General features: G+C 55.6%; 224 protein-coding genes, 4 tRNA genes and 2 other RNA genes (1 of these 230 only partly in view). 83 read left to right on the forward strand and 147 right to left on the reverse strand.

Features of this window, described 5'->3' with window-relative positions:
* Positions 1–488 precede the first annotated feature (488 nt).
* On the forward strand, positions 489–1,181 hold the full coding sequence (locus ACZ5FM_RS09445; RefSeq protein ID WP_312945010.1) for a DUF599 domain-containing protein: 693 nt from the start codon (positions 489–491) through the stop codon (positions 1,179–1,181).
* Between the two features lie 63 nt (positions 1,182–1,244).
* Positions 1,245–2,213: an acetyltransferase domain-containing protein gene (locus tag ACZ5FM_RS09450; RefSeq protein ID WP_464038537.1), complete on the forward strand. Its 969-nt coding sequence runs from the start codon at positions 1,245–1,247 to the stop codon at positions 2,211–2,213.
* A gap of 60 nt (positions 2,214–2,273) precedes the next feature.
* Here ACZ5FM_RS09450 and ACZ5FM_RS09455 read toward each other — a convergent pair whose 3' ends face one another.
* Both ACZ5FM_RS09455 and mgtE read right to left on the reverse strand, forming a co-directional pair.
* Positions 2,274–2,660 carry a MerR family transcriptional regulator gene (locus tag ACZ5FM_RS09455; RefSeq protein WP_192488697.1) on the reverse strand — a complete coding sequence of 129 codons (387 nt, stop codon included), beginning with the start codon at positions 2,658–2,660 and terminating at the stop codon, positions 2,274–2,276.
* A gap of 182 nt (positions 2,661–2,842) precedes the next feature.
* A complete protein-coding gene (gene mgtE / locus ACZ5FM_RS09460) occupies positions 2,843–4,267 on the reverse strand; it encodes a magnesium transporter (protein ID WP_250981738.1) in 1,425 nt (474 codons plus the stop codon).
* Between the two features lie 401 nt (positions 4,268–4,668).
* Here mgtE and ACZ5FM_RS09465 point away from each other — a divergent pair, with 401 nt between their 5' ends.
* Genes ACZ5FM_RS09465 through ACZ5FM_RS09475 form a run of 3 tightly spaced genes read left to right on the forward strand, consistent with a single transcriptional unit; the run spans position 4,669 to position 7,872 of the window.
* Positions 4,669–6,981: an FdhF/YdeP family oxidoreductase gene (locus tag ACZ5FM_RS09465; RefSeq protein WP_464038538.1), complete on the forward strand. Its 2,313-nt coding sequence runs from the start codon at positions 4,669–4,671 to the stop codon at positions 6,979–6,981.
* On the forward strand, positions 6,981–7,325 hold the full coding sequence (locus ACZ5FM_RS09470) for a hypothetical protein (protein WP_464038539.1): 345 nt from the start codon (positions 6,981–6,983) through the stop codon (positions 7,323–7,325). The genes ACZ5FM_RS09465 and ACZ5FM_RS09470 overlap by 1 nt, the downstream gene beginning before the upstream one ends.
* Positions 7,326–7,365: 40 nt before the next feature.
* Positions 7,366–7,872 (forward strand): peptide deformylase, encoded by a 507-nt coding sequence (locus tag ACZ5FM_RS09475; RefSeq protein WP_250981741.1) that lies wholly within the window; start codon positions 7,366–7,368, stop codon positions 7,870–7,872.
* Between the two features lie 10 nt (positions 7,873–7,882).
* Here the strand turns inward: ACZ5FM_RS09475 and ACZ5FM_RS09480 are convergent, their stop codons facing one another.
* Positions 7,883–8,308, reverse strand: a complete 426-nt coding sequence (locus tag ACZ5FM_RS09480; RefSeq protein ID WP_464038540.1) for an OsmC family protein — start codon at positions 8,306–8,308, stop codon at positions 7,883–7,885.
* 126 nt (positions 8,309–8,434) lie between these two features.
* Here ACZ5FM_RS09480 and ACZ5FM_RS09485 point away from each other — a divergent pair, with 126 nt between their 5' ends.
* On the forward strand, positions 8,435–8,602 hold the full coding sequence (locus ACZ5FM_RS09485; RefSeq protein ID WP_192488691.1) for a Thivi_2564 family membrane protein: 168 nt from the start codon (positions 8,435–8,437) through the stop codon (positions 8,600–8,602).
* A gap of 71 nt (positions 8,603–8,673) precedes the next feature.
* Here the strand turns inward: ACZ5FM_RS09485 and ACZ5FM_RS09490 are convergent, their stop codons facing one another.
* The 4 genes from ACZ5FM_RS09490 to ACZ5FM_RS09505 all read right to left on the reverse strand — a co-directional run bounded on the left by ACZ5FM_RS09490 (position 8,674) and on the right by ACZ5FM_RS09505 (position 11,631).
* Positions 8,674–9,312, reverse strand: coding sequence for a LysE family translocator (locus tag ACZ5FM_RS09490; RefSeq protein ID WP_464038541.1), 639 nt, complete (start codon positions 9,310–9,312; stop codon positions 8,674–8,676).
* 63 nt (positions 9,313–9,375) lie between these two features.
* On the reverse strand, positions 9,376–10,179 hold the full coding sequence (gene murI, locus ACZ5FM_RS09495; RefSeq protein ID WP_464038542.1) for a glutamate racemase: 804 nt from the start codon (positions 10,177–10,179) through the stop codon (positions 9,376–9,378).
* On the reverse strand, positions 10,160–11,005 hold the full coding sequence (locus tag ACZ5FM_RS09500) for an RNA methyltransferase (protein ID WP_464038543.1): 846 nt from the start codon (positions 11,003–11,005) through the stop codon (positions 10,160–10,162). Before ACZ5FM_RS09500 ends, murI begins: the two co-directional genes overlap by 20 nt.
* 92 nt (positions 11,006–11,097) lie before the next feature.
* The gene (locus ACZ5FM_RS09505; protein WP_259145969.1) at positions 11,098–11,631 is read right to left on the reverse strand and encodes a hypothetical protein; all 534 of its coding nucleotides are present in this window, start codon (positions 11,629–11,631) and stop codon (positions 11,098–11,100) included.
* Between the two features lie 210 nt (positions 11,632–11,841).
* Here ACZ5FM_RS09505 and ACZ5FM_RS09510 point away from each other — a divergent pair, with 210 nt between their 5' ends.
* The gene (locus tag ACZ5FM_RS09510; protein ID WP_192488686.1) at positions 11,842–13,056 is read left to right on the forward strand and encodes an NADP-dependent isocitrate dehydrogenase; all 1,215 of its coding nucleotides are present in this window, start codon (positions 11,842–11,844) and stop codon (positions 13,054–13,056) included.
* A gap of 126 nt (positions 13,057–13,182) precedes the next feature.
* The gene (locus ACZ5FM_RS09515) at positions 13,183–13,809 is read left to right on the forward strand and encodes a glutathione S-transferase family protein (protein WP_275641529.1); all 627 of its coding nucleotides are present in this window, start codon (positions 13,183–13,185) and stop codon (positions 13,807–13,809) included.
* A 75-nt stretch (positions 13,810–13,884) separates the two neighbouring features.
* On the opposite strand, the gene alaS is transcribed toward ACZ5FM_RS09515, so the two are convergent.
* Positions 13,885–16,548: an alanine--tRNA ligase gene (gene alaS / locus ACZ5FM_RS09520; protein ID WP_464038544.1), complete on the reverse strand. Its 2,664-nt coding sequence runs from the start codon at positions 16,546–16,548 to the stop codon at positions 13,885–13,887.
* Between the two features lie 208 nt (positions 16,549–16,756).
* On the reverse strand, positions 16,757–17,845 hold the full coding sequence (gene recA / locus ACZ5FM_RS09525) for a recombinase RecA (RefSeq protein ID WP_192488683.1): 1,089 nt from the start codon (positions 17,843–17,845) through the stop codon (positions 16,757–16,759).
* 246 nt (positions 17,846–18,091) lie between these two features.
* On the opposite strand from recA, the gene ACZ5FM_RS09530 reads away from it, so the two are divergent.
* Both ACZ5FM_RS09530 and ACZ5FM_RS09535 read left to right on the forward strand, forming a co-directional pair.
* Positions 18,092–19,033 (forward strand): carbohydrate kinase family protein, encoded by a 942-nt coding sequence (locus tag ACZ5FM_RS09530; RefSeq protein ID WP_464038545.1) that lies wholly within the window; start codon positions 18,092–18,094, stop codon positions 19,031–19,033.
* 30 nt (positions 19,034–19,063) lie between these two features.
* The gene (locus ACZ5FM_RS09535; protein WP_464038546.1) at positions 19,064–19,990 is read left to right on the forward strand and encodes a pseudouridine-5'-phosphate glycosidase; all 927 of its coding nucleotides are present in this window, start codon (positions 19,064–19,066) and stop codon (positions 19,988–19,990) included.
* A 75-nt stretch (positions 19,991–20,065) separates the two neighbouring features.
* Here the strand turns inward: ACZ5FM_RS09535 and ACZ5FM_RS09540 are convergent, their stop codons facing one another.
* Positions 20,066–22,174 carry an OmpA family protein gene (locus ACZ5FM_RS09540; RefSeq protein WP_464038547.1) on the reverse strand — a complete coding sequence of 703 codons (2,109 nt, stop codon included), beginning with the start codon at positions 22,172–22,174 and terminating at the stop codon, positions 20,066–20,068.
* Positions 22,175–22,473: 299 nt separating this feature from the next.
* Between ACZ5FM_RS09540 and ACZ5FM_RS09545 the strand changes: the two genes are divergently transcribed.
* The 6 genes from ACZ5FM_RS09545 (at position 22,474) to ACZ5FM_RS09570 (ending at position 27,170) form a co-directional block, all read left to right on the forward strand.
* Positions 22,474–23,247, forward strand: a complete 774-nt coding sequence (locus ACZ5FM_RS09545) for an ABC transporter substrate-binding protein (protein ID WP_464038548.1) — start codon at positions 22,474–22,476, stop codon at positions 23,245–23,247.
* A 112-nt stretch (positions 23,248–23,359) separates the two neighbouring features.
* Positions 23,360–24,163, forward strand: coding sequence for an ABC transporter permease (locus tag ACZ5FM_RS09550; RefSeq protein ID WP_192488678.1), 804 nt, complete (start codon positions 23,360–23,362; stop codon positions 24,161–24,163).
* Entirely contained in the window at positions 24,160–24,990 is an 831-nt protein-coding gene (locus ACZ5FM_RS09555; RefSeq protein ID WP_464038549.1) for an ABC transporter permease, read from the forward strand. The genes ACZ5FM_RS09550 and ACZ5FM_RS09555 overlap by 4 nt, the downstream gene beginning before the upstream one ends.
* Before the next feature lie 160 nt (positions 24,991–25,150).
* Complete coding sequence (locus ACZ5FM_RS09560; RefSeq protein ID WP_259145957.1) at positions 25,151–25,417, forward strand: usg protein; 267 nt, start codon at positions 25,151–25,153, stop codon at positions 25,415–25,417.
* An 89-nt stretch (positions 25,418–25,506) separates the two neighbouring features.
* The gene (locus ACZ5FM_RS09565; RefSeq protein ID WP_192488675.1) at positions 25,507–26,334 is read left to right on the forward strand and encodes a class I SAM-dependent DNA methyltransferase; all 828 of its coding nucleotides are present in this window, start codon (positions 25,507–25,509) and stop codon (positions 26,332–26,334) included.
* Positions 26,335–26,483: 149 nt separating this feature from the next.
* Positions 26,484–27,170 (forward strand): DNA alkylation repair protein, encoded by a 687-nt coding sequence (locus tag ACZ5FM_RS09570; protein WP_464038550.1) that lies wholly within the window; start codon positions 26,484–26,486, stop codon positions 27,168–27,170.
* A gap of 2 nt (positions 27,171–27,172) precedes the next feature.
* Here ACZ5FM_RS09570 and ACZ5FM_RS09575 read toward each other — a convergent pair whose 3' ends face one another.
* The 3 genes from ACZ5FM_RS09575 to ACZ5FM_RS09585 all read right to left on the reverse strand — a co-directional run bounded on the left by ACZ5FM_RS09575 (position 27,173) and on the right by ACZ5FM_RS09585 (position 28,953).
* Positions 27,173–27,664 (reverse strand): Lrp/AsnC family transcriptional regulator, encoded by a 492-nt coding sequence (locus tag ACZ5FM_RS09575; protein ID WP_192488673.1) that lies wholly within the window; start codon positions 27,662–27,664, stop codon positions 27,173–27,175.
* A 65-nt stretch (positions 27,665–27,729) separates the two neighbouring features.
* The gene (locus tag ACZ5FM_RS09580) at positions 27,730–28,368 is read right to left on the reverse strand and encodes a uracil-DNA glycosylase family protein (RefSeq protein ID WP_464038551.1); all 639 of its coding nucleotides are present in this window, start codon (positions 28,366–28,368) and stop codon (positions 27,730–27,732) included.
* 6 nt (positions 28,369–28,374) lie between these two features.
* On the reverse strand, positions 28,375–28,953 hold the full coding sequence (locus ACZ5FM_RS09585; protein WP_464038552.1) for a thermonuclease family protein: 579 nt from the start codon (positions 28,951–28,953) through the stop codon (positions 28,375–28,377).
* Positions 28,954–29,061: 108 nt separating this feature from the next.
* On the opposite strand from ACZ5FM_RS09585, the gene ACZ5FM_RS09590 reads away from it, so the two are divergent.
* Positions 29,062–30,600, forward strand: coding sequence for a sensor histidine kinase (locus ACZ5FM_RS09590; protein WP_250981758.1), 1,539 nt, complete (start codon positions 29,062–29,064; stop codon positions 30,598–30,600).
* 5 nt (positions 30,601–30,605) lie between these two features.
* Here ACZ5FM_RS09590 and ACZ5FM_RS09595 read toward each other — a convergent pair whose 3' ends face one another.
* Both ACZ5FM_RS09595 and cobT read right to left on the reverse strand, forming a co-directional pair.
* Positions 30,606–31,010, reverse strand: coding sequence for a diacylglycerol kinase (locus ACZ5FM_RS09595; RefSeq protein WP_464038553.1), 405 nt, complete (start codon positions 31,008–31,010; stop codon positions 30,606–30,608).
* Between the two features lie 15 nt (positions 31,011–31,025).
* Positions 31,026–32,042, reverse strand: a complete 1,017-nt coding sequence (gene cobT, locus ACZ5FM_RS09600) for a nicotinate-nucleotide--dimethylbenzimidazole phosphoribosyltransferase (protein WP_464038554.1) — start codon at positions 32,040–32,042, stop codon at positions 31,026–31,028.
* 141 nt (positions 32,043–32,183) lie between these two features.
* Between cobT and ACZ5FM_RS09605 the strand changes: the two genes are divergently transcribed.
* Both ACZ5FM_RS09605 and ACZ5FM_RS09610 read left to right on the forward strand, forming a co-directional pair.
* A complete protein-coding gene (locus ACZ5FM_RS09605; protein ID WP_464038555.1) occupies positions 32,184–32,966 on the forward strand; it encodes an adenosylcobinamide-GDP ribazoletransferase in 783 nt (260 codons plus the stop codon).
* A gap of 52 nt (positions 32,967–33,018) precedes the next feature.
* Positions 33,019–33,726 (forward strand): TIGR02281 family clan AA aspartic protease, encoded by a 708-nt coding sequence (locus tag ACZ5FM_RS09610; RefSeq protein WP_464038556.1) that lies wholly within the window; start codon positions 33,019–33,021, stop codon positions 33,724–33,726.
* Between the two features lie 17 nt (positions 33,727–33,743).
* Here ACZ5FM_RS09610 and ACZ5FM_RS09615 read toward each other — a convergent pair whose 3' ends face one another.
* The 5 genes from ACZ5FM_RS09615 to ACZ5FM_RS09635 form a co-directional block, all read right to left on the reverse strand.
* Positions 33,744–34,505, reverse strand: a complete 762-nt coding sequence (locus ACZ5FM_RS09615; protein ID WP_250981763.1) for an ABC transporter permease — start codon at positions 34,503–34,505, stop codon at positions 33,744–33,746.
* Positions 34,502–35,428 carry an ABC transporter ATP-binding protein gene (locus tag ACZ5FM_RS09620; protein ID WP_192488883.1) on the reverse strand — a complete coding sequence of 309 codons (927 nt, stop codon included), beginning with the start codon at positions 35,426–35,428 and terminating at the stop codon, positions 34,502–34,504. The genes ACZ5FM_RS09615 and ACZ5FM_RS09620 overlap by 4 nt, the downstream gene beginning before the upstream one ends.
* A gap of 94 nt (positions 35,429–35,522) precedes the next feature.
* Entirely contained in the window at positions 35,523–36,344 is an 822-nt protein-coding gene (locus ACZ5FM_RS09625; RefSeq protein ID WP_464038557.1) for a sulfite exporter TauE/SafE family protein, read from the reverse strand.
* A gap of 334 nt (positions 36,345–36,678) precedes the next feature.
* The gene (locus ACZ5FM_RS09630) at positions 36,679–37,893 is read right to left on the reverse strand and encodes an extensin-like domain-containing protein (RefSeq protein ID WP_464038558.1); all 1,215 of its coding nucleotides are present in this window, start codon (positions 37,891–37,893) and stop codon (positions 36,679–36,681) included.
* A 161-nt stretch (positions 37,894–38,054) separates the two neighbouring features.
* Positions 38,055–39,869 carry a methyl-accepting chemotaxis protein gene (locus tag ACZ5FM_RS09635; protein ID WP_464038559.1) on the reverse strand — a complete coding sequence of 605 codons (1,815 nt, stop codon included), beginning with the start codon at positions 39,867–39,869 and terminating at the stop codon, positions 38,055–38,057.
* 369 nt (positions 39,870–40,238) lie between these two features.
* Between ACZ5FM_RS09635 and ACZ5FM_RS09640 the strand changes: the two genes are divergently transcribed.
* Positions 40,239–40,550, forward strand: coding sequence for a DUF1883 domain-containing protein (locus ACZ5FM_RS09640; protein ID WP_192488662.1), 312 nt, complete (start codon positions 40,239–40,241; stop codon positions 40,548–40,550).
* Positions 40,551–40,875: 325 nt separating this feature from the next.
* Positions 40,876–41,277: a lysozyme inhibitor LprI family protein gene (locus tag ACZ5FM_RS09645; protein ID WP_250981766.1), complete on the forward strand. Its 402-nt coding sequence runs from the start codon at positions 40,876–40,878 to the stop codon at positions 41,275–41,277.
* 75 nt (positions 41,278–41,352) lie between these two features.
* On the opposite strand, the gene ACZ5FM_RS09650 is transcribed toward ACZ5FM_RS09645, so the two are convergent.
* The 4 genes from ACZ5FM_RS09650 to ilvD all read right to left on the reverse strand — a co-directional run bounded on the left by ACZ5FM_RS09650 (position 41,353) and on the right by ilvD (position 47,386).
* Positions 41,353–42,624 carry a replication-associated recombination protein A gene (locus ACZ5FM_RS09650; protein ID WP_409515562.1) on the reverse strand — a complete coding sequence of 424 codons (1,272 nt, stop codon included), beginning with the start codon at positions 42,622–42,624 and terminating at the stop codon, positions 41,353–41,355.
* A gap of 194 nt (positions 42,625–42,818) precedes the next feature.
* Positions 42,819–44,225: a DegQ family serine endoprotease gene (locus ACZ5FM_RS09655; protein ID WP_464038560.1), complete on the reverse strand. Its 1,407-nt coding sequence runs from the start codon at positions 44,223–44,225 to the stop codon at positions 42,819–42,821.
* Positions 44,226–44,334: 109 nt separating this feature from the next.
* Complete coding sequence (locus ACZ5FM_RS09660) at positions 44,335–45,366, reverse strand: serine hydrolase domain-containing protein (protein ID WP_464038561.1); 1,032 nt, start codon at positions 45,364–45,366, stop codon at positions 44,335–44,337.
* 184 nt (positions 45,367–45,550) lie between these two features.
* Complete coding sequence (gene ilvD, locus ACZ5FM_RS09665; protein WP_192488657.1) at positions 45,551–47,386, reverse strand: dihydroxy-acid dehydratase; 1,836 nt, start codon at positions 47,384–47,386, stop codon at positions 45,551–45,553.
* A 310-nt stretch (positions 47,387–47,696) separates the two neighbouring features.
* Between ilvD and msrP the strand changes: the two genes are divergently transcribed.
* The gene (gene msrP, locus ACZ5FM_RS09670; protein ID WP_464038562.1) at positions 47,697–48,638 is read left to right on the forward strand and encodes a protein-methionine-sulfoxide reductase catalytic subunit MsrP; all 942 of its coding nucleotides are present in this window, start codon (positions 47,697–47,699) and stop codon (positions 48,636–48,638) included.
* Between the two features lies 1 nt (position 48,639).
* Positions 48,640–49,299, forward strand: coding sequence for a protein-methionine-sulfoxide reductase heme-binding subunit MsrQ (gene msrQ / locus ACZ5FM_RS09675; RefSeq protein ID WP_464038563.1), 660 nt, complete (start codon positions 48,640–48,642; stop codon positions 49,297–49,299).
* On the opposite strand, the gene ACZ5FM_RS09680 is transcribed toward msrQ, so the two are convergent.
* A complete protein-coding gene (locus ACZ5FM_RS09680; RefSeq protein ID WP_464038564.1) occupies positions 49,241–49,681 on the reverse strand; it encodes a ribosomal maturation YjgA family protein in 441 nt (146 codons plus the stop codon). The genes msrQ and ACZ5FM_RS09680 overlap by 59 nt on opposite strands.
* Positions 49,682–49,746: 65 nt before the next feature.
* Here ACZ5FM_RS09680 and ACZ5FM_RS09685 point away from each other — a divergent pair, with 65 nt between their 5' ends.
* Both ACZ5FM_RS09685 and ACZ5FM_RS09690 read left to right on the forward strand, forming a co-directional pair.
* Positions 49,747–50,619: a DUF817 domain-containing protein gene (locus ACZ5FM_RS09685; RefSeq protein ID WP_464038565.1), complete on the forward strand. Its 873-nt coding sequence runs from the start codon at positions 49,747–49,749 to the stop codon at positions 50,617–50,619.
* 66 nt (positions 50,620–50,685) lie between these two features.
* Positions 50,686–51,501, forward strand: coding sequence for a carbon-nitrogen hydrolase family protein (locus tag ACZ5FM_RS09690; RefSeq protein WP_464038566.1), 816 nt, complete (start codon positions 50,686–50,688; stop codon positions 51,499–51,501).
* A gap of 151 nt (positions 51,502–51,652) precedes the next feature.
* Here ACZ5FM_RS09690 and rplQ read toward each other — a convergent pair whose 3' ends face one another.
* The 31 genes from rplQ to rpsL form a co-directional block, all read right to left on the reverse strand.
* On the reverse strand, positions 51,653–52,078 hold the full coding sequence (gene rplQ, locus ACZ5FM_RS09695; protein WP_192488651.1) for a 50S ribosomal protein L17: 426 nt from the start codon (positions 52,076–52,078) through the stop codon (positions 51,653–51,655).
* Positions 52,079–52,199: 121 nt separating this feature from the next.
* Positions 52,200–53,210: a DNA-directed RNA polymerase subunit alpha gene (locus tag ACZ5FM_RS09700; RefSeq protein WP_192488650.1), complete on the reverse strand. Its 1,011-nt coding sequence runs from the start codon at positions 53,208–53,210 to the stop codon at positions 52,200–52,202.
* Between the two features lie 178 nt (positions 53,211–53,388).
* Positions 53,389–53,778 carry a 30S ribosomal protein S11 gene (rpsK, locus tag ACZ5FM_RS09705; protein ID WP_007766864.1) on the reverse strand — a complete coding sequence of 130 codons (390 nt, stop codon included), beginning with the start codon at positions 53,776–53,778 and terminating at the stop codon, positions 53,389–53,391.
* 132 nt (positions 53,779–53,910) lie between these two features.
* Positions 53,911–54,279, reverse strand: a complete 369-nt coding sequence (gene rpsM, locus ACZ5FM_RS09710) for a 30S ribosomal protein S13 (RefSeq protein ID WP_192488649.1) — start codon at positions 54,277–54,279, stop codon at positions 53,911–53,913.
* Between the two features lie 239 nt (positions 54,280–54,518).
* Positions 54,519–55,109: an adenylate kinase gene (locus ACZ5FM_RS09715; RefSeq protein ID WP_250981776.1), complete on the reverse strand. Its 591-nt coding sequence runs from the start codon at positions 55,107–55,109 to the stop codon at positions 54,519–54,521.
* A complete protein-coding gene (gene secY, locus ACZ5FM_RS09720) occupies positions 55,106–56,446 on the reverse strand; it encodes a preprotein translocase subunit SecY (protein ID WP_192488647.1) in 1,341 nt (446 codons plus the stop codon). Before secY ends, ACZ5FM_RS09715 begins: the two co-directional genes overlap by 4 nt.
* A 237-nt stretch (positions 56,447–56,683) precedes the next feature.
* Positions 56,684–57,163 (reverse strand): 50S ribosomal protein L15, encoded by a 480-nt coding sequence (rplO, locus tag ACZ5FM_RS09725; protein WP_192488646.1) that lies wholly within the window; start codon positions 57,161–57,163, stop codon positions 56,684–56,686.
* Between the two features lie 16 nt (positions 57,164–57,179).
* A complete protein-coding gene (gene rpmD, locus ACZ5FM_RS09730; protein WP_192488645.1) occupies positions 57,180–57,386 on the reverse strand; it encodes a 50S ribosomal protein L30 in 207 nt (68 codons plus the stop codon).
* 11 nt (positions 57,387–57,397) lie between these two features.
* Positions 57,398–57,967 (reverse strand): 30S ribosomal protein S5, encoded by a 570-nt coding sequence (gene rpsE, locus ACZ5FM_RS09735; RefSeq protein ID WP_192488644.1) that lies wholly within the window; start codon positions 57,965–57,967, stop codon positions 57,398–57,400.
* A 119-nt stretch (positions 57,968–58,086) separates the two neighbouring features.
* Positions 58,087–58,449, reverse strand: coding sequence for a 50S ribosomal protein L18 (gene rplR, locus ACZ5FM_RS09740; RefSeq protein WP_192488643.1), 363 nt, complete (start codon positions 58,447–58,449; stop codon positions 58,087–58,089).
* A gap of 12 nt (positions 58,450–58,461) precedes the next feature.
* Entirely contained in the window at positions 58,462–58,995 is a 534-nt protein-coding gene (gene rplF, locus ACZ5FM_RS09745) for a 50S ribosomal protein L6 (RefSeq protein ID WP_192488642.1), read from the reverse strand.
* 42 nt (positions 58,996–59,037) lie between these two features.
* Positions 59,038–59,436 carry a 30S ribosomal protein S8 gene (gene rpsH / locus ACZ5FM_RS09750; protein ID WP_045024690.1) on the reverse strand — a complete coding sequence of 133 codons (399 nt, stop codon included), beginning with the start codon at positions 59,434–59,436 and terminating at the stop codon, positions 59,038–59,040.
* A gap of 12 nt (positions 59,437–59,448) precedes the next feature.
* The gene (gene rpsN / locus ACZ5FM_RS09755) at positions 59,449–59,754 is read right to left on the reverse strand and encodes a 30S ribosomal protein S14 (RefSeq protein ID WP_192488641.1); all 306 of its coding nucleotides are present in this window, start codon (positions 59,752–59,754) and stop codon (positions 59,449–59,451) included.
* Positions 59,755–59,787: 33 nt separating this feature from the next.
* Complete coding sequence (rplE, locus tag ACZ5FM_RS09760; RefSeq protein WP_192488640.1) at positions 59,788–60,345, reverse strand: 50S ribosomal protein L5; 558 nt, start codon at positions 60,343–60,345, stop codon at positions 59,788–59,790.
* Positions 60,338–60,646 carry a 50S ribosomal protein L24 gene (gene rplX / locus ACZ5FM_RS09765; protein ID WP_192488639.1) on the reverse strand — a complete coding sequence of 103 codons (309 nt, stop codon included), beginning with the start codon at positions 60,644–60,646 and terminating at the stop codon, positions 60,338–60,340. The genes rplE and rplX overlap by 8 nt, the downstream gene beginning before the upstream one ends.
* 12 nt (positions 60,647–60,658) lie before the next feature.
* Complete coding sequence (gene rplN / locus ACZ5FM_RS09770; protein ID WP_003495199.1) at positions 60,659–61,027, reverse strand: 50S ribosomal protein L14; 369 nt, start codon at positions 61,025–61,027, stop codon at positions 60,659–60,661.
* A gap of 234 nt (positions 61,028–61,261) precedes the next feature.
* Complete coding sequence (gene rpsQ / locus ACZ5FM_RS09775; RefSeq protein ID WP_192488638.1) at positions 61,262–61,498, reverse strand: 30S ribosomal protein S17; 237 nt, start codon at positions 61,496–61,498, stop codon at positions 61,262–61,264.
* Positions 61,499–61,510: 12 nt separating this feature from the next.
* Positions 61,511–61,711, reverse strand: coding sequence for a 50S ribosomal protein L29 (gene rpmC / locus ACZ5FM_RS09780; RefSeq protein WP_138790874.1), 201 nt, complete (start codon positions 61,709–61,711; stop codon positions 61,511–61,513).
* A gap of 12 nt (positions 61,712–61,723) precedes the next feature.
* On the reverse strand, positions 61,724–62,137 hold the full coding sequence (gene rplP / locus ACZ5FM_RS09785; protein ID WP_192488637.1) for a 50S ribosomal protein L16: 414 nt from the start codon (positions 62,135–62,137) through the stop codon (positions 61,724–61,726).
* Positions 62,138–62,175: 38 nt separating this feature from the next.
* On the reverse strand, positions 62,176–62,907 hold the full coding sequence (rpsC, locus tag ACZ5FM_RS09790; RefSeq protein ID WP_192488636.1) for a 30S ribosomal protein S3: 732 nt from the start codon (positions 62,905–62,907) through the stop codon (positions 62,176–62,178).
* Positions 62,907–63,296 carry a 50S ribosomal protein L22 gene (rplV, locus tag ACZ5FM_RS09795; protein ID WP_045230773.1) on the reverse strand — a complete coding sequence of 130 codons (390 nt, stop codon included), beginning with the start codon at positions 63,294–63,296 and terminating at the stop codon, positions 62,907–62,909. Before rplV ends, rpsC begins: the two co-directional genes overlap by 1 nt.
* 2 nt (positions 63,297–63,298) lie before the next feature.
* A complete protein-coding gene (rpsS, locus tag ACZ5FM_RS09800) occupies positions 63,299–63,577 on the reverse strand; it encodes a 30S ribosomal protein S19 (RefSeq protein WP_192488635.1) in 279 nt (92 codons plus the stop codon).
* Between the two features lie 14 nt (positions 63,578–63,591).
* Positions 63,592–64,428: a 50S ribosomal protein L2 gene (rplB, locus tag ACZ5FM_RS09805; RefSeq protein ID WP_192488634.1), complete on the reverse strand. Its 837-nt coding sequence runs from the start codon at positions 64,426–64,428 to the stop codon at positions 63,592–63,594.
* Between the two features lie 43 nt (positions 64,429–64,471).
* The gene (locus tag ACZ5FM_RS09810) at positions 64,472–64,765 is read right to left on the reverse strand and encodes a 50S ribosomal protein L23 (RefSeq protein ID WP_192488633.1); all 294 of its coding nucleotides are present in this window, start codon (positions 64,763–64,765) and stop codon (positions 64,472–64,474) included.
* Complete coding sequence (rplD, locus tag ACZ5FM_RS09815) at positions 64,762–65,382, reverse strand: 50S ribosomal protein L4 (protein WP_192488632.1); 621 nt, start codon at positions 65,380–65,382, stop codon at positions 64,762–64,764. Before rplD ends, ACZ5FM_RS09810 begins: the two co-directional genes overlap by 4 nt.
* 12 nt (positions 65,383–65,394) lie before the next feature.
* The gene (gene rplC / locus ACZ5FM_RS09820) at positions 65,395–66,036 is read right to left on the reverse strand and encodes a 50S ribosomal protein L3 (RefSeq protein WP_192488631.1); all 642 of its coding nucleotides are present in this window, start codon (positions 66,034–66,036) and stop codon (positions 65,395–65,397) included.
* Between the two features lie 155 nt (positions 66,037–66,191).
* Entirely contained in the window at positions 66,192–66,500 is a 309-nt protein-coding gene (rpsJ, locus tag ACZ5FM_RS09825; protein WP_003507767.1) for a 30S ribosomal protein S10, read from the reverse strand.
* 323 nt (positions 66,501–66,823) lie between these two features.
* On the reverse strand, positions 66,824–67,999 hold the full coding sequence (gene tuf / locus ACZ5FM_RS09830; protein WP_192488619.1) for an elongation factor Tu: 1,176 nt from the start codon (positions 67,997–67,999) through the stop codon (positions 66,824–66,826).
* 65 nt (positions 68,000–68,064) lie between these two features.
* Positions 68,065–70,164: an elongation factor G gene (gene fusA, locus ACZ5FM_RS09835; protein ID WP_192488630.1), complete on the reverse strand. Its 2,100-nt coding sequence runs from the start codon at positions 70,162–70,164 to the stop codon at positions 68,065–68,067.
* 27 nt (positions 70,165–70,191) lie between these two features.
* Positions 70,192–70,662 (reverse strand): 30S ribosomal protein S7, encoded by a 471-nt coding sequence (rpsG, locus tag ACZ5FM_RS09840; protein WP_192488629.1) that lies wholly within the window; start codon positions 70,660–70,662, stop codon positions 70,192–70,194.
* A 78-nt stretch (positions 70,663–70,740) separates the two neighbouring features.
* Positions 70,741–71,112 (reverse strand): 30S ribosomal protein S12, encoded by a 372-nt coding sequence (rpsL, locus tag ACZ5FM_RS09845; RefSeq protein ID WP_003507760.1) that lies wholly within the window; start codon positions 71,110–71,112, stop codon positions 70,741–70,743.
* A gap of 512 nt (positions 71,113–71,624) precedes the next feature.
* On the opposite strand from rpsL, the gene ACZ5FM_RS09850 reads away from it, so the two are divergent.
* Positions 71,625–71,921: a transcriptional regulator gene (locus ACZ5FM_RS09850; protein ID WP_192488628.1), complete on the forward strand. Its 297-nt coding sequence runs from the start codon at positions 71,625–71,627 to the stop codon at positions 71,919–71,921.
* A gap of 71 nt (positions 71,922–71,992) precedes the next feature.
* Here the strand turns inward: ACZ5FM_RS09850 and ACZ5FM_RS09855 are convergent, their stop codons facing one another.
* The 12 genes from ACZ5FM_RS09855 to tuf (ACZ5FM_RS09910) form a co-directional block, all read right to left on the reverse strand.
* On the reverse strand, positions 71,993–73,048 hold the full coding sequence (locus ACZ5FM_RS09855; RefSeq protein WP_464038567.1) for a cytochrome-c peroxidase: 1,056 nt from the start codon (positions 73,046–73,048) through the stop codon (positions 71,993–71,995).
* Between the two features lie 317 nt (positions 73,049–73,365).
* On the reverse strand, positions 73,366–77,580 hold the full coding sequence (rpoC, locus tag ACZ5FM_RS09860; RefSeq protein ID WP_192488626.1) for a DNA-directed RNA polymerase subunit beta': 4,215 nt from the start codon (positions 77,578–77,580) through the stop codon (positions 73,366–73,368).
* A 183-nt stretch (positions 77,581–77,763) separates the two neighbouring features.
* Positions 77,764–81,900, reverse strand: a complete 4,137-nt coding sequence (gene rpoB / locus ACZ5FM_RS09865) for a DNA-directed RNA polymerase subunit beta (protein ID WP_275641553.1) — start codon at positions 81,898–81,900, stop codon at positions 77,764–77,766.
* Positions 81,901–82,161: 261 nt separating this feature from the next.
* Positions 82,162–82,539, reverse strand: a complete 378-nt coding sequence (gene rplL, locus ACZ5FM_RS09870; RefSeq protein WP_192488624.1) for a 50S ribosomal protein L7/L12 — start codon at positions 82,537–82,539, stop codon at positions 82,162–82,164.
* A 58-nt stretch (positions 82,540–82,597) separates the two neighbouring features.
* Complete coding sequence (gene rplJ / locus ACZ5FM_RS09875) at positions 82,598–83,116, reverse strand: 50S ribosomal protein L10 (protein ID WP_250981780.1); 519 nt, start codon at positions 83,114–83,116, stop codon at positions 82,598–82,600.
* A 359-nt stretch (positions 83,117–83,475) separates the two neighbouring features.
* Positions 83,476–84,171, reverse strand: a complete 696-nt coding sequence (gene rplA, locus ACZ5FM_RS09880) for a 50S ribosomal protein L1 (RefSeq protein ID WP_192488622.1) — start codon at positions 84,169–84,171, stop codon at positions 83,476–83,478.
* A 2-nt stretch (positions 84,172–84,173) separates the two neighbouring features.
* A complete protein-coding gene (gene rplK, locus ACZ5FM_RS09885) occupies positions 84,174–84,605 on the reverse strand; it encodes a 50S ribosomal protein L11 (RefSeq protein ID WP_138790887.1) in 432 nt (143 codons plus the stop codon).
* 136 nt (positions 84,606–84,741) lie between these two features.
* The gene (gene nusG, locus ACZ5FM_RS09890) at positions 84,742–85,272 is read right to left on the reverse strand and encodes a transcription termination/antitermination protein NusG (protein ID WP_192488621.1); all 531 of its coding nucleotides are present in this window, start codon (positions 85,270–85,272) and stop codon (positions 84,742–84,744) included.
* Positions 85,273–85,291: 19 nt separating this feature from the next.
* Positions 85,292–85,492 (reverse strand): preprotein translocase subunit SecE, encoded by a 201-nt coding sequence (gene secE, locus ACZ5FM_RS09895; protein WP_192488620.1) that lies wholly within the window; start codon positions 85,490–85,492, stop codon positions 85,292–85,294.
* 194 nt (positions 85,493–85,686) lie between these two features.
* A tRNA-Trp gene (locus ACZ5FM_RS09900) sits at positions 85,687–85,762 on the reverse strand.
* A gap of 449 nt (positions 85,763–86,211) precedes the next feature.
* Positions 86,212–86,703, reverse strand: a complete 492-nt coding sequence (locus ACZ5FM_RS09905) for a GNAT family N-acetyltransferase (RefSeq protein ID WP_464038568.1) — start codon at positions 86,701–86,703, stop codon at positions 86,212–86,214.
* Positions 86,704–86,786: 83 nt separating this feature from the next.
* Positions 86,787–87,962 carry an elongation factor Tu gene (tuf, locus tag ACZ5FM_RS09910; protein WP_192488619.1) on the reverse strand — a complete coding sequence of 392 codons (1,176 nt, stop codon included), beginning with the start codon at positions 87,960–87,962 and terminating at the stop codon, positions 86,787–86,789.
* Positions 87,963–88,394: 432 nt separating this feature from the next.
* On the opposite strand from tuf (ACZ5FM_RS09910), the gene ACZ5FM_RS09915 reads away from it, so the two are divergent.
* The 3 genes from ACZ5FM_RS09915 (at position 88,395) to ACZ5FM_RS09925 (ending at position 90,376) form a co-directional block, all read left to right on the forward strand.
* Positions 88,395–89,030 carry a TerC family protein gene (locus tag ACZ5FM_RS09915; protein ID WP_192488618.1) on the forward strand — a complete coding sequence of 212 codons (636 nt, stop codon included), beginning with the start codon at positions 88,395–88,397 and terminating at the stop codon, positions 89,028–89,030.
* Positions 89,031–89,657: 627 nt separating this feature from the next.
* On the forward strand, positions 89,658–89,861 hold the full coding sequence (locus ACZ5FM_RS09920) for a hypothetical protein (protein WP_464038569.1): 204 nt from the start codon (positions 89,658–89,660) through the stop codon (positions 89,859–89,861).
* 275 nt (positions 89,862–90,136) lie between these two features.
* Complete coding sequence (locus ACZ5FM_RS09925) at positions 90,137–90,376, forward strand: hypothetical protein (RefSeq protein WP_464038570.1); 240 nt, start codon at positions 90,137–90,139, stop codon at positions 90,374–90,376.
* A gap of 215 nt (positions 90,377–90,591) precedes the next feature.
* Here ACZ5FM_RS09925 and ACZ5FM_RS09930 read toward each other — a convergent pair.
* Together ACZ5FM_RS09930 and ACZ5FM_RS09935 are read right to left on the reverse strand one after the other, a co-directional pair.
* Positions 90,592–90,665, reverse strand: a tRNA-Gly gene (locus ACZ5FM_RS09930).
* A 25-nt stretch (positions 90,666–90,690) separates the two neighbouring features.
* Positions 90,691–90,775, reverse strand: a tRNA-Tyr gene (locus ACZ5FM_RS09935).
* A gap of 213 nt (positions 90,776–90,988) precedes the next feature.
* On the opposite strand from ACZ5FM_RS09935, the gene rlmB reads away from it, so the two are divergent.
* The 3 genes from rlmB to ACZ5FM_RS09950 all read left to right on the forward strand — a co-directional run bounded on the left by rlmB (position 90,989) and on the right by ACZ5FM_RS09950 (position 93,277).
* Complete coding sequence (rlmB, locus tag ACZ5FM_RS09940; protein ID WP_464038571.1) at positions 90,989–91,882, forward strand: 23S rRNA (guanosine(2251)-2'-O)-methyltransferase RlmB; 894 nt, start codon at positions 90,989–90,991, stop codon at positions 91,880–91,882.
* Positions 91,883–91,962: 80 nt separating this feature from the next.
* A complete protein-coding gene (locus tag ACZ5FM_RS09945; protein WP_464038572.1) occupies positions 91,963–92,823 on the forward strand; it encodes a helix-turn-helix domain-containing protein in 861 nt (286 codons plus the stop codon).
* An 82-nt stretch (positions 92,824–92,905) separates the two neighbouring features.
* A complete protein-coding gene (locus tag ACZ5FM_RS09950; protein ID WP_464038573.1) occupies positions 92,906–93,277 on the forward strand; it encodes a cupin domain-containing protein in 372 nt (123 codons plus the stop codon).
* Positions 93,278–93,371: 94 nt separating this feature from the next.
* Here ACZ5FM_RS09950 and ACZ5FM_RS09955 read toward each other — a convergent pair whose 3' ends face one another.
* Positions 93,372–93,584: an alkylphosphonate utilization protein gene (locus ACZ5FM_RS09955; RefSeq protein ID WP_192488613.1), complete on the reverse strand. Its 213-nt coding sequence runs from the start codon at positions 93,582–93,584 to the stop codon at positions 93,372–93,374.
* A 163-nt stretch (positions 93,585–93,747) separates the two neighbouring features.
* Between ACZ5FM_RS09955 and ACZ5FM_RS09960 the strand changes: the two genes are divergently transcribed.
* Positions 93,748–94,137: an acyl-CoA thioesterase gene (locus ACZ5FM_RS09960; RefSeq protein ID WP_250981789.1), complete on the forward strand. Its 390-nt coding sequence runs from the start codon at positions 93,748–93,750 to the stop codon at positions 94,135–94,137.
* Between the two features lie 77 nt (positions 94,138–94,214).
* Here ACZ5FM_RS09960 and ACZ5FM_RS09965 read toward each other — a convergent pair whose 3' ends face one another.
* From ACZ5FM_RS09965 to ACZ5FM_RS09975, 3 genes are all read right to left on the reverse strand, one after another.
* The gene (locus tag ACZ5FM_RS09965; RefSeq protein ID WP_464038574.1) at positions 94,215–95,036 is read right to left on the reverse strand and encodes a hypothetical protein; all 822 of its coding nucleotides are present in this window, start codon (positions 95,034–95,036) and stop codon (positions 94,215–94,217) included.
* Positions 95,037–95,177: 141 nt separating this feature from the next.
* Positions 95,178–96,359: a DUF1501 domain-containing protein gene (locus tag ACZ5FM_RS09970; protein ID WP_464038575.1), complete on the reverse strand. Its 1,182-nt coding sequence runs from the start codon at positions 96,357–96,359 to the stop codon at positions 95,178–95,180.
* A gap of 3 nt (positions 96,360–96,362) precedes the next feature.
* Positions 96,363–97,925 (reverse strand): DUF1800 domain-containing protein, encoded by a 1,563-nt coding sequence (locus ACZ5FM_RS09975; protein WP_464038576.1) that lies wholly within the window; start codon positions 97,923–97,925, stop codon positions 96,363–96,365.
* Between the two features lie 198 nt (positions 97,926–98,123).
* On the opposite strand from ACZ5FM_RS09975, the gene ACZ5FM_RS09980 reads away from it, so the two are divergent.
* From ACZ5FM_RS09980 to ACZ5FM_RS09990, 3 genes are read left to right on the forward strand one after another with little or no spacing between them, the layout of a single operon-like run.
* On the forward strand, positions 98,124–98,651 hold the full coding sequence (locus ACZ5FM_RS09980; protein WP_352230530.1) for a GNAT family N-acetyltransferase: 528 nt from the start codon (positions 98,124–98,126) through the stop codon (positions 98,649–98,651).
* Complete coding sequence (locus ACZ5FM_RS09985; protein WP_464038577.1) at positions 98,648–99,178, forward strand: DUF2946 family protein; 531 nt, start codon at positions 98,648–98,650, stop codon at positions 99,176–99,178. The genes ACZ5FM_RS09980 and ACZ5FM_RS09985 overlap by 4 nt, the downstream gene beginning before the upstream one ends.
* Before the next feature lie 52 nt (positions 99,179–99,230).
* Positions 99,231–100,670, forward strand: coding sequence for a PepSY-associated TM helix domain-containing protein (locus ACZ5FM_RS09990; RefSeq protein ID WP_464038578.1), 1,440 nt, complete (start codon positions 99,231–99,233; stop codon positions 100,668–100,670).
* 51 nt (positions 100,671–100,721) lie between these two features.
* Here the strand turns inward: ACZ5FM_RS09990 and ACZ5FM_RS09995 are convergent, their stop codons facing one another.
* Complete coding sequence (locus ACZ5FM_RS09995) at positions 100,722–101,180, reverse strand: N-acetyltransferase family protein (protein ID WP_464040450.1); 459 nt, start codon at positions 101,178–101,180, stop codon at positions 100,722–100,724.
* Between the two features lie 215 nt (positions 101,181–101,395).
* On the opposite strand from ACZ5FM_RS09995, the gene ACZ5FM_RS10000 reads away from it, so the two are divergent.
* The gene (locus ACZ5FM_RS10000) at positions 101,396–101,845 is read left to right on the forward strand and encodes a hypothetical protein (protein WP_464038580.1); all 450 of its coding nucleotides are present in this window, start codon (positions 101,396–101,398) and stop codon (positions 101,843–101,845) included.
* A 28-nt stretch (positions 101,846–101,873) separates the two neighbouring features.
* Here the strand turns inward: ACZ5FM_RS10000 and ACZ5FM_RS10005 are convergent, their stop codons facing one another.
* On the reverse strand, positions 101,874–102,227 hold the full coding sequence (locus tag ACZ5FM_RS10005; RefSeq protein ID WP_250981796.1) for a DMT family protein: 354 nt from the start codon (positions 102,225–102,227) through the stop codon (positions 101,874–101,876).
* Positions 102,228–102,520: 293 nt separating this feature from the next.
* On the opposite strand from ACZ5FM_RS10005, the gene uvrB reads away from it, so the two are divergent.
* The 3 genes from uvrB to ACZ5FM_RS10020 all read left to right on the forward strand — a co-directional run bounded on the left by uvrB (position 102,521) and on the right by ACZ5FM_RS10020 (position 106,853).
* Positions 102,521–105,433: an excinuclease ABC subunit UvrB gene (gene uvrB, locus ACZ5FM_RS10010; RefSeq protein ID WP_250981797.1), complete on the forward strand. Its 2,913-nt coding sequence runs from the start codon at positions 102,521–102,523 to the stop codon at positions 105,431–105,433.
* An 88-nt stretch (positions 105,434–105,521) separates the two neighbouring features.
* Positions 105,522–106,490: an alpha/beta hydrolase gene (locus ACZ5FM_RS10015; protein ID WP_464038581.1), complete on the forward strand. Its 969-nt coding sequence runs from the start codon at positions 105,522–105,524 to the stop codon at positions 106,488–106,490.
* Positions 106,491–106,646: 156 nt separating this feature from the next.
* Complete coding sequence (locus tag ACZ5FM_RS10020; protein ID WP_192488602.1) at positions 106,647–106,853, forward strand: hypothetical protein; 207 nt, start codon at positions 106,647–106,649, stop codon at positions 106,851–106,853.
* 15 nt (positions 106,854–106,868) lie between these two features.
* Here the strand turns inward: ACZ5FM_RS10020 and ACZ5FM_RS10025 are convergent, their stop codons facing one another.
* Positions 106,869–107,309 carry a DUF1801 domain-containing protein gene (locus tag ACZ5FM_RS10025; RefSeq protein ID WP_464038582.1) on the reverse strand — a complete coding sequence of 147 codons (441 nt, stop codon included), beginning with the start codon at positions 107,307–107,309 and terminating at the stop codon, positions 106,869–106,871.
* A 165-nt stretch (positions 107,310–107,474) separates the two neighbouring features.
* On the opposite strand from ACZ5FM_RS10025, the gene ACZ5FM_RS10030 reads away from it, so the two are divergent.
* The 3 genes from ACZ5FM_RS10030 (at position 107,475) to ACZ5FM_RS10040 (ending at position 109,226) form a co-directional block, all read left to right on the forward strand.
* Positions 107,475–107,954: a PRC-barrel domain-containing protein gene (locus ACZ5FM_RS10030; RefSeq protein ID WP_464038583.1), complete on the forward strand. Its 480-nt coding sequence runs from the start codon at positions 107,475–107,477 to the stop codon at positions 107,952–107,954.
* Positions 107,955–108,112: 158 nt separating this feature from the next.
* Positions 108,113–108,547, forward strand: coding sequence for an ACT domain-containing protein (locus ACZ5FM_RS10035; protein WP_464038584.1), 435 nt, complete (start codon positions 108,113–108,115; stop codon positions 108,545–108,547).
* Positions 108,548–108,629: 82 nt separating this feature from the next.
* Positions 108,630–109,226 (forward strand): DUF922 domain-containing Zn-dependent protease, encoded by a 597-nt coding sequence (locus ACZ5FM_RS10040; protein WP_312945994.1) that lies wholly within the window; start codon positions 108,630–108,632, stop codon positions 109,224–109,226.
* A 27-nt stretch (positions 109,227–109,253) separates the two neighbouring features.
* On the opposite strand, the gene ACZ5FM_RS10045 is transcribed toward ACZ5FM_RS10040, so the two are convergent.
* The 4 genes from ACZ5FM_RS10045 to ACZ5FM_RS10060 form a co-directional block, all read right to left on the reverse strand.
* The gene (locus ACZ5FM_RS10045; RefSeq protein ID WP_192488599.1) at positions 109,254–109,874 is read right to left on the reverse strand and encodes a J domain-containing protein; all 621 of its coding nucleotides are present in this window, start codon (positions 109,872–109,874) and stop codon (positions 109,254–109,256) included.
* A 380-nt stretch (positions 109,875–110,254) separates the two neighbouring features.
* Positions 110,255–110,330, reverse strand: a tRNA-Thr gene (locus tag ACZ5FM_RS10050).
* 122 nt (positions 110,331–110,452) lie between these two features.
* Positions 110,453–110,809 (reverse strand): nuclear transport factor 2 family protein, encoded by a 357-nt coding sequence (locus ACZ5FM_RS10055; RefSeq protein ID WP_192488598.1) that lies wholly within the window; start codon positions 110,807–110,809, stop codon positions 110,453–110,455.
* Positions 110,810–110,972: 163 nt separating this feature from the next.
* Complete coding sequence (locus ACZ5FM_RS10060; protein WP_464038585.1) at positions 110,973–112,082, reverse strand: endonuclease/exonuclease/phosphatase family protein; 1,110 nt, start codon at positions 112,080–112,082, stop codon at positions 110,973–110,975.
* 232 nt (positions 112,083–112,314) lie between these two features.
* Between ACZ5FM_RS10060 and ACZ5FM_RS10065 the strand changes: the two genes are divergently transcribed.
* A complete protein-coding gene (locus ACZ5FM_RS10065) occupies positions 112,315–113,061 on the forward strand; it encodes a GGDEF domain-containing protein (protein ID WP_464038586.1) in 747 nt (248 codons plus the stop codon).
* 43 nt (positions 113,062–113,104) lie between these two features.
* On the opposite strand, the gene ACZ5FM_RS10070 is transcribed toward ACZ5FM_RS10065, so the two are convergent.
* From ACZ5FM_RS10070 to ACZ5FM_RS10090, 5 genes are all read right to left on the reverse strand, one after another.
* A complete protein-coding gene (locus ACZ5FM_RS10070; protein WP_464038587.1) occupies positions 113,105–114,133 on the reverse strand; it encodes an ABC transporter ATP-binding protein in 1,029 nt (342 codons plus the stop codon).
* Positions 114,121–115,815 (reverse strand): ABC transporter permease, encoded by a 1,695-nt coding sequence (locus tag ACZ5FM_RS10075; protein ID WP_464038588.1) that lies wholly within the window; start codon positions 115,813–115,815, stop codon positions 114,121–114,123. Before ACZ5FM_RS10075 ends, ACZ5FM_RS10070 begins: the two co-directional genes overlap by 13 nt.
* A gap of 8 nt (positions 115,816–115,823) precedes the next feature.
* Positions 115,824–116,807, reverse strand: a complete 984-nt coding sequence (locus tag ACZ5FM_RS10080; protein ID WP_464038589.1) for an ABC transporter substrate-binding protein — start codon at positions 116,805–116,807, stop codon at positions 115,824–115,826.
* 89 nt (positions 116,808–116,896) lie between these two features.
* Positions 116,897–117,730 (reverse strand): PhzF family phenazine biosynthesis protein, encoded by an 834-nt coding sequence (locus ACZ5FM_RS10085; RefSeq protein ID WP_464038590.1) that lies wholly within the window; start codon positions 117,728–117,730, stop codon positions 116,897–116,899.
* Between the two features lie 194 nt (positions 117,731–117,924).
* Positions 117,925–119,169, reverse strand: coding sequence for an aminotransferase-like domain-containing protein (locus ACZ5FM_RS10090; protein WP_464038591.1), 1,245 nt, complete (start codon positions 119,167–119,169; stop codon positions 117,925–117,927).
* Between the two features lie 298 nt (positions 119,170–119,467).
* Between ACZ5FM_RS10090 and ACZ5FM_RS10095 the strand changes: the two genes are divergently transcribed.
* Positions 119,468–119,920 (forward strand): RbsD/FucU family protein, encoded by a 453-nt coding sequence (locus tag ACZ5FM_RS10095; RefSeq protein ID WP_275641571.1) that lies wholly within the window; start codon positions 119,468–119,470, stop codon positions 119,918–119,920.
* A 59-nt stretch (positions 119,921–119,979) separates the two neighbouring features.
* On the opposite strand, the gene ACZ5FM_RS10100 is transcribed toward ACZ5FM_RS10095, so the two are convergent.
* The 4 genes from ACZ5FM_RS10100 to ACZ5FM_RS10115 all read right to left on the reverse strand — a co-directional run bounded on the left by ACZ5FM_RS10100 (position 119,980) and on the right by ACZ5FM_RS10115 (position 123,152).
* A complete protein-coding gene (locus ACZ5FM_RS10100) occupies positions 119,980–120,369 on the reverse strand; it encodes a nuclear transport factor 2 family protein (RefSeq protein ID WP_464038592.1) in 390 nt (129 codons plus the stop codon).
* A 504-nt stretch (positions 120,370–120,873) separates the two neighbouring features.
* Positions 120,874–121,893: a ketol-acid reductoisomerase gene (gene ilvC / locus ACZ5FM_RS10105; protein ID WP_192488588.1), complete on the reverse strand. Its 1,020-nt coding sequence runs from the start codon at positions 121,891–121,893 to the stop codon at positions 120,874–120,876.
* 70 nt (positions 121,894–121,963) lie between these two features.
* Positions 121,964–122,587, reverse strand: a complete 624-nt coding sequence (locus tag ACZ5FM_RS10110; protein ID WP_192488587.1) for a TetR/AcrR family transcriptional regulator — start codon at positions 122,585–122,587, stop codon at positions 121,964–121,966.
* Positions 122,588–122,747: 160 nt separating this feature from the next.
* A complete protein-coding gene (locus tag ACZ5FM_RS10115) occupies positions 122,748–123,152 on the reverse strand; it encodes a winged helix-turn-helix transcriptional regulator (protein ID WP_250981813.1) in 405 nt (134 codons plus the stop codon).
* Positions 123,153–123,313: 161 nt separating this feature from the next.
* On the opposite strand from ACZ5FM_RS10115, the gene ACZ5FM_RS10120 reads away from it, so the two are divergent.
* Positions 123,314–124,198 carry an SDR family oxidoreductase gene (locus ACZ5FM_RS10120; RefSeq protein WP_464038593.1) on the forward strand — a complete coding sequence of 295 codons (885 nt, stop codon included), beginning with the start codon at positions 123,314–123,316 and terminating at the stop codon, positions 124,196–124,198.
* Positions 124,199–124,356: 158 nt separating this feature from the next.
* On the opposite strand, the gene ACZ5FM_RS10125 is transcribed toward ACZ5FM_RS10120, so the two are convergent.
* Positions 124,357–125,265: an AraC family transcriptional regulator gene (locus ACZ5FM_RS10125; protein ID WP_464038594.1), complete on the reverse strand. Its 909-nt coding sequence runs from the start codon at positions 125,263–125,265 to the stop codon at positions 124,357–124,359.
* Between the two features lie 188 nt (positions 125,266–125,453).
* Here ACZ5FM_RS10125 and ACZ5FM_RS10130 point away from each other — a divergent pair, with 188 nt between their 5' ends.
* Positions 125,454–126,500 (forward strand): NAD(P)-dependent alcohol dehydrogenase, encoded by a 1,047-nt coding sequence (locus ACZ5FM_RS10130; RefSeq protein ID WP_192488583.1) that lies wholly within the window; start codon positions 125,454–125,456, stop codon positions 126,498–126,500.
* Between the two features lie 82 nt (positions 126,501–126,582).
* Here the strand turns inward: ACZ5FM_RS10130 and ACZ5FM_RS10135 are convergent, their stop codons facing one another.
* Together ACZ5FM_RS10135 and ACZ5FM_RS10140 are read right to left on the reverse strand one after the other, a co-directional pair.
* Positions 126,583–127,848 carry an NAD(P)/FAD-dependent oxidoreductase gene (locus ACZ5FM_RS10135; protein ID WP_464038595.1) on the reverse strand — a complete coding sequence of 422 codons (1,266 nt, stop codon included), beginning with the start codon at positions 127,846–127,848 and terminating at the stop codon, positions 126,583–126,585.
* An 83-nt stretch (positions 127,849–127,931) separates the two neighbouring features.
* Complete coding sequence (locus ACZ5FM_RS10140; protein WP_250981818.1) at positions 127,932–128,687, reverse strand: pyridoxine 5'-phosphate synthase; 756 nt, start codon at positions 128,685–128,687, stop codon at positions 127,932–127,934.
* 384 nt (positions 128,688–129,071) lie between these two features.
* Between ACZ5FM_RS10140 and ACZ5FM_RS10145 the strand changes: the two genes are divergently transcribed.
* Positions 129,072–129,773 (forward strand): MerR family transcriptional regulator, encoded by a 702-nt coding sequence (locus ACZ5FM_RS10145; RefSeq protein ID WP_464038596.1) that lies wholly within the window; start codon positions 129,072–129,074, stop codon positions 129,771–129,773.
* A gap of 19 nt (positions 129,774–129,792) precedes the next feature.
* On the opposite strand, the gene ACZ5FM_RS10150 is transcribed toward ACZ5FM_RS10145, so the two are convergent.
* On the reverse strand, positions 129,793–130,920 hold the full coding sequence (locus tag ACZ5FM_RS10150; protein ID WP_192488579.1) for an ATP-dependent DNA helicase: 1,128 nt from the start codon (positions 130,918–130,920) through the stop codon (positions 129,793–129,795).
* A 104-nt stretch (positions 130,921–131,024) separates the two neighbouring features.
* Between ACZ5FM_RS10150 and ACZ5FM_RS10155 the strand changes: the two genes are divergently transcribed.
* The 5 genes from ACZ5FM_RS10155 to ACZ5FM_RS10175 all read left to right on the forward strand — a co-directional run bounded on the left by ACZ5FM_RS10155 (position 131,025) and on the right by ACZ5FM_RS10175 (position 134,616).
* Positions 131,025–132,317 carry an SDR family oxidoreductase gene (locus ACZ5FM_RS10155; RefSeq protein ID WP_464038597.1) on the forward strand — a complete coding sequence of 431 codons (1,293 nt, stop codon included), beginning with the start codon at positions 131,025–131,027 and terminating at the stop codon, positions 132,315–132,317.
* A 6-nt stretch (positions 132,318–132,323) separates the two neighbouring features.
* On the forward strand, positions 132,324–132,803 hold the full coding sequence (locus ACZ5FM_RS10160; protein ID WP_464038598.1) for a DUF2269 family protein: 480 nt from the start codon (positions 132,324–132,326) through the stop codon (positions 132,801–132,803).
* A gap of 112 nt (positions 132,804–132,915) precedes the next feature.
* A complete protein-coding gene (locus ACZ5FM_RS10165; RefSeq protein ID WP_250981822.1) occupies positions 132,916–133,290 on the forward strand; it encodes a COG4315 family predicted lipoprotein in 375 nt (124 codons plus the stop codon).
* Positions 133,274–133,834 (forward strand): RNA polymerase sigma factor, encoded by a 561-nt coding sequence (locus ACZ5FM_RS10170; protein ID WP_464038599.1) that lies wholly within the window; start codon positions 133,274–133,276, stop codon positions 133,832–133,834. The genes ACZ5FM_RS10165 and ACZ5FM_RS10170 overlap by 17 nt, the downstream gene beginning before the upstream one ends.
* On the forward strand, positions 133,831–134,616 hold the full coding sequence (locus tag ACZ5FM_RS10175; protein ID WP_464038600.1) for an anti-sigma factor family protein: 786 nt from the start codon (positions 133,831–133,833) through the stop codon (positions 134,614–134,616). Before ACZ5FM_RS10170 ends, ACZ5FM_RS10175 begins: the two co-directional genes overlap by 4 nt.
* A gap of 6 nt (positions 134,617–134,622) precedes the next feature.
* Here the strand turns inward: ACZ5FM_RS10175 and ACZ5FM_RS10180 are convergent, their stop codons facing one another.
* The gene (locus tag ACZ5FM_RS10180; protein ID WP_250981825.1) at positions 134,623–135,216 is read right to left on the reverse strand and encodes a LysE family translocator; all 594 of its coding nucleotides are present in this window, start codon (positions 135,214–135,216) and stop codon (positions 134,623–134,625) included.
* Between the two features lie 170 nt (positions 135,217–135,386).
* Between ACZ5FM_RS10180 and ACZ5FM_RS10185 the strand changes: the two genes are divergently transcribed.
* Together ACZ5FM_RS10185 and ACZ5FM_RS10190 are read left to right on the forward strand one after the other, a co-directional pair.
* Positions 135,387–136,232 carry an aldo/keto reductase gene (locus ACZ5FM_RS10185; protein WP_464038601.1) on the forward strand — a complete coding sequence of 282 codons (846 nt, stop codon included), beginning with the start codon at positions 135,387–135,389 and terminating at the stop codon, positions 136,230–136,232.
* Between the two features lie 390 nt (positions 136,233–136,622).
* Entirely contained in the window at positions 136,623–138,503 is a 1,881-nt protein-coding gene (locus ACZ5FM_RS10190) for a HAMP domain-containing methyl-accepting chemotaxis protein (protein WP_312945211.1), read from the forward strand.
* Positions 138,504–138,607: 104 nt separating this feature from the next.
* Here ACZ5FM_RS10190 and ACZ5FM_RS10195 read toward each other — a convergent pair whose 3' ends face one another.
* The 4 genes from ACZ5FM_RS10195 to ACZ5FM_RS10210 form a co-directional block, all read right to left on the reverse strand.
* Entirely contained in the window at positions 138,608–140,242 is a 1,635-nt protein-coding gene (locus ACZ5FM_RS10195; RefSeq protein WP_464038602.1) for a cisplatin damage response ATP-dependent DNA ligase, read from the reverse strand.
* A 7-nt stretch (positions 140,243–140,249) separates the two neighbouring features.
* Positions 140,250–141,260 (reverse strand): ligase-associated DNA damage response exonuclease, encoded by a 1,011-nt coding sequence (locus ACZ5FM_RS10200; RefSeq protein WP_464040451.1) that lies wholly within the window; start codon positions 141,258–141,260, stop codon positions 140,250–140,252.
* A gap of 129 nt (positions 141,261–141,389) precedes the next feature.
* Positions 141,390–141,962, reverse strand: coding sequence for an acetolactate synthase small subunit (gene ilvN, locus ACZ5FM_RS10205; protein WP_192488569.1), 573 nt, complete (start codon positions 141,960–141,962; stop codon positions 141,390–141,392).
* Between the two features lie 20 nt (positions 141,963–141,982).
* The gene (locus ACZ5FM_RS10210) at positions 141,983–143,776 is read right to left on the reverse strand and encodes an acetolactate synthase 3 large subunit (protein ID WP_464038604.1); all 1,794 of its coding nucleotides are present in this window, start codon (positions 143,774–143,776) and stop codon (positions 141,983–141,985) included.
* Between the two features lie 365 nt (positions 143,777–144,141).
* Here ACZ5FM_RS10210 and ACZ5FM_RS10215 point away from each other — a divergent pair, with 365 nt between their 5' ends.
* Positions 144,142–146,124: an ATP-binding protein gene (locus ACZ5FM_RS10215; RefSeq protein ID WP_464038605.1), complete on the forward strand. Its 1,983-nt coding sequence runs from the start codon at positions 144,142–144,144 to the stop codon at positions 146,122–146,124.
* Here the strand turns inward: ACZ5FM_RS10215 and miaA are convergent, their stop codons facing one another.
* Positions 146,125–147,021 carry a tRNA (adenosine(37)-N6)-dimethylallyltransferase MiaA gene (miaA, locus tag ACZ5FM_RS10220; protein ID WP_464038606.1) on the reverse strand — a complete coding sequence of 299 codons (897 nt, stop codon included), beginning with the start codon at positions 147,019–147,021 and terminating at the stop codon, positions 146,125–146,127.
* On the opposite strand from miaA, the gene serB reads away from it, so the two are divergent.
* The 3 genes from serB to ACZ5FM_RS10235 all read left to right on the forward strand — a co-directional run bounded on the left by serB (position 147,020) and on the right by ACZ5FM_RS10235 (position 149,590).
* Positions 147,020–147,910: a phosphoserine phosphatase SerB gene (serB, locus tag ACZ5FM_RS10225; RefSeq protein WP_259144470.1), complete on the forward strand. Its 891-nt coding sequence runs from the start codon at positions 147,020–147,022 to the stop codon at positions 147,908–147,910. The genes miaA and serB overlap by 2 nt on opposite strands.
* The gene (locus ACZ5FM_RS10230) at positions 147,907–148,470 is read left to right on the forward strand and encodes a GNAT family N-acetyltransferase (RefSeq protein WP_250981833.1); all 564 of its coding nucleotides are present in this window, start codon (positions 147,907–147,909) and stop codon (positions 148,468–148,470) included. The genes serB and ACZ5FM_RS10230 overlap by 4 nt, the downstream gene beginning before the upstream one ends.
* Positions 148,471–148,537: 67 nt before the next feature.
* The gene (locus ACZ5FM_RS10235; protein WP_250981834.1) at positions 148,538–149,590 is read left to right on the forward strand and encodes a bifunctional transcriptional activator/DNA repair enzyme AdaA; all 1,053 of its coding nucleotides are present in this window, start codon (positions 148,538–148,540) and stop codon (positions 149,588–149,590) included.
* 96 nt (positions 149,591–149,686) lie between these two features.
* On the opposite strand, the gene ACZ5FM_RS10240 is transcribed toward ACZ5FM_RS10235, so the two are convergent.
* From ACZ5FM_RS10240 to ACZ5FM_RS10270, 7 genes are all read right to left on the reverse strand, one after another.
* Entirely contained in the window at positions 149,687–151,228 is a 1,542-nt protein-coding gene (locus tag ACZ5FM_RS10240; RefSeq protein WP_464038607.1) for a Do family serine endopeptidase, read from the reverse strand.
* Between the two features lie 167 nt (positions 151,229–151,395).
* The gene (locus ACZ5FM_RS10245; RefSeq protein WP_464038608.1) at positions 151,396–151,788 is read right to left on the reverse strand and encodes a nuclear transport factor 2 family protein; all 393 of its coding nucleotides are present in this window, start codon (positions 151,786–151,788) and stop codon (positions 151,396–151,398) included.
* Positions 151,789–151,871: 83 nt separating this feature from the next.
* Complete coding sequence (gene hflC / locus ACZ5FM_RS10250; protein WP_259144424.1) at positions 151,872–152,795, reverse strand: protease modulator HflC; 924 nt, start codon at positions 152,793–152,795, stop codon at positions 151,872–151,874.
* A gap of 1 nt (position 152,796) precedes the next feature.
* A complete protein-coding gene (gene hflK, locus ACZ5FM_RS10255) occupies positions 152,797–153,912 on the reverse strand; it encodes an FtsH protease activity modulator HflK (protein ID WP_259144421.1) in 1,116 nt (371 codons plus the stop codon).
* Positions 153,913–154,055: 143 nt separating this feature from the next.
* Positions 154,056–154,583: a dihydrofolate reductase gene (locus tag ACZ5FM_RS10260; RefSeq protein WP_464038609.1), complete on the reverse strand. Its 528-nt coding sequence runs from the start codon at positions 154,581–154,583 to the stop codon at positions 154,056–154,058.
* Positions 154,580–155,374: a thymidylate synthase gene (locus tag ACZ5FM_RS10265; RefSeq protein WP_250981839.1), complete on the reverse strand. Its 795-nt coding sequence runs from the start codon at positions 155,372–155,374 to the stop codon at positions 154,580–154,582. The genes ACZ5FM_RS10260 and ACZ5FM_RS10265 overlap by 4 nt, the downstream gene beginning before the upstream one ends.
* An 89-nt stretch (positions 155,375–155,463) precedes the next feature.
* A complete protein-coding gene (locus ACZ5FM_RS10270) occupies positions 155,464–155,772 on the reverse strand; it encodes a DUF2853 family protein (RefSeq protein WP_464038610.1) in 309 nt (102 codons plus the stop codon).
* A 224-nt stretch (positions 155,773–155,996) separates the two neighbouring features.
* On the opposite strand from ACZ5FM_RS10270, the gene ssrA reads away from it, so the two are divergent.
* The 8 genes from ssrA (at position 155,997) to betC (ending at position 162,275) form a co-directional block, all read left to right on the forward strand.
* Positions 155,997–156,358: a transfer-messenger RNA gene (gene ssrA, locus ACZ5FM_RS10275) on the forward strand.
* 127 nt (positions 156,359–156,485) lie between these two features.
* Entirely contained in the window at positions 156,486–156,995 is a 510-nt protein-coding gene (locus ACZ5FM_RS10280) for an SspB family protein (protein ID WP_192488555.1), read from the forward strand.
* Positions 156,996–157,127: 132 nt separating this feature from the next.
* Positions 157,128–157,322, forward strand: a complete 195-nt coding sequence (locus ACZ5FM_RS10285; protein ID WP_259144375.1) for a DUF4169 family protein — start codon at positions 157,128–157,130, stop codon at positions 157,320–157,322.
* An 88-nt stretch (positions 157,323–157,410) separates the two neighbouring features.
* Entirely contained in the window at positions 157,411–157,650 is a 240-nt protein-coding gene (locus ACZ5FM_RS10290; RefSeq protein ID WP_275641595.1) for a ribbon-helix-helix domain-containing protein, read from the forward strand.
* 324 nt (positions 157,651–157,974) lie between these two features.
* Complete coding sequence (gene tauA / locus ACZ5FM_RS10295; RefSeq protein WP_464040452.1) at positions 157,975–158,934, forward strand: taurine ABC transporter substrate-binding protein; 960 nt, start codon at positions 157,975–157,977, stop codon at positions 158,932–158,934.
* Positions 158,935–159,023: 89 nt separating this feature from the next.
* Complete coding sequence (locus ACZ5FM_RS10300; protein ID WP_464038611.1) at positions 159,024–159,815, forward strand: taurine ABC transporter ATP-binding protein; 792 nt, start codon at positions 159,024–159,026, stop codon at positions 159,813–159,815.
* Positions 159,816–159,889: 74 nt separating this feature from the next.
* Positions 159,890–160,675 (forward strand): ABC transporter permease subunit, encoded by a 786-nt coding sequence (locus ACZ5FM_RS10305; protein WP_192488875.1) that lies wholly within the window; start codon positions 159,890–159,892, stop codon positions 160,673–160,675.
* 85 nt (positions 160,676–160,760) lie between these two features.
* On the forward strand, positions 160,761–162,275 hold the full coding sequence (gene betC / locus ACZ5FM_RS10310) for a choline-sulfatase (RefSeq protein WP_464038612.1): 1,515 nt from the start codon (positions 160,761–160,763) through the stop codon (positions 162,273–162,275).
* Between the two features lie 36 nt (positions 162,276–162,311).
* On the opposite strand, the gene ACZ5FM_RS10315 is transcribed toward betC, so the two are convergent.
* From ACZ5FM_RS10315 to ACZ5FM_RS10330, 4 genes are all read right to left on the reverse strand, one after another.
* On the reverse strand, positions 162,312–165,968 hold the full coding sequence (locus ACZ5FM_RS10315; protein WP_464038613.1) for an AsmA family protein: 3,657 nt from the start codon (positions 165,966–165,968) through the stop codon (positions 162,312–162,314).
* Positions 165,969–166,077: 109 nt separating this feature from the next.
* Positions 166,078–167,490: an FAD-binding oxidoreductase gene (locus tag ACZ5FM_RS10320; protein ID WP_464038614.1), complete on the reverse strand. Its 1,413-nt coding sequence runs from the start codon at positions 167,488–167,490 to the stop codon at positions 166,078–166,080.
* Positions 167,491–167,723: 233 nt separating this feature from the next.
* Positions 167,724–170,876, reverse strand: coding sequence for an efflux RND transporter permease subunit (locus ACZ5FM_RS10325; protein ID WP_250981846.1), 3,153 nt, complete (start codon positions 170,874–170,876; stop codon positions 167,724–167,726).
* An 8-nt stretch (positions 170,877–170,884) separates the two neighbouring features.
* Positions 170,885–172,072, reverse strand: a complete 1,188-nt coding sequence (locus ACZ5FM_RS10330) for an efflux RND transporter periplasmic adaptor subunit (protein ID WP_464038615.1) — start codon at positions 172,070–172,072, stop codon at positions 170,885–170,887.
* A 267-nt stretch (positions 172,073–172,339) separates the two neighbouring features.
* Here ACZ5FM_RS10330 and ACZ5FM_RS10335 point away from each other — a divergent pair, with 267 nt between their 5' ends.
* From ACZ5FM_RS10335 to ACZ5FM_RS10345, 3 genes are all read left to right on the forward strand, one after another.
* Positions 172,340–173,161 carry a cyclase family protein gene (locus ACZ5FM_RS10335; RefSeq protein ID WP_250981848.1) on the forward strand — a complete coding sequence of 274 codons (822 nt, stop codon included), beginning with the start codon at positions 172,340–172,342 and terminating at the stop codon, positions 173,159–173,161.
* A gap of 37 nt (positions 173,162–173,198) precedes the next feature.
* Positions 173,199–173,609: a carboxymuconolactone decarboxylase family protein gene (locus tag ACZ5FM_RS10340; protein ID WP_259144353.1), complete on the forward strand. Its 411-nt coding sequence runs from the start codon at positions 173,199–173,201 to the stop codon at positions 173,607–173,609.
* A gap of 100 nt (positions 173,610–173,709) precedes the next feature.
* Positions 173,710–176,178 (forward strand): ATP-dependent helicase, encoded by a 2,469-nt coding sequence (locus ACZ5FM_RS10345; protein WP_250981850.1) that lies wholly within the window; start codon positions 173,710–173,712, stop codon positions 176,176–176,178.
* Here ACZ5FM_RS10345 and ACZ5FM_RS10350 read toward each other — a convergent pair whose 3' ends face one another.
* Positions 176,179–176,505 (reverse strand): hypothetical protein, encoded by a 327-nt coding sequence (locus tag ACZ5FM_RS10350; RefSeq protein ID WP_464038616.1) that lies wholly within the window; start codon positions 176,503–176,505, stop codon positions 176,179–176,181.
* 500 nt (positions 176,506–177,005) lie between these two features.
* On the opposite strand from ACZ5FM_RS10350, the gene ACZ5FM_RS10355 reads away from it, so the two are divergent.
* On the forward strand, positions 177,006–177,491 hold the full coding sequence (locus ACZ5FM_RS10355) for a DMT family transporter (RefSeq protein WP_464038617.1): 486 nt from the start codon (positions 177,006–177,008) through the stop codon (positions 177,489–177,491).
* Positions 177,488–177,913: a DMT family transporter gene (locus tag ACZ5FM_RS10360; RefSeq protein ID WP_275641604.1), complete on the forward strand. Its 426-nt coding sequence runs from the start codon at positions 177,488–177,490 to the stop codon at positions 177,911–177,913. Before ACZ5FM_RS10355 ends, ACZ5FM_RS10360 begins: the two co-directional genes overlap by 4 nt.
* Positions 177,914–177,931: 18 nt before the next feature.
* On the opposite strand, the gene ACZ5FM_RS10365 is transcribed toward ACZ5FM_RS10360, so the two are convergent.
* Positions 177,932–179,032 (reverse strand): DUF2778 domain-containing protein, encoded by a 1,101-nt coding sequence (locus ACZ5FM_RS10365; protein WP_464038618.1) that lies wholly within the window; start codon positions 179,030–179,032, stop codon positions 177,932–177,934.
* Positions 179,033–179,270: 238 nt separating this feature from the next.
* A complete protein-coding gene (locus tag ACZ5FM_RS10370; RefSeq protein ID WP_464038619.1) occupies positions 179,271–180,320 on the reverse strand; it encodes a hypothetical protein in 1,050 nt (349 codons plus the stop codon).
* A gap of 208 nt (positions 180,321–180,528) precedes the next feature.
* On the opposite strand from ACZ5FM_RS10370, the gene pncA reads away from it, so the two are divergent.
* Positions 180,529–181,155: a bifunctional nicotinamidase/pyrazinamidase gene (gene pncA / locus ACZ5FM_RS10375; protein ID WP_464038620.1), complete on the forward strand. Its 627-nt coding sequence runs from the start codon at positions 180,529–180,531 to the stop codon at positions 181,153–181,155.
* Between the two features lie 17 nt (positions 181,156–181,172).
* Here the strand turns inward: pncA and ACZ5FM_RS10380 are convergent, their stop codons facing one another.
* Complete coding sequence (locus tag ACZ5FM_RS10380) at positions 181,173–181,421, reverse strand: DUF2164 domain-containing protein (RefSeq protein WP_250981856.1); 249 nt, start codon at positions 181,419–181,421, stop codon at positions 181,173–181,175.
* Positions 181,422–181,661: 240 nt separating this feature from the next.
* Between ACZ5FM_RS10380 and ACZ5FM_RS10385 the strand changes: the two genes are divergently transcribed.
* Positions 181,662–182,384 (forward strand): AzlC family ABC transporter permease, encoded by a 723-nt coding sequence (locus tag ACZ5FM_RS10385; protein WP_464038621.1) that lies wholly within the window; start codon positions 181,662–181,664, stop codon positions 182,382–182,384.
* Entirely contained in the window at positions 182,381–182,692 is a 312-nt protein-coding gene (locus ACZ5FM_RS10390) for an AzlD family protein (RefSeq protein WP_464038622.1), read from the forward strand. The genes ACZ5FM_RS10385 and ACZ5FM_RS10390 overlap by 4 nt, the downstream gene beginning before the upstream one ends.
* Before the next feature lie 11 nt (positions 182,693–182,703).
* Here ACZ5FM_RS10390 and ACZ5FM_RS10395 read toward each other — a convergent pair whose 3' ends face one another.
* The gene (locus tag ACZ5FM_RS10395; protein ID WP_464038623.1) at positions 182,704–184,533 is read right to left on the reverse strand and encodes an aminopeptidase P family protein; all 1,830 of its coding nucleotides are present in this window, start codon (positions 184,531–184,533) and stop codon (positions 182,704–182,706) included.
* A gap of 293 nt (positions 184,534–184,826) precedes the next feature.
* Between ACZ5FM_RS10395 and ACZ5FM_RS10400 the strand changes: the two genes are divergently transcribed.
* Positions 184,827–184,997 (forward strand): hypothetical protein, encoded by a 171-nt coding sequence (locus ACZ5FM_RS10400; protein ID WP_192488534.1) that lies wholly within the window; start codon positions 184,827–184,829, stop codon positions 184,995–184,997.
* A gap of 286 nt (positions 184,998–185,283) precedes the next feature.
* Here the strand turns inward: ACZ5FM_RS10400 and ACZ5FM_RS10405 are convergent, their stop codons facing one another.
* The 3 genes from ACZ5FM_RS10405 to ACZ5FM_RS10415 all read right to left on the reverse strand — a co-directional run bounded on the left by ACZ5FM_RS10405 (position 185,284) and on the right by ACZ5FM_RS10415 (position 187,159).
* Positions 185,284–186,159 (reverse strand): 50S ribosomal protein L11 methyltransferase, encoded by an 876-nt coding sequence (locus tag ACZ5FM_RS10405; RefSeq protein WP_464038624.1) that lies wholly within the window; start codon positions 186,157–186,159, stop codon positions 185,284–185,286.
* A gap of 87 nt (positions 186,160–186,246) precedes the next feature.
* Complete coding sequence (locus ACZ5FM_RS10410; protein WP_192488532.1) at positions 186,247–186,846, reverse strand: SCO family protein; 600 nt, start codon at positions 186,844–186,846, stop codon at positions 186,247–186,249.
* Positions 186,847–187,000: 154 nt separating this feature from the next.
* Entirely contained in the window at positions 187,001–187,159 is a 159-nt protein-coding gene (locus ACZ5FM_RS10415) for a hypothetical protein (RefSeq protein ID WP_464038625.1), read from the reverse strand.
* Between the two features lie 234 nt (positions 187,160–187,393).
* On the opposite strand from ACZ5FM_RS10415, the gene ACZ5FM_RS10420 reads away from it, so the two are divergent.
* A complete protein-coding gene (locus tag ACZ5FM_RS10420) occupies positions 187,394–187,861 on the forward strand; it encodes a chemotaxis protein CheW (RefSeq protein WP_192488531.1) in 468 nt (155 codons plus the stop codon).
* A gap of 35 nt (positions 187,862–187,896) precedes the next feature.
* Here ACZ5FM_RS10420 and ACZ5FM_RS10425 read toward each other — a convergent pair whose 3' ends face one another.
* Together ACZ5FM_RS10425 and ACZ5FM_RS10430 are read right to left on the reverse strand one after the other, a co-directional pair.
* The gene (locus ACZ5FM_RS10425) at positions 187,897–188,388 is read right to left on the reverse strand and encodes a CreA family protein (protein WP_259144299.1); all 492 of its coding nucleotides are present in this window, start codon (positions 188,386–188,388) and stop codon (positions 187,897–187,899) included.
* Between the two features lie 68 nt (positions 188,389–188,456).
* Complete coding sequence (locus ACZ5FM_RS10430) at positions 188,457–189,047, reverse strand: 3'-5' exonuclease (RefSeq protein WP_312945283.1); 591 nt, start codon at positions 189,045–189,047, stop codon at positions 188,457–188,459.
* Positions 189,048–189,229: 182 nt separating this feature from the next.
* On the opposite strand from ACZ5FM_RS10430, the gene ACZ5FM_RS10435 reads away from it, so the two are divergent.
* A complete protein-coding gene (locus ACZ5FM_RS10435; RefSeq protein WP_464038626.1) occupies positions 189,230–190,150 on the forward strand; it encodes a DMT family transporter in 921 nt (306 codons plus the stop codon).
* Between the two features lie 20 nt (positions 190,151–190,170).
* Here the strand turns inward: ACZ5FM_RS10435 and ACZ5FM_RS10440 are convergent, their stop codons facing one another.
* A complete protein-coding gene (locus tag ACZ5FM_RS10440) occupies positions 190,171–191,070 on the reverse strand; it encodes a LysR family transcriptional regulator (RefSeq protein ID WP_464038627.1) in 900 nt (299 codons plus the stop codon).
* A gap of 111 nt (positions 191,071–191,181) precedes the next feature.
* On the opposite strand from ACZ5FM_RS10440, the gene ACZ5FM_RS10445 reads away from it, so the two are divergent.
* Both ACZ5FM_RS10445 and ACZ5FM_RS10450 read left to right on the forward strand, forming a co-directional pair.
* The gene (locus tag ACZ5FM_RS10445) at positions 191,182–191,931 is read left to right on the forward strand and encodes an SDR family oxidoreductase (protein ID WP_464038628.1); all 750 of its coding nucleotides are present in this window, start codon (positions 191,182–191,184) and stop codon (positions 191,929–191,931) included.
* 258 nt (positions 191,932–192,189) lie between these two features.
* Positions 192,190–192,726: a GNAT family N-acetyltransferase gene (locus tag ACZ5FM_RS10450; protein ID WP_464038629.1), complete on the forward strand. Its 537-nt coding sequence runs from the start codon at positions 192,190–192,192 to the stop codon at positions 192,724–192,726.
* A gap of 48 nt (positions 192,727–192,774) precedes the next feature.
* Here the strand turns inward: ACZ5FM_RS10450 and ligA are convergent, their stop codons facing one another.
* Positions 192,775–194,949: an NAD-dependent DNA ligase LigA gene (gene ligA, locus ACZ5FM_RS10455; RefSeq protein ID WP_464038630.1), complete on the reverse strand. Its 2,175-nt coding sequence runs from the start codon at positions 194,947–194,949 to the stop codon at positions 192,775–192,777.
* 125 nt (positions 194,950–195,074) lie between these two features.
* Here ligA and ACZ5FM_RS10460 point away from each other — a divergent pair, with 125 nt between their 5' ends.
* Both ACZ5FM_RS10460 and ACZ5FM_RS10465 read left to right on the forward strand, forming a co-directional pair.
* The gene (locus ACZ5FM_RS10460; protein ID WP_464038631.1) at positions 195,075–195,689 is read left to right on the forward strand and encodes a LysE family translocator; all 615 of its coding nucleotides are present in this window, start codon (positions 195,075–195,077) and stop codon (positions 195,687–195,689) included.
* A gap of 16 nt (positions 195,690–195,705) precedes the next feature.
* Positions 195,706–196,602, forward strand: coding sequence for an MBL fold metallo-hydrolase (locus ACZ5FM_RS10465; RefSeq protein ID WP_464038632.1), 897 nt, complete (start codon positions 195,706–195,708; stop codon positions 196,600–196,602).
* Between the two features lie 27 nt (positions 196,603–196,629).
* Here the strand turns inward: ACZ5FM_RS10465 and recN are convergent, their stop codons facing one another.
* The 7 genes from recN to ACZ5FM_RS10500 all read right to left on the reverse strand — a co-directional run bounded on the left by recN (position 196,630) and on the right by ACZ5FM_RS10500 (position 205,741).
* Entirely contained in the window at positions 196,630–198,303 is a 1,674-nt protein-coding gene (recN, locus tag ACZ5FM_RS10470; RefSeq protein ID WP_464038634.1) for a DNA repair protein RecN, read from the reverse strand.
* 16 nt (positions 198,304–198,319) lie between these two features.
* Entirely contained in the window at positions 198,320–199,186 is an 867-nt protein-coding gene (locus tag ACZ5FM_RS10475) for an outer membrane protein assembly factor BamD (RefSeq protein ID WP_192488522.1), read from the reverse strand.
* Positions 199,187–199,504: 318 nt separating this feature from the next.
* Positions 199,505–200,464: a UDP-3-O-acyl-N-acetylglucosamine deacetylase gene (gene lpxC, locus ACZ5FM_RS10480; RefSeq protein ID WP_192488521.1), complete on the reverse strand. Its 960-nt coding sequence runs from the start codon at positions 200,462–200,464 to the stop codon at positions 199,505–199,507.
* 263 nt (positions 200,465–200,727) lie between these two features.
* Positions 200,728–202,479, reverse strand: a complete 1,752-nt coding sequence (gene ftsZ / locus ACZ5FM_RS10485) for a cell division protein FtsZ (protein WP_464038635.1) — start codon at positions 202,477–202,479, stop codon at positions 200,728–200,730.
* Between the two features lie 93 nt (positions 202,480–202,572).
* Entirely contained in the window at positions 202,573–203,904 is a 1,332-nt protein-coding gene (gene ftsA / locus ACZ5FM_RS10490) for a cell division protein FtsA (protein WP_192488519.1), read from the reverse strand.
* Entirely contained in the window at positions 203,901–204,818 is a 918-nt protein-coding gene (locus tag ACZ5FM_RS10495; RefSeq protein WP_250982384.1) for a cell division protein FtsQ/DivIB, read from the reverse strand. The genes ftsA and ACZ5FM_RS10495 overlap by 4 nt, the downstream gene beginning before the upstream one ends.
* Positions 204,815–205,741, reverse strand: a complete 927-nt coding sequence (locus ACZ5FM_RS10500) for a D-alanine--D-alanine ligase (protein ID WP_192488518.1) — start codon at positions 205,739–205,741, stop codon at positions 204,815–204,817. Before ACZ5FM_RS10500 ends, ACZ5FM_RS10495 begins: the two co-directional genes overlap by 4 nt.
* A gap of 625 nt (positions 205,742–206,366) precedes the next feature.
* Between ACZ5FM_RS10500 and ACZ5FM_RS10505 the strand changes: the two genes are divergently transcribed.
* Positions 206,367–207,671, forward strand: coding sequence for an MFS transporter (locus tag ACZ5FM_RS10505; RefSeq protein WP_275641622.1), 1,305 nt, complete (start codon positions 206,367–206,369; stop codon positions 207,669–207,671).
* Positions 207,672–207,874: 203 nt separating this feature from the next.
* Here ACZ5FM_RS10505 and murB read toward each other — a convergent pair whose 3' ends face one another.
* The 17 genes from murB to ACZ5FM_RS10590 all read right to left on the reverse strand — a co-directional run.
* Positions 207,875–208,840: a UDP-N-acetylmuramate dehydrogenase gene (gene murB / locus ACZ5FM_RS10510; RefSeq protein ID WP_250981874.1), complete on the reverse strand. Its 966-nt coding sequence runs from the start codon at positions 208,838–208,840 to the stop codon at positions 207,875–207,877.
* Positions 208,837–210,252, reverse strand: a complete 1,416-nt coding sequence (murC, locus tag ACZ5FM_RS10515) for a UDP-N-acetylmuramate--L-alanine ligase (protein ID WP_464038636.1) — start codon at positions 210,250–210,252, stop codon at positions 208,837–208,839. The genes murB and murC overlap by 4 nt, the downstream gene beginning before the upstream one ends.
* Positions 210,249–211,385 (reverse strand): undecaprenyldiphospho-muramoylpentapeptide beta-N-acetylglucosaminyltransferase, encoded by a 1,137-nt coding sequence (gene murG, locus ACZ5FM_RS10520; RefSeq protein ID WP_464038637.1) that lies wholly within the window; start codon positions 211,383–211,385, stop codon positions 210,249–210,251. The genes murC and murG overlap by 4 nt, the downstream gene beginning before the upstream one ends.
* Before the next feature lie 5 nt (positions 211,386–211,390).
* Entirely contained in the window at positions 211,391–212,542 is a 1,152-nt protein-coding gene (gene ftsW / locus ACZ5FM_RS10525; protein WP_192488512.1) for a putative lipid II flippase FtsW, read from the reverse strand.
* 4 nt (positions 212,543–212,546) lie between these two features.
* The gene (gene murD / locus ACZ5FM_RS10530) at positions 212,547–213,956 is read right to left on the reverse strand and encodes a UDP-N-acetylmuramoyl-L-alanine--D-glutamate ligase (RefSeq protein ID WP_312945320.1); all 1,410 of its coding nucleotides are present in this window, start codon (positions 213,954–213,956) and stop codon (positions 212,547–212,549) included.
* A 4-nt stretch (positions 213,957–213,960) separates the two neighbouring features.
* On the reverse strand, positions 213,961–215,061 hold the full coding sequence (gene mraY, locus ACZ5FM_RS10535; RefSeq protein ID WP_250981878.1) for a phospho-N-acetylmuramoyl-pentapeptide-transferase: 1,101 nt from the start codon (positions 215,059–215,061) through the stop codon (positions 213,961–213,963).
* Positions 215,062–215,085: 24 nt separating this feature from the next.
* Positions 215,086–216,519: a UDP-N-acetylmuramoylalanyl-D-glutamyl-2,6-diaminopimelate--D-alanyl-D-alanine ligase gene (locus tag ACZ5FM_RS10540; protein ID WP_250981879.1), complete on the reverse strand. Its 1,434-nt coding sequence runs from the start codon at positions 216,517–216,519 to the stop codon at positions 215,086–215,088.
* Positions 216,516–217,976 carry a UDP-N-acetylmuramoyl-L-alanyl-D-glutamate--2,6-diaminopimelate ligase gene (locus tag ACZ5FM_RS10545; protein ID WP_464038638.1) on the reverse strand — a complete coding sequence of 487 codons (1,461 nt, stop codon included), beginning with the start codon at positions 217,974–217,976 and terminating at the stop codon, positions 216,516–216,518. Before ACZ5FM_RS10545 ends, ACZ5FM_RS10540 begins: the two co-directional genes overlap by 4 nt.
* A gap of 59 nt (positions 217,977–218,035) precedes the next feature.
* Complete coding sequence (locus ACZ5FM_RS10550; protein ID WP_250981881.1) at positions 218,036–219,775, reverse strand: peptidoglycan D,D-transpeptidase FtsI family protein; 1,740 nt, start codon at positions 219,773–219,775, stop codon at positions 218,036–218,038.
* Positions 219,775–220,263 (reverse strand): cell division protein FtsL, encoded by a 489-nt coding sequence (gene ftsL, locus ACZ5FM_RS10555; protein WP_192488506.1) that lies wholly within the window; start codon positions 220,261–220,263, stop codon positions 219,775–219,777. The genes ACZ5FM_RS10550 and ftsL overlap by 1 nt, the downstream gene beginning before the upstream one ends.
* A 1-nt stretch (position 220,264) precedes the next feature.
* Positions 220,265–221,290: a 16S rRNA (cytosine(1402)-N(4))-methyltransferase RsmH gene (gene rsmH, locus ACZ5FM_RS10560; protein ID WP_192488505.1), complete on the reverse strand. Its 1,026-nt coding sequence runs from the start codon at positions 221,288–221,290 to the stop codon at positions 220,265–220,267.
* 14 nt (positions 221,291–221,304) lie between these two features.
* The gene (gene mraZ / locus ACZ5FM_RS10565) at positions 221,305–221,745 is read right to left on the reverse strand and encodes a division/cell wall cluster transcriptional repressor MraZ (protein ID WP_192488504.1); all 441 of its coding nucleotides are present in this window, start codon (positions 221,743–221,745) and stop codon (positions 221,305–221,307) included.
* 405 nt (positions 221,746–222,150) lie between these two features.
* Positions 222,151–222,547, reverse strand: an RNA gene (rnpB, locus tag ACZ5FM_RS10570) — RNase P RNA component class A.
* A gap of 93 nt (positions 222,548–222,640) precedes the next feature.
* Positions 222,641–223,837, reverse strand: a complete 1,197-nt coding sequence (locus ACZ5FM_RS10575; RefSeq protein ID WP_464038639.1) for an FAD-dependent oxidoreductase — start codon at positions 223,835–223,837, stop codon at positions 222,641–222,643.
* 81 nt (positions 223,838–223,918) lie between these two features.
* Positions 223,919–225,106 (reverse strand): NAD(P)/FAD-dependent oxidoreductase, encoded by a 1,188-nt coding sequence (locus ACZ5FM_RS10580; protein ID WP_464038640.1) that lies wholly within the window; start codon positions 225,104–225,106, stop codon positions 223,919–223,921.
* Between the two features lie 135 nt (positions 225,107–225,241).
* Positions 225,242–225,781: a lytic transglycosylase domain-containing protein gene (locus ACZ5FM_RS10585; RefSeq protein WP_464038641.1), complete on the reverse strand. Its 540-nt coding sequence runs from the start codon at positions 225,779–225,781 to the stop codon at positions 225,242–225,244.
* A gap of 248 nt (positions 225,782–226,029) precedes the next feature.
* Positions 226,030–226,663: the 3' portion of an N-acetylmuramoyl-L-alanine amidase gene (locus tag ACZ5FM_RS10590; RefSeq protein ID WP_464038642.1), read on the reverse strand. It continues 134 nt past the right edge of the window; the window shows 634 of its 768 coding nt (coding positions 135–768); its start codon lies off the right edge, out of view — the gene reads right to left on this strand; it ends in the stop codon at positions 226,030–226,032.

A 226,663-nucleotide genomic window follows, 5' to 3' on the forward strand; every position in this document is an offset into this window, starting at 1 on the left:
TTTGTCTGCCTGCTGTCATTTCCCCGGTTTGCACCATTACAAACCGCAAGGAAACTGAAGGCCAGCAGCAAAAGGTCCGGACAACCAAAATCTAGGATCAGGCTGGGCGCGTGTCAATGATATCTGGGAGTAGATAAAAATCAAAAAGCGCGCGAGCCATCAAGCTTGCACGCCTCCTGAAAACACCTCGAACAGAGGCAACGGCGACCGGTACGCAATACCTTTTCCGGAGCCGGACTGACGGTCTCGCCGTCTGCACGACTACAATTAACCAGACATTCTTACCGGAGAGTTAGCAAGCGACTCACATTCGAAAAAACTTTGTCGTTTTTTTGCATTTTTATCGCGAACCATCTCACTGACAAAATAGACACCGTTTTTTCAGTCCGTTGAGATAGATGATGTCAGCACATTGCCTGACGGACCGCATGCGGCCATTATCGCCCGGTCTGAAGCGGCACGGATTCGATTGGCGGTCTCACAACATCATGACAATTATCGACTATACGGCTTTTGTAATCTTCATCCTCTCCTGGAGCAGTTACGCCTGGCTGACATCAGGCAAGCCGCGTTTTGCGCGCCTCAGCCTCAACCAGGCCATGGCCGAGCGCCGCCGCAAATGGATCTACAATTCGCTGCGCCGTGACCTGAAAATGATCGACACGCAGATCATGGCAGGCCTGCAGAATGGCACCGCCTTTTTTGCTTCGACCTCGATCTTTGCGATTGGTGGCTGTTTTGCGCTTCTGGGCGCGACAGATCAGGTTGAATCCGTGTTCAAGGACATGCCCTTTGTGCATTATGCCGGACGCACGGCCTTTGAACTGAAGGTCATCGGACTGACGACCATCTTCGGTTATGCCTTTTTCAAATTTGGCTGGTCCTACCGCCTGTTCAACTACTGCACTATTCTGTTTGGCGCCATTCCGATGGTCGAGGACAGTCTGGGTGACCGGCGCGCAGCAGAACAAGCGGCCGAAAACGTCATCCGCATGAACATCATCGCCGCTAAGAACTTCAATGATGGCCTGCGTACCATTTTCCTGTCGATCGGTTATCTCGGCTGGTTCATCGGCCCTTACGTGTTCATTGGTGGCACGCTCTTCATCATCGCGGTTCTGACACGCCGTCAATTCTTTTCGGAAGCGCGCCTGGCGATCATGGAAGATGAACAGCCTTGAAATTGCCTCACTTTGAAGGCGTTGCGATAATCTTTGCAGAACGACAAAATCAGGGATGAGAGAATGACCGAAGCGATCACCGGGACAACGCCAGCCGCCCCGAAAGGCCGGATCGGCGCACTCGATACATTGCGCGGTATTGCCCTGATTGCCATGGCATCCTACCACTTCACCTGGGATCTGGAGCTGTTCGGTTATCTCGAGCCGGGCACCGCAACCCAGGGCCTTTGGAAGATCTATGCGCGCGGTATTGCCAGCAGCTTCCTGTTTCTGGCCGGTTTCAGCCTGTATCTTGCCCATTCCAAAGGCATAAACTGGCCGTCTTTCCGCAAGCGCTTTGCCATGATCGCTGCGGCTGCCGTGGTAATCACCGTCGCAACGGCCATTGCGACGCCAGATGGCATGATCTTTTTCGGCATATTGCATAATATCGCCGCCGCAAGCCTTGTTGGCCTGTTGTTCCTGCGACTGCCTGTCGTCGTCACGCTGGTCGTTGCCGCGGCTGCACTTGCCGCACCGTTTTATCTGACGGCGGATATTTTCAGCACGCCATGGCTGCTCTGGATCGGCCTTTCGCCGGTCATGCCGCGCTCCAATGATTATGTGCCGCTGCTGCCGTGGCTTGCGCCGTTTCTGCTCGGCCTCAGCGCTGCGAAAATCGCCCTGCCCGCTGGCTGGCTTGATCGTTTTCGTACCCCAAGCCATCCGCGCAATCCGCTGGCCCTTGCCGGCAAACACAGCCTTGCCTTTTACCTGATCCACCAGCCCATTCTGGTTGGTATTGTTTATCTCGCATCGCTGGTTGCACCGCCCCCACCGGTCGATATGGTCGAGGAGTTCAAGAAGAGCTGCGAGCGAACCTGCGTCAGCGGTGGAAACGGTGTTGAAATGTGTCAGAGTTTCTGCGGCTGCACGCTGGAAAGACTTCAGGCCGAAAATGTATTTGATAATATGATGGCCAGCAAATTGAGCCAGCCAGAGCAGGCAAAAATCGAAGAAATCTCGCTTCAATGCACACGACAAGTGCAATAACGGCAACAAAAAAGCCGCTGCGATAAACAGCGGCTTCACACTATCCGAATTTCGAAACGGTTAGGTGCCGACACCAATTTCCGCAAGTCGGGTCAGACAGGCTTCTTCGACATTGTCGAGTTCCGCAAGCGTCTCTTCAATGTCCTTGCGCTTCTGGCGAAGCTCATTGCGCTTCTCATCGACTTTTTTCATCAGCATCTCAAGCTGGCCGGACTCGCCCGGCGGCTCTTTGTAGACCTGAATGATTTCGCGGATTTCTGCGATGGTGAAGCCGATACGACGGCCTCTGAGAATTTCCTGAATAAGCCTGCGGTCGGCCATTCTGAACAATCTGGTGCGACCACGACGTTCAGGATGAATGAGCCCCTCGTCTTCGTAAAAACGCAGCGTTCTTGTCGAAACACCAAATTCCCGTGTAAGCTCTGTGATGCTATAATATTTATTCACGTGCCGATCCGCTTCATGTCAGGCAATTGAGTATATTGACCTTCACGTAAAAGTCAATTTTACAATTGATCCTCACCTAACATAATCGCCACGTCTCGCCTTCAGCACAAGAATACCAGACCTTGCAAAAACAAGGACTTGAAACCCGTAATTGTGCAAACAATTCCTGCACGTGATCGTCGCTAATGTATGCCGAACCACCAGGTCGCAAGACCGAGAAACGAGAAGAAGCCCACGGTATCGGTCACTGCCGTCACAAACACCGCAGAAGACACCGCCGGGTCGGCGCCAAATCGGTCCAGCACGATCGGAATGAGAATTCCGGCCAGTGCCGCCGCAAACATGTTGATCATCATGGCCGCTGCCAGAATGCCACCGATTTGGATATCGTGGAACCAAAGGGCTGCCAATGTACCGATGGTACAGCCAAACAGCAGGCCATTGAGAATACCAACGCCCGCCTCACGACGGATAATACGTCTGGCATTGTGAATATCGAGGTTCTTGGTGGCAAGCGCCCGCACAGACACCGTCATGGTCTGCGAACCGGCATTGCCGCCCATGCCCGCCACGATCGGCATTAGAATGGCAAGCGCCACGATCTCTTCAATGGTCGCGTCAAACAGGCCGATGACCGATGCCGCCATCGATGCGGTAAACAGGTTGACGGCAAGCCACGGCATACGCGAGCGTGACGTGCTGGCCACGGAGTCCGACAGTTCTTCGTCACCGACACCACCAAGGCGCAGCAAGTCTTCTTCCGCCTCTTCCTGGATAACGTCAACCACGTCATCGATGGTCAGCACACCGACCAGACGGCCGTTTTCATCCACCACGGCAGCGGACAGAAGGTCATACTGTTCAAACAGCTGCGCGGCTTCTTCCTGGTCCATCTCCGCCGCAATCGGGTGGTTGGTTTCATGCATGATCGTTTCGACCTTCACCTGCCGCTTGGACCGCAGCAGTTTGTCGAGATCAAGCGCGCCAACCAGCTTGAAAGTCGGGTCGATCACGAAAATCTGGGTGAAGCTTTCGGGAAGTTCCTCTTCCTCACGCATGTAGTCGATGGTCTGGCCAACCGTCCAGAATGGCGGTACGGCCACGAACTCGGTCTGCATACGACGACCGGCAGAGCTTTCCGGATAATCCAGCGCACGGCGAAGCCTGACACGCTCGGTGAACGGCAGCTTGGCGAGAATTTCTTCGCGGTCCGCGTGGTCAAGGTCTTCCAGAATGTAGACCGCGTCATCCGAATCCAGTTCACCGATACCGGCAGCAATCTGCTCATTCGGCATCTGCTCAACGATATCCAGACGAATGGCCTCATCGACCTCCGTCAAGGCGGTCATGTCGAAGTCGTCACCCAGCAACCGCACCAGCGCGTGGCGCTGTTCCGGCAGGATTGATTCGAGCAGATCGCCCAATTCGGACTCGTGCAACCTTGCGACATTTTTACGCAGGAACAGCAGGTCACGATCGGCGATTGCTGCACCAACCATGGTCAAAAAGTCGGAGCGGATAGAGCCGTCATCCGAATAAATGTCAGAGGCTTTATTGGAAGGTGTCACATCCAGAGGCTCGTGACGATCGTCGTCAACATCAGTCATTGGCGCCCCCTGTTTTACGTGAATGTCCCGAATTACGGGCTGGCTGGAGAATGGCTCTTAAAACCGCATTGTCAACGATCAGGCAAGATGGATGCCAAGGAAAATTTTGATCGGAGAGACAATATCATGCGGTCATAAACAACCGCTTTAAACAGATTCCTGCGACGAAATCGCGACGCCGATGACCAAGAGTTGAAAAACTCAGACTAAGATACAAGTTGACATATGGTACACATGGGGGAATCTGGAGAATACAACAAGACATTGCCAATGAGGCAATGCGACCAGAAGGCGCAGGAATTGCGCTGAAGCATGTCGCGCAAAAGTGTTCAGCGGTTTTGCGATAACGACATGCAAAAAAACAAAGAGCTAAAGAATAATTTTTGGGAAAGACCACGTTCATGGGCAAGATGGATTTCATCGGCAAGGCATCCTCCGCAGCTGGCGGCTGGGGCGCGTTGAAAAGTGTTGGCAAGAGACTGCTGGAATCCGGCGCACCAATATCCGGCGCCCGTACCCTTCTCAAAGCCAATCAGCCTGACGGCTTTGACTGCCCCGGCTGCGCCTGGGGTGACCCGGAGCACGGTTCCTCCTTCGAATTCTGCGAAAACGGCGTGAAGGCCGTAGCGTGGGAAGCAACTGAAAAGCGCGTACCGCCAGACTTCTTCGCCAAACACACCGTCACTGAACTGCGTGGCTGGAGCGATTACGATCTTGAGCTTCAAGGCCGCCTCACCAACCCGATGCGTTATGACCGCGCCACCGACAAATATGTTGCCGTATCCTGGGACGACGCCTTTGCCGAAATCGGCTCGGTGCTGAAAAGCCTTTCGGACGCCAACCGCGCCGAATTCTACACATCCGGCCGCGCCTCCAACGAAGCAGCGTTCCTGTATCAGCTGATGGTCCGTCTCTACGGCACCAACAATTTCCCTGACTGTTCCAACATGTGCCATGAGGCCAGCGGCGTTGGCCTGAAGGCTTCCGTCGGCGTTGGCAAGGGCACAGTTCTGCTGGAAGACTTCGAACATGCCGATGCGATTTTCTGCATTGGCCAGAACCCCGGCACCAACCACCCACGTATGCTGGGTGACCTGCGCCGTGCGGCCCTTCGCGGTGCACGTATCGTTGTCTTCAACCCGATCCGCGAAAAGGGCCTTGAGCGCTTTACCGATCCGCAGGACAAGGTTGAGATGATCACCGGCGGCAGCGCCAAGATCGCCACCAACTATTACCAGCCACGCCAGGGCGGCGACATGGCTGCCGTGCGCGGCATGAGCAAGGTGATTTTTGCCGCTGATGACGCAGCACGCGCCGCTGGTCAGCCCGCCATTATCGATTACGACTTCATCAACGAACACGCCGTCGAGTTTGACGCCTACCGTGCCGCCGTGGACGCCACCAGCTGGGACGCGATCATCGACCAGTCCGGCCTGACCCGCGAGCAGATCGAAGAAGCAGCAAACATCTACATGACGTCGAATGCCGTTATCGCCACCTGGGCGATGGGCATTACCCAGCACAAACATTCTGTCATTACCATCCGCGAAATCACCAACTTCATGCTGCTGCGCGGCAATATCGGACGTCCAGGCGCCGGTCTTTGCCCGGTACGTGGCCACTCCAACGTGCAGGGCGACCGCACAGTTGGTATCGACGAAAAGGCACCACCTGCCCTGCTGGACGCGCTTGAAAAGGAACTGGGCGTGCCAATGCCGCGCAATCGCGGCCACAACACGGTTGAAGCCATTAGCGCCATGCTGGACGGTACTGCCGAAACCTTCATCGCGCTGGGCGGCAACTTCCTTCGCGCCACACCGGACAGCCCGCTGATCATCAAGGCGTTTGAAAAGCAACGGCTGACGGTCAACATCGCCACCAAACTCAACCATTCGCATCTTGTACCGGGTCAGGTGTCCTACGTTCTGCCATGCCTTGGCCGCACAGAAATCGACCGCAACTCCAAGGGCGTCTCGCAGATCATCACCGTGGAAGATTCCATGAGCATGGTTCACGGCTCCGGCGGCATCAACACACCAGCCTCTCCCGAGCTGAAGTCGGAAATTGCAATCGTTGCCGGGATTGCCGAAGCAACGCTTGGCAACGCCCATGTCAACTGGCGCGCCATGGCCGAAGATTACGACCTGATCCGTGACATGATCGAGCGTGTCCTACCGGGCTTTGAGAACTACAATGAGCGCGTGCGCGTGCCGCGTGGGTTCCACCTGCGCAACGCCGCCGCAGAACGCGAGTGGAACACACCAGCCAAGAAGGCAACCTTCTTCACCGGCGAATTGCCGGCAAAGACCGAGCACCAGCAGGCGCTTGGCGAAGAAGGCATCTTCGTGCTGCAGACATTCCGCAGCCATGACCAGTACAATACCACCATCTACGGCATGGATGACCGTTACCGTGGCGTTTACGGTGAACGCCAGGTCGTGTTCATGAACCCGAAGGACATGGAAAAGCTGGGCGCGAAGGCCAAGCAGCGCGTTGATGTTGTCGGAGAATATGGCGATGGCATTGAGCGAATTGCCGAAAACTTCCGCCTTGTGCCTTACAACATTCCAGAAGGTAGCATTGCCGGTTATTACCCGGAACTGAACGTGCTTGTGCCACTGCACAGCTACGGCGAAGGCAGCTTCACCCCAACCTCCAAGTCGGTTCTGGTGTCGGTTCGTCTGCGCATCGAGGCTGATACCGAGGCTGCATAATGTCTGAAGATACTTCCGCCGAACGCTTCATGGCGATGGTGGAAAAGGTCATGGAAACGGCCCCGGATGGTTTGGACACCACCGGGGCCGCACTTCTGTGCGCTATTCACCTCGGCATCGGTTCCGACAGCCGCAGCCTGTCGAAAAAGCTCGGCATTGCCCATGCGCTGGTGTTACGTGAAATCACCGCCATGTCTGGCCGCTTCCTTGCCGTGACAAAACGTAATGACCGGACACAAAGAACCTTTGTGGAATTGTCAGCTATTGGTAAGGAACTGACCGAGGTCGCCTATGCCACCTCTGGAACCTCGCATGACATCGAAAACATGACACCGCAAGCCTGACGCCTTCTGGGTTTTATCAGGCGCAAAACCGGAGCATACAGTGGCAATCAGGCCCATTCTGCCCTACCCGCATAGCGGGCTTTCTACACCTTGCCAGCCGGTGACTGTGTTTGACGATGCGGTAAAAACGCTGTGCACCGACTTGCTCGACACCATGCGCGCCGCGCCCGGCGTCGGCATCACGGCTGCCCATATTGGTGTATTTCAGCGGGTATTTGTGCTGGAACTGTCGCCACAGGACGGCGTCCGAAATTATATCAACCCGGAAATCCTCTCGCAGTCCGCACATACCATGCGTCACACTGAGGGCAGCGTTTCGATGCCCGGCTATACGGAGGAAGTGGAACGCCCAGCGGCCGTTCGCGTACGTTATCAGGATATCACCGGGGCATTTCACGAAGAAGAGGCAGAGGGATTTCATGCCATCTGCATCCAGCATGAAATCGATCAGCTTGATGGTATTTTCTGGCTGCAGAAACTGTCGCGCCTCAAGAGAGACCGTCTGGTGCGCAAATGGCAAAAGGCCGCTCACGCACCAAAATCATAAGCAGAGACGATTACGCTTTAACCGTTAGGTCAAAGGACACAGCACCACGCAGCGTGTTGCTGACGGTGCAGATATCTTCCGCCATATGGCCGATGGCCTGACGCTCGTCGTCGTTAAAATTACCCTTGATATCAAGCGCGATATGGAAGGTCTCGATGCGGGACGGTTCCGTTTTTGCCTTCTCGCCGGTTACTTCAGCCGTCACGTTCTCAAACCTGTCGAGGATGCCGAGCTTGCTGGCTGCGATGCGCGCGCTCAGCACCATGCAGGCCGCCAGCGATGAATAAAGCAGATCAATCGGATTGAAGCCCGGATCGGAAGCGCTGGTGGTGACGCCAAGCGCGCCGCCGGTTGGCGTTGTGAGGTCCGGCTGGCCCATTCTTGCCAGAACGGCCGTTGCGCCCGTGGGCCTTGTTTTCACTTTTACCTGGGTCATGTGTTGTCTCCGCCGGCCGATAGGATTTTTTTCAATTGTATTGTCCGCAATGGAACCAATGTGGTGATGAACGCATTTGATACGCAACGGTCAAGAACCGTTGGAAAATTAAAGGAGCTGGGACCAATGGTTACATCCACCCTCATCAGCATTTTGATCACGTTTCTTGTTATCGTGCTGATTCTATGGCTGGTCGCTCGCTTGCCAATTGCTGGCAGCGCGAAGCAGATCGTCCAGGTTATCGTTATCATTATCGGTATTATTTCGCTTCTGAAATATCTCGCCGTATTCTGATCGATCGCGACAGGAAACAAAAAGAACAGGCGGCAATAACACCGCCTGTTCTTTTTTATTTAAATTGAATTTCAGATATTTGCCGCCCGCTTCCAACCCAGCGTCAGCAAGCCGGCGCCAATCAGCAGGCTTCCGCCTGTTCTATTGACCACCCTCTGCACCGATGGTTTGCGAATGGTGTTGCGCGCAGCAGAGGCCAACAGCCCGTAGAGTGCCGCATTGATGATGGCGAGCACCAGGAACGTCGTTTCAAAGATCACCATTTGCGGCAGCCATGGCAGCGTCGGCACCAGAAACTGCGGCAGAAACGCCACAAAAAACACGATGCTTTTCGGGTTGAGCGCAGTGACGATATAGGTATGCAGGAATATCCGCATCGGCCTTTCCTTGCCCGTCACATCGCCCTGTGAGGCATCGCCACCAATAACAGGCGCACGCCACAGCTTGATCCCGAGATAGATCAGATAGGCCGCACCCACCCATTTCAGCACCGTAAACAATGCAGCAGACGTCGCCAGCAAGGCACCAAGCCCCAGCATTGAGGCGGTCATCGCCGTAAAATCACCCAGCGCCACACCGGCAACCGTTGCCGTACCGGCCTTTCGGCCATGGCCAAGCGCATAGGAAATGACAAGCAGGATGGTTGGCCCGGGAATGGCCAGCATGACAATTGACGCAGCAGCAAACGCAATCCAGTTTTCAAACGGCATGGCAAATCCTCGCTCCAGAGAAACGCCACCAAGCCACCATTTTAACTGAAGTTCAAGCGCCGTTTATTGGGCGCGCAGGCCAAAGCCCTGCATCAGGCGACGGGTGGCGAAATCTGGATTGCCTGAGGTGAAAATCGCCACATCAAAACCATCGGGATGTACGGCACCCTGAACCAGCGGCACCAGATGGCGTGCCCGTCGTGCAATGGCTTCAGCCGGGTCCAGCCAATCGACTGGCCACGGTGCCAAACGACGAAACAGATTGGACATGAGCGGGTAATGGGTGCAGGCCAGCACGACGATATCGGTCTTGCGCTCCTCCTGCTCGACAAAACACGGCGTGATCTCAGCCATCACCGCCTCATCCGATACCGGCTCACCCCGGATCCAGCTTTCCGCCATCCGGGCCAGATTTTCCGAACCGACCAGTCGCACATGGCACTGGGTGGCAAAGGACTGGATGAGGTCACGCGTGTAGGCACGTTTGACCGTGCCGGGCGTGGCAAGAACCGATACAAGGCCGGAGCGTGTTCGCTCTGCTGCAGGCTTGATCGCCGGTACGGTACCGACAAAGGTCATGGCAGGAAACGCTTCACGCAGTGCCGCACCGGCCAGCGTAAAAGCGGTGTTGCAGGCAATGACGCAGACCTCGGGATCATGCTCGACAAGCAACCGGTTAAAAAGCGCCAGAATACGCTCTTTCAGCGCCTCTTCTTCCCAGCCGCCATAGGGAAAACCGGCATCATCGGCAATATAGATGAATTCGCGTTCCGGCATCAGAACGCGAACCTCGCGCAAAACCGTCAGGCCACCAATTCCGGAATCAAAAACCAGAATTGGTTTCAGCTCATGCGTCTGTGCTGTCATCTTCCGAAACGCCCTTGCCGCCGGCATTGTTGTTGGGAGGCTGATAAAAAGCTCCACGCGGCGAGTTGCGCGTGTAACGGTCAAAGGTACCGAACACGCCGCGCAAAACGCTGATCTCCTGCGAGCTCAGCGCGCGTCTGGACAAAACGGCACGAAGATTTTCGGTCATGCGCTGCCTTTTGCCTTCCGGGCGGTAGTAACCGCGGGCATCCAGCGCTTCTTCCACCTGTTCATAAAGGCCATGCAGCTCTTCTTTTGTCGCCGGCCGCTGCTCGATCGGTTGGAAAAGCGTCGAAGACACGTCTTCCATGCCAGACTTCATCCACTCATAGGACATCAGCAGCACCGCTTGCGCGATGTTCAGCGATGCGAAGGCTGGATTGACCGGGAAGGTCACGATCTCGTCGGCAAGCGCCACTTCTTCATTGGTCAGACCCCAGCGCTCGCGACCAAACAGAATTCCGGTTTTTTCGCCGCCGACAAATTTACCGCGCAGCGTCGCAACGGCGTCGACAGGCGCACGTACCGGCTTGAAACCGTAACGTTCACGGGCAGTGGTGGCATAAACGAAATTCAGGTCGGCAATCGCTTCTTCCAGCGTCGCAAACACCCGCGTGCCGTCAATCACATGGTCTGCCTTGGAGGCCGCAGCACGGGCCTTCTCGCTTGGCCAGCCATCCCGCGGGTTGACCAGACGCAGTTCCGCCAAGCCGAAATTGGCCATGGCACGGGCAACCATGCCGATGTTTTCGCCCAGTTGCGGTTCAACGAGGATGATTGCCGGGCCTTCTGCCACAAGTTCCAGCTCGCTATTGGTACCAGCCATATTCTTCTTCCAGATTACACGGGCGCTTCACTGGCACAAAATGCAGCGCAAATCAAAGTGTGCAGCGGAAAAAGGCCAATTGAAGACCGGCACTATTCACCCTTGATGATGCCATCCATCTCGACAACCAGGGAATCCGTGCCGTCGTCACCAACCCGGTGAATGTCATCAATGACAGGTTTGCCGTTTTCTTCGATGACATCGAAATGCACTTCGTTGACCATGTTCTTCATGTCGTTTTCGTCCATGCAGGACCACAGCTTGAAACTGACCTTGACGTCATTCACGCCGCCATCCTTTGGCTGAGCAGGTGCAATCGCCAGTTCCTGTATTGGACAGCCATCCTGTGAACTGGTCACAACGTCGTAGCCAAAGGGGTCGCCCGGCTCGTTGTTTTCGGTGTCATAGGCCGGCTTCTTTGCCGCCTGATGGTAGGTTTCGACGAATTTCTTGCTGAACAGGCTGTTCAGCATGTCCTCGTCAAAAATGTATTTCCACTCTTCCTGCTCGCCGGACCAGTTCTTGACGGTGATATCCATCACCTGACGCACGGGTGCGGTCGCATCTGCGGCGAATGCGCAGCTGGAGGCCAGAAAAACGAGGGTGGCAGTGAAAAAAGTGCGCATAAAAGTGTCCGGTCGCAAATCGACGATGAAGGAATGATTCGCCAGACTGTATTCCCATCCTGTCATTTGTCACCCACCCAACTTCATTTGGGCAGCCATGCAGAAAAACATGCTCCAAGCCTTTGCGGACGGCGCATGCGATGCTATAGCCGCACCGGATATTTTTCCGATACCGCGGACTTGTTCCGCCTCATTCATGGCGAGGAATTCATGGCAAAGATCAAGGTTGCAAATCCGGTTGTCGATCTCGACGGCGACGAAATGACCCGTATCATCTGGCAGCTCATCAAGGACAAGTTGATCCTGCCTTACCTCGATCTCGACATCGAATATTATGACCTTTCGGTCGAAAACCGTGACGCGACCAATGACCAGGTGACTGTTGATGCGGCTCACGCCATCAAGAAGCACGGCGTTGGCATCAAGTGCGCAACCATTACTCCAGATGAAGCCCGCGTTGAGGAATTTAGCCTCAAGCAGATGTGGAAGAGCCCGAACGGCACCATCCGCAACATTCTCGGCGGCGTTATCTTCCGCGAGCCAATCATCTGCAAAAACGTTCCACGTCTGGTTCCAGGCTGGACGAAGCCAATCGTTGTTGGCCGTCACGCATTCGGCGATCAGTACAAGGCAACCGACTTCAAATTTCCTGGCAAGGGCAAGCTGACGATCAAGTTCGTTGGTGAAGACGGCCAGGTTATCGAAAAAGACGTGTTCGACGCACCAGGCGCCGGCGTTGCTCTGGCCATGTACAACCTGGATGAGTCGATCCGCGAATTCGCACGCGCATCCATGAACTACGGCCTGATGCGCAAGTGGCCAGTTTATCTGTCCACCAAGAACACCATCCTCAAGGCTTATGACGGTCGCTTCAAGGACATCTTTGAAGAAGTTTACCAAGCCGAGTTCAAGGCGAAGTTCGACGAAGTCGGCATCATCTACGAACACCGCCTGATCGACGACATGGTTGCTTCCGCTCTGAAGTGGTCCGGCGGCTACGTCTGGGCATGCAAGAACTACGACGGCGACGTACAGTCCGACACCGTTGCACAGGGCTTCGGTTCGCTCGGCCTGATGACCTCCGTTCTGCTGTCGCCAGATGGCCGCACGGTTGAAGCTGAAGCTGCACACGGTACGGTTACCCGCCACTACCGCCAGCACCAGAAGGGCCAGGAAACCTCCACGAACTCGATCGCTTCGATCTTCGCATGGACACGTGGTCTCGCACACCGTGCCAAGCTGGACGACAATGCCGATCTGGCAAAGTTCGCTGCCACGCTGGAAACCGTTTGCGTTGACACCGTTGAAGCCGGCTTCATGACCAAGGACCTGGCACTGCTGATCGGTCCTGATCAGCCATGGCTGTCAACCACTGCCTTCCTCGACAAGATCGACGAAAACCTTCAGAAGGCTATGGCTGCCTGAGACAGCCAAACCTGAAGAGAACTTCGAGAACCCGGCCTTCGCGCCGGGTTTTCTTTTGGCTACGAGAGCAATGTCTTGATTACATCACAGGTCAGGCGCAGAATTTGCCAAAATGGAGGAGACGTTATGAGTGACCTGACATTTTATACCAACCCCATGTCTCGCGGTCGCATTGCCCGCTGGATGCTGGAAGAGGTTGGCGTGCCCTACCGCACCGAAATTCTGGCCTTCAGTACCGACATGAAATCACACGCCTACAAGGCGATAAACCCGATGGGCAAGGTGCCAGCCATCAAACATGGTGACACCATCGTCACCGAATGCGCGGCGATCTGCGCCTATCTTGCCGATGCATTTCCCGGCGCAAATCTTGCCCCACCCACCAAACAGCGCGGCCTTTATTACCGCTGGCTGTTTTTTACGGCGGGCCCGTTGGAAATGGCAGGTTGCTTCAAGGCGCTCGGTGTTGAAGTACCGCCAGACAAATACCGCATGGTTGGCTGCGGCGCTTATGCCGATGTCATGAACACACTGGAACTGGCTGTCAGCGAAAACCGCTTTGTGGCTGGCGATCAGTTTACAGCGGCCGACGTTTATGTCGCGTCACACATCGGCTGGGGCATGCAGGTCGGCACGGTCGAAAAACGTCCACATTTTGTGGAATATCTCAGCCATATCAGCGAACGCCCGGCATTCAAGCGTGCCTTGCAACTGGATGAGGAAGCCTCGAAAGATTTGCAGCCCACCGGCTGACATGGCTTAGCGGACGGCGATCAGAAAATAAAAAAAGGCGGGTCAAACCCGCCTTTTCTATTGGATGTTCCAGTCTCAGCCAGCGAGTGCCGCCGCAACAGCCTCAATGGCTTCAGATGCCTTGGCACCATCAGGGCCACCGGCCTGCGCCATGTCAGGACGGCCACCGCCACCCTTGCCGCCGAGAGCGGCAGAAGCAACGCGCACCAGATCAACGGCGCTGAAGCGCGATGTCAGGTCTTCGGTCACAGACACAACGGCACTTGCCTTACCATCTTCAGAGACGGCAATCAGCAGCACAACGCCGGAACCAATGCCTGCCTTGGCATCATCAGCAAGGCCCTTGAGGTCCTTGGCTTCAATACCGGACAGCGACTTGGCCAGCAGCTTCACGCCGCCGATCTCCTGCACATCGCTTGCAGCGCCGTCAGCGGAACCGCCGCCCATGGCCAGCTTGCGACGGGCATCCGTCAGTTCCTTTTCAAGCTTCTTGCGCTCATCGAGCAGGCTTTCAACGCGCGACAACACTTCGCCCGGCTGAACCTTCAGCGAAGAAGCCAACGCCTTCACACGTTCGTCCTGCTCGGCGAGGTAGGCCAGAGCGCCCTGGCCGGTGACAGCTTCAACACGACGAACGCCAGCACCAACCGCGCTTTCGCCCAACACGCGCACCAGACCGATTTCACCGGTTGCTGACACATGCGTACCGCCGCAAAGTTCTACCGAGTACGGACGGTTGGCCTTGGCGCCGTGAATGCCAGTGCCCATCGACACAACGCGCACTTCGTCACCGTACTTCTCACCGAACAGCGCCATGGCACCTTCGGCAATCGCATCGTCAACGCTCATCAGACGCGTGGTAACAGGCGCATTCTGCAGAATGATTTCGTTGGCCATCTGCTCAACGATCTTCAATTCCTCTGCCGTCATTGGCTTAGGATGAGATACGTCGAAGCGCAGACGCTCAGGCGCAACCAGCGAGCCCTTCTGGGCAACATGCGTGCCGAGGATTTCGCGCAGCGCCTCATGCAGCAGGTGGGTTGCCGAGTGGTTTGCACGCAGACGCGAGCGGCGGTCATGATCAACCGTCAACTGAACAGCGTCGCCGACCTTGAGACCGCCCTTTTCAACCGTACCAATGTGAACGAACAGGCCTTCGCCCTTCTTCTGGGTATCGGACACGGCAAATGCGCCATTGTCAGATGAGATGATACCGGTGTCGCCCATCTGGCCACCGGATTCACCGTAGAACGGGGTCTGGTTGACGACAACCTGCACGGTTTCGCCTGCAGCAGCCGCATCAACAGCCTTGCCGTCCTTGACGATGGCCTGAACTACGCCTTCTGCCGTTTCGGTGTCGTAACCGAGGAATTCGGACGCGCCGAGCTTTTCCTTCAGTTCAAACCACACGGTTTCCGTTGCCTTGTCGCCGGAACCGGCCCAGTGCGAACGTGCCTCGGCCTTCTGGCGCTCCATGGCGTCGGTAAAGCCGGAAATATCGACGCCGATTTCACGCGCACGCAAAGCGTCCTGCGTCAGGTCGAGCGGGAATCCGTAGGTGTCGTAAAGCTTGAATGCTGTTTCGCCGTCCAGCATGTCGCCCTTGTGCAGTGTCGAGGTTGCGTCGGACAGCAACGAAAGACCACGCTCCAGCGTCTTGCGGAAACGGGTTTCTTCCAGCTTCAGCGTCTCAGAGATCAGCGGCTCTGCGCGCACCAGTTCCGGATAGGCACGGCCCATCTGCTGAACGAGCGTTGGCAGCAGCTTCCAGATCAATGGCTCTTTCGAACCCAGCAATTCCGCATGGCGCATTGCGCGACGCATAATACGGCGCAGCACGTAACCACGGCCTTCGTTGGACGGAAGAACACCGTCGGCAATCAGGAAGGCGGATGAACGCAGGTGGTCAGCAATAACACGGTGGCTGGCGCGCTTTTCGCCTTCAGCAGCAACACCGGTTGCCTCAACCGAAGCGGAAATCAGCGCACGGAACAGATCCGTGTCGTAGTTGTCGTGTTTGCCCTGCAGCAGCGCGGAAATACGCTCAAGCCCCATGCCGGTATCGATCGATGGACGCGGCAGATTGATGCGCTCTTCCTTCGTCACCTGCTCATACTGCATGAAGACGAGGTTCCAGATCTCGATGAAACGGTCGCCATCTTCATCGGCAGAGCCTGGAGGGCCACCCCAGATATGATCTCCGTGGTCGTAGAAAATTTCAGAACATGGACCGCAAGGACCGGTGTCACCCATGGCCCAGAAGTTGTCGCTGGTTGGAATACGGATGATGCGATCATCCGAGAAACCGGCAATCTTCTTCCACAGGTTAAAGGCTTCATCGTCGGTGTGGTAGACAGTCACCAGAAGACGGTTCTTGTCGATGCCGTATTCTTTGGTGATCAGGTTCCAGGCGTGCGTAATCGCCTCTTCCTTGAAGTAGTCACCAAAAGAGAAGTTACCCAGCATTTCGAAGAATGTGTGGTGACGGGCGGTGTAACCGACATTGTCGAGATCGTTGTGCTTGCCGCCGGCGCGTACGCATTTCTGCGACGATGCAGCCGTGGAGTATGGACGGCTTTCCAGACCGGTGAACACGTTCTTGAACTGAACCATGCCCGCATTGGTAAACATGAGGGTCGGGTCATTGCGCGGCACCAGAGGGCTGGAGGCTACGATTTCATGACCATTTTTCTTGAAGTAGTCGAGAAAGGTCGACCGGATTTCATTTACGCCGCTCATGCCCACACACCGCTCATACTGAGTCCTTCATTGCCGTTTGCAATACGGCTAACCATCAAAACCACTGGCTTTTATCGTTCACGTCTGGCCCTGTCCAGCCATTCGGGCCGCAACCATGGCACAAAAAAGGCCGCATGAACGGTGTCACGCGGCCTTTTGTTTCAATTCATACAGCGCCGTTTCAAATGAGAGACGGCGACACGGTCGATCAGGCGTCCGGGCCGTCGCCGTCTTCAGAACCTTCCGGACCGCCATTCTGCAGGAAGCGGTCTGCAATCAGACCAGCATTCTGGCGGAGTGACAGTTCAATTTCATTGGCAAGCGCCGGGTTTTCACGCAGGAAGGTCTTGGCGTTTTCACGCCCCTGCCCCAGTCGCTGGCTGTTATAGGAGAACCAGGCACCCGACTTCTCGACGATGCCAGCCTTGACGCCCAGATCGACCAGCTCACCGGTCTTGGAAACGCCTTCGCCATACATGATATCGAATTCGACCTGCTTGAACGGAGGTGCCATCTTGTTCTTGACGACCTTGACGCGTGTCTGGTTGCCAACAACCTCTTCACGCTCCTTGACGGCGCCGATACGGCGAATGTCGAGACGAACGGAGGCATAGAACTTCAGCGCGTTACCGCCTGTTGTCGTTTCCGGCGATCCGAACATCACACCGATCTTCATACGGATCTGGTTGATGAAGATAACCATGCAGTTCGAACGGGAGATCGATGCGGTCAGCTTGCGCAGCGCCTGGCTCATCAGACGAGCCTGAAGACCCGGCAGGCTGTCGCCCATTTCACCTTCAATTTCCGCACGCGGCGTCAGGGCCGCAACGGAGTCGATAACCAGAACATCCACCGCGCCGGAGCGAACCAGCGTATCGGTGATTTCAAGTGCCTGCTCACCTGTATCAGGCTGGGAGATCAGCAGGTTCTGCAGATCGACGCCAAGCTTGCGGGCATAGACCGGATCAAGCGCGTGTTCCGCATCCACGAAGGCGCAAATGCCACCCTTTTTCTGGGCTTCTGCAATTGTCTGCAGCGCAAGCGTCGTCTTACCCGAGCTTTCAGGGCCGTAAATTTCAATGATACGACCTTTGGGAAGTCCACCAATCCCAAGGGCAATATCCAAACTAAGAGATCCCGTCGAAACTGTTTCAATTTCAACGACGTTTTCATTGGAGCCGAGCTTCATGATCGATCCCTTGCCGAACGAACGTTCGATCTGGGAGAGCGCCGCTTCCAGTGCCTTGCTTTTATCCACCGATTTATCCTCTACAAGACGCAAAGAATTTTGTGCCATCTGATCCACCTTTAGGTTATTGAAGCCCCACAGGCAATGAAGCGTTCCGTGAAGATTTTGTACCTTGTTTGTTCTCATTCGACAAGAGCAGATCATCATATTGAAAACAATAATGGATAAGTGGTTTGTTCTATTTTTGTTTTTCTTCGTGGAAGCCACGGCAAAAAAGATGAAAAACCACAGGTCAAACCGCAAAAGGGTCGAATCGCACCTCTGCATCAGACCGGTGGAATACGGGAACGGACGATGAAAAAAATACTCGTACTCGGTGGTGCCCACATAGATCGCCGAGGTCTGATTACAGGTGAAACCTCACCGGCTGCCAGCAACCCCGGACGCTGGATGGAAGAGGCAGGCGGTGGGGGTTTTAATGCTGCCCGCAACCTTTCCCGCCTCGGTTTTGACGTTCGCATCATCTCGCCGCGCGGCGGCGATGCAACAGGCGAAGCGGTCGCGGCAGCGGCCATTGAAGCTGATGTCGAAGACACGCCTTTTGTCTTTCTGGACCGCAAGACACCCAGCTACACCGCGATCCTTGAGCGCGACGGCAATCTGATCATCGCGCTGGCCGACATGGACCTCTATGACCTGTTTTCGCCCCGCCGCCTGCGCGTGCGGGCTGTCAGGGATGCAATTGAGGCAACCGACGCCATTCTGTGCGACGCCAATCTGCCGAAGGATACACTTGCGGCACTCGGCAAAGCGGCGAAGGAACAGGGCAAGCTTCTGGCTGCCATTGCGATTTCGCCAGCCAAGGTCGTCAAGTTGCAAGGCGCGCTTGAGAATATCGACATTCTCTTCATGAACGAGGCCGAAGCCCGCACCATTACCGGCCACAGCCCGGAAAAATCCGCCGACTGGCCGACCTTGCTGCGTGCAGCCGGTGTGAGGGGTGGCGTGGTAACGCGCGGCTCCAATGAAGTGATTGCCTTTGTCGGCGAAAACACTGCATCGCTGCAGCCACCAGTCCTGAAAGAGGTACGTGATGTCACAGGGGCTGGTGATGCCCTTGCATCCGGTTTTCTGGCAGGCCATCTTCAGGGCCAGAACATAGGCGAAAGCCTGCGTTGGGGCACGGCAGCGGCAGCCATTACCGTCCTTTCACCCTTCGCCACATCGCATGAAATGTCACAAGACAACATTGACCTGATGTTACGTCTTGTGCCCGAAGCACAAACCCTGTCATGAGACATTTATAACAGAAATTGGAAATACCCGATGACAAAGCCAATCTCCCCTCTCCTTCCGATTGTCTATTCCGACGAAGTTGCTGCTGCCAAACAGCGCGGCGCACCAATCGTTGCCCTTGAATCGACCATCATCACTCATGGCATGCCTTACCCTGGCAACATTGAAATGGCGCAGGGCGTGGAAGAACTGATCCGCCAGGAAGGTGCCGTACCTGCCACCATCGCTGTCATCGATGGCGTTTTGCATATCGGCCTTGAAAAGCACCAGTTGGAAACCCTCGCCCAGACCACTGGTGCCATGAAAGTTTCGCGCGCCGATATCGCCTTTGCGATTGCCGAGCGTCGCACCGGTGCAACTACCGTTGCCGCCACCATGATTGCCGCCGCGCGCGCTGGCATCAAGGTCTTCGCAACCGGTGGCATTGGTGGCGTACACCGCGGCGCCGAAGAAAGCTTCGACATCTCTGCTGACCTGACTGAGCTTGCCAAAACTGGCGTAATCGTCATTTGCGCTGGCGCCAAGGCCATTCTCGACATTCCAAAGACGCTGGAAGTTCTGGAAACCGGCGGCGTTCCTGTCGTGACCTATGAAGCCACTGAATTCCCGGCCTTCTGGTCGCGTTCGTCAGGCCTGCAAAGCCCGCTGACACTGAACAGCCCGGCCGCGATTGCCAACTTCCAGACGACCCGCGAACAGCTCGGCATCGACGGCGGCATGCTGATTGCCAACCCGGTTCCGGAAGAAGATGAAATTCCGCGCGAAGAGATGGAAATCTACATCAGCCGCGCCATTGCCAATGCAGAGCGTGAGGAAATTACTGGCAAGGCCGTAACGCCTTACCTGCTGGATAATATTTTCCGTCTGACCAGCGGCCGCAGCCTCAAGACCAACATTGCCCTGGTGCGCAACAATGCACGCCTGGCCGCTGAAATCGCGGTTGCCCTCAACGGCTGATTTGTTCGACATTTCAGGCATGAAAAAAGCCCGGCTCCTTTTCGGAGCCGGGCTTTTTATTGTCATCAGAACATATCAGTTCTGTGCGACCGGACGAACCAGCGGCGTGACGCGGCGGATGGTCACACGGCGGTTCTGCTGTTCTGCAGAAAGCGTGCGTACCTTCAGGTACCGTTCGCCATAGCCCTGCGTTGCCAGGTTTTCCGGCGGAATGCCGTAAACGTCGGTCAGGATATTGGCGACCGATTCAGCGCGACGGTCCGACAGGATCAGGTTGCTTTCGTCAGAACCAACAGCGTCCGTATGACCTTCAATGAGGAAGGTTTCGGCCGGGTTCTGGTCCAGCGTCTTGTTGATCGCGTCTGCCACCTTGCGAAGTGTGCGTGCCTGGTTCATCGGAATATCGGCACTGCCCGTTGCAAAGGTCACCGTATCGAGGTCGATACGACGTACCTTGTCACGAATACGCGCAGAGTACTTCACCTCGTCCAGCGAGTAGACGCGCTCTACAGGTTCGACCGGCGGCTGTTCGAGGAACGCGTAATAGTCACGGTCCGGATCGCTGGTCGTGTCGATGATGTAGTCCTGAACCGGAATGCGCAGACGCATCGGTGGCAGATCAAGGCCCGGATCGCGATAAGCATATTCGCGGTCAGGACGCTCCATCAGTTCCGGTGCGTAGAACAGCACATATTCACGGCCACGATTATCGATGCGCGAACGCTGGATGATGTCGCCGTAACGGTTACGGATCGTCACAACCTGCGTGCCGTCGTTACGCTCCACAGTTTCGCGGATACGGCCACCTGGCAGACGCTCGTAATACGGCTCTTCACCTTCACGCACGAAGCGGCTGGTATCGTCGCCACGCACTATGATGCGGTCACCTAGCTGCAGGATGATGCGGGCGCCATCATCATTGTTGTTACGACGGCCACCATCGCGTGGCTGCCACTCACGCACGCCTTCCGGACGTTCAAAACGTGGTGGACGGGCAATGCGCTCACCCTGCTGGGCGGTTGCAGCTTCCATCTTTACCGGCGGCGGTGGTGCCTTGCCATCGGGCCGCATAGCCTGTGCTTCGGCGTCCGAGGTCGGGACCTTCACTTCCCCGGCCTGCTCACGCTCCTTGCGACGTTCGTCACGAGACTTTCTGTCGCCAGAACGTTCCGCTTCCTTGTCGCTGTCGAGAACGGCAGCACCCTTGTCGACCGGCAGAATAACCGTTTCATCGGTCTTGGACGGGTCCGCAGCAATGGCCTTGGCCTGGTCCAGTTGTTCCTTGGTCATGGAAGGAGCTTCTTCCTGCGGAGCAGCGACCTGATCCGGCACGGCTTCACCGGCGGGGGCCTGTCCACTTGCAGCACCGTCCTGTGGTGGTGGCGGTGCGTCAGGGGCTGGCGGCGCATCTGGTGCTGGTGCCGGGATGGGTGCAGGTGCAGCAGCGTCCGGTGCAGGTGCCGCAGCATCTGGCGCAGGTGCCGGTGTTGGCACAGGTGCTGGCTCTTCAGCGGCGGGACGTGGAGCAGGTTTTTCACGGTTCGGGCGTGGGCGCTGCTTGGACTGATCATCACCCGGCTGGCGGCCCGGTTGTGGGTCTGCCTGCTGTTCCGGCACCGGCGCTTTCTCAGGCGCTGGTGATTCCTGCGGTACTGGAGCTTCCTTCGGTTCAGGTGCCGGTGCTTCGGCGGCTGGCTCACGTTTTGGTCGGCGCTTCGGCTCAGGTGCCTGTTCGGCGGCAGGAGGAGCAGCCTCTGGTGCCGGTGCTGGCTCAGCCGCAGGCGGCGCAGGTTCTGGTGCTGGTGGCGGAGGTGGTGCCTCAGCGGCGGGTGGTGCTGGCTCCGGCGCAGGCTCGGCCGCTGGTGGTGCGGGTTCCGGTGCTGGTGGTGGCGCTGCGTTCTGCGCGGCAAGCGCTGCATCAAGCTCAGCCTGCGCGGCCCCTACGGCCGCCTGTGCGGCAGAAGTGTCACCACCGCTTGCCTGGGCATCAGCCAGTGCCTGCTGCGCTGCCTGCAATTTCTGGCGCGCGCCTTCAACGCTGACCTGTACGCGAATAACATCCCGGCTCTCAGCTTGGAAAGAAACGGTGGGCCTCAATGTCATGGCGCCGGCTGGTTGAGCCGTCATGACAATGGACATAAGGGGAAGAACAACCCCGGCCCTCAACATGGTTTTATTCAGCATCGTGTTTCCTCATGTGCCTGAATGCTTCGTTGTCATCTGCGTCATTCAGGGCTTTTTTGTGCCCGGTCAGCGCAACGCGCCAATCATGACATTGTTCCAATCATGAACGGAGAAGCCTGTACGCAGAATGAACGGGCAACAACCATGCCGAAGCTGTTTGACAGATCGTGGAATTGAGGTTGCATTTTATTTGCAACGGTATGAGTATCCGGCCAGCGAGGTGCAATGACCCCACGCAACAGACACTGGCACGGAAAAAAACAACAGCCCGCCAGTGAAAACCAAAAGAGAGGATCGCAATGCGTATTTCTACACGTCTTCTTGCCGCCGCTTCCATCGCGGCAGTATCTTTGTTTTCCGGCGCAGCCCTTGCGCAAGACAAGCTCGTTATCGGCACGGAAGGCGCTTACCCTCCCTTCAACAACCTTGAAGCGGACGGCACGCTGACCGGTTTCGATATCGATATCGCCAAGGCGCTCTGCGAAGAGATGAAAACCGAATGCACCTTCGTAACCAACGACTGGGATGGCATTATTCCGGCCCTGCAGGCCAAGAAGTTCGATGCAATCGTCGCGTCCATGTCGATTACACCTGAGCGTCTGGAAAAGGTCGACTTCTCCAAGAAGTACTACAACACACCTCCGGCCATTGCCGTTCCGAAGGATTCGCCAATCAAGACTCTTGAAGACCTCAAGGGCAAGAGCCTCGGCGCGCAGGGTTCCACAACCCACGCCAACTACGCCGAAAAGCATCTGGCTGATTCTGACCTCAAGCTCTACCCAACCGCTGACGAATACAAGCTCGACATCACCAACGGCCGTATTGATGGCGTTATCGACGACATCGTCGTTCTGTCGGAATGGGTCAAGTCTGACGCTGGCGCTTGCTGCAAGATCCTGACACCACTGAAGGTCGATCCTGACATCAATGGTAATGGTGCCGGTATTGCTGTGCGCAAGGGCGACACTGCACTTGCTGACAAGCTGTCTGGCGCTATCGCCGCCATCCGTGCGAACGGCAAATACAAGGAAATCAACGACAAGTACTTCGATTTCGACGTTTACGGCGAATAATCAGTGCTGATCTGTTGAAAGTTGATGGCGGATGGCTTGCCCTTCCGCCATTTTTGTTTGAAAAACATGGATAGATTCAAAAAAAGCGGCAAAGACCGCAGGGGAAGTTGGCATGAGCGGATTGTTTTCCGCGGTAGGCTCTTTTTGGGCCTACATTACGCATCTATTTGATCCATTCTGCGGCCCTGTTGGTGTCTTCTCGTTTCTGGATCAGTCCAGCATCATTTCCTGTGGCCCGACAGGCTGGGGTGACGAAGTTGCCTTTGGCGTCAAGGTCACCATCACACTGGCACTGGCAACTTTGCCGGTCGGTTTGATCATCGGCTTTATGATCGCACTTGCAGCCCAGTCCAGCGAAAAGTCGCTGCGGATCGCTGCCGGTATCTACACCACGATCTTCCGCGGCCTGCCTGAGCTTTTGACGCTGTTCATCGTGTATTACGGCATACAGATGCTGCTGCAATCGGTGGCCGGTTCGCTTGGTTTCAGCGGACCGATTGAAATCAACGCCTTTGTGGCGGGCATGATTGCACTGGCCGTGGTGTTTTCGTCCTATTCCTCCGAAGTGCTGTTATCCGCTTTCAAGGCCATACCCAAAGGCCAGTACGAAGCGGGCGATTCCCTCGGTCTCCGACGCAGCCGCACCATGCTGCTGATCGTACTGCCGCAACTGGTCAGAATTGCCCTGCCCGGCATGACGAACCTGTGGATGATCCTGTTGAAGGACACCTCCTACGTATCGATCATCGGCCTGACCGACATCCTGCGCCAGACCGGCGTTGCGGCCCGCGTCAGCAAGGAAGCCTTCTTCTTCTACGGGCTTGCCTGCCTGCTGTTTCTGGTTCTCGCCATGCTGTCGTCGATTGGTCTCGGTTACATTGATCGCTGGTCACGCAAATCGGAGGCCAAACGATGAGCCATGCCGAACATCTGATTGCAGCCCGCCCTGCGCCGCCTGCCGAAAAAAAGCCGATGACACTGGCCCGCGCCAGCGGTTACGTCATCATTGGCATCTGGTGCCTTGTGGCTCTTGGCCTCGTCTACACCATCATCAACGGTTGGGACTGGGCCAAGGTTGAACGTTACGGACCGCGTTATCTCGACGGACTGAGAACAACAATCATTCTCGTCACGGTTTCGATCATTCTCGGCGCCATCCTGTCGCTGCCGATTGCCTTTGCGCGCATGTCAAAAAACCCGTTCTTGGCGGCACCGGCCTATGCCTATGTCTACGTGTTTCGGGGCACACCGCTGCTGGCGCAGCTGTTCCTGATCTATTACGGCCTTGGCACATTCCGCACGGAACTGGAAAGCATTGGCCTGTGGTGGTTCTTCCGGGAGGCCTGGTATTGCGGCCTGCTCTCCATGACGCTCAACACAGCGGCCTATCAGGCTGAAATCCTGCGCGGTGCCATTGCCAGCGTGCCGGTCGGCCAGCGCGAAGGCGCCTTTGCGCTTGGCCTGCCGAAATCCATCATCTTCCGCAAGATTACCATGCCGCAGGCACTCATTGTTGCCCTGCGCCCCTATGGCAATGAAATCATTCTGCTGATCAAGGGTTCGGCTGTTGTCTCCGTCGTGACCGTGTTCGATCTGATGGGCCAGACACGTTACGCCTTTTCCCGCACCTTCGATTACCAGACCTATCTGTGGGCCGCGATTTTCTACCTGACGATCGTCGAGACACTTCGTCACGTCTGGGCATGGCTTGAAGCCCGCCTGACGCGCCACCTGAAGCGCTGAAGCTGTTAGCAGCACTCCACGATGAGAGCTGCTAACGCACTGAAAAATAATTTCTTTTTAGCCAGATAAATACAATTTCAAGATTCGGTTAACCATGTCATGCTCCCATGGTGATGTTGAACACAAGTTCAGCACCGCCAAAAAAACGGGAACAGGTATCATGAACACAGACATGGAAATGATGCTGAAAGGTTACGGCCTCACCACTGCCCAGATCTTCTACCGCATGCCCGATCACCCCGCTTTGCTCCAGACCTATGTCTGGCAGCATTACGATCTGGCACCGGACTTTCCGGAAATGAACGGCTTTCTGAAGTTCTGGCGGGAAAAGCTCGATGGTCCCCTGCATTCAGTAAAATATGTGCATCGGCAGCTGATTTCGGCCAGCGAATGGCGCGCACTGAAGGGTGAGTTCATTCTCCACTGAATAACGGCTATTCGAGATAAACATTGCACGTGCCCGGCGGGCAGCTTACAGCAAGGCTGAACACCAAAAATTCAGCCAAGGGTACTGCAATGACCGGAAAACAACAGAAGATCGATGAAGAGGCCCTTGCCGAAGCCTATAACCGCGCACTGGCCCATGAGAAGGCTGGCGAGATCGACGCTGCCGTAGCAGCCTACCAGGAAGTTCTGGGCCTTGATCCGGAAGATCATGGTGGTGCGGCTGTTCGCCTTGCTTCACTTGGTCGTGGCGAGACACCGCCAAAGGCTCCCGATGCCTATGTCGAAACACTGTTTGACCAGCACGCCGAAGCCTTTGAAGACATTCTGGTCGAGCAGTTGGGTTACGCGGTCCCGATGATCGTGCGCCAGCGCCTGCAGTCTCTCAACCTTGGCCCATTCAAGCGTCTGCTGGATCTCGGCTGCGGCACCGGCCTGACGGGTGCCGCCCTGCGGGACATGGTTGAAGACAGCACCGGCATCGACATTTCCGAGAACATGGTTGAAATTGCTCATGAAAAGGAAATCTACGAAACGCTTTACGTGGCGGAAGTCGAGGATTTCCTTGAGGACAATGACGATGACGCTTTCGACCTGATCACCGCCACCGATGTGCTGCCGTACCTTGGTGCGCTTGAGCCGCTGTTTTTCGGTGCGGCCGAAAACTTGGCTCCTGGCGGTATCTTTGTGTTCTCGTCTGAAACACTGCCAGATGATGTTCTGGCTGGACGTGCCTACATGGTTGGTCCGCACCAGCGTTTTGCACATGCAGAAAGCTACGTGAAGGAACGTCTCGAGGCGACTGGTTTCGAAATTCTCGAAGTCACCGACATCAATGTGCGTATGCAGGATGGCAACCCGACACCGGGCCATCTGGTGGTGGCAAAGCTCAAGGCTTAACCCTCAAAAAAGGCGCGGCGAAAATCGCGCCTTTTTCTTTGCCTATGTTTCGTGATTTGCGGGCCTGTCACGACATGTCGCATGGCATGATGTTCTGAAAAACGGCATGATGCTGTAACAGCCGATATGCGGCATCAGGATGAACGGCAATGCTCGACAAAAACGCATCCGCACAAGACATCATTCACCACCTTCAAACCATGACATCGCAGGATGCCATTGATAGCATGCGCCGCTTTTCCATTGTCACCGATACCGCACTTGGCATCAGCAATCCCGACCTGCAAAAGCTGGCCCGGCAGGTCGGCAACAACCACCAGCGCGCCTTGCAATTATGGCATAGTGACATTCGTGAAGCCCGGCTGATGGCGATCTATACCGCCGATCCCGCGCTTCTGACGCAGAACGAATGTCTGGCCTGGGCGGGCGATTTCAATTCCTGGGAAATTGTCGATGCCGCTGCCGATCTCTTCACGCAGACGTCATTCTGGAAAGACCTGATCGACACATTCAGCGCTGACGACAGGGAATTTGTCCGGCGCACCGCCTTTGCGATGATTGCCGGCGCAACGGTGCATCTCAAAAAAGAACCGGACGAAACCATGATCGGCTTTTTGCCGCTCATCAAGGCACACGCAAATGACGACAGGAATTTTGTGTGCAAGGCAGTGAACTGGGCGCTGCGCAATATCGGCAAACGCAGCACCAATTGCCACACCCCCGCACTGGCATTGGCGCAGGTTTTGGCAGACAGCGAAAACAAAACGGAAAGATGGGTTGGCAAGGATGCCGTCAAACAATTGACGGGCGAAAAACTGCTCGCCCGTCTGAAGTAGTCTTATTCTTCACCCGACGACTTGGTGTTGTCGAGCAGCATGTAATCCAGCGGCAGTTCAGTCGTGTACTTGATCTGCTCCATGGCGAAGGCAGACGACACGTCGCGGATTTCGATCTTGGCAATCATGCGCTTGTAGAAAGCATCGTAAGCACCGATGTCAGGCACCACCACGCGCAGCAGGTAATCCACGTCACCGCTCATGCGGTAGAATTCGACAACCTCAGGGAATTCGGAAACCACTTCCGAGAAACGCTTCAGCCACTCAATGGAGTGGGATGCCGTGCGAATGGAGACAAAAACCGTAACCTTGGTGTTGACTTTGGCCGGGTCCAGAAGAGCGACGCGACGGCGAATGACACCATCTTCTTCCATCTTCTGGATACGCCGCCAACAGGGCGTCGTGGAAAGGCCGACCTTCTTGGCAAGGTCAGCAACAGCCAGGGTTGAATCCTCCTGAAGTATGCGCAGGATTTTGCGGTCTAATCGATCCAATTCCATTCCTCCTGAATTATTTTCCTTTAGATACACGATTCAAAAGAAAAAAACAGAAAAATTTTTCACTTAATTAGCATTTCAACAGACTGTCGCAAAACTGGCAACAGGTCCTCTTCAAACCATGGATTTTTCCGTATCCAGGCTGTATTGCGCCAGCTTGGATGCGGCATTGGCAGCATACGAATGCCCTCATTCCTGAAAAATGTCGTGCGCCAGTCGCGTACCGTTTCCGTGACATTGCCATTGCGCGTTTTGCCCATGTGCCAGGCCTGCGCATAACCGCCAATCGCCAGAACCAGCTCTATCTGTGGCATGGCATCCATCACCCGCTGACGCCAGAACGGTGCACATTCCTTGCGCGGTGGCAGGTCGCTACCCTTGGCATCGTAACCGGGAAAACAGAACCCCATAGGCACGATGGTGAACAGGTCACGATTGTAAAACTGGTCGCGGTCGACAGACAGCCAGTTGCGCAGCCGATCACCCGACGCGTCATTGAATGGCAGTCCGCTTTCATGAACCCGAAGCCCCGGCGCCTGACCGGCAATCAAAATACGCGCCTTGGAGGAAATCACCGCCACCGGACGCGGCTCATGCGGCAAGCGATAGGCCTCACCGCGCGCCGGCGTGTCACGACAGATACGACAGGCGGCAATCTCGGCCCTTAAGATATCCAGATCCTTATCCCTGATGTCAGGCACTCACACTCACTCCCAGCCAAGCAGATGGCGAACCGCCGCAAGGAAACCGGACAATGGTACGTCCATTTCCGCCGTCTTGCGCAACTTGCGCCAATTGGCCGGCGCTTCGAACGCCCCTGCCCACAGGCCAAGCCCACTGGCCTTTGCTTCGCTTTCCTCGTCCGAAAACAGAAAATATTCTGTCCGCACGGCCAGTCCCCGGCGCACCATTTCAGCCGCCACATCCTGACCATCCAGGAAACACCGGACGAGCAAACGCTGATATCGATCCATGTCATTGCCACGGCATTCCAGTCCGACAGAAACCAGGCTGGCCAGCGCCTGTTTGGCGGCCTGCCCGCAGGGCCAGTCAGAACCATTGCGCTGGCATTGCTGGTCAAGTTCAGGCGCATCGATACCCAGCAGACGGAAACGTTTTCCGTTCAGCGCCAGCGTATCACCGTCAATGACATAATAGGCTCCAGCATGCCGCTGCATGTTGTCGCTGTCCAGCTTGGCAGCAATCAGAATTCCCAGCAGAAAAATGGCAATCAGCACAATTCCGTCGCGCAAATAAGCCAACCGCCTGCCCTTGTTTTGTCTCATATGCCAACAAATCCTTTTCACAAATGGCAAACAAATAGTTTCACGGCAGCATCTTCTTAAGATTTCGCGGTTAGTGTTTCAGCCATTCGTGTCATTCCTGTTGTATCAATGAGTAAAAGCGTCAGCACATCAACAGACAAGAACATTGTCGACCGCTCCAAAACGCACCGTAACAAGGCGGTCGCGAAGGCAGTGAAGTTGACACGCGAACGCTTGCAATATGGTCAGGGCGGAAACCACACCTTTGACCGTGACATGCTGGAAATGCATATAAGCACAGCACTGCACGGCGCAACGATCATGCCGCTTTTCATTGTGTTGGTCACAGGTTTGGGTGTGTATTTAACACGCGAAGCCAATCTTGTGGCTTGGGCCATCTGTGCGCTTGGCATTCACGCTGTGTCGCTGATTGCTGCCAAACGGGCCAACAAGCAGGAACTGACGGCCATTTCCACCACCCGGTGGCACAATATCTTCCTGGCAATCCAGATCATTACCGGCTGCGTCTGGGCTTACATCGCCGCCTATGAAGCACCGCCTGCGGTACAACCCGCCTATTTCCTGTTCTTCAAGGGCGCGACCCTGCTGATTGCGCTGGCAATCATCTCCATGTCGAATGCCATGCTGCCGCGTGCGGCAATGATGACATTCCTGCCGGTTTTGACAGCACTGATTATCGTGGCGGCCACATCGCGCTCGGTCACAGGCATCAGCGTTGCTGCGATGTTCATCGTTGCCATGCTGTTTTTCCATTACCTCACTGACCGGCTTGCCAAGTCCAACATCAAGCTTTTGTCCTTCCAATCGGAAAAGGACGATCTGATTGCCGAGCTTGAGGTGGCAAAGTCCATGTCAGACGAGGCCCGCCGCCGCGCTGAAGAGGCAAACCTTGCCAAGTCGCGCTTCCTGGCCTCCATGTCGCATGAGCTGCGCACCCCGCTGAACGCCATTCTCGGTTTCTCCGAAGTGATGGCAACTGAGGTTCTGGGGCCACTCAACAACCCGCTCTACAAGGAATATTCGGGCGACATTCATCGGTCCGGCAAACATCTACTCGACCTGATCAATGAAATCCTCGACCTATCACGCATTGAAGCCGGTCGTTACGACCTGCATGAAGAAACCATGTCGCTGCTGGATCTGGCAGAAGATTGCATCGGCATGATCCAGCTTCGTGCCCGCGCCAAGAACATTTCCATTGCCCAGCAGTTCGAAAGCAGCCTGCCGCTGGTCTGGGCCGATGAAAAGGCTATCCGTCAGGTGGTTCTGAACCTGATGTCCAACGCCGTGAAGTTTACCCCGCAGGGCGGTGAAATCATGATGAAGGTCGGCTGGACCGCCGGTGGCGGCCAATACATTTCCATCAAGGACAATGGCCCTGGTATCCCCGAGGAAGAAATCCCGGTCGTGCTGTCAGCATTCGGTCAGGGATCGATTGCCATTAAAAGTGCCGAACAGGGCACCGGTCTTGGTCTGCCGATCGTACAGGCCATTCTGGCCAAACATGATGGCCAATTCATTCTGAAATCGAAACTGCGTGAGGGAACGGAAGTCATCGCCATTCTTCCGGCAAAACGCGTGCTGCAGAGCCTGCCTGCCGTTGAAGACACGCAGGCGGTCCAGCCGCGCAAACGCTCATTCGCCTAAGATCGTCAGCCCGGAAACAGGTTGACGACCAGTGCGTAAACGACAAATCCGGCATTGATCAGGATAAGGCAGAAGACCGCAAGTGAACCGAGGTCCTTTGCGTGGCGACCGACCGATGAAATCTCCGGCGAAATACGGTCAACCAGTTCTTCGATCGCGGTATTGATGGCCTCAAACGCAACCATCAGCAACATCAGTATGACAAAAATCAGATAGTGCACGAAGGGTGCACCAATCACTGCAAACAGCACCAGACCTGCAAACAGCAGAATAACCTCGTGGCGGAATGCAGCCTCCTTCCACAGGCGTTGAAGCCCCTGAACGGAGTAGCGCAGGGCAGCAAACAAATGCCTGATACCCTTTTCCTTCACGAAAGCTGCCGGCTTGTCGGTTGATTGTGGTTTTGTCATTCAGCGGTCTTCACTTCAGCTGCGGTTGGAAACGCCAGCGGCATCAAATGTTGCCATGCCGGAGTGGCAGGCTGCAGCGGCCTTGACGATGCCGGCAGCAAGGGCTGCACCGGTACCCTCACCCAGCCGCATGCCAAGTGCCAGAAGCGGTGTCTTGCCCAGCTTTTCAACGGCAGCAAGATGGCCCGGTTCACCCGACACATGGCCAATCAGGCAGTGGTCGAGTGCGGACGGGTTCATGGCCTTGAGAAGGGCCGCAGACGCTGTTGCGACATAACCATCGATCAGCACGGGGATCTTTTCCACGCGAGCCGCCAGAATGGCGCCAGCCATCGCGGCAATTTCACGACCGCCAAGGCGGCGCATGATTTCAAGCGGATCAGAGAGATGGTCCTTGTGGAACTCAACGGCGGCTTTGACGGCAGCAATCTTGCGCGCCATGACATCACCTTCGGACCCGGTGCCGGGACCGGTCCAGTCTTCAGCCGTGCCACCGTAAAGCGCCAGGTTGATAGCTGCCGCAATCGTGGTGTTGCCAATGCCCATTTCACCAATGCACAGCAAGTCGGTGCCACCGGCAATCGCTTCCATGCCAAAGGCCATGGTGGCGGCGCAGTCACGCTCGGAAAGAGCCGCTTCACAGGTAATGTCACCGGTAGGATAATCCAGCGCTAGATCGAAGATCTTCAAGCCCAGGTCATTGCTGACACAGATCTGGTTGATTGCCGCACCACCGGCTGCAAAATTCTCGACCATCTGCTGGGTCACGGAAGAAGGATAAGGCGTGACACCATGTTTGGTAACGCCGTGGTTGCCGGCAAAGATCGCCACCAGCGGACGGGTGACGGACGGTGCCCGTCCCGTCCATGCGGCAAGCCACATGGCAATTTCTTCCAGCCGACCGAGAGAACCCGCCGGTTTGGTCAGCTTGGCGTTACGCTCCTTGGCGTCAACCAGCGCATGGGTCGAGGGACCGGGCAGATCGCGCAGCAGCGTACGAAAATCGTCGAAAGGCAGGCCGCTCATGCTCATGATATCAATCTTCCTCGTTCATTCCGGAAACTTGTATTTTTCCGGCAAATCAGTCTTTGTTGCCCCTCTCATAGTCGGGGAATCTTTCAGGAACAACCGGAAATCGCCCCTTTTGAATTCCGTCAAGACAGGAACTGCATCATGGACATCAACGCGTTCATAACCGATCTGGCAAGAGCCGTTGGTTTTCTCGGACGCTTTCCGGTGCCGCAGCACTTCTTTGACGGTTATGACGGCAAGATGGTTCGCCTGTCTCGAACCTTCGCCTTTGCAGGTCTGCTGATTGCCCTGCCCGCAGCGTTGGTGTTGTTGATCTTGCTGTCGCTGGACACCAAACCGCTTCTCGCCAGTATGATAACACTGGCAGTTATGGTTTTTTCAACAGGCGCTCTGCATGAGGATGGTTTTGCCGATACGGCCGATGGTCTGGGCAGCGGCCGCACCGGCGACCGTATCATCGAGATCATGAAAGACAGCCGCCTTGGCACCTACGGTTCCGTAGCGCTGTTCTTTTCCTTTGGCTTGCGGGCAGCCGCACTGATGACACTTGGTGAAACGCTGACACCCGTCGGTGCCGCTGCGGTCTTTCTGGGCGCGGCAGCGCTCAGCCGCGGCCTGATGGTGTGGCATTGGACGGCAACACCCTCTGCGCGGCAGCAAGGGCTCGCATCATCGGTCGGTCAGCCGGACAGCACTGCCCGCAACACCGCTGTGATATCGGGAGTGGCGATTGCATCAGCTCTTTCGTTGCCCTTCGTCTCCGCATTTGCACTTCTGCTGGCATTTGCTGCCGTGACCGTTGCCATCACTGTTTTTAATGGTTTCGTGGTGAAAAAGATCAACGGCCATACCGGTGACACCATTGGCGCGACACAACAAATCTCGGTGATTGTCTGGCTATGCACCCTTGCCCTGACACACTGAAACACAAATATTGTGAGTGAGCATTTATGGAATATGTGAAAGGCCGATTTGCATGAGCCGTTTGGTGGTTGTTCTCGTCGTACTGGGCATCGGTCTTGCACTGCTTATTATCAACAATGACACCGGCCAAACCTTCGGAATTGAAAACGATCAGTTCGGCCGCCTGCTCTATTTGCTGCCAATAGCGGGCCTTCTGTCGGTCGGCGTTCTCAATGCCAGCCGCGGCAACCTGCCGCTGGTGCTGCGCCAGATCGCCATCTGGCTGGCCATCATTCTCGCACTGGTGTCCGGTTATCTTTACCGCGATGATTTCCGCCGGTTTGGCGAACGCCTGCTGGCTGGCCTGATGCCGGGCCGCGCTGTTGTGGTAACCACCAGCGAAGGCGGACAGGAAATCATTCTGCACAAATCGATGAATGGCCATTTTGAAGCCAATACGCAGGTCAACGGCATCGCAGTCCATATGCTGGTGGACACCGGCGCAAGCTCGGTAGTGCTGTCAGCCAGTGATGCCCGCAAGATTGGCCTGCACCCGGAAAATCTAAATTATACCGTCACCGTCATGACGGCGAATGGGCGCACCACTGCCGCCCATGCCATGCTTTCGGAACTGTCGATCGGTCCGATTTCCCGCTCCAACATTCCGGCCCTTGTGGCAGGCGATGGTCAACTTGACCAAAGCCTGCTGGGCATGAGCTTCCTGTCTACCCTCGGCTCCCTGCAAATGCAGACAGATGAGCTGCGGCTTAGAGACTGGTAAACCGCAGAACCGGGCTGTCAGTTGCGCAGCTTGTAGCCAGTGTGGAAAATCCAGCCGACAACCGCAAGGCATGCCGACAGGAACAGTGTGATCATCACAAGGCTGATCACTGGGTTCACATCGGCAATCTCATAAAAACTCCAGCGGAAACCGCTGATGAGATAAAGCACAGGATTGAAGTGGCTGACCGTCTGCCAGAATGGCGGCAGCATATCGATGGAATAGAAACTGCCACCGAGGAATGTCAGCGGCGGCACCACCAGCATCGGAATAAGGTTCAGCTGTTCGAAGTTGGTGGCCCATATGCCAATGATGAAACCGAACAGGCTGAAACTGACCGCCGTCAGCACAAAGAACAGCACCATCATGCCCGGATGGGCAATCGATATATCCACGAAGAATGATGCGGTGATCAGAATGATCGTCCCGATCATCAACCCCTTGGTGGCCGCCGCCCCGACATAACCGAGCAAAATTTCCACCATCGACACCGGAGCCGAGAGGATTTCATAGACCGTGCCGGTGAATTTCGGGAAATAGATGCCAAAGGAACCGTTGCCAATACACTGCGTCAACAACGTCAGCATGATCAGGCCTGGCGTGATGAAAGCACCGTAGGAAACGCCACCAACCTCTTGAATCCGCGAACCGATCGCCGTTCCGAAAACGATGAAATAAAGGGATGTCGAAATGACTGGAGACACGACACTTTGCAGAAGCGTGCGGCGCGTACGCGCCATTTCAAACAGATAGATGGATTTGACCGCTTCAAAATTCATTTCGCGTCCTCCAAAAGTGCCACGAATATATCTTCCAGAGAGCTTTGCCGTGTTGAGATATCGCGAAACTGGATGTTTTCGGCCGACAGCATCGACAGCAGGCCGGCAATACGCCCCTGCTCACCATTGCCGTCATATTCATAGGTCAGGCAGGAGCCATCGGCAGACAGTAGCAGATTGAACGAACCAAGACTGTCGGGAATGACTGTTATCGGCGTCGTCAGTTCAAGCGACAGCTGCTTGCGGCCAAGCTTGCGCATCAGGGCTGTCTTTTCTTCCACCAGCAACAACTCACCGCCATTGATGACGCCAACCCGGTCGGCGATTTCTTCGGCCTCTTCAATATAGTGGGTGGTCAAAATGATGGTGACGCCATTGGCACGCAGCTTTTCCACCACCCGCCACATGTCACGGCGCAGCGCCACGTCGACACCTGCCGTCGGTTCATCCAGGAACAGCACCTTGGGTTCATGCGCCAGCGCCTTGGCAATCAGCACACGACGCTTCATGCCACCGGAGAGTTCACGCAGCATGTTGTTGCGTTTTTCCCAGAGCGACAGCGACTTCAGGATGCTTTCGATCAGCTCTGGATTGCTTTTCTTGCCGTGCAGGCCACGTGAGAAGCTGACTGTGTTCCACACTGTTTCAAATTGGTCGGTTGTCAGTTCCTGTGGCACGAGGCCAATCAGTTCGCGGGTCTTGCGAAACTCGCGCACCACGTCATGGCCCGCCACCAGAACCTGGCCATCGCCGGGGTTCACAAGGCCGCAAATAATGGAAATCAGCGTCGTTTTGCCGGCACCATTCGGCCCAAGCAGCGCCAGGATTTCACCTTCAATGATGTCGAGATTGACGCCCTTCAGCGCCTGAAACCCATTGGCATAGGTTTTCGTCAGGTTCCGGATCGAAACAATGGCATTCATGATGATTCTTTCGCAGGATAGATTGTCGATTGCCATATAGGGCTTCGTATCGCGCAAAACCACCCTGACACGAAATCATCGCATAGCGATCATCTCAACCATACACGCTGTAGAAAAACTGCGCCGCGACAACGACCAGAAACACGCCGAACGCGCGTTCCAGCTGCTTTTTGCTCAGCGCATGTGCCAGCCGCGCGCCATAGGGTGCAACAATCAGCGTGATCGGGATCAGCAATGCGACCGCGATCCAGTTGATGTAACCGGTCGATAGCGGCGGCAGACCGGCAGCGCCCCATCCAGCCCAGATGTAACCGGCAAGACCCGGCAGAGAAATGAGCACGCCAACACCGGAAGATGTGGCAACTGCCTGATGGATGGAGCGACCATAGAGCGTCATGAAGGTATTGTTGAGCACACCGCCGCCAACCCCCATCAGGCCTGAGAGAATGCCGATTGATGTGCCAACCAGAAACTTTGCCGGGTTTGGCGGCAGGTCATTGCCCAGATGCCAGTTTGAGCGGTTGGCAATCATGCGGAAGGCCAGCACCAGCGCAATACAGGCAAAGATCAGCCGCAGCGCGACACTGGACGCATAGGCAGCAATGGCCGAGGCAATCAGCGTGCCCAGCGGCACCGCGATAATCCAACCTTTCAGCAGCGCGGTATCAACGGCACCTTTCTGCTTGTGCGTCATGAATGAGCGAATGGATGTCGGAACGATGATGGCCAGCGACGTTCCAAGTGACAGATGCATGCGCACCGCCTCCGGCACATCCAGCAGACCGAACACATGGTAAAACACCGGCACCAGAACAGCACCGCCACCAATGCCGAACAAACCGGCCAGCAAACCGGCAACAACTCCTGCCGTGGCGAGGGCTGCGGCAAACATGGCAATCTCGGTGACAGGCGGCACGGTACTCTCCTGATATCTGGAATTTTGAAAAACTTGTTTTCAAGGAAACGGGGCAAGGACTGTCATCAATATGTGATGCTCTTACCGTATAGAACACCCGTCGCAAGCACACTGATCAGGCTTGCGGTACGACTACAAGGTTTCAGTACGAAAATATATTCGGTGGCGAATGTGTTTTGAATGTCGTCACGGATTATTGGTTTTATCATTTCAGCGGCAGCGACACCCCGCGTCACTGCCTCATCATGATGCCGGCCTTAGCGCCGGCATTTTTTACAACCTCGAAAGCATGTCGTTATCGCAAGATAGCTGCAGACTTCTGCGCTACATTACGTTAGTCGCAGTGGCGATAACCGGATTTGCGGGTGCGCAGATCAAAGTGGAAATGGTTCCAGTGGTCCTTGTCACTGCCAGGCCCAAGCACCGTCGAGAAATATTTGCAGCTGTCGCTGCGGACAGCTTTCAACAGACCCTTTTCGCGGAAGGCAAAGAAGCCCTTTTTGCGAACATCGATTTCCTTGCCGTTCTTCAACGTGATTGTGCCGATATCGATGGCATTGCCCTTGGCATGTTCAGACCACGGATTGCTGGCACGCGAATTCATCTTGCGGCAGGAATAACCGCCCATTGGCGTAATGCGCCCGACACCGGACATGTAGCGGAAACGCGACGACGGCACGAGTTCGAACTTCACCCATTTGGCAAAGGCAAGCGTCACCTGGCAGTTGAGCTTGACCGCAGGTTTGATCGCCACACCGCTGGCGAGACCATTGAGCTCCAGCGGGTAATCGATACCGCAGGTCGGGCCGTCGGCAATACGTGCCACATCGCGGAAGGACACACCCAGACGACGAAGCTCCGACCGGCAGGCCACTTCCGACTGAGGCATCATGCCGGGAGGTGCGGAAGAACGGTTTGACTGCGCCGGGTTTTGCGGCATCAACATCGCCACGTCCTGGACCGGCTGACCAGATGATTGCGGGCGTGGAGACGCCGCTGCCCGCGATGGCATGCCCCAGCCGGCAGGCAAAACGTTACCACTCGTCTGTACCGGATTGTCGGTGCCAATGCCGTCCACAACCGGCTGGTTGGTCATGCCTTCGGCCAGCTGATTGTCGCCAATCTGGTTTTGCTGTTCTTCGGCAAGACCTGTAACCGGCTCCACGCCGAGCATCGCATCCATGTTGACGCCATCCTGTGACGCGCGCAGCACGCCAAGCGATCCATTGCCGGGATTTCCATTCGACGCCGAGGAGACACCCATGGCCTCATCGCTATCGATGCGCGGCAAAGGCTGCTGCGTTGGCGCCGACATCAACTGCGGCTCACGATAAGTGCCGTCATTCATGTGCATGGCCGAACCGGCAGAGGCGACACCATTGGCGGGATAAGCCTGCCGCGCAGGTTCACGGGATGGCTGAATCGCACCCACACGCGTGGTGCCGTCAATCGACGCAGGCGGCACCAGACCCTCTGCCGAGCAGGCCGTCAATACCGTCGATATCATGAGCAACGCCACTGGGCGGCGCGGAAGGGAAATAAACGCCATACGATAACCACTTCTGCGGCCGCACAATGCGGCAATCGCTAAAATATTAACGAAACGAGGTAAACGAAACCTTTCGACCCCAACCGTAAATCCACCCGGCATAATTTAGGACAAACAAAAAAGGCGGCAAAAGCCGCCTTTTTGCTGTGTCGAAACCAGTGTCAGGCGGCGCGCGACGTTGCGCCATAACGCTCCTGCTCAAGCACGAAACCTGATAGCAGCGAGCGCAATTCACGGCTTTCATTGGCCAGCGTCTGGCTTGCAGCCGTGGTCTCCTCCACCATTGCCGCATTCTGCTGGGTCATCTGGTCCATGTGGTTGACGGACGTGTTGATCTCATGCAGGCCGGTTGCCTGTTCGCGGGCAGCAGTGGCAATGGTGTTGACATGTTCATCTACCCGGTTGACCAGTTTGACAATCTCTACCAACGCCTCACCGGTGGAACGCACCAGCGACACGCCGTTTTCAACTTCATTGGCAGAGCTGTTGATCAGCGTCTTGATTTCTTTGGCAGCATTTGCGGAACGCTGCGCAAGTTCACGCACTTCCTGGGCCACCACCGCAAAACCACGACCGGCCTCACCGGCACGTGCGGCTTCGACACCGGCATTCAGCGCCAGCAGATTGGTCTGGAAGGCAATCTCGTCAATAACGCTGATGATCTGGTTGATCTGGCGCGACGAGTCCTCGATGCGGCCCATAGCATCAACGGCATTGCGAACAATATCACCTGAGCGACCAGCACTCAGCTTGGTCTCACCCACCATGGTGCGCGCTTCATTGGCACGGTCCGATGCAGTGCGAACGGTGGCGGTGATTTCATCCAGCGCCGCAGCAGTTTCTTCCAGTGCGGCCGCCTGCTGTTCGGTACGACGCGACAGGTTGCCCGTTGCCTCATTGATGTCGCTTGCACTGTCACTGACCACGTGGCTGGTGCGCGAAATCGACGAAATGACTTGATGCAGTGCACTGGACGCCTTGTTGAAATCAGCGCGTAGCTTCGCATATTCGACACCGATATCGTCGACATGCACAGTCAGATCACCATTGGAAAGACGCTCCAGCGCAGTACCGAGGGCGTCCATGGCATAGGCCTGTTTCTCCGACACCGAGCGCAGCGCCAACTCATTGCCCTGCCGTGCTTCTTCTATCTGCTTTTGCTGGGCCACTTCTCGTTGCTGCAAGGCGCTACGTTCATTGACGGAATCGCGCAGCACCAGCAAGGTTTTGGCCATGGAGCCAATCTCATTGGTGCGATCCAGGAACGGTACGTCGACAGCGCCATTGCCATCGGCAATGCTTGTCATCACGTCACGAACGCGCGCGATTGGTCCAGTCACACTGCGGACGATGAAATAGGCGCCAGCAGTGATGGCGGCCGAGCCGATGACACAGATGGCAATATAAAGCTGGGCTTCCTTCCAGAAGATCGCAGCAAGGTCATCAACGTAAACGCCGGTGCCGATAACCCAGCCCCATGGCGTAAAGCCGGCCACATGTGAGAACTTCTCGACAGGATCAGGCGAACCCGGCTTTGGCCAGTAATAGTCGACAAAGCCCTGCCCGCTGGCCTGAACGGTTTTAACGAATTCCACGAACAGGAACTTGCCATTCGGGTCCTTGTCACCGGTCAGGTTCTTGCCATTCATTTCAGGCTTGATGGGGTGCATGACCATGGTCGGCACCATGTCATTGATCCAGAAGTAACCACTGCCCTTGCCGTAGCGCATTGTGGCAATCGTTGCCTTGGCCTGTACCTGAGCGGCTTCACGGGTCAAAGCGCCGCTCTGCTCCATTTTGTAGTATTGCTCAAGAATAGCGATAGCGGTGTGGTTCAGGGATTCAAGTCCTGCCTTCCGCTCCCGCTCCATTCCGCGGTAACTTTCAAACAGGCTAAATGTTAAAGCAGCCGCCAGCAGCGTAAGAAACAAAGCGACAAGCATATAAAAGCGCATGGATATCGTTGTGTTTTTCATATGTCGGACCACTTGAATATATTTCGATAGATAAAGTGATCATCCGGAAACATTTATTATGAATAAATTTAAATTAGACATAAGTAATGCGCCGCAGCCAAACAAACACAAAAATAAACACTTCAGATTGCAAGCAACTGTAAATATTAATACCGCAGCGCACAAAAATGCAAATTATGACAGGTGATTTTTACCTACGTCAAAACTAGGTAATTGGTTCTCTAAGCGACCAGTAACCCACGATTAGTGGTTTGTTTCTGTGCCAGGCCGGCACAAAAGCCTGACCTGTCCTGGCATCTAAAGACCTCGTTAACGATCCGCGCTTACGATGACAGGACGTAACGATTGCAAGCAGACACGAGTAATAAAATGGCAAAGCCAAGCTTCCGCTTTACCCATTACGACCTGAAAGAACTCCGCGCGGGTTCGACAATTGAAGTGAGCCTTAACGGCGTCAACAATGTCCGGCTGATGACAGCTGTGAACTATCAGCGATTTACCGAACTGCTTGATTTCAAGTATCTCGGCGGTGTCGCCAAGAAATCACCTGTTCGCATTGCCATTCCCGAAAGCGCACACTGGCACCTGATCGTCGACATGGAAGGCCATGCCGCTCTGGCAGAATCCTCGGTCAAAATGCTGCCTGCCATACCCCAGCAGGTACAGCGCAAGGCTTCCTGATGATCTGCCTGCGGCTAAGTGATCTGCCCAGCACAAAAAGCTGCCGGAAGAGCCGCTCTTCATAAATTTAACCTGTCCAGACATGTGGCGTCGAACGCACCATTGTTGGTTAATCGCGCTGCTCACTCCGGTGGCGCTGGGCGGGACGTAGGGTAAAGCGCATCTTGGAGGCCGGTTTACCCGACGTCCCACCTCACTCACCACTCGCCAGATGTCCATGGGAGCAAGCTTCACGAGATGACAACCATCACCATCACAAGGCATTGCGGCGCGTACAAAAGCCTCTATTCTGCAACGTGAAACGCTAAGACATCGGGAGGTCGGCATGAAATTTATTCTGGCAGCCGCATATATCGGTTTGATCGTCACACCTGCCTACGCGGATCAAAATTGTGGCGACCTGACGGATCAGACGGCGATGAATGTGTGCGCACAGAAAGCCTTCGAAAAGTCAGATGGAGAGCTCAACAAACTCTACAAGCAGATACAAACCAGGCTGAAAGATGATGCGGATACGACAAAGCTGCTCGTGACAGCACAGCGTGCCTGGATTGCTTTTCGAGATGGCGAATGCAGCTTTTCAAGCTCCATGGTCGCACAGGGAACTGTCTATCCATTCGTTCAGAATTCATGTCTGGACGGACTGACGCAAAATCGGATCAAAGACCTCAACGGCTATCTGTCATGCGAAGAAGGCGACATGAGTTGCCCAGTCCCGGCCAAATAAGTAAACCCGCGCGATTGCACTATTCAAACGACATGCGTCGTGAGTGACATTATCGGTAAAGGCCCGGTTTGAGCATTATTCAGGCTTCTGACTTTTGCGCCTGCTCCAGAACTGCACCCGCTTTGAAAGCTCCCGTTCAAAGCCGCGCTCATTGGGCTGATAGAACTCCAGATTTTTATCGCTCAGTTCTGCCGGAAAGAATGACTGGCCGCTAAAAGCATCCGGGTAGTCATGGTCGTATTTATACCCCTCATGATACCCCAGCTCCTTCATCAGCTTTGTCGGGGCATTAAGGATGTTTTTGGGCGGAGGCACAGACCCGGTCTGCCGGGCAAGCGCCGTTGCCGCATCAAAGGCGCGGTACGCGGCATTGGATTTGGGAGCAGTCGCGACATAAACGATAGCTTGTGCCATGAACAGCCGTGCTTCGGGCCAGCCGATACGCTCAAAGGCTTCCCATGCGGTAATCACCTGCTGCAATGCTTGCGGATCCGCCAGACCGACATCTTCAGAGGCCGCACAGGCCAGCCGCCGGAACAATACATTCGGGTCTTCACCACCCTCGATCATGCGTGCCGCCCAATAGAGCGCCGCATTCACATCGCTGCCACGCAGGCTTTTATGGAAGCAGCTCAACAGATTGTAGTGACCGTCATTGGCCTTGTCGTAGAGCGGCATTCTCTTTTGCAGAAGGGAAGCCAGATCGCTGCGCGACAGTGGTTGCCCCGCACCAGCCCGCAGAACCTCCTCGACCATGCCGATAAAATAACGACCATCACCATCAGCCAGATCGAAAAGGCTTTCCTTGGCCTCATCATCAAGCGGCAACGGTTTGCCGATATGCGCTTCGGCCCGCTCAAGCAGACGCGACAACGCCTCCTTACCGAGCGGATTGAGGGTGAAGACACGGGCACGCGATAGCAACGCGCCCACCAGGCTAAAACTTGGGTTTTCTGTGGTGGCACCCACCAGAATGATCAGGCCGCTCTCAACATGCGGCAACAGCGCGTCCTGTGTTGAGCGATTGAAGCGATGAAGCTCATCAATGAACAGAATGGTTTGCCGACCGAGCGTGCGTTCTTTCTTGGCTTCCTCGAACACTTTGCGCAAATCGGCAACACCGGACATGACAGCAGACAGCTGCACGAACTGCGCCTGCGCATCGGCGGCAACAATTCTGGCAATGGTGGTTTTACCGACGCCGGGAGGCCCCCACAAAATGAAGGATGACAGCACACCTGACTTGGCCATGCGGCCAATCGGGCCGTCATCTGCCAACAGGTGATCCTGCCCGACAACTTCTGAAAGCGTGTTCGGACGCAAGGCTTCTGCAAGCGGTCGTGGCATTTCCCGATCAAAAAGCGACACCCGCACCTCCGAAACTGCATTCATAAGGACGGCGGCCGAAGCCGCCAGTTATTCAACAACAGATTATCATCTTAAGTCCCATCAGGGCAAAATTCCCTCTCCGCTTGGCCGAATGTATCCGGGTGGTGACGCCTGTAAATTCGTCACCGTTTCAGAAGCGGAGAGGCATTTCTTTACCGAAGGAACTGCCGGATACGCTGGCCATCGCGCATGATCTCAACGCGCCAGAAACCGGGGTTTTGATCCATCGCGTCGGCAAGCGTCTTGGTGGAGGTGATGTCATTGCCGTTGATGACCAGCACAACATCCTTTGGACGGAAACCGACGCGGGACGCCGGCGAACCGCGGGCCACATCCGTCACCACCACACCGGTCGCCTGGGTTGGCATGCGCAGCTCATCCGCAAGCTTGGGCGAAAGATTGGCAACCTTTGCACCGGCAAACGGATTGCGGCCTTCAATGATACGTTCATCGCGCGGCTTGGTTTCCGGTGCGGTATCAAGCGCGATTTCAATCTCGCGGCTCTTGCCCTTGTCGATAACGGTCAGCTTGGCAGACTTGCCAATGCCGGCTGTCGTCAGGCGATACCCCAGTGCGTCAGGATGTTCGACAGCAATACCATCGACCGCAATCACCACCTGCCCCGGCTCAATGCCTGCCTTTTCTGCCGGACCATCCTTCACCACGCCAACCACCAGCGCACCACGGGCACGGTCGAGACCAAGCGCCTCAGCCACATCTGATGTCACCGGATCAAAGGTCGCGCCGACATAAGGACGCTGGAAGCTCTCGTCGCCCTTTTCAGCGGACGCCAGGAATACCCGCACTAGGTTGGCCGGAATGGCAAAACCGATACCGTTGGAGCCGCCACCACGCGAGAAGATCGCGGTGTTGATGCCGATCAGTTCGCCATTCATGTTCATCAGCGCACCACCGGAGTTACCGGGGTTGATCGAGGCATCCGTCTGGATGAAGAAACCGAAATCGCCTTGTACGACCTGATTGCGAGCCAAGGCCGAAACGATACCGCTGGTCACGGTCTGTCCGACACCAAACGGGTTGCCAATGGCCAGAACCAGATCACCCACCTCAACCGCATCCGAATTACCAAGGGACAAGGCCGGGAACTGTTCTTTTGAGTCGATCTTCAACACTGCCAGATCAAGCCGGTCGTCTTTCAGGAGGATCTTAGAGGCAAACTCGCGACCATCGGCCAGCGCAACCTTGATCTCGTCCGCACCTTCAATGACGTGGTTGTTGGTAACGACAAGGCCGTTCGCCGCAAGGATCACGCCCGAACCAAGCGACGACTGCTTTTCACTGCGGTTTGGCAATTGCTGGCCAAAAAACTGCTCAAAGAATGGGTCGCCGGCAAAGGGCGATGCCCGCCGCTGCACCATGCGCTCGGCATAGACATTGACCACCGCGCCTGCGGTCTGCTTGACCAGTGGCGCAAAGGAAAGCTGCATTTGCGTATGGCTGGAGGGCACCGTCTTGGTGTCTTGCGCATGAAGTGTGGCGGGAGCCAGCATAATAAGCGCAGTCACCGTCAGACAGGCGCGTTTGAACATACGGTCCATTTGATTCCCTTGATGCTGTTTCAAAGTGGTTTTAATGCCTGAAATTAAAAACGAAAATAGGCGGAAACATGGAAAATAAGGCAGGCGCCAACAGCGTGATTTTCACACGCTACACGGCCTGAATGATACTTTCCATAAGACCGTGCAACTGGTCGCGGTAGCCGGTTCTGGCAGATGGCGCATCCTCGCGCGAGGTCATGACGACACTGAGCTTTCGTGACGGTACGATGTATAACATCTGCCCGCCAAAACCCCAGGCATAGATTGTCTTTTCACCCGCCATATCCCGCATGAACCAGCAGTAACCGTAGCCATCGCCATTGAACACGGAATTGGTCCGCTGCGTCCACGATTGGTCGATCCAGCCTTGCGAAATCAGCCTGTCACCGGATGGTGTCACGCCGCCATTGCGGTAGAGTTCACCGAAGGCCAGCAGCGAACGCGCCGTCATCGCCATCTGGTTTCCACCGAGATAGATGCCCTGCGGATCGCGGTCCCAGGCGCCGATCCTGAAATCTTCAAGTGGCCGGAACCACTCTCGCGCCAGCGCCAGCGTGTTCTTGCCCGAGGCCTTGGTCAAAATGGCAGACAGAAGATGCGTGGACCCGGTGGAGTACAACATGCCACCGCCCGGTTCACCGTCGAACCCGGACCCAAGTGCAGTTCTTACCCAGTTGCGGCTGGAAACCCACCGGCCGTAATTGGGCCCAGACATCCGCGCCAGACCGGACTGCATGGACAGCAGATTGCCAATCGTCACCCGCTCCAGCCTTGGATCGGGGCTTTGCGGAAACTCGCTGCGCAAAACACTGGCAATCGGCTGATCGGCACTCTCCAACACCTTGCGATCAATCGCCATGCCGACCAGCGCCGAGACGACAGATTTGGACGCCGACTTGATGTTTACAGAACCGTTGAGGGCGTTGCCGTTATAGGCACGTTCGGCCACCCGTTTTCCATCAACGCTGACAAGAACGGTTTTTAGTGTCGCAAGCTCCTGCGCCTGGCGAAGAGCAGGCTCCAGACGGGCCGTTGTGGCAGGACTTGCCAAGGGAGACGACGTCTCGCCAGAGGACTGTGCCCGCACGCTGTGTGCCAATGGGAGGGATGCGATCAATGCAAGAGCGGTTCTTCTTTTCATGGACTTTATCTATGTTGCGAAAATCGCTGTAAAAGAGGCACCACAGCATGTCACTCAAACGTGACAGGATATTTTATCGCATCACACTGCAATATCTCATAGTGTCCACTTCCCTGCACCGAATGAAAAACGCCGCTCCGGAGTGTCCAGAGCGGCGTTTAAAACTTAACGAAGGAACCAGATTTTATTCCGGCAGAATGCGCACGGCACCCTTGTCGGCGCTGGATGCGAAGGCAGCATAGGCCTTCAACGCCGTGGTGACATTACGCTTGCGCGGTGCGGCCGGCTTCCAGCCCAGCTTGTCCTGCTCGGCGCGACGTTCTGCCAGTTCCGACTCCGAGATCACCAGATTGATGGTGCGGCCGGGAATGTCGATGGCAATTGTGTCACCCTGGCGCACCAGACCGATTGCACCACCCTGACCGGCTTCTGGCGAAGCATGGCCGATCGACAGGCCGGAGGTGCCGCCAGAGAAGCGACCATCGGTGATCAGCGCGCAGGCCTTTCCAAGGCCCTTGGACTTCAGGTAGCTGGTCGGATAGAGCATTTCCTGCATGCCAGGACCGCCCTTTGGACCTTCGTAACGGATGACAACAACGTCGCCAGCCTTGACTTCATTGTTGAGAATGCCCTTTACCGCAGCATCCTGGCTTTCGAACACAACGGCGGGACCGGTGAATTTCAGGATGGATTCATCCACACCGGCGGTTTTGACGATGCAGCCTTTCAGCGCAATGTTACCGAACAGAACGGCCAGACCGCCATCCTTGGAGAATGGATGTTCGACATTGCGGATGATGCCGGTTTCGCCATCGGTATCCAGCTCATCCCAGCGCGACGACTGGCTGAAAGCCACCTGTGTCGGAACGCCACCGGGAGCCGCCTTGAAGAACTGACGAACGGTTTCGCTGTTGGTTCGGGTAATATCCCAACGGTCGATTGCGTCGCCGAGCGTTGCCTCATGGACAGTCGGGCAATCACGGTTGATCAGACCACCACGATCCAGCTCACCGAGAATACGCATGATGCCGCCGGCGCGGTGAACGTCTTCCATGTGCACGTCCTGCTTGGCAGGCGCGACCTTGGACAGGCAAGGAACCTTGCGCGACAGACGGTCAATGTCTTCCATGGTGAAATCGACGCCGCCTTCATAGGCAGCTGCCAAAATGTGCAGAACCGTATTGGTGGAACCACCCATGGCAATGTCCAGCGACATGGCGTTTTCAAACGCTTGCTTGCTGGCAATGGTGCGCGGCAAAACGGATGTATCGTCCTGCTCGTAATAACGGCGGGTGATGTCAACGATCAGATGACCGGCCTCAACGAACAGGCGCTTGCGGTCGGAGTGCGTGGCAAGTGTCGAGCCGTTACCGGGCAGTGACAGGCCAAGAGCCTCAGTCAGACAGTTCATGGAGTTGGCCGTGAACATGCCGGAGCACGAACCGCATGTCGGACAGGCGGCACGTTCGATCGCACTGACTTCCTCGTCGGAAATCTTGTCATCCGCTGCAGCAACCATGGCATCAACCAGATCGAGTGCAACGGTCTTGCCGTGCAGAACAACCTTACCCGCTTCCATCGGACCGCCGGACACAAACACAACAGGAATGTTGAGGCGCATGGCGGCATTCAGCATGCCGGGGGTGATCTTGTCGCAGTTGGAAATGCAAACCATCGCATCGGCGCAATGTGCATTGACCATGTATTCAACGGAATCAGCAATGATTTCGCGCGATGGCAGCGAATACAGCATGCCATCGTGGCCCATGGCGATACCGTCATCCACGGCAATGGTATTGAATTCCTTGGCAACACCGCCAGCCGCTTCAATTTCGCGCGCCACGAGCTGGCCGAGATCCTTCAGGTGTACGTGACCCGGTACGAACTGCGTAAACGAGTTGACCACGGCAATGATTGGCTTGCCGAAATCGCCGTCCTTCATTCCGGTCGCGCGCCACAGGCCGCGAGCACCGGCCATGTTACGGCCATGGGTTGTCGTTCTGGAACGGTAAGCAGGCATGGTGTTTTCCTCGATCTTCAAGCCTTGCGGGAAGCAAAACGCATAAGGAAGCGCAAAACTGCCCGACTTTTTGATAGTTCTCTAGCGCATCTCCACCGATGTGTCACTGTCACCTTTGGCAAATACAGTACGGTTCGGTACGGTACGCATATTTCTTTGGATCAAGGAGTTCCGCCTCAATCACGAATACGCGATGTACGCCCATTCGACCTATTTTTTGCATCGGCCGTGAAACATATCTTGTTTATGCAACGTAGTAGGCATCATAACATGAAATGATGCCGGCAGGCTCGGCGCGGAGGAAATTAAAATGGCTGTTTACCGTCCACCCCATATTGCTGCACGTGATGTGACTCCGCGTGACACCTACATGAACCGCCGCAAGTTCATGGGCGCCGCCGCAGGTCTTGCTTTCGCCGGAGGTGCCGCAGGCAGTGCCTTTGCCGCTCCCCTCACCGCAAAACCCGGCCCCTACAAGATCGATGAAAAAGTAACACCGCTGGATGCCATCACCAGCTACAACAATTTCTACGAATTCGGGGTCGGCAAATCCGACCCGAAGGAAAATTCCCAGCATTTCAAGCCGACGCCTTGGACAGTGAAAGTCGATGGTCTGGTTGGCAAGCCCAAGGAATTCGGCCTTGAAGAACTGATGAAACTTCAGCTGGAAGAGCGCACCTACCGCATGCGCTGTGTCGAGGGCTGGTCGATGGTGATTCCGTGGATCGGTTTTCAACTCTCCGCCTTGCTTGATCAGGTCGAGCCGCTGGGCAGCGCCAAATATGTCTCGTTTGAAACCGTTGTCAGGCCAGAGGAAATGCCGGGCCAGACCGGACTTTTCCAACCGCTGAAATGGCCCTATGTCGAAGGCTTGCGCCTTGATGAGGCCCGCCATCCGCTGACGATCCTTGCCGTTGGCCTCTACGGTGAAACCCTGCAAAACCAGAATGGTGCGCCCATTCGTCTGGTCGTGCCGTGGAAATACGGCTTCAAAGGCATCAAATCCATCGTGCGCATATCACTGACGGAAACTCAGCCGGAAACCACGTGGAAAAATTCCAATGCCCGCGAATATGGTTTCTACTCCAACGTCAATCCAAACGTCGACCACCCCCGCTGGAGCCAGGCGAGCGAGCAGCGCATTGGTGAAGGTGGCTTTTTCGGCACGCAGAACCGCCCAACCCTGATGTTCAACGGGTACGACGAGGTCGCCAGCCTCTATAGCGGCATGGACCTCAAGGCGAATTATTGACATGGCTGCCAAGCTGCCCATTCCAGCACTTCCACGCCGTTTCCATGCGGCGAGCATCTGGCTTCTCTACATCATCGGGCTCTGTCCGGCCGGGTGGTATTTCTACCTGGGCGCCAGCGGGCAGCTTGGCCCCAACCCGGTCAAGGACTTTGAACACCTGCTTGGTATCTGGGCGCTGCGCTTTCTGATTGCCACGCTGGCCATCACCCCGCTGCGTGACTTTACCGGCATCAATTGGGTGCGTTACCGGAGGGCGCTCGGCCTTCTGGCGTTCTATTATGTTGTCATGCATTTTGCCACCTATATGCTGCTCGACAAGCGGCTGGACATGCTGTCGATCCTTGCCGACATTGCCCGCAGGCCCTACATCACCATCGGCATGGCCTGTCTTGTGCTGCTCATTCCCTTGGCAGTGACATCCAACAATCTGTCGATCCGAAAGCTTGGCAAAAACTGGATCAGGCTGCACAAACTTGTCTATCTGATCATCCTGGGTGGCGCCCTGCACTACTCGATGGCCGTCAAGTCCATCACGCTCGGGCCTTTCATCCACATGGCGCTACCGGTTCTGCTGGTTGCCTACCGGCTGATGCGACCAAGGATCATGGCATGGAAGAAACGCAGCGCCGTTGCCACAAGCCAGAAAGCCGTGCGGCAATGAATGCGGCCGCCACTATACCGGTGATGTAGCAGGCAATATTCCACAGCGAGAATACCCGCCCCAGCAACAAAGTGCCGACCGCAGTATCGCGGAAGGCATCAAGCGCCGGAAAGTGAACAAGGCGGACCAACTCCACCGCGATGGCCACAGCAATGGCGATCAGCGCCCTCTGACGCAGCGGATGATGGGCAAGCAATGTGGCAATCAGCAGATAGACCATTGAGCCCCACAGGATCGAGCCGCCATATTTCACCACCACAAAGGGCAGACCAACGGCGTAACCGAATTTGCGAAGGGCCAGCCCGAGAATGATCACCAGACAGGCGCCCGAAAAACGCCCCACACGCACTGAATAAAACCGTGAAAACGGCGGCAAGGCCATGTCGATTCCCTCAAGGGTTGATATAGCTTCTGAACGAAAAGATTGGCCGCAAACGGAAACAGCCTATGACCACAGACACAACATGGACCGGTGGCCGGCTTTCCGCCTTAGATGGTTATCTCTGCGATACCCATCCTTGGGGCGAACTCAAAGGCATAAAACGTTTTATCGTCGAGTTTTTGTATTTCGGCATCAAGGAGGCACGCGCCTGCCTGTTTGCTGGCCTGTTTTTCCTGTCGATTTTTCTGGTGCCGAGAGACGGCCTGTTTGGCCTGCCACGTTATGACGTGCTGCTGGTCATCGCGCTTGCCATCCAGTTTTTCATGATCTGGAGCAAGCTCGAAACGCTGGATGAAGCAAAGGCCATCTTCCTGTTCCACATTGTCGGTTTCGCTCTGGAAGTTTTCAAGACATCTGGCAGCATCCAGTCTTGGTCCTATCCGGATTTTGCCTATAGCAAGCTGTTTGGCGTGCCGCTGTTTTCCGGTTTTATGTATGCCGCCGTCGGCAGCTATATCATTCAGGCCTGGCGCCTGTTTGATATCCGCATCCGCCACCACCCCAGCTACTGGATGGCGACGCTCATCGGCCTGGCGATCTACGCCAACTTCTTCACCCACCATTATATCGGTGATTACAGGTGGTATATCGCGGCCTGTGCGCTCGGCCTTTATGCCCGTGCCACCGTCGTCTACCGCCCCTATGACCGCGACCGGCGCATGCCACTGCTTCTGGCCTTTGTGCTGATCGGCTTTTTTGTCTGGCTGGCGGAAAACCTCTCGACCTTCTTCGGCATCTGGGCCTACCCCAACCAGCTTGGCGCTTGGTCCATGGTGCATCTTGGCAAATGGAGTTCATGGTCATTGCTTGTCATCATGACCTTCACCATCGTTTCGCATCTCAAGCACATCAAGAGCCGCATTTCCGTGCCGGAATAGTTCATATCTCCACAAGGAGACTTATTGTTTTTGAACGACCAAAGCAAAACGAGACGGATGTCGCCCATGAAGATTGCCGCAGCCCAGAGCATCATAACCTCTGACATCCGCGAAAATGGCCGCACCATCCGGGCGCTGATCGTACAGGCAGCGACGCAAGGCGCCCGCCTCGTCAACTTCTGTGAAGGAGCATTGTCAGGTTACGCCAAGGCGCAAATCAGCTCACCCGAGAGCTGGCTAGATCTTGATTGGGCCACGCATGACGCAGAGCTTGCAGCGATTGCCGAGACCTGCAGAGCCCACAAAATCTTTGGCGTGATCGGCTCAGCCCATGCCCTGCCCGCATCACAGCCGCCACATAACAGCCAGTATATTCTCAGCGACACTGGAGACCTGATCGGTCGCTACGACAAACGTTTTCTCTCCAATACTGAATTGCAGGGTTGGTACACACCAGGCATCCATCCTGTAACATTCGAGGTCGATGGTTACCGCTTCGGCTGCCTGACCTGCATCGAGGTCCAGTTCCCGGAATTATGGATGGAGTACGAGCGCCTCGGCGTCGACGCGATCCTGTTCTCCACCTACGGCATCAGAAGCTTCTTCCAGATTGCGCTGCGCGCCCATGCCGGTTTCAACTGCCTGTGGATCAGTGGCGCAACGCCGGCACAAACCGCCCATGAAGGCCCGGCCGGCATTATCGGCCCTGATAGCAAGATCATCTCCCATTGCAGTGTAGAGACCAGCAACCAACTGGCCTTTGCAACGCTGGACCGCAATGAGCCAGTCTTTGATGGAGCCTTGCACAAGGCAAGACCTTGGCGGCGTCTGGCCCGACAGGGCGATATCTACCGGGACAAACGGATCAAGTTTGAGGGCTGAAACTCGCTGGCCTGCAGGATACCGCTCCGCCTGCGGGAAACTCTTCCAGAGAGACAACGCCCGGACAGAAAAAACACCAACCGAACACGAAAAAGTCCGAGTGATTGCTCACCCGGACTTTTATCAGTTTGACGTTTTAACGCGTCAGAACTTATGCAGCTTCTGCAGCTTCTGCTTCAGCAGCTACGCGAGCCTTGTCGGCTGCGCCCTTGGCGTTAACATCGCGTTCAACGAATTCAATAACTGCGAGAGCAGCATTGTCGCCCTGACGGAAGCCAGCCTTCATGATGCGCAGGTAGCCGCCGTTACGGTTTGCGTAACGAGCTGCGATTGCGTCGAACAGCTTGCGAACAGCGTCCTGATCCTTGATCTGCGAGAGAGCCTGACGACGAGCGTGCAGGTCGCCGCGCTTGCCGAGGGTTACCAGCTTCTCAACGATCGGGCGAATTTCTTTCGCCTTTGGCAGAGTGGTTACGATCTGCTCATGCGTGATGAGCGAAGCAGCCATGTTGGCAAACATTGCCTTGCGGTGGCTGGCAGTTCTATTGAGCTTGCGGCCTGAATTTCCGTGGCGCATTGCTATTCTCCTTTAATGCAGGTTCCTGATCTTCAGGCCTGCCGTTTCCTGGCACATGCAGACGACCTGTCTGCTGTTTGACGGGGAAAGGCAGTCTTTAAAGGGCCTGCCTCTGTCTGTATTAGTATTGGTCTTCGTAACGCTTTGCGAGATCTTCGATGTTCTCTGGTGGCCATGCCGGTACTTCCATACCGAGGTGCAGACCCATGGAAGCGAGAACTTCCTTGATTTCGTTCAGCGACTTGCGACCAAAGTTCGGAGTACGAAGCATTTCGGCCTCGGTCTTCTGGATCAGGTCGCCAATGTAGACGATGTTGTCGTTCTTCAGGCAGTTTGCCGAACGAACGGAAAGCTCCAGTTCGTCGACCTTCTTGAGAAGAGCCGGGTTGAACGCCAGTTCTGCAACGGATTCTTCCTCGGCTTCCTTCTGCGGTTCGTCGAAGTTGACGAATACGCCGAGCTGGTCCTGGAGAATACGAGCAGCAAAAGCAACTGCATCTTCACCGGAAACAGAGCCGTTAGTCTCGATGGACATAATCAGCTTGTCATAGTCGAGAACCTGACCTTCACGGGTGTTTTCCACCTTGTAGGACACTTTCTTGACCGGGGAGTAGAGGCTGTCCACGGGAATGAGGCCAATCGGGGCATCTTCCGCGCGGTTACGCTCTGCCGGTACATAACCCTTGCCGTTGTTGACGGTGAATTCCATGCGGATTTCAGCGCCTTCGTCGAGGGTGCAGATAACGTGTTCCGGGTTCAGGATTTCAATGTCGCCAACTGTCTGGATATCACCAGCAGTAACGGCACCTGGGCCCTGCTTACGCACAACCATGCGCTTGGAGTCGTCACCATCCATCTTGATGGCGATTTCCTTGATGTTCAGCACGATATCCGTCACGTCTTCCCGAACGCCGGGAATGGAGGAGAACTCGTGCAGAACGCCGTCAATCTGCACGGCCGTTACAGCAGCACCACGCAGAGAAGACAGCAAAACGCGGCGAAGCGCGTTACCAAGCGTAAGACCGAAACCACGCTCCAGAGGCTCGGCAACAAGCGTTGCCTTCGTGCGGCTCGAAGACGTGAACTCGACCTTGTTCGGCTTGATGAGTTCCTGCCAATTCTTCTGAATCATGTTTAAACCTTCCGTTCGCCGCCACCATCCAATCGTGGCGGTCCGAGCATGAACACTGAGAGGAACCGGGGTTCATCAGCGGGTTTGTCGCATAAAAGCCGGAAGACCGGAAGTTATGCGGTAAAACGCGAAAATTCCGCCTGACCAGAGGAAAGGCGGAACCACGAAGCAGCCTGCGTTAGACGCGGCGCTTCTTGCGCGGACGGCAACCGTTGTGCGGGATCGGCGTCACGTCGCGGATAGAGGTAATCATGAAACCAGCAGCCTGCAGAGCGCGAAGCGCGGATTCACGACCAGAACCTGGACCGCAAACCTCGACTTCAAGCGACTTCATGCCGTGTTCCTGAGCCTTCTTGGCGCAGTCTTCAGCAGCGATCTGGGCGGCAAACGGCGTAGACTTACGCGAACCCTTGAAACCCTTTGCACCAGCAGACGACCAGGCAATTGCGTTACCCTGTGCGTCAGTGATGGTGATCATGGTGTTGTTGAACGTGGAGTTTACGTGAGCAACACCAGAGGTGATGTTTTTACGTTCGCGACGCCGAACGCGTGTGGCTTCCTTTGCCATAGTATCCCTTTCATTGATCTCTTCACCGCCGTAACACCAGCGGCTACACCGGCGCCGAGCCGTTCAAGACCCTTCGCCAAATTCAAAGAGGCCGGCGCGTGCACCAGCCTCCCCACCCCGGTTTCCCGGAAATTACTTCTTCTTACCTGCGATCGCCTTCGCTGGACCCTTACGGGTACGAGCGTTGGTGTGCGTGCGCTGACCGCGGACCGGAAGGCCACGACGGTGACGCAGACCACGGTAGCAGCCGAGGTCCATCAGACGCTTGATGTTCATCGAGGTATCGCGGCGAAGATCGCCTTCTACCTGATAATCACGGTCGATGGTTTCGCGGATCTGAAGAACTTCAGCATCCGTCAGCTGATGAACGCGCTTTTCAGCCGGCAAGCCGACCTTGTCCATGATTTCCTGCGCGAATTTTGGACCAATCCCGTGAATGTAGGTCAGCGCGATAACAACGCGCTTCGCAGTCGGGATGTTGACGCCAGCGATACGTGCCACGTCTATTCTCCTTGCGTTCCAGTTGCCATCCGGCAAGTGGTGCTTCCATTAGAGCGGTAACAAGACCGCCAGTTCAAATTAATATCCGCCGCAAGCCGAAACGACTGCACCCGGATCTCCCTTGGGAAATCCGCGCCAGTCGCTGGATTGTCGCGAGTTGGCGCGATGTTTAGCGGAATCAGCGCGAAAAAGCAACCGGCTCCGCCAAGATTCTTTAGCGATCCAGAAGAACGCAAAACTCAGGCAGTTGCTTTCTCAAGCACGTGTTCGATCTCTGCAGTCACAGAATCGACGCCTGCCATCCCGTCAAGCGTCACCAACTGTCCCTGTTCGCTGTAATATTGCGACAGGGGAGCCGTCTTTTCATGGTATTCAACCATGCGCTTGCGGAAAGTTTCCGGATTATCATCAGGACGAACCTTACCACCGGCAGCAATGGTTTCAGCCACGCGGTTTTCGATTCGGCGAATCAGGGCTTCTTCATCCACTTTCAACTCGATGACAGCATCAAGTCTCAGGTTTTTCGCCTGCATGTTCTCTGCCAAAGCCTTGGCTTGAGGAACAGTGCGCGGATATCCGTCGAGGATGAAGCCCTTCGCACAGTCAGGCTCCACGATACGGTCCGACACGATCTGGTTGACGATATCGTCAGACACCAGACCACCGGCATCCATAACAGCCTTTGCACGTATGCCGACTTCAGTACCGGCGCTCACAGCCGCTCTCAACATGTCCCCCGTTGAAAGCTGCGGAATACCGTATTTGTCCGTCAAACGCTTGGCTTGGGTTCCTTTACCAGCACCTGGTGGTCCCAGAAATATCAGTCTCATCGTCCCCTCTTTCCTCCACGCAATTTAGATTTCTTGATCAGCCCTTCATACTGCTGGGCAATCAGGTGTCCCTGGATCTGGGCAACAGTATCTAGGGTTACACTGACAACGATCAAAAGCGAAGTACCACCAAGGGCTAATGGGATACCTGTCCGAGCAATAAGTGTCTCAGGAAGGATACACACGAACACAAGATAAACAGCGCCGATGACGGTGATGCGTGTCAGAACATGGTCAATATACTCGGCTGTGCGTTCACCTGGGCGAATGCCCGGAATGAAGCCGCCGTGCTTTTTCAGATTGTCAGCCGTATCCTTCGGATTGAAAACAATCGCGGTGTAGAAGAATGCGAAGAAGGCAATCAGCAGACCATAAAACAGCATGAACAAAGGCTGACCGTGCTGCAGCGACGCAATGATCGTTGTCGCCCAGTTCGGCAGATTGCCGTTACCGGCAAAACCGGCAGCCGTCGCTGGCAAAAGCAGCAGCGAAGAAGCGAAGATCGCAGGGATAACACCGGCAGTGTTCAGCTTCAGTGGCAGGTGCGATGTATCACCCTGGAACATGCGGTTGCCAACCTGACGCTTCGGATACTGGATCAGAAGACGACGCTGCGCACGTTCCACGAACACGATCAGCGCAATAACGCCAATAGCCACCACGACCACAGCCAGGATAAGCGGTGTGGACAGAGCGCCTGTACGGCCCAGTTCCAGCGTACCGGCAAGAGCTGTCGGCAGACCGGCAGCAATACCGGCAAAAATGATCAGGGAAATACCGTTACCAATACCACGCGAGGTGATCTGTTCACCCAGCCACATCAGGAACATTGTACCGCCGAGCAGCGTAATGACGGTAGAAATGCGGAAGAACCAGCCCGGATCGATCACAAGGCCGCTGCCGCTTTCCAGACCAACGGCAATGCCGTAGGCCTGCAGGGTGCCGAGCAGCACAGTGCCGTAACGGGTGTACTGGTTGATGATCTTGCGACCAGCCTCCCCTTCTTTCTTCAGCGCTTCAAGCGACGGCACAACGGACGTCATAAGCTGCACGATGATCGAAGCAGAGATGTAAGGCATGATGCCGAGCGCGAAAATCGCCATGCGCTCTACAGCGCCGCCCGCAAACATGTTGAAAAGACCTAGGATACCGCCCGCTTGACCGCGGAATGCCTGTGCATAGGCCTCTGGGTTAAGACCCGGAAGCGGAATATGCGTACCAAGACGGTATACGAGAAGTGCTGCGAGGGTGAACCACAATCTCTTTTTCAGATCTTCCGCTTTCGCGAAAGTTGAAAAATTCAGGTTTGAGGCCAGTTGTTCCGCTGCTGAAGCCATAAAATTCTCCGCGCGACCCTTGCCAGCAGCCCGAAACCGGCAGTTCCGGAAAAGGTCAAAAAGATACTGGTTCAAAAACCGGGCTTCGGACGGACGCGGACGAACCGCAATCTTGCCTCACCCCTGTTTCCATGTGTCCCGGTCACAAACATTACGTTCGTCGTCGGGACTGTGAGGCTCTCATAAGGGAGCGCGAACGCCCGGAGTGAACCACTCCGGGCGTTCGTAGTCTATATATTACTCAGCAGCTTCAGCTGCAACAACCAGAAGCTTGATAGAGCTGCCAGCTTTTTCGATCTTTTCAACAGCAGCCTTGGAGGCGCCGGCTACTTCAATCGTTACCTTGGTGGTCAGTTCGCCACCGGACAGAACGCGAACGCCGTCCTTTTCGCGACGAATGACGCCAGCAGCCTTCAGAGCAGCCGAATCGATCGTTGCCTTAGGGTCGAGCTTCTTGGCATCGATTGCAGTCTGGATACGGCCGAGCGAAACGGTTGCGTATTCAGAAGCGAAGATGTTGGTGAAGCCGCGCTTTGGCAGACGACGGTAGATAGGCATCTGACCGCCTTCGAAGCCGTTGATAGCAACGCCCGAACGAGCCTTCTGACCCTTAACACCACGACCACCGGTCTTGCCCTTGCCGGAACCGATACCGCGACCTACGCGGATACGATCCTTGGAAGAACCTTCGTTGTCTTTAATTTCATTGAGTTTCATGATGACTTCCCCGGTCTTACTTCTCGTCTACGACGCGAACGAGATGCTGGACAGCACGGATCATGCCACGAACCGATGGAGTATCTTCCAGGGTACGCTGACGGTGCATCTTGTTGAGACCCAGGCCGATCAGCGTCTGACGCTGTACTGCCGGGCGGCGATTGGCACTGGCGATCTGTTCGACCGTAACAGTCTTCTTGGATTCAGTAGCATTCTTGGCCATGATCCAGCTCCTTATTCTTCAGCAGCGTTGCCGGAAGCGGCGCGGCGTGCCTGAAGAGTTGCATACTTGAGACCACGCTGTGCAGCGACGTCCTTCGGATGAACCTGGTGCTTCAGAGCGTCGAAAGTTGCGCGAACCATGTTGTACGGGTTCGAAGAACCTGTCGACTTGGCGACGACGTCGTGAACGCCGAGCGTTTCGAAAACAGCGCGCATTGGACCACCGGCGATGATACCAGTACCAGCCTTTGCAGAGCGCAGCAGAACCTTGCCAGCGCCGTGACGGCCGTTAACATCGTGGTGCAGAGTGCGGCCATCGCGAAGCGGAACGAAGATCAGATCGCGCTTTGCGCTTTCAGTTGCCTTGCGGATAGCTTCTGGAACTTCACGAGCCTTGCCGTGACCGAAACCAACGCGACCCTTCTGGTCGCCAACAACAACGAGAGCAGCGAAGCCGAAACGACGGCCACCCTTAACAACCTTTGCAACGCGGTTGATTGCAACCAGCTTGTCAACGAATTCGCTATCGCGCTCTTCGCGGTTCTGGCGATCGTCGCGAGAACCTCTTTTATCCTGTGCCATTGTCCTTTTCCTTTTTCTTTTGCGGGTAGAACGGCAAACGAGAGAAGGACCACCGGTTCCATTTCTGGAACCCGCATGGTCCGGTGAAAACCGCCCGGACGGATCCGGGCGGAAGCTTTTTAGAAGTTCAGACCGCTTTCGCGTGCTGCATCCGCCAGGGCCTTAACGCGGCCGTGATAGATGAATGCGCCACGATCGAATACAACATCCTTGACGCCAGCCTTGCCAGCGCGCTCTGCAACCAGCTTGCCAACAACGGCAGCTGCTGCAACGTCTGCACCAGTCTTCAGCGACTTGCGCAGATCTGCTTCGAGTGTCGAGGCAGACGCAAGCGTCGTGCCGGCAACATCATCGATGACCTGTGCATAGATGTTCTTCGACGAGCGATGAACCGACAGGCGCGGGCGACCGTTAGCAACCGCCTTGATCTGGCGGCGTACACGGTTCGCACGGCGTGAAAGTGCTTCTTTCCTGCTAGCCATTTCGCGAGTTCCTTACTTCTTCTTGCCTTCTTTGCGGATGATCCGTTCTTCAGCGTACTTGACGCCTTTGCCCTTGTAGGGCTCGGGACCACGGTATTCGCGGATTTCCGCGGCAACCTGACCGACCTGCTGCTTGTTAATGCCGGAAACGATGATTTCCGTCGGCTTAGGAACGGCAATGGTGATGCCGACCGGAGGCTCATAAACAACATCGTGAGAGAAACCGAGCGCCAGCTGCAGGTTCTGGCCCTGCATGGCTGCGCGATAACCAACGCCGTTGATTTCGAGCTTACGTTCGTAACCGTCCTTAACACCCTTGAAGATGTTCTCGATCATCGTGCGGGACATGCCCCACTTCGAACGAGCTTCCTTGGTGTTGTTGGCCGGCTGAACCGAAACCGAGTTTTCTTCCAGCTTCAACTGAATGTCGTCATTAGCGACGAAAAACAGTTCACCCTTCGGACCCTTTGCAGTGATCTTCTGGCCATCAACCGTGGCCGTAATCCCTGCTGGTACCTGAACGGGCTTTTTACCGATACGAGACATATTTTTATCCTGCCTGTTTCGCCAGGAGACCCCTGCCCGATCTTAGAAGACCGAGCAAAGAACCTCGCCACCAACGTTCTGTTCACGAGCCTGGTGATCAGCCATCACACCCTTCGGAGTCGAAAGGATAGTGATGCCGAGACCGTTCGCGACCTGCGGAATGGACTTTACCGAGACATAAACCCGGCGGCCCGGCTTGGATACGCGGCCGATCTCACGGATCACGGACGCGCCTTCGTAGTACTTCAGCTCGATCGTGAACTCGGCCTTGCCGTTTTCAAAATCGGACTTGGAATAACCGCGAATGTAGCCTTCAGCCTGCAGCACGTCGAGAACGCGCGCACGGAGGCTGGAAGCAGGAGTGCTAACCGACGACTTGCGACGAGCAGCACCATTGCGGATGCGGGTGAGCATATCACCCAACGGATCAGTCATTGTCATGTGCCCGTCTCCTTACCAGCTCGACTTGACAATACCCGGCACCTTGCCGGAATTGCCCAACTCGCGAAGCGCAATACGCGACATCTTGAGTTTACGATAGAACGCGCGCGGACGGCCCGTTACTTCGCAGCGGTTGCGGATACGTGTCTTCGAGCCGTCACGCGGCAGCGAAGCGAGCTTCAGTGTTGCCTGGAACCGCTCTTCGATCGGAAGGGACTGGTTCATGACGACAGCTTTGAGCGCGGCACGCTTGGAAGCATGCTGTGCAACTGTCTTGCGGCGGCGCTTGTTCTTTTCAACTGCGCTTGTTTTCGCCATATCAGAGTTCCTTTTCTACGCTCGTCGTTACGGTTACTGACGGAAAGGGAAGTTGAACTCTGTCAAAAGAGCCCGAGCTTCGTCGTCCGAAGTCGCCGTCGTGCAAACGATGATGTCCATGCCCCACATCTGATCAACCTTATCGTAGTTGATTTCTGGGAACACAATGTGCTCCTTGATGCCCATGGCGAAGTTGCCACGGCCGTCAAAGCTTTTCGGGTTCAGGCCCCGGAAGTCGCGAACGCGCGGAAGCGCGATGTTGATCAGACGGTCAAGGAACTCATACATGCGAGCGCCACGAAGAGTAACCTTCGCACCGATTGGCATGCCTTCACGAACCTTGAAGCCAGCAATGGAATTGCGAGCCTTGGTAACAACCGGCTTCTGACCAGCAATAGCGGCCAGATCGGCTGCAGCAACTGTCGGCTTCTTCGAATCAGCCGTTGCTTCACCAACACCCATGTTGATAACGATCTTGTCGAGCTTCGGGATCATCATCACGTTAGAGTAGGAGAACTTCTCCTGCATAGCGCCGCGAATACGGGAAACATATTCAGCCTTGAGACGCGGCTCGTACTTGGACTCAGCCATCGATCACTTCTCCCGAACGCTTGGCCACGCGGACCTTCTTGCCGTCTACAACCTTGAACCCAACGCGGGTCGCCTTACCGTCCTTGTCGACGATAGCAAGGTTAGAGATGTGCAAGGATGCTTCCTTGTTGATGATGCCAGCTTCTTGGCCCTGGGTCTGGCGCTGGTGACGCTTCACCATGTTTACGCCACTCACGAAAGCCCGATCTTCTTTTGGCAAGACCTGAGTTACTTCGCCGGTACGGCCCTTGTCCTTACCGGTCAATACGACAACTTTGTCGCCTTTGCGAATTTTCTGCATCGCTATCGCTCCTTACAGTACTTCTGGAGCCAGCGAGATGATCTTCATATGGTTCTTTGCGCGAAGTTCGCGTGGAACCGGTCCGAAGATACGGGTGCCGATAGGCTCTTTCTTGTTATCGATAAGAACAGCTGCGTTGTTATCGAAACGGATGACGCTGCCGTCAGCGCGACGAATGTCCTTGGCGGTACGCACTACAACCGCCTTCATCACGTCGCCCTTCTTGACGCGGCCGCGCGGAATAGCTTCCTTGATCGAAACGACAATAATGTCGCCAACGGAAGCATACTTACGCTTCGAGCCGCCCAGCACCTTGATGCACATGACACGACGTGCGCCGGAATTATCCGCCACGTCGAGGTTTGTTTGCATCTGAATCATGTCAGGTCGCCTTCTTGTTGTTACTGGAACGGTTGGGCAGCCTCATAGAGAAAGCCCCCTGCTCCAGCTTATGAAAAGTCTCTGTTTTCGCGCGGAAGAAATCTTGCCAGGGTGGTTTCCATAACGGACCTTCCGTGCGCATCAAAGCAAAAGACGCCCGGTGACGAGCGTCCTTGCGCTGCTTCATACAGGTTTTCGCGCCGATAGCAAGAGCCCGGCGCGAAACTGTTTGAATTAAGCCTGTGCGGAAACAACCGTCCAGCGCTTATCCTTGGAGATTGGTGCGCATTCCTCAATGGAAACCACATCACCAACCTTGTATTGGTTGTTTTCGTCGTGGGCCTTGTACTTCTTCGAACGACGAACGGTCTTCTGAAGCAGTGGGTGAGCGAATCGACGCTCGACCTTGACCACAACGGTCTTCTCGTTCTTGTCGGAAACTACGACGCCCTGCAGAATGCGTTTCGGCATATTATTCTTCCTTTAGGCCTTGGCTTCTGCCGCCTTCTGGCGGGCAATGGTTTTCACGCGGGCGATGTCCTTACGGACTTCGTTGATGCGCGAGGACTTTTCCAACTGACCGGTAGCCTTCTGGAAGCGCAGGTTGAACTGCTCTTTCTTCAGGTCGGCAAGCTTGTCCTTGAGCTGATCGGCGCTGAGGCCGCGAACATCTTCGGCTTTCATTGTGCCTGCTCCTTACTCTGCGATGCGCTGTACGAAGCGCGTCTTAACCGAGAGCTTGGCAGCGCCGAGACGAAGCGCCTCACGGGCGATCTCCTCGGAAACACCGTCGATCTCGAACATCATACGACCAGGCTTGACCTTGCAAGCCCAGTATTCGACCGAACCCTTACCCTTACCCATACGAACTTCGGTCGGCTTGGCCGTAACCGGAGTGTCTGGGAATACGCGGATCCACACACGACCTGCGCGCTTCATGTAACGCGTGATCGCGCGGCGGGCCGCTTCGATCTCGCGTGCATTAACGCGGTTCGGTTCCTGCGACTTCAAGCCGTATTCACCGAATGCAAGGTCAAAGCCGCCCTTGGCCACACCTTTGATGCGACCCTTGAACTGCTTGCGGTACTTAGTACGCTTTGGCTGCAACATTTTCTTACTTCTCCGAGCTTATCTTTCGCCAGCGTCAATCAAGCGTTTTCGCGACGACGATCGCCACGATCACCGCGCTCACGGCTTGCCGGACCCTGGGCATCGCCTTCGAGCGCACGACGCTCGGAAGCCATCGGATCGTGCTCAAGGATTTCGCCCTTGAAGATCCAGACCTTGATGCCGCAAATACCGAATGCGGTTTCAGCTTCAGCTGTACCGTAGTCGATGTCTGCACGCAGGGTGTGAAGTGGCACGCGACCTTCGCGGTACCATTCGGTACGAGCGATTTCCGCGCCGCCAAGGCGGCCGCCGCAGGTGATCTTGATGCCTTCGGCGCCAAGACGCATAGCGGACTGAACAGCACGCTTCATCGCACGGCGGAAAGCCACGCGGCGTTCGAGCTGCTGGGCAATCGACTGTGCTACGAGTGTAGCGTCGACTTCCGGCTTGCGCACTTCAACGATGTTGAGGTGCGTTTCGCTGTCGGTCATCTCCGAGATCTTCTTGCGAAGCTTCTCGATGTCTGCACCCTTCTTGCCGATGATCAGACCCGGACGAGCCGAGTGGATGGTCACGCGGCACTTCTTGTGCGGACGTTCGATGACAACCTTGGCGATGCCTGCCTGCTTCAATTCCTTGATCAGGTAAGCACGGATCTTGAGATCTTCGTGGAGCAGCTTGCCGTATTCGGCAGTGTCTGCATACCAGCGGCTATCCCAAGTACGGTTGATACCGAGGCGGAAGCCGATTGGATTAATCTTCTGACCCATTATGCGGCCTCCCCTTTTTCCTCGACTTCGCGAACAACGATAGTCAAGTGTGCAAACGGCTTTTCGATACGCGAGGCGCGACCACGGCCACGAGCGTGGAAACGCTTCATGGTGATGGACTTGCCAACGTAGGCCTCGGCGACGACGAGAGCGTCGACGTCGAGGTCATGGTTGTTTTCTGCGTTCGCAATAGCCGATTCCAGCGTCTTCTTGACGGTGGAAGCGATACGCTTGCGGGAGAATTCGAGCTCGGCGAGAGCGCGATCAACCTTCTTGCCACGGATAAGAGCAGCAACCAGGTTCAGTTTCTGTGGGCTGACGCGAAGCGTACGGGCAATAGCCTGAGCCTCGTTGTCCTTCAGCCGGCGTTCGGTCTTAGCCTTCGCCATGATTACTTCCTCTTTGCCTTCTTGTCCGCGCCATGACCGTAGTAGGTCCGGGTCGGAGAGAATTCACCGAACTTGTGACCGACCATGTCTTCATTGACATTGACCGGCACATGCTTGCTGCCGTTGTAAACGCCGAAGGTCAAGCCTACGAACTGCGGCAGGATCGTGGAGCGACGGCTCCAGATCTTGATTACTTCATTACGTCCGCTTTCGCGTACCTTCTCAGCCTTTTTGAGAAGATAGCCGTCAATAAACGGACCTTTCCATACTGAACGAGCCACTTGGACTACCTCTCTTACTTCTTACGCTGATGGCGCGAACGCATGATGAACTTGTCGGTCGACTTGTTGGAGCGTGTACGCTTGCCCTTTGTAGGCTTGCCCCACGGAGTCACCGGATGGCGACCACCAGACGTACGACCTTCACCACCGCCGTGCGGGTGATCGACAGGGTTCATAACGACACCGCGAACGTGTGGACGCTTACCGCGCCAACGCGAACGACCGGCTTTACCGTCGTTGGTGTTGCCGTGGTCGGCGTTGGAAACAGCACCGATGGATGCAAGGCAAGAGCCGTGCACGAGACGCTGTTCACCAGAGTTCAGACGAAGGATCGCCATACCCTGGTCACGACCGACGAGCTGCACATATGTACCTGCCGAGCGAGCGATCTGACCACCCTTACCAGGCTTCATCTCGACGTTATGGATGATCGAACCAACTGGGATGTACTGAAGCGGCATTGTGTTGCCTGGCTTCACGTCAACAGCCTTGTCGGAGGCGATCACCTTGTCACCAGCAGCAAGACGCTGTGGCGCGAGAATGTAAGCCTGTTCACCGTCAGCGTAAGTTACGAGCGCGATGAATGCAGTGCGGTTTGGATCGTATTCCAGACGCTCAACCGTACCCTCAACGTCAAACTTGCGACGCTTGAAGTCAATGAGACGGTATGTGCGCTTGTGACCGCCACCCTGGAAACGGACAGTGATCCGGCCCTGGTTGTTACGGCCACCCTTCGAGCTGAGACCTTGGGTCAGCGCCTTAACCGGCTTGCCCTTGTAGAGCGAAGAACGGTCGACAATGACCAGCTGGCGCTGGCTCGGAGTGGTTGGATTGAAACTTTTCAATGCCATTTTATTGTTCCCTTTTGGGTCTTTGCCCGCGTGGGCCTAACCTTTAGAGTCCGGTGGACACGTCGATGGATTGACCTTCGGCGAGCGTGACGACGGCTTTTTTGACGTCCTTCTGCTTACCAGCGAACCCACGGAAACGACGGGTCTTACCCTTGCGGATAAGCGTGTTCACAGCCGTGACTTTGACGCCGAAGAGAGCTTCGATAGCAGCCTTGATTTCAGGCTTCGAAGCGTCTTTGGCGACGTTGAATACGACCTGGTTCTGTTCGGATACCAGCGTCGACTTTTCCGTGATCGAAGGAGATACGATCACATCGTAGTGGCGAAGATCCGTCATTTGAACCGCTCCTCCAGAGCCTCTACAGCAGCCTTGGAAAGCACCAGCTTGCCACGACGCAGGATGTCGTAAACATTGATGCCCTGAACCGGCAGAACGTCCACGTTTGGAATGTTCTGAGCAGCAAGCTTGAAGTTGCCATCAAGCTCGGCGCCGCCGATAACAAGAGCGTTGGTCAGGCCGAGCGAGGCGAAATTGCCCAGCAGAGCCTTTGTCTTTGCTTCAGATGCAACGAGCTGATCAACGATGATCAGGTCTTCAGCCTTCAGCTTTGCAGAAAGCGCGTGACGCAGAGCGAGAGCGCGAACCTTCTTCGGCAGGTCATGAGCGTGGCTGCGAACAACCGGGCCATGAGCCTTACCACCGCCACGGAACTGCGGAGCGCGAGCCGAATGGTGACGAGCGCGGCCCGTACCCTTCTGCTTGTACATCTTCGCACCGGTGCGGGAAACTTCCGAACGGTTCTTGGTCTTGTGCGTACCCTGCTGCTTCTTAGCAAGCTGGTAGCGAACCATACGCGCCAGAATGTCCTGGCGTGGGTCGAGGCCGAAAATTTCGTCCGACAGGGATACCTTGCCGGCGTCTTTTCCCTCGAGGGTCGTGACGTTCAATTCCATAATAAGGCTCCCTTACTTCGCAGCCGACTTGACGGCATCACGGACGATGATCCAGGAACCTTTGGAACCAGGAACGGCGCCCTTCACGAGGATCAAACCGCGATCCTCATCGGTCGAAACCACTTCCAGATTCTGGGTCGTTACGCGTGTCTGGCCCATATGACCGGCCATGCGCTTGCCCTTCCAAACCTTACCAGGATCCTGGTTCGAACCAGTCGAACCATGCGCACGGTGCGAAACCGAGTTACCGTGCGAAGCGCGACCACCACCGAAGTTGTGACGCTTCATAGCACCGGCAAAACCCTTACCGATCGTGGTGCCGGTTACGTCAACCAGCTGACCAGCGGCAAAATGGCTTGGCGTCAAAGTCGCGCCAACATCGATGAGGTTTTCTTCGGAAACACGAAACTCAACAAGCTTAGCCTTAGGCTCAACGCTTGCAGTTGCGAAGTGACCACGAAGAGCCTTCGATGTATTCTTGACCTTCGACTGGCCAGCACCGAGCTGAACTGCGATATAGCCATTCTTTTCTTCAGTGCGCTGCGAAACAACCTGAACGTTGTCCAACCGCAACACTGTAACTGGGATGTGCTCACCAGCGTCATTATAGACGCGGGTCATTCCCACTTTCTGTGCAATCACACCTGAACGCATTGGTTCAATCCTCTTGCGAGCCTTGAAGGGAAACCCCTCTCCGCCCTTTGTTTAGGAGTTCCCGTAGACGTCTCACGACGCGTCCGGTCTCCGGTTTAGAAGTCGTTGGATTACTCCACGTACCTTCCTTGTTATATCCGGCTTTCGCCGGGGCCTTAGAGCTTGATTTCGACGTCAACGCCAGCCGCAAGGTCGAGCTTCATCAAAGCATCAACAGTCTGCGGAGTAGGATCAACGATATCGAGAAGACGCTTGTGCGTACGCATTTCGAACTGTTCACGGCTCTTCTTATCTACGTGAGGAGAGCGGTTAACGGTAAATTTTTCGATGCGTGTTGGGAGCGGAACCGGGCCGCGAACGCTGGCGCCGGTGCGCTTGGCGGTCGACACGATTTCGCGAGTAGAGGCATCGAGGATCCGGTGATCGAACGCCTTGAGGCGGATACGGATATTCTGGCCGTTCATTCGACTTGTCCTTGTTCTTAGTTATTCAATTTCCGCACGCGGAAATACATGAACCTATGTTGATCGTGGCGCCGCAGATTTTCAAAAATCGAGAGGAATGCAAGGCGCACCCCAATCATTTCGTTAGTCTGGATTACTTGAACGCCATGGTTCGCAAACACCTGCGAATCTCATAACAGCTCTGACTGCGCGTTTACGCGCTTTCACTGTAATTATCAAGCATTAAAAATGCCTCGTCGTCACGGTTTTTACCGATAGACAAATTGGCGACCCCGAGAGGTCGCCAATTCAATGTCTTCAATGAGGGCCGAAGCCCACATTAATTACTCGATGATCGAGGCAACGATGCCAGCGCCGACGGTACGGCCGCCTTCGCGGATAGCGAAGCGCAGCTTTTCTTCCATCGCGATTGGAACGATCAGTTCGACTTCAACAGTAACGTTGTCGCCTGGCATAACCATTTCCGTGCCTTCTGGCAGCGAAACGATACCGGTAACGTCAGTTGTACGGAAGTAGAACTGAGGACGGTAGTTCGTGAAGAACGGTGTATGACGGCCGCCTTCTTCCTTTGTCAGGATGTAGGCTTCTGCCATGAACTTCTTGTGAGGCTTAACAGAACCTGGCTTGCAAAGGATCTGACCACGCTCAACGCCGTCACGGGTAACGCCGCGAACCAGTGCACCGATGTTGTCGCCAGCCTGGCCCTGATCGAGCAGCTTGCGGAACATTTCAACGCCGGTAACAGTCGTCTTAGACGTCGCCTTGATGCCGACGATTTCAACTTCTTCACCAACCTTGACGATACCGCGCTCAACGCGACCGGTAACAACAGTACCACGGCCAGAGATCGAGAACACGTCTTCGATTGGCATCAGGAACGGCTGGTCGATTGGACGCTCTGGTGTTGGGATGTAGGCGTCAACCTGAGCCATCAGCTCACGAATAGCGTCTTCACCGATCTTCTTGTCAGAATCGTTAAGAGCAGCAAGAGCCGAACCCTTAACAACAGGAACGTCGTCGCCTGGGAAGTCGTAGGAAGAAAGAAGTTCACGAACTTCCATTTCTACGAGCTCGAGCAGTTCTTCGTCGTCAACCTGGTCAACCTTGTTGAGGAACACGACCAGAGCAGGAACGCCAACCTGACGAGCAAGCAGGATGTGCTCGCGGGTCTGTGGCATTGGGCCGTCAGCAGCCGAGCAAACCAGGATCGCGCCGTCCATCTGGGCAGCACCGGTGATCATGTTCTTCACGTAGTCGGCGTGGCCGGGGCAGTCAACGTGTGCGTAGTGACGGTTAGGCGTCTCATACTCAACGTGGGCTGTCGAAATGGTGATACCACGAGCCTTTTCTTCAGGAGCGGCGTCGATTTGGTCATACGCCTTGAACTCGCCGAAGTACTTGGTGATTGCGGCCGTCAACGATGTCTTGCCGTGGTCAACGTGACCGATCGTGCCGATGTTAACGTGAGGCTTATTGCGCTCAAACTTGCTCTTTGCCATTATTGGCTCTCCATTCTTATCCCTGAAAGGGAATAAACCTTAAAATTTTTGTGTGGGTATTCCGGTCACTTCTGACCGGAATACTTTGCCTGGATTTCAGCAGCTACGTTGCTTGGAACAGGCGAATAGTGATCGAACGTCATCGAGTACTGTGCGCGACCCTGCGACATGGAGCGAAGGTTGTCGACGTACTTGAACATGTTCGCAAGAGGAACATGCGCGCTGATCACGATCGTGATGCCACGCGATTCCTGACCCTGGATCTGACCGCGACGCGAGTTCAGATCGCCGATAACGTCACCGACGTAATCTTCTGGGGTAACAACTTCGACCTTCATCATCGGCTCGAGAAGCTGTGCACCAGCCTTCTTTGCTGCTTCACGGAAGCAAGCACGCGATGCGATTTCGAACGCCAGAACAGACGAGTCAACATCATGGTATGCACCATCGATGAGAGTTGCCTTGACACCCAGCATCGGGAAGCCAGCCAGAGGACCGGAAGACAGAACGCTTTCGATACCCTTCTGAACGCCTGGGATGTATTCCTTTGGAACAGCACCACCAACGATCTTGGACTCGAACTTGAAGTCTTCGCCTTCTGGGTTCGGTTCGAAGATGATCTTCACACGAGCGAACTGACCGGTACCACCGGACTGCTTCTTGTGTGTGTAATCTTCTTCGTGCAGCTTCGTGATCGTTTCACGGTAAGCAACCTGCGGAGCACCAACGGTCGCTTCAACCTTGAACTCGCGACGCATACGGTCAACGAGAATGTCGAGGTGAAGTTCGCCCATGCCAGCGATGATTGTCTGACCGGATTCTTCGTCAGTCTTGACGCGGAACGAAGGATCTTCAGCAGCCAGGCGGTTGAGCGCGAGGCCCATCTTTTCCTGGTCGCCCTTGGTCTTCGGTTCGATCGCGATCTGGATAACCGGCTCAGGGAATTCCATGCGCTCGAGGATAACCGGCTTCAACGGATCGCAAAGCGTGTCGCCCGTTGTGGTTTCCTTGAGGCCAGCCAGAGCAACGATGTCGCCAGCAAAGGCTTCTTCGATGTCTTCACGGCTGTTGGAGTGCATCTGAAGCATACGGCCGACGCGCTCACGCTTGTCCTTGACCGTGTTGATTACAGATGTGCCCTTTTCGAGCTTGCCCGAGTAGATACGTGCGAAGGTGAGCGAACCAACGAATGGGTCGTTCATGATCTTGAACGCGAGCATGGAAAGCGGCTCGGAATCATCAGCGTGACGCTCGATTTCAGCTTCGGTCTTGAAGTCGATGCCCTTGATCGCAGGAATGTCCAGCGGAGAAGGCAGGTATTCAACAACAGCGTCGAGAAGCGGCTGAACGCCCTTGTTCTTGAACGCGGTACCGCAGAACATCGGGTGGAACTTCACGTCGATGGTGCCGCGACGAACGAGAGCACGAATCTTGTCGTTGTCTGGGTAGTTACCTTCGAGGTAAGCTTCCATTGCTTCTTCGTCGATCTCGACAACAGTCTCGATCAGCTTCTCGCGATATTCTTCAGCCTTGGCCTTCATATCTTCTGGGATCTCAACAACGTCCCACTGAGCGCCGAGCGATTCGTCGCGCCATACGAGAGCGTTCATTTCGATGAGATCGATCACGCCCTTGAATTCGGTTTCTGCACCGATTGGCAACTGCATGACAACAGCTGTCGCGCCGAGACGGGTCTTGATCATTTCTACCGAGCGGTAGAAGTCAGCACCGGTCTTGTCCATCTTGTTGCAGAAGATCATACGCGGAACGTTGTACTTCTCAGCCTGACGCCATACGGTTTCAGTCTGCGGCTCTACACCAGCGTTGGCGTCGAGCAGAGCAATAGCACCGTCGAGAACACGCAGCGAACGCTCAACTTCAATCGTGAAGTCAACGTGGCCGGGGGTGTCGATGATGTTGAAACGACGCATCTTGCCATCGCGACCCTTCCAGAAGGTCGTGGTAGCCGCAGAAGTGATGGTGATACCACGCTCCTGCTCCTGTTCCATCCAGTCCATCGTGGCAGCGCCATCATGAACTTCGCCGATCTTGTGCGACTTACCGGTGTAGTAAAGAATACGCTCGGTTGTGGTCGTCTTGCCGGCGTCGATGTGCGCCATGATACCGAAATTGCGGTAGTCTTCGATTTTATATTCGCGAGCCATAACGGACTGCCTTTCGGATCGGTTAGATTACCAACGGTAATGCGAGAATGCGCGGTTAGCGTCAGCCATCTTGTGCGTGTCTTCACGCTTCTTGACAGCCGAACCGCGGTTGTTCGCAGCATCCATGAGTTCGCCGGACAGGCGATCGACCATGGTTGTTTCGTTGCGCTTACGAGCAGCAGCGATCAGCCAGCGGATTGCGAGGGCCTGACGACGCTCAGGACGAACATCAACAGGAACCTGGTATGTCGCACCACCAACGCGGCGAGAACGAACTTCAACGTGCGGAGCAACGTTATCGAGGGCCGAATGGAACACGCCGAGCGGCTCCTGCTTCGTCTTGCCCTGAACGGCGTCGAATGCGCCGTATACGATGCTTTCAGCAACGGACTTCTTGCCATGAAGCATGATAGCATTCATGAACTTGGTGACGATCAGATCGCCGAACTTTGGATCCGGGTTGATCTCACGCTTTTCTGCACTATGGCGACGGGACATACTGTTTGTCTCTCAAATGTTATTGACGCTCAACCACGCGGAGAACCTCGCGCAGCGCCGAATTTGTTAATTGCCGAATTACTTCGGACGCTTCGCACCATACTTGGAGCGGCGCTGCTTACGGTTCTTTACACCCTGCGTATCGAGAACGCCGCGGATGATGTGGTAACGAACACCTGGCAAGTCCTTTACGCGGCCGCCGCGGATCATGACTACAGAGTGTTCCTGAAGGTTGTGGCCTTCACCAGGAATGTAGCCGATGACTTCGAAGCCATTCGTCAGACGGATCTTGGCAACCTTACGAAGAGCCGAGTTAGGCTTCTTAGGGGTCGTCGTGTAAACGCGTGTGCAAACGCCGCGCTTCTGTGGGTTTTCCTGCAGAGCAGGAACCTTATTACGCTTTACCTGTGCCTGGCGTGGCTTGCGGATAAGCTGGTTTACGGTAGGCATACAACCATCCCTTAGTATCTATCGCCCTCTCGGGCCGACGTTATGCCGTTTCCGGCGGTGGCACACGCTATACTTCATGCGCAAAACGTGGCCCAATCCGAATTGATCGGATGGACCACAAAGGCAGAGGACGTATCACTACGTCGTGCGTGCAGCATTCGTGTCTTCAACGTGCGTTGGACCCAGTTTGAGCAGATATCCGGAACGAGTCATTCCGAACGGCCAAACCTCATACAGGTTCCGATGGGCGGCGTACTACTGTTTTACCCCTACTTCGTCAAGGGTGAATCCACATTTTGTCCCGCAGCACCGGCCTTCTCGGGCCTTCGTTTAGCATATTTACCGCTGCTGTTAATCTGTTTCATCAATATATCGGCCAAAACACGTATTCCGTATTGGGCTTTATACCAAAGCCGTCTATTGATTCTTCAAACGACGCTTGGTGACACCATCACCGTGGCTGTTCGTCAGCACACAGCAAAAAAACGGCCTTCAGGAGCAAGGAGAACACCATGACCCTCCCCCATAATGATAACGACAACGGATCGGTTGACCCCATGGTATTCATCGTCATAGGCAAGGCTTATGAACGGGATGGCGACGAAGGCATCGACATCCACGTGATCCTACGTGCACCCGATGATGACACAGCCGTCCGCGACACGCTGAATGCACTTTCGGAGGAAGGTTTCCTCGAGGCCGACCTCGACCAGATCGGCATGCTGACGGAGATCCCCGACGAAGAGCCGCATGCCTCGGCCTATCAGGGAGCGCTGGAAGGCGAAGTCGCCATTATCCGCTTCGCATAACCCTTATAGCCAAAACAGACAAACCGCCTGTCACCAGGCGGTTTTCTTTTTTAAACAGTAAACAGATCGTATCAGTTGTTGATATTGGCCGCTGGCTTCGGTGTAGTGGCCGTTTCAGCCGGCAGGATCGGATAGATGATGTCGGGAGCCTTGCCGGTCAGCGATCCCAGAAACGCCACGATCAGATCGACATCCTGATCATTCAGGTCCTCGCCCAGCTGCGCAGTGCCCATCACCGCCACCGCCTGCTTCAGGTCCCAGACCTTGCCCGAATGGAAGTAAGGCGCGGTCAGCGCCACATTGCGAAGTGGTGCAGCACGGAACACATATGAGTCGTCAGCCGTGTTTGTCACCGCAAAGCGACCTTTGTCATTTTCAGGCAAAACATCGGCACCTGGCTTCTCCACCAGACCGAATGGATAGTACCCTTCCCCGCCGACATTGATGCCGCCGTGGCACGAGGCACAGCCCTTGTCCATGAACAGCTGCAGGCCCTGTCTTGCCTCCAGCGTCAGTGCGTTCTCATCCCCATTCAGATAGGCATCGAAGGGTGCCGGCGTGATCAGCGTGGCTTCAAAGGCTTCAATCGCCTTGGCAAAATTATCGAAGGTAACCGGGTCGTCTTCACCGGGGAAAGCCGCCTTGAACCAATCGACATATTGCGGCATCGAATTGAGCGTCGCGACCACCTGCACCGGCGTATTGGCCATCTCCACACCGGCCTGTACCGGGCCTTTCGCCTGTGCCTTCAGGTCATCCGCACGACCATCCCAGAACTGTGCAACGTTGAACACCGCATTGAACACGGTCGGTGAATTGCGCGGTCCCTTCTGCCATCCGTGGCCGATCGACGTCTCGAGGTTGTCGTCACCACCGGTTCCGACATTGTGGCATGAGTTGCATGAAAACACCCCCGAGGCCGACATGCGCGGATCAAAGAACAGTGCCTTGCCGAGCGCTATCTTCTCTGCTGTGATCGGGTTGTCCTTGACCGCTGGAATGGTTGAGGGCAGCGGCCTGAATATCGCAAGTGCGCTTTGCCGCAACTCGGCCGGAACCGGGTCCGCCGCATAAACAGCCGTGGTTGCCAAAACTCCGGCAGCCAATGTGTATAGAAATTTTCTCATAACAGCCTCCGTTCGCCGACCCTGCCTTCCTGGTTTTAAGCAACAGGGCCGGCCCTTCAGTTGGGAGGCAAATCCCCTGCCCTTGCCGGCTCCTGGCTGGGAAGATCTGCCTCCTGTGAACGGATTAAAATTAGAATAAATAAAAACTGGTCCTTTGCGATGGATCAACGGCAAGAGGCCACCAAACGCAAAAACGCCCGAATTGCTTCGGGCGTTTAGGTTTGTCAATTCTGGAGGGTGCGGCAAATTGGCACCCATTAGACCATCTATCCGAAGCAGGTATCGTGCACCGAAATGATGCACGACACCGGATCGAATTACTCGCCGGCAGGAACCGTTTCGTCCTTGGTCATGTCGCGCAACATCTGCGTTGCGGAGTCCGAACCAGTGGACTTCTTGCGCTCTTCGATGATCAGCTCGTCGCGTGTCGTCGCGATGCGGCGGATCTGGGTCATGGTACCGCCCGTACCGGCCGGGATAAGGCGACCGACGATAACGTTTTCCTTCAGACCCTGCAGCGTGTCCATCTTGCCGGCGATTGCAGCTTCCGTGAGAACCTTTGTGGTTTCCTGGAACGAAGCAGCCGAGATGAAGGACGGCGTCTGCAGCGATGCCTTGGTGATACCCAGAAGAACTGGTTCGCCGTAGGCAGGCTTCTTGCCTTCCTCGATCAGACGATCATTCATGTCGTCCATTTCGATGCGGTCGACATTGTCACCCACGATGTACTGGCTGTCACCAGCATCCGTGATTTCAACCTTCTGCAGCATCTGGCGAACGATCACTTCGATGTGCTTGTCGTTGATGACAACGCCCTGCAGACGATAGACTTCCTGGATTTCGTTCACGAGGTAGGAAGCCAGAGCCTCTACACCCTTGATCGCCAGAATGTCGTGCGGAGCTGGGTTACCGTCGAGGATGTAGTCACCCTTTTCGATATAGTCGCCTTCCTGAAGGTGGAAGGGCTTGCCCTTCGGGATCAGGTATTCGACTGGCTCTACACCATCTTCAGCAGGCTCGATGATGACGCGACGCTTGTTCTTGTAGTCGCGGCCCAGACGGATCGTACCATCGATTTCGGCGATGATAGCGTGGTCCTTTGGACGACGGGCTTCGAACAGTTCAGCAACGCGTGGCAGACCACCCGTGATGTCCTTGGTCTTGGCACTTTCCATTGGCGAACGTGCAAGCACATCACCCTGGGAAACCTTCGTGCCCGGTTCTACGGACAGAATTGCGTCAACCGACAGCAGGAAGCGGGCTTCACCACCACGAGAAAGCTTGGCAATGTTGCCGGAAGCATCCTTGATAACGATGGCAGGCTTGAGGTCCGAACCGCGAGGTGTCGAACGCCAGTCAATAACCTGACGCTTGGTGATACCGGTGGATTCGTCGGTTGCTTCCAGAACCGAGAGACCATCGACCAGGTCTTCGAACTGAACAGTACCTTCGACTTCCGTCATCATTGGGCGTGTGTACGGGTCCCACTCGGCGAAACGCTGACCGCGCTTAACCTTGTCACCGTCATCCACGAAGATCTTCGAACCGTATGCAACGCGCTGCGAAGAACGCTCAACGCCACGCTCATCGAGAATGGTGATGGCCATGTTACGGCCCATCGCGATGAGGACGCCTTCAGAGTTGCGCAGCATGTTGCGGTTCTTGATCTGGATCGTACCTTCGTACGACGCTTCAAGGAACGACTGGTCAACCACGTTCGCAGTACCACCAAGGTGGAACGTACGCATGGTCAGCTGGGTGCCCGGCTCACCGATGGACTGAGCAGCGATAACGCCCACTGCTTCGCCCATGTTAACAGGAGTACCGCGTGCAAGGTCACGACCGTAGCAAACGCCGCAAACGCCAACCTGGATTTCGCAGGTCAGAGCCGAACGGATACGAACGGACTGGATGCCAGCCTTTTCGATGATTGCCACTTCAGCTTCGTCGATCAACTTGCCAGCCTTGACGATGTTCTCGCCAGTGACCGGGTTGTCGATGTCGTCGAGAGCCGTACGACCAAGAATACGTGCGCCGAGCGAGGCAACAATCTGACCGGCATCGACGATGGCAGTCATTGTCAGGCCCTTGTCGGTGCCGCAATCGTTGGAGTTGACGATGCAGTCCTGCGCGACGTCAACGAGACGACGTGTCAGGTAACCGGAGTTAGCCGTCTTCAAGGCGGTATCTGCAAGACCCTTACGGGCGCCGTGTGTCGAGTTGAAGTACTCGTTCACGGTCAGGCCTTCCTTAAAGTTCGAAATGATCGGCGTTTCGATGATTTCGCCCGAAGGCTTGGCCATCAGACCGCGCATACCACCGAGCTGACGCATCTGGCTTGGCGAACCACGGGCGCCGGAGTGCGACATCATGTAGATGGAGTTCATTGGCTTCTGGCGACCGGTTTCCGGATCGAACTCAACAGCCTTAATGCGAGCCATCATCTCTTCGGCGACCTTTTCGGTAGCCTTGCCCCAAGCGTCAACAACCTTGTTGTACTTTTCGCCCTGGGTGATGAGACCATCATTGTACTGCTGTTCGTATTCCTTCACCAAGGCTTCCGTTTCACCAACGATTTTCACCTTGGTGTCCGGGATGACCATGTCGTCCTTGCCGAACGAAATGCCGGCGCGGCAAGCATGGGAGAAGCCGAGCTGCATGATGCGGTCGCAGAAAATGACCGTGTCCTTCTGACCGCAATGACGGTAGACCGTGTCGATCATCTTGGAGATGTTCTTCTTGGTCATTTCCTGGTTGCAGGTGTCGAATGGCACGTTGACATTCTTCGGCAGCAATTCACCAATCAACATACGGCCAGGCGTTGTTTCATGGATCTTCGAAACCGGCTTGCCATCGGCATCAACGGTCTTGAAGCGACCGCGAATTTTCGAGTGCAGCGTCACAACCTTGTTTTCAAGGGCGTGATGCAGTTCGCCGATGTCGGAGAAGGCCATGCCTTCGCCCGGCTCATTCTGGTTCATGATCGACAGGTAGTACAGGCCGAGAACCATGTCCTGCGAAGGAACAATAATCGGGTGACCGTTTGCCGGATGCAGAATGTTGTTGGTCGACATCATCAGAACGCGGGCTTCAAGCTGCGCTTCCAGAGAAAGCGGAACGTGAACAGCCATCTGGTCACCGTCGAAGTCGGCGTTGAAGGCCGTGCAGACGAGCGGGTGCAGCTGAATGGCCTTGCCTTCAACCAGCATTGGTTCGAAGGCCTGGATACCCAGACGGTGCAGCGTCGGTGCGCGGTTCAGGAGAACCGGATGCTCGCGGATAACCTCGTCGAGGATATCCCAAACTTCTGGCTTTTCCTTTTCAACCAGCTTCTTGGCCTGCTTGACGGTCGAGGAGTAACCCTTCGCGTCGAGACGGGCGTAGATGAACGGCTTGAACAGCTCGAGCGCCATCTTCTTCGGCAGGCCGCACTGGTGCAGCTTGAGTTCTGGACCGGTCACGATAACCGAACGACCGGAATAGTCGACGCGCTTACCGAGAAGGTTCTGACGGAAGCGGCCCTGCTTGCCCTTGAGCATGTCGGACAGCGACTTCAGTGGACGCTTGTTGGCACCAGTGATGACGCGACCGCGACGACCGTTGTCGAACAACGCATCGACGGATTCCTGCAACATGCGCTTTTCGTTACGGATAATGATACCCGGCGCACGAAGCTCGATCAGGCGCTTCAGACGGTTGTTACGGTTGATAACGCGGCGATACAGGTCGTTCAGGTCGGAGGTCGCAAAGCGGCCACCATCCAGCGGAACCAGCGGACGCAGGTCCGGAGGAATAACTGGAACAACCTTCATGATCATCCACTCGGGACGATTGCCTGACTCCATGAAGTTCTCAACGATCTTGAGACGCTTCATCAGCTTCTTCTGCTTGAGGTCCGAAGTGGTTTCGGCAAGCTCAACGCGCAGATCGCCAGCGATCTTCTCGAGGTTCATCGAAGCCAGCATTTCATAGATGGCTTCAGCGCCGATCATGGCGGTGAACTGATCTTCGCCGAACTCGTCGACGGCAATCATGTACTCTTCTTCGGACAGAAGCTGGTTCTGCTTCAGAGAAGTCAGGCCTGGCTCGGTCACGATGTAGTTTTCGAAGTACAGAACGCGCTCAACATCTTTCAGCGTCATGTCGAGCAATGTCGAGATACGCGAAGGAAGCGACTTCAGGAACCAGATGTGGGCAACAGGTGCTGCCAGTTCGATATGGCCCATGCGCTCACGGCGAACGCGCGACAGCGTAACTTCAACGCCGCACTTTTCGCAGATGATGCCCTTGTACTTCATGCGCTTGTACTTGCCGCACAAGCATTCGTAGTCCTTGATCGGTCCGAAAATACGCGCGCAGAAAAGACCGTCGCGTTCCGGCTTGAAGGTACGATAGTTGATGGTCTCTGGCTTTTTGATTTCGCCATAGGACCAGGAGAGGATCTTCTCAGGCGACGCAATCGAAATCCGGATGGAATCGAAATGCTGCGCTGGCACCTGAGGATTGAACAGATTCATGACCTCTTGGTTCATGCCTTGTCTCCTTGAGAGGCTTGTTGTCGCCTCTGTTTGCATCTGGACCAGTCGTTCCCGGGATAACTGGTCAGTGCCTAAAACACGATTAACCGCGAAATGCGGCGAAACTATCCGCCTAAGGGCAATGCCCTTTTGGAAGAAACCGGCAGGCGCCGCTTTCGGCGCCTGCCTTGGTCATCTTTATTCCGCCGCGTCAGGCAGTTCGGAGCTTTCCTGGGCCTCGAGCTTGGAGTTCTCCAGCTCAACGGAAAGACCGAGCGACCGCATTTCCTTGACGAGAACGTTGAAGCTCTCAGGAATACCGGCTTCGAAGGTGTCGTCGCCGCGGACGATCGCTTCGTAAACCTTGGTACGGCCGGCCACGTCGTCCGACTTGACGGTGAGCATTTCCTGCAAGGTGTATGCTGCGCCGTAAGCTTCCAGTGCCCAGACTTCCATTTCCCCGAAGCGCTGTCCGCCGAACTGCGCCTTACCACCGAGCGGCTGCTGGGTGACGAGCGAGTATGGACCGATCGAGCGAGCGTGGATCTTGTCGTCGACAAGGTGGTTCAGCTTGATCATGTACATGTAGCCGACGGTCACCTTACGGTCGAACGTCTCACCTGTACGGCCATCATAGAGAACCGACTGGCCAGAGTCGTGCAGACCAGCTCTGGTCAGCATCTCAGCAACGTCAGGCTCATGCGCACCGTCGAAGACCGGCGTCGCAATCGAAACGCCCTTCTTGGACTGCTCGGCAAGTCTGAGCAGGGACTCGTCGTCGAAGTAAGCGACTTCATCCTTGGCATCAGAAGCATACACTTCCGTCAGCTCGCGCTTCAGGTCAGTGATATCAAGCGTCTTGTGATACTCATCCAGCATCTCGCCGATTTTCTTGCCCATACCGGCGCAAGCCCATGCAAGGTGCGTTTCGAGAATCTGGCCGACGTTCATGCGCGATGGCACGCCCAGCGGGTTCAAGCAGATGTCGACATGCGTACCGTCTTCCAGGAACGGCATATCTTCAACAGGCACGATACGCGAGACAACGCCCTTGTTACCGTGACGGCCGGCCATCTTGTCGCCTGGCTGGATCTTGCGCTTAACAGCAACGAAGACCTTGACCATCTTCATGACGCCTGGAGGCATTTCGTCGCCACGCTGAACCTTTTCGACCTTGTCCATGAAGCGCTGTTCAAGGCGCGACTTGGATTCGTCGTACTGGCCACGCAGAGCTTCGAGTTCGGCCTGGGCCTTCTCGTCCTCAACGGCAAACATCCACCACTGCGAACGCGGGTATTCAGAAACAACGAGGTTTGAAAGCTCGGTGCCCTTCTTGAAGCCCTTCGGTCCAGCGATCGAAACCTGACCACGCAACATGTCGATCAGACGGCCATAGACGTTACGGTCCAGGATAGCCTGTTCGTCGTCACGGTCCTTGGCCAGACGTTCGATTTCTTCGCGTTCGATAGCCATTGCACGTTCGTCTTTTTCAACGCCGTGACGGTTGAACACGCGGACTTCAACGACCGTACCAAACGTGCCAGGAGGCATGCGCATGGAGGTGTCGCGAACGTCGGACGCCTTTTCACCGAAGATGGCGCGCAGAAGTTTTTCTTCCGGCGTCATCGGGCTTTCACCCTTCGGCGTGATCTTGCCAACCAGGATATCGCCAGGCTGAACTTCCGCACCGATGTATACGATACCGGCTTCGTCGAGGTTCTTCAGGGCTTCTTCCGAAACGTTCGGAATATCGCGCGTGATTTCTTCAGGACCAAGCTTGGTGTCGCGGGCCATCACTTCGAACTCTTCGATGTGGATGGAGGTGAACACGTCGTCGGAAACGATGCGTTCGGACATCAGGATGGAGTCTTCGTAGTTGTAGCCGTTCCAAGGCATGAACGCGACGAGCGCGTTGCGGCCAAGTGCCAGGTCACCGAGATCGGTCGATGGACCGTCAGCGATGATGTCACCCTTGTTCAGAACGTCACCGACAGTCACCAGCGGACGCTGGTTGATGCAGGTATTCTGGTTCGAACGCTGGAACTTCTGCAGACGATAGATGTCAACGCCGGACTTGCCAGCATCGAGATCTTCCGTTGCACGGATAACGATACGGGTCGCGTCGACCTGATCGACTACACCGCCACGACGGGCTGCGATAGCAGCGCCGGAGTCACGCGCAACGATCGGCTCCATACCGGTTCCGACGAACGGAGCCTCGGCACGGACGAGCGGAACGGCCTGACGCTGCATGTTCGAGCCCATCAGAGCGCGGTTGGCGTCGTCGTTTTCCAGGAACGGGATAAGAGCCGCAGCGACCGAAACGAGCTGCTTCGGCGAAACGTCCATCAGGTTGATGTTGTCGCGTGGCGCCAGCATAACTTCGCCCGAGTGACGGCAAACAACGAACTCTTCCGAGAACGAACCATCAGTTTCAAGCGACGAGTTAGCCTGTGCAACGTAATACTTGGCCTCTTCCATAGCGGAGAGGTAGATCACGTCTGTTGTCACCTTGCCGTCAACGATCTTGCGGTACGGGCTTTCGATGAAGCCGTACTTGTTGACGCGGGCAAAGGTGGCCAGCGAGTTGATCAGACCGATGTTCGGGCCTTCCGGCGTTTCAATCGGGCAAATACGACCGTAGTGGGTCGGGTGAACGTCACGGACTTCAAAGCCCGCGCGCTCGCGGGTCAGACCACCAGGTCCAAGAGCCGAAAGGCGGCGCTTGTGGGTGATTTCCGAAAGCGGGTTCACCTGGTCCATGAACTGCGACAGCTGCGAAGAACCGAAGAACTCGCGAACGGCAGCAGCGGCTGGCTTTGCGTTGATGAGATCCTGCGGCATCACGGTGTCGATTTCGATCGAGGACATACGTTCCTTGATCGCACGTTCCATGCGCAGCAGACCCAGACGGTACTGGTTCTCCATCAACTCACCGACCGAACGAACACGGCGGTTGCCGAGGTTGTCGATGTCGTCGATTTCGCCCTTGCCGTCGCGCAGTTCAACCAGCATCTTGACCACGGCCAGGATGTCTTCCTTGCGCAGTGTACGCACGGTGTCTTCTGCATCGAGGTCGAGACGCATGTTCATCTTCACGCGGCCAACTGCGGAAAGATCATAACGCTCAGCATCGAAGAACAGCGAGTTGAACATCGCTTCAGCCGAATCCATGGTCGGCGGCTCGCCCGGACGCATGACGCGGTAGATATCGAACAGAGCGTCCTGACGGTTCTCGTTCTTGTCGGCAGAAAGCGTGTTGCGGATGTAGGCGCCAACATTGACGTGGTCGATGTTGAGAACCGCAATTTCTTCCAGGCCAGCGTTCAGAATAACGCCGAGGGTCTTCTCGTCGATTTCGTCACCAGCTTCGAGGTAGATTTCACCCGTTGCGTAGTTGACGATGTCTTCGGCCAGGAAGTTACCATAAAGGTCTTCGTCGGTTGCCTTGAGAGCCTTGAGGCCCTTCTCGGACAGCTGACGCAGCAGACGCGGGGTCAGCTTCTTGCCGGCTTCAACAACAACTTCGCCGGTGTCGGCATCAACCATTTCGGTGATGACCTTGGCGTTCTTCAGCACTTCAGGCTGGAACGGAATACGCCAGCCATCGCCTGCACGCTTGTAATCAGAGCTTGTGTAGAACGTCGACAGAATTTCTTCGCCGTCCATACCGAGCGCCATCAGCAGCGAGGTAACAGGCAGCTTGCGGCGACGGTCGATACGCGCGTAAACGACATCCTTGGCATCGAATTCGATGTCGAGCCAGGAACCGCGGTAAGGAATAACGCGAGCAGCGAACAACAGCTTGCCGGAAGAGTGGCTCTTGCCCTTGTCGTGATCGAAGAATACGCCCGGCGAACGGTGCATCTGAGACACGATAACGCGCTCGGTACCGTTCACGATAAACGTACCGTTGTTGGTCATGAGCGGCATGTCGCCCATGTAAACCGACTGTTCCTTGATGTCCTTGATGGACTTCGCGCCTGTATCCTCGTCAATATCAAACACGATGAGGCGCAGCGTCACTTTCAGTGGCGCTGCGTAGGTCAGGTCGCGCTGACGGCACTCTTCAGTGTCGAATTTTGGCTGTTCGAATTCGTAGGATACGAATTCAAGCATGGATGCGCCTGAGAAGTCTGTGATTGGGAATACAGACTTGAAAACAGCATTCAATCCCTCGTCGGGACGACCGCCCTTAGGCTCGTCAACCATGAGAAATTGGTCATACGAAGCCTTCTGAACCTCAATGAGGTTTGGCATTTCCGCTACTTCTGGAATTTTGCCGAAAAACTTGCGTACGCGCCTGCGACCGTTAAACGAAAGGGTCTGAGCCATCGTCGCTCCTTTAATAATTGCATCCGGGCCTGCAACGGACGGGGTTCGCTGGCCAGTCGATCCCGTCAATTAATGGGTATAATCAATCTCGTTTCACGTCCCGAACGGTAAGGCCGGATTGCCTGTACAGCGCGGTTCGAAACTATTCTCTTGAAGAACCCATTACCCAAAAGCCATTTTCACGCGGCTTTTGGGTAATTGGTTTCAGCGGAACAGCAAACGGGAGAAGGCTTTTGCCATCTCCCGTAAGTAGTACCGATATTACTTAACGTCAACCTTGGCGCCAGCATCCTCAAGTTTCTTCTTGAGGTCAGCAGCTTCTGCCTTGGAAACAGCTTCCTTGACAGCCTTAGGAGCACCTTCAACGAGGTCCTTAGCTTCCTTCAGGCCGAGACCTGTGATAGCGCGGACTTCCTTGATGACGTTGATCTTGTTGGCGCCAGCGTCAACCAGGATAACGTCGAATTCTGTCTTTTCTTCTTCAGGAGCAGCAGCAGCAGCACCGCCGCCAGCAGCAGCAACTGCTACAGGAGCAGCAGCAGAAACGCCCCACTTTTCTTCGAGAAGCTTAGACAGTTCTGCAGCTTCCAGAACGGTCAATGCGGAGAGGTCGTCAACGATCTTTGCGAGATCAGCCATTTTTTAGTTCCTTTAATTCGGTTTGAACCGGTTTGAATATTTACAGCGAAAAACCGCCTTAAGCGGCTTCGTCCTTCTTTGAGTAAGCCGAGAACACGCGGGCAAGCTGGCTTGCCGGTGCTGCAACAACCGTCGCAACGCGAGTTGCCGGGGCATTGAGAAGGCCCAGCAGCTTTGCGCGCAGCTCGTCCAGCGAAGGCAGGGTCGCAAGCGACTTTACTGCGTCCGCGTTGAGCGCGGTTGCACCCATGGCGCCGCCGAGAATAACGAGCTTGTCGTTAGTCTTTGCGAAGTCCATGACGACTTTCGGAGCGATCATTGGATCAGTGCTGTATGCAATCAGCGTCTGTCCTTTGAAAAGACCAGTGATCTCTTCTGACTCCGTACCCTGAAGAGCGATCTTGGCCAGACGGTTCTTCGCGACTTTAACTGTGCCGCCCGCAGCACGCATTTTTGAACGGAAGTCGTTCATCTGCGCAACGGTGACGCCAGCATAGTGGGCCACGACAACCGAACCGGAAGCCTTAAAGACTTCGTTCAGCTCCGTGACGAATTCGCGTTTTTCCGCTCTTTCCACTGTCTGTCTCCAGTTGACAGGACCGCAATCATGCAGGCCCCATCGGGTTTGCCTTTGCCCCAAGAAACCTTGATAAATCAAAGTCCCGAGTGACGCTCGAGGATCCTGTCCCCCTGCTCTCTCACCCGAAGGCTGAAGGCACAAGGCACACCAGGTTCAAACCAGATTATTAAGCACCACAGGGATGCGAAAATCGGGCTCGTACCCGTCTCATGTAGGTTAACGTGATTAAGGCCAAATTCCTGAAAAGGAAAAAGGCCACCTACAATCTCGGACAGGAATTCCGGATTTCTCCGGAAACTTCCGGCCGGTGAGGCCGGAAATTCTTGTATAACAACCCCATGCGGGGATTGTCGAAATTATGCAGTAACCGACGACGGGTCGATGCGAACGCCAGGACCCATGGTCGAGGAGATCGCTACGCGCTTGACGTAGTTACCCTTTGCACCAGCAGGCTTGGCCTTGATGACCGCGTCAGCAAATGCCTTGATGTTTTCTTCAAGAGCCTTGGCGTCGAAGGAAGCCTTGCCGATACCAGCATGGACGATACCAGCCTTCTCAACACGGAACTCGACAGCGCCGCCCTTGGAAGCCTTAACGGCACCAGCAACATCCATCGTAACCGTACCAACCTTCGGGTTAGGCATCATGCCACGTGGGCCGAGAACCTTACCGAGGCGACCGACCAGCGGCATCATGTCCGGAGTGGCAATGCAACGATCGAAGTCGATCTTGCCGCCCTGAACGATTTCGAGCAGGTCTTCTGCACCAACGATGTCAGCGCCAGCAGCCTTGGCTTCATCAGCCTTGGCACCACGAGCAAAAACAGCAACGCGAACGTCACGGCCTGTGCCGTTTGGCAAGTTGACAACGCCACGAACCATCTGGTCAGCGTGACGTGGGTCAACGCCGAGGTTCATCGCAACTTCAACGGTCTCGTCGAACTTGGCTACAGCCCGTTCCTTAACCATCGAGATGGCGTCGGTGAGGACGTAGAGCTTGTTAGCATCAACGCCTTCGCGTGTCTTCTGTACGCGCTTTGCAAGCTTTGCCATGATCAACCTACTACTTCCAGGCCCATGGCGCGGGCAGAGCCCTCAACCATTGCCATTGCGCCTTCGATATCGGCAGCATTGAGATCCTTCATCTTGGCTTCTGCGATCGTCTTGACCTGAGCCTTGGTGATGGAACCAGCCTTTGCGCCCTTACCCGGAGTCTTGGAACCGGACTGAATCTTAGCTTCCTTCTTGAGGAAGTAAGTTACAGGAGGCTGCTTCATCACGAATGTGAAGGACTTGTCCTGGTAGTAGGTGATGACGACCGGAATCGGCATACCCTTTTCCATTTCCTGCGTAGCAGCGTTGAACGCCTTGCAGAATTCCATAATGTTAATGCCACGCTGACCAAGCGCAGGACCAATTGGCGGGGACGGGTTAGCCGATCCTGCCTTGACCTGAAGCTTGAGCTGGCCTGCAACTTTCTTAGCCATATCTCTCTGCCTTTCAAATCGAACCGGTTGCCCGGCTCATATGCCGGAAACTCCGGCGGCTGCGGTTGCGTGGTACGATGCTGACCCGGCTAGAGCCAGCAGGTCTTCCACGCGATTAGAGCTTTCGCTCTTCCAATCAGACCTTCTCGACCTGACTGTATTCCAGCTCGACCGGCGTAGCGCGGCCGAAAATAGAAACTTCCACCTTGAGGCGCGAACGCTCTTCGTCGACGTCCTGAACAACACCGTTAAACGATGCGAACGGACCGTCGGAGACGCGAACCTGCTCACCAATCTCGTAAGAGATCGAGGACTTCGGACGCTCCACACCCTCCTGAACCTGACCGAGAATACGATCAGCTTCAGAATCAGGGATAGGAACAGGCTTGTTGTCCGAACCCAGGAAACCCGTAACCTTCGGGGTATTCTTGATGAGGTGGTAAGCTTCATCCGTCAGGTTTGCGCGAACCATCACGTAACCCGGGAAGAACTTGCGTTCGCTATCGACCTTGCGACCGCGACGAACCTCAACAACCTTTTCAGTCGGAACGAGAATCTTTTCAAAGAGATGCTCAAGCCCCTTCTGGCGAGCCTTCTCCTCGATCGACTCAGCGACCTTCTTTTCAAAATTTGAATATGCGTGAACGATATACCAGCGCGCTGCCATCTTTATCTCCGGAAATCCGTTACTGACCGACGCTCAGCACAAGGCGAAGCAACCAGCCGATGAGTTGGTCAGCTGCGAAAAAGAAAAGCGCAGCCACAATAACCATGACGAGCACCATGGCCGTCGAAATCATGGTCTCGCGGCGCGATGGCCAGGTAATTTTTGACGCTTCCGAGCGAACCTGCTGAAGAAACGCAAATGGATTGGTTTTGGATGCCATTGACTGCCCACGCAATTACGGCACGTAAAGCCGATAAATCAGCCCCACGCACCGCGTGTCTGTTTTACCCTACATAAACGCCGATTCTCAATTTAACAAGAGGAAATCGACATTCAATGAACTCCACCGGAAATCCCATCCGGCCCTTCCAGCCAACATGCCGCAAATTAAACGCGCTTGTCATTGCTGGAAAATGGCAGGGGCAACCGGGCTTGAACCGATGACCTGCGGTTTTGGAGACCGCCGCTCTACCAACTGAGCTATACCCCTTCAGTCCGATCAACCGTGGATGTTTCCATCTCCGTAATCGGTATGCGGCTCTTTAAGACGCCCTGAAACGAATGGCAAGGGTGTTTTTTCTTTTTCCTGCAAAGAGTAACGGGAAAACTCTCTAGCCCTTATTTTTTCGTTCCGATTTCAGGGCGCATTCCGGGTTCTCTCCAGTGCCCGGCGCATTTTCAAATGTGCAGCGCGTTCCCAGTGGATTGTCGCACACCTTGTGAAGCACCTTGAAACCAACGCATCTGCCGTCTGGCCCGCGATAACCCGGACCACCTTTACAACCACAGCCCTTGCAGGCTGGTCGATCCGGGCAACTTTGCGCAACAACTAGCGGCGCAAAGGCAGGCCCGACTAGAAACCCGGCCAGAATCACAGGTCTCAGCATTCCCAGCAAATGATTCGCACCCCAAAACCCCGTGTCACCACGGATAGACACATCATTTCAAGGAGATGCAATAGAACTTTGTATCAACAGCCATCACAGGGAAGTGCTTTGGCAGCGTCTCTTTTGCCACCTCGGCAAAGCCATTCTTTTCATAGAATCGATGAGCGGCCAGAAATTTGTCCGTCGTGCCGAGGTAGATTTGTGTAATGCCGCTGCGCCTTGCCTCCTCAAGCAGGCGACCGAGCAGCTTTGCAGCGACACCCAATTCCTTGCCGCGCGCCTGCTCCGCCACGAACATCTTGCGCAGGGCGCCCTGCCCCTCACCAATATCCTTGAGTGCAACCGTACCGACGATGTCGCCGTCGAGCTTCGCCACCCAGAAACCGCCCGCACCGGACTGATAGAAGCCAGGGATATCACTGAGATCAGGCTGGTCTTGCGCCGTGATCGCAATACCAAACTCGTCTTGCTGGATCTTGACGATAAGCACCGTTACAGCTTCACGCTCCGTTGGTGCAAATGCGCTGATTTCGACAGATTGCATCGTGCAGCTCCCCTGTTATGCCCAAAACAAAAAAGCCCCGCTGTTTCCAGCGGGGCTCTCAATCCATCCCTTACGGGAAAGAATTACTCGATGATCGAGGCAACGATGCCAGCGCCGACGGTACGGCCGCCTTCGCGGATAGCGAAGCGCAGCTTTTCTTCCATCGCGATTGGAACGATCAGTTCGACTTCAACAGTAACGTTGTCGCCTGGCATAACCATTTCCGTGCCTTCTGGCAGCGAAACGATACCGGTAACGTCAGTTGTACGGAAGTAGAACTGAGGACGGTAGTTCGTGAAGAACGGTGTATGACGGCCGCCTTCTTCCTTCGTCAGGATGTAGGCTTCTGCCATGAACTTCTTGTGAGGCTTAACAGAACCTGGCTTGCAAAGGATCTGACCACGCTCAACGCCGTCACGGGTAACGCCGCGAACCAGTGCACCGATGTTGTCGCCAGCCTGGCCCTGATCGAGCAGCTTGCGGAACATTTCAACGCCGGTAACAGTCGTCTTAGACGTCGCCTTGATGCCGACGATTTCAACTTCTTCACCAACCTTGACGATACCGCGCTCAACGCGACCGGTAACAACAGTACCACGGCCAGAGATCGAGAACACGTCTTCGATTGGCATCAGGAACGGCTGGTCGATTGGACGCTCTGGTGTTGGGATGTAGGCGTCAACCTGAGCCATCAGCTCACGAATAGCGTCTTCACCGATCTTCTTGTCAGAATCGTTAAGAGCAGCAAGAGCCGAACCCTTAACAACAGGAACGTCGTCGCCTGGGAAGTCGTAGGAAGAAAGAAGTTCACGAACTTCCATTTCTACGAGCTCGAGCAGTTCTTCGTCGTCAACCTGGTCAACCTTGTTGAGGAACACGACCAGAGCAGGAACGCCAACCTGACGAGCAAGCAGGATGTGCTCGCGGGTCTGTGGCATTGGGCCGTCAGCAGCCGAGCAAACCAGGATCGCGCCGTCCATCTGGGCAGCACCGGTGATCATGTTCTTCACGTAGTCGGCGTGGCCGGGGCAGTCAACGTGTGCGTAGTGACGGTTAGGCGTCTCATACTCAACGTGGGCTGTCGAAATGGTGATACCACGAGCCTTTTCTTCAGGAGCGGCGTCGATTTGGTCATACGCCTTGAACTCGCCGAAGTACTTGGTGATTGCGGCCGTCAACGATGTCTTGCCGTGGTCAACGTGACCGATCGTGCCAATGTTAACGTGTGGCTTGTTCCGCTCAAACTTGCTCTTTGCCATGTGAATTGCTTCCTGTGAACGTGAAGTAGTTTCCCCGGCGAACCGGTTTGGTGTCGCCGTTTAAGGCTTTGTAAGCGAATGCGCAAGACTTAATTGTCAAACAGAAATACCGTTCGACCCTCAATGCGCGATATAAGCGTGCTTACGTGCCGTTAAGGGCCCTATATAAGAAGAAGAGTGCGCGGTGCAAGCACGAGAGCGGCGACTTTAGCGCCCCCCGCCTGGCCAGATGATTCCCTGCCACAAAATGACTTTATTGTGATTTGCCATGCAAGATATGGTTTACGGCAAGTTTCCGATGTCATATGACGCCTGTTAATCGCCTTGGGGAGAAAGGCGACGGGCCAAGCCCGAAATCACATTTCCTGCCTTCACTGACATTGTTAGACGCTTTCTCCTGCGCCGCCCCATCATCCGCTTCAGGATATATCCATGGAAATTTTCACCGCCGCCGGATTTACGGCATTCATTCAGGTTATCGCCATCGATCTCGTGCTCGCCGGCGACAACGCTATCGTTATCGGCCTTGCTGCAGCCGGCCTTCCCGCACATCTGCGCCGTAAAGCCATTCTGATCGGCATTATCGCCGCAACCGTGCTGCGTATCGGTTTTGCCGCCGTAACCGTACAACTCCTCGACATTGTTGGCCTTCGTCTCGTCGGCGGTCTGTTGCTGGCTTGGGTATGTTGGAAGATGTGGGTCGAACTGCGCGAGCAGAACGGTTCCATGGAAGACGAGGTCACGGACGATGAAGCCGACCTGACCAAGGGACACAAGACGTTCTTCCAGGCAGCCATGCAGATCGTCATTGCCGACGTTTCCATGTCGCTGGACAATGTGCTGGCTGTGGCTGGTGCGGCACAGGAACACCTGACGGTTCTGGTAATCGGCCTCGTCGTTTCCATCGCTCTGATGGGTCTGGCCGCAAACTTCGTTGCGAAGCTTTTGCACCGCTACCGCTGGATTTCCTATCTCGGCCTGATGGTCATTATCTATGTTGCCCTCAACATGCTCTATCATGGCGGCATCGAAGTCTGGCCTTACGTCCAGCCATATCTTGGCCAGTAACCAGCAATAAATGCCTCGTTTTCGGCAAACCAAACAGTAAACAACTGGTTTGCCGGAAACATGTGTCAGTCATTTATGGCTGTGGTTTCGAAACAAAACGGGACGCGACGTGCATTTCGTCAATTTTTGTCCCGCATTTTAACGACAAAAGAATAAGTCGTTAACTGAACTTGTTCAGCAAGCCTCAACAGATCTTCGACAATATGAGCCCAGAACGCCTCATGATGAGGTGTCTTGCATGGGATGTACCATATGTTTATCGACGCTGTCGTTACCCTTACTTTGATTATTGCGCCTCTCTATCTTTTCTTCCGCTGGGTTCAGGCGGATTCGGAAAGACAGGACAAGCCCACATCAAACGGATCTGCTTCCTTTCGATAAAGACAGCAGCACCGACAGCACGCGGCGATAAACCGCTCCGCCCCTCCCGGCTTTCAAATTCTCTTTCATAGCTTGTGATCCGCTTTTGCTCTTACGGTTCCGTACCGTAGAAATGCGATGCACATCACCCAAATGGGGCATTACAACAGCCCATTCTGGTGTTGAATTAACATCTCGTTCACCATAAGCTACCTGCTTCCGCGCCCGTATTGTGCAGGCGCGGCTGCAAAAACCATGAAAGAGTTCATGCACACACCAGTCCTGATCACCGCCTATGTGCTGATTGCAGCCATTTTCATTGTCTATACCGGCATTGAAATCCTGCGCGACAATACAAAGCCGCGTTTCGCTCACTGGATTGGAATTAGCCTGTGCACCCTCTGGCCGGCACTGGTTGTCATGGCACTCATTTCGATCTTTGCAGGCAGAATGCGCCTCAGCCAGAACTGAATGCAGCGCAAGCCGACCTCACGTCATCTGTGACCATACACATCGAGACAAACGGCCTGTTAACTTGGCTACGACAGCCGTAGTTCCTCTCCTGCTGTTACCCGAGAACACGATCCCGCGCCTCAAGAATAGGTGACGGTGGCTAGCGCCCTGATCTCTTGAACGTGAAAACAACTGCGCCTGTGGTTCCAGCCTCTTTTGTTTCGGTCGATCGAAACGCCAGATTGACTCTTGTTCAAAATGAGAACATTTACAGAACAGATTTGAGGGACATCATGGCTCAGGCTGAAAAAATCATTGTAATGACGTTCAAGAAGAACCGTGGCGGCATCGTGCCCGGTGAAATGCGGACAGCGTCCAACCCAGCAGCAGCGGAAAAAATCGCTGCCGCGATGGCTCCGCGTCACGTTGGCGTGGCGGCCTACAAGGTGATGGTTGACGATGAAAGCGGCGACATGGCGTCACCGATCCTGATCGCGTCTCACGGCGAAATTGCCGATCTGGACGGCGACTGATTTTCGACCTTCTTAAGCACACGCTACTCGCAAAAAAACTGCGATTTTCTTGTTAAAAAAACGGTCTGAATCGCTCTGCTTTTTTACGGAACTTGCCAAGTGTGACGAATTTTTCCGCTGTCGAATCGAAAATAAACGCAGCCACAATTGAACCGCGTTGACTGACATGCAGTGACACGGGCGAAACAATAAAAGATGTAAGTGATTGAATTGATTGGAGCGGGTAGCGGGAATCGAACCCGCGTATTCAGCTTGGAAGGCTGCTGCTCTACCATTGAGCTATACCCGCGGCGGTGATTTCGATCCGTGCAGAATGGTGGAGGAAGTTGGATTTGAACCAACGTAGGCTGAGCCAACGGATTTACAGTCCGTCCCCTTTAACCACTCGGGCATTCCTCCAGTATTCTGCGAGGATCAAGCTACCAAGCTTTAGTCCAGATTTCCGTGTCCGGCGCGTCGCCGTTCGTCGTCTGTGGCCGGGTATATGACTGCCCGATCTTCATCTGTCAACACGCCCTGTCACGAATTTTTCGAAAAAAATTCAATTGCCTTACACAGGCTGTGGATAGCGCGGGGGCTGGTGTGATGAGATCGCCGGAGATATAAGGCGCTATGAGCAACGACGATCAAAATGACAAATCCACCCGCGACACACACTACGCGAACCTGCGCCGTGCCGTACGCGATGCAAAACGCGAACGGGGTGAGATTCCCACCCCCGCCTTCCAGAAACGCAAGCGCCAGGGCGCTGATGATTGGAAGCCACCGCAGCTGAATGCCGATCAGGTCTATCTGTATGGCCTGCACACCGTGCGCGCGGCACTTTCCAACCCGGAGCGGCAGATTATCAAGCTGTCGGTCACGCAAAATGCGCTGGCACGTCTGGAAATCGGCACCGCCGAAGAACAGAAGTTCCCGGTGGAAATGGTATCGCCGCAGGATATCGACAAGGTTCTGGGACCAGAAGCCATCCATCAGGGCGTGATGCTGGAAACCCGGCCGCTGCCAGTGCGTAAATTGTCTGCCCTGAAGGACAGCCCGCTTATTCTGGTGCTGGATCAGGTGACAGACCCGCACAATGTCGGTGCCATCATGCGTTCTGCCGTGGCCTTCAACGCTGGCGCCATCATCACCACCATGCGTCACAGCCCCACAGAATCGGGCGTCATGGCAAAATCTGCCTCGGGCGCGCTGGAAATGATCCCCTATATCCAGATCACCAATCTGGCCGATGCCCTGGGTGAACTGCATAAGCTCGGTTTTTTCTCGGTTGGTCTTGATTCGGAAGGTCCGGCCCCGATTGAACAGACATTCAGCGGCGAAAAGGTCGCTCTTGTTCTGGGTGCGGAAGGCAAAGGCCTTCGCCAGAAGACCCGCGAAACCGTCAGCGCACTGGCGCGGCTGGATATGCCGGGCGAAATCAAGTCGCTCAACGTTTCCAACGCAGCCGCCATTGCACTTTACGCAACGCAGCAGTTCCTGGCTGGCGCGACATCTCGTAAGTAACCCACGCGTTTCGAGATCGCCGACATGACATCTTCCTTTCCCGAATATCCGAAAACACATTCGGGAAAGGTCCTCTGGCCATGAAGGATGTCGGCCACGGCTCTGTGCTTGCACAGGGTGAAATGAGGAAAAACGGCTGGATCAGCCACGCCAACGATCCCGTCGGCATGGAACGCATCGAAGCCTTCTTTGCGGCGCGCGGTTATGAAATGCACCGCCACGATACATACGCCATAGGACGAACCCTCTCCGGCATCCAAAGCTTCAATTACCGTGGCGCTCTGCGTAACAGTCGTCCCGGCGGCACAATGGTCCTGCATCCGGACGAAAAACATGACGGGCAGGCTGGCGCCGAGGATGGTTTTCATTACCGCATTGCCTATATCGAACCGGCCGCGATCCAGTCTGTGTTGCGCGGCCGCCCCCTGCCCTATGTGCATGGTGGCATTTCCGACGACCCACGACTGTTTGCCGCAACCAGCCGTATTCTGCGCAACGTAGAGGACCGTATCGAGACCTTCGAATATGACGATGCCCTTTATGATCTGGCGCACGCCCTGGAGGCTGCAGCGGGCACGGCGCCGGCCAGCGGCAAAAAACTGATCGATTACCATTCCGCTGAAATGGCACGGCAATATTTGCATGAGCTACCGCAAACAGCGACGATGGAATATCTGGAGCAACTGTGCGGGCGAGACCGCTGGAGCCTGTCGCGCGATTTCCGCACCCTCTTTGGCACAAGTCCCTATCGTTACCTGACGATGCGCCGCCTCGATGCGGTCAAAACTGCACTACGCACCGGGCAAACATTGGCAGAAACCGCGTTTTCCTCAGGTTTTGCCGACCAGAGCCACATGACACGGCAGTTCTCAAAAGCCTTTGGTATCAGCCCGGCTCGCTGGCTAGGGCTGCTACATCACCGACAGGTGACAACAAGATAATCGGCTGAAACGCTGCACGATCGTTCAAGACGCCGGTTGTCATCACGCCTAATGCTCAGGGCTTTCCAACAGGATGCCTGACATGCAGAAAACCTATACACCCGTGCGTTTTGACGAAAAATTCCCGCTGCTGACCGAGCACTGGCAGCCGCGCGTTGTCGCGGAGATGAACGATTACCAGTTTAAGATCGTGCGTATTCTCGGTGACTTCATCTGGCATGAGCACGCACAGACCGACGAAACCTTTATCGTGATGGATGGAGAGCTGCGCATCGACTTCCGTGACGGCGCCGTCACTTTGAAGGCTGGCGAGATGTTTGTCGTGCCAAAGGGCGTCGAACATAAACCTTTCGCGGAAAATGAAGTGAAACTGCTGCTCATCGAGCCGCGTGGTGTTCTCAACACCGGTGAAAGCGGTGGAGAGCGCACCGCCGTCAACGACATCTGGATTTGACGTCTGCCCCGCCAACGCATAGCTGATAAAAAAAGTCGCGCAGCGGAACCCGATGCGCGACTTTTGTTTTCAAACCCATCGTCAGAAAAGACAATCAGGCCTTTTTCAAAAACTCGGTGCGCAGCACCAGCCCCTTGATCTTGGCATGGCGGCAATTCACCTCGTCCGGATTGTCGGTTAGCTGGATACCCTTGATCATTGTGCCACGCTTCAGCGTTTCGGAGGTGCCCTTGACCTTCAGGTCCTTGATCAGCGTAACATTGTCGCCGTCCTGCAGGATTGCGCCGTTCGAATCTCTCACATCCATCATCATTCCAATCGCGTAAATTGCTTTGTCCAGACGCACGGCTTAACGGTTGCAAATACGGATTGTCCAGTGCGGCATTGATTGCAGGTCGCCAACATATCCCATAAACTTCACCGACTTGCGGAATCGCAAAAATAACCAGACGAATGGAGACAGCACAGCAATGACCGACACCCCCAAGCCAACCGGAGAGTTGACACTTCGCACTCTCGCCATGCCAGCCGATGCCAATCCGGCCGGAGATATTTTCGGTGGCTGGGTTATGTCACAAATGGACTTGGCAAGCGGCATTCGCGCTGCTGAACGTGCTCGCTGTCGCGTCGTCACCGCATCGGTGAAGGAAATGGCCTTTGAGCTACCGGTCAAGATCGGTGACACGCTGAGCATCTATACCGATATCGTTCGCGTCGGCCGCACATCCATTACGCTCAGCATCGAAGCCTGGGCACATCGTTCGCGCTATAACAAGCTGGAAAAGGTCACTGCGGCAACCTTCATCATGGTTGCGCTTGATGATGACGGCCAGCCGACACCGGTCCCTGCCGAAGCATAATCGCATTCCCCCCCAAGGGAATGTTGCAGACATGAAAAAACCCTTCCGTCTAAGCCAGACCGGAAGGGTTTTGTTTTTCAGAGCAATCGCATTGCTTCGCCTGACATCGCCTTGCCAAATGGCGCGACCTTGTCAAACGGTTCCCAGAGGAACTCGCGCCACAGGCGGGCGCAACCGGAGCCATGGTCAAGACCAAAGCTCTGCGGGAAGTTTAGAACGTAATTGGCGGTGAAGATATCGCCACTGAACACCATTTCGATCGGGTTGCGCGCATCATGCATAACAACGGCCGCAAGGTTGCGTGGCCTGTGCAATGCCAACAGCTGCGAAATATCGATTTTGCGATGGGCATAGGCGTCGTAATAGGCCTGCGGCAACAGGATCGGATCGGTGCCGTAGGAATTCGGGTTCCAGTTATGCGTCGCGATGGACTGCTTGACCTTGGCCAGAAGTTCTGGGCGGAAACCGGTCTGCGGGTTTACCGCAAATGATACCAGCATCGCATTGTTGCCAATCATCGCCAGTTGCTTGTCCAGCAGAATACCGAATCGAAGCGAAGCATAGGCACCAGCACTGCACCCGACGAACTTGACGTGGGTAATGCCGTTCTCGACAACATATTTGATCAGCCGATCAAGGATCTCGTCTTCATGCTCGAGATACCAGGAGGTCTTTTCTTCGACAAACCAGATGACATGTGCATGGTACTGCGGAATGACCGTGTACCCATCGAGATTGGTGTCGAACGGCACACCCGGATTGGAATAGGCCTTGTTGCCGTAACCGTTGAAACAGACGATCAGGTTTGTCGACCGCGAAGGGCGCACAACAGATAAAAGACGGCCCTTGGCCGGTGCTACCGGATTATTCGCAAGGCTATCATGCACCTGTATATTCATGCCTATCAACGCTCCATCTGGACACCAGCAAATACAAGTGCTTTACGCAGCCAAACTTGTGCCAGAGTGGATTAAGGCATGCTCCGAAAGTGGCCTTCGACTAGCGAAAGCCCTTTGCTTCATAGGCCGGCAGGAGACGGCTCACATTCGCAGATAGGGCGAGGCCCTGTCGAGGCTCAGGCCAGGAAAAATGCCAGCGGTAAGATCATTCACGTTGACACCGAATTGTCGCTGCAACATTGCCGCCGCCACCTCGCGCACATCACCGGTTGGCATCAGATCACGGTCATCAAGCAGATTGCTTTCATCAAGGCCCGGCCATTTGCCAAGCACCTGCCCACCGGCAATGTCGCCGCCAGCCACCAGCGCCACACTGCCAGTGCCATGGTCGGTGCCGCCAGTCCCGTTTTCACGCACCGTGCGGCCAAACTCGGTCACGGCAAGGACAACCGTCTTTTTCCAGACATCATCACCCAACTGGTCTTTCAGCGTGTTGATGGCAATCATCAGGTCTTTCACCGTGCGGGCAAATTGGGCCTTCTGTCCCGCATGGGTATCCCAGCCATCAATCGAGAAACTGGCAATGCGATAATCCTCACGCAGCAGACCTGCCGTCAGATTGGCAACATCCCGAATACCCTGTCCGCGTTTTTCATCTTCAAACAGCATGTCGGCCGACATGTCGGTTTTGAGTGCTTCGCCGAGAACACGCGAAAAATCGGGATCATTGGCATAAAGCCGTTTCAAGAAACCGATCTCGTCTTCCGGCATGGTAATGTCGGACACCGATGACCAGACATCGACCTCATTGGGTCCGGACAGGATCAGCTCCATTGAAGTGTTGATGTCGATGGCCTTGCGGTCGGCAGAGCGCGGAATGGTCGACAGCGCGCGGTTCAGCCAGCCGGATCGTTCGTCATGCACGACCTGGCCACCGCTTTCCAGCATGTCCTGTCCGTCAAAATGGCTGCGCGCATCACGATATGGTGTCGAAACCGCATGCACGAAGGCAAGTTCCTTGCCCTGCCACAGCGGCATCAGCGCTTCGGCCGCCGGGTTCAGGCCAAAGAATCCATCGAGATCGAGCAGTCCGTTGTCGGGCGTCATCGCCAAACTCGGCCGCATGGCGGCAAACAGCGGATCACCAAATGGCTGCACCATGTCCAGCCCGTCCATCGCACCACGCAATACAATGGTCACGAAACGGTTGTCGCCCGGCATGGCTGCAAAACTGACCGGCGAAAAAGCCGGCACGGCAGCGGCACAGCAGGCCGTTGCCAGAAAACTGCGGCGGCTCAAAAGCATGTCTTCAGAGAAAGTCATAATCTATCTCCTGTTGAATTCCGGGGATGAAAGAACAAGCGTTATGCCGCTGGCCCGGTTTGGGGCCTGCTGCACAACTTTAATCGTGTCGTCTCGCGCCATATCTGCCAGCGCATTTTGCAAAAGAGTTTTCGGCTCGATATCCCGGCCAAGACTGTTGGCGGCTTTTCGCGCCCATAAAATGCGTTCGCTGATCTGGCTGGGGGAAAGCCAGGTCGTTACCCCCTCTTCAAATCCAGCCGGACTTGGCGGCTGCCACACCGGCTGGCCCATACGCTTCAGGGCAGCAATCGTCATGCTACGGGCAAGTCCGGGTTTGCGGACATTGCCGGTGGCGCCCGGCACCGCTTGACCTTTTGCCAAAGGCGCAGGTTTTGCCATGTCGCCAGACATATCCGATCCGCTATCCGTCCCAGATGCAGATCCCGGATTTTGCGCAGCATTCGACATCGCCCGAGCAGTGGTATTGTCAGCCATATCGGCAGAGTCACCGTCGGGAGACATTATATCACGCCAACTTTTGCGGTCTATGCCAAGCGCGCGTAAACCGGACACCACATAATCGAACGGCAGCTTCATCTTGCGGCCGGGGTCGCTCCACGCCCGTGGCTGCGACACCATCACCTCATAAACCTTGGCCAGATTGCCATCGCTCGCCCGCCAGGCATCGATCATGGCCTTGATCATGTCAGTTGGAGGCTCATCGGCGATGAAATGCACTACCAGCTTGCGACAGATATGTTCAGCAGTTTCATGTCGCGCGGCGAGATCATCCAGCATCGACAGGCAATCATCAACCGACCGTTTGCGGCCACCATAGGAAACGCCGAGCACATCGATCTGCCCCGGCTCTGCCAGACGCGGGCGAAACAGCATCTCATACTGGTCATTGACAGTCATACCGGTCAGCACCAGTGCGGCGGATCTGACATCCGTCTGGGTGTAGCCGCTGCCCGCACCCATCGTGTGCAGTTCCAGCAATTCTCGACCGAGATTTTCATTGAGCCCGCGTCTGCGGTTCTGCGCCGCGGCTGAATCCGGGCCAGCTGACCGGTCTTGATCGAGGTAGATCAACATGGCTGGGTGAAGGATTGCCGCCTGCAACAGATCACGGAAGGAGCCGGCCAGATGCGGGCGAATGGCTTCGCTCTCATAAAGCGGCGTCAGCAACCGCATTGGCAAGGTTTTATAGGCATTGACGGAAAAATGGTCGAACCAGAAGCCGGACAGGCGCTCGTAAAAACCGTATGGCGAAAACACCGCCTGTGTCACCCGTGCCACGGCATCGCGCTGGAAGGCCTGATTGGCCTTTTGTTGCAAAAGCTTTCGCCCTTCGCGATCCCGCTCACCACCATTGTTAATGGCACGGATTTCCTTCAACCCTTCGGCAAGCTCATCGGCGCGTTGCCGCGCTTCGTCTATGCCACCTCTGGGAAACATTGGTTCTGATCGGCTGCCATCGGCCAGTTGGCCAAGCAGATCATCCAGCCGCTCACCCTGTTTTTCGTGAGGTGACAGGCCGTAACCAAAACGGATCGCAGCCATAGTCGGAGAGTAGGAAACCATATCTGCCACTCCTGCCAACATTCGGGAAGTGACAGGCTCTCAAGCAAACCGGGCGGCAATCGAGCGAAACTGCGGCCTTTTTCAGACATGGATAATTTGTAATCCAAAGCGTCCTTATCACCATGGGCTTGCCATCGAAATCACGACAAGGTAGTTTTTGGGGCAATCTGTAGAAGGAGTTTTATGCGCAGAAGCTAGATGAGCACCGCTTCAGGCGGTTTCACAGCTGGTTCAAATCTGAGCCGGCCTGTTTTTACGCATACTCACTACGGAAAAATCATGTCGAACATAGACATTACCATCCGAGCTTACGGGCCTTCGGATCAACAGTTGCTTTCGTCCATCTGGTTTGAAGCATCGATGACTGCCCATGCATTTCTGGGAGAACAACGGCTGCGACAGCAGCGTAAGTTGATCGAGGAAATTTATCTGCCACAAGCCGATACATGGGTGGCGTGTATGAAGGATGAACCTATCGGGTTCATCGGGCTTATTGATAACTTTATTGGCGGCCTGTTCGTGTCTACGTCCCACCAGGGCAATGGCATAGGCAAGGCATTGCTCTCACATGCGATCACATTGAAAGGCGGACTTTCTCTGGATGTTTACGCCGCCAATCAAAATGCACGGCAGTTCTATCTGAGGAACGGGTTTCGGGAAATTTCCTGCAGTCCAGTCGATGACGAGGGTCTGCCCTTTCCCACGATCCGTATGAACAGACAATGACCAAGCAACCGGCGGCGCATCAGTTGCGCCGCCGCCCCCCCCCAAAAAAACTGTTTAAAAAGGCAGATCACGGGACAGAGCGTCACAGTGACAAGTCAAAAAAACTGTGCCAGTCAGGTGCGATGAAGCTCATTCGCAAAATCATGCAGGATCGCAGTTCGGCTGGCGCTGTCGCCATGCTGGCGCTGCTGCTGTTTTTGCTGCAGGGGCTGGCCAATGGCGTTGCCCATGGCAACATGGCTACCATGGCGCTGGCCGCAGATGAGGTTATCTGCTCCAGCCATTCCCCCGCTGGCGCGACAGAAAAACAGGACCCGGCCGGCAAAACTGCCAATAATTGCTGTGGCACGCTCTGTCGCCTGGCATCGGTTTCTGCCGCCGCCCTTCTGGTCACACCAAACGAACTGGCAACAGCCCTTCTGCCAAAGGTGGATATTACCTATGCGCAGCCGCAGGCTGACCAGCCGGCCACGCCGCCCAATCGGGAATCGCAGCCTCGCGGACCACCCGTTTCCACGCAAGCCTGAAAGAACAACACACCGGCCCTGCCGGTCATCCTTTCATTTTGCGGAGACATCCATGTCCGTTACCACCTCTTTCGAGGGGCCGCGCCCGCCTGCGCAATCCTCTTCGATCAATCTCTATCGCGCCGTCTGGCGCTGGCATTTTTATGCCGGTCTGTTCGTCCTGCCTTTCATGATCACGCTTGCCGTCACTGGCGCGCTCTATCTGTTCAAGGACGAGATCGACAATGTCATTCATTCCGATCTCAAGCGCATCGACATCTCGCAGAATGCGCCAAAAGCCAATCCATCCGAGATTGTCGCGGCAGCCCTGGCTGCGGTTCCTGGCACGGCGGTCAAATACACGACACCTGACAACCCCGCTGCATCGACGGAAGTCACCGTCAGCACGTCACAGGGAAAACGGGCCGTTTACGTCAACACCTACACAGGCGAGGTGTTGGGTTCGCTGCCTGATCGCGGCACCGTCATGTGGACCGTGCGGTATCTGCACAGCCTGAAATACTTCGGCACCTACGCCCGTTATTTCATTGAAATCGCCGCAGGCTGGTCCATGCTGCTGGTGGCAACCGGCATATATCTGTGGTGGCCACGCAACCAGACCGGCGGCGTACTCACTGTCCGCGGCACACCGAAAAAACGGGTATTCTGGCGCGACACCCATGCCGTAACCGGAATTTTTGTCGGCTTCTTCATCGTCTTTCTGGCGGCCACGGGCATGCCATGGTCGGGTGTGTGGGGCGGCAAGGTCAATGAATGGGCCAATGGCAGCAATTTCGGTTATCCATCCGGTGTGCGCGTTGATGTGCCTATGTCGAGACAGAAGCTTGATGACATCTCGAAAACCTCATGGTCGCTGGAGCAAGCACAGATACCGCTGTCAAAGGGCCATGATCATGGACAGGGTGATAGCGGCCATGAAGGTCATGCTGGCCACGCCACCATGCCTGCCACGCAACAGACGCCAACAATGAGCGATACGATTGGCATAAACGGAGCCATTGCCCGTTTCGAGCAGCTTGGCCTGACACCGGGTTACGCCGTGGCCCTGCCGACGAATCCATCCGGTGTCTATAGTGGCTCGATCTATCCCGACGACCTGTCCAAACAGCGGGTCATCCACCTCGATCAATATAGCGGCGAAGCACTGATCGACATGAGCTATGCGGATTACGGTCCGATGGGCAAGGCTCTCGAATGGAGCATCAACACCCATATGGGCCAGCAATTTGGTCTGGCAAACCAGATCGTGCTGACCCTGGCCTGCCTCGCCACCGTGCTATTGGCAGTCTCCGGTGGTGTCATGTGGTGGAAACGTCGCCCCAAGGGCTCGCTTGGCATTCCGCCAATGCCGCAGGAAAAGCGAGTCATGCGTGGCCTGATTGCGATGCTGGCGATTGGCGGAATTTTCTACCCGCTGGTGGGGTTAAGCCTGCTGGTCATGCTGGTGCTGGATTTTGCAGTTCAGAAAATCGGCAAAACCAAAGCTGCCTGAACAGAAGAACACGAAAACAGCGGCCGGGAGCCATCCCGGCCTCTTCTGCCCCTAGAGATAAAATGCTTTACAGACAAGACCATCCGGCGTGCGGTACGTCTGAAAACCCATGGCCTCATAATAGGCCTGCCCCAACATATTGTCCGCCCCAATGCTGGCATCGATGCTGCGAAGGCCAAATTCTCTCGCAGCACGCAGCGTATCCTTGAACAAGGCCGAGCCGACACCTCTGCGCGCGGCAAGCGGGCTGACATGGGTGCCGATTATGCCCCAACCTTCAGCCACATCCCAAGGGTTCCCCACCTTCGCAAGACGCAGCGATTGAAACCCGAGAATACGCCCATCGTCGTCTTCCGCCACTATGCACTGGATGCGGTCTTCCGGATCGATATAGGCGGCCAGAATAGTCGTCTTGTCGGTGGGCATCTTGCGCAAACCGGCTGCGAAAATTTCGTTTTGCACGGCTGCCATGCCCTCGGCATCATCTGACATTGCAGGTCTGGTTTTCATCATACCGCCTTCATAACTGGATGCCAGAATATGAGCAGCAATCGAGAGGAAAGGCCAGTCACATTGATTTACCGCGGCAAATTACCTCTATCTATCAACGTGATATTTGGTTCAGCGGATTCAATATAGGAATACGAATGAGACTTTCCTGGATCGATTCCCACGAAGACTAGCCATTGCCGCGAAGGCCGACGCCGCCTGACCGGAGGAGGAAAATGTCCGAAACAATTTTACGCTACGTGCCGCTTGATCCCAACTGGCAGCCATCGGACGAACAGTCAGGGCAAGCGGTGTCATTGTTGAAAGCCATGGCGCCGCTGGCCGAAAATGTCTCGGGCCATTTTGAGGACGATGTGCGCTTTTATGATCCCGGCGAGAACTGGTCGGGTGTAAAATGCCCCAACTGCAAGGCGGATGTCGAAGGCTGGTGGGGCAAAGCCATGGACACGGCCTTTGCCAGCGAATTCAAAAATCTTTCCGCCGAAGCTCCCTGCTGTAGCACGACCGTGAATTTGAATGGGTTGGACTATGTCTGGCCCGCTGGCTTTGGGCGTTTTGCGCTCGAGGCGCTCAATCCCAATATGGATGACACAACGCACGAGCAGGATCAGCAGCTTGCCGAACGCCTCGGCGCGCCGCTTCGAAAAATCTGGGCCAGATATTAAGCCAGCCCAGATCCGTAAATGCACGATGTCAGGTTCTGAAGATAAATGACGCACCCAGCGCAATCAGTGCAAAACCGATAACGTGGTTGATGGTCAGGCTTTCCTTCAGCCAGAAGATCGAGAAGCCGGCAAATACGATCAGCGTGATGACTTCCTGCATCGTCTTGAGCTGCGCTGTCGAATAGACCTCAGAGCCAATACGATTGGCAGGGACCGCCAGACAATATTCAAAAAACGCGATGCCCCAGCTGGCCATAATCGCCAGAAACAGGGCGCTGCCCTTGTGCTTGAGATGCCCGTACCAGGCAAAGGTCATGAAGACGTTTGAGGCAATGAGCATCAGGACGGGCCAGATGTGGGCAGGGCTGATAGAGAAAGGCATGATCGACCTTTGGAGATTGTGAGGGAAACCGGAACCGAAAAACAGAACATCTTCGGAATTTGGCCACTTGCTTACAGCATCTGGCCAAAAAGTGTACTGGGCTTTTTTGCGAAGCAGATGCCCTGATGTAGAAGGTATCGGCTCCATTCTTTCACCTGCCGCCCGGCAATGAAAACGGAGAGTAAAACACGCCAGCATTCGTTCGGTTCCATGCGGGGCGACGTTTCCTTTTTGTACTCATTTTTTCATTGCCGCCCCTTCCTTTTTGGGCGGACTCTCTCCATATTCCGGGCATGGCCAAATCTCCGAAAAAACCCACCGACCAGACCTCGCGCTCCGATGGCTTTGCTGAAATGCCGCAGGCACCTTTTGAAGGTGCTCCGCTTTCCGGCAGCGTGGCCGATTGGGTAAAGCAGCTTGAAGCCGAAGCGGAAGCATCCTCGGTTGAAACCCAGCGGGAGATTGCCTCAAAGGCGGGCAAGCACCGCAAGAAGATAGAGATTGAAGCGCGCAAGGCTGCAATCGATGAAGCGGCCAAGACTGCAAAAGGCAACAAGGCCACATCTCAAAAGACATCGCGCGGTGTGTCGATTGGCGCATCCAACGACCCCAAGACCCGTGCAGCTGCCGGTCTGAACCCGGTTGCCGGTCTCGATGTCAGCCTTGAAGAAGCAGAAAACCTCGCCACCGGTGCGGTCACGGCCACGGTGGATGCGCTGTCGAAGCTGATTGAAAGCGGTAATCCGCTGTTCAAGGATGGCAAATTGTGGACGCCGCATCGTCCCGCTCGCCCGGCCAAATCCGAAGGCGGCATTACGATCCGCATGCAATCGGATTTCGAACCTGCCGGTGATCAGCCAACCGCCATTGCCGATCTGGTCGAAGGCATCAATTCGGGAGAACGCTCGCAGGTTCTTCTCGGCGTGACCGGTTCGGGCAAGACCTTCACCATGGCCAAGGTGATTGAGGCAACCCAGCGCCCTGCGGTTATTCTTGCCCCGAACAAGACGCTGGCCGCACAGCTTTATTCCGAGTTCAAGAACTTCTTCCCCGACAATGCGGTGGAATATTTCGTTTCCTACTACGATTATTATCAGCCAGAAGCCTATGTGCCGCGCTCGGATACCTTCATAGAAAAGGAATCGTCGATCAACGAACAGATCGACCGTATGCGCCACTCCGCCACCCGCGCCATTTTGGAGCGTGATGACTGTATCATCGTCGCTTCTGTTTCCTGCATTTACGGTATTGGCTCGGTGGAAACCTACACCGCCATGACCTTCCAGATGCAGGTGGGCGACAAGTTGGACCAGCGTCAGCTTCTGGCCGACCTCGTGGCACAGCAATATAAACGGCAGGACATCAACTTCGTGCGTGGTTCCTTCCGTGTGCGCGGTGACACGATTGAAATCTTCCCGGCCCACTTGGAAGATGCTGCCTGGCGCATTTCCATGTGGGGCGACGAAATCGAAACCATCACCGAATTCGATCCATTGACCGGTCAGAAAACCGGCGATCTGCAATCGGTGAAGATTTACGCCAATTCGCACTATGTCACGCCGCGCCCGACGCTGAATGGCGCCATCAAGTCGATCAAGGAAGAGCTGAAAGGCCGCCTTGCCGAACTGGAAAAGGCTGGCCGTCTGCTCGAAGCGCAGCGTCTGGAACAGCGCACCCGTTACGATATCGAAATGCTGGAGGCCACCGGCTCCTGCGCCGGTATCGAAAACTATTCCCGTTACCTCACCGGCCGTAATCCCGGTGAGCCACCACCGACGCTGTTTGAATATATCCCTGACAACGCGCTGCTATTCATCGACGAAAGCCACGTCTCCGTCAGCCAGATTGGCGGCATGTACCGAGGCGACTTCCGTCGCAAGGCAACGCTGGCGGAATATGGCTTCCGCCTGCCCTCCTGCATGGACAACCGTCCACTGCGGTTCGAGGAATGGGACGCAATGCGCCCACCAACCATCGCTGTGTCCGCCACACCTGGCTCTTGGGAAATGGAAGAATCCGGCGGCGTTTTTGCCGAACAGGTCATTCGCCCCACCGGCCTTATCGATCCGCCGGTCGAGGTTCGTTCTGCCCGCACTCAGGTTGACGATGTGTTGGGTGAAATCCGCGAGACTGCGCAGGCCGGTTACCGCACACTGGTGACCGTTCTGACCAAACGCATGGCGGAAGACCTGACCGAATATCTGCACGAGCAAGGCGTACGCGTGCGCTACATGCACTCGGACATCGACACGCTGGAGCGTATCGAAATCATCCGTGACCTGCGTCTTGGTGCCTTTGACGTGCTGGTTGGTATCAACCTGCTGCGCGAAGGTCTCGACATTCCAGAATGCGGTTTTGTCGCCATTCTCGACGCCGACAAGGAAGGTTTCCTGCGTTCGGAAACATCGCTCATTCAGACGATCGGCCGTGCTGCCCGTAACGTCGATGGCAAGGTTATCCTCTATGCGGATAACATCACCGGTTCGATGAAACGCGCCATGGAAGAAACCAGCCGCCGCCGTGAAAAGCAGATGGCCTACAATACCGAACACGGCATTACGCCGGAATCGGTCAAGGCGCGCATCTCGGATATTCTTGATTCAGTTTATGAGAAAGATCACGTGAGGGCTGATATTTCTGGCGTTTCTGGCAAAGGCTTTGCCGATGGCGGCCATCTGGTCGGTGCCAACTTGCAGGCACATCTCAACGCGCTGGAAAAACAGATGCGCGACGCAGCAGCCGATCTCGACTTCGAAAAGGCCGCCCGTCTGCGCGACGAAATCAAGCGCCTCAAGGCTGTCGAACTGGCGGCCATGGACGACCCTATCGCCAAGGAAGAATCCAAGGCGCAGGAAGGCATCAGACGCGCCGCGCAGGCCACCCGTGAATCCCTGTTCCAGAAACCATCGCTGGATGACATGGGACCGGGCACGGACACCGCCAAGCCGTTGTTCCGCAAGAACACGCTCGACGAAATGACGGTTGGCCGAACTGAAAAGCCAGTGCGTGGTGACGTTCCTGAAAAACCCGCAAGTGAGGGCGGCAAGCGGTTCTCACCGCTTCTCGAAGGCCAGCCGGAAAAACGCACTGACGACCCTCGCCCAATCACTCGTGCCAAACCCGGCGTCGGTTCCTATGAAGATGCCGTGGACGAAAAACAGCGCAAGGGCCGCACAAAAGGCAAGACCGGCAAACCGGGTCGTTAACCACAAACATGCAGCGTAGGAACCCAACCTGCTCGTAAACGTTCCTGAACTTTGTTGGGAACCCGCGAACCCGCAAGGGAGAGACGGCATGACGCAAAAAAATCTGGCAACCCTTTGCCTTTTGCTGTCCTGCGGATCTGCCTTTGCCGGGCAGATCGAAGACGCCACCTTCAGCAGCAAGGCGCTTGGCGCCGATCTCTCAGTCAACATCTATCGACCAGATGGCGAGCCGCCGGAAAATGGCTGGCCGGTGCTTTACCTGTTGCACGGCCATGATGGAGACCAGAACAGCTGGCGCGATCTCGGCAACATCCAGAAAACACTGGATGGCATGATCGCCTCAGGCACCATCCGTCCGCTGGTCGTGGTCATGCCGGGCGCAAAGAACAGCTGGTATGTCGATTCATCAGCCGTTGGCGGACCGGGCGATTACGAGACAGCCATAACGGGCGACCTTCGCTCGCATGTGGAAAAAACGCTTCCTGTTCGTCAGGACAAGCAGGGTCGCGCCATAGCTGGCCTGTCTATGGGTGGGTTTGGCGCACTGCGTCTTGCCTATGACCACGAAGATCTTTTCACAGCTGTTGCCAGCATGTCCGGCGCAATCTGGCAAAACGTGCCAGCCGAAGATCTCGATAAAACGCCCGCCGAACTCAAGCTCATTCAGGACAGCGCCTTTTTCCATCGGGTTGACCGCACGACGATCACCAGCGGTATCGTCCTGCCATCAACCGGCGATCATTTCTCCGGCGCTTTTGGCACGCCATTCGACGCGCGGTTGTTCAATGAAAAGAACCTATTCACTCTGGTCGCGCAACATGTCGTGGAAGGACAGGACTTGCCGGCCACCTATCTAACGGGTGGCGACGATGACGGCTTTTATCTCTGGCGCGGCGCCGTTGCCCTGCATGAAACATTACAGGCTGACAATCGCACATCGGAATTGCGTATCACTGACGGCGATCACGTCTGGAGCGTATGGAAGACCTCGATTATCGACGTGCTGAAATTCATCGACAGCAAATGGGACAGCGACAAGGCTGTTGCCGAGAATTAGCCGCAGATATTCACTTTCTATTTGCCAATTTTGCCGAGCATTTGGCGCGCACATGCCCAGCAGTCGCGTAAGTCGTATTTTGCTATTATGCGTTAAACCTGCATCAACCCCTTGCTGGCATATCTCCACCCAAAGCAAAAAGGAGACATGCCTCATATGATGATCGGTTTTAAAAACACCCACAATCAAACCGTCTACGTCAATCCGGCACAGGTGCTTTACGTCGGTGCATTCGAAGAGGACGTGTCTATCATCGCCATGGCGCTGGCAGTCTCCGGCGGCAAACCTCTAATGCTGCATGTCCGCGGCAGTGTTGATCTGGTGCAGCAGAAACTCTCCGGCACGTTCCCGTCGCGTACATAAGTTTTTCTGGACGCCTTATGATGATCCCGCTTTTTTCGTAGAGCGGGATGATTTTGATTTATGAGAGACATTTCTCTCTGCGGCCGCACGAATGAGCGCTTTCAAAGCCTCTTCATCAATTGCATCATCCTCATGAAAATCGATTGCGCGGCGTGTATTGCCCTCAAGGCTGGAATTAAACAGCCTGGCGGGGTCCGCGACTGACGCACCATGGGCAAAGGTCATCTTGACCACATTTTTGTAGGTCTCGCCGGTGCAGATAATGCCGGCATGTTCCCAAACAGGCACGCCGCGCCATTTCCATTCTTCGATTACCTCGGGCACCGCCTGTTTTATCAGTGCGCGAATTTTCGCAAGCTTTGCACCACGCCAGTCACCCAACTGTTCGATCCTCTCGTCGATCAAAGCAGATGGATCACCCTTGTCCTGCACATGGTCCTGTTTTTTATCCGACATGATTGTCACCTGTACCCTCGGGAACCGCGTCATGATCTCAATCCTCTTATAGCGTATTTCAGATCATGCTGACGTTCTAATCTACATTTTTTGCTGGAACCAAAACAAATGCCTGTCCGTTACTTCCCCGAACATAGCGTTCCATACTGAAAGGGAAGAAACATCATGAAAAACAAGGTTTTCGCACTGGCTGCTGCTGCAGTCCTCACCTCCTCTGTTGCCTTTGCACAGACAGCGACAACCCCGGCTGCACCGTCCGCTGCCGCCCCTCCAGCCGCTGGCGCTGACGCCACTCTGGCCGGCCCGGGCATTACAATGGGCATGACGCCAAATGGTCCGCTGAAATTCGTCAACGTGCAGAAGACCGATCTGACCGCCTCCCAGTTGGAAGGCTTGGATATCTACAACGCAGCCGGTGACGACATTGGCGAGATTGAAGATGTGGTGATTGGTGACGGCAAGTCGGTGATTGGCCTTGTTGCCAGCGTCGGTGGCTTCCTTGGCATCGACAAGAGCTATGTCGTGCTCGATCCGGCCTCGGTGGCTGTCCAGAATGACAATGGCACATGGAAGGCCTATGTCGACACGACAAAGGAAGCGCTCGAAGCCGCTCCTAAACTGGATTACGACAAGCTGGACGACTGATCCCCCTTGTCAGCTCCAGCGAAAAGCCTCTGCTGAAAAGCAGGGGCTTTTTTCGTTTAGAATGCCGCCCCGCTAATCGACGCGACTTTGATGTTGCTTGATAATCAACAACAGACAAGCCATCGTCGGTTCATCTTGATTTGCTGGAGATTACAAATTTGCCGCCGGATACATCGACAGGAGCAGTCGTTCAGGATCGTGCCGGGATGATTGCGGGCATGACGCCGACGCTTGATACAGAGACCTATATTTTCTGCGCACTGCCGCCGTCCGGTGCAGATCAACATACTATCCTCAATGACCTGGCCACGTTCCGCGAAGCCGAGGGCATCAGCCTCATCATGCCGCTCGACAAAGCTATATCGCTGGACCTGACAATGACCCAGCCGCCAATGTCTCGAATTACTCTTGAGGTATATTCGTCTCTCGAAGGTGTCGGTCTGACCGCCGCGGTATCCACTGCACTGGCTGACAAAGGCATTGCCTGCAATATGGTGGCCGCCTTACATCATGACCATGTGTTCGTGCCGCACGACAGGGCAAACGAGGCCATGGATATTCTGCGCGCCTTGCAAACATCGGCCTTACGATAGGCTGGCGATACATCTTTCGACAAAACCTGCGGTCGGTGCGTGGGTTGCTGATATGGAACCCCGAGTGATCAAGACCCGCGACATGAAAAAAGCCGCCATCCCTACCCTTCTAACATTGCTGGCTTTGCCCGCTGCCGCTCACGCCAACAACTGGCGCCCGGCTGAACAGATCAAACCCTATACAGTGCGCGGTTCAACCGGCATGGAACTGTACCAGTCGATCGGAGCTCGCGGACCCGAGGCCGGCTCCGGCCAGGCCATCGCCTACACCACCTTCAAACTGACCTGGCGCCGGGATTACCGGCCACTGCCGGATGGCGCCTGTGTGCTGGCCTCCGCCCGGCCCAATCTGACCATCATCTACAGCTGGCCCAAACCCGCTACAAAACTGTCAGGGGCAATGGCAGACAGCTGGCAAAGCTTTATCCGGGGCGTCGAGACGCATGAACGCGTTCACGGCGAGCACATTCTCGACATGGTCCAAAAAATCGAGGCTTACAGTGTAGGCCTGAGAGCCGAAAACGACCCGAAATGCCAGAAGGTTCGCGAAGTTTTGCAAAAGCGGCTCGGTGAACTGTCCAACGAACAGCGCCGTCGCAGCAGTGATTTCGACCGGGAGGAAATGTCACCCGGTGGCCGGGTGCACCAACTCATTCTGGCGCTGGTCAATGGACCGTAATCCAATGACAGACAAGCGGCTGGCGGTTTATTCCGCCGCCTCAGCCTTCAGCGTCACGACGCGTTCCATCATCTCGATCTCGTAGGAATAGCCTTCCAGCATGGTATAGGCCTGCTCGATGGCCTCGATCTGCGCTTCGGCATTACGAATGGCCTCTGCGATAGATTGGCTGCGAGAGCGCAGCATTGAGCCGAGCACATCGGTTTCCGGCTTTTTGCCCAGCCGGTCCATATGTTTGCGCACGCGGGTGCGATGACGCTCAAGCTCGAGAATGTGGAAACGGCTTTTGAGAATATCGTCCGTCAACTTGCGGCGCATGGCCGCAACAGGATCGAAACTGCCCGGCTCGCGCTCATCCAGAATGAACTCGTTGACCAGTGTTTCCAGCATCAGCAAACCTTTGAGATCCTTCGGATCTGCCAACTGCGGATCATAACCGGTGTCATCGAACACCTTGCGGCGCACCGGGTCCTTCAAAAGATCATAGGCTTTTTGCAGGCTGGAGAATTGCTCGGTATCACCGCCACTATCCGGATGCGCGTTTTTTGCCAGCTTGCGATAGGCAGCCTTGATCGCTGCCTCATCCGCATCGCGCGCCACACCAAGCAAAACATAGGGATCGATCAACACAGCACCTGTTTTACGCATTCACACCAAGGGCGACGATCCACCCGCATGAAGCAGACCATACGCAATTTTCACGCCCGACGGCAGTCCTTGATGTCAGTTTTCACGACAAACCTGCCATGCCCAAGGTGATAAGCCCACCATCAGCCATGACATTTCAAAGCGGAAAACACGCTTTAACCGCAATTTTGTCAGGCGCATGTCCATCTTGCCAACAATGCCGACAAAACTGTGGAAAGCGGAAGTCGGAGAATCAGAAGGTTCAATTTCTCGCCTAGCCCAAACTCGGGCGGCCATCAGACACGTCTGCAACTTCAGGCAATCGTGTCTTCGCAAACTGAACGCGAGACGTTGACGACAATCTATCGTCAACTGCAATGCATTGATTTAAAGGGAAAAACTGGTGCCCCCGACAAGGTTCGAACTCGTGACCCCCTGATTACAAATCAGGTGCTCTACCAACTGAGCTACAAGGGCAATCCAGTGCGTGTGGAATTACCAGATTCTTTTTCTGTGTAAAGCGAAAATTGAAAATAAGCATGCCGAACATGCATTTTTTTGTTCGCAAACCTGAAATGGGGATTTGTAGAGGCTAAGCCTTACTCATCGTGCAAATAATAAAGCTTGTGAACGATCAACCACTTACCATCGATTTGTAGCAGTGAGAGGTAATTGGTGAAGTTCGCCCCTGCAAAACTATCGCGCAGTTTGACGGACGCGGTCTCGCCAGCGGTATCAATGCCAAGAATCTCATAATCGAGCTCATGGTCCGGTGACGGAGAATCGACAGACTTGATCTGATCGATGAAATCACTGAGAGACAGCCACTCAATACCGCCCTGATAGTTACCGACGATGGCGGCTCGCGGATCGAAAAGTTCCCGTAACCTGTCCTCATCGGCAAAGGTCATGGCGTGTACATAATCAACGACAGTCTCAGAAATGGAACCGGGCATCGTTTTGGCCTCGCGTTTATGTTTCTTCCATTCGCATGTTTTAGTCAGTCAACTTGAACTGAAAGACAACATACACCTGAAACAACTTACTCGCCAGAACCCCCAATTGTCGCCGGTCCACCCCACAGCCCTAATCTATGCAGGACAGCGCCGCGCTGGCTCATCATTCCAGATCCAGGGTCATCACGACAGGGCAATGGTCGGATGCCTTGGGTCTGTCCCAGCCGGTGCGTGGATAACGGTCCACCGCCTGCCCCGGCGGAAAAATGGTGCGATACGGCTGGCCATTGCGAATAATGTCCGGCACCTGGTGTGGATTGAGGCTGGCAAGGCGCGGTGATAGCCAGATGTAATCAAGCTGGCACAGATGCTGTTCCTGTGGTCCACGCGAATGATACAGCGTCCACCGGTCCATCACATCACGGCGCAGCATCGGGTTGATGGCAAAACCATCGGCACTCAGCACATTCAACGCGCTTTCATCCTCGTTGACGGGCGTAAAGGTGTAGCCCTTGCGCCGGTCACCGTCGATTAGCACCTTTTCCTGATAGTCGTTCATGTCGCCACAAATGGCGAAATTCATGTCGCGCGCCTTGCCTGCGCCGAAGCGGCTTTCAATAATATGGCGCACGGCTTTCAGTTCGGCATGCCGGATGGCCATGGTGCCAAGTCGCGCATCCGTGGATTCACGCGAATTGGTCATCGATTTCAGATGCACCACGTAAAGCGTAAAGGGTTTGCCGCCGATACGCAGGTCAAGCTCCAGGCAGTCGCGTTTGAAAATCTTGTCATCCGGCTGGTTGGTGACTGAGATATCGGCGTTAAAGAGATGCAGGTCGCGGTAAGTCAGTGCCGCATGGCTTTTGATATCCACCAGTTCGATACGTTGCCCGTCGCGGGTTTCCTCACGCATGATGACGGCGACATCGATGCCGCGGCTGTCATTGCCCTCCACCAGATATTTCTGGCGATAGCCGTTACCGACCATACGAAACAGATAGCCATATTCGAAGGCCTGCAAGGCCGCCATGTTGTCCACTTCCTGCAGGCAGAGGATGTCGGCATCCGCGTCAGCTATCGCCAGCGCTGAAAGCTGGCGGGTATCGTCGGTAGAAGATACCAGACGCGCGCTTTCCAGGGCCTGATAGGTCGCCTCGTCACGGATCTCGAAAAGCTGCATCGCCCTGTCGCGGCGGGTCTGGTTGCGAAAGCCTGTAAAATCAAAGCGGGTGAGCAGGTTTTCGATGTTGAAAGTGGCAAGCCTGAGCGACATGAATCATTCCCGTTTATGCAACAACAGCAACTTAGAACCTTAGCTGTTCGGCGGGCAAGAGAACATGCATTCCATCGGCGATGAGGATTTGAGCCGTCACAAGAGGGGTCAAAAACCATGCTAGTGGATAATGCACCAATTAAATACGAAAACGTCGCAATTTAACGGTTCCGTTCAGACAATTTAAAACTGCGGCATGGTTAGTCCCGGATCGGATGGAACCAAAAGATCAATGATTGATTTTCGGATTATCACACTCAAGGCTCTGGCCACGGGAATATTCGCATTAGGCGTGACCCTGCTGATATCTGTGACATTCGTTCCCATGATGGGAGGCAAGCTTGCGGGCGCTGGACTGATCATGACGATCATCTGCCCGCTTGCAAGCGCAATCCCCATGTCGGCCCTTCATTACTGGAATACTGCAAGACTGCGTCTGGCCCGCAAGGAAGCGGCAGAAGCGCGCGACGAGTTGGCCTTTGCCTATGAACAACTGCGGATGTCATCGCGTCTTGATCCGCTGACCGGCATCCTCAACCGCGCCACCTTCATGGACGAACTGGAAAAGGCAAGTCTGGGACAAAAGAGCGGCGGCCTGCTGTTTTTCGATCTCGATTACTTCAAGACACTCAACGATACCTACGGCCATGCCACTGGCGATGCAGCGCTACGCCGTGTTGGCCAGTTGGTGTCGCGCATGAGTGCAGATGACGATATTGCCGGCCGTATTGGCGGCGAGGAATTTGCAATGTTCCTGCCCTTCCTCAAACGGCAGGACATTACCGAGGCCGCGGAAAAAATCCGCATCGCCATCGCCAACCTGAAGGTCACGACCACAGATGGCGACAAGATCGGGCTGAGCGCCAGCTTCGGTGTCGCCTATTGCGAAACCGGTTTTGACCCATCCCGCATGTTGCAGGTGGCCGATGCCAACATGTACAGCGCCAAACGTCAGGGTCGTAATCTGGCGGTCAGCTAAAGCCTGACAGACAGTTACCGTCAGGCTTTCCTTCATAGGAAGATCAGAGCCGCCAGGCGGCTCTGATGGCAACCGGAATAAAATCACCAACATTTGCAGCATCACGGCTATAGGCACGCAGGCTCTGGCCATCTGGCAGTTTCAGGCGCAGCGCATAACGCTCCCCTTCATAAAGAGATGACGTAACCCGGCAACGAATACCATCTGCGTCCTGCACCACATCCTGCGGGCGAACAAGAATATCACCGGTCGGCGACACGCCTTTTCCCTTGGCAAAAGCCGGTGCCAGAACGCTCCACTCCAGTTCGCGATTGTCCTGTTCCGGCAGCGTCAGTGAGACGATTGCTCCCTGCCCGACCAGTGAACCGACCAGCCGCCCTTCCGGACGGGCATAAAGCTCCGCTGGCGGTGCCACCTGCAACAGCTTGCCTTGAGACATCACCGCCACATCGGTTGCCAGCGCCATGGCCTCGGACTGGTCATGGGTGACGTAGATCATCGTGGCACCGGAACTGATGTGGAACTCACGGAAGGTCTCTTCCATCTCCTGACGCAGATGCCGGTCGAGATTGGCCAAGGGCTCATCCAGCAACACCACATCCGGCTCGGTCACCAGGCACCGTGCCAGTGCCACACGCTGGCGCTGGCCACCGGAGAGTTCTGACGGGCGACGATTGGCGTAATTTTCCAGTCGCACCGCCGCCAGTGCGGCAGCCACCTTGCTGCGATAACGCTCACCGGAGATGCCGCGCACCTTTAGCGGATAACCAGCATTGTCAGCCACCGTCATATGCGGCCACAGCGCGTAGGACTGAAACACCATCGCCATGTTGCGGCGTTCTGGTGGCACCATGCTACCGGCGTCGGCCAACACACGCTCGCCCAGCAGAATGGAACCATCGCTTGGCTGCTCGAAACCGGCAATCATGCGCAGCACCGTTGTCTTGCCGCAACCGGAAGGCCCCAGCAGCGCCAGAAAACCGCCATCACGAATGGTCAGCGAGACATCGTCCACCGCAGGTTTGCCAGTGCCGAAGTCCTTGGACAAACGGTTAAGGATCAGTTTTGCCACGGTACAACTCCCTTCGGCAATTTGCGCCCAAGCAGTTCCAGAAGCAGCATGAGAATGATCACCATGGCCACGACAAGAACGGACAATGCAGAGGCAAGATCGAAACTGCCGCTATCATCAAGATTGTAGATAACCACCCCAAGTGTCTGGGTGCCGGCTGACCACAGCAGCGCAGACACCGTCAGCTCATTACAGGCGATCAGAAAGACCAGAATAATCGACGCCCCAGCCGCCGGTGCCACCAGCGGCAGGATGATATCCTTCAACCGGCGCCAGAACCCCGCCCCGGCCAACCGGGCTGCCTCTTCCAACGCAGGATCGAATTGCGAGAAGGCACCAACCATCGGCTTGAGGCTGACGGCAAAGAACGACGAGAAATAGGCCAGCAGAATAATCCAGATCGTGCCGTAAAGCGTCACGCCAACAAAGGGCAACGGTGCGGCCAGAAGCAGGATGAAGGCCACGGCAATAACGATGCCCGGCAAGGCATAGGGAATATCCACCAGCGCCGACAGGATGAACATGAAACGGCTTTTTGCCCGCACCAGAAAATACGCCGTCAACAATGTCACCAAGAGGAGACCTGCTGCCGTAACACTGGCGAGGAACATCGAATTCAGGAAGGCGGTACGCGTCGAGGCCTGCCGAAACAGGATTTCCTCATAGGCATGCAAAGTTGCTGTCTTGAGGCTGAGCGGCACACCGTATGCCGGTGCGAGCGAGCTTGCGACAAGGGCTGCCAGCGGCGCAACCAGGATGAAGAAGATGGCAAGCCACAACAAGACTTCGAGCGGCAAACGCCAGGAATGTAGCCGGAAGGTCGCAACCTTGCCCGACAGACCGATGATGCGGTAATCGCGGCCCTTCATGGCTCTTTCCTGCACCGCAAGACCGGCCACCGAAATAATGGCAATCATGCCCGACAACATGGCGATATCGCCAAATGTGCTGGTGCCGAAGCTGGCAAAGCGGCTGTAGATCAGCGTCGGTAGCGTGAAAATCGAGGCTGGAATACCGAGAATGGCCGGAATGCCGAAATTGCCAACGCCAGAGACAAAAGCAATGGCCGCACCGGCAATCAGCCCCGGTGTCGACAGAGGAAGAATGACGTCTATCAGCACGCGCCATGAGGTGGCGCCCGACAGGCGGGCAGCCTCGATACCATCCTGCGGCAGTGCCAGCAGGCCAGCCCTCAGGGACAGATAGACCAGTGGCGCGTGTTGGACGCCGAGCAGCAATGCAATGCCGCCGATTGAATAAAGCGGTTGTGGCGAACCCAGCGCTGGCGCGAGGCCAATGGCCTTCAACAACGTGCTTGACGGACCCGTCATGCCAATCCACGACAAGGCTGTTACCTGTGGCGGGATCATCATTGGCAACATGAACAGGAAGCTCATGGCAGCCTTGCCGCGCACATCGCACAGCGTGAGCGCCAAGGCGAAACCGCCGCCAATTACAACGGAAATGATCATGCCGAGAAATGAGGTGACCAGACTGTTCAACACCGCTCGCCACAAGGCAGGATCAGTCAGCAATGGCCATAAGTCACCACTCAGTGACGAAAGAATTCCGGTATAGGCAAGACGCCCCAGCGGCAGGGCGCTGAGGACGAAAACCACCAACACTACAAAGGGAAACAGCCAGCGCGGCTGGCTGCTTCCTGATGCATTCAAAACGGACATAATGTGATTTAGCCGTTCGAACCGAAGATGTCGGAGAAGGTCTTCAGGTCTTTCTCGGAGTTCTTGAGAGCTTCCGGAGCATTGATTGGCAGAACCTTGATCTTGTCGCGGGCCGGGAAACCTTCTGGCAGAGCAACGTCGTTGCGTGCTGGAATGTAACCAAGCTTGAGGAAGCCTTCCTGGCCGTCCTTGGACAGAACGTAATCAACGAACTTCTTGGCAGTGTCAGCATGCTTCGTTGTGGACAGAATGCCAACCGGCTCGGTCACGGCCGAAACCCCCTCTTCCGGGAAGATGAATTCAATCGGTGCGCCCTTGGCCTTTTCACGGATTGGCATGTAGTCAACCACAACGCCATAAGCCTTTTCGCCAGAGGCCACAGACTTCAGCACACCACCGTTACCACCAGCGGCAACCGCACCATTTTCCGTGAGCGCCTTGTAGTAGTCCCAGCCAAGGCTGTCGACGCCAGCCAGCGTCTGCGCGTGAATGAGAGCAGCACCCGAGGTCAGCGGGCTTGGCATAGTCACCATGCCCTTGGCTTCCGGTTTTTCGAGATCCTTCCAGCTGGTTGGCTTCATCGCAGCGGCAGTGTTGTACATGATACCGGTGGTGATCAACTTTGTGGAGTAGTAATAACCATCGGCGTCATACAGCGAAGCGTCGAGATTGGCGGCTTCCGGCGACTTGTAGGCCATCAACTGACCAGCCTGCTTCATGCGCTCCAGGGTGACCGTGTCGGCAATCAGCAGAACGTCGGCAACCGGATTGCCGGCTTCAATTTCCGCCATCAGCTTTGCCATGATCTTTGGCGTTCCGTCGCGAACCCACTCGACGTCGAGGCCGGGATTGGCAGCCTTGAAGCCATCGACGGTAGCCTGCGCATCTTCATTTGGCTGGCTGGTGTAGAGCACCAGATCAGCAGCGTTGGCGCTGCCAACAATCATGCCAAACGAAACGAGAGCAGTGAAAGCGGAAAGAAGGGTTTTCATGGGTCCATTCCTGTTATGAGGTGGCCCCGCTAAAACACATATCTATAACATGTATGTGACAGTCCATTTTTCAGGCCTGTCAATACACCTCATATGACAACACTGCCATCGATAACGCCGGTCACTTCACCAGCGATCCAGATGTCGTCGTCCAGCTTCTCGACATAGACGCGCCCGGCACGACCAAGCACCGTGCCCTGACTTGCGACATAGCGTTGTGGCGCAACACCTTTGCCCATCAGCCACTGGGCAACACCGGCATTGAGACTGCCAGTGACAGGGTCTTCGCAGTTGTCGCAAAATGCCCGCAGCTCGAAATCGGTTTCAACACCGTCCTCATGGGTACATGGCGCCACCACACCGACTTGATAATGTCCAAGTGCCGCATAATCCGGCCGAATATTCAAAACATCCGCTCTGGTTTTCAACAGCAATGACAGCCAGCCCGGACCATTGTCCGTCCAGTTTGCGTCGACAATGGCGCTGGATGCCACGCCAAGGGCCGCTGCCACCGTCGCCAGCGTCTCGGCATCAACAGTCCCGGATTTGCGCAAAGGCGGTGCGGCAAATGCCGGCCTGCCGTCACTGATGCGGATACGCACCAGCCCTGCCCCGCATTCCTGCACAACGTCCTGCATTCCAGTTTTGCCATGATGGGCAAGCCAGACATGGCAGGACCCAAGTGTCGGATGACCGGCAAAGGGCAACTCACCAACTGGCGTAAAAATCCGCACGCGGTAATCAGCACCATCAACTGTCGGTTTCAGCAGAAACGTCGTTTCGCTGAGGTTGGTCCAGTTTGCAAAGGCCGCCATTTGCGCGTCCGAGAGATCATCGGCATCGCAGACCACCGCCAGCGGATTTCCCTTGAATGGCTGTGAGGAAAAGACATCGACCTGATGAAAGGCATGTGTTTGGGTCACGAAGAATTTCCTTGGGAAACGGGCGTCACACGGTCTGTCATTCATGCAGGCACAGGCAGGTGCTGCCGCGGAAACTGACAATAACGAAGAAAAAAATTGCCGGCAAACGCGGACATACGGCAAAATGAGGCTTGAAACCGCAGATGAAAGGCAGCGGGATACTGCTCCCGCTACCCTCACGCATCAACAACCAATCAGATGATTGGCATCGTCGCGCTGGTTGTCGCTTCTGCACCGGCAACCAGACGACCAAGGCGCTTGATGCCCTCGTCGATCATCTGCTCGTTAGCGCAAGAGAAGCTGATGCGAAGCGTGTTGCTGCCCGAACCATCAGCAAAAAATGCCTTGCCCGGCACGAAGGCAACGCGCTCGCTCGACAACGACTTGGCCAGCAATTCAGCACCGTCGATGCCTTCTGGCAGTGTCACCCAGATGAACATGCCACCTTCCGGTTTTGTCCAGCGAGCGGTCTTCGGCATGTATTTTTCAAGGGCTGCCAACATGGCATCACGACGGGCGCTATAGGTTGCCTTGATCTTGGCGACCTGCTTGTCGAAACCGCGCGAAGCAACATGTTCGATGGCCATCTGGTTGATGGTCGAGGAATGCAGGTCAGCGGCCTGTTTCATCAAAACCAGCTTGCGGATGACCGGCATGGAGGCAACAACGAAACCAACGCGCAGACCAGGTGCCAGCGTCTTGGAGAAGCTGCCGCTGTAGATGGTACGGGTGTTTTCAATGCCGCCGCTGCGCTCAATGTCGAGTGCCAGAATCGGTGCAATTGCTTCGCCGTCAAAACGCAGGTTCTGATAGGCAGCGTCTTCGAGAACGGCGATATCCAGTTCATCGGCCAGTTCCAGCAACTTCTTGCGGTCTGCAAGGCTGACGGTTTCACCGGTCGGGTTGGAGAAGTCGGCAGACAGATAGGCAAATTTCACCGAACCACCGGCCTTGGTGGCGTTTTCACGGTAGGTTTCCGGTGTGCGGTTGCCGCCCGGGTTTAGCTGGTCATAGGTCGGCTCATAGGCGTTGAAGGCCGAGAGCGCGCCAAGATAGGTTGGCCATGTGACCAGCGCCGTATCCTTCGGCGACAGGAACAGCTTGCCGAGATAATCGAGCGCCTGCTGTGAACCGGAGGTGATGAAAACATTGTCCACGGAGCATTCAATGCCGATCTTCGCCATGTCGGCAACGATCCATTCGCGCAGCGGCTTGTAGCCTTCGCTGACGGAATATTGCAGGGCAGAATTTACCTGTGCACCGGAAAAAATATCGGAATAGGCCTGCTTGAATTCCTGATCTGGGAACAATGCAGGGTCGGGAATGCCGCCTGCAAACGAGATGATATCCGGCTGCTCGAGCAGTTTCAGCAGTTCACGGATTTCCGACGCCTTCATGCGCGAAGAGCGCGTGGCGAAAATATGTTCCCAATCAAGCATGGGTACGTTTCCTCTTGTTTCGTTTTTTGTGCTTTTATCTTTATAGAAAACTCGAAAGGTCAGCAATGCTGACTTATCGAATTTTGGTACTATTTTTCGACTCTACGACGCACTCCCAAATGCAGCCGCCCACTCCATTACAACTCCCTTTAAGACTTAACAATTCCCAACTGTCAGCAGTTGAACGGTGCACTCACCTGCCCCCATCAGCCAAACAATGGCCAATCACGCATTGACGAAACGGTAATTTCCGGGTCGATTGCACGGCAACTGATTTGCATTTTTCGAGGAGGATAGAATGCTCAAGAATATCGACCCGGCACTCAATGCCGATGTGCTGCACGCGCTACGCGCCATGGGGCATGGTGACACACTGGTCATTTCCGACACCAACTTCCCGTCCGACAGCGTGGCACAACACACCGTAGTCGGTCAGGTCTTGCGCATGGAAAACATTTCCGCCGCCCGCGCCATGAAGGCAATCCTTTCGGTTCTGCCGCTGGACACCCCCTTGCAGCCTTCCGTCGGCCGCATGGAAGTGATGGGCGCACCGGACCAGTTGGAGCCTGTGCAGGCCGAAGTGCAGAAAGAAGTTGATGCCGCCGAAGGCAAATCCGCCCCGATGTATGGCATTGAGCGCTTCAAGTTCTACGAAGAAGCCAGGGATGCATATTGCGTGATCACCACGGGTGAAACCCGTTTCTACGGCTGCTTCATCCTGACAAAGGGTGTCATCCCACCAACAGCCTGAGTGCGGTTCTCTGCACCAGATGAAAAACTGAATGAGCGGCCACCTGCCCGCTCATTCCCTCAAACCGGGATTGGCGTGCCCTGATGAAAGCGCAACTGCCAACCTGCGCCCTCACGGCTCCAGATTGAGGATCGGTTGGCGCGCTCGATGTTCTCACCATATCTGACTTCGCTGACATAGGTCACCTGCACGACATCCGCAGACAGATGACGCGCATGGAATTCTGGTAGCGGAATGGTCGCATCAATCACTTCAGCAGAATGCGGATCAAAAAACATCTCCGCACGCGCATAGGTCCTGCCTGAGCGGCCGAATTCAAAAAAGTCGGCAGCAAACACCTTGTCCATCAACGCGTTGTCAAAACGCGTCTCTCCGATCCACAGACACTCTTCCAGCCTGCGGATGGCATCCAAATCTTCTTTTGTTAGAGACACATCTGCGTCGCGCATAAGGCTGCCCTGTCTGTTTTATCGGGGTTTATCAGACCAGTTTTTACCGGGGTTCACAATAAAGAAAGCAGCGACTAGCCACTACCTCCCTCACCCCTGTGCTCGTCACAGGGGTCCAGTCATCCCAAGTCTTTGGGGTGAAAAGACTCTTCCGTCGCGCAGACGCGCGACGCCGGTTTCCTGTAACAAGTACAGGATTGAAGAGTGGTGAACGTTGACGCAAGACGTAAGCCACACAAGGAAAAAGGCCGGAGCTTTCGCCCCGGCCTTTATCAATTTAATCTAAGCAAATTGCTTAGTGAACAGCCTCGTCGACGCCCTGTTGTCACCGACCCCTCTGCTGCCGCAGACACGCAAACAACAAAAAGGGCCAGCGCTTTCGCGCTGACCCTATTAGTTCAACCTAAGCAAATGGCTTAGTTGACAGCCTTGTCAACCACCTGTTCTTGCCGATACCCGCGATGCCGCAGGCACGCAAACAACAAACAGGGATCGGCAAAAGGCTTAGTTAACTGCCTTGTCGACCAGCTTGTTCTTGCCGATCCATGGCATCATGCCGCGCAGCTTTGCGCCAACTTCTTCGATCTGGTGAACATCGTTCATGCGGCGGATGCCCTTGAAGCGTGCGCCACCAGCCTTGTATTCCTGCATCCAATCAGACGTGAACTTGCCTGTCTGAATGTCTGTCAGAACGCGCTTCATTTCAGCCTTTGTTTCGGCAGTGATGATGCGAGGACCGGTAACGTATTCGCCCCACTCCGCAGTGTTGGAGATGGAGTAGTTCATGTTGGCAATGCCACCTTCGTAGATCAGGTCTACGATGAGCTTCACTTCGTGCAAGCACTCGAAGTAAGCCATTTCAGGTGCGTAACCCGCTTCGGTCAGCGTTTCGAAACCAGCGCGGATCAGTTCAACCAGACCACCGCACAGAACAACCTGCTCGCCGAACAGGTCGGTTTCGCATTCTTCACGGAAGTTGGTTTCGATGATGCCGGAACGGCCGCCGCCAACGCCACAAGCGTAGGACAGAGCAACTTCAAGAGCGTTGCCGGAAGCATTCTGGTGAACAGCAACGAGGCAAGGCACGCCGCCGCCCTTCTGGTATTCGCCGCGAACCGTGTGGCCTGGGCCCTTTGGTGCGATCATGACAACGTCAAGCGTGTCCTTTGGCTCGATGAGGCCGAAATGAACGTTTAGGCCGTGTGCGAAAGCAATCGCTGCGCCGTCACGGATGTTGCCAGCAATTTCTGCCTTGTAGATGTCGGCCTGCAGTTCGTCAGGTGTTGCCATCATCAACAGGTCTGCCCACTTTGCAGCTTCTGCAACGGTCATGACCTTGAAGCCGTCAGCTTCTGCCTTCTTGATGGTCGGCGAACCGGCCTTCAGCGCGATAACGATATTCTTCTGGCCGCTATCCTTGAGGTTGAGCGCATGGGCGCGGCCCTGCGAGCCGTAACCGACGATGGCGACATTCTTCGCCTTGATGAGGTTGAGATCGGCATCACGATCGTAATAAACGCGCATATCAGTTCCTTCTCTATGCTAATCAGGTTGAGACGGTGCGGGAAGGCAGCCCTGCCCCGCAGCCGCGTGATTATTTCTGCACACCATAGAGCGTCAGAAATGCCGTAACGGCCTTTCTTGCCCGTGGTGCGAAATCCTTTTCCGGTGCCTCGCCCAGCAGCATGCGAACATGCAGATCCGAGACGATAAGACCGTAAAACATGCGATATGCCTCTTCGACGTCATCGATGCGAAGCAGGCCGGAGCGACGCCCCGTCTCCAGCAGAGCCTTGGCGCGACGGTCGATCTGGCGGCGGCCGCGTTCCAGAAGCAGCGTGCCAAGCTTGGAGCCGTCACGGCTGCTCTGCCCGACCGCCAGACGGTTCAGCGCCAGCGAAACATCGCCTGCAAGAACGTCAAGCAAATCATGGGCAAAAACGTCAAGATGTTCTTTCAGCTGCTCGACGCTGAGGCGTTCGCCGGTACGCTCGATGGTGCGGACCTTGCTCTGCTGAAAGGTGATCATCGCAGCCAGCAGACCATCACGGTCGCCAAACCACTTATAGAGGCTTTCCTTGGAACAGTTGGCCGCGCGTGCGAGACCGGATGTGGTCAGCGCTTTATCCCCACCCTCGACAAGCAATTTCAAAGCCTGCTCCAGAACAGCGTTCTGACGCGGCGAAAATTCCTGTGTTGTGATTGGATCGGTTGTCACGGCATTCACTCCAGAAGTACGGATTAGTACCGTACAGTACGGTTCTGGGGATGGATAAGAGAATGCCTTCTCCGGGTCAAGATATTTTTTAAGGGAACGTTACGATTTGGCGCAGCGCAGCATAAAAGCTGCGACGCAAACAATCTCGCCTTCGCAGCAGTCAGGCAGCCTTGTCGAATTCAGCACGCGCAGTCCGCACGGCTTGCTGGTTTTCCAGCGCCCAAAGGATGACTTTCGACACAGGTTCATAAAGCGAATGCCCGAGCGGCGTCATGCGATATTCAACGCTTGGCGGCTTGGTCGGGAAAACCTCACGTTCGACATAACCGTCGCGCTGCAGATCACGCAAAGTCTGCGTCAGCATCCGCTGCGAAATATCAGGCACCATGCGTCGCAACTGCCCGAAACGATAGGGTTTTTCGGCCAAGGCCTCCAAAAGCAGCGTTGCCCACTTGCCACCAATCTGGCTGAGAAGATCACGCACCGGGCAATTGTCGAAATCCAGCGCCGAATAATCTATAGTGCCACTGTTTTTCGGTTTGAAGCCAGAGGTTGGCGCATCCATGGTGGTTCCCTTTTGGTAACGATCTACCGCGAAAGTGCCTTCTTTACAGCACACGGTCAATTCCTATTTTAGCCTTGGTCTCTTTTTGAGAGCAGCAAAACAAGCCGCTACTCATGACACGCAAAACCAGCGCCACACGAAACCAAACAAGGAAACACGCCATGAGCAAAATTCTCGTCACCGGAGCAGCAGGCCAGCTTGGTAAGGCTGTCATTCAGCATCTTCTGGAGACTTACAAGGTACCAGCATCCGACATCGTCGCCGCCAGCCGCGACACGTCCAAGCTCGCCGAGCTCGCTGCCAAGGGCGTTGAAACCCGCAAGGCTGATTTTGATGATGAAACGTCTCTGACAGCGGCCTTTTCCGGCATCGACAAGCTGCTGATCATCTCCACCGACGCTCTTGCCGTGCCCGGCCAGCGCCTCAAGCAGCATACATCAGCCGTCAATGCGGCCGCCAAGGCAGGCGTAAAACATGTGCTTTACACGTCCATGCCAAACCCGGACAAATCGCTGGTTACCTTTGCACCTGACCATCTCGGCACAGAACAGGCCGTGAAGGCGAGCGGCCTGCCCAACACCATCATCCGCAATGCCTGGTATAACGACAACTACCTGCATGCCATGCCGCACAACCTACAGACCGGACAGTGGTTCACCTCCAGCGGCACAGGCAAGGTTCCCAACATCTCGCGTGACGATTGCGCCCGTGCAGCAGCCGCTGCCCTCGCCAAGGGCAAGGCAGAAAACAAGACCTACACCATCACTGGTCAGCAGTCGCTGAATGCCGATGAGGTTGCCGCCCTAATCACCGCCGCTACCGGCAAACCGCTGGCCGTCGTGCAGATCAACGACGAGCAGTTGAAGCAGGGCATTGAGGGCGCAGGTCTTCCCGGCTTCGTCGCTGACATGCTGGTATCGGCTGATGCCAACATTCGTGCGGGCAACTTCGATGGCGTGACCAATGACTACGAAACGCTGACCGGCGAAAAGCCACAGTCCCCGGCAGATTACTTCAAGGCCAACAAGGCAGCCCTGATCGGCTGATTGCATCAAGGTTTCTGAACGCAAAAAAGGAGGCAGGCAAACACCTGCCTCCTTTTTGCATTTCGGTTTTGCTGTCGTGATTTACTCGAAGAAACCGCGCCAACAGATTCTAAACATGCCCGAATCGCCACGTATTAACCTTGCGGCATCCAGTCTCGTTATTCCGCAGCCATGCTTTCGCGTGACGCATCGACATCGCGGGCTGGTGACAGGCCGTAAACACGGCTGTATTCCCGGCTGAACTGCGATGGGCTTTGGTAACCGACACGGTGACCGGCAGTACCGGCGTCCAGCCGCTCCAGCAACATCAACCGCCGTGCTTCCTGCAGGCGAAGCTGTTTCTGGTACTGCACCGGTGTCATTGCGGTGATTGCCTTGAAGTGGTGATGAAAGGACGACACGCTCATGCCGACATGATCGGCAAGGTCTTCAATCCGTAACTGGCGGGCAAAGTTCTCGCGTAGCCAGGCAATGGCACGGGCAATGCGGTTGCCATGGGTGTCCGCAGCGACAATGCTCATCAACTGCTCACCAGCTGGCCCAGTCAACACGCGGTAGAGGATCTCCTCCTCTATCAGCGGCGCCATGGCAGGAATGTCGGACGGACGATCAAGCAACCGGAGCAACCTTGTGGTTGCATCGAGAAGTTCCGGTGTTGCCGCGTTGACGACAATGCCACGCTGGCCGGTTGCAGTCTCTGCACGCCGCCGGATATGGGCGCGGGCCATAAGATCCAGCACTTTTTCGCCGCTGATAGCAAGCGTGATGCAGAAATGCGGAACCTGCTCGCTGGCCTCAACCACACGCAATGCGACAGGGAGGTCCAGCGAACTCAGCAGATAGTCACCCGCGGCGTAATTGATTGTGTCTATGCCCAGTTGCAGGCTTTTAGCGCCTTGAATCACCATCGCAAGACAAGGACGGTAGCTACCATGGCACGGCGCACTGGGTGACGAACGTTTGCTGATACCCAGACCGTCAACGGCCGTCTGCACCTCCCCGTCAACAGGTGCGTAACGCGCAGCGATCGAAGCGATTTCATGATAGGGGCTGAAAGGCAGCGTCATTGGTCAAGTCTCTTCGAGAAAGAACGGATCCGGTAGGCTACATCTAGAATATGGCGGCCCTTTCGCAAAGGCCACACCGATTCAATTTGCAGGATCGTGCAAAAAGGCTGGAGGATCGCTCTAACGGCACAGCGCATTTTCATTGCAGTATCCGCCATCGCTTTCCCAAACCTGAAAGGAAACTTCAGATGGCTATTGCAAGAGGTTATGCTGCGACGGATGCGTCGAAGCCACTCACTCCTTTTACCTTTGAACGTCGCGAGCCGAATGACGATGACGTTGTCATCGACATCAAATATGCGGGCATCTGCCACTCCGACATTCACACCGTTCGCAACGAATGGAAAAACGCCGTTTTCCCAATCGTTCCTGGCCACGAGATTGCCGGCGTCGTCAAGGCTGTCGGTTCCAAGGTCACACGCTTCAAGGTCGGTGATCACGTCGGCGTTGGCTGCTTCGTGGACAGCTGTGTCGGCTGCGCCACCCGCGATCTCGACAACGAACACTACATGCCAGGTCTCGTCCAGACCTATAACGACAACGATGCCGATGGAAAAACCAGAACGCAGGGCGGTTACTCCGACCATATCGTTGTCAAGGAAGGTTATGTCCTGTCGATCCCGGACAACCTGCCGCTCGACGCGTCCGCACCACTGCTGTGCGCCGGTATCACGCTTTACTCGCCGCTTCGTCGTTGGGAAGCTGGTCCGGGCAAGAAGGTTGCCATTGTCGGCATGGGTGGTCTTGGCCACATGGGCGTAAAGCTCGGTGCTGCACTGGGCGCAGACGTGACCGTGCTGTCGCAAACGCTTTCCAAACGTGAAGATGGCCTGAAGCTGGGTGCGAAGGAATATTACGCCACCAGCGACGCATCGACCTTCGAAAAGCTGGCCGGCACATTTGACCTGATCATCTGCACAGCAGGTGTGGCGATCGACTGGAACGCTTATCTCGGCCTGTTGAAGCCAAAGGGCAGCATGGTTGTGGTTGGCGCGCCTGAGCATGCCATTCCGGTTCACGCCTTCTCGCTTATCGTCGGCGCAAGAAGCCTGTCCGGTTCGATGATCGGTTCGATCAAGGAAACCCAGGAAATGCTCGATTTCTGCGGTAAGCACAACATTGTCTCGGAAATTGAAAAGATCGACATCAAGGACGTCAACGAAGCTTATGAGCGCGTGCTGAAGAGCGACGTTCGTTACCGCTTCGTGATCGATATGGCGACGCTGCCAGCCTGATTGCTGACCAATGGCCTGAATACACAAAGGGCAGGATGCGATATGCATCCTGCCCTTTTTCGTTTGTATCAGACGCGTGGTGTCACGCCTCGTCTTTGAGAGTTTCCTTCTGGGTAATCAGGCGGGCACTGTGCTGACCGCTAAGATAGATCCACAACCAGCTCCATGCCACCGCAAGGCGCGAACGCGTGCCGATCAGGAAGTAGATGTGGGCAAGGCCCCAGATCCACCAGGCAAGCCCGCCCTTGAGGCTGAACTTGCCGAAGTCGATAACGGCGGCACGTTTACCGATCGTCGCCAGATTGCCCTGATGCCTGTAACGAAACGGTGCTGTGAATGGCATGCCAGTCAGACGGGCAACGATAAGTCTCGCAACATAACTACCCTGCTGTTTTGCCGCTGGCGCTATACCCGGCACCGGCTTGCCGCTTTGCTGTGTTACGGCGGCCGTATCACCAATCACGAACACATCAGGATCACCCTCAATGGTCAGGTCTGGCCCGACGATGGCGCGCCCTGCCCGGTCGGCGGCGATGCCAAGCCATTGCGCGGCCGGAGATGCCTGCACACCTGCCGCCCACACCACGGTGCGGCACGCCACAAAACGATCTCCAATTGTCACACCTTCATCCGTGCAGGCTGTAACCGGTGTGCCAAGCGAAACCTGTACGCCAAGCTTTTCCAACGCATCCTTGGCATAGGCGGAAAGGTCTTCGGTAAACACCGGCAATACGCGTGGACCGGCCTCCACCAGAATGACCTTGGCTTTGGTGGTATCAACACGGCGGAATTCCGGTGGCAGAATTTTATGCGCCAACTCGGCAATCATGCCGGCCATTTCCACACCGGTCGGGCCAGCGCCGATGATGACGAAGGTCAAAAGCGCTTCGCGCTCCACCGGGTCGTTGCTGAGTTCGGCCTTCTCAAAAGCCAGCAGCAAACGACGGCGTAACGTCGTGGCATCCTCCAGGGTCTTCAGACCCGGCGCCACGCTTTCCCACTGGTCATTGCCAAAATAGGCATGGCGTGCGCCGGTTGCCAGAACCAGCGTGTCGTATCCGATGTTTTCACCGGTCTTCAACTGCACGGTTTTTGCGGCACGGTCGACGCCGGTCACCTCAGTCAACAGCGTGGTGACCTCTTTGCGGTCCTTGTACAGCAGGCGAATAGGCCAGGCGATTTCGGATGTGGCAAGAACGGTGGATGCGACTTGGTAGAGCAGTGGCTGGAACAGGTGGTGATTGCGTCGGTCAATCAGCGTTATGCGAACAGGTGCGCCTTTCAGCCCATGTACAAGCTGAAGCCCGCCAAACCCGCCTCCGACAACAACGACATGATGTTCCTGCATAAAACTGCCCCTTGGTCATAATAAATAAAGCCCGCGCATGGGAATGCGCAGGCCCAATTTATAAAGCCAAAACTTGACAATAGTTATGAAATATCCTGACCGCAGGCGCGGCAAAAACGCCGCACCGTCTCGACCATGCCATATTCCAGGGCATCCGCAGTCAGTCCATGACCGATGGAGACCTCGGCCAAATAAGGAATGCGCTTGACCAGTGCCGGGAGGTTGGCAACCGTCAGGTCATGTCCAGCATTGACCGCAAGCCCTAGCGCCTTGGCGTGATCGGCTGTCTGGCCCAAAGCCTCAAGCAGTACGGCCTCTTTTGCCGGATCGTCGTAACACCCGCCAAACGGGCCAGTGTAAAGTTCGATACGTGCGGCACCGGTCTCAGCAGCCAGTTCCACGGCAGAGCGGTCTCCATCACCATCGGCAAACAGCGACACGCGCATGCCGTTGGCTTTCAGACGCGCGACGGTTTCTTTCAGGAGCCCTGAATGTTTGTGAAAATCCCAACCATGGTCGGACGTGGCCTGCGACGGATCATCCGGCACCAATGTCACCTGCTCTGGCTGGGTCTGTTCGCAAAGCAACAGAAATTCTTCCGTTGGATATCCCTCAATGTTGAACTCCGCCTGCGGGAACTCGTCATCAATCAGGGCGCGTAACACAGGCAAATCAGAAAACCGAATGTGGCGTTGGTCTGGCCGCGGATGTACTGTCAGACCGCTGGCACCGGCCTGAAGCGCCAGTCGACCAAAATGCTCGACATCCGGCCAGGGCAGATCGCGCCTGTTGCGCAGCATAGCTATGGCATTGAGATTAACGGATAAAGTGGTTGGCATGACGGCAGCCCTTGGAAAAGCAAATCAGGAGTGAGTACTCTCTTTTATCAAGGATGCAGTAACAGAAGGGCAACAACCAGAAAAAAATGTATTCGGCATGGAACAGAATCAGAAATGGGTTCATTATGCTAAATTCGCGCAATCCGCTGAAAGGAATGCCGCCTGTGAGAGATGTTGCCGACCATAGGACCAATCACACAAACGACGCTCGCCTTGTGAGTGGCACACCTCGTGATTGCGCCAGGCAAACATTTCACTCCAGACATCAACGATGAAAGACCAGACACGCGAGAGGGCCAATCTCGCGCGGTTCATTCATGGAATGTAGCGACTGATCAAGAAGGAATGCTGTAAAGATATTCACGCATGGAGGGGGGAGACCTTATGCAGAAGGAAAATACGCCCGACGGTCAAATACGTGCGAAATCTAAGTCGTCGCTCTATGACGAACATATTTTCTTGCCAGACCTCAAACTATCCCTACGCTTGCCGCCAGAGCCGGTTGGAATAGCAGAGATGGCTAATCTTTTTGGCGTCACCCATAGAACGTTGCATTTCTACGAGGAAAAAGGACTGCTATCCTCCCGCCGTTCTGGCCTGATGCGCATCTATTCGCATCGCAACGTAAATGTCATGGCGCTGGTCAACACCTGCCGCGAAGTGGGCATTCCCGTTGCGGTCATTCAGGAATTCATGGAAAAGCTGGCTGATGCGGATTCTCAAGGGGAAGCGACAGCGCTTTTCGAAGATTTGCTCAATAACCGCAAACGCGAACTGACGGCTGATCTTTCAACCATGCGCCGGCAAATGCAACAGATCAGCAATCTGCTGACACCGGATGATGATGATGATGACACGGTTCAAACCGGCCCATTACCCGAAGATACGATCATACTGACCGATATCGAACGCAAATGCCTGGAACTGATGGCAGAAGGTTATGCCTCCGTTCGTCTGGCGCGTGCCGTTGGCCTGCGCACGGAAGAACTGCAGAAAATCGAATTGGGCATTATCCAGAAATTTAGCGCCAACAACCGCTTTCAAGCGGTTGCCAAGGCCGTATTGCTTGGCATCATCCCCGCTTGAAAGAACGGGAATAGTCGCCCTATCGAACGATCGTCAGTGTTTCTGCAGCGCGGGTAATGGCTGTATAAAGCCAGCGCTCGCGGCTGTCGCGAAATGCGAAACTCTCGTCGAACAACACAACATTGTTCCACTGCGAACCCTGCGCCTTGTGCACAGTCAGCGCATAACCGAAATCAAACTCGTCGTAACGCTTGCGCGTCGTCCAGGGAATTTCGGTTTCGCTTTCCTCAAACGCCGCTTTCAGCAGTTTGATCTTTGCCGCACCGCGATCCATATCGTCGTCTTCAGGACGGATCATCAGGTTGATGCCGGGTTTTACCGTCTCGCGCGATGAACTCATCACCTGCCAAAGCGAGCCGTTCAGCAGTCCCTTGGCCGGGTCATTGCGCAGGCATACCAGCTTGTCACCCGACTGCGGATAATCGGCGGAAAAGCCCTTCAACTCGCGAAGACGCTGGTTGTAACGACGACGGGTGCGGTTGGTACCAACCAGAACCTGATCGGCGTCCAGCACCAATGACTGCGTCACTTCCGATTTGGATATCACCTGCGCCGAACCATAATCGCCGCGCATGATCTCGCGACCTTCGCGCACATCCATGGCCAGCTGGATGATCGGGTTATCCTTGGCCTGACGATGAATTTCGCTCAGCAGATAATCCGGTTCCTGCTCGGTGAAATAACCGCCACCGGTTACCGGCGGCAACTGGCCGGGATCACCCAGAACAAGGATCGGCGTGCCGAAGCTCATCAGGTCCTTGCCCAGTTGCTCGTCCACCATTGAGCATTCGTCGATGATGATCAGCGCAGCTTTGGCAAGCGGGCTTTGCCGGTTGATAGAAAACATCGGCGCGATGGACGTCTTGCCGGTTTCCTCGTTTTCGATGGCTTCTTCACCACGTGGTCGATAAATCAGTGAATGTATGGTGCGGGCATTGGACGCGCCGCGGGAACGCAGCACCTGTGCCGCCTTGCCGGTAAAGGCCGCAAACAACACGTCGCCATCCACATTCTCAGCGAAATGTTTGGCAAGCGTCGTCTTGCCCGTTCCGGCATAACCGAAAAGCCTGAAAACCTGCGAACGGCCTTCCTTGAGCCAACGCGAAACGGCTTTAAGAGCCTCGTCCTGTTGCGGTGAAAATTGCATGCGCTCTCTTCGCAGGATTCGGGGCAACTGCGCAACCGCAAACTCTCCGTGGAAGTTTTCCTTCCATGCGTGCCAGCGAAGGCAATAGCGCCTAAAATGCTCCCATGAAGATACTGATTCTCGGCGCAACAGGTTTCATCGGCTCAGAGATTGCAAGGAAACTTGCCCTGCAAGGCCATCAGGTTACCGGTCTTGGACGCGACCCTCAGCGGACAAAATACAAGCTACCAGACATGCAATGGGTCAGCACCGATCTGGCACGCATGGGCGAACCATCGGCATGGCAGGCACTTGTGGAAAGTCACGACGCCATCGTCAATTGTGCTGGCGCCTTGCAGGACGGTCTGGCCGACAATCTCGCCGCCACGCAGGAAAAATCCATGCTGGCGCTCTATCAGGCGGCACAGGCTGCAGGTGGCCGGCTGATCATCCAGATCTCTGCCAGAACCGCAGGTGCAGCATCATCCCTGCCCTTCCTCGCCACCAAACGGCGCGCTGATGAAGCCCTTGTCGAAAGTGGCCTGCCTTACGTCATTCTGCGCCCGGCGCTGCTCATTGGTCGCAATTCTCATGGCGGAACATCACTGCTGCGCGCACTTGCCAGCATGCCGCGCATATTGCCGCTCACCCACGCAGACAGCCCTGTTCAAACCGTTGCCATCGGCGCTGTTGCGCAAATGGTTCTTTTGGCACTCACCGGATCGATCCCTCCCAAAAGCGACGTCGACCTCGCTGCCGATGAAAAGCATACGCTCGGCTCGCTTGTTCTTCTGCACCGCCAGTGGCTGGGCCTACCGACTGCGCGGATCATTTCGCTGCCACCCGCCATCGCCCGACCGGTCAGCTGGTTGGCAGATTTGGCCGGACGTCTCGGTTGGCGCTCGCCCCTGCGTTCCACCGCGATGCAAGTCATGTCGGAGGGCGTCATTACCTCCGCCAGAACAGATGCCAGGCATTACGGTGTGCTGCTGAAAACCGCACAGCAGACATTGCAGGCAAGCCCTTCAGGTGTGCAGGACCTGTGGTTTGCACGATTGTATCTGCTGAAACCGGCAATCATTCTGTGCCTGTCGCTGTTCTGGCTGCTGTCTGGCCTGATCCCGCTTTTCGACCTGCCGCGGGCATCCGGTCACTTCCTGCCCTTCATGCCATCCACGGCAGCAATCACTATTACCGTCGCCACCTGTGTGCTGGACATGGCGCTGGGCCTCGCGGTTCTGGTGCGGCCTTTTGCACGCAGGACCATGCTCGGCATGTTGCTGGTTACCGCCACCTACCTGGTTGGCGGCACGGTGCTGGAACCGGGACTGTGGCTTGACCCGCTGGGGCCGCTTGTCAAAGTCCTGCCCTCCATCCTGCTCACGCTGGTCGCGCTCGCGACATTAGACGAACGATAGGCCACCATGCTGGAAGAATTTATCCGCCTTGCCCATGTCATTGGCGCAACCGTACTTCTGGGCACCGGTGCCGGCATTGCATTTTTTATGGTCGTGGCACGCCAGACCGAAAACCCTGTATTGATTGCCCATGTCAGCAGCACGGTAGTGATTGCCGATACGCTGTTCACGGCAACGGCCGCCATTTTCCAACCGATCACCGGATACCTGTTGGCTAAAAGCATCGGCTGGCCGCTGACAGAAGGCTGGGTCTTCCTGTCGCTTATGCTGTATGTCTTTACCGGCCTGTTCTGGTTGCCGGTGGTGTGGATACAGATCAGGCTGCGTGACATCGCCCGCCTTGCCGCAAAGGATAACACGTCATTGCCGCCGCAATGGTTCCGGCTTTACCGCATCTGGTTTGCCTGCGGTTTTCCAGCCTTCTTTGCCGTCATCGGCATATTCTGGCTGATGTTGATGAAACCCGACATTCAGCTTTGGAACTAAGCGTAGAAACTGCATCGAAAGATTTTTTCCAAACCACGGAATAAATCCGCCTCCTCTGGTGTCTTACTCCATGTGACCGGCTGTTTCGCCGCACCAAACGAGGAGGATCTCCATGAAAACGCTCGCACTCATTCCTGTTGTCATGCTGGCCGTTGCCGGCACGGCCTATGCTGCCCCCATGCTGAAGACCGTTAAAACCGATAAGGGCGAAGTTCTTGCCGGCGACAAGGGCATGACGCTTTACACATTCCAGAACGACAAAAAAGACGTGTCCAATTGCTACGACAAATGCGCGACCAACTGGCCGCCACTGATGGCAAAAGCCGACGACAAGGCTGGCAACGGTTACACCGTGATTGATCGCAAGGATGGAACAAAACAGTGGGCCAAGGATGGCAAACCGTTGTATTATTGGGTTAAGGACATGAAGGAAGGTGACGCCACGGGAGATGGCGTTGGTGGAGTTTGGCATGTCGCAAAGCCATGATGGCATGAACAATAACGAAAGGCGGGAGCCCAAAGCTCCCGCCGACAGTACGTTCGAGGGCCAGATGCTGGCCCTGATGCCCTTGTTACGTCGTTATTCCCGCAGTCTTTCCCGCTCTGACAGTGACGGCGAAGACCTGCTGCAGGATTGCGTGGAACACGCTTTGTCCAAAAAGCAGCAGTGGCGCGGATCGCAGATGAAAGCCTGGGCCTACTCCATCATGACCAATATTTCCCGCAACCGTTACCGCGCGGAAAAACGCCATCCTTCTGAGAATATCGACGCCTGCGAAAACGAGATAGTGACCGAACCGGCAAGCGATACGCTGGAAAACAAGCGGTTGCATGATGCCCTTGCCCAGTTGAACCCTGACCTGCGTGCTGTTTTGATGTTGGTGACGGTAGAAGGTTACAGCTATCAGGAGGTCGCAAACCTCATGAATATACCGCTCGGCACGGTGATGTCGCGCCTTTCGAGAGCGCGAGAAACTGTGCGAATTCATCTGAGCGAGGACAATATCATACCACTGCGGAGACCGAAATGACGAGAGACAATGCCATAACGGAAAGCGATCTTCACGCCTATGCAGACGGACTGCTGGGTGCCGAAGACCACGCCCGCGTGGAGCAGTGGCTTGAGTCGAACCCGCAGGACCGCGCCAAGGTTAAGGACTGGCACGACCACGCAAAGGCCCTGCGACAGGCATTCGCCCCCTACCACACGGCAAAATATGACGACCACAAACTGCTGCACACCCTGCAAGACAGTGGCCGTCGCCTTATGCCCGTCCTGATGCGTGCTGCTGCCGCCTGCCTGATTTTTGGCGCTGGCGCCGTTGCCGGGCAATTTGTACCCTTGTTACCGCAAAAAGCAGATCCGCTTCGGACGACGCAGGTCGTGGCCGATATTTCTACACAGGCAGAATCTGCCTATCTCATCTATGCCAGCGAGGTCCGCCACCCCGTAGAAGTCGGAGCAGACCAGCAGGCACATCTGTCGACCTGGCTTGGCAAACGTTTGGGGTATCCTTTCACCGTGCCGGATCTGACCTCAGTGGGTTATGAGCTGGTTGGCGGCAGGCTGGTGCCGGTCAGTGGCAAACCCGGCGCCATGCTGATGTACCAGAACGGCAGCGGTGAACGTGTGACCGTGCTGGTGGGCCGTAATCCGCAAAACCGCACAACCAGTTTCCGCTTGGCAGATGCCGACGGTGTGTCGACCTTCTACTGGATCGACAATGATATTGGTTATGCCGTGTCGGGCGAAATCTCGCACACAGATCTGCGCCGTATCGCCGAGGAATGTTACCGCCAGTTTCCGACCTGACCAACGCTATTTCAGCATTGGCCAGAGGCTGAGAACCAGAAGCACCGCCATGGTGATGTTGAACCACTTTAACCGCACCGGCACCGAAAGCCATTCCCGCAACGCGGAGCCAAAACCTGCCCAGGTGGAAACACTTGGCAGGTTAACGGCAGCAAAGGCCACCCCGACCAGCAGGACGGTGGTGAAATACTGGCTCTCATCCGTATAGGTCGCCATGGCTGTCACTGCCATCACCCAAGCTTTCGGGTTAACCCATTGAAACGCGGCAGCTCCCAGAAAGGTCATCGGTGCGGCCCCGGTCTTGCCCTCGGAGAGGCTGCGCGACATCCCTATCTTCCAGGCAATCCACACAAGATAAAGACCACCTGCGAATTTCAACGCCGTGTAGAGCATCGGCACAGAATGCAACAAGGCACCCAGCCCAAAACCAACGCCAATCAGCAGCGACAGAAATCCGGCACCGATGCCCAGCATATGTGGAACCGTTCGACGGAAGCCGAAGTTCACCCCAGAAGAGAACAACATCATGTTGTTGGGTCCGGGTGTGATGGACGTGGTAAAGGCAAAAAGGACAAGTGCCAGAAATGTTTCGATAGTCATGCGACCTCCAGAGGTGCGCCAGATTACCCACCGCGTGCCATTAGAACCAGTCGCAAACCGTCATAACAACAGTCACTTTTTTTGATAGATTGCGCCAACGGAGATGCCACACCGGACCGGTTTGATTCTATTGTCTGCGGGCTCGCCCGCCAGTGATGAAGGGGTTCCCCATGCAAGAAGACATTCCAACTGTTAGCCTGCCCTCCGGCGTAAATGTTCCCGCACTGGGCCTTGGCACATGGATGATGGGCGAAGAACCGCGCAGCGAACCGGATGAGATCGCCAGCATTCAAAAGGCAATAGATGTCGGCATGACATTGATCGACGCGGCAGAAATGTATGCCGATGGCAAATCCGAAGAGGTGGTCGGCAAGGCGATTGCAGGGCGACGCGATCAGGTGTTTCTGGTCAGCAAGGTGTACCCATGGAATGCCGACAGTAAGGGCACAATCGACGCCTGCGACCGAAGTCTTGAACGGCTGGGAACCGATTACATCGACCTCTATCTCCTTCACTGGCGTGGGCCACATGCACTGCGCGAAACCGTCGCCGCTTTCGAGACCCTGAAACAACAGGGCAAGATTGGCGAATGGGGCGTCTCCAACTTTGACGCCTCTGATATGGAAGAGCTGTTTGCCGTTCAAGGTGGTGGTAACTGCGCCGTCAATCAGGTGCTCTACAATCTGTCCCGCCGCGGGCCGGAATACGATCTATTGCCGTGGTGTCAGCGAAACCGCGTACCGCTGATGGCCTATTCGCCGATTGAACAAGGCCGTATTTTGCGCAATGCCGAACTGATCCGTATCGCAAAGGCCTATCAGGCAACTCCTGCACAGATTGCCCTTGCCTTTCTGCTGGAGCGCGACGGCGTGATTGCTATTCCCAAAAGCAGCCATCCGCAGCGCGTCGAGGAAAACCGGGGCGCTGCCGGTCTTGATATCAGCGACGAGGACTGGGATGCACTGGATGCCGCCTTCCCGCCACCGGCGAAAAAAATGCCGCTGGAAATGCTTTAGCCGCGCACAAACCTCACGCCGCTATTTGCCCGCTTAAATTCCGTTCGCATTTCACCGTTTGCGAAAAATGCGCGCAAAGGTCGCGCACGTTTCTCGTGGCTTTTCGCCAAAATTCAGAAACATAAAAATCTATTTTTGGTTGCGTATTTTCAATCAGACTTGTCAAAATACAGGGTATTTTTTGCGGCCTTCAACCACAGGAATAGCGCGTTTAACCAAATGAAAAAACATTAGAAATTATTACAATAAACGACACTAAAGTACCCATTCAAAATTGTGCCGCCGGCTTTAACCATTCTTTACACAACCATCGCGCTAAAACAAAAACAAGCACAGGATTGTAGATAATTCACCGACAACGTGCGCCATGGTGAAACAAAGCTGACAAACATGAAAATCAAGACACTCCTCCCCAGCCTATTTGGCCTTCTCGTTGTGCTTGGCGTCGCGCAAGGAGCAATTGCCCTCAATTCAATTTCAAACCTGAAAGATGCGACGGAAGGCGTCAATTACCGTCTGGCCCGTTCCGAAGTGTTGTCGCAAATCAACATGCTGTTCGGCGACGTAAGACGCGCCTATGTGCAGGGCATGAGTGCCGGCACGATTGAAGAAGTCGATGCAGCTATTGCGGCCATTCACAAGGCACAGGCAGACCGCAAAAAGGCTGCAGATGAATTTGGCGCGACGATCACCTCGCCAGCCTTGGTGGAAAAATTCGCTATCGCTGAAAAGTCCGTGACAGAATATGAAGCCGCTGGCGCGGCATTCATCGAATATATCAACAATGGCCAGCTCTACGAAGCCAAGGGCTACATTCAGCAAACCCTGACCCCAAAGGGACAGGAAGCCGTTGCCAAGATGAATGATATCCTCGACCTGAATAGCAGCCTCGGTCGGGAAGCAGCAGCTGGCGCACAAAAGACGGCGAGCTTTGCCAACACTGTCACCATTTTGTCGATCATCGTTTCAACGCTGATCGCGATCGCCGCAGCAGTGCTGAGCCATATTCGAATTTCCCGTCCGATCACCGAGATCACCGATGCCATGAACAAACTGGCTGCAGGCGATAACGCCAGCGCCATTCCGCATAGTGGCCGCAAGGATGAAATTGGCGATATGTCTGCCGCTGTTACGGTGTTCCGCCAGAACGCCATTGAGCGTGAACGTCTGGAGCACGAAACCGAAGCCAACCGCAGCCTCAGCGAAAAAGAGCGCCTTTCCCGCGAAGAGCAGAAGGCCCGCGAAGCTGCCGAAGTTCTGTTTGCCGTCGATAATCTCGGCACGGCGCTCGACCGTCTGGCAGCGGGTGACATGGTCTACCGCATCGAGGAAAAGTTTGCCGGTCAGCTGGATCAGCTGCGTACCAGCTTCAACACCTCCATCGCCAAGCTGCATGGCGTTCTCAGCTCGATTGGCGACAACGCTCGCATGATCGATGCCGGTGCCAATGAAATCCGCTCCGCCGCCGAAGACCTGTCCAAGCGTACCGAACAGCAGGCCGCATCAGTTGAAGAAACTGCAGCAGCCCTTGAGCAGGTAACCACCGCCGTCAAGGATTCCGCCGTTCGCGCCAGCGAAGCAGGTGAACTGGTCTCGCAGACCCGTGTCGGTGCTGAACAGTCCGGTCAGGTAGTCCGCAAGGCGGTCGTCGCCATGCAGGGCATCGAAAGCTCCTCCAACGAGATCAGCAACATCATCGGTGTAATCGATGACATTGCGTTCCAGACCAATCTCCTGGCACTGAATGCCGGCGTGGAAGCAGCACGTGCCGGTGAAGCTGGCAAGGGCTTTGCCGTCGTTGCCCAGGAAGTGCGCGAACTGGCACAGCGCTCTGCCAAAGCGGCAAAGGAGATCAAAGCGCTGATCACCACATCCAGCGAGCAGGTTCGCCAGGGTGTCGAACTGGTCGGTGAAACCGGCCGTACGCTGGAATCCATCGTCGCGGAAGTCCAGGAAATCAACCGGCACGTCCATTCGATTGTAACCTCTGCCAAGGAACAGTCGACCGGCCTTTCGGAGATCAACACCTCCGTCAACCAGATGGATCAGGGCACCCAGCAGAACGCCGCAATGGTCGAGCAATCGACGGCAGCCAGCAACAGCCTTGCCACACAGGCTGCTGCGCTGACATCGCTACTGTCGCAGTTCAAGCTGGACAATGGCAACTCATATGGCATTGCCACAGCCAATGAATATTCCACACCAGTACAGTCTCCGGCCCGCGCATTGGGACAGAAACTGGCCTCGTCCTTTGGTAGTAAATTCGGCTGATCCAGTCATCTGACACAAATAACAAAGCCTCCCGCAACAAACATTGCGGGAGGCTTTTCAGTATGTTGAGCCTGTTTCCTGAATCAAAATGCCACAAACATGAATCAGATTGGCAAGTTGGCTCCGCCGTCAATCATGGCAACAAGCGTTTCCAGCCGGTCAGCCTCCCGTGGCAGTTTGTCGGTTCGCAAACGGGAGATACGTGGAAAGCGCATAGCCACCCCTGACTTGTGACGTCCGGACCTGTTGATGCCCTCAAAAGCCACTTCGACGACAAATCCGAAATCCGGTTCGGCGCGAATGGAGCGCACCGGACCAAACCGCTCCACCGTATTGTCGCGTACAAACTTGTCCAACACATCCAGCTCTGCATCGGTAAAACCGAAATAGGCCTTGCCGACAGGAACCAGCTGATCGCCACCCTCGCCCGCCATCCAGACACCAAAGGTAAAATCGGAATAGTAGCTGGAGCGTTTGCCATGGCCGCGCTGCGCATACATCAGCACCGCATCGACATTATAAGGGTCACGTTTCCACTTGAACCACGGCCCCTTTGCCCGTCCCGCCTGATAGGTGCTATCCAGCCGCTTGAGCATGATGCCTTCGATCACCGCATCCGGTGGATCGGCGCGCAGCCGCTCCAGTTCAGCCCATGAGGAAAATGGGACAAGTGGCGACAGGTCAAACCGGTCCGGCTTTGCCCCAGCAATCAACCTTTCCAGCTTCTGACGTCGCTCGACAAAGCTCTGGCCACGAATATCGACATCATCCTCAAACAAAAGATCATAGGCACGAATGAAGGCTGGATAATCCTGCAACATGCGACCGGAAACCGTCTTGCGGTTTAGCCGCTGTTGCAGATCGGAAAAGCTGGCAGTTGGCCGGTTCGAGGTGAATGTGCCTCCCACCAGCAATTCGCCATCTATTACACCGGTAAAATCCGCCGCGTCGACAATGTCAGGGAATGCATTTGAGATATCATCACCGGAGCGCGAATACAGGCGGCATGTGCCTGACGAACGCGACAACTGCACACGAATGCCATCCCATTTCCATTCGGCAGCGTAATCTACCGCATCAAGCGCATCGAGATCATTGTCGCCGACCGGCGTAGACAACATTACGGAATGGAAAATTGCCGGCGTTGCCATAACAGGCCGGTCACTTTTACCCTCAAGCCACGCAAACAGCGGTTCATAGGGCGGCTTCAAACCGTGCCACAGCGTCTCGATCTCGGTGATGTCTTTCGAGCCGAGTTCCGCCAGCGCCTGTTTTGCCAGACGGGCAGACACCCCGATACGCAAACCGCCTGTGACAAGCTTGAGAAAGGCAAAGCGTCCTGATGTGTCCAGCCTGTCCAGCAAACCACGCACCGCATTGCGGATTTCCATTTTGCCAAGCGTCTGCATCTGCTGCACGACTTCGCCCAACGAAAGGTCTTGACCGGACTTTTCCGGTTTTATCTCGCCCTGATCCCAGACCAGCGCAACAGTCTCGGCAAGGTCACCAACATAGTCATAGGAGTAGCGAAACAGCACCTCATCCATGCGCTCCAGCACCAGTTCGCGGATCATGGCCGGTTTGACGCCCTTGAGGTCAAGCGTGCCAGCCAAGGCTGCCAACGCAATACCCCGGTCAGGATCAGGTGTGGCGAGAAAATAATCGGTCAGCAATGTCAGCTTGGCATTGCGGGATGGTGTCAGAACCAGACGGTCGAGAAGTTGGGCGAAAGCATACATATGTCTCTCAATCCCCCTCGTCTTCATAACCAACAAGATGCAGCGGTTTGGCGGCAATGCCGTGCAGCTCGCACCAGCGCACCAGCGCCTCCTCACGACCATGCGTCACCCAGATATTACCAGCACCGGTATCACGGATCGTCTGCGTCAGTTCAGGCCAGTCGCAATGGTCGGAAATCACCAGCGGCAGCTCCACACCGCGTTGGCGCGCCCGCTGGCGCACCATCATCCAGCCGGATGCAAAGGCCGGCACCGGATCAGAAAAACGCCGCGCCCAGCGATCGGCAAAGGCCGAGGGCGGTCCGATGACAACAGCGCCCTTGAATATGCCTGCGTCCTGTTTTTCCACGGTTGCCGGTCGCAAATCCCCAAGCGGGATGCCCTGCGACAGATAATAGTCGCACAGCCTGGCAAGCGCACCGTGGATATAGATCGGCGCATCATATCCTGCATTGCGCAGCAGCATGATGACCCGCTGCGCCTTGCCCAGCGCATAGGCGCCTATAATGTGGGTACGCTCTGGAAACTGCTTCAGCGACTGCAGCAGTTTCGCCATTTCATCTCTAGGGTTCGGATGGTGAAAAACCGGCAGACCAAAGGTTGCCTCGGTAATGAACACATCACAGGTAACAGGCACGAAATCTTCGCAGGTTGGATCCGGGCTGCGCTTGTAGTCACCGGATGCCACAATGCGTGTTCCAGATTTTTCGACAGCGATCTGCGCCGACCCCAGCACATGGCCTGCCGGATAATAACGGATGGCGACGCCGTTGATATCGACGGTTTCACCGTGCGCAATCGCCTGCTCGCTTCCGCAGAAATCCTCACCGTAGCGAATGCGCATGATATCGAGCGTCTGACGGGTCGCCAGAACATGCTGATGACCAGCGCGAGCATGGTCCGAATGGCCATGGGTTATCAGCGCTCGACGCACTGGACGCACTGGGTCGATGTGGAAATCCCCTTGCGGGCAATAAAGACCATCCGGCGTGGGATAAAGCAGGGCTTCCGGTTTTATCATCAATGAAAACTACGCCCCTTGATCTGAGTATCACGCACCACGTATCCAAAGGCATTCTTTCAAACAAAAAAGCCGCCCGCAACGATGTGTTGCGAACGGCCCTGAGGTCATTTTGTTCCGGCAGGATTACATGCCCTGCGAACCACGGTTCATGGCAGCGATACCGGTACGGCACACTTCGATCAGGCCGAGTGGCTTGATGATGGCGACGAACTGGTCGATCTTCGAGGACTTGCCGGTGATCTCGAAAATGAAGTGCTCAACCGTCGCATCAACCACCTTGGCGTGGAAAGCATCGGCCAGACGCAGGGCTTCGGCACGGTCTTCACCGCCGCCGACAACCTTGAGAAGCGCCACTTCACGTTCAATCGGACGCTCCTGTCCCAGTTCACGAGCACGCACGGTCAAGTCAACAACGCGGTAGACCGGAACGATCCGCTCTAGCTGCGCCTTGATCTGCTCGAGAACCAGAGGTGTGCCGCGCGTGACGATGGTGATGCGCGACAGATGCGCCTCATGTTCGGTTTCGGAAACCGTCAGGCTTTCGATGTTGTAGCCACGACCGGAGAACAGGCCGATCACGCGGGCCAGAACACCCGGCTCGTTGCTGACGAGAACCGAAAGCGTGTGGTTTTCAATGGCAGCGGTTTCCTTCGAAATGAAGTATGCGGAGCCGGTGGGTTGTAGGTGTGCGTTCATATCTATGTTCCTCCCGATCCTTAAACGAGCTGACGGCCCTTGGCATCGATAGCGTTGGCAACGGCTTCGTCGGTCGCTTCGTCCGGCAGAAGCATTTCATTGTGGGCCTTGCCCGACGGGATCATCGGGAAGCAGTTGGCAAGGTTGGCAACGCGGCAGTCGAAGATAACCGGCTTATTGACCGCAATCATCTCGGCGATCTTGTCGTCCAGTTCCTTCGGATCGTCGCAATACATTCCAACGGCACCGTAGGCTTCCGCCAGCTTGACGAAGTCAGGCATTGCTTCGGTGTAGGAGTTGGACAGACGGTTGCCGTGCAACAACTGCTGCCACTGGCGAACCATGCCCATATACTGGTTGTTCAGAATGAAGATTTTGACCGGCAGGTTATACTGGATGGCGCAGGACATTTCCTGAATGCACATCTGGATGGAGGCGTCACCGGCAATATCGATAACCAGAGCTTCCGGATGCGCAACCTGAACACCAATAGCAGCAGGCAGGCCGTAACCCATGGTGCCGAGACCGCCCGACGTCATCCAATGGTTTGGCTTTTCAAAACCGAAGAACTGGGCCGCCCACATCTGGTGCTGGCCGACTTCCGTGGTGATGAAGGTGTCACGCGCCTTGGATGCCTCATACAGGCGCTGAAGCGCATATTGCGGCATGATGACGTCTTTGGAGTTCTTGTAGGCAAAGGAATTGCGGGCACGCCAGCGATCAATCTGCTCGTTCCACTCACTTGTCTGTGCCTTTTCCGGCTTTTTCGCCATGGCGCGCCACAGGCGAACCATGTCTTCCAGAACATGGGCAACATCGCCAATGATCGGCAGATCAACGCGAACGTTCTTGTTGATCGACGACGGATCGATATCGATGTGGATCTTCTTGGAATTTGGCGAAAACGCGTTGAGACGGCCGGTAATACGGTCATCGAAACGTGCGCCGACGCAGATCATGACGTCGCAATCATGCATGGCCATGTTGGCTTCGTAGGAACCGTGCATGCCCAGCATGCCCAGCCACTTGTCGCCAGAGGCCGGATAGGCACCCAGACCCATCAGTGTCGACGTGATTGGGAAACCAGTCAGTTCAACCAGTTCGCGCAGCAAACGGGTTGCTTCCGGACCGGAGTTGATAACGCCGCCGCCGGTGTAGAAAACCGGACGCTTGGCCTGCGCCATCAATTCAACCGCAGCCTGGGCCGCATGAACGTCGCCCTGAAGCTTCGGCTTGTAATTGTTCTTGGAAACGGCTGCCGTCGGCGGCGTATATGTGCCGGTGGCAAACTGGATATCCTTGGGGACGTCGACAACAACAGGACCCGGACGGCCGGACTGTGCGATGCGGAACGCTTCGTGGATGATACCAGCCAGCTCGTTTACATCCTTGACCAGCCAGTTGTGCTTGGTGCAAGGGCGCGTGATACCAACGGTATCGCACTCCTGAAACGCGTCAGAACCGATGAGAGATGTAGGGACCTGGCCGGAAATGCAAACCAGCGGAATGCTGTCCATCAATGCGTCCTGCAACGGCGTAACCGCGTTGGTGGCACCTGGACCGGAGGTAACAAGCATGACGCCAACCTTGCCAGTGGAGCGGGCATAACCCTCTGCCGCGTGGCCTGCACCCTGCTCATGACGGACGAGAATGTGCTGAATGTCGTCCTGCTGGAAAATCTCGTCATAGATTGGAAGCACAGCACCGCCAGGATAACCGAAAATGTGTTCCACGCCGTTGTCCTTCAACGCTTGGAGAACGATTTCCGCTCCTGTCATACGGTTGCTGTTGTCTGTGGTTTCCTTATCCGTCATTGCCTTTTCCATCCCGCTTCTGGCTTTGGAATATCGTTGGACCAGTTGGCCCGTTTCGAGACATAAAAAAAGGCCCCTTGAGGAGCCTGTTTTAGCGCATGGGAGCTTTCGCCGGATGGTTACACCATCCTGCCCATGCGCCGTCCCACCACGATAAGTACGTTAAGATTTTTCATGGGTCGGAGTGTTAGCCAGAAAAGCATTATCCGTCAACGTATGTTGCTAAAAAAATCAGCTTCTATTTCATTTCGTTCCAGAAACCGGCATTTTCCGTAAGAAAGTTTCGCAAAATCCTTACGAGTTATTAAAGTCGAACCGGTAGCTTTTTCCCAACAAAAAATAGCAAGACAAGTTCAGGGAAAAACATGTTCAACGACGACCTTCGCAAATCGGCAACGGCCGGAGAGCAAGACAGACGCGATGAACATAGCGCAGCCAACCGTATGCTGGGCCGTGTCGTGTCCTGCACCGGTTCCCGCGCCACCCTGTCGAGCGTCGCTGCCGACGGGAAAACCGACCTAACGGAACTGTGGTCCGTTGGGCGACTGATTACCATTGCGGTCGGCCAGAACCGCGTGATTGCCCTGACCTACGCCATGAACACCCAACACCATCAGTGGCGGGAAAACGAAAACAACAACTTCAATGTCGAAGCTGAAATTCTCGGTGAAATCCAGCGCCAGCCCGACGGCAGCGAAACCTTTACCACAGGCATTTCGCAATATCCGCATCTGGGCGCCATCGTTCACCGTATCCGTTCCGCAGACCTGATCCGCATCTATGACAGTGGACAGGACAGCACCTGCATCGTCGGTCGTCTCTCGCAGGACGAGGCCATTGATGCCGCCATTCATATTCCCTCGATGCTGTCGAAACACTTTGCGGTCGTCGGCTCGACCGGTGTGGGTAAATCGAGCGCGGTCTCCCTGCTGCTGCAAAAGGCAATCGAGGCCGACCCGAAACTGCGTGTGCTGATTCTCGATCCGCATAATGAATTTGCTGCCGCCTTCCCCAAACATTCTGTTGTGATCGATACCGACACGCTTGACCTGCCCTTCTGGCTAATGCGGCTTGAGGAATTTGCCGAGGTGCTGTTCCGCGGCCGTAAGCCGATACCGGAAGAACTCGATGTACTGCGTGACATTATTCCTGACGCCAAACGGGCGTTTCGCGGTTCCGAAAGCGCGCCTATGCGCCGCCCGTCCGACAAAAGCTCCATCACCGCTGATACGCCAGTCCCTTACCGTATTGCCGACCTACTGGCCTTGATCGACGAACGTATTGGCCGCCTAGAAGGGCGCAGCGACAAACCGTTCCTGCGTTCATTGAAAATGCGGATCATTTCCGCAATCAATGATCCGCGCTACCACTTCATGTTCTCCAACAGCACGATCAGCGACACGATCATGGAGACCATTGCCCACATCTTCCGTATTCCCGGCAATGGCAAACCAATCTCCACCTTCCAGCTTGCCGGCATTCCATCAGAGGTCGTCAACTCTGTGGTGTCAGTGCTATGCCGCATGGCATTCGAACTTGCACTGTGGAGCAACGGCGCCATTCACATGCTGGTGGTCTGTGAAGAAGCACACCGTTACGTACCCGCAGATCAGGAGCTTGGCTTCGTGCCAACCCGCCAGGCTATTGCCCGCATTGCCAAGGAAGGCCGTAAATATGGTGTGTCGCTTGGTGTGATTACCCAGCGTCCGGGTGAGCTCGACCAGACCATTCTGTCGCAGTGCTCGACACTGTTCGCCATGCGCCTTTCCAATGAGCGGGATCAGGATATCATCCGCTCGGCCATGCCCAATTCGTCGCTCTCGACCATGAGTTTCCTGTCTTCCATCGGCAACGGCGAAGCGATTGCCTTTGGTGAAGCGATTGCCGTTCCGATGCGCATGAAGTTTACCCGCCTTGCAGCGGGCAATCTGCCAAAGGCAGCAATCGCCTCCAGCAGGATTGAAGACCCAACCCCCGGCACGATGGACCTCAGCACCATCGTCAGCCGTATGCGCTCCAAGGCGGGCCCGGACATTTCCAACTTCCAGCAAAGTTTTGAAGCGACCTATGGTGCATCGGAACAGGATCATTTCGCGGAACTGGCGCAGGACAGTTACGACGAGATGGCCAGCGAAGCGGAACTGGAAAGCTGGAACAAGGAAATCCGCTCAACGGAATCCGACCAGTCCTATGAGCCCTACCGGCCGGAAATGCTGCCAGGTACCAGCGCCTTCAAAAGCGTTACCACAAATCAGCAGCCGGGCACCTCGTCCGGCCTGCCAAAGGCTGGTTCGCTGAGAGAAAGCTTGTTGAAAAAGCCACTCGGAAGCCTGTATCGCAAGGATTGATCAGGGCGCGATCCGCGCCCAATCATCGCCCATCTGGTTGCGGAACCATGTCATCTGCCGTTTGGCATATTGGCGGGTTGCAGCAGACGCCCGCTCAATCGCCTCTTCGCGTGTCAAACGTCCGGCCAGCAGCTCGGCAATCTGCGATACACCAATGGCCTTCATCGCCGTTGCATCCGGTGCAAGGTTAAGTGCCAGAATAGCCTGGACCTCTTCCACAGCCCCCTTCTCCATCATCAGTTCAAACCGCCTGTTGATACGGTCATGCAGCACCGCCCGGTCGGGCAGCACCACGAATTTTTGCGCCCGCGCCGGATCGACGATGACGGGGCCGCTGGTTCCCTGAAAATGCGAGATCGATTGGCCGGTCGCCTTGAATATCTCCAGCGCCCGCACGATACGCTGCCCGTCCTGCACATTCAGCACTGCGGCAACTTCAGGGTCCTGCTGCGCCAGCTCGGCATGCAATGCGGCCGAACCTTCATTGATAAGGCGCGTGCGATAAAGATCGCGAATATCGTCGGGAACGGCCGGCATGTTGGAAAGCCCGCCGGTCAGCGCCTTGAAATAAAGCCCGGTGCCACCGACAAAAACCGGAAAACGTCCTTGGTTTTTCAACTGTTCGAGACGTGCGGTCACATCCCGCAACCACTCGCCGGTGGAATAAAGCTGGCTTGCCGGCAGATGGCCATAGAGAAAGTGCGGAACGCCTTCCATCTCCGCCTCGGACGGGCGAGCCGACAACACCTGCAGCGTATCGTAAACCTGCATGCTGTCGGCATTTATCACCACACCATTGCGTTCCCGCGCCAGACGAAGTGCAAGCGCGGACTTGCCGCTGGCCGTCGGTCCGGTTATCAGGATCGCATCGATATCGTCATCAAGGTTTTTCATCATGGCTCTCGTTGCCACGCTTATTGCCAATCCGTCAAATCCTGTCGTTACTTCGGCCCTTGGAGAAAAGGTGGCAAAGGCACTCAATGCTTCCGGTCTTTATTGGCTGGCAGATGGCATAGCGTGCGATATCGTACTTGCTGACGGCACCGATGCAACGACAGCCCGCCAGACGGTTGAAGCAGCCCTTGATGGCGCGCCCGTCGACATCGTCATTCAGGACCAGGACACCCGCCGCAAGAAACTGCTGATCGCCGATATGGATTCGACCATGATCGGCCAGGAATGCATTGACGAGCTGGCAGCCGAAGTTGGCCTGAAAGACAAGGTTTCCGCCATTACCGCCCGTGCCATGAATGGCGAGATCGCCTTTGAACCGGCGCTGCGTGAACGTGTTGCCCTGCTCAAAGGACTGCCGGTTTCCGTTGTGGATGACGTCATTGAAAAGCGCATCACCCTGACACCGGGTGGCAAGGAACTGATCGCCACCATGAAGGCAAAGGGCCATTACACGGCGCTGGTGTCCGGCGGCTTCACCGTCTTTACCAGCCGCGTGGCCGACATGTTGGGCTTTGACGAAAACCGCGCCAATCTGCTGGGCGAAGAAAACGGCGCTCTGGATGGCACGGTCGCAGAACCAATTCTTGGCAAACAGGCAAAGGTCGATTCGCTGATCGACATCGCTGGCAAACTTGGCATCTCAACCGATGATGCCATTGCCGTCGGTGACGGCGCAAACGATCTCGGTATGCTGGGCCTTGCCGGTTCTGGCGTTGCCATTCACGCCAAGCCTGCCGTTGCCGCTGAAGCAAAAATTCGTATCGACCACGGCGACCTGACCGCCCTTCTTTATATTCAGGGCTATCGCAAATCGGATTTTGTTACCGCTTGATGATGCTTGAAACGCCACGTCTGATCCTGCGCGAATGGAAAGAGAGCGATCGCAATCTTTTCCGTGAGATCAACGCGGATGAAAAGGTCATGGAGTTTTTTCCGTTTCGCCACAGCTATGAGGCAGCCGATGCTGCCCTTGAGCGTGTCAACGACATGATCCGTGCAACCGGTTTTGGCTTTTACGCGGTGGAGCTGCGCGAAAGCCAGGAGCCGATGGGGTTCTGCGGCATTGCCCCCGTCGACATGAAGGGCATATTCCCCTTTGGCACAATGGAAATCGGCTGGCGTTTCGCCACCCGTTTCTGGGGTAATGGTTACGCAACCGAAGCTGCCAATGCTTTGCTGGCCAATGCGTTTGAAGACAAAGCCATGCCGGAAGTGGTTTCCTTTGCAGTTGAGGCCAACAACCGCTCAACCGCGGTCATGAAACGGCTTGGCCTGTTTCGCAGCCCCGAGCGCGACTTTGACCATCCGCGCGTGCCCGACACCCATCCGCACCTGAAACGGCATGTGACCTATGCGATGACGCGCCAACAATGGTTTGATCGGTCAGTTTGAGCTTTTTAAAAAAAATGCACGCCCGATTTCAGGCTACAGTCGTGTCGGATGTGATTTAATAAGAGCCATGTTATTTGCTCTTCCTGACACCCAAACACTCTACAAGGCTCTTCTGGAGCGCGACCAGTCCTATGACGGCCGCGCCTATGTCGGGGTAACCTCGACCGGAATATTCTGCCGTCTCACCTGCCCGGCCCGCAAGCCGAAGCCGGAGAATTGCCGCTTCTTTGCAAGCGTGCCTGAATGTATGTCGGCCGGCTTTCGAGCCTGTCTCAAATGTCACCCGCTCGGTCCAGCCGCCGAGGCCGATCCCGCCATCGCCACCTTGCTGAATGCCTTGAAGGACAAGCCCGGTTATCGCTGGAGCGAACAGGATGTCGAGAGATTGAATCTCGACCCCTCCACAGTTCGCCGCAGCTTCAAACGGCATTTCGGCATGACCTTTCTGGAAATGGCACGACTGGAACGGCTCCGGCAGGGTTTCGAAACGCTGGGTGATGGTGGCCGCGTTATCGATGCCCAGCAGGATGCCGGTTTTGAATCCCCCACCGCATTTCGTGTCGCCTTCTCGCGCCTGCTCGGGCAAGTCCCCGGGCGGTTGGCAGACAATGCACTGCTGCAGGCAGACTGGTTGACCACGCCGCTAGGCACGATGATCGCCGTCACCGACAACAAATCCTTGCACCTGTTGGAGTTCGCCGACCGTAAAGCCCTTCCGGCTGAACTGAAAAAACTAGTGGACCTGTCAAAGGGCAGTGTCGGTGTTGGCCGTCTTCCACCGCATGACGTGCTGGAGAAGGAACTGGACGCTTACTTCACCGGCAAGTCCGCAGATTTCAAGATACCGCTCGCCTGCCACGGCAGCGAATTTACCCGCACCGTCTGGGATGCCTTGCGTGAGATACCGGCAGGCGCTGTGCGCAGTTACAGCCAGATTGCCGAACAGATTGGCAGACCAACCGCCACGCGCGCCGTTGCCCGCGCCAATGGCGCCAACCAGATCGCCCTGATCATTCCCTGCCACCGCGTCATAGGCGCAGACGGATCCTTGACCGGTTATGGCGGCGGGCTATGGCGCAAACAGAAACTCATCGAGATCGAACGACAGTTTCTGACCTGACACCCCCGTCACGCCACACAGCGGAATTCAAAACAAAACCCCATGCAGATCATCATCTGCATGGGGTTTTGATTCTTGCTTTCGGTTTGGGACAGCCTATTCGAGCGGCAGGGCCACAAACCGCAGATTGCCCTGCGCATCGGCAATCATCATATGGGCGTTCTTGCGACCTTCGGATTTCAGACCGTTGACGCGAACCATCACATCACCGGGAACTTCCATAAAGTCCTGCCCAACTTCAACGATGATATCACCCGACTTCACACCCTTTTCGCCAGCAACCGAACCGTCGGTCACGCTCTCGACCAGCACGCCTTCAACGCTTGACGCGATGCCACGTGCAGTCCGCAACTCGTCGGTCAACTTCACCAGCTGCATGCCAAGCACGTTTTGTGGCGCGTCATTGCCATCAGTCATCTGATCGTCGACCATCGGCGAACCATCATCCTGCTGGGTCATGTCGTTGCCGGTGTCACCATCGGTTGGATCTTCCGATGTCGTCTCTTCCGTGGCCGAAGCAGCATCGTCCAGACGGCCGAGCGTGACTTTTACAGTCTGCTGCTTGCCATCCCGCACGATGATAACGTCTACTTCCTTGCCAACCGGGCTTTCAGCGACAACACGCGGCAGGTCACGCATTTCATTGACCGGTTTGCCGTCAAAATTCAGAATGATGTCGCCAGCCTGGATAGGACCGTTTTCAACCGGACCACCCTTCACGACGCCAGAAATCAGCGCACCCTTGGTGCTATCAAGACCAAGACTTGCCGACACGTCATCAGTCACAGGCTGCACGCGTACACCGAGCCAGCCGCGGCGTGTCTCACCAAATTCGATCAACTGATTGACGATGTTCTGGGCAAGTTCGGTCGGCACTGCAAAACCGATACCGATGGAACCGCCACTTGGCGAAATGATCGCCGTGTTGATGCCGATAACCTCACCCTTGAGGTTAAACAGCGGACCACCGGAGTTACCCTTGTTGATCGCCGCATCCGTCTGGATGAAGTTGTCGTAAGGACCAGCATTGATGTTACGGCCACGCGCCGAAATGATGCCGACGGACAGCGAACCACCGAGGCCAAACGGGTTACCGATGGCCATCACCCAGTCACCAATGCGCATGGCGCGGGAATCACCGAATTTCACAGCCTTGAGCGGCGCCTTCGGCTCTACCTTCAAAACGGAAAGGTCGGTTTTGGTATCGGTACCGACAAGCGTTGCCTTCAGCTTCGAGCCGTTTGGAAACACCACCTCGATATCGTCAGCACCTTCGATGACGTGGTTGTTGGTAACAACAAACCCCTTGGGATCGATAACGAAACCGGAACCGAGCGAGTTGACCTTTTGGCCACCTTGCTGCTCACGCTCGCCATCAAAGAAATCCTTGAAAAATTCCTGGAACGGCGAACCCTCAGGCACCTGCGGCACAGGACCCTTGCCAGTTTCTTTGACCTTCTGCGAGGTGGAAATGTTCACCACCGCGTCCAGCAACGGCTCGGCAAGATCAGCAACCGAGGCTGGTCCCTGGCTTTGCGCATATGCTGGCACCGTCAAAACCAGACCGTTCATCAACATTGCAATTCCTGCTGCCACGGAAACGGTGGAGCGGAAAGGCGAGCGCAGTATCAGGGCCATGGTATCCTCGTGTCGTGAACCGCAAATCGAATTCTAAAAAACTTATTCTTCCCGCTTAACGCATGATTTATTCGGGGAATGCAAGCTTTCTCTCAATCCTATTCATCAACCATAAGGCGGAATGATGAAGTGTAAAAATACCTTTTCGTGATCAACAGCATTTTCCTCTATATTTGCCGAGTATTGCCGTCATAGATCACAGGTTCGCCAAGCTTGAACCATGCTTTGGCGATCTTGCCATCTTCAACTTCGTAGATGCAAATCACATCGACTTCACCTTTACCCTCGGGGAAGTTGCGGATCACCGTCTCATGGTCGATCACCACATTGCCGACGGATAAACGGCTCAACAACTTTCCCTGAAGATCAGGTTCTTTGAAACGTTCAACGTGGCGAGCGCGAATTTCTGCGGCGCTGTTCGCCAGAAGCGTTGAGGGAAATGCGTAATATTGGCAATCCTCTGCCCACCAAGGCATGAATGACTCAATATCGCGGGCATTGTAGGCCTCCAGTTGCTTTTGCACTGGCAGCAGAACCGCATCGTCAGTCTGTTTCGTCATCAATCCAAATCCTGAAAAATCACTCGCAATAAAAAAAGGCCGGTATCAAACCGGCCTTTTTCCTATCAGACATTCAACATCAATCAGTTGGCTGGTGCCGGTGCAGCCGGTGTCTGTGGCTGAGGCAGTGTGCCCGAGAGGTTGTTGAAATAACGGAAGAACTGCGAGTCTGGTGACAGAACCAGCGTCGTGTCCTTGCCATTCATCGAGGCGGCATAAGCAGCCATTGAACGGTAGAACTCGAAGAAGGCCGGATCGCGCGTGAAAGCATCCGCGAAGATACGGTTTCTTTCAGCGTCGCCCTCACCGCGCATGACTTCAGAATCGCGCTGCGCTTCCGATTCCAGCTCGACGACCTGACGGTCCGCGATAGCGCGACGGCGCTGACCTTGTTCATTACCGCGAGCGCGGATCAGTTCGGCTTCCGCCAGACGTTCAGCCTTCATACGCTCGAAGGTCTGCTGCGAGACTTCCTGCGTCAGGTCAGTACGGCGAATGCGAACATCCACGATGCTGATACCCAGCGATTCCGCGTCAGGACGCAGATCGTCACGAACTTCCTGCATCATCGATGCACGGGCATCAGACAAGGCCGATTCGAAACCGCGCAGACCGTAAACCCGGCGAAGCGAGGCATCGAGGCGTGTGCGAAGACGTGCTTCAGCAGACATCTGGTCACCCGAAACCGTTTCACGGAAACGACGGGCATCGGTAATGCGGTAAACAACGAATGCGTCTACCTCATAGAACTTGCCGCCGGAAACCTGCACGCGGATGTCGTCATGATCGAAACGCAGAGCGCGATTTTCAATGTACTGCACACGATCCGCGTCCATGAAAGCGAATGGCAGCTTGAAGTACAGACCTGGTTCGGTCTTCACATCCTTGATCTGACCGAAGCGTACCACGATGGCCTGCTGACGTTCAGTAACCACGAAAATCGACGAATAACCGAAGAACAGCACCAGGCCGATAAAAACGAGGAGTGCAGAGAGACGATTGCTCATATTAGTTGCCTCCCTGCGTCGCGGCAGCCGCTGCGGCACCGCGTGTAATCTCGTTGAGCGGCAGGTAAGGAACAACCCCCTGCTTCTCGTCAATAATGATCTTGCTGGTACTCTTCATGACCTGTTCCATCGTTTCGATGAACAGACGCTGACGGGTAACATCAGGTGCCTTGGTGTATTCATCATAGATGGACACGAAACGCTGCGCTTCACCCTGAGCCTCGTTTACAACACGGCTCTTGTAAGCGTTTGCTTCTTCGCGGATCTGAGCTGCCTGACCGCGTGCCGCACCAAGCTTCTGGTTGGCATACTGGTTGGCTTCTTCAACAAAACGGTCTTCGTCCTGCTCGGCGCGCTGCACTTCGTCAAACGCATCTGCCACTTCGCGCGGCGGTGCTGCATCTTCGATAGCAACAGCATTAATCGAAAGGCCAGCTCCGTAACCGTCCATCGTCGCCTGAATGATGTTACGAACATCAGCAGCGATCTGTTGGCGGTTATCACGGAAAATGTCCTGCGCCGGACGGCGACCAACAACTTCACGCATCGCGCTTTCGGAAACCTGTTGCAAGGTTTCAGCAGGCGTGTCGACGTTGAAGAGATAAGACTTTGGATCCGTTACGGTAAACAGCACGGAGAACTGTACGTTCACGATGTTCTGGTCGCCGGAAAGCATGACACCTGTACCGGTCGACGATGTCGCACGCGAACCAATATTCTGCTGCTGCTCTGTAACCTTGACGATCTCGACCGTTTCAATCGGCCAGAAATGGAAGTGAAGGCCCGGCATGGACACTTCATCCTTCGGCTTGCCGAAACGCAGTTCAACGCCGCGCTCATCTGGCTGCACCGTGTAAATGGACTGCATGGCAACGAAAGCAATCAGCACCAGCGCAAGTATGGCAACAACACCGCCATTAAAACCGCCCGGCAATATGTTGCGAAAACGATCCTGTCCGCGTCGGATAATGTCTTCCAGATCCGGTGGGCCACCATTTCCACCACCACCACCGCCGCCACGCGGACGGTTCGGTCCCTGCCCCCACGGGCCTCCTTGGTTATTACCACCGCCGCCGCCCCAAGGGCCGCCGCCGCCATTTTGATTGCTCCAGGGCATCAATACCTCTTGTGTTATGAATTCTCCCGCCCCCACCCTGCCGATTGCTCGCGCTGAACGGGTATATCGACCCCGTTATAGGGACGCAAACCTGCGGTTTCAACGCAGAGGCGGTAACTTATTCGACAATCAGGGTAAATTGTTCACTTTGCCGCGCCTCTTCGCCTGTAGGTAGCAAAGGTCACAGCATAGTTGTCTTTCTCACCGGCTGGTGCGGCCGTTTCGTCCACCTTTTCAAACTGCTCAGGATCAATGTCCGGGAAATACGTATCCCCATCAATCCGTGCATCAATATGCGTCATATAAAGGCGGTCGGCAAATGGCATCGACTGGGCGTAGATTTCACCGCCACCGGCCACAAAAACCTCGTCCACGCCAAGCTCTTTCGCCTTGGTCTTTGCCAGATCAAGTGCGGCCTCCAGCGACGACACTACATCAACACCATCTGGGCGATAATCGGCATTGCGGCTGATGATGATATGCGGACGCCCCGGTAAGGGACGCTCGCCGACCGAGATGAATGTCTTGCGACCCATGATCATCGGCTTACCCATGGTCAACACCTTGAACCGCTTGAGATCGGTGGACAGCTTCCACGGCATGTCAAGCTCGCGGCCAATAACACCGTTTTCTGTCATTGCGGCAATCAGGGAAATGTTGGGCGTGCTCATACCGCAATCGGCGCCTTGATGCTTGAATCAGCTTCGTAGTTTTCCAGCGTAAAGTCTTCGAACTTAAAGTCAAAAAGGCTTTTCACGTCAGGATTGATGCGCAGTGTCGGCAAGGCTTTCGGCGTACGCGTCATCTGCAACTGCGCCTGCTCGAAATGGTTGGAATAGATATGCGCGTCACCCAGCGTGTGCACGAAGTCACCCGGCTTCAAACCAACCACCTGCGCCACCATCAGTGTCAGCAGAGCATAGGATGCGATGTTGAATGGCACACCGAGGAAGATGTCAGCCGAACGCTGGTACAGCTGGCAGGACAATTTGCCATCGGAGACATAGAACTGGAACAGGCAGTGGCACGGCGGCAACGCCATGTCATCCACCAGAGCCGGGTTCCATGCCGATACGATATGACGGCGCGAATTGGGGTTGGTCTTCAGGCTTTCAATCAACAGGGCAATCTGATCGATATGGCGACCGTCAGGGGCTGGCCAGGAACGCCACTGCGCACCGTAGACCGGACCGAGATCACCATTTTCATCCGCCCACTCGTCCCAGATCGAAACGCCGTTTTCCTTGAGATAGGCGATATTGGTATCACCCTTCAGGAACCACAGCAGTTCGTGAATGATCGAGCGCAGATGCAGCTTCTTGGTGGTGAGAACCGGAAACCCTTCAGAGAGATCAAATCGCATCTGATAACCGAACACCGAGCGTGTCCCGGTGCCGGTGCGATCGCCACGGTCACTTCCAGTGTCCATCACATGTCGGAGAAGGTCGAGATATTGCTTCATGAGGGGTCCGCCGCAGATTCCATATTGACTGGAATATAATAGTGAAAGGCGGCGGAACCAATGTCTATCGGGGGCGCTCCCCCGCTTTTTTAGAGGTCACCCAGTTTGCTTAGTTCCTTGGCCACCAGATAATAAAAGGTCACGCGCGATTTGGAGCGGTCAGCCGCCAGGGTTTTGCACACGGCATCAACGGCATTATCGGCGGCGGCGCCCGTGACGCCAAGTTTTTTGCCGCACCACTTTTCTTTCACGCGCGCCAGTTCTTCAGGATCGGACGCCGAAACCAGCGAGGAATCGCGATTGCGAAGCGCAATACCCAGGTACTTGACGATTTTGCTGACGATTGCCTCGTCTGCATTAGCGTCGTATTTTTTCACATCTGCAAGATAGTCCGTCATGTCCTCTCCTTCATGTGTCCTCAAGCGTCATCTCCACAAACTTCAGGAGGCGCTTGTTAAGTACAATCTATCAGAGCAATGATTGCGTCAAGAACGGCCATGATGTTTTGCCAACTTGTCACATAGCCTGACTTTAAAGGGGTTTTCCGGCCCGTTTGCAAAAACACAATGGTGCAATCGTCCATTCAGGCTTCCAATTGAATTTAACGGATAAAACCAATCAGACCCTTGTTTTGTTCACGTCTCCGGCTTATCTAGAGAGTGCTTCGCAAGAAGATATGGCGATAAATGGTCGGTGTAATAAACCTATTGGACCCGGGGGCGGTACCCGGCGCCTCCACCAAAAACCGGCGGCCTTCTGGCCGGCTTTTGATGGGGGCGAAATAGGATCGACAAGGGCGTAAAGATCGTACTTTTGCTCGGCATGATACCGCCGTTATCGGGTCACAAGTGTAGTTGCAAATGACAACAACGCTAAGGAATACGCTCTCGCTGCCTAATGGCGGTGCGGGAATTCCGCTCTAAGTCCTTACGGTTAGCCCCGTAAGGCGGGGTTCGGAGGTACCTGGCAACAGAAACCTCCACCTTCTTTCTTTCAACAAATTCCTATATAATGACGTGACTCGTACGCAGGGTTTGGCGTTGCCGTCCCATGCGTCATTGAATATAGTGTCTGCAAAGACAATTGCATGTATAAAGAAAGATAGGATCGCATGGGGCAGGACCATATCCGTTACGATATTCTCGCACAGGATGCTCTTCGCGGCGTTATCCGCAAGGTGCTGAGCGAAGTTGCCGCAACTGGCCGCCTTCCCGGTGATCATCACTTCTTCATCACCTTCCTGACCGGCGCGCCGGGAGTGCGAATCTCCCAGCACCTCAAGGCTAAATATGCCGAGCAGATGACCATCGTCATCCAGCACCAGTTCTGGGATCTGAAGATCACCGAAACTCAGTTCGAAATCGGCCTTTCCTTCTCCGACACACCAGAGAAGTTGGTTATTCCGTTTAACGCCATCCGTGGCTTCTACGATCCTTCCGTCAACTTTGAGCTGGAATTCGACGTTCCGCTGTCTGACGAGGAGGAAGAAACCGAAGGCGCAGAAATCACCGCTTATCCGGAAGTGACGGCCGAAAAGGCACCTGCGGTCGAAGGTGAAGCAGGCGAAGAGAAAAAGGCCGGCTCGGTCGTTTCACTCGACGCATTCCGCAAGAAACATTAATCCGGCAGCACCATTCGCTTTGTGACTGGTGCGCTTACAGAATGAACGAAGCCATTTGTTTTGGTTCAAGGTCGTGGCGGGTGTTCCCGCCACTTTCGTTTTATGTTGACACTTATTGGTCAGGAAACCGAGATGTCCGCTGACGTTGTCAATCTTCGCCAGTTCCGCAAACAGAAGGCGCGCTCTGAGAAAGAGAAGCAGGCGGACCAGAACCGCATTACCTTCGGGCGCACCAAGGCGGAAAAGAACCTGACCAGCGCCCTGAATGACAAAGCGGAAAAAACGCTGGATCAGGGGCGCATCGAAAAGCCGCAGGATGACAAGTGAGCGGAAACAAACGCTACTTTTCAAACACTTGCAGCGGGTTTCGGACTCAATCTGACAACTGCTTGAATCAGTTTCGAAAGCCGAAACAGTGATCCGCAAACACTCAGCCACTCTTCACGGTCACCGTACCAGCATTTCCCTGGAAGACGCCTTCTGGAGCGAATTGCAGGATATTGCCCGCCATCGCAGCATGAGTTTTGCCGCATTGCTGGCCGAGATCGATGACAATCGCCCGCCAGAAAGCAACCTTTCCTCCTCGCTTCGGGTCTACGTGCTGGAGTGGATCAAAGCATCTGTCAAATCCGAGAGCAACGACACCGTCTCCTGACACAGCCAGAAACATGGCCTGAGACATCAAGGCGCTTGCCTCAAAGGTCATATCACGACCTTCCGCGATATGTACCTGACTGCAAGAGGTAAAACACACAGTTCTACTTCACGTCCTCGCAGCACCGGAACTATCGGTGCGGTTTATTCAAAAATTACGCAAAACACATACCGTCAATACTCCACTAAAAAGATGTATTTTGCTGTTTATCCCTGAAACCCGTCACTATGCTCTTAATCCAGGACAACAAATCCGAAACCGGAACCCTGCGAACAAGGTGCTTACATGACGATCAAGAAGTTTCTCACGATTACAGCAGCCACGATGGGTGTGGTCTTTGCAGGCATGACGGCGGAAGCCGCTGACAAGAAGATTGTTGTCGCCTACCAGACCGACGCGCTGCCCTCCTCCGTGGCCATTGCCAATGGCGAGTTTACACAGCCGGGTTACGAGATAGATTTCCGCAAGTTCAATTCCGGCGCTGAAATCTTCGCCGCCATTGCGTCGGGAGACGTGCAGATCGGTTACGTCGGCTCCAGCCCGTTCGCATCGGCAACATCCCGCGGTCTGGATGTCAAGGCATTCTACCTTTCATCGATTTCTGGCACTGACGAAGCGCTGGTTGTCAGCAATGCCTCCAAGATCTCATCTCTTGATGACCTCAAGGGCAAGAAGCTGGCCGCCGCTCCCGTGTCGACCGATCACTATCAGCTTCTGGCACTGATCAAGTCGCTGGGCCTCAGCGAAAAGGATGTTCAGGTTCTCGCCATCCCCCAGCCTGAAATTGTTGCCGCCTATACCCGTGGTGACATTGACGGCGGTTTCGTCTGGGACCCGGCGCTGACTGAACTGAAGAAAAACGGCAAGGTGTTGATCACCTCGAAGGAAGTCGCCGAAAAAGGTGCCCCCACCTTCTCCGCCTGGGTCGCGACAGGTGAATTCGCCAAAGACAATCCGGACTTCCTGAAGACGTTTTCCGGCGTGATAAACAAATATTACGGCTCCTTCCTCACCGACAAGGCCGCATGGGGACCAGACAGCGACAATGCCAAGACATTGGCGAAATTCCTCGGCGGCACTGCCGAGCAGCAGGCCTCTGCTCTGACCAACCTCAATCTTCTGACACCGGAAAAGCAGGCTTCTGCCGACTGGCTTGGCGGCGGTGAAAAGTCGGGTGCTGCCAATATTCTCAAGGAAACCTCGGAGTTCCTGAAAAGCCAGGGCAAGATTTCCGAAGTGCTGCCAAGCTACGCCGCCTTCGTGACGCCGGACGCTTTGAAGTAACGCGATAATACGAAGCAAACCCTATCCCCGCCGGTCGCAAAGACCGGCGGGACACTCTGTTGCCAGAGCAACAATATCGGGGAACAAAAATGTTGAGCATTCAAAATGCCAGTGTCTATTTCGACGGGCGCGATGGCCGTGACATCCATGCACTTGACCGGGTGAATATCGATATTCCAGACGGCGCCTTTGTGGTGGCCCTTGGCGCATCAGGCTGCGGCAAGTCGACTTTGCTCAATGCTATCGCCGGTTTCCTGCCGCTGTCGGAAGGCGCAATCACACTGAATGGACGCGCCATTACCGGCCCCGGCGCTGATCGCGGTGTGGTTTTCCAGAAAGATACGCTGCTTCCCTGGTCCAATGTTCTCGACAATGTGGCGCTAGGCTTGAAATTTGCAGGCACCCGCAAACGGCAACGCCACGAAAAAGCGCAGGAATTGCTAGCGCTCGTTGGCTTGAAGGACTTCACCAAAAGCTTTCCCTATGAGCTTTCGGGCGGCATGCGCCAGCGCGTTGGCATTGCACGCGCACTTGCGACAGAGCCAGACATTCTGTTGATGGACGAACCCTTCGGCGCATTGGACAGCCTGACCAGAGAACAGATGCAGGAACTGCTGATTTCCGTCTGGCACCGCACGGGCAAACGCATCTTTTTCATCACCCATTCCATTGAGGAAGCCCTGTTCCTGGGCACCCATGTCATCGTCATGTCGCCGCGTCCCGGACGGATTGTGGCCCGTTACGAACTGGATTTCGTCAAACGTTTTGTCGAAACCGGCGATGTCAGATCCATACACCTGTCACCGGAATTTGGTCTGTTGCGCGAAGAAATTCGCGAAATTCTCCATGGCGACGACAAGAAGGGGCGGTTAAGCGCATGACAACGATAGAGCTAGATAACACCCGGCCACACACCTCCGAGACCACCGCGCCAGCCCGCAAAAAAACCGTTCGCATGGCAGGTTTCGGCATCGATGGAAAACCGACGTTGGCCATCAGCCTGGTTACCGGCGCAATCATCATTTTGCTGTGGTGGGCTGCAACCGCATTGAAACTGACACCAAGCCTGTTTCTGCCCAAACCCGGTGAGGTGCTGCGCCAGTTTTTCGTCATCTGGAATGATGGTTATGCTGGTGCATCGCTTGGCGAACATGTCGGCGCAAGCCTGTTTCGCATTGGCCTTGCCGCAATACTTGCGCTGGCAACGGCAATTCCGATCGGTCTGTTGATGGGACTGAACCGCTGGGCAAAAGGCATCCTTGATACGCCAATCGAATTTTACTGGCCGCTACCGCCTCTCTCCTATCTGCCATTGATGATCATCTGGCTCGGCATTGGCGAAACCTCGAAAATTGCCCTGCTGTTTCTGGCAATGTTTGCACCGATTTGTCTCTCGGCCCAGGCGGGTGTTCGCTCGGTTTCGATTGAGCGGGCGCAGGCGGCCCGTGCACTGGGTGCCACGCGCTGGCAGCTGTTCTCCCATATCGTACTGCCAAGTGCGCTGCCGGAAATCCTGACCGGCGTGCGCATTGCCTTCGGTATCGGCTGGGGAACGCTGGTGGCCGCAGAACTGATCGCCTCAACACAGGGCATCGGCTTTCTCATCATGTCGGCAGCGCAGTTTCTGGCAACCGACGTGGTGTTTGTCGGCATCGCCATTATCTCCGTCTGCGCCTTCGGTTTCAGCGCATCGGTCCGCTTGCTGGAACGTGTGCTGGTGCCGTGGAAGGGCAAGGCCTGACACAACAAGGGGGCGGTGCACCCTGCTCCGCCCTCTCGCCTGAAACTGCTGTAACACAAGCATGACATGCATGACTGGAATGACCATGAGCAAGCCCAACATCCTGATCCTGATGGCCGACCAACTAAACGGCCTGTTCTTTCCGGATGGCCCCGCCGACTTTCTGCACGCCCCTAATCTGCGACGGTTGGCATCGAGATCAACACGCTTTGCGACAGCCTATACCGGCAGTCCGCTTTGCGCACCGGGCCGCGCCTCGTTCATGTCGGGACAATTGCCGAGCCGTACTCGTGTCTATGATAATGCCGCCGAGTTTGCCTCCGACATCCCAACCTTTGCCCATCATCTGCGCCGTGGCGGTTATCACACCAGCCTTTCGGGCAAGATGCATTTTGTCGGTCCAGACCAGCTCCACGGGTTTGAGGAACGGCTGACCACCGACATCTATCCCGCCGATTTTGGTTGGACACCGGATTATAGCAAGCCGGGAGAACGCATCGACTGGTGGTACCACAATATGGGCTCGGTCAAGGATGCGGGCATTGCTGAAATCACCAACCAGCTCGAATATGACGATGAGGTCGCCTACCACGCCGTCGCTAAGATCAGGGATCTATCGCGACGTCTGGATGACCGGCCGTGGAGTCTGACGGTCAGCTTCACCCATCCGCACGATCCCTATGTGACACGGCAGAAATACTGGGATCTCTATGAAGACTGCGCCTTTCTTGATCCCGTGACCGGGCCAATTCCTTATGAGCAGCAGTGCCCGCATTCCCGGCGCATTCTCGATGCCTGCGACCACTTGGCGCTCGATATTTCTGCAGAGGATGTGCGGCGCTCCCGCCGCGCCTACTTTGCCAATATCAGCTATATAGATGAGAAGATCGGCGAAATTCTCGATGCGCTCGAGGCCGGTCGCATGGACAAGGATACGATAATCGTTTTCCTGTCCGACCATGGCGATATGCTGGGCGAGCGGGGCATGTGGTTCAAGATGAGCTTTTATGAAGGCTCGGCGCGTGTACCCTTGATGATTTCGGCCCCCGGCCTGCCGTCAGGCCTTGTCGAGCAACCGGTGTCGACGCTGGATGTTCTGCCAACCCTTGCCGCGCTTGCCGGTATCGACATCAGCCCGTTTGCATCCTGGATCGATGGCCAAAGCCTTATCAATATCGCCAATGGTAAGGCAGACCGCGATCCTGTCTTCATGGAATATGCTGCCGAGGCCTCCATCGCCCCGCTGGTTGGTGTGCGTGATGGTCAATACAAGCTGGTGCTTTGCCCAGTCGACCCACCGCAACTTTTTGATCTTGAAGCAGATCCACAGGAAACCACCAACTTTGCGACTGATCCTGCCTATGCCGAGGTTTTTGCGAAGCTGGAAGCGCTGGCATTACAGCGTTGGGACATCGCGCGTTTTGATGGCGATATCCGAGCCAGCCAGGCACGTCGGCATGTTGTCTATGATGCGCTCAGAAGCGGTGCCTATTACCCTTGGGATTTCCAGCCGTTGAAGAAGGCGTCAGAACGCTACATGCGCAACCACATGGACCTGAATATTCTCGAAAGTTCAAAACGTTATCCGCGAGGAGAATAACGGCGCCCATCGCGCCGTTTCTCTTGTCTGTGCAGTTCAAGGTGTTGCGGTTGCAGGTGGCGGTGCGAGCTCCTGACGGATTACACCCTCTTGCGGTGAAACCGGCATGGTGTTCTGCATATCGAACTGCAACTGCTGCGCCTTTTCCTGCTCAGCTTTTTTTCTCGCTTGTTCTGCAAGACGTGCTTTTTCTTCAGCTTCCGCCTTTTCACGCGCAGCTTGTCGCTCGGCGGCGCGTGTCACGTAAAGGGCTGCCTCGCGGCGCAGGCGCTGTTTTTCCAAAATATTGGCCTGCAAGGTTTCCACCCGGCGGCGTTCTTTTTCAAATGCCCGCAGCGATAGATAACCGCTCATTGCCGCCACGTCCGTGCTGACCGAAGGCGTAGCAACCGGGCCGGAATAGACAAGACCGACAGATGGCTCGCCGCCCGCCTGTACTTCCTGTCCCGGATTGTAAGCAACCGTGACATTGCCATCCACTGTCTGCTCAAGCAGATCGAGGTTCAGCGTACCGGTCAGATTGGCTTCGCCAGCCGGCAGGCCGACATTCTGCAGACGCAGGATGCCATTGTTGATCGTGAACGGCATTACAAGGCTGTCCGCCTTGACTTCACCATTATAGATCAGCGCATCGACCAGCGGCTTGGTTTTGGAGGCATCGATCTCGCCTTCAATCTTGTCGGCCTCAGCCAGCAGCGGGGCAAACGCCGCGACATTGATACCACGTATCGTCAGGCCATTGGCGCGGATGTCGCCCGAACCACCGGCAGAAACCAGCATGTCATGCACACTGGCACCGGTTGCCTCCGCATTGAAGCTGGCATCGAAACGCCCGGTCGCGACCGGTGCACCGGCAAACTGCCACATATGCGCCTGCGGATCGACGCCGGTCACTTTGATATTCGAACGGAATATGCCAGCTTTTTCACCCGTTGCCATAACCAGCGAACCGGCGACCTTGCCGCCCATCCAGTCGCCGTTTATTTCTTCTAGCGACAGGCGACCATTGCTCTGGTTCAGGCGGGTCGAAAATCCCGACACGGATTCCAGAATACCGGTCTGCAGATTGCCCGCCTTCAGCATTACCGATGCCTCGAGGCCCGGGAAAGCTGGCAGGGAAACAGCCTCGGCATTCAAGCCACCATGGGTGCTGTCAAACACAGGGCCATAGGTGGTGTCACCAAGCCAGGCCAGATCAACCGTACCAAGCGACAGATCGCCTTCGATCTTGTGCGGCGATGCCAGTTGCATCGTCAAATTACCGGAAACCGGATTGCCGGCCGTCTGCCCGTTGATACCGGACACCTTGATGGCATCTGGCAGAACCTCAACTCTGGACTTCATTTTCGTGGCCATGCCGCTGCCAATCTGCGGCAATGAAACACCATTCATGATGAGATAGGGTTCGATGTCCGCGCTCTCCAGCGAGAAGTCACCAGCGCCCTGACCGAATTTTTCAGTACCAAGGTTGAAAGCACCAACCATGGTTGCATGGGTTTTTTCGGTCGAGAAACGAATGTCCGTATTGGCAGCATTGCCAAGCGTGCCATTGATCTTGAGCGACACCAGGCCTTCGCCATCTGCATCAAACGGCAGCGGATCGAAACCGACCTGCCCGAACAGAATAGCGGTCGACTGGTTCTTTAACACCGATTCCAGCGAAAATGCCGTATCATCGGTAATCGCCAGAACATCAGGTACCTTGCCCACTGCCGAAATCCGGCTGCCATTGACCGTGCCGGATAATGCGACGCTCATGCCCTCATTTTCGGAACCGATGGAAAGATCGGCTTTGAGATCGGAATTGACGTACCAGCTGGCGCTATCGAGCATCCTTTGCAAGATAGGATGGCCGGGCAGATGCTTTTGCAGCATCGCAAGGAATGGCTGCGGATCCGCAGCCCGCAGGCTGACGGTTCCCTTACCTGCGTAATTCAGCAGTGAGCCTTCCAGCCTTGCATTGGCATCAAGCTGCGCGCCGGCCACATCACCGGCGGTCAGTTTTTCAACATTCAGCACGCCATTGTCGACGCTGAAGGCGGTCTCTACCTCATTGGCGGTCACGCCGGATACGTTGAAGCGGTCAGCCTTGAACCTGGCAGCCATCCGGTGCTGGGAAATGGAGCTGTCGCCCTGCTCACCCATGACAAGGCCGCCAATGGCCTTCAGCGCATCAAGATCAATCTCGTTACCCGCCAGATCAATCGACAGACTTGGCGGCTGACCTTCGGCCGATTCCCGTTCCAGACGGCCCTTCAGCGAGGCATTGCCAATCACCAGCTCAAGGTTTTCCAGCCGCTGCAACTGGGTGGTCAGCGATACGGATGCGGAAAAGCCCGCAGAGCTCAGCTGTCTGATTGCCGGATCAACCGTGCCGGACAGCCAGTTGGCCAGGCCCGACGGCTGGTTGGAGGCCACCAGCAGATCACCATTAAAGGCCGGTCCGCCGGTCAGTGTGAGGGCACCACTAGCCTCAAGCTGCGTGCGTCCGGGCATGATGGCAACCGCATTGACAATCTGCCACCCGGCACCGGCCGGGCGCACATCCAGCTTGATATCGCGAATGGTCGTGTCATCGGCAACAAGTGCCGGCAGGCGAATGGTGGCCTTGCCCGGTACCTGCGGCACTGGAATGCGGGCAATCAGGGCCGCAAAAGCTTCAATGCGCTGGCGAACCGAGACGACGGGGACACGCGCCGTCTTGCCCGTCTGTACCGGCACGGCGAAGCTGTTGACATCGATTTGCTGGCCATCGGCCGTCAGCAGAAATTCTGGCTGCGTTCCGGTATCAAGCGTGGCTTCGCCGGTGATAATGTAAGGATTTCCGGCATCCCCCAACTCCATGCGGTATTCGGGAACACGCACACTTTCGTTGGTCAGCTCAAACTTGCCCTGCGTGCGGGGCGCAGAAAAAATAGACACCTGCTGCGGCTGTTTTTTATCCTTCTCGTCCTGACGGATCTGGAAGGTAAAATTGCCGCTGTAAACAGGCTTACCATCGGTAACCGCAAGACCACCATCGAGATCAACCGCAACGGGATGCTCATCCGGCAGCAGGCGCAGGCGCAAACCGATACGCGCGAGTTTGGCGTCGGGCTCGCCGCTCGCCATTGAAAATGTGCCAGCATGTCCATCAATGGCGCCGCGTCCCTCCACGCGCCAGGGACCAGCCAGCGAACGGGCGGACATATCCGCCGTCAGGCCGGTAACCGTGCGATTGCGTCCGGACTGCTCATCGATAAATTCAATCTGGCCACCTTCGATGCTGACCTTTTCCAGCACAACGGTTTTGGCCGGAATATCGGCGCGGCTGCCGCGCATCCAGTCGAGCGTACCATCCTTTAACAGACGGATTTTTGCCTTCGGCTCTTCAATGCGCATATCAAAGATACGCGCTTCACCAGACATGAACGGCGCGAGTTCAGCATCCATGGAAAAACGCGCGACCTGAATGAGCGGAGATCCATCCGCGTCCATACCAGCGCGCACATCATGCAGCGTAACCGAAGGGAACGGCAGAAGACGCGCTTCCACAGCACCGTACACAACAACCTTCTTGCCCAGAATACGGCTTGCCTGATCCTCGAAGTCCCTGCGGAAACTGGTCCAGTCGATAAAATACGGCACAAGCAGCGCCGCAAACAGCGCCACTACGAGCAGTCCGCCCAGAAAAACAAGAATGCGTCCGAGCACTGCCCGATATCTCCATAAAAACAGAAAGGAAGTTAGTTCTTTTTGAACCAAGGGCAAGACACGTTTTTGATTGTCCCTTTGATTGCCCGTTTTGATTGGTTTGTTGAACTTAACTCATCCGGAACAACTTACCCGGATTAAATATGTTATCGGGATCAAGTGACGACTTGATGGCGCGCATCAAATCCACTGCATCTCCCAATTCTTCCTGCAGGAAGCTGAGTTTGCCCTGCCCTATGCCGTGTTCACCCGTGCAGGTGCCATCCATCGAAAGCGCCCGGCGATTCAGTCGTGCAACAAACGCCTCTGTCTTGGTTATGCTGTCAGCATCCTTGCCGTCAAACAACACCAGCACGTGGAAATTGCCGTCTCCGGCATGACCGACGATCGGTGCAAGGAAGCCGTTTTCAGCAATGTCCTTTTGTGTTTCCACCACGCAATCGGCAAGACGCGAAATCGGCACGCAGACATCGGTGGACAAGGCATCGAGCTGCGGTGCCAGCGCCCGGCAAGCCCAATAGGCGTCATGGCGAGCCTTCCACAGCTTGGCACGTTCCTGCGCGTCGCCTGTCCACTTGAAATCGGAACTGCCGAACTCTGCGGCAATCTCGGCAAATTGCTGAGACTGCAACGCGGTTGTTTCTTCCGTTCCGTGAAACTCCAGAAACAGTGTCGGCTTTTCTTCGTAGGACAGGCCGGAATAGGCATTGCAGGCGCGGATCTGCACCTCGTCCAGAAGCTCGATACGCGCCACCGGAATGCCCATCTGGATGGTCATGATCACGGCGTGACAGGCAGCCTTGATGCTATCGAAGGAGCAGACGCCACCGGAAATCTTTTCGGGAATACCCTGCAATCTCAGGGTCACGGAGGTCAAAACGCCAAGCGTGCCTTCTGCCCCCACAAACAGCCGGGTCAAATCGTAACCGGCAGAGGATTTGCGCGCCCGTCTTGCGGTGCGGATTTCCTCACCATTCGCTGTCACGGCCGTTACCGACAACACATTGTCCTTCATGGTACCGTAGCGAACGGCATTGGTACCAGAGGCACGGGTTGAGGCCATGCCGCCAATCGAGGCATTGGCACCGGGATCAATCGGGAAAAACAGGCCAGTGTCACGCAGATATGTATTGAGCTGCTCGCGCGTCACACCCGGTTCAACGGTCACGTCGAGATCTTCAGCATTGACCTTGATGATGCGGTTCATGCGGGTAAAATCAATCGAGATGCCACCGGATGGCGCATTGACCTGCCCTTCCAGCGACGAACCGGTTCCGAAAGGAATGACCGGCACCTTATGCTCCGCGCATGCTTTGACAGCAGTCTTTACATCATCAGCATTTTCAACAAACACCACGCCGTCAGGCAGCTGCGTGGTCAGGTATGTCGTGGTGTGGGCGTGCTGTTCGCGGAAGGACTGGCCGGTCTGGAGCTTGTCACCAAGCTGCTGCGCAAGAACTTTCAAGACATTGGCAATGCCCGCCTCGTTTCTGGTTCCCGAAATTACATCCTTCAAAGCCATCGGCGATCTCCACGGCGGCATCGGTTTTCAGAAAAATCGCAACCGATTTTCAAAAGGTCCGATGCTTATTTCAATAGGCTGGAACAATCTCCTTAAAGCATCAGCAACGACGCGAAGTGCTCCAAAATGCACAAGCCGGACTCAACGTTATCACGCGAGCCCGGCTTGGTATGAGACACGATACAATGTTTGTCCAGCACTGGCATTCCCGCCAGCACTTTGTTTACCGCAGGTTACTCCGCCGCAAGAAGTTGCTTGTCCTCTTCCAACGCCCGCCGACGAATGGCTGTTTCCAATTCACGGTGCAGACGGATTTCCTCGTCGGCCTGCGGCTTGGCAAAGCGGGCCAACAGCACATAAGACACCGGTGTGATGTACAGTGTCACCAGTGTCGCAAAACCAAGACCACCGACGATAACCCAGCCGAGTGCAATACGGGCTTCCGCGCCAGCGCCCTGCGCCATAACCAGCGGAACACCGCCGAGAATGGTGGCAATCATGGTCATCATGACCGGACGCAGACGGATGCTGCAGGCCTTTTCAATCGCCTCACGTACCGTTGCCCCCTGGTCACGCAGGTGGTTGGCAAACTCCACGATCAGAATGCCGTTTTTCGCCATGACGCCAACCAGCAACACAAGTCCGATCTGACTGTAAACATTGAGGCTGGAGCCGGTCACCAGCAGCGCAATCACGGCGCAGGCAAGACCAAGTGGCACTGTCGACATGATGATGACGGAACTCAGCACACTTTCAAACTGTGCGGCCAACACCAGGAAAATAATGGCAATGGCAAAACCGAAGGTCAGCAACATGCCACTGGAGTTTTCCTGGAGCGTCGCAGCCTCACCCATTGGCAACAGGCGTGCACCCTGCGGCATGATCGATTGCGCCAATTCATTGACCTTGGCGACGGCATCACCCAGCGCCACACCCTCCTTCAAGCTGGCCGTAAAACCGACCGAAGGCAACTGCTGTTCACGGTTAAGCTGCGGTGCGACGGCTGTCTCCTTCAAAGTCGCAATAACCGACATCGGCACCATCCGGCCGTCCTTGGCCTTGAGGAAGATGTTTTCAAGGTCCGTCGGGTCATTGATCGGTCGGGTCGAAGACAACAGACGCACGGGAATGGCGTCGCCATCCACGAACACATCCACGATTGAGCGACCTTCCAGCAGCGACTGCATGGCACGCGCCAGACCGGTGATGTCGATGCCAAGATCGGATGCCCGTTCACGGTCGATCGAAACAGAAAGCTGCGCCTGGTTTGGTTCATTGTCGAAACGCGGCGTGTCGAACATGCCGGTTTCGTCCATCGCCAGCAGCAGCTTTTGTGTCGCCTGTGTCAGGGACTGATAGTTGCTGCCAACCATCGCCATGCTGAGACCATTACCTGCACCGCGAATACGCAGACTGTTGGGCTGTTGGGCGGTGGCGCGCAAACCCGGTACCTTCTGTGCAACAGCATTCACATCCTGCGCAATCTGGTTTTGCGTGCGTTCACGTTCTGACCAAGGTGCAAGGGTCATCACGATAAAGCCGGTGTTGGACGAACCATTCATGCCGGTGATCGAATAAATATTACGAATCTCGCCACTGTCGCGCAGCGGTTTCAGCCCCTCTTCCACACGCTGCAATTGGTCACGGGTATATTCAAGGCCGGCACCCTGTGGCGCGGTTACGCGCATGAACAGCGACGAGCGGTCTTCGCGCGGCGTCAACTCGCTCTGAACCAAGCCGAACGCAACCCACGAGGCACCCGCAAAAGCGACAGCCACGATAACGACAATCAGTGGATTGTTGAGGCAGGAAGACAGCGTCCTTTTATAGGTGGAAGCAAAAACCTTCCCAAACCACGCCAGCGGCCCCGTTTGAACCTGCTCGCCCTGTTTCAACATGCGCGAAGCAAGCATCGGGCACAGTGTCAAGGCCACTATGGAGGATAGGCCAACAGCAAAGGCCAGCACGAAACCAAACTCGCGGAACAGGCCACCAAGCTGGCCGGGCAGGAAGGACAGTGGAATGAACACCGCGGCAAGCGTTGCTGTTGTGGCGATAACCGCAAAGAAAACTTCCTGCGTGCCAAGAACGGCAGCGGCACGTGGCCCCATGCCTTCGGCGCGACGACGCACGATGTTTTCAAGCACCACGATCGCATCATCCACCACGAGACCGGTCGCCAGAACGATGGCAAGCAGTGTGAGAATGTTGATCGAAAAACCGATCATGTAGATCGCGACAATCGTTCCGATCAAGGCAACCGGCATGGTGATGGCCGGAATAAGCGTTGCCCGCCAGTCCCGAAGGAACAGGTAAAGCACCACCACAACGATAAGAGCGGAGAGGCCAAGCGCCAGTTGCACTTCGTGCAGCGCGCCTTCAATGAATACCGCGTCATCACTGGTGATGACGATACGTGTGCCCTCGGGCAAGTTGGCCGACATTGCATCTACGGCGGCTTTGACACCAGTGGAAATATTCAGCGTGTTGGACTGTGCCTGACGCACGATACCAAGACCAACGCCTTGAACACCGTTGGAACGCAACGATGTGCTTTCATCGTCCGCACCCAGCATGACGCTGGCAACATCGCGCAGCCGCACCTTGTCCTTGACCATCAGGTTTTCAAATTCGGCTGGTGTCGTGAGATTTGCAGTAGCACGCACGACGATATCCTGCGTGGCGCTTTTAAGCGACCCGGCAGGCACATCAAGTGCAGCCGTTCCAAGGGCTGTCGAGACATCGGTCACCGTCAGACCACGGCTGGCAAGGGCCGCCTGATCGAGATCAATACGGAAAACCTTGTCCTGATCACCCGACAGTTCCACGTCGGCCACACCTTCAACGGCGGCCAGACGGTCAATGATCTCGTCATTCACCAGCTTGGTTAGATCTTCCATGCCAAGCGTCGACGAAGTGACCGCCAGTCGCATGATTGGCTGGCTGTCGGAATCCGCCTTGATGATCTGCGGTTCGTCCGCATCGTCAGGCATCTGGTTGGTGACGCGGCCGATGGCATCGCGCACATCATTGGAAGCAACGGCCAGATCAACCTTGTCGCCGAATTCAAGCGTCACACGGCTGCTGCCGAACTGCGACTGCGAGGAAATAGTCTTCACGCCGCTGACACGGGCCACGGCACCTTCAATGGTCTGCGTGACTTCCTGGTCAATGGTTTGTGGTGAGGCACCGTCATAGGTGGTGCGCACAGTGATAACCGGACGATCGACGTCAGGCAATTCACGTACATCAACACCCACCAGTGCCGCCAGACCGGCGACGACCAGAAGCGTATTGATAACGGCTGCGAGAATGGGGCGCCGAACGAAAAGCGCGGTGAAGGCAAGTTTGGAATCCTGGCCGCCTGGAGGCGTCTGGGTGGTCATTGATCCGCTCACTGACTTGCTACCTCCGGCGCTCTCGGCTGATTATTTGTACGCACTGCTCCGCCTTCACGAACGCGCTGCAATCCTTCTGTAACAAGTGGATCGCCTTCGGTAAGTTCCGACTTCACCAGAACGGAATCCGGGTTGCGTTGGACGATCTGGACGCGAACCTTGCTGGATTTGTTATCCACCACACGCCAGACATAAGAGCCTTCAGCGTCCCACTGCACAGCCAACGGATCGACGGATGGATAGTTTTCACCAGAGAAGCGCATGGTCACCGAAAAGGACATACCTGCTCTCAGATCGTCATTGGCATTGTTGAAGACGGCGCGAACCCGAATGGTTCTGCTAGCTTCATCCACGCGGTTATCAATGGCTTCAACTTCACCTTTGAAAACCTCACCCGGACGGGAGATCGAAGTTGCCTCCACAGGCATGCCCAGTTTAATTGCGGTGGCGAACCGTTCTGGCGCCCAGAAATTCACCAGAATTTTCGAACGGTCATCAAGTCCGACAATGCTGGTTTGCGTCGTGGCGTTGTCACCAATATTGATCGCGACAATACCGGCGATACCTTCAATCGGCGCTACGATATTACGGCGTTTGAAATTGAGTTCGGCAGTGCTGAGCGCCAGCTTGGCGGCTTCCTCAGCAATCTGCGCATCCAGCACATCCAGACGGGAAACGGATTTCAGATTGCTGTAGGAGGTGGATTTTTCAACCGCACTTTTTAGAGAAACCTGCGCCTTTTCGCGCTCGATGATTTGCTCATCATCATCAAGCCGTGCCAGCACGTCGCCCTTTTTGACCTTCTGGCCGGATGCCACGAGAATTTCGGAAATAAGCCCGGATGCCTGTGGTGTGACCACAACCGACTGGATGGCCTCACCATTACCAATGGCATTCATGCGGTCATTGATGGTGCCGGTCTTGACCGGTGCGATGGATACCAGCGTTGCATTGCCGCCCTGACGACCCTGGCCGTTTCCACCGCCCTGACCTTGCGCACCGCCTTGGCCTTGTGAACCACCATTGCCCGTCGCACTGGCTGCCGTTTCCGCAGCTGGCTTTTCGGCCGACAAAATCCCGGCCTTGGCCAGGATATTGCGCCCGTCAGACGTATTGAGTGCCCACAGACAGACACCTGCGCCCACAACAGCCAGACTGACACCAACCTGCTTCCAAGCCTTCATGCAATTCTCCGAATGATATGCTTCGGGGGCCAGCATGATAACGCTGCACACACCCCTCTGTGATTTGCTCCAGTATCTTTGCTGGATTTGAACAACGCAATGCACAAAACCGTTTGTTACGTAATTGTAATTTGCGTCATTTTTTGAATTGAACCCATCAAATAAGTTCAATTTACAATAGTGTCATGTTCACTATTGTGACTGTTGTAAAACATGCCTTTTTTGATTTCCGCATTCATTTCAAAACCTGCACGGGAAACGTACAACATGTGCAATGCCTGCGTAATAAACGATATTAAGGACCGCATGCTTTCAAGACGCAGCCTGTTCAAGGCCGCAGCAGCGGGGACGGTAACGGCTGCTGCCGCTACATTCGGAAGCGCACCGGTCGCCATGGCGCAAGCCGCCAGCAGCGTGACCGACATGACCCATGAACTGCATGAGGATTTCCCGACTTTCTTCGGCGAGCAGCAGTTTTTCAAGGACCAGAAATTCAATTACGCCGAACACAAGTTCAATCTGTTTGAACTGCGGGTCAACGAACACACCGGCACCCATGTCGACGCACCCCTTCACTTCTCCGAAAACGGCACGTCGGTTGCCGAAATTCCGGTTGGCAATCTGGTGGTGCCGCTCGCTGTTATCGACATCCGCGAAAAGGCAGCATCCAATCCGGATGCGGAAGTCACGCCCGATGACATCAAGGCGTGGATTTCCAAAAACGGCGACCTGCCGGAAAATGCCTGCGTCGCCATGTTGTCCGGCTGGCAGCAGCATCTGGGCACGGACAAGTTTCGCAATGCCGATGGCGAAGGAAAGATGCACTTTCCCGGCTTCCATGTAGAGGCGGCAAAATACCTGCTGGAAGAAAGCAAGGCCGCAGGCATTGCCGTCGACACCCTGTCGCTCGACTTCGGCAAGTCGCCGGATTTTGCCACCCATTACGCCTGGCTTCCGGAAAACCGCTGGGGTCTGGAAGGCATTGCAAATCTGGACAAGGTTCCGGTCAAGGGCGCAACACTTGTCGTCGGCGCACCGAAACACCGGGGTGGTACCGGTGGGCCCGCCCGCGTTTTCACACTCGCATGATTCGGCAACCTGCTGACCGAACACGGAGGAAACATCGATGAGCACCGTCTCCAAAACACAAGATCCGGAAACCAATCCGCGTGTGAAGGCGGTGTTCGACGATATCCGTGCGACGCGAAAGTCCGACTTCATCAACAATATGTGGCTTTACCTCGCCTTTGATGCCGACCTGTTGGAAAGGACATGGGGCGAGGTAAAGGCTGTCATGGCAACGCCTTCAGCGCTTGATCCCTTGACCAAGGAGCTGCTTTATATTGCCGTGTCCGTCACCAATGGCTGCTCCTATTGTGCCCATTCCCACACCGCTGCCGCCAAGTCGAAGGGCATGACGGATGAACAACATGCCGATCTTGTCAGGGTGATTTCGCTTGCGGCCAAAACCAACCAGCTGGCAACCGCGCTGCAAGTTCCAGTCGACACGGTTTTTGACGCCGATCAGAAAAGCTGACCCTCAAAATGCACCGATACAGGTGCTTTGACGGCTGAAACGGGAATAAAAGCAGAACATGCTTCTGGCCTTTCAGCCCCGAATCACTACATTGGGCCGCATGAGCAACAATTTTGATGATATCCCGTTCTTCGATGAAGAACCGGCAGAGCCACGCAAGCCAGCACCAGCGCCACAACAGGGCAGCGGTCTTGGCATTGCAGCCCGCGCCATGGCAGCGCGTGATCAGGCGCGCCCCGCCCCCGATTATCTCTCTGGCCTGAACGCAGAACAGCGTGAAGCCGTGGAAACACTGGAAGGCCCGGTTCTGGTGCTGGCCGGTGCAGGCACCGGCAAAACCCGCGTGCTGACCACACGTATTGCTCATATTCTGGAAACCAAACGCGCCTTTCCAAGCCAGATCCTGGCGGTGACCTTCACCAACAAGGCCGCACGCGAAATGAAGGAACGTATTGGCGTTCTGGTTGGCGGCGCCGTTGAAGGCATGCCGTGGCTCGGCACGTTCCACTCCATCGGTGTGAAGCTGTTACGCCGTCACGCTGAACTCGTCGATCTGCGGTCGGATTTCACCATTCTCGATACGGACGACGTTGTGCGGCTGATCAAGCAGCTCATTCAGGCCGAAGGTCTGGATGACAAGCGCTGGCCCGCCAAGCAGTTTGCCGGCATGATCGACAACTGGAAAAACAAGGGGCTAACCCCGAAAGACATTCCGGAGGGCGACGCGCGCGCCTTTGCCAATGGCAAGGGTCGTGAGCTCTACACCGCCTATCAGGCCCGGTTGAAGACGCTCAATGCCTGCGACTTTGGTGACCTGCTGCTGCACCCGATCAGCATGTTCCGTCGCAACCCGGATATCCTCAAGGAATATCACCAGAAGTTCCGTTACATCTTGGTCGATGAGTATCAGGACACCAACACCGCCCAATATATGTGGCTGCGGCTCTTGGCGCAGCGCCCCAAGGGTGAAGTGCAAAACGTCTGCTGCGTGGGTGATGACGATCAGTCCATTTATGGCTGGCGCGGTGCCGAGGTCGATAACATCCTGCGTTTCGACAAGGATTTTCCCGGCGCAAAGGTCATCAAGCTGGAGCGCAACTACCGTTCCACCGAACACATTCTCGGCGCTGCCGGTCATCTGATTTCACACAATGAAGGCCGGCTTGGCAAAACGCTGTTTACCGACCGCGTTGATCCCGATGACGAAAAGGTCATTGTGCACGCCGCCTGGGATTCCGAAGAAGAAGCCCGCGCAGTTGGCGAAGAAATCGAACAGTTGCAGCGCCAGAGCCATAATCTCAACGATATGGCGATCCTCGTGCGCGCCTCGTTTCAAATGCGTGAGTTTGAAGATCGCTTCGTGACGCTGGGGCTGAACTACCGCGTTATCGGCGGCCCACGCTTTTATGAACGCCTCGAAATTCGCGATGCCATGGCCTATTTCCGCCTCGTCTGCCAACCGGCTGACGATCTGGCCTTTGAGCGCATCGTCAACACACCGAAGCGTGGACTTGGTGACACCACCATTCGCAACCTGCATGACTATGCACGGGCCCGCGATATTCCGATGCTGGCGGCGGCTGCTGATATTATCGAAACGGATGAATTGAAACCAAAGGCCCGCAAGGCGCTGTTCGATGTGATTCAATCTTTCAGAAACTGGCAGCAACGGCTTGAAACCACGTCACATATCGAACTGGCCGAGCAGATTCTCGAAGAGTCCGGCTATACCGACATGTGGAAGGCCGACAAGTCGGCCGAAGCACCGGGCCGCCTCGACAACCTGAAGGAACTGATGCGCTCGATGGAAGCCTTCGAGAGCATGCGCGGTTTCCTTGAACACGTCGCACTTGTCATGGACGCCGAGCAAAACGAAAACCTCGACGCGGTCTCGATCATGACGCTGCATTCTGCCAAGGGTTTGGAATTCGACACCGTGTTCCTGCCCGGCTGGGAGGAAGGGCTGTTTCCGCATCAGCGCGCACTGGATGAAGGTGGACGCTCCGGTCTCGAAGAAGAACGCCGTCTTGCCTATGTCGGCCTCACCCGCGCCAAGCGCCGCTGCCACATCTGGTTCGTATCCAACCGCCGTATTCATGGCCTCTGGCAATCGACCATGCCGTCGCGCTTCCTTGAGGAGCTACCAGCAAGCCATGTCGATGTGGCAGCCTCCGACAATAATTACGGCGGATATGGTGGACGCGGCGGTTACGGCCAGTCCCGTTTCGACAAGGCCGATCCTTTCGCCAATGATTATTCGACACCTGGCTGGAAACGTGCGCAGGCCAATCGATCTGACGCGACCCGTGACAACTGGGGCAGCCGCTCAGGCCACGCCGTGGAGCGTATTGGTTATGGCGAAAGCGGCCCGAAAGCCCGCACCATCGATGGAGAACTGGTTGCCAAATCCGTATCCGACACACCGTCGCGCTTTAATGTTGGCGATCGCGTGTTCCACATGAAGTTCGGAAACGGCAACATTACCACCATTGAAGGCAACAAGTTGACCATCGACTTTGATCGCGCCGGCCAGAAACGGGTGCTGGATGGATTTGTGGAGAAGGTTTGATCAATATAAATTTTGGATTTCTTTAAGAGCGATCTCGATATCCTCACGTGCCTTTGCGAGCGCTATCTTAGAACTCTCCAGAGCAGATATTGATAAGTGAGCTGCACGCCCAGATGTATATGGTCCCTTGGGCGGCAGACTATTGTGTGATGCGGCCTTGACGTTCTTAAATTTCTTTCCTGAAATTACTTCAGCAATGCGCCCTTGATTAACACCGAACCAAGCAGCGATATCATGGTGCCGATCTTTTCGCTCGACCATACCTTTAACCAGCGCCGCATCTTCTTCAGACAGTCTTCTTCCACTTGATGCAGCGCGTTCATTCATCGAAAATATCACCCTCTGCTGTGATGATTACTGGTATTCACCAGCAATCAAAGAGTTACATCTTACAATAGATAGTAACATCACAACTTCCACACCCGTCAAGGTAGATGATCAAACAAAAACAACCAGGAACCAAAGTCGAACGTCGACTTTGATCGCGCCGGCCAGAAACGGGTGCTGGATGGATTTGTTGAGAAGGTCTGAGGCGTCACAAATTTACGTCTCTAGCGCTAGCCCTAGCTCACCTCGCCCGGTGTAAAACCAAAGATGTAGATGGCAGCGATAACGACTGCGATTGCAAAAATGAAAGCCACAAAGGTAATCATTCGGTGAAGTGGTTTGCGTGTTGTCTGTTTCATGGACAGGAAACGGCCCAGCTGTAAATTCCGTTCCCAACAAATTCGGATGCAGTCGTCGCCCACCACCCATTCACGTAATTTGATTCCGTATCAAAGAGATATCGGCTAAAGCTGAATCAGATTTTCAGCATTTGGCCTCCCATGACACAAACGACAAGCTCTCCTCGCCTCAACCCGTTGCATCTGGCGGCCGCCTTCGGCAGCGGCTGCCTCTTGACCCTGATGGTGCATTTCAACGGCATGTTGGCCCATTACGGCAACGCCATGTTCTCCTCATGGACCGCCCATGGCACCGGCACAGTCGCCGCCCTGATCTATCTTGCCATTCTCTACAAGAAACCCAAGTCGGGTGAGATTGCCAAACCCAAGGCACCGCTCTGGGCCTATCTCGGTGGCGTCGTGGGTGCCGCCATCGTTATGCTGACATCAAGCGCCGTCAACTCTCCTCTCGCACTGTCGGGTACCATCGCACTTGGACTGGGTGGACAGGTCATCTTCAGCATCGCAGCCGACCTCTGGGGTTTCTTTGGCCTGCCACGGCGCCGGCCGGATGCGCGGGACCTCTGCGCCGTTGCCCTGATCCTCGGCGGCAGCGCCCTTATCATTCTGGTTGGGAGAGCGGCATGATCCTGTGGATTTCCATGGCCTTCGCAGGCGGCGTCTTCGTCGCTCTAAGCCGCCAGATCAACGGCCGTCTCAGCCTGTCAAACTCGCCGCTGATTGCGTCCTTCTGGAACCATATTGTCGGTTTTGTCGTGCTGACGCTGCTTGGCCTCGCAATTGGCGGCCTGCTGCCTGAAGGTGCGGCTGACGCGCCCTGGTACGCCTTTATCGGCGGACCGATCGGTGTGGTGTTCATTGCCTCGGGAAGCTGGCTCATTCCGCGCATTGGTGCGGTCAACACCGCACTTCTGGTCATCAGCGGTCAGATGGTATCGGGTGTGGTGCTGGACCTTTTCAGCAATCAGCCGCCAAAGATCTGGGCCAGTGCCCTTGGCGTACTGCTTATTCTCGCAGGAATGGCGCTCACCCAGCGCCGTTCCAAATAAGCTTCTTAAAACAGCCGGTCAGCCTTTTCTGGAAAACAGGCTGGCCAGTGTCTTTGTGGTTCCCTTGTTGTCCTTGTCGGCAAACACCGGTTTCGATTCCAGGCGAGAAACCACAACAATGCGGTTCACGTCACCACGTTTGAATGCCGCCAGGAACTTCGGATATTCCTTGAACACCACGCAACCGTTGGATTCGCCGCGTCTGGCCAGCATGTAGGTATGCGCCAACAGGCCGTTGCGGCCGTGCGGGTTGACGCCGCTTTCCGGTGTCAGACGAAGCGCTTCCACACCGTGGAACAGCGCTTCACGCATGGTCAGCTTGTAGGAGGATGGCGGGGTCGACCCTTTCATCTTCACATGCACATATTTCGGATTGTCGCGCATCGAACCAAGGCCCGAATGAGCCTCCAGCTTGTCGCCATTGGGCATGTGCACCGTCGCGGTCTCGATTTCATAGACAGCAGTTCTGGCACCCATGGCAGACGGGCGGGACGCTACGCTTGGAATGGTTGGTTTGTCCGGGCGCAGCATTGCAACTTCTTTTTCCACTGCTTCCGTGCCGGTTTTCGGCTGGGCAGCAGGTGAGATTTTTGCAATCTGTGGACGGAACGACGGCAGCGGAATGCTGTCAGGCATATCCTGTGCCGTCTCAGGTGCCGCTTCCGGCGCTGATCCATTCAAAATAAGGTCGAAACGGCGGCTGGCAGAAGCATTGGCATCCGGCTTCACCTCGACAAGCGCCGAGAGCGAGCTTGTGCTTGGTTTCATCGGTGCGGCACTGGCCAGGAGCGTTGCCTCACGCAACGCCTTGTCCATTTTCACCTTCGCCAGCCGAAGCTCGGTGCGTTTATGGGCAGCCTTGATGCCTTCAGAGGTCAAACTCGCCATGCGGATCTGCTCTTCTGACGGTTTTCCAAGGCGGGAAAATTTGTTGATGCGCACATCATGGCTTCCCGAAGGCAGCGAAACGGGCACATGTGCGGAGATGGCTATCTGCGGTTTGTTAGCGTGCGAAGGCGTCAGAGAAGCGTGCACACTCTGCATCGTGGAGACAGTAAATCCCATCCAGACGGCAACAGTAATGACAACACCGGACACAATGGTAACCGGACTTATCATCTTGTTTTTTCTGGAAGAACGAACTTTACGGCCCGACGTTACGGGTTCGCCAAAGGTGTGCACCTTAGTCGCCATGGTACTCATTACCTAACACGTTACTCTGCTCCCGGACACGCAGATAAAAACCGGGCACTCTGCACCGGCCTGCCAAACAGGAAGCGCCGATCACATAAAACAATGGCAAATTATGGTAACCAAACCCTTTACGCCGAAGATTCATTCTTCGATTATTTTTGGATTAGAACTCGCCATTCATTCCAACCTGCACGCCGACAGAGCCACCGGGCGCATAACCGAGCGATCCATTCACCACCAGCGGATAATCAACATCCAGCATATGCGCAACGGCAAAGCTGGTGGCAAATTCACCGCTATAGGTCGCAACATTGGTCGCCCAGGAAGTTTTTCCAGGTGCTGATGGTGTTGGTGCGCCCGTCATCGCCATGGCCGCAGCAATCCCCTTATTCGCATCCTTGCGGTTGCGATCGACCGTCGTCTTAAGCCCGGATATGTCACTATTAAGGCCAGTAATATCAAAATCCGTGGTGGCGAGATTGCCGTTGGCATCCGCCGTCACCAGTTTGACCGGACCGACCTGCGCCGCACGGCTGGCGGTCGAGCCTATGCCCGTCATGGTATAGGTGTTGGATGCGGTGCCCAGCACCACCTGCCCTTGCCGCAGCGCCGTGGCACCTGCCCCGATAGCCACACTGTTGCTGAAACCAGCACTCGAACCGGCGCCGAGCGCGATACCCGCCTGACCGCCGACAACCGCGTCACGACCAATCGCAATGCCATCCGTTGCTGTCACCGTGCTGCGCAGACCAAATGCCAGCGCATTGGCGGCCGCCGCAGTTGTGGTGGCGCCATTACCGATAGCAAGCGAATTGGTTTCGGCAGCTGACGCTGCAGCATTGGCCGTGCTGCCAAGACCGGTAATCTGGCCGCCGCCGATCGACACGCCGGCATTGGTATCGACAGTGACATTACTGGCGCTCAGGCCGCAATCGGTCGTGCTGACGACGTTCCCATCCTTATCTAGAACGGACACACCAATGGTCTGGCCATTCAGCACACCGACAATATCCGTGTCTATGATGCCGGCCAGCAACGACAGCAGCGGATCGACCACATTGGTGGCAATTGGCTCAAGTGCAGGCAGATCGACGCTCAGCCCCGAGCAGACATTGACCAATGGTACAGCCTGCGCCGACGCAATCCTCGCACAGGCAAGTGTCGATACGCTGGACGCCAGCGATAACACCAAAACAATTCTGACAGATTTCATGCCGCCCTCCTAACATGCTGTATGTACCCGATATTTAATTTAGCCATAGTTAATACAGTGGATGCTTTAATTTACTCTTTCTAATATGTGATTTTTCTGAGATCCCAAATGCGCAGAGGCCAAATACCGACGGTCAAGTCGGTTGCATCTTGATTGCGCACCGGAAGCAGCGTACCCAAACGCTATCGTCCCGCAGGAGGAGCCAACCATGAAAGCGTTGTTGCTGATCGACATCCAGAACGGGTTTTGCCCAGGCGGTAATCTGCCGGTTGCAGAAGGTGACAGGATTGTCCCCATCGCCAATGCACTCATTGAAAATGGCGGTTATGACCTGATCGTCGCGTCACAGGACTGGCACCCGGAAAATCACGGCAGCTTTGCTTCCCAGCACGCCGGAAAAGAACCCTTCGACATGGGTGAGCTGTCCGGCAAACCACAGGTCATGTGGCCGGACCATTGTGTACAGGGTACGTTCGACGCACAATTCCATCCAGATTTGAACACCGACAGTTTCGACTATGTGCAACAAAAGGGTGAGAACCCGGCCGTCGACAGCTATTCTGCCTTTCGGGACAACGATCAGGCAGCCGTCACCGGCCTTGCCGATTATCTGACCCGACAAGGTGTGACATGCCTCGACATTTGCGGGTTGGCCACCGATTATTGTGTCAACTTTTCCGTACAGGATGCGGTGGATATGCTGCCTGAGGTCAAGGTGCGTTTCATTGAGGACGCCAGCCGCGGCATTGATCCAGAAGGCGTCAAGGCAGCCATTACCGCCATGCGCGCCAAGGGTGCTGACATCATCACCAGCAAGGATATTCTGGCCGCCTGAGGCGACGCTTTACCCTATTACTTAGGAACGGTCTTTTCCAGAATATCGATATCGGACGCAGCGTCTTCCATACGCCGCGTCACGGCGGTCAGCGCATCATTCAGCCCGCGATTGTAAAAACGTGGGCCCAGTTCAGCAGACAGAAAGTCCAGCAACATTTCCCCCTGAAGCCCGCTGATCTCACAGTCCAGCTCTTCAATCAGATGTTTGCGAATACGGCTGACGAGATCGGTTTTTTCCTGTCTGCTAAACTCGATAATACTCAATGTAGCGTCCTTCCCGACTCTCGACTTTAGCGGTTTCGATACCAAAAATGGCGCACCGCAGGCAATGCTTCACAAAATTCAATATATCGATCAAAGCAATTGCATTGCATCCGCAGGATCACCGCTCTAGAGCGTTGCCAGACTAAATTGATCTGCTCCGGTCATTTGCACCGAACCATCCGACACATATCCGGTTTAGTCAGGAAACGCGCCTGCAGCGCGCAAGGAGAATACCCATCAATGGCACACGCAGACTTCAAAACTGGCCTCAAGGGCGGTTTTCTCATCGCATTGTCGGCGGCACCCTTCGGCTTGCTGTTTGGCGCCGTGGCGGTGGACAACGGTCTGACCATGTTCGAAGCGGTACTGATGAGCGCAACTCTCTATGCCGGCGCCAGCCAGCTGGTGGGGATTGAACTGTTTGGACAAAAGATCGAGGCCTGGCTGGTCATCCTGTCAATCTTTGCCGTCAACTTCCGACACATACTTTATTCTGCTGCCATGGTGCGCCCCCTCGCCCACTGGTCGCTCGGTCGCAAGCTGATCGCCTTCTTTTTCCTGGTCGATCCACAATTTGCCGAATCTGTGCGCCGCAATGAAAACGGCGAAAAGATTTCCTTCTCCTGGTATATGGGTTTTGCCCTTGCCATCTATTTCCCATGGCTGATCACCACCGTTCTCGGCGTGATGTTCGGCAAGCTGATCGGTGATCCACGCGCACTCGGGTTTGATGTGCTGTTGCCGATCTATTTTATGGGAATGGTGCTCGGCTTCCGCAAAAGACAGAATTTTTATCCCGTCATGCTCGCAAGTGGCATCGGCGCCATTGTCGCTTTCCATGTGGTCGGCTCACCCTGGCACGTCAGCCTCGGTGCCTTTGCCGGTATTCTGGTGGCTGTGCTGCTGCCTCCGGCACCAAGCCACATAAACAATATTGAAGATGCCGGGGAGCAGAGCCTGTGAGCGACCTTTTCAACACCTATACGCTCTGGCTTATCATCGCTGGTGCAATTGCTACCTACATAACGCGCATTGGCGGTTATCTTCTGATGACCCGCATGAAATCCATTCCGCCACGTGTCGAGGCCGGATTGAATGCGGTACCGGTCGCGGTTTTGACCACTCTGGTCACGCCCACCTTTTTTGATGGTGGTTACGAGGTCAAGGCCGGCATGATCGTCGCCATGATCGTTGGTTTGCGCTTTCCCGGTCTTACCATGCTGTTTGCCGGATGGTTACTTGTCGTTACCACCCGGCATTTTGTCGGTTAAGGCCTAATGCCTCAAACTGCGGCAGTGGCCTGCTCAAGCCATACCAGAACAGCCTCGTCGCTCAATAGCGGCGAGATTTTCTCCCGTACATTGGCATGATAGGCATTCAGCCAGTCACGCTCTTCTGCCGTCAGCAACTCTGCCACCACCAGACGACGATCAATCGGGCACCATGTCAGCGTCTCAAAAGCAAACATCGGCAGATCACCGCCATCAATTTGTTCCGGCTCCGTCACATAGATCAGGTTCTCGATACGAATGCCAAACTGACCAGGACGATAATAGCCGGGTTCATTGGACAGGATCATGCCCGGCAGAAACTCCTGTGTGGCAAGACGGGCAATGCGCTGCGGCCCCTCATGCACCGAGAGATAAGAGCCCACGCCGTGGCCTGTACCATGTCCGTAATCGACACCGGCTTTCCAAAGCTCAATACGCGCCAGCGGATCGAGGTCGCAACCACGCGTGCCCTTGGGGAAACGGGCCGCACTGATGGCAATCATGCCTTTCAAAACAAGCGTGAAGAACTTCTTCTGCTCAAAGGGCACATCACCAATTGCAACCGTGCGCGTAATGTCCGTTGTACCATTCACATATTGAGCGCCGGAATCGATTAGGAACATTTCGCCAGCATTCAACATGCGGTCAGTCGGTGTGGTGACGCGGTAGTGAATGATCGCCGCATGCTCACCGGCACCGGAAATAGTGTCGAAGGAAATATCCTTGAGCGGGTTCTGCATGCGCGACCCGACATGAGACCGAGTACGCTCCAGCATTTTGACCGCTTCGATTTCGCTGACACTGCCCGGCTTGGCATTGTCCAGCCAATAGAGAAACTCCACCATGGCTGCGCCATCCTGTAGATGGGCGGCAACACTGCCGTTCAGCTCTGCTGTATTTTTGCAGGCACGTGGCAGCTTGGCAGGATCAACAACCTCAACCAACTCACCACCTGCAAGCGTAATGGCATTGCGCAGGGCAACCGGCGCAAGATCGGCGTCAACGGCAATCCGTGCACCGTCCTTGGCGTGCCGGCGCAGACGTGTCTCAATTTCGGATGGCGGCAGCTGCACGGCCAGCTGCGCCAGATAGGCCTCTACTTCGATGCCGGTCTTGCGCTTGTCGAGAAAGATTTCGGCCGTGCCGTCGGCAAAAACCAATGCGCGTGCCAAAGGATGCGGCGTGTGCGGCACGTCATTGCCGCGGATGTTGAAAATCCACGCCACGGAAGACGGCTCACCGATCAGCACAGCCTGCAGGTTTGCAGCGGTCAGATCCTGAGCAATGGTGGCAATCTTTTCACGCGCCAGAACGCCGGCATGCATTTCCGTCTGGATGGTAACAGCACCGAGAGGTTCGGACGGGCGGTCTTTCCACACGGCATCGAGCGGATTGTGCTGCAGGAGAACGATCTCACCACCAGCATCTTTTAGCGAAGCCTCAAGTCGGCGCAGTTCAGCACCGGTATGCAGCCATGGATCAAGACCCAAACGGAAACCCTTCGGGGCATTTTTCTTCAGCCAGATTGGCGGCGGGGCATTGACCAGATCGCCACCGGTGAAGACATCACCATCCACCTGCTCAACCAGTTGCGTGGTGTAGCGTCCGTCCACAAACACGATAGCTTGGGTGCGGGTTACCAGAATGACGCCTGCCGAACCGGTGAAACCGCTGAGCCACGACATGCGCTCGGCCGAGGCCGGTACATATTCGCCCTGATAGTCATCCGCGCGCGGCACCAGAAAACCGTCGATACCAAGAGCATCAAACGAAGCCCTCAAGGCCTCAACCCGCTCACGGCCATATTGCGGGGCGGAAGTGGTTTCGAACGACTGAAACATGAACTGCTTTCCAAAAGATTCCATTGTGGCCGCGAATTTATAGCCGCGCTGCTAATGGGTCCAGCCGAAAGAAAGGCGTGAAACTGGCAGCAACTAAAAAACCATCAGGAAACCGCGGCATTTGCATATGTTTTGCGCAAAAAAGCCGCAATCTGCATACGAACCACCCATAGCCATGCATAAAACGCATAACACCATTGTAGTCAGCCACCTACCTGAACTGAAAAGTATTACTTATGTTCTAATCATCGAAGGGAACACGAGGTTTCCTTCCGTATGTAAGGAACACGGCAATGGCAAAATCTTTCTTCCGCACAGCTTTCGATCGCGTTATTGAAGCTCGCGAGCGTCAGGTCGGCCGTTACGTAAACGGCGCGCTCCTGAACCTTGACGACCAGTCTCTCAAGGCTCTTGGCACCAGCCGCGAAGAACTTCGCCGCAAGGGCACCAGCTACGTATTCTGACTGTTACGCCCGGCTTGCTTTCTCCTCCTCCCGAAGTGGCCTGGCATCGGAATACGTTTCCCGCTCGAGCACCCTCCCAGCTCGCGGGCGATCAGCATGACTGATCGAAAGGCGACGCGAAAGCGTCGCCTTTTTCATTGGCACCATGTCAAAACATGGAAAACATCTTTGCATTTGATGCATTGCTCTAAAAAATCCAATGGCATATCGACGGCGGACACGACCGCCCGCTCGCTAATAACATCAGGTTTTCAGCAAAAAGCGCCGTTATTTGCGAAGGTGACCATTACTTTCGCAAGTGAATCGTCACCCAGCCATTGCGCCAGATAGTGCGAACATGGCTTAGATGCTCACCATTATAGGCAGCCAGAACCTTCCAGCGCTGCGATGCCAGAATGCCGGACAGGATCACCGAACCACCCGGAGCAAGATGCGCAACCAACTGCGGCGCCATCTTGATCAATGGCCGCGCCAAAATATTGGCGATGATCAGATCAAACGGGCCATGTTTGGCAAAGGCATCCGAATGGAAACCGGGGGCCGTTTCCAGAGAAACGCCCTGGACAATACCGTTGAGGCGCACATTTTCCTTGGCGACACGCACCGCAATCGGATCGATATCGGTGGCAAGAACCGGAATGCGGCGCATCTTGGCAACAGCAATTGCCAGAACGCCACTGCCGGTGCCCAGATCAAGCGCATTGCGCACGGTACGGGCCCGCACAACCGATTCAATCATTTCAAGGCAGCCGGCTGTCGTGCCGTGATGACCGGTTCCGAAGGCCTGCCCGGCTTCGATTTCAATCGAGATATCGTTGACGCGAACCTTGTCGCGGTCATGAGAACCGTGAACCAGGAAACGCCCTGCCCTGACCGGCTTCAGGCCTTCAAGCGACTTGGCAATCCAGTCGATGTCGGGAATTATCTCACGCTGGACGGCAAGATGCGGGAAAGCGCTTTTCAGAAGTGTGTCGAGACGCTCGCGCACTTCCTCTTCTTCTTCCAGCAAAAGATAGACGGATGCTTCCCAGATGTCTTTCTTTTCATCGACCTCGGTGGTGGCGATGGCAATGCCATCTTCCTCGAAAACCTCGGTCATGACATCCAGTACCTGACCGGCCTCGATTTCAGTGGTCGTCACATAGAGGCGGATCTCGCTCACGGCAGCATCTCTTTCGGAAAATTCGGACTTGCCTGCCTTTGCCACAAAAGCAGGCGCAGTCCAATACCACCAGAGAAGAAACCGGCATTAACCCTTCAGGAGATTTTGCAGTTTCTGTACCGCAACGTCAGGGTTTTCGCCGTAGGCAATGGTGCTGACGAAACGTCCCTGCGCATCCAGCAGGAAAACCGACGCAGTATGATCCATGGTGTATTCACCGTTCGGATCTTTTTCATCCACCGGAACGCGCTTGGCGTAAACGCGGAAGCTCTTGATCATTTCGGCAATCTTGTCCGGCTCGCCGGCAATACCGGTGATACGGCTGGTTACGTTGGAGATATACTGACCAAGGATTTCCGGTGTATCACGCTCGGGATCAACCGTGACGAAATACCCCTGCATCTTGTCACCTGCCGGATCGACCTTCTCCATCCAGCCATTCAACTCGAAAAGGGTTGTCGGGCAGACTTCAGGGCAATGGGTAAATCCGAAAAACAGCGCCGTTGGTTTGCCCTGGAAGGCCTTTTCGGTGATCGGCTGGCCGTTTTGGGCGACAAGCTGGAACGGCGCGCCATAAGGGCCTTCCGTCATATGCTGTTTTGACTCAGACAACGCAAATGCCAGCCAGGTGACAACACCGCCCAGAAGGACAACAACACACCAGAGAACGATACGGACTTTTTTCATGCCAGATCAGCCTTCACACCAAATTTGATGACCACCAATGCGGCAGACATCCCAGTCTCGAAAGCAGATAATCAAACTTGCCCCTGATCGCAAATCAACAACCAGTTGATTGAAGGCACTGCGCGGATTTGCCGCCCTCGCCTACGCCTTCAGGTCAAAGGCACCAGGAAAGACCGGTCTGCGACAGGGTGAGGAAAATATCGACGCCATGCGTCATCCAGCCCTGGAAGGCCAGCAGGCTGACACCCAAAAAGCTCAAGACGGCCACAGCCATCAGCAGCATGTGATTTGTGTTTCGCAGTAACGTCGACATGCCTTGATGATAACATCGATGCCCCTCACCAACAACAGGACCAAAAACTCAAAGCCTGAGAAAAGACGCCGTTAGTAAAAGGTTAAACGGTTACAGTGCATGATCGTCATGCGGTCTTCCAAGATAGCGACATGACGTCTGCCGGGTTTTCCAAAAAGCCGGTCTTCCGCATTACCTGCCATTATGAACATCCGGACTTTAGCGCGTCCAGAACCGCCAGGAAGAATTCAGACCATGACGAATGCAATCAAGCAATCGGGTTCTCATCTCGAAATCGTTTCCTTCCATCTTGGCGATCAGGAATTCTGCATCGACATTATGGCAATCCGTGAAATTCGTGGCTGGGCACCGGTTACGCCTATGCCGCACACGCCTCCTTACGTTCTCGGTCTTATCAACCTGCGTGGCGCCGTTATTCCTGTCATCGACATGGCGTGCCGCCTCGGTATGAAAATGACCGAACCTTCGGAACGCTCTGCCATCATCGTCACCGATATCGGCGGCAAGCTGGTTGGTCTGCTGGTGGAACAGGTTTCCGACATGATGACCATCCGTTCGGAAGACCTGCAGCCGACACCGGAAATCATTCCTGAGACCCAGCGCAGCTTCTCGCACGGCATCGTCGCGCTTGAGAAGAGCATGGTCTGCTTCCTCAACCTCGATACGGTCATCGCGGAAGAACTGTCCCGCGAAGCCGCTTAAGACTTTACATTACTGAGATTTCGAAACGGCAGGCCTTACGGCTTGCCGTTTTTCCATGTCGGGTTCTGCCCGTAGAGGGGCACGGTTGAAATTGCCATCTTGGCCGAACCATCGGTCAATTCGCGGGTGTGCACCAGATAGATCAAGGTATCATTCTGCTTGTCATAAATGCGGGTCACCAAAAGCTTCTTCCACACCAGCGACATGCCTTGTCGGAACACTTCCTCACCATCCTTGGAAAGATCGATATCACCGATCTCGACCGGCCCGGTCTGGTTGCAGGAAATGGCATTGTTGGACGGGTCTTCAAACCAGTTGCCGTTTTTCAGCCGGTCAATGACACCACGCTCAAAATAGGTGACGTGGCAGGTCACGCCCTTCACTTCCGGATCGGCTACCGCCTCAACGATAATGTCGTTGCCAATCCAATCGACGCCGACTTCGCCAACCACCTGCGCATGCGCAGCGGTGACCGGAACCGCAACAAGCAGGCCAACCATCAGTTTCCGTAACAGGGATAATGCCATTCCAGCCTCCATTTGATGTCCCCAAGATAGGATTGGAGCGGCGGAAGGCAAGTTGAAAGCTGCGTGTTTTAACGGCGCCGCATCGTGCAGGGCTCATAACCGCTGGAATGGACCTTACCGGCCACCATGCCGATCTTGCCCGGAATATCCCTGATCTCCGGCACTTCGATCGATTTGGCCATTTCGATAGCCGCAGAGGCACACACCAGAGCGTCCTCGGCGGCATTGTGGTGCACAAAGCGCAGGCCCAGGTGCCCGGCGATGATGTTGAGTTTATGTGAGGGCAATTGCGGCCAGATCTTCTGGGACATTTTCACGCTGCACAGATAGGAAAACGTCGGATAGCTCTGCCGATACTTGTCGAAGCAGGCGCGCAGCACGCTGAAATCAAAGGCCGCATTATGGGCAATCATCGTCGCACCCTGAAAATCATCGATAAACTCGTCCATCACCTCTGGAAATTCCGGCGCATGTTCAACCGTTTCCGGCCGAATGCCGTGAATGGAGATATTGAACGATGAAAAGCGCATCTCACGCGGACGGATCAATCGTTCCTCGACCCGCACCACCTGACCATTCTCTACCCATGCCAGACCGACAGAACAGGCGCTGCCGCGCTCTTCATTGGCAGTTTCAAAGTCGATGGCGATGGTCTTCAAAGGGCGATTCCCGATTGGTTCTTGGGCACCGCATAATACAATTTCACCTGAAATAGAACCGCTTGACGCCCGCCTGTCGGCCAGAACGACAAACGCCTCGTTTAAAAGCAAGTTTCGGGTGGCACGACTCACAAATCTCGATACACCAGTATCCATCACACATAATTCGTCGGGGCACGGCAATGGCAGCGATACAACGGCAAATGAACGCCAGCGAATGGGCCATGCTCATTGCCCTGTCGGTCCTGTGGGGCGGTTCCTTTTTCTTCATCGGCGTTGCGGTTAAGGAACTGCCACCGTTGACCATCGTCACACTCCGTGTCGGATTGGCGGCCATTGCGCTGCTTATCGTCTGCCGTGTCATGGGGTTAAAGCTGCCAAGAGAAGGCCGCATCTGGCGCGCCTTCTTTGCCATGGGCATTCTCAACAACATTATCCCCTTTTGCCTGATCGTCTGGGGCCAGACCCATATTGCCAGTGGCGTTGCCTCCATTCTCAACGCCACAACGCCGTTGTTTACCGTCATTGTCGCGCATTTTCTGACGATTGATGAAAAGCTCTCACCCAACAAACTGGCTGGCGTGCTGATCGGCTTTGTTGGCGTCGCCACCATGATCGGCCCATCTGCCCTTGGCGGCAGCGGATCAAATCTTTGGGGCCAGCTTGCCATTTTGGGTGCAGCCACGTCCTACGCCTTTGCCGGTATCTTCGGCCGCCGTTTCAAGACCATGGGTGTTGCACCACTGATGACAGCAACCGGCCAGATTTCATCGTCGACCCTGATGTTGATTCCGGTTGCTCTACTGATCGATCAGCCGTGGACACTGGCCATGCCAAGCACTGCCACCTGGGGCGCCTTGCTTGGCATCGCCCTGCTCTCCACCGCGCTTGCTTATCTGCTGTTCTTCCGCATTCTCTCCACCGCTGGTGCCACCAATCTTGCGCTTGTCACCTTCCTCATTCCAGTCAGCGCCATTTTGCTCGGCTCGCTGGTTCTCGGTGAACAGCTGGAAATGAAACATTTTGTTGGCATGGCGATGATTGCCGCCGGTCTGATCGCCATTGATGGCCGCTTGTTGCGCCGCGTGAAAGCGGCGGGCTGATCCAGACCCGACGCGCTCTATCACGGCTCCCAATAGGGCGGTGAACCAAACGCCTTACGCAAATGATCCGCCAGCGCTCTCAGCTTGGCCGATGGACGCCGTCCCTCCGGATGGGCGATGTAGATGAATTCATCTTCCGCCTGTATGCCGACATCGATCACGGTCAAGCTGCCATCCCTGATGGCAGGGCCGGCAATAAAGGTTGGCAACAGCGCGATGCCAAGACCTGCTACCGCTGCGTCGCGGATCATATCGCCATGATTGACCCGCAGTGCGACTTTTGCCCTGACGATGACGGCACCGTTTGGGCCGACAAACCGCCAGTCCGCGACGCCACGATTGGTGTAAAAAATTCCGCGATGTCCCTCCAGTTCAGCGGCATTATGGGGTGTTCCATGCTGTTTCAGATAGTCAGTTGATGCCACCAGCAGACGTCGGCTGGGCGCCAGCTTCCATGCCATCAATCGTGAATCAACAATCGGCCCATGCCGCACCACCGCATCAAATCCGGCAGACGACACATCAACCCGTCGGTCATCCATATCCAGACTGACCTCAAGCGCCGGGTTCTGCAACAGAAACGGATAAAGCGCAGGACCAAGATGCAGCCGACCAAAGGTCACAGGCGCAGACAGGCTGAGCGCGCCTTTCAGATCACCACGCCGCTCGGCCATGTCATCCGTGGCATCCCGCACTTCATTGACGATGCGCACTGCCCTTTCCAAAAAGGCACTGCCGTCTTCCGTCAGGCTGAGGCTGCGGGTGGTTCTGTGCAGCAGGGTCGTGCCCAAAACACGCTCGAGTTCCGACAACCGGTCGCTCACCACAGATTTCGAAAGATTGAGGCGGCGCGATGCCTCGCTGATCGACCCGGATTCTGCAACGGCCACAAACGCCGTTATTCCTTCAAGTCTCATCATTGTTCGGTTTTTCCGGAAAGCTGAGCCAATACTTACAGACTAATCAGAACGATCGGAAAAAGCCATATTCGCTGCAGGTAAACACGCCACTCCAAACAAAGGAAAATGATCATGACACGCTTGCAGAACAAGACAGCACTCATCACTGGCGGCACCAGCGGCATCGGCCTTGAGACGGCCCGCCAATTTATCAGCGAAGGCGCACGCGTCGCCGTTAGCGGCACCAACCCTGCCACGATCGAAAAGGCGAGAGCTGTGTTGGGTGATGATGTGCTTTACATCCGTGCCGATGCCGGAAACGTTGCATCACAGAAAGAGATTGCTGACCAGATCGCCGCAAAGTTCGGCAAACTCGAAATCCTCTTCGTCAACGCAGGTGTCGCTGAATTCCGCACCATGGATCAATGGGATGAAGCTGCCTTTGACCGCTCGGTTTCGGTCAATGTCAAAGGCCCGTTCTTCCTGGTGCAGGCGCTGCTGCCTGTTTTCAGCAACAAGGCCTCCATCGTGCTCAACACCTCGGTCAACGCCCATATCGGCATGCCAAATTCCAGCCTCTATGCGCTGACCAAAGCAGCCCTGCTGTCGCTGTCCAAGACATTGTCGGGTGAACTGCTTGGCCGTGGCATCCGCGTCAATGCCGTTAGCCCCGGTCCGGTTGAAACCCCGTTGCATGAAAAATTCGGACTGGATGATGCCGGTAAAAAAGCCATGGCCGACGCGATTGTCGCGCAAATCCCTCTGGGACGATTTGGCCATGTTGCAGAAATTGCCAAGGCCGTTGTTTTCCTGGCATCCGATGAGGCAAGTTTTACGGTTGGCGCTGAACTGATTATCGATGGTGGCATGATTACCCTGTAACGCTAGGCCCCTCTCAGCCCTGATTTTCCCAGAGCGGATGAAACCACTCCGGGAAACAGCATTGACATCAAGGCATATGCCACGCATTTTCACGCCATGATCAAAAACGCAACCATCGTGATGCTCAACATCGTGACCACCGGTACCCCGGCGGGCAAAGGATTGTTGACGCGTTAAACCGATCATCCATCCAGCCCTGCCAAAAAGAGCAGGGTTGATGAAACACCTGCTCTCCGGTCCCAAAATAGGAGAACAGGCATGCCGCCAGCCCAAAACCAAAACCTCGACTATGCTGATTTCGACCGTTCCGACATCACCGTACGGGCAACCCGTCTGGATGATGCGGCTGCGATCACCGAGATCATGAACCTGCCCGGCGTTCGCCATGGCACCTTGCGACAGCCATTTCAAAGCGTTGAAAAAACCCGCAAATTCATTGAAAGCGCCTCCCCTAACGGCATCACGGTTCTGGCAGAATGGCGCGGCAGGATCATTGGCAATGCCGGCCTTCACCGCAAGGTGGGCCGGCAGCTGCACGCAGCTTCGCTTGGCATTGGCATTCACGATGATTTCGCTGGCAAGGGCGTCGGCTCGGTCCTGTTATCAGCCCTGATTGACGCTGCCGACAACTGGCATGATATCCGCCGTATTGAACTCAGCGTCTTCACTGACAATACAGCCGGAATTCATCTCTACGAAAAATTCGGCTTTCAGCACGAGGGCATCCTTAGACAATACGCCTTTCGCAACGGCGAATATGTCGATGCCTATATGATGGCGCGTCTACGCGGTTGAGGACCATACCGCTGCCCTGACTGACATGGTCGCAGCGGCACCCGCCGCTCAGCCACCAATCAGCGCCAGCCACTCATCCTCATCCATGGTCTGGATACCAAGCTCGACAGCCTTTGCGAGCTTGGAACCGGCACCGGGGCCAGCCACCAGAATATCGGTCTTTTTCGATACCGAACCTGCCACCTTCGCACCAAGGCCTTCTGCGCGGGCTTTGGCCTCATCGCGGGTGAATTTCTCCAGCGAGCCGGTAAACACCACCGTCTTGCCGGCCACCGGACTGCCCTCGGTCGATGGCTTTTCGGCCTCCTTGGGCTGCAGTTCGGCAATCAGCTCGTCGATCACCTTCAGATTGCGCGGTTCCTTATAGAACTCGACAATCGAACGGGCGACAACTTCGCCAATACCATCAATGCTGTTGAGCTCGGCCCATGCCTCACCCGTCAAGGGAGCCGCGGCCTTCATCGCCTCTTCAAAGTGTTGGTAAGTGCCGTAAGACCGCGCCAGCAGCTTTGCCGTGGTTTCACCGACATGGCGAATGCCAAGCGCAAAAATCAAGCGGTGCAGGTCGATGTCACGACGCGCATCAATGGCATCGAACAGCTTCTTGACGCTGACCTTGCCGAAACCGTCAATATTCTCGAGCTTGGTCAGGTGAGACCCTTCCTGACGTTTTTTCAGTGTGAAAATATCAGGCGCCGTTTTGATCCACAGCGTCGGGTCTTCGCTTTCAAAGAAGAAATCGATCTGTTTGGTGCCTAGCCCTTCAATGTCGAAGGCGTTGCGTGACACGAAGTGTTTGAGATGTTCCACGGCCTGCGCGCGGCAAACGAAACCGCCGGTACAACGGGTCACGGAATCGAGCTTGCCGGTCTTTTCATTGCGTTCACGCACCGCGTGGCTTTTGCACACCGGGCAGGTCTGCGGAAACTCGTAAGGCGCCGCATCCGCAGCCCGTTTCTCAGGGATGATGTCCAGCACCTGTGGAATGACATCGCCGGCGCGCTGCACGATAACGGTGTCGCCGACACGGATATCATGCCCGACCGGGCGAATACGTTCGCCGCTATTGCCGATACCTTCGATGTAATCCGCATTGTGTAGCGTGGCGTTGGTCACAACCACACCACCCACCGTCACCGGGGTCAGGCGCGCCACCGGCGTCAACGCGCCCGTGCGACCAACCTGAATATCGATGCCCTCGACAATGGTGAAAGCCTGTTCTGCCGGGAATTTATGGGCGGTTGCCCAGCGTGGACTGCGTGAGCGAAAGCCCAGACGCTCCTGCAGATCCAGACTGTCTACCTTGTAGACCACGCCATCGATATCATAATCGAGATTGGGACGTTCGACGCCGATTTCACGATAATGCTCAAGCAGTTGCTCAATGGAATTGATTCGACGCATCAGCGGATTGACGGGGAATTTCCACTCCCTGAATTTCTCGACGATGCCATATTGTGTGTCGGATAAACGCGTCGCCTGCCCGCCATTGGACACCTCACCCAGCGCGTAGGCAAAGAACCGCAACTTGCGTGCCGCAGTCACCTTCGCATCAAGCTGGCGCAGTGATCCGGACGCCGTGTTGCGCGGGTTCACATAGGTTTGTTTGCCTTCGGCCTCCATCTGGGCGTTGAGCGCCAGAAAGTCGCTCTTGGCCATATAGACTTCGCCACGCACCTCAACCACATCAGGTGCACCAGCGGGAAGTGTGTTGGGAATTTCAGAAATGGTCAGAATGTTGGCAGTGACATTTTCACCTGTCGTGCCGTCACCACGGGTGGCCGCCGATTTCAGCCTGCCGTTTTCATAACGGATCGACATGGACAGCCCGTCGATTTTTGGCTCTGCGGTAAAAGCAATCGAATTGTCCGGCAGCCTGCCCAGAAAACGATAAACCGACGCAATAAAGTCCTGCACATCTTCGTCGGAAAACACGTTGTCGAGCGACAGCATCGGCCGCGCATGCACAATCGGCGCAAATGTCGGCAGTGGCGCAAAACCGACCTTTCTCGATGGACTGTCAGCCCGCACCAGTGTCGGAAACGCTACCTCTATCGCATCGTTACGGCGCTTGAGCGCATCATAGTCCGCATCGGAAATCTCCGGCGCATCCTTGCCATGATAAAGCGCATCATGCCGCGCGAGCTCTGCGGCGAGATAGGCAAGCTCGGAAGAAGCCTCAAGTTCGGTCAATTTATCAACCGGGGTCAGTTCGTTTGCCATGGATGCCTCGCGCATGAATCTGCAACGCTTTTAGCGAATTATTTCGGCATGCAAAACCATCGCTTTGCAAAACACAGGAATAGATTATCCTGAAAATCCGGATCGATACAGAACCGGAGACACCAATGGAATTTACCACGCTTCTCGCCTTCGCCGCCGCATTTTTTGTGTTTGCAGCCAGTCCCGGCCCCGACAATATGACCATCATCGCTCGCACCATCACCCATGGCGCGGCATCCGGTTTCTCCTATGGTGCAGGCACCGTTGTCGGCATTCTGATGTTTTTGACTTTGGCCGCCTTTGGCCTTTCCATCATTGCCAGTGAAATGAGCATGGTGATGACCGTTCTGCGTTATGCTGGTGCCGCCTATCTGGTGTGGATGGGCATCAGACTGTGGACAGCAGAGCCTGTCGTTCCACAGTTGCAGCCAACTGCCAGCCAGCGTGGCCTGCTGCCGATTTTCATGACCGGTATTGCCCTTAATCTCGGCAACCCGAAAATGCCGCTGTTTTATGTGGCTCTGCTTCCCAACGTGGTTGGCGCGTCCCTGACGCTGGATCACCTTGCGGCTCTTGCAGCCATCGTCATTGCGGTAGAGATTGTCGTGATTGGTGGACATGTCGCACTTGCCGTGCGGGCTCGCACGCTGTTACGCCAACCTCACATTGTACGGCGGGTCAATCGCACCGCTGGCGGCATCATGATCGGTTCAGGCATCGTCGTCGCGACAGCACGTTAACAGGGGTAGTTTCAGCATGAGCATGACGATGACCATCAGCACGGACACGATGCGCATCCTGCAACCCTATCCAGACATCTATGCCTATTATGATGGCCGGATGAACAAGCGCCTTTATTCGCCGGAGCCGAACTGGCTGGATGACGGCGCCTACACGCTGGGCACCGCCTCCTATGCCATCGCCTCAGAAGGCCATGCGCTCGTCTATGATACGCATATGTCGCTTGATCACGCCCGTTTCATCCGCAACCATCTGCAAAGCCTTAGCGTCAGCAAAATCACAGTTGTGCTCAGCCACTGGCACACCGACCATATTGCCGGAAGCGAGGTGTTTGCTGATTGCGAGATCATTGCGCTGGCCTTGACTGCAGACACCATGGCGAAAAACCGTGAGGCGCTTGCCAAGCGCAATCCACCGATCTCGCCGGTCATCATGCCGACACGCACCTTTGATACCACGCTCAGGCTTCAGATCGGCAAACGGCTCGTGGAGATGCACCACTTCGATATTCACAGCGCCGATGGCAATGTGCTGTGGCTACCGCACGAAAAAATCCTGTTTGCGGGCGACACGCTGGAAGACACCGTGACCTATGTCTCAGAGCCCGAACATATCACCACCCATATCGAAGAACTGAAGCGTATGCGCCAATGGCAAATTGCCAGAATTCTTCCCAATCATGGCCTTGAGCAGCGTATCGCCGAAGGCGGTTATGCACCGGAGCTGATCGACGCCAACCGAGCCTATCTGGAACGCCTTACCGGCCCGCACGGCCTGGCACTGGCCGACAAACAGACGCTTGAAGAATTTGTGGCACCGGAAGTGGCGAGCGGCGCAATTGTCTATCACGCCGATTACGAAGAGGTTCACCGCCACAATATAGATGCTGTCAAGAAGATACGGGCCTTGTAGGGCCCGTTTGATGACGCTAGTCGCTTCTTAGTCCTTGGCAGCCAGAAGACGGGCTGCAGCAGCCCTCGCCTCATCCGTAACAGAGGCACCAGCCAGCATACGGGCGATTTCCTCGGTGCGGTGCTGCGGCTCCATCGTTGCCACTTTGGTGGCAATCCGCTCGGTGCCATCACCGGTCGGTCCCTTGGAGATCAGCAGATGCGTCGCCGCACGTGCCGCCACCTGCGGGGCATGGGTCACTGACAGAACCTGAACGGTCTTTGACAATCTGCGAAGCCGCTGGCCGATTGCATCAGCAACTGCACCGCCCACGCCGGTATCGATTTCATCGAACACCAGTGTCGGCGCAGAACCACGATCCGCCAGAGCAACCTTGAGAGCCAGCAGGAAGCGCGAAAGCTCACCGCCCGACGCCACCTTCATGATCGGCCCAGGACGTGTGCCGGGGTTGGTCTGCACGTGGAATTCAACCACGTCGATCCCCTCGGCCGTCGCCGCATCGGCATCGGTCGTGACTTCAACGGTAAAACGGGCGCGTTCCAGCTTAAGGGCTGGCAGTTCCGCCATGACAGCGTCCGACAATGCGCTGGCTGCAGTGTGCCGCTTGTACGACAGTGCAACGGCAGCCTGATCGAAATCGGCCTTTACCAGATGCAGATTTGCTTCAAGCTTCGCCAGGGTTTCTTCACCGGCATCAAGCTCGGCAAGGTCAGCCACCATCTTTTCGGCCAAGGCAGGCAGCTCGATCACCGGCACGGAATATTTGCGACCCGCTGCACGCAGTGAAAACAACCGCTCTTCAACACGCTCCAGCTCACGCGGATCAAATTCCGTCCGGCGCAGCGCTGCTTCCACTTCAGTCTGCGCATTGGAAAGGTTATCCAGCGCTGCATCCAGCAACTGCACCGTATCTTCCAAAAGACCTGGCGCTTCGTGGCTCTTGCGCTCCAGACGACGCATCATCGATGCAATCATCGGCACAGGCGACGCGTTGCCATTCAAAAATTCGCTGGCTTCGGCAATATCACCGGCAATGCGCTCAGACTTCTGCATGACGGCGCGGCGTTCAGCCAGTTCGTCTTCCTCACCGTCCTGCGGTGAGAGCTTTTCAAGCTCCTCGACAGAAGATCGCAAGAATTCAGCCTCACGGGCCGCCGCTTCCACCTTGGCGCGGTGCACTTTCAAGCCGCGCTCGGCATCTTTCCATTTGCGGTAAAGTCCCTGCAGCGACAAGGCCTCGTCACTCAAGCCTGCAAAGGCGTCGAGAAGTGCGCGATGCGCATCGGTATCGACAAGGGCGCGGTCATCATGCTGGCCGTGTATCTCGACCAGCAGCACGCCCAACTGGCGCATCATCTGCACGCTGACTGCCTGATCATTGACATAGGCCTTGGTGCGGCCATCAGCGGATTGTACGCGGCGGAAAATCAGATCGCCGTCATCATCAAGGCCGTTTTCACGCAACAGAAGGCGTGCCGGATGGTCGTTTGCCAGTTCGAAGGTGGCAGTCACCTGCCCCTTATCCTCACCATGACGTACAAGGCCACCGTCCCCTCGCCCACCAAGAGCAAGAGACAAACTGTCAAGAAGAATAGATTTACCGGCGCCCGTTTCACCAGTCAGCACCGACAGACCCGCCTCGAACGCAAGATCGAGCCGTTCAATCAGGACGATATCCCGGATCGATAACTGCGTGAGCATGGGTTACACCCTCAGATCAAACGCCAAGAAGCTTGAGGCCAGCCTTGGAAATCCACGATCCCTTGTTCTCGCGTGGCTGAAGTCCGCCGGACTGCAACAGCTTGAACGAATCGGCATACCATTGGCTGTCCGGATAGTTGTTGCCCAGAACCGCAGCGGCGGTCTGCGCTTCGTCTGTCAGACCCATTGCATAATAGGATTCGGTCAGACGCGCCAAGGCTTCTTCGATCTGGTTGGTATTTGGATATGTCTCGACCACAACGCGGAAGCGCTTGATGGCGGCCAGATATTCCTTGCGCTCAAGGTAATAACGGCCGACCTGCATTTCCTTGCCGGCCAGCTGGTCGCGTGCAAAGCGGATCTTCGCCTGCGCGTCGCTGACATATTCCGAATTCGGATAATCATTGACCACCTTGGACATCGCTTCGATGGTGCGGGCAGCAGCGCGCTGGTCCTGCGTCACGTCAACGATCTGCTTGGAATAAGCCAGGCCGACCAGATACTGAACGTAAGCGGAATCTTCAGAACGCGGATATTGCTTGAGGTAACGATTGCCAGCTGCGATGGCCTGCTCGTTACGGTTCATACGGGTGCTGACGAATGTCTGCATCACCAGAGCCTTGCGGCCCCATTCCGTAAACGGATGTTGTTTGTCAATCGCTTCGAACTTGCGCGACGCTTCGGTCATGTTGCCGGAGTTCATGTTGGCGAGACCCTGCTTGTAGAGTGTCTCAGCCGATTCGCTTTCGAAACCAAGTTTGGTGATGTCGATATCTGGGTCCGACTGGCATGCGGTCACGAGCGTTGCAGCCCCGGCCAGCAACATCGATACAAGCGCGACCCGAACCGTTCTATTCATTGCACCAGACCCTACATGCTTCATTATACAGATCCCATTTCGCGCAAATACATCAACATCAGCTTTGCACTGGCGTTTCTAGCCATAAAAGCGTCGGTAGAGCAACGCAATGATGACGCATTAACGCATTTTTATGGCGTACCACTTTGACGAAGACGAATATTTCCTGTTTTTCAGGTCAAAAGACGCCGCGTTTTATTCTCTCAGCTGCACATTTTCTTGTCATGGCTTCTGAGTCGCGGCTGGTTCCACCACGCGGGTAAAATGTGAACAGTGCCATGCATTTTCATGGAAAAAAGCCGCATCCAGAGGACGCGGCTTTCAAAATCTTCAATCACGAAATCAGGCAGACCAAGGCGACACGTCAGCAACATTGACGCGGACAAACTCGGCGGCGCGCACGCGCTGGCTGCGGGAAACCGGAGCCTCGACAATTTCATAGGCAGTCGGATCGCTGAGCAGCGCCTTGAGCGCATTGGCGTTGACCTTGTGGCCACCACGGTAGGAACGGTAGCAGCCAATGAACTGCGCACCGGCCAGTGCCAGATCGCCAACAGCGTCCAGCGTCTTGTGACGAACGAACTCGTCCTTCTCGTAACGCAGGCCTTCCATATTGATGACAGTGTGGTCATCGGAAATCACAACGGAGTTCTCAAGCGACGAACCGAGTGCATAACCGGCCGCCCACAGGCGCTCCACATCACGCATGAAACCGAAGGTACGGGCGCGAGACAATTCCTTGGTAAAGGTTTCTGCAGTCAGATCACCAGCCCAAGTCTGACGGCCGATCAGCGGCGTATCAAAGTCGATCTCAACTTCGAACCGTGTGCCGTTGTATGGACGGAACTCAGCCCAGGAGGAACCGGCATCGATACGAACCGGCTTCAAAACGCGGATATAACGGCGCTTCACGCCGAGATTGACGATGCCAACCTGCTCGATAGCTTCGATGAACGGGAACGAGCTGCCATCCATGATCGGCGCTTCGGGACCATCAACTTCAACAACCAGATTGTCGAGGCCAAGCGCATAGATCGCGGCCATGACGTGTTCGATGGTGGCAATGGACTGTGTCTGCGATCGGCCAAGCACCGTGCAGAGATCGGTGTTGCCGACATTGGCGGAAACAGCCTTGATCTCGGTGATATTGCCGTTGTCGTGATGACGCTGGAAAACAATGCCGGTACCAGCTTCAGCCGGATGGAAGGTCATGGAAACCGGATTGCCCGAATGTACGCCAATACCGGAAATCTGCGCAGCAGCGGCGATAGTCGTTTGAAAACCAAGCAATTCGATACTCATTCACATGTGCCTTGTCTAACAGGAACCGAAAACGTCAGGGGTTCGGCTCCCCAATTCCAAATTGAGGAAACACACGGTTTTCCTCACAACTTGCAGTCATACATACGTATGGTCAGGCCACATAACAAATCACTGTTTCTTTCGCATTGTTACAAGTTTAAGAAATTGATAAATCAACATCTTTCTTCACATTTGGAAACAGTTTGTAACAAAAAACCCGGGCCTTTCGGTCCGGGTTTGGTGTTCAGAAGAATCGCATCTGATCAGTTCGACTGACGGCGCAGGAACGCCGGAATTTCCAACTGGTCGTCTTCGTGCGAGCTTGCAGCCTGCGGTGTGACACGACCCTGATTGTCGAGCTGGCCACGACGCGGTGCGTACAGGCTTGCCTCAGCGGAAAGCTGACGGCGCTGCTGTGGAGCAAGCGATGGTGCGTCCATCAACTCGGAAGGAACGTTGTCGTCTTCCTCACGACGTCCCAGCGAGTTGGTGATGCGCTTCAACAGACCCATCGGGCCACGCTCTTCCGGAACAGTCGATGCCGGATGCGCAGTGCGGTGGTCCATCTCAGCCTTCACGACCGGAGGAAAGTCCTCGATCTTTGGCATGCGAACCGGCTCTACATGGCGAGGTGCCGCTGCAACTGGTTCATGGCGCACAGGTGCCTGTGGCTGCTGCATGCGTGGTGCAGCAACTGGCTCAGGTGCGTAGTGGGCCTGTGGTGCAGGTGCGGCCTGAACTGGAGCCTGACGAACAGGTGCAGGTGCTGGAGCTTCAACCGGAGCAGAAGCAAACAGCTTGCTCTGCGGGCGGAATTCAGCTTCTGCCTGTGCCTGGCGCAGCTGCTGTTCAGCAGCAGCCAGAGCCAATTCGCGTTCCATTTCGACTTCAGCCGTACGGATGGTCTGTGCGATTGGGTCAATCGCCTTAGGGGCCTGCATGACGGGGGCAGGCTGAACTGCGGCCGGAGCCGAAGCAACGGCCGCCGAAGGACGGATAAGTGGCTTTGCAGCAGCGGCCTGCGCCAGGTACTGGTCGTTCTGGCCTGCAACACGGTCGATACCGGTCGCAACAACAGACACGCGGATGAGGCCTTCGAGCGCTTCGTCGAAGGTCGCGCCGAGGATGATGTTTGCATCCGGATCGACTTCTTCGCGAATACGGGTCGCAGCTTCGTCCACTTCGAACAGGGTCATGTCGCGACCACCGGTGATGGAGATCAGCAGGCCCTGTGCACCCTTCATGGAGGTTTCGTCCAGCAGCGGGTTGGCAATAGCGGCTTCAGCAGCCTGCATTGCGCGACCTTCGCCGGAAGCTTCACCCGTACCCATCATCGCGCGGCCCATTTCGCGCATGACAGAACGAACGTCAGCGAAGTCGAGGTTGATAAGACCTTCCTTCACCATCAGGTCGGTGATGCAGGCAACGCCCGAATAGAGAACCTGGTCGGCCATTGCGAAGGCATCCGCAAAGGTGGTCTTGTCGTTGGCGATGCGGAACAGGTTCTGGTTTGGAATGACGATCAGCGTGTCGACCGACTTCTGAAGCTCCTGAATGCCCTGTTCGGCAAGGCGCATACGGCGCTGGCCTTCAAAGTGGAACGGCTTGGTAACAACACCAACCGTCAGAATGCCCTTGTTGCGGGCAGCCTGTGCGACGACAGGAGCTGCACCCGTACCGGTGCCACCGCCCATACCGGCAGTAACAAAGCACATGTGTGTTCCGTTGAGGTGATCGACGATTTCATCGATGCACTCTTCAGCAGCAGCGCGACCGACTTCCGGCTGCGAACCAGCGCCGAGACCTTCGGTAACCTGAACGCCCATCTGAATGATGCGTTCGGCCTTGGTCATCGTCAGGGCCTGTGCGTCCGTGTTAGCCACAACAAAATCAACGCCCTGAAGACCAGCCGAGATCATGTTGTTTACGGCGTTGCCACCACCGCCACCAACACCGAATACGGTGATGCGAGGCTTCAACTCGGTGATATCAGGCTTATGCAGCTGTATCGTCATTGTCACATTCCTTCTTTGTCTAGGCCGCATCGCCACGCTGGCCGATTCATTACAACTCGTTACACACCTGCTCCGGCACCACGCCGGTTCAGGTCAAAAACTTTCTTTCAACCACTGCCCTACCCGGGCAATCCGTCCGCCACTTGTGCCGAACGGAGAAAACAGCCCGCCTTGTGAGGCATGTACTTCCGCGTCCGCGATCTGCGGATAAATCATCAGGCCAACCGCCGTTGAAAATGCCGGACCCTTGGCTGCAACCGGCAGACCGGAAACACCAAGCGGACGACCAATACGCACGTTACGGGCCAGAATGCGGCGCGCCGTCTCCGGCAGGCCGGTCAGCTGGCTTGCGCCACCGGTCAGAACCACGCGCTTGCCGACAATCGGGCTGAAGCCGGACTTCTGGATACGATCACGGATCAGCTCCAGAGTTTCTTCGATACGGGCACGCACGATGCGCGTGACCAGAGCGCGGGAAACCTGTGACGGCTGGTCACGGTCATCCTCACCGATTGGCGGGATCGAAATCATGTCACGTTCGTCTGCACCATTGGCCAGAGCCGAACCATGAACCACCTTCAGACGCTCGGCGTCCTCGATGCGGGTCGACAGGCCGCGCGCCAGATCGGTGGTCACGTGGTGGCCACCAAGACCGATCGCGTCGGTGTGAATGAGACGGCCTTCAGCGAATACCGAAATCGTCGTTGTGCCGCCGCCCATATCGATGGCTGCGCAACCCAGTTCGACTTCATCGTCAACCAGTGCAGCAAGGCCACTTGCATATGGGGTCGCAACCATGCCCTCGACCGACAGATGAGCGCGGTTGACGCACAGCTCGAGATTTTTCAACGCCGAACGTTCTGCGGTGACAACATGCATGTCGACGCCGAGAAGATCGCCGTACATCGACAGAGGGTCACGGATGCCACGCTCGCCATCCAGCGAATAACCTGTTGGTAGGGAGTGCAGGATTGCCCGGTCCTGACGCAGCGACTGCTGGCTCGCGGCAATGAGAACCTTGCGCAGATCGCCTGCTTCGACTTCCTGGCCACCCAGATCAATACTTGCGGTGTAGATGTCGCTGGCCAGACGGCCGGCCGATACGTTGACGATCAGGCTGTCGACTGTCAGGCCTGCCATACGCTCGGCTGCATCGACAGCCAGACGAACGACGCCTTCAACGGCATCCAGATCGGCGATGACACCGGACTTCACACCGCGCGAACGCTGGTGGCCAATACCGATGATCTCAACCTTGTGGGTACGACCCGGCAACACTTCGGTTTCCTGACGTGGCGTCAGACGACCGATCATGCAGACGATCTTGGTCGAGCCGATATCCAGCACGGAAACGACATGTGACCGCTTGGAAGAAAGCGGTTTAAGGCGCGGCAGTCCAAAATGGGAAGAACCGAAAAAGCTCATATGTTCCCCGCTTTCTTGAGCGCCTTTTCACGTGCCGTAACAGCGGCCTCACGGCGCTCGGTTGCGGCTTGCGTCAACTGAATGGTGGTGCGGTCGGAAAGCCGCAAATCGATTGCTGCGATGTCACGCGACATAACCTGCTGTTCAGCATCAAGACGCGACAGCAAATGCAGGGCCTTGGCGACATTGACTTCTGGCAGCTTGATGATGATGCCGTTGTTCAGGTGCAGATCCCAGCGACGACCGGAGATGCGAACATAGGCCTTGACCTTGCTGCGAATTTCCGGCCAGGCGTCCAGCTGCTCCATGAAGCTTGCAGCGCCGGTTTCTGCGTCACGACCAACGAACAGCGGCAGGGCTGCAAATTTATTATCACGCAGCGGTGCAATCACGCTGCCGTTCTTTTCGATAAGCGACAGCTCGGAACCGTGCTGCCAAATACCGAACGCATCACGTTCCTTGAGACGGATTTCGATGGTGCGCGGATAGACCTTGCGCACATCAACATCTTCTACCCAAGGCAGATCAGCTAGGCGGCGGCGCGCCGTATTGACATCCATAGCAACAAGCGAAGTGGTGCCATCAAGGCCGAGCAGCTGGAGAATATCGATTTCAGAGGTCTGCGCATTGCCAGAAACCTTGACGTCTTCGATGGCAAAACCGGCAGCAGATGTGGTTGCCTGTGCAACGGTCTGCGTGTGGCCACCAAGCGACATGCCGTAGAGACCGGTGGCTGCAAAAAATGCGATTGCGGAAATCGTGCCTGTGTGTGCGGGAATGTTGACACGGCCCGTTGCGAGGCTGACACAAAAGCGCACGACGCGACGCAGCGGACGAGGCAGCACGATGCGCTCGTCGGCGGCAGGAGCGAACTGCTCCACCCGGCGTCTGTTTGCTTTTTTGCCACCGATCATCGCGAACACGAAGCGTCCTCCACCATCCAGCGGACGAATTGACCAAACGTTAAACCATCATGAGCTGCCATTTCCGGCACGAGAGAGGTTGGCGTCATGCCAGGCTGAGTATTGACCTCAAGCCAGATAATCTCACCATCCTCAGACAGACGGTCATCGTAACGAAAGTCTGACCGGCTCACTCCACGGCACCCGATTGCCCGGTGCGCCATAAGAGCCAATGATTGTATTTTTTGGTAAATTTTCGGTGAAATTTCTGCAGGGATGACATGTTTCGAGCCACCTGCTGCATACTTCGCATCATAATCGTAGAAGCTGTGTCCAACCGGCACCACCTCGGTGACACCGAGCGCACGATCGCCCATGACACCGCAGGTCAGCTCACGACCGGGAATATAACGTTCAACCATCACCGCGTCACTGTAACGCCATTCCGATGACGTCAGGACCTGCGGAGGATGGGATTGATCCTCTTTGACGATCACAACTCCGAAACTGGAGCCTTCACGAACAGGCTTGACGACATAAGGCGGCGCCAGCGGGTGTTCATTGGTGAAATCAAAACGGTTCATCAGGCGCGCTTCGGCAACCGGTACGCCAGCAGCAGCAGCAACCTTCTTGGCCTGTCCCTTGTCCATGGCAAGCGCAGACGCAAGCACACCGGAACCGGTGTAAGGAATTTGCAGATATTCAAGAATGCCCTGAATGGTGCCGTCTTCGCCGAACGGGCCGTGAAGAGCATTAAAGACAACATCAGGATTAAGGCGCGACAGCACGGCCGATACATCACGATCGACATCGACGCGAGTGACCTCGTAGCCTTCGGCTTCAAGAGCAAGCGCACAGGCCTCACCTGAAGACAGGCTCACCGGCCGCTCCGATGAAAAACCACCCATAAGGACAGCGATATGTTTGCCGCTCATTTAAATCCCCGACATCAAACGTTTCTCTGACGCCACTAACGACCGCCTTACGCCCAAATTCCGGCACTGATTCTCTCAGCACCATCCACTGAACCACTTAAGAGCCATTAAGGTTAATGAAGCGTTTACTTTCGTTAACCAGCGCACCTTCCATGCGGTTTTTTAAACATGAATCATTCAATGTTCGGATTAATGCCTTAGAATCAGAGAGTTGCACTAAATGCAATATGTCTGGGTCAAAAAAAGCAAAAATGAGACCGTGTTTCGCTTCAGGACAATCGTTAACAGGCAAGCCTCAAACCGTTAAGATTCAGGCTTATCCACAACTCATGGATGAACCCGACAGCATCCGCAAATTTTGCAGCGCAACATTGAGGCGTTATTTTCGCCTTTCAAACGAGCTTTTCCGACCACAAAACACCTCCAGGAACACCATAAAAGCCCGGCAAAAACGCTTATATGATCAAAAAACAATGCTATTTTAAATTTTATTGCGCTTGCAGCATTCCATATTTGCAAAAATTGCGTTAACGCAATCTCGCCGTTCAAGGCGATCTCAACACTTGAAGCGTATGTGTCTGTGCCCGCAAGGCCGCACGGCGCTTGATACAATGGAACCAACACAATGACCGACGCGATATCCCGTGTATCGCCGACCGCTGACACTCCGAACGATGTAAAGACAAATTCGCCTGCACGAGTTCTTACTGCCAGCGTGGTCGGCACGACCATCGAGTTCTTCGACTTTTACGTCTATGCGACAGCCGCAGTTCTCGTGTTTCCAACGCTATTCTTCCCGAACAATGACCCGATGACGGCACTGCTGGCTTCTTTTGCCACATTCTCCATCGCGTTTTTCGCACGTCCACTGGGCGCCGTTGTATTCGGTCACTACGGCGACCGTGTCGGCCGCAAGACAACGCTTGTTGCCGCACTTCTGACCATGGGTATCTCCACCGTCATTATCGGCTTGCTGCCCTCCTATGAGACTGCTGGCATCATTGCGCCGTTGCTTCTGGCGCTGTGCCGTTTCGGTCAGGGCTTTGGTCTTGGCGGTGAATGGGGTGGCGCCGTGCTCCTGGCAACGGAAAATGCACCTCCTGGCAAGCGTAGCTGGTACGGCATGTTCCCGCAGCTTGGCGCGCCAATCGGCCTGCTGCTCTCTTCCGGCGTGTTCTGGATTCTGCTGCACTTCATGTCGCAAGAAGCCCTGCTGAGCTGGGGTTGGCGCATTCCGTTCGTTGCATCGATCATTCTGATTGCCGTTGGTCTGTGGGTTCGCCTGTCGATCACCGAAACACCGGCCTTCCAGAAGGCGATCGATCAGGAAGAGCGCGTTGCCGTTCCGGTTGCTGAACTGTTCCGCCACCACAAGCGCAGCCTGGCGCTCGGCACATTCGTTGCCTTAGCAACATTCGTGCTGTTCTACATCGGTACCGCCTACTTGCTGTCCTACAATGTCAAGGTTCTGAAAATCCCGTTCCTCGACGCTCTGGAAGTGCAGATTCTCGGCTCTATCGTGTTTGGTATCTTCATTCCGTTTGCTGGAAAGCTCGCAGAGCGTTTCGGCCGTCGTGAAATCCTGATCCTGACCACCGTGCTGATTGGCGCATTCTCGTTCCTGCTGCCCGGCCTGATGAGCGGTGGCGAAGGCTCGATCTTCCTCTTTGCAGCTCTCGCCATGGCACTGATGGGCATGACCTACGGTCTGATCGGCACTGCACTTGCAGCACCGTTCCCGACAACCGTGCGCTACACAGGCTCGTCGATCACCTTCAACATGGCCGGCATCTTCGGTGCCTCGCTGGCACCATACATCGCCACATGGCTGCAGGTGAACTACGGCATGGCCTATGTCGGTTATTACCTCTGCGCCGCAGCGGTTATCACGCTGGCCTGCATTTTGCTGTCACGCAAGAACGAAGTCTGATCCTGAATCAAACTGACAACAAAGCCCGCGAAGTCGCTGACTCCGCGGGCTTTTTCTTTGCCTATTCATCGCGTGAGCCAGAGCGATGTCACGACAACATCAATACACGGCACTGGCACGACACCCCTCTCCCCACAAACAAAACGGCTGGGTGATAAACCCGGCCGTTCTTAAAATATTGAAAGCGTTTGCGTCAGGCGGCATCAGCCACCGAGGAAGGGCTCGACTTCACGGCCCGGCATGAACAGGCCAAGGCGCTTGATTTCCCATTCCAGCTGAATGCCGGAGTGCTCACGCACGCGGCGGCGAATGGTCTCGCCGAGATATTCCAGATCATAGCCGGTCGCGTTGCCGGTATTGATCATGAAGTTGCAGTGCAGCGACGACATCTGCGCGCCACCAATTACCAAGCCACGGCCACCAGCCTCGTCAATCAACTCCCATGCGGAATGGCCTTCTGGGTTTTTGAAGGTCGAACCACCAGTCTTTTCGCGGATCGGCTGAACAGTCTCACGATGAAGACGCACGGCATCCATGTCTGCACGAATTTTTGCTCTGTCTTCAGGATAGCCTTCGAAAAGCGCATCCACAAAGATCAGGCCTTCCGACGCGCTGGAATGGCGATAGGTGTAACCCATCTCCTCATTCGACAGCGTGTGGATATTGCCCTGACGGTCAACCGCACGCACTTCCACAACGCGCTCGCGGGTTTCGCCGCCATTGGCACCAGCATTCATGCGCAGCGCGCCACCGATTGAACCGGGAATGCCATAATAGAAGTGGAAACCACCGATGCCATTGTCCATGGCCATCGCGGCAATATGCTTGTCCGGGCAAATAGCACCAGCGCGAATGCGGTTTTCGCCGGCCAGTTCGAGATCACCAAAACCCTTGGCGGAAAGACGCACGACAACACCAGGAATGCCGCCGTCACGCACCAACAGGTTGGAGCCAACGCCAACAACCGTCAGCGGCACATCTTCCGGCAGCAGTTTAAGGAAGGTAACGAGATCATCCACATCGTGAGGCTGGAACATAAGCTCCGCAAGACCACCTGCCCGGAACCACGTAACGCGGTCCATCGGCGCATCCGGCGTCAGGCGTCCACGCAGTTCATTCACTCCCTCGCCGAGCCTTCCCAGCAGCTTAACCCCATCCACCTGTTTCATGCAGACTTTCCTGATATGCTTTCCAGTTCAGAAGGCAGCGACGCCGCCCATTGCGTAATATTACCAGCACCCAACAGAACCACGAAATCACCGGGATTCGCAATGCCTGCGATCAATTTGGCGAGTTCGTCCTTGGAAGGCAAAAACCGCGCATCACGATGTCCTGCCGCCTTGATGGCCGAAATCAGAGCTTCGGAGTTTGCGCCTTCGATTGGATCTTCGCCCGCCGCATAAACCGGTGCAAGGATAATCGTGTCTGCATCATTGAAGCAATGCGCAAAGTCGTCAAACAGGCTAGAAAGACGGCTGTAACGGTGCGGCTGGTGCACGGCAATGATACGGCCCTTGCAGGCTTCACGCGCAGCTCTGAGCACTGCCTTGATTTCCACCGGGTGATGACCGTAGTCATCGAATACCTGAACGTCGTTCCAGGTGCCGGTCAGCGTGAAGCGACGCTTGACGCCGCCGAACGAGGCAAGACCCTTCTTGATGTTTTCTTCCGAGATGCCGAGACGGTTGGCCACGGCAATGGCCGCGCAGGCATTCGACACGTTGTGACGGCCTGGCATTGGCAGAACGAGATCCTTGAAGGAAAAGATCTTGCCGGTACGGCGACGTCGGATTTCAACGTCGAAAATCGAACGCGTGCCATCAATGCGAACATTGGAGAAACGCACGTCGGCCTGCGGGTTTTCACCATAGGTGACAACCTTGCGGTCTTCGATCCTACCCACCAGCGCCTGAACCTCTGGATGGTCGAGGCACATGACGCCAAAACCGTAAAACGGCACATTTTCCACGAACTGGCGGAACGCCGCACGCACGGCATCAAAATCACCGTAGTGATCGAGATGCTCAGGGTCGATATTGGTCACCACGGCCACATCTGCCGGCAGTTTCAGGAAGGTGCCGTCAGACTCGTCAGCCTCGACAACCATCCACTCACCCTCACCCATGCGGGCATTGGTGCCGTAAGCATTGATGATTCCGCCATTGATAACGGTCGGGTCCAGCTCACCGGCTTCCAGCAGTGTCGCGACCATTGATGTGGTCGTGGTCTTGCCATGCGTACCGCCAATGGCGATTGCATTGCGGAAGCGCATCAGCTCGGCCAGCATTTCTGCACGACGTACGATCGGCAAATGCTTTTCGCGAGCAGCAATCAATTCCGGATTGTTCTTCTTGATCGCAGTGGAAACCACGACCACTTCGGCTTCGCCAAGGTTTTCAGCGGTGTGACCGACAAAAACATCGATGCCCTTTTCGCGCAGACGCTGCACATTGGCGCTGTCTGACTGGTCAGAACCCTGAACCTTGTGTCCAAGATTATGCAACACCTCGGCAATGCCGCTCATGCCAATGCCACCGATACCGATGAAATGAACAAGACCTATGGCTTTTGGCATCTTCATGGATGCTCTCCTTCAATTTTCTTTTTAAATTCGGCAATGGAACCACCCTGCGCAAGCGTTTCCACCATATCGGCGAGAACCGAGGCCGCATGCGGTTTGCCGGTTGCCTTGGCAGCAGCGGCCGTCGTAGCCAGCCGCTCCGGTTGTATCAGCGCGTCTGCCAAAATGGTCGACAGCTTCTGCGGAGAAAGTTCGGATTGCTTGATGACACTTGCACCACCGGCACCAGCAAGGGCGGCAGCATTGGCGGCCTGGTCATGATCAAGCGCATGCGGATAAGGCACCAGCACCGAAGGCCGGCCAATCACCGACAGTTCCGATACGGTTGAAGCACCTGACCGGCTGATCACCAGATGGGCAGCGCCGATCCTTTCGGCCATATCGCCGAAAAACGGCGAGACATCGGCCTGCACGCCAAGCTTGGCATAGGCGGCAATGACGTTTTCCTTGTCTTCCGGGCGTGCCTGCTGCGTTACCGAAAGGCGTGAGCGCTTCTCATCGCCCAAAAGGCAGATGGCCGCAGGAATGGCAGCAGAGAAAAACTGCGCACCCTGGCTTCCGCCAAACACAACAAGCTTGAACGGCTCGGTGTTTTCTGAAGGGTCATAGGCAACATTGGCGGCCTCAAGGACTGCAGGACGAACCGGATTACCGGTTGCCACGGTCTTGTTGGCATATTCACCACGATCTGAAGGCAGGAAACCACCGGCAATTGCCTTAACGCGTTTTGCCAGCGCCTTGTTGGCGCGGCCCATCACGGCATTCTGCTCATGCAGCATCGATGGAACGCCAAGGCCGGTAGATGCGAGCAGTGGCGGAACGGTGGGGTAACCACCAAAGCCAACCACGGCCACAGGCTTAAGTTTCGTGATGAGGCGTCGTGCCGCGCGAAGACCTGTCCACAGCTTCAACAGTGAACGTGCCACCGCAATCGGATTTTTCGAACCGATCGTCGCAGATGGTACGACATGGATTTCATCGGCTGGAAACTTGCCGGCATAGCGTTCAGCGCGGCTGTCGGTGACCAGATGCACCTGATAGCCACGCGCTTTCAGCTCATAAGCCAGAGCCTCTGCCGGAAACACATGACCGCCGGTTCCCCCGGCGGCGAGCAGCACAATACCTTTGTTCATTCATATTACTCCGCGGGCACTGCCCCTACGCGGAAAAAGCTGCGCTCCTGCGCACGTTTTTCCGGCCTGTGGCGCGTCAATGCCAGAAGGAAACCGGCGGTGACGCTGATTGCCATCATCGATGAACCACCGTAGGAAATCAGCGGCAATGTCATACCCTTTGCAGGCATGAGTTCAAGATTAACGCCGATGTTGATCATCGACTGAATGCCGATCTGCAAAACAAGACCAGCCACCGCAAAGCGGGCGAAATCGTCTTTCTCCTTAAAGGCATGCGACAGTCCGCGCAGCACGATGAAGGCAAAAATCACCACCAGAACCATGCAGAACAGAATGCCGAATTCTTCTGCCGCAACCGAGAAGATAAAGTCGGTGTGGCTGTCCGGGATGATGCGCTTGACCACGCCTTCGCCAGGGCCCTGGCCGAACCAGTTGCCGCGAATGATCGCCTCACGGGCGGTATCCACCTGGAACGTGTCACCCTCACCGGTCAAAAAGCGGTCGATACGACCGGCCACGTGCGGGAAAACGAAATAGGCCGATATGAAACCAGCAACACCCAGACCGCCAAGCAGGATGATCCACAGCCATGGAACGCCGGCCATGAAGAACATGCCGCCCCACACCGCGCTGGTCAGGATCGTCTGACCAAAGTCGGGCTGGGCAATCAGAAGAGCTGCAACAACACCGAAGGTGATGATGGCAAACAGGTTGCCTGGAATTTCCGGATGGCGTGCCCGTTCGGCAAACAGCCATGCGCAGACCACCACAAAGGCCGGCTTCATGAATTCGGACGGCTGGATCGAAAATGTGCCCACGGAAATCCAGCGGCGCGCACCCTTCACTTCCATGCCAAAGAACAGCGCAAAAATCATCATCAGCAGCGAGGCGATCAACATGATGATCGCGACGCGGCGGATTTGACGCGGCGACAGGAAGGACAGGCCGACCATGATTGCAATTGACGGCAGGATGAATACCGCGTGTCGTTCAACGAAAAAGAAGCTGGTGAGGCCGATACGCTCAGCCACCGCCGGAGATGCGGCGAAGGAAAGCATCAGGCCGATACCCATCAGCGCAATGAACGCGGCCAGGAAAAATCGGTCAATGGTCCAGAACCATTCGGCAACCGGACCTCGGTCAATACGGCTTACCATAGCGTCAGTTTCCCTTTCCAGAACCAATCAGCATTGTCACGCCGTCAAGAGCAGCGACATGTGCAACGAACGCATCACCACGTACTTCAAAGTTCTTATACTGGTCGAAGCTTGCGCAAGCCGGTGATAACATCACGACATTGCCGGTATTTTCGTCTTTTTGCGCATCTGAAGCAGCGTGTTCGACAGCTTTATCCAGAGTGCCTGAAATTTCATAAGGAACCGTATCGCCCAGCGTCGCGGCAAATTCGGCCGCCGCCTCACCAATCAGGTAGGCTTTTGCGATGCGCGGAAACAGGCTGGACAGGCTGGAGATGCCACCGGATTTCGGCAGGCCACCGGCAATCCAATAGATGCGATCATAGCTCGACAGTGCCGGTGCTGCCGCATCGGCATTGGTTGCCTTGCTGTCATTGATAAAGGAAACGGACCCGCGGCGCGCCACGGGCTGCATGCGATGCTTGAGGCCGGGGAATGTCTTCAAGCCTGCACGAATGTCATCGGCACTGACGCCGACGGCAAGGCAGGCCGCAATCGCAGCTGCCGAATTCTGCGCATTGTGACTGCCGCGCAATGTCTGAATGCCATCAAGATCGACAAACAGCGACGACGTTCCGCCCTGCGCCAGCATGATCTGGCTGTCCTGCGCATAAAGCCCTTCGGCCACCACATTGCGTTTGGAAATGCGCTGCACCTTGACACCAGCCCGTTCAACCCGGTCGGCTATCAATGCGCAGTAACTGTCATCAACCCCGATAACGGCGGTATTGCTGCCAGCAACCAGCCGCTCTTTTACTTCACCATAATGCTGCATGGTGCCATGACGGTCGAGGTGATCGGGTGTCAGGTTGAGGAGAAGACCGGCCGTCGGGTTTAGCGTCGGAGTAAGATCGATCTGGTAGGAAGAGCACTCCACGACGTAGTAACGTTCAGCCTTTGGCGGATCGAGCGTCAGCACGGCGGTCCCGATATTGCCGCCAAGCTGCGTGTCACGGCCGCTCGCACGCAGAATATGGGCGATCAATGCCGTGGTGGTCGATTTGCCATTGGTACCGGTGATGGCAATGAATGGGCAATCGGGCGAATGCGCCCGGCGCTCACGCACGAACAGTTCCACGTCGCCAATGATTTCGACACCGGCAGCGCGCGCCAGCTCAACGGTCCAGTGCGGTTTGGGGTGTGTCAACGGCACGCCGGGAGCAAGGACAAAGGCCGCCAAAGACGGCCAATGAACAGTTCTGAGATCCGCAACGGTTATGCCTTCGGCCGCCGCCTTGGCTGTACTGTCGGGATTGTCGTCATAGGCAACGACATCAGCCCCGCCAGCAACCAGCGCCTTTGCGGTGGCAAGGCCGGAACCGCCCAGACCGAACAGGGCGACCTTGCGACCTTTAAAAACCGTAACAGGGATCATGCCATCACCTCAATTTCAGTGTGGCAAGGCCGAGCATGGCAAGGCCAACGGCAATGATCCAGAAGCGAATAACGACCTGACTTTCGGTCCAGCCCTTTTTTTCGAAGTGGTGGTGGATTGGTGCCATCAGGAACACACGACGGCCGGTCTGCTTGAACCAGAATACCTGTATGATGACCGACAGGGTTTCCATAACAAACAGGCCACCGACGATGACCATGACAATCTCGTGTTTGGTGGCAACGGCCACAGAACCGATCAAGCCACCCAGTGCCAGCGAACCGGTATCACCCATGAAGATAGCGGCAGGTGGTGCATTGAACCACAGGAAGCCGAGACCGGCACCAATAACGGCACCAACGATAACGCCAAGCTCACCGGTGCCCGGCACGAAATTGATCTGCAGGTAGTTTGCAAAAACGGCATTACCAACCAGATAGGCAATCACGCCGAAGGTTGCAGCAGCAATCATTACCGGCACGATAGCGAGACCATCGAGACCATCGGTCAGGTTGACCGCGTTACCGGCGCCGACAATCACGAATGCACCAAACAGCACAAAGAAGTAGCCGATGTTGAGCACGAATTCCTTGAAGAACGGAAACGCGATCGAGGTACCGAGTGTCGGGTTGTGCGGGCTGGATGCCAGCGACATTTTCATCATGAAGAACACGGCAATCGCTGCGATGACAAATTCAATGCCCAGACGCGCCTTGCCGGAAAAACCCTTGTCGCTCTGCTTGGTCACCTTCAGGTAATCGTCGTAGAAACCTATGGCGCCAAATCCAAGCGTCACCATCAACACACTGACCACGTAAACGTTGGACAGGTCACCCCACAGCAGAGAGCCGCCGAGAATACCAGCCAGGATCATCAGGCCGCCCATGGTCGGCGTTCCCGCCTTCTTGAAATGGGTCTGCGGACCATCGGCGCGGATCGGCTGACCCTTGCCCTGCCTGACACGCAACGAGGCGATGATCGAAGGTCCGAAAATGAAGACGATCAGTGCGGAGGTAAACATGGCCGCACCGGCACGGAAGGTGATGTACCTGAACAGGTTGAAAATTTGAATATGGTCAGCCAGTTCGACAAGCCAGATCAGCATAATTGCCCTTTCAGCAAGGCAGTTTTAGTTTTGGGGTTCCGTGTCGGGGAATGGCGAATGCTTGTCAAGCAAAGCTGCGACGATCTTGCCGAAACCAATACCAAGAGACGATTTTAGCATCAGAATGTCGCCCGGCTGCACCGCAGTGGCGACGAATTCATTCAATTCCTGCGTGGTCTCAAACCAGAAGACGTTGACACTGTCAGGCAGTGCGTCGCGCAGATGCGCCATGGCTTCGCCAGCCAGCCAGACATTTTCAATGCCTGCCGCAAGCAAGGGACCGGCAAGATCTTCATGCACCTGCGCAGAAAACTCGCCCATTTCCAGCATGTCGCCCAACACGGCAACACGTCTGCCCTGCGCCTTGGCGTCGACGGTTGCAAGAACCGCAATGGCTGCCCTCATCGAAGCGGGGTTAGCATTGTAGCTCTCGTCAATCAACACGAAGGAACCATCACCAACCGTCAGGCGGTGGCGCTGTCCACGACCCTTGACGGCTTCTAGGCGACGAAGCGCAGAAACGGCATTTTCGAGATCAGCGCCACACAACAGCGCCACACCTAGTGCCGCCATGGCGTTGTCGGCAATATGGCGACCCGGCGCACCGATGCGCAATTCGCGGGTTTCGCCATTGATGATGGCCCATAGTGTCGACCCGCTAGGGGTGTTTTCATAATCGGCCAGACGGAAATCCGCCTTGGCGTGCTGACCGAATGTGTAGATGTGTTCGACACCAGCCCTCTGGGCGGCTTCCTCAAGAAAATCGAACTGCGAGTTGTCACGGTTGAGAACAACCGCACCACCGGGCTCAACGCCCTCAAAAATTTCGGCCTTGGCGGCCGCAATTTCTTCTAGGTCACGGAAGTTGCCCAAATGGGCCGCAGCAATGGTGGTGATGGTTGCCACATGCGGACGCACTAACTTTACCAGCGGACGAATTTCGCCAGGATGATTCATGCCGACTTCAAATACACCGAAATCACAATCGGCAGGCATACGCGCCAAAGTCAAAGGCACGCCCCAGTGATTGTTAAACGAGGCAACGGCGGCATGTACCTTGCCCGATGGCTCAAGTATCTGGCGCAGGATTTCCTTGGTTGTGGTCTTGCCGACCGAACCGGTCACAGCAATGATCTTGGCCTGGCTTCTGGCACGTGCCGCAATGCCGAGCTTGACCAAAGCAGCCAGCACGTCTTCCACCACGATCATTGGCACAGTCAGACGGCCGAGCGCCGGCAGCTTCGCCTCGCTGATAACAAGCAATCCGGCGCCATTGGCAACCGCAAAGCTGGCATAATCATGCCCGTCTACCCGGTCGCCCTTGATCGCAAAGAAGGCTTCGCCGGGTTTGACCGTGCGGCTGTCGATGGAAATGCCGGTTATGCCCAGTGGCAAATTGCCGACCGGCCGTCCCGACATGACCGAAATCAATTCCTGCACTGTCCATAACCAGTTCAAAGCGACGTCTCCTCCAATGCACTGCGCACCTGTTGATGGTCCGAGAATGGCAGGACCGTCGTTCCGACGATCTGTCCCTCTTCATGACCCTTGCCGGCAACGATTAAAGTGTCGCCACTTTCCAGCATCGCCACCGCGTGTCGAATGGCCTGCGCACGGTCAGCAATTTCCAGCGCGCCGGGGGCCGCTGCCATGATTTCGGAACGAATGGTTTCGGGCACTTCCGAGCGCGGGTTATCGTCGGTCACGATCACCACGTCCGAAAGGCGTGAGGCAACCTCACCCATGATCGGGCGCTTGCCCTTGTCGCGGTCACCACCGCAACCAAACACCACGACAATGCGGCCAGAGGTGAACGGCCGCACCGAGGTCAGCACGTTTTCCAGCGCGTCGGGCTTATGGGCATAATCCACGTAAGCAAGCGCACCATTTTTTGCATGACCGACCAACTCAAGGCGACCAGCCGCACCGACCAGCTTCTCCAGCGCGCGCAGCGCAACAGCAACCGGAACGCCGGTCGAGATCGCCAGACCAGCCGACACCAGCGCATTGGCGACCTGAAAATCACCGGCCAGCGGAATATCGACTTCGAAAATTTCGCCCTGATGATGAATTTCAATCATCTGCTTGTGGCGGAAATGTTCGACGCGCTTCAACGTCAGGAAGTTACCCTTGCGGCCAACGGTGCGCACATCAAGCCCGGCGCTTTCAGCGGCCTTGATGGCATGTGGCGACCACGGATCGTCAGAGAAAATAACCGCAGGCTGGCCCTTTTCGAGCAACTCGCTAAACAGCCGCATCTTGGCGGCCATATAGTTTTCCATCGTCGGATGGTAATCCATATGATCACGGCCGAGATTGGTGAAGGCACCGGCAACCAGCTTCACGCCGTCCAGGCGGTGCTGATCGAGACCATGGCTTGATGCTTCCATTGCAGCATGGGTTACACCCTCGCCAGCCAGTTCAGCCAGCAGCGCATGCAACGATACCGGATCCGGCGTTGTCAGCGAACCATAGTCGGAACGGCTAGGCGAAATAACACCGGTCGTGCCGATCTGCGCTGCCGCATAACCGGCTGCCGCCCAGATCTGGCGCGTGAAGGACGCAACGGAGGTTTTACCCGCAGTGCCGGTAACAGCCACCATGGTCTGCGGCTGTGCACCGTAAAAACGGGATGCTGCCAGCGACAAATAGCGGCGAGGATTGGAAACGGCCAGAACCGGCACGGGCGCATCCGCCGGATGACCGGACAAAATGAGGGATGCACCCTTGGCAACAGCATCATTGATGAAGGCTGCGCCATCTGCCTTGGAGCCGGCAAGAGCGACAAATAAACCGCCCGGCTCCATCTTACGGCTGTCGGCCGTGAGGGATTTGATTTCAAGCTCTCCGAGAGTGGAGCGCATAACTTCGTTCAGTTCCGAAAACTCTGTTCCGGACAGATCTCGCAATTTCATCGACTGTTTTCCGTCTTGTCCCCCGACTCGAATCGTCGGTTTATAGTAAGCTCTAACAATCAATAAGACACGAGCAAGGCCGAGCCATCCTCACCGAACTTTGGTTTCACACCGAGTATGGCTGCAGAACGGCTGATAATCTCTTTGACCATTGGTGCCGCAGTGTTACCGGCAAGCGCCGCCCCGTTGCCCTTGTCTGTCCTTGGTTCATCAATAAATGTCAGCACCACATATTGCGGATCGCTGATCGGGAATGCCGCAAGGAACGCGTTGAAGTTCTTGTCATGCGCGTAACGGCCGTTGACGACCTTGTCGGCCGTGCCGGTCTTACCGCCCACGTCAAAACCGTCGACACGCGCATTGCGGCCGGAACCCTTCGTGCCATTCCAGTCAAACAGGAAGCGCATGTCCTTGCTGGTCGATGGCTGAATGACCTGTGTTGCCACAGCATCGGCATCGGCGCGGCTTCTTGGCAGGAATGTTGGCTCGATCAACTTGCCACCATTGACCAGTGCTGCACCGGCAACCGCAGTCTGCAAGGGCGTTGTCGACACACCGTGACCAAAGGAAATCGTGATCGAGTTGATCTTCTTCCATTCACGCGGCTGAGTTGGCATTGCCACCTCAGGCAATTCCGTCTTCATGCGCGTCAACAGACCAAGCTTGGTCAGGAAGTCCTTGTGACCCTGAATACCCACAACGTCAGCCATCTTGGCCGTGCCGATGTTAGACGAATACTGGAAAATCTCAGGTACCGAGAGAACACGTCCCTTGCCGTGGAAGTCCTTGATGGTGAAGCCACCGATACGGATCGGCGCCGACGCATCAAAGCTGTCGGTAATCCGCACCTTGCCGGTGTCCAGCGCCATGGCAGTGGTAAAGGATTTAAATGTCGAACCCATTTCGAACGTACCGTTCGACATGCGGTTCAACCAGCCTTCCTTGGCGCCTTCGGCCGGATTGTTCGGATCATAATCCGGGGCAGATGCCATGCCGAGAACTTCACCGGTATGGACATCCAGCACCACGGCACCGGCACCAATTGCTTCAGTTTTTGCGATCCAGCTGTAAATGACTTCGCGCAGGATGGCCTGGACGCGCAAATCGATGGACAGCTTGACCGGTTCAAGCGGCTGGTCGGTCGTCATGCCAAGCGCCGTCAGATCAGCCAGACCCTGGCTATCGACGTAACGCTCCATGCCAGCAACACCACGGTTGTCGATATTGACGTGGCCGACAATATGCGAGGCCGTTGCGCCACCCGGATAGAAACGGCGTTTTTCAGGACGGAAACCGATACCGGGAATACCCAGTGCCAAAATCTGGCTCTGCTGCTTTGGGGTTAGCTGACGGCGCAGCCACTGGAAGCGCGAATTGGAAGAGAGCTTCTGATAGGTGCCACGCGCATCGAGATCAGGCAAAACCGTTCTCAGCTTTTCAATGGCTTCATCGACATCAACAATACGGTGCGGTTCGGCAAACAGCGAAACGGTCCTGATGTCGGTCGCCAGCACCTCACCGTTACGGTCCAGGAGGTCAGGACGCGATGCCATCAGCCGGTCGGCCGGTGCAATGCTGGAGACGATTTCCGGCTTTTCCATGCCGTACTGCACCAGACGTCCACCGATAACACAATAAAAGGCCGTAAAGCTCAGCGCGATGATACCAACGCGGCTTTTGGCTTGCCCTGCCCGTTTTTTGCGTGCGCCTTCAAAGGCAGCGTGATCGGTCACACCTCCAGTTGATACGGAGTAATGCGCCCGGCTTTTGTGAACCATGATACGGGAAAGAAATGACATCAGCGGTTCACCGATCCTGTTGTCGTTGTATCTACACCAAGTACGGAAGCACGCGGCTGCGGAACGGGAATGCCCTTAGAGGCCAGCCCGCCGGTTGTCGCGCCACGCGAAGCAAGTTTGGTATCGTTGGAACCGGCCGTCGCAGATGCGATCGCATCCTCGACACTCATGCCTTCCGGCTCTGGCGGCTGCGGCAACTGTGAGCGCAACATCGGCAGTTCACTCGGCTGCGCAAGCTGGGTCGACAATGTCGGCACCAGCTTTAACTCGTCACCATAAACCGTCACGAGGCGGTGCAGACGATTTGGCTGCGTCAGCAAGGCCCAGTCAGCGCGCAGAAGGTCAATCGTGTCCTTCTCCAGCTTGATTTCGGTTTCAAGCTTGCGAACCTCGGCCAGCTTTTCATCCGCCCGATGTTTGATCGTATAGGTAACGACCGCTGCGGAAATCATGACACCGACCAGAACGAGATCAAAAGTACGCAGCATGTCAGCCTCCCAGTTTTTCGAGGCTGGCCAGATCGGGCAACTCGAATATCGAGACATCCGCCTTTGGCGCCTTGGCTGTGGTGCGCACACCGGCTCGCAGCTTTGCGGAACGGGCACGTGGGTTCAATGCGGCTTCTTCTTCGGTGGCTGCAACCATCGGCTTGCCCAGCGCATCAAATATTGGAGACTTCTCTTCAACCATCGGCATGTGACGGGAGCCGGAGGCACGACCGGAACGATCGGCAAAGAACTTCTTGACGATACGGTCTTCCAGCGAATGGAACGTCACCACCACCAGTCGGCCGCCAGGCTTCAACGCCCGTTCGGCAGCAAACAGCGCCGAGGCAAGCTCACCCAGCTCATCATTGACGAATACACGCAGCGCCTGAAACACCCGAGTGGCAGGATGGATCTTGTCCTTGGCCTTGCGCGGGGTAACGATTTCAATCAGCCCGGCCAGATCGCGCGTTGTGCGGAAAGGTTCTTCGGCACGCTTCTTCTCGATGGCGCGCGCAATGCGACCCGCCTGCTTTTCCTCTCCGAGAAAACCGAAGATACGCGCCAGATCACCCGGCTTGCAGCGATTGACCACGTCAGCAGCTGATACGCCTGACGATGACATACGCATGTCGAGTGGGCCGTTTTTCTGGAACGAGAAACCACGATCTGCTTCGTCGATCTGCATGGAGGACACGCCGATATCCAGAACCACGCCATCAAGACCGCCTTCTGGCGCATGGTGAGCAAGGTCGGAAAACCGCGACTGGATAAGAGTGAGGCGTCCGCCATTGGCAGCAACCTTTGCCTGACCGGCAGCAATGGCATTCGGATCGCGATCAAGTGCGATCACCTCTGCGCCTTGGTCGATAATCGCTTGGGTGTAGCCGCCTGCCCCGAATGTACCATCGAGAATAATCTTGCCGGGTTGCGGATCGAGAGCGACCAGCACTTCCTTCAACAAAACAGGAATATGACGAACGGTTTCGCCACCGGCATCATCAATGCCTTCGTCGGAATTCACTGTCATCTTGTTTCCCCGTATCAAACCGGACGCGTTACCGCAAAACTGCGCCCGGATCTTGCGGCCACCTGCGCTTCCTGAAAAGCATCCGGTTGCCAAAGCTGAAAATGGTCTGCTCGACCGACGAATGTGACCTCGGAGGAAATCCCGGTAAATTCCCGGATGAAATCCGTCACCATAAGCCGCCCTTCGGAATCGAGCTTCATAAAAACGCCGCCGCCGTGAACCAGTAACGACATCATGTTGGCCTCCGGCGAAAAAGCATCCATCGCCGAGATTTGCCGCTCGTAACGATCCAGCAAATCCGGCCCACCGACACTGATCGCCGGAAACGCGAAATCCTGCAGACAATACAATTCTTGAACACCGCGCACGGCCAGAACGGAACGAAATGCCGAGGGAACGGAGACCCGTCCCTTTGTATCGATCTTGTTCGTGACGTTCGACAGAAAGCGGTTCATTGCCCGTCCCGTTTAAAACACCACCCGAAAGACGGACCAACCGCCCCGCAGGCCACACCGATACACACGACAACACGCCAGCCGTTAGAACAGCATGTTCCACAGCAGCCCCAAGGAGGCCTTCCGAAGATTTCAGCGATTGTGGGCCAGAAACACGACCCTTTGCGATGTGCATTTGGGATACCATGGGACACTATGGGCGTCAATGGGAGAAGCCAGCACAATACCGTCTTCCGCATCGTATATTCATAGACCGTTAAGTTTAATGAATGGTTTATGCCACTTGCGAAAGCGCAACCGAAACGGCGCGCAGAACCGCGTGATAAAACACGATTTATTCATATATTTCAGAGCAATAACAGGAAAAGCGGAATCAAATCCGCAAAGACCCTCATCAGGAGGAAAATCGCCAGTTGGCCTATAAGCCGGGTTTTGTATGGCCCCGGTTTGACCCGGAACGTGGCAGCCATTCATCTGGGACGATGTTTGCACACCGCCTCTCGCAACCCACCCGGATGACTGGCCCGAAAACCGGCTGTAGGCGCTTGCGCGCCCCGCGTCATCCCTATTCGGTCTTGCTCCCGGTGGGGTTTACCTTGCCGCTTCTGTTACCAGTCGCGCGGTGGGCTCTTACCCCACCCTTTCACCCTTACCACGCATGCGTGGCGGTTTGCTCTCTGTGGCACTTTCCCTGGGGTCGCCCCCGCCGGACGTTATCCGGCACCGTGTTTCCGTGGAGCCCGGACTTTCCTCACCTTACCGTCTTTCGACATTGGTAAAGCGCGGCTGCCCGGCCAACTGGCATCGGCTCCTTAAACGGCTTTCAGTAGGAAAGCCACAGTGAAAAACAGGAAAGACGGTAAAACCGGCAATCACTTGAGATCGCCGGTTAGCATCACATCGTTGCAAAGGCGGGTTTAAAGTCCGTGACATAGGTAGCATCATCAATCTGCCCCTCACGTACCAAGGTTGCACCCAGCCGCCCGATCTCGTCCGAGCTCTTGGCGGCCGTTCCACATCCACCCGTCAGCACGGCAATACGGGGGGACGACGTAAAGCCGATTGCCGGATACCCACCCGGCGTTTTCGACACCACGCAGGCACCTGTTGAAACACGTGACAAATCAACCGATGGCACAAGGGTCGCAACAATTGCCGTCAGATGATCCTGCGCAACTTGTCGGCCGCCAGCGCGGAACCACTCGCGCATGTCGGCATCACCGGAAACCAGCTTATCGTCAGGGTCACCGCCTATTTTGAGGTAAACCTTGCCGTCTGGATAACGCACCGGCGGTAACATATAGATGTGCTTTGACGGATCGCTCGGCTCATAAATCAGCGATGGCATGCTGGAATAAGCATCCAGTTCGTCTTCGGGAATTTCAAAAAACGTCACCGTTCTTTTGTAGACATTGAGCTTCACAGGCTGCGGCAGCAGACCTTCCATGATCGAGAACCCACCGGCCGCCACCAGCACATTATCAGCGCGGTATTCATTGCCTTCGGCCGTTGTCACCACCGCAACGCCGCCTTCGTCACGAACAGACACAGCCACTTCGCGCAAAACGGTAGCCCCCGCCTTTTCCGCCAGAGTGCTTTGCGCCTTCACCAGCGCGCGAGGATTGACGTATCCGGCATTTTTGGCCTCAAACACCCCCTCGCAACCCGCTTCAAAGGCGAAATAGGAAAAATCCTTTGCCAGAGCATCATTGCTCAACAGCTGCGTTTCGACATTCAGTTTGGCAGCGGCATTGCAGATATTCTGGATAAATGGATTGCTGCCGCCACGCTTCGGCCCAACGACGAGGCATCCAACAGGGGCGTAAAATTCAACACCGCTTTCCCGTGCAATGTCACCGTAACGGGCGATGGAGCGATTTGCCATCAACGCCCAATCGGCATCGGGATCAATGGTACGGGTTATGCGCGCTTCATCATAGTGACTGGCAAACACGCCCTGATGGGTCTTGGCGTCCTGAGGTTCATCGGGACCAATCACCGCAACGCCGTCGGTCTGCCGTGCCAGATATTTGGCAGCGGCGGCCCCCATCATGCCGCGACCAATGACGATATGCTTGAAATGTGCTGACATGCTGTTCCCTTATTATTTTGAGTATGCGTCCCGCTTTTTGGATTCAGGATCAATACGTTCTAGCGATCCGCTGAATCAAAGTCAGACGAAAACCGGCGCCATTGCTGCGGCCAATTCACGCTCCTGCAGCGCTCCGTCAAATAACAGCTGCGCACCGAGCCTGCCAATTTCATCTGAGGATTTTGCCGCAACAAAATTGCCACCCGTCAGCACCGCGATATTGGGTGCATCCGTGTAACCGATATAGGGATATCCGGTTTTGGTAATAGATGCGACGCAGGAGCCGGATGTGACCGGCGCACCAGCAAGATTAGGCATCAACGAAAGCGCACGTTTGGTCAGATAGTCGACCTCTGCAAGATTTCCGTCCGACTGAAACCAGGAGACTGCATCACTGAGCGAACCAAGCGCGCTCTTTTCCCCCTCGCCGCCAATCTTCAGATAGACATTGCCATCCGGGTACCGCACCGGCGGCAGGATATAGACGATATCGTCGTCATGATCGGCCAGCACGATGGTGGACGGCATGTTCTTGAACAGCGCCTGCTTTGCCTCATCAAGTTCAAAGAACACGATGGTTCGACCAGTCGCCGCCATGTCGACCGGGCGCGGCAAGATATCGGACATATTGGTAAAGCCACCGGCCGCCACCAAAACCTTTTCTGCCGTATAGCTGTTGCCATCGGCCGTTTCGACCAGCACATGCGAAGACATGTCATTGACGCGGATTGCCGTGTCCCGCAGCACGGAAACACCCTGCTTTTGCGCGACGGTCACCTGCGCCTTCACCAAGGCGCGCGGGTTCACATAACCGGCATTCTGCGCTTCGAAATATCCGTTATCAGCTGGCGGCAGCGCAAACATAGGAAAACGCGCTGGCATGGCGGCCGGCCTGACCGTCTCAATATCAAGATCAAGCCTGGAAGCCGTGGCAAAGGCACGACGCACATAATCGGTATCGGAGATTGGTTCTTCGCCCGAGAACAGGCAGCCGACTTCACTGTAGAAGGAAATACCGCTGGCCACTTCGATTTCGGAATACCGGGCAAGAGATCGGACCGCGAGCGTTCCCCAAATCGGGTCGCCATCGAAACCGCGCGTGATACGGGCTTCATCATAATGGCTGGCAAACACACCGGAATGGTTTTTACGATCTGCTGGTTCTTCAGGACCAATCAGCGCAACGCCATCGGTCACTTGAGAAAGGTGGCGGGCTGCGGCTGCGCCCATCATGCCCGCACCTATGATTATGTATTTAAAGTCCGTCACTGCATTCTGCTCCATATTCCGGAAACAGAGCTACCATGACCGGCAGTCCGCCTGTCAACACATGATATGTACGCGACAGGTGAACTCAAACGGCAAGAACACAACCGTTTGATTGACACGAACATGAAAGGACAATCAGCCTTCCAGAAGTGCCTGCACCTTACCACAGTAACGCTTGGAAACCGGGTTCATGCGCTTTGCGCCATGGCCTGCATTGTAACGCAGAATGGTACCGCAGGTCTGGCCGCCGCCAAGCTGATGTGCCCGGGCGAGATATTCCATACCCCAGCGGATATTGGTCTCAGGGTCGTAAAGGCCCTTTGCCGTACCGCGATAACCAAGCATACGCGCTGTTGCCGGCTTGATCTGCATCAGTCCAACTTCACCGGCACTGCCGCGGGCCTTTGGATTGAACTTGCTCTCGACGCTGACAACAGCATGAGCAAGTCCAACAGGCACACCATATTTCTTGGCGTATTTGACAATGATCGGGGAGTAAGAATTGGTAAGAGCCGAAGGAACTGCCTTTTCCGGCATTGGATAACCGGGCTTACGGATCATGGTTTCAAGTGTAACGGTTTTGGTTTTAACCTGCTCATCACGGGCAAACGCAGATCCACCCTGTGCAACGAGCATGGCAAGACATGCTGCACCGGCAACAACAACTCTTTTCATATTTAGAAAAAATCTCCAGACGTAAGACCGGAATGGCGCCACGGCGCAACAGTTCACCTTGCGGAGTCCATCACGGATACTCCGGCTAAAAATGTCTTACTTGTTGATATTCACGACAGTTGCTTAAATGAGCGTCCCACCGCAGTTCAATGGTGACGTTTAAACAGCCTATTAAGGATATACTGTGGCAACTCGGAAAAACTGATCTTCAAAGCCGCCAATTCAGGAACAAAACAACTGAAAACAACTTAAACAGAGCGGTATTTTGGAAGTTCTGTTAAAAGCCTGTGCAGCGTGTCGATTGTCGAGAAATCGGCGATACCATCCACCCGCAGCGGACGGAAATGGCGCTGGAATGCAGCAACGACACCTTCTGTTTTTTCACAGAAAGACCCTGTAATTTCAACATTGTATCCGTAGAAGGACAGCATGGACTGCAGGGCCTCGACCGGTTGGCCAGCATCGCCGCGCTGGAAAAAGCGTCCGCCAGTTACCGCACCCGGCTCCACCCAGTGCCCGACCCCGTTTTCATGCAGGACCTTCCAGGGGAAGTTTTCGCCTGGGTCAACCTTGCGAACCGGTGCGATATCAGAGTGCGCCAGCACCCTTTCAGGCGCGATAGACCAGCGCTCGCCACAATCTCTGCACAATTCGACAACCGCTTTGATCTGTTCGGCAGGAAATGCGGGCAAGCCGCCGGTGTGGCCAGGATTGGCAATTTCAATGCCGATGGAGCGTGAATTGATATCCGTAGCACCAGCCCAGAAACTTTTGCCAGCATGCCATGCACGGCGCGCCTCTGGCACAAGCTGCACCACACGCCCGTCTTCGTGAACAAAGTAGTGGCTGGAGACTTCGCTTTCCGGATTGCACAGCCATGAC

The sequence above is a fragment of the Agrobacterium sp. 5Ca50 genome (assembly GCF_055381905.1).

What these genes read in the sequence shown, in the direction of transcription:
- ACZ5FM_RS10240 (WP_464038607.1), bottom strand. Translation starts at nt 151,228, where the DNA reads ATGGCCCTGATACTGCGCTCGCCTTTCCGCTCCACCGTTTCCGTGGCA.
- secY (WP_192488647.1), bottom strand. Translation starts at nt 56,446, where the DNA reads ATGGCTTCAGCAGCGGAACAACTGGCCTCAAACCTGAATTTTTCAACT.
- ACZ5FM_RS09570 (WP_464038550.1), top strand. Translation starts at nt 26,484, where the DNA reads ATGCTCGACAAAAACGCATCCGCACAAGACATCATTCACCACCTTCAA.
- ACZ5FM_RS09590 (WP_250981758.1), top strand. Translation starts at nt 29,062, where the DNA reads ATGAGTAAAAGCGTCAGCACATCAACAGACAAGAACATTGTCGACCGC.
- ACZ5FM_RS09680 (WP_464038564.1), bottom strand. Translation starts at nt 49,681, where the DNA reads ATGGCCTTGCCGCCGTTTTCACGGTTTTATTCAGTGCGTGTGGGGCGT.
- murD (WP_312945320.1), bottom strand. Translation starts at nt 213,956, where the DNA reads ATGATCCCTGTTACGGTTTTTAAAGGTCGCAAGGTCGCCCTGTTCGGT.
- ftsW (WP_192488512.1), bottom strand. Translation starts at nt 212,542, where the DNA reads ATGGTAAGCCGTATTGACCGAGGTCCGGTTGCCGAATGGTTCTGGACC.
- ACZ5FM_RS09550 (WP_192488678.1), top strand. Translation starts at nt 23,360, where the DNA reads ATGAGCGGATTGTTTTCCGCGGTAGGCTCTTTTTGGGCCTACATTACG.
- ACZ5FM_RS10575 (WP_464038639.1), bottom strand. Translation starts at nt 223,837, where the DNA reads ATGTCAGCACATTTCAAGCATATCGTCATTGGTCGCGGCATGATGGGG.
- ACZ5FM_RS10285 (WP_259144375.1), top strand. Translation starts at nt 157,128, where the DNA reads ATGTCCGCTGACGTTGTCAATCTTCGCCAGTTCCGCAAACAGAAGGCG.
- rplE (WP_192488640.1), bottom strand. Translation starts at nt 60,345, where the DNA reads ATGGCTGAGTCCAAGTACGAGCCGCGTCTCAAGGCTGAATATGTTTCC.
- tuf (WP_192488619.1), bottom strand. Translation starts at nt 87,962, where the DNA reads ATGGCAAAGAGCAAGTTTGAGCGGAACAAGCCACACGTTAACATTGGC.
- ACZ5FM_RS09915 (WP_192488618.1), top strand. Translation starts at nt 88,395, where the DNA reads ATGGAAATTTTCACCGCCGCCGGATTTACGGCATTCATTCAGGTTATC.
- rpoB (WP_275641553.1), bottom strand. Translation starts at nt 81,900, where the DNA reads ATGGCTCAGACCCTTTCGTTTAACGGTCGCAGGCGCGTACGCAAGTTT.
- ACZ5FM_RS10015 (WP_464038581.1), top strand. Translation starts at nt 105,522, where the DNA reads ATGACGCAAAAAAATCTGGCAACCCTTTGCCTTTTGCTGTCCTGCGGA.
- ACZ5FM_RS10245 (WP_464038608.1), bottom strand. Translation starts at nt 151,788, where the DNA reads ATGACGAAACAGACTGACGATGCGGTTCTGCTGCCAGTGCAAAAGCAA.
- ACZ5FM_RS09810 (WP_192488633.1), bottom strand. Translation starts at nt 64,765, where the DNA reads ATGACGGATCTTCGCCACTACGATGTGATCGTATCTCCTTCGATCACG.
- ACZ5FM_RS10475 (WP_192488522.1), bottom strand. Translation starts at nt 199,186, where the DNA reads ATGAAGCATGTAGGGTCTGGTGCAATGAATAGAACGGTTCGGGTCGCG.
- ACZ5FM_RS10265 (WP_250981839.1), bottom strand. Translation starts at nt 155,374, where the DNA reads ATGAAGCAATATCTCGACCTTCTCCGACATGTGATGGACACTGGAAGT.
- ACZ5FM_RS09960 (WP_250981789.1), top strand. Translation starts at nt 93,748, where the DNA reads ATGACCGACACCCCCAAGCCAACCGGAGAGTTGACACTTCGCACTCTC.
- ACZ5FM_RS09850 (WP_192488628.1), top strand. Translation starts at nt 71,625, where the DNA reads ATGACCCTCCCCCATAATGATAACGACAACGGATCGGTTGACCCCATG.
- ACZ5FM_RS10305 (WP_192488875.1), top strand. Translation starts at nt 159,890, where the DNA reads ATGGCAGGTTTCGGCATCGATGGAAAACCGACGTTGGCCATCAGCCTG.
- ACZ5FM_RS10190 (WP_312945211.1), top strand. Translation starts at nt 136,623, where the DNA reads ATGAAAATCAAGACACTCCTCCCCAGCCTATTTGGCCTTCTCGTTGTG.
- ACZ5FM_RS10495 (WP_250982384.1), bottom strand. Translation starts at nt 204,818, where the DNA reads ATGATCGGTGGCAAAAAAGCAAACAGACGCCGGGTGGAGCAGTTCGCT.
- ACZ5FM_RS10410 (WP_192488532.1), bottom strand. Translation starts at nt 186,846, where the DNA reads ATGAAAAAAGTCCGTATCGTTCTCTGGTGTGTTGTTGTCCTTCTGGGC.
- ACZ5FM_RS10080 (WP_464038589.1), bottom strand. Translation starts at nt 116,807, where the DNA reads ATGAAAACCCTTCTTTCCGCTTTCACTGCTCTCGTTTCGTTTGGCATG.
- ACZ5FM_RS10175 (WP_464038600.1), top strand. Translation starts at nt 133,831, where the DNA reads ATGACGAGAGACAATGCCATAACGGAAAGCGATCTTCACGCCTATGCA.
- ACZ5FM_RS09950 (WP_464038573.1), top strand. Translation starts at nt 92,906, where the DNA reads ATGCAGAAAACCTATACACCCGTGCGTTTTGACGAAAAATTCCCGCTG.
- ACZ5FM_RS10195 (WP_464038602.1), bottom strand. Translation starts at nt 140,242, where the DNA reads ATGTATGCTTTCGCCCAACTTCTCGACCGTCTGGTTCTGACACCATCC.
- secE (WP_192488620.1), bottom strand. Translation starts at nt 85,492, where the DNA reads ATGGCATCCAAAACCAATCCATTTGCGTTTCTTCAGCAGGTTCGCTCG.
- ACZ5FM_RS09715 (WP_250981776.1), bottom strand. Translation starts at nt 55,109, where the DNA reads ATGAGACTGATATTTCTGGGACCACCAGGTGCTGGTAAAGGAACCCAA.
- ACZ5FM_RS09610 (WP_464038556.1), top strand. Translation starts at nt 33,019, where the DNA reads ATGAGCCGTTTGGTGGTTGTTCTCGTCGTACTGGGCATCGGTCTTGCA.
- ACZ5FM_RS09855 (WP_464038567.1), bottom strand. Translation starts at nt 73,048, where the DNA reads ATGAGAAAATTTCTATACACATTGGCTGCCGGAGTTTTGGCAACCACG.
- ACZ5FM_RS10160 (WP_464038598.1), top strand. Translation starts at nt 132,324, where the DNA reads ATGCTGGAAGAATTTATCCGCCTTGCCCATGTCATTGGCGCAACCGTA.
- ACZ5FM_RS10345 (WP_250981850.1), top strand. Translation starts at nt 173,710, where the DNA reads ATGAGCAACAATTTTGATGATATCCCGTTCTTCGATGAAGAACCGGCA.
- ACZ5FM_RS09920 (WP_464038569.1), top strand. Translation starts at nt 89,658, where the DNA reads ATGCACACACCAGTCCTGATCACCGCCTATGTGCTGATTGCAGCCATT.
- rpsJ (WP_003507767.1), bottom strand. Translation starts at nt 66,500, where the DNA reads ATGAACGGCCAGAATATCCGTATCCGCCTCAAGGCGTTCGATCACCGG.
- mgtE (WP_250981738.1), bottom strand. Translation starts at nt 4,267, where the DNA reads ATGACTGATGTTGACGACGATCGTCACGAGCCTCTGGATGTGACACCT.
- rpoC (WP_192488626.1), bottom strand. Translation starts at nt 77,580, where the DNA reads ATGAACCAAGAGGTCATGAATCTGTTCAATCCTCAGGTGCCAGCGCAG.
- ACZ5FM_RS09485 (WP_192488691.1), top strand. Translation starts at nt 8,435, where the DNA reads ATGGTTACATCCACCCTCATCAGCATTTTGATCACGTTTCTTGTTATC.
- ACZ5FM_RS10125 (WP_464038594.1), bottom strand. Translation starts at nt 125,265, where the DNA reads ATGACGCTGCCTTTCAGCCCCTATCATGAAATCGCTTCGATCGCTGCG.
- ACZ5FM_RS10210 (WP_464038604.1), bottom strand. Translation starts at nt 143,776, where the DNA reads ATGACGGATAAGGAAACCACAGACAACAGCAACCGTATGACAGGAGCG.
- rplA (WP_192488622.1), bottom strand. Translation starts at nt 84,171, where the DNA reads ATGGCAAAGCTTGCAAAGCGCGTACAGAAGACACGCGAAGGCGTTGAT.
- ACZ5FM_RS10095 (WP_275641571.1), top strand. Translation starts at nt 119,468, where the DNA reads ATGCTCAAGAATATCGACCCGGCACTCAATGCCGATGTGCTGCACGCG.
- alaS (WP_464038544.1), bottom strand. Translation starts at nt 16,548, where the DNA reads ATGAGCGGCGTAAATGAAATCCGGTCGACCTTTCTCGACTACTTCAAG.
- ACZ5FM_RS09620 (WP_192488883.1), bottom strand. Translation starts at nt 35,428, where the DNA reads ATGAATGCCATTGTTTCGATCCGGAACCTGACGAAAACCTATGCCAAT.
- ACZ5FM_RS09955 (WP_192488613.1), bottom strand. Translation starts at nt 93,584, where the DNA reads ATGGATGTGAGAGATTCGAACGGCGCAATCCTGCAGGACGGCGACAAT.
- ACZ5FM_RS10005 (WP_250981796.1), bottom strand. Translation starts at nt 102,227, where the DNA reads ATGCCTTTCTCTATCAGCCCTGCCCACATCTGGCCCGTCCTGATGCTC.
- rplR (WP_192488643.1), bottom strand. Translation starts at nt 58,449, where the DNA reads ATGGCTAGCAGGAAAGAAGCACTTTCACGCCGTGCGAACCGTGTACGC.
- miaA (WP_464038606.1), bottom strand. Translation starts at nt 147,021, where the DNA reads ATGATGAAAAACCTTGATGACGATATCGATGCGATCCTGATAACCGGA.
- rpmD (WP_192488645.1), bottom strand. Translation starts at nt 57,386, where the DNA reads ATGGCCAAGAATGCTACTGAATCCAAGAAGACTGTTACGGTCGAACAG.
- ACZ5FM_RS10055 (WP_192488598.1), bottom strand. Translation starts at nt 110,809, where the DNA reads ATGCCCGGTTCCATTTCTGAGACTGTCGTTGATTATGTACACGCCATG.
- rsmH (WP_192488505.1), bottom strand. Translation starts at nt 221,290, where the DNA reads ATGACAGTGAATTCCGACGAAGGCATTGATGATGCCGGTGGCGAAACC.
- ilvD (WP_192488657.1), bottom strand. Translation starts at nt 47,386, where the DNA reads ATGCCTGCTTACCGTTCCAGAACGACAACCCATGGCCGTAACATGGCC.
- ACZ5FM_RS10320 (WP_464038614.1), bottom strand. Translation starts at nt 167,490, where the DNA reads ATGGCTTTGAAGGATGTAATTTCGGGAACCAGAAACGAGGCGGGCATT.
- murB (WP_250981874.1), bottom strand. Translation starts at nt 208,840, where the DNA reads ATGAAACAGGTGGATGGGGTTAAGCTGCTGGGAAGGCTCGGCGAGGGA.
- ftsL (WP_192488506.1), bottom strand. Translation starts at nt 220,263, where the DNA reads ATGCTGCGTACTTTTGATCTCGTTCTGGTCGGTGTCATGATTTCCGCA.
- lpxC (WP_192488521.1), bottom strand. Translation starts at nt 200,464, where the DNA reads ATGAGTATCGAATTGCTTGGTTTTCAAACGACTATCGCCGCTGCTGCG.
- ACZ5FM_RS10060 (WP_464038585.1), bottom strand. Translation starts at nt 112,082, where the DNA reads ATGTCGCTCAGGCTTGCCACTTTCAACATCGAAAACCTGCTCACCCGC.
- ACZ5FM_RS09995 (WP_464040450.1), bottom strand. Translation starts at nt 101,180, where the DNA reads ATGAAAACCAGACCTGCAATGTCAGATGATGCCGAGGGCATGGCAGCC.
- ACZ5FM_RS09490 (WP_464038541.1), bottom strand. Translation starts at nt 9,312, where the DNA reads ATGCCGTTTGAAAACTGGATTGCGTTTGCTGCTGCGTCAATTGTCATG.
- ACZ5FM_RS10330 (WP_464038615.1), bottom strand. Translation starts at nt 172,072, where the DNA reads ATGAAGGCTTGGAAGCAGGTTGGTGTCAGTCTGGCTGTTGTGGGCGCA.
- ACZ5FM_RS09565 (WP_192488675.1), top strand. Translation starts at nt 25,507, where the DNA reads ATGACCGGAAAACAACAGAAGATCGATGAAGAGGCCCTTGCCGAAGCC.
- ACZ5FM_RS09470 (WP_464038539.1), top strand. Translation starts at nt 6,981, where the DNA reads ATGTCTGAAGATACTTCCGCCGAACGCTTCATGGCGATGGTGGAAAAG.
- ACZ5FM_RS09925 (WP_464038570.1), top strand. Translation starts at nt 90,137, where the DNA reads ATGGCTCAGGCTGAAAAAATCATTGTAATGACGTTCAAGAAGAACCGT.
- rpsQ (WP_192488638.1), bottom strand. Translation starts at nt 61,498, where the DNA reads ATGCCGAAACGCATTCTGCAGGGCGTCGTAGTTTCCGACAAGAACGAG.
- ACZ5FM_RS10355 (WP_464038617.1), top strand. Translation starts at nt 177,006, where the DNA reads ATGACACAAACGACAAGCTCTCCTCGCCTCAACCCGTTGCATCTGGCG.
- ilvN (WP_192488569.1), bottom strand. Translation starts at nt 141,962, where the DNA reads ATGAACGCACACCTACAACCCACCGGCTCCGCATACTTCATTTCGAAG.
- serB (WP_259144470.1), top strand. Translation starts at nt 147,020, where the DNA reads ATGGCTCTCGTTGCCACGCTTATTGCCAATCCGTCAAATCCTGTCGTT.
- ACZ5FM_RS09605 (WP_464038555.1), top strand. Translation starts at nt 32,184, where the DNA reads ATGGACATCAACGCGTTCATAACCGATCTGGCAAGAGCCGTTGGTTTT.
- ACZ5FM_RS10395 (WP_464038623.1), bottom strand. Translation starts at nt 184,533, where the DNA reads ATGTTTCAGTCGTTCGAAACCACTTCCGCCCCGCAATATGGCCGTGAG.
- ACZ5FM_RS09700 (WP_192488650.1), bottom strand. Translation starts at nt 53,210, where the DNA reads ATGATTCAGAAGAATTGGCAGGAACTCATCAAGCCGAACAAGGTCGAG.
- rplC (WP_192488631.1), bottom strand. Translation starts at nt 66,036, where the DNA reads ATGCGTTCAGGTGTGATTGCACAGAAAGTGGGAATGACCCGCGTCTAT.
- ACZ5FM_RS10170 (WP_464038599.1), top strand. Translation starts at nt 133,274, where the DNA reads ATGTCGCAAAGCCATGATGGCATGAACAATAACGAAAGGCGGGAGCCC.
- fusA (WP_192488630.1), bottom strand. Translation starts at nt 70,164, where the DNA reads ATGGCTCGCGAATATAAAATCGAAGACTACCGCAATTTCGGTATCATG.
- ACZ5FM_RS09660 (WP_464038561.1), bottom strand. Translation starts at nt 45,366, where the DNA reads ATGAAAAGAAGAACCGCTCTTGCATTGATCGCATCCCTCCCATTGGCA.
- rpsG (WP_192488629.1), bottom strand. Translation starts at nt 70,662, where the DNA reads ATGTCCCGTCGCCATAGTGCAGAAAAGCGTGAGATCAACCCGGATCCA.
- rplQ (WP_192488651.1), bottom strand. Translation starts at nt 52,078, where the DNA reads ATGCGCCACGGAAATTCAGGCCGCAAGCTCAATAGAACTGCCAGCCAC.
- ACZ5FM_RS09450 (WP_464038537.1), top strand. Translation starts at nt 1,245, where the DNA reads ATGACCGAAGCGATCACCGGGACAACGCCAGCCGCCCCGAAAGGCCGG.
- rplX (WP_192488639.1), bottom strand. Translation starts at nt 60,646, where the DNA reads ATGCAGAAAATTCGCAAAGGCGACAAAGTTGTCGTATTGACCGGTAAG.
- ACZ5FM_RS10335 (WP_250981848.1), top strand. Translation starts at nt 172,340, where the DNA reads ATGTGCAATGCCTGCGTAATAAACGATATTAAGGACCGCATGCTTTCA.
- ilvC (WP_192488588.1), bottom strand. Translation starts at nt 121,893, where the DNA reads ATGCGCGTTTATTACGATCGTGATGCCGATCTCAACCTCATCAAGGCG.
- ACZ5FM_RS09445 (WP_312945010.1), top strand. Translation starts at nt 489, where the DNA reads ATGACAATTATCGACTATACGGCTTTTGTAATCTTCATCCTCTCCTGG.
- ACZ5FM_RS10280 (WP_192488555.1), top strand. Translation starts at nt 156,486, where the DNA reads ATGGGGCAGGACCATATCCGTTACGATATTCTCGCACAGGATGCTCTT.
- tuf (WP_192488619.1), bottom strand. Translation starts at nt 67,999, where the DNA reads ATGGCAAAGAGCAAGTTTGAGCGCAATAAGCCTCACGTTAACATCGGC.
- ligA (WP_464038630.1), bottom strand. Translation starts at nt 194,949, where the DNA reads ATGGCAAACGAACTGACCCCGGTTGATAAATTGACCGAACTTGAGGCT.
- recN (WP_464038634.1), bottom strand. Translation starts at nt 198,303, where the DNA reads ATGCTCACGCAGTTATCGATCCGGGATATCGTCCTGATTGAACGGCTC.
- ACZ5FM_RS10500 (WP_192488518.1), bottom strand. Translation starts at nt 205,741, where the DNA reads ATGAGCGGCAAACATATCGCTGTCCTTATGGGTGGTTTTTCATCGGAG.
- ACZ5FM_RS10155 (WP_464038597.1), top strand. Translation starts at nt 131,025, where the DNA reads ATGAAGATACTGATTCTCGGCGCAACAGGTTTCATCGGCTCAGAGATT.
- ACZ5FM_RS10300 (WP_464038611.1), top strand. Translation starts at nt 159,024, where the DNA reads ATGTTGAGCATTCAAAATGCCAGTGTCTATTTCGACGGGCGCGATGGC.
- ACZ5FM_RS09985 (WP_464038577.1), top strand. Translation starts at nt 98,648, where the DNA reads ATGACCAAGCAACCGGCGGCGCATCAGTTGCGCCGCCGCCCCCCCCCA.
- ACZ5FM_RS10235 (WP_250981834.1), top strand. Translation starts at nt 148,538, where the DNA reads ATGTTATTTGCTCTTCCTGACACCCAAACACTCTACAAGGCTCTTCTG.
- ACZ5FM_RS10270 (WP_464038610.1), bottom strand. Translation starts at nt 155,772, where the DNA reads ATGACGGACTATCTTGCAGATGTGAAAAAATACGACGCTAATGCAGAC.
- mraY (WP_250981878.1), bottom strand. Translation starts at nt 215,061, where the DNA reads ATGCTGATCTGGCTTGTCGAACTGGCTGACCATATTCAAATTTTCAAC.
- ACZ5FM_RS10550 (WP_250981881.1), bottom strand. Translation starts at nt 219,775, where the DNA reads ATGTCATTTCTTTCCCGTATCATGGTTCACAAAAGCCGGGCGCATTAC.
- ACZ5FM_RS09645 (WP_250981766.1), top strand. Translation starts at nt 40,876, where the DNA reads ATGAAATTTATTCTGGCAGCCGCATATATCGGTTTGATCGTCACACCT.
- ACZ5FM_RS10185 (WP_464038601.1), top strand. Translation starts at nt 135,387, where the DNA reads ATGCAAGAAGACATTCCAACTGTTAGCCTGCCCTCCGGCGTAAATGTT.
- ACZ5FM_RS10145 (WP_464038596.1), top strand. Translation starts at nt 129,072, where the DNA reads ATGCAGAAGGAAAATACGCCCGACGGTCAAATACGTGCGAAATCTAAG.
- rpsH (WP_045024690.1), bottom strand. Translation starts at nt 59,436, where the DNA reads ATGACAATGACTGATCCGTTGGGTGATATGCTCACCCGCATCCGCAAT.
- ACZ5FM_RS09510 (WP_192488686.1), top strand. Translation starts at nt 11,842, where the DNA reads ATGGCAAAGATCAAGGTTGCAAATCCGGTTGTCGATCTCGACGGCGAC.
- ACZ5FM_RS10465 (WP_464038632.1), top strand. Translation starts at nt 195,706, where the DNA reads ATGAGCATGACGATGACCATCAGCACGGACACGATGCGCATCCTGCAA.
- ACZ5FM_RS10420 (WP_192488531.1), top strand. Translation starts at nt 187,394, where the DNA reads ATGACGAATGCAATCAAGCAATCGGGTTCTCATCTCGAAATCGTTTCC.
- ACZ5FM_RS09905 (WP_464038568.1), bottom strand. Translation starts at nt 86,703, where the DNA reads ATGCAATCTGTCGAAATCAGCGCATTTGCACCAACGGAGCGTGAAGCT.
- hflC (WP_259144424.1), bottom strand. Translation starts at nt 152,795, where the DNA reads ATGAGCAATCGTCTCTCTGCACTCCTCGTTTTTATCGGCCTGGTGCTG.
- ACZ5FM_RS09965 (WP_464038574.1), bottom strand. Translation starts at nt 95,036, where the DNA reads ATGAATATACAGGTGCATGATAGCCTTGCGAATAATCCGGTAGCACCG.
- ACZ5FM_RS10450 (WP_464038629.1), top strand. Translation starts at nt 192,190, where the DNA reads ATGCCGCCAGCCCAAAACCAAAACCTCGACTATGCTGATTTCGACCGT.
- ACZ5FM_RS10140 (WP_250981818.1), bottom strand. Translation starts at nt 128,687, where the DNA reads ATGCCAACCACTTTATCCGTTAATCTCAATGCCATAGCTATGCTGCGC.
- ACZ5FM_RS10090 (WP_464038591.1), bottom strand. Translation starts at nt 119,169, where the DNA reads ATGCTTGATTGGGAACATATTTTCGCCACGCGCTCTTCGCGCATGAAG.
- ACZ5FM_RS10150 (WP_192488579.1), bottom strand. Translation starts at nt 130,920, where the DNA reads ATGCAATTTTCACCGCAACAGGACGAGGCTCTTAAAGCCGTTTCGCGT.
- ACZ5FM_RS09480 (WP_464038540.1), bottom strand. Translation starts at nt 8,308, where the DNA reads ATGACCCAGGTAAAAGTGAAAACAAGGCCCACGGGCGCAACGGCCGTT.
- ACZ5FM_RS09640 (WP_192488662.1), top strand. Translation starts at nt 40,239, where the DNA reads ATGGCAAAGCCAAGCTTCCGCTTTACCCATTACGACCTGAAAGAACTC.
- ACZ5FM_RS09690 (WP_464038566.1), top strand. Translation starts at nt 50,686, where the DNA reads ATGAAGATTGCCGCAGCCCAGAGCATCATAACCTCTGACATCCGCGAA.
- ACZ5FM_RS09970 (WP_464038575.1), bottom strand. Translation starts at nt 96,359, where the DNA reads ATGACTTTCTCTGAAGACATGCTTTTGAGCCGCCGCAGTTTTCTGGCA.
- rpsL (WP_003507760.1), bottom strand. Translation starts at nt 71,112, where the DNA reads ATGCCTACCGTAAACCAGCTTATCCGCAAGCCACGCCAGGCACAGGTA.
- ACZ5FM_RS09980 (WP_352230530.1), top strand. Translation starts at nt 98,124, where the DNA reads ATGAGCACCGCTTCAGGCGGTTTCACAGCTGGTTCAAATCTGAGCCGG.
- ACZ5FM_RS10030 (WP_464038583.1), top strand. Translation starts at nt 107,475, where the DNA reads ATGAAAAACAAGGTTTTCGCACTGGCTGCTGCTGCAGTCCTCACCTCC.
- ACZ5FM_RS09500 (WP_464038543.1), bottom strand. Translation starts at nt 11,005, where the DNA reads ATGGCTGGTACCAATAGCGAGCTGGAACTTGTGGCAGAAGGCCCGGCA.
- ACZ5FM_RS09540 (WP_464038547.1), bottom strand. Translation starts at nt 22,174, where the DNA reads ATGCTGAATAAAACCATGTTGAGGGCCGGGGTTGTTCTTCCCCTTATG.
- ACZ5FM_RS10360 (WP_275641604.1), top strand. Translation starts at nt 177,488, where the DNA reads ATGATCCTGTGGATTTCCATGGCCTTCGCAGGCGGCGTCTTCGTCGCT.
- ACZ5FM_RS09685 (WP_464038565.1), top strand. Translation starts at nt 49,747, where the DNA reads ATGACCACAGACACAACATGGACCGGTGGCCGGCTTTCCGCCTTAGAT.
- murI (WP_464038542.1), bottom strand. Translation starts at nt 10,179, where the DNA reads ATGACAGCACAGACGCATGAGCTGAAACCAATTCTGGTTTTTGATTCC.
- mraZ (WP_192488504.1), bottom strand. Translation starts at nt 221,745, where the DNA reads ATGAACCGCTTTCTGTCGAACGTCACGAACAAGATCGATACAAAGGGA.
- ACZ5FM_RS10385 (WP_464038621.1), top strand. Translation starts at nt 181,662, where the DNA reads ATGGCACACGCAGACTTCAAAACTGGCCTCAAGGGCGGTTTTCTCATC.
- ACZ5FM_RS10040 (WP_312945994.1), top strand. Translation starts at nt 108,630, where the DNA reads ATGAAAAAAGCCGCCATCCCTACCCTTCTAACATTGCTGGCTTTGCCC.
- ACZ5FM_RS09545 (WP_464038548.1), top strand. Translation starts at nt 22,474, where the DNA reads ATGCGTATTTCTACACGTCTTCTTGCCGCCGCTTCCATCGCGGCAGTA.
- ACZ5FM_RS09615 (WP_250981763.1), bottom strand. Translation starts at nt 34,505, where the DNA reads ATGAATTTTGAAGCGGTCAAATCCATCTATCTGTTTGAAATGGCGCGT.
- ACZ5FM_RS09655 (WP_464038560.1), bottom strand. Translation starts at nt 44,225, where the DNA reads ATGGACCGTATGTTCAAACGCGCCTGTCTGACGGTGACTGCGCTTATT.
- ACZ5FM_RS10120 (WP_464038593.1), top strand. Translation starts at nt 123,314, where the DNA reads ATGAGCAAAATTCTCGTCACCGGAGCAGCAGGCCAGCTTGGTAAGGCT.
- ACZ5FM_RS09990 (WP_464038578.1), top strand. Translation starts at nt 99,231, where the DNA reads ATGTCCGTTACCACCTCTTTCGAGGGGCCGCGCCCGCCTGCGCAATCC.
- ACZ5FM_RS10045 (WP_192488599.1), bottom strand. Translation starts at nt 109,874, where the DNA reads ATGCGTAAAACAGGTGCTGTGTTGATCGATCCCTATGTTTTGCTTGGT.
- rplO (WP_192488646.1), bottom strand. Translation starts at nt 57,163, where the DNA reads ATGAAACTCAATGAAATTAAAGACAACGAAGGTTCTTCCAAGGATCGT.
- ACZ5FM_RS10415 (WP_464038625.1), bottom strand. Translation starts at nt 187,159, where the DNA reads ATGTCGACGTTACTGCGAAACACAAATCACATGCTGCTGATGGCTGTG.
- ACZ5FM_RS09465 (WP_464038538.1), top strand. Translation starts at nt 4,669, where the DNA reads ATGGGCAAGATGGATTTCATCGGCAAGGCATCCTCCGCAGCTGGCGGC.
- rplP (WP_192488637.1), bottom strand. Translation starts at nt 62,137, where the DNA reads ATGTTGCAGCCAAAGCGTACTAAGTACCGCAAGCAGTTCAAGGGTCGC.
- rplK (WP_138790887.1), bottom strand. Translation starts at nt 84,605, where the DNA reads ATGGCTAAGAAAGTTGCAGGCCAGCTCAAGCTTCAGGTCAAGGCAGGA.
- rplB (WP_192488634.1), bottom strand. Translation starts at nt 64,428, where the DNA reads ATGGCATTGAAAAGTTTCAATCCAACCACTCCGAGCCAGCGCCAGCTG.
- tauA (WP_464040452.1), top strand. Translation starts at nt 157,975, where the DNA reads ATGGGTGTGGTCTTTGCAGGCATGACGGCGGAAGCCGCTGACAAGAAG.
- msrQ (WP_464038563.1), top strand. Translation starts at nt 48,640, where the DNA reads ATGGCTGCCAAGCTGCCCATTCCAGCACTTCCACGCCGTTTCCATGCG.
- ACZ5FM_RS10260 (WP_464038609.1), bottom strand. Translation starts at nt 154,583, where the DNA reads ATGAGCACGCCCAACATTTCCCTGATTGCCGCAATGACAGAAAACGGT.
- rpmC (WP_138790874.1), bottom strand. Translation starts at nt 61,711, where the DNA reads ATGAAAGCCGAAGATGTTCGCGGCCTCAGCGCCGATCAGCTCAAGGAC.
- ACZ5FM_RS09975 (WP_464038576.1), bottom strand. Translation starts at nt 97,925, where the DNA reads ATGGTTTCCTACTCTCCGACTATGGCTGCGATCCGTTTTGGTTACGGC.
- murC (WP_464038636.1), bottom strand. Translation starts at nt 210,252, where the DNA reads ATGAAGATGCCAAAAGCCATAGGTCTTGTTCATTTCATCGGTATCGGT.
- ACZ5FM_RS10440 (WP_464038627.1), bottom strand. Translation starts at nt 191,070, where the DNA reads ATGATGAGACTTGAAGGAATAACGGCGTTTGTGGCCGTTGCAGAATCC.
- ACZ5FM_RS10325 (WP_250981846.1), bottom strand. Translation starts at nt 170,876, where the DNA reads ATGACCACCCAGACGCCTCCAGGCGGCCAGGATTCCAAACTTGCCTTC.
- rpsN (WP_192488641.1), bottom strand. Translation starts at nt 59,754, where the DNA reads ATGGCGAAAACAAGCGCAGTTGAAAAGAACAAGCGCCGCCGCAAGACA.
- ACZ5FM_RS10025 (WP_464038582.1), bottom strand. Translation starts at nt 107,309, where the DNA reads ATGTCGGATAAAAAACAGGACCATGTGCAGGACAAGGGTGATCCATCT.
- ACZ5FM_RS10020 (WP_192488602.1), top strand. Translation starts at nt 106,647, where the DNA reads ATGATGATCGGTTTTAAAAACACCCACAATCAAACCGTCTACGTCAAT.
- rpsK (WP_007766864.1), bottom strand. Translation starts at nt 53,778, where the DNA reads ATGGCAAAGGAAGCCACACGCGTTCGGCGTCGCGAACGTAAAAACATC.
- ACZ5FM_RS10180 (WP_250981825.1), bottom strand. Translation starts at nt 135,216, where the DNA reads ATGACTATCGAAACATTTCTGGCACTTGTCCTTTTTGCCTTTACCACG.
- ACZ5FM_RS10505 (WP_275641622.1), top strand. Translation starts at nt 206,367, where the DNA reads ATGACCGACGCGATATCCCGTGTATCGCCGACCGCTGACACTCCGAAC.
- ACZ5FM_RS10350 (WP_464038616.1), bottom strand. Translation starts at nt 176,505, where the DNA reads ATGAATGAACGCGCTGCATCAAGTGGAAGAAGACTGTCTGAAGAAGAT.
- ACZ5FM_RS10130 (WP_192488583.1), top strand. Translation starts at nt 125,454, where the DNA reads ATGGCTATTGCAAGAGGTTATGCTGCGACGGATGCGTCGAAGCCACTC.
- rplL (WP_192488624.1), bottom strand. Translation starts at nt 82,539, where the DNA reads ATGGCTGATCTCGCAAAGATCGTTGACGACCTCTCCGCATTGACCGTT.
- rplF (WP_192488642.1), bottom strand. Translation starts at nt 58,995, where the DNA reads ATGTCTCGTATCGGTAAAAAGCCCGTTCAGGTACCAGCAGGGATTACG.
- ACZ5FM_RS09505 (WP_259145969.1), bottom strand. Translation starts at nt 11,631, where the DNA reads ATGCGCACTTTTTTCACTGCCACCCTCGTTTTTCTGGCCTCCAGCTGC.
- ACZ5FM_RS10425 (WP_259144299.1), bottom strand. Translation starts at nt 188,388, where the DNA reads ATGGCATTATCCCTGTTACGGAAACTGATGGTTGGCCTGCTTGTTGCG.
- ACZ5FM_RS09585 (WP_464038552.1), bottom strand. Translation starts at nt 28,953, where the DNA reads ATGAGACAAAACAAGGGCAGGCGGTTGGCTTATTTGCGCGACGGAATT.
- ACZ5FM_RS10365 (WP_464038618.1), bottom strand. Translation starts at nt 179,032, where the DNA reads ATGATAAGTCCGGTTACCATTGTGTCCGGTGTTGTCATTACTGTTGCC.
- ACZ5FM_RS09530 (WP_464038545.1), top strand. Translation starts at nt 18,092, where the DNA reads ATGAAAAAAATACTCGTACTCGGTGGTGCCCACATAGATCGCCGAGGT.
- msrP (WP_464038562.1), top strand. Translation starts at nt 47,697, where the DNA reads ATGGCTGTTTACCGTCCACCCCATATTGCTGCACGTGATGTGACTCCG.
- rpsE (WP_192488644.1), bottom strand. Translation starts at nt 57,967, where the DNA reads ATGGCACAGGATAAAAGAGGTTCTCGCGACGATCGCCAGAACCGCGAA.
- ACZ5FM_RS09635 (WP_464038559.1), bottom strand. Translation starts at nt 39,869, where the DNA reads ATGAAAAACACAACGATATCCATGCGCTTTTATATGCTTGTCGCTTTG.
- ACZ5FM_RS09515 (WP_275641529.1), top strand. Translation starts at nt 13,183, where the DNA reads ATGAGTGACCTGACATTTTATACCAACCCCATGTCTCGCGGTCGCATT.
- ftsZ (WP_464038635.1), bottom strand. Translation starts at nt 202,479, where the DNA reads ATGACGATACAGCTGCATAAGCCTGATATCACCGAGTTGAAGCCTCGC.
- ACZ5FM_RS10370 (WP_464038619.1), bottom strand. Translation starts at nt 180,320, where the DNA reads ATGAAATCTGTCAGAATTGTTTTGGTGTTATCGCTGGCGTCCAGCGTA.
- rplV (WP_045230773.1), bottom strand. Translation starts at nt 63,296, where the DNA reads ATGGCGAAGGCTAAGACCGAACGCCGGCTGAAGGACAACGAGGCTCAG.
- ACZ5FM_RS09595 (WP_464038553.1), bottom strand. Translation starts at nt 31,010, where the DNA reads ATGACAAAACCACAATCAACCGACAAGCCGGCAGCTTTCGTGAAGGAA.
- ACZ5FM_RS09630 (WP_464038558.1), bottom strand. Translation starts at nt 37,893, where the DNA reads ATGGCGTTTATTTCCCTTCCGCGCCGCCCAGTGGCGTTGCTCATGATA.
- ACZ5FM_RS10100 (WP_464038592.1), bottom strand. Translation starts at nt 120,369, where the DNA reads ATGCGCGACGCAGATGTGTCTCTAACAAAAGAAGATTTGGATGCCATC.
- ACZ5FM_RS10435 (WP_464038626.1), top strand. Translation starts at nt 189,230, where the DNA reads ATGGCAGCGATACAACGGCAAATGAACGCCAGCGAATGGGCCATGCTC.
- ftsA (WP_192488519.1), bottom strand. Translation starts at nt 203,904, where the DNA reads ATGAGCTTTTTCGGTTCTTCCCATTTTGGACTGCCGCGCCTTAAACCG.
- ACZ5FM_RS10585 (WP_464038641.1), bottom strand. Translation starts at nt 225,781, where the DNA reads ATGAAAAGAGTTGTTGTTGCCGGTGCAGCATGTCTTGCCATGCTCGTT.
- ACZ5FM_RS10000 (WP_464038580.1), top strand. Translation starts at nt 101,396, where the DNA reads ATGTCCGAAACAATTTTACGCTACGTGCCGCTTGATCCCAACTGGCAG.
- ACZ5FM_RS09945 (WP_464038572.1), top strand. Translation starts at nt 91,963, where the DNA reads ATGAAGGATGTCGGCCACGGCTCTGTGCTTGCACAGGGTGAAATGAGG.
- ACZ5FM_RS10135 (WP_464038595.1), bottom strand. Translation starts at nt 127,848, where the DNA reads ATGCAGGAACATCATGTCGTTGTTGTCGGAGGCGGGTTTGGCGGGCTT.
- rplN (WP_003495199.1), bottom strand. Translation starts at nt 61,027, where the DNA reads ATGATTCAGATGCAAACAAACCTCGACGTGGCGGATAATTCCGGCGCA.
- ACZ5FM_RS10165 (WP_250981822.1), top strand. Translation starts at nt 132,916, where the DNA reads ATGAAAACGCTCGCACTCATTCCTGTTGTCATGCTGGCCGTTGCCGGC.
- ACZ5FM_RS09560 (WP_259145957.1), top strand. Translation starts at nt 25,151, where the DNA reads ATGAACACAGACATGGAAATGATGCTGAAAGGTTACGGCCTCACCACT.
- ACZ5FM_RS10075 (WP_464038588.1), bottom strand. Translation starts at nt 115,815, where the DNA reads ATGTCCGTTTTGAATGCATCAGGAAGCAGCCAGCCGCGCTGGCTGTTT.
- pncA (WP_464038620.1), top strand. Translation starts at nt 180,529, where the DNA reads ATGAAAGCGTTGTTGCTGATCGACATCCAGAACGGGTTTTGCCCAGGC.
- hflK (WP_259144421.1), bottom strand. Translation starts at nt 153,912, where the DNA reads ATGCCCTGGAGCAATCAAAATGGCGGCGGCGGCCCTTGGGGCGGCGGC.
- rlmB (WP_464038571.1), top strand. Translation starts at nt 90,989, where the DNA reads ATGAGCAACGACGATCAAAATGACAAATCCACCCGCGACACACACTAC.
- murG (WP_464038637.1), bottom strand. Translation starts at nt 211,385, where the DNA reads ATGAACAAAGGTATTGTGCTGCTCGCCGCCGGGGGAACCGGCGGTCAT.
- ACZ5FM_RS10215 (WP_464038605.1), top strand. Translation starts at nt 144,142, where the DNA reads ATGTTCAACGACGACCTTCGCAAATCGGCAACGGCCGGAGAGCAAGAC.
- betC (WP_464038612.1), top strand. Translation starts at nt 160,761, where the DNA reads ATGAGCAAGCCCAACATCCTGATCCTGATGGCCGACCAACTAAACGGC.
- ACZ5FM_RS10545 (WP_464038638.1), bottom strand. Translation starts at nt 217,976, where the DNA reads ATGAAATTGCGAGATCTGTCCGGAACAGAGTTTTCGGAACTGAACGAA.
- ACZ5FM_RS09650 (WP_409515562.1), bottom strand. Translation starts at nt 42,624, where the DNA reads ATGCCACGACCGCTTGCAGAAGCCTTGCGTCCGAACACGCTTTCAGAA.
- uvrB (WP_250981797.1), top strand. Translation starts at nt 102,521, where the DNA reads ATGGCCAAATCTCCGAAAAAACCCACCGACCAGACCTCGCGCTCCGAT.
- rpsC (WP_192488636.1), bottom strand. Translation starts at nt 62,907, where the DNA reads ATGGGTCAGAAGATTAATCCAATCGGCTTCCGCCTCGGTATCAACCGT.
- ACZ5FM_RS09555 (WP_464038549.1), top strand. Translation starts at nt 24,160, where the DNA reads ATGAGCCATGCCGAACATCTGATTGCAGCCCGCCCTGCGCCGCCTGCC.
- recA (WP_192488683.1), bottom strand. Translation starts at nt 17,845, where the DNA reads ATGGCACAAAATTCTTTGCGTCTTGTAGAGGATAAATCGGTGGATAAA.
- ACZ5FM_RS10115 (WP_250981813.1), bottom strand. Translation starts at nt 123,152, where the DNA reads ATGGATGCGCCAACCTCTGGCTTCAAACCGAAAAACAGTGGCACTATA.
- cobT (WP_464038554.1), bottom strand. Translation starts at nt 32,042, where the DNA reads ATGAGCATGAGCGGCCTGCCTTTCGACGATTTTCGTACGCTGCTGCGC.
- rplD (WP_192488632.1), bottom strand. Translation starts at nt 65,382, where the DNA reads ATGGAATTGAACGTCACGACCCTCGAGGGAAAAGACGCCGGCAAGGTA.
- ACZ5FM_RS10400 (WP_192488534.1), top strand. Translation starts at nt 184,827, where the DNA reads ATGGCAAAATCTTTCTTCCGCACAGCTTTCGATCGCGTTATTGAAGCT.
- ACZ5FM_RS10445 (WP_464038628.1), top strand. Translation starts at nt 191,182, where the DNA reads ATGACACGCTTGCAGAACAAGACAGCACTCATCACTGGCGGCACCAGC.
- ACZ5FM_RS10460 (WP_464038631.1), top strand. Translation starts at nt 195,075, where the DNA reads ATGGAATTTACCACGCTTCTCGCCTTCGCCGCCGCATTTTTTGTGTTT.
- ACZ5FM_RS09535 (WP_464038546.1), top strand. Translation starts at nt 19,064, where the DNA reads ATGACAAAGCCAATCTCCCCTCTCCTTCCGATTGTCTATTCCGACGAA.
- nusG (WP_192488621.1), bottom strand. Translation starts at nt 85,272, where the DNA reads ATGGCAGCGCGCTGGTATATCGTTCACGCATATTCAAATTTTGAAAAG.
- ACZ5FM_RS10340 (WP_259144353.1), top strand. Translation starts at nt 173,199, where the DNA reads ATGAGCACCGTCTCCAAAACACAAGATCCGGAAACCAATCCGCGTGTG.
- ACZ5FM_RS10065 (WP_464038586.1), top strand. Translation starts at nt 112,315, where the DNA reads ATGATTGATTTTCGGATTATCACACTCAAGGCTCTGGCCACGGGAATA.